Annotated in this window: 187 protein-coding genes, 2 tRNA genes, 1 other RNA gene and 1 pseudogene (1 of these 191 only partly in view); 85 read left to right on the plus strand and 106 right to left on the minus strand. The window is 49.4% G+C overall.

Features of this window, described 5'->3' with window-relative positions:
• The 6 genes from B5G10_RS00230 to B5G10_RS00255 form a co-directional block, all read left to right on the plus strand.
• Positions 1–466, plus strand: the 3' portion of a protein-coding gene (locus tag B5G10_RS00230) for a hypothetical protein (protein WP_087422766.1). Its footprint begins 1,166 nt before the window's first position; only the last 466 of its 1,632 coding nucleotides appear in the window; its start codon lies off the left edge, out of view; the stop codon is at positions 464–466.
• 118 nt (positions 467–584) lie between these two features.
• Entirely contained in the window at positions 585–2,603 is a 2,019-nt protein-coding gene (locus B5G10_RS00235) for an AAA family ATPase (protein WP_087422767.1), read from the plus strand.
• 8 nt (positions 2,604–2,611) lie between these two features.
• The gene (locus B5G10_RS00240; RefSeq protein ID WP_241147689.1) at positions 2,612–5,260 is read left to right on the plus strand and encodes an AsmA-like C-terminal region-containing protein; all 2,649 of its coding nucleotides are present in this window, start codon (positions 2,612–2,614) and stop codon (positions 5,258–5,260) included.
• A gap of 385 nt (positions 5,261–5,645) precedes the next feature.
• A complete protein-coding gene (locus B5G10_RS00245) occupies positions 5,646–6,980 on the plus strand; it encodes an alpha-L-fucosidase (RefSeq protein ID WP_158098748.1) in 1,335 nt (444 codons plus the stop codon).
• 30 nt (positions 6,981–7,010) lie between these two features.
• Positions 7,011–8,672: a hypothetical protein gene (locus B5G10_RS00250; RefSeq protein WP_087422769.1), complete on the plus strand. Its 1,662-nt coding sequence runs from the start codon at positions 7,011–7,013 to the stop codon at positions 8,670–8,672.
• A gap of 433 nt (positions 8,673–9,105) precedes the next feature.
• Positions 9,106–10,440, plus strand: a complete 1,335-nt coding sequence (locus tag B5G10_RS00255; protein WP_158098749.1) for a DUF3943 domain-containing protein — start codon at positions 9,106–9,108, stop codon at positions 10,438–10,440.
• A 59-nt stretch (positions 10,441–10,499) separates the two neighbouring features.
• Here the strand turns inward: B5G10_RS00255 and B5G10_RS00260 are convergent, their stop codons facing one another.
• On the minus strand, positions 10,500–11,618 hold the full coding sequence (locus tag B5G10_RS00260; RefSeq protein WP_087422771.1) for a DUF362 domain-containing protein: 1,119 nt from the start codon (positions 11,616–11,618) through the stop codon (positions 10,500–10,502).
• A 281-nt stretch (positions 11,619–11,899) separates the two neighbouring features.
• Between B5G10_RS00260 and B5G10_RS00265 the strand changes: the two genes are divergently transcribed.
• The 3 genes from B5G10_RS00265 to B5G10_RS00275 are packed head-to-tail and all read left to right on the plus strand — an operon-like array spanning position 11,900 to position 13,676.
• Positions 11,900–12,805 carry an alpha/beta fold hydrolase gene (locus B5G10_RS00265; RefSeq protein WP_241147695.1) on the plus strand — a complete coding sequence of 302 codons (906 nt, stop codon included), beginning with the start codon at positions 11,900–11,902 and terminating at the stop codon, positions 12,803–12,805.
• A complete protein-coding gene (locus B5G10_RS00270) occupies positions 12,802–13,092 on the plus strand; it encodes a DUF2089 family protein (RefSeq protein ID WP_087422773.1) in 291 nt (96 codons plus the stop codon). Before B5G10_RS00265 ends, B5G10_RS00270 begins: the two co-directional genes overlap by 4 nt.
• Positions 13,089–13,676: a hypothetical protein gene (locus tag B5G10_RS00275; RefSeq protein ID WP_087422774.1), complete on the plus strand. Its 588-nt coding sequence runs from the start codon at positions 13,089–13,091 to the stop codon at positions 13,674–13,676. The genes B5G10_RS00270 and B5G10_RS00275 overlap by 4 nt, the downstream gene beginning before the upstream one ends.
• A 92-nt stretch (positions 13,677–13,768) precedes the next feature.
• Here B5G10_RS00275 and B5G10_RS00280 read toward each other — a convergent pair whose 3' ends face one another.
• The 19 genes from B5G10_RS00280 to B5G10_RS00370 form a co-directional block, all read right to left on the minus strand.
• The gene (locus tag B5G10_RS00280) at positions 13,769–14,242 is read right to left on the minus strand and encodes a DUF4252 domain-containing protein (RefSeq protein WP_087422775.1); all 474 of its coding nucleotides are present in this window, start codon (positions 14,240–14,242) and stop codon (positions 13,769–13,771) included.
• A gap of 2 nt (positions 14,243–14,244) precedes the next feature.
• Entirely contained in the window at positions 14,245–14,736 is a 492-nt protein-coding gene (locus B5G10_RS00285; RefSeq protein WP_087422776.1) for a hypothetical protein, read from the minus strand.
• Entirely contained in the window at positions 14,733–15,230 is a 498-nt protein-coding gene (locus tag B5G10_RS00290) for a sigma-70 family RNA polymerase sigma factor (protein WP_087422777.1), read from the minus strand. The genes B5G10_RS00285 and B5G10_RS00290 overlap by 4 nt, the downstream gene beginning before the upstream one ends.
• A gap of 8 nt (positions 15,231–15,238) precedes the next feature.
• Positions 15,239–15,661 (minus strand): DUF4252 domain-containing protein, encoded by a 423-nt coding sequence (locus B5G10_RS00295; RefSeq protein ID WP_087422778.1) that lies wholly within the window; start codon positions 15,659–15,661, stop codon positions 15,239–15,241.
• 11 nt (positions 15,662–15,672) lie between these two features.
• Entirely contained in the window at positions 15,673–16,128 is a 456-nt protein-coding gene (locus B5G10_RS00300; protein WP_087422779.1) for a DUF4252 domain-containing protein, read from the minus strand.
• Positions 16,129–16,305: 177 nt separating this feature from the next.
• A complete protein-coding gene (locus B5G10_RS00305) occupies positions 16,306–16,851 on the minus strand; it encodes a 2-oxoacid:acceptor oxidoreductase family protein (protein WP_087422780.1) in 546 nt (181 codons plus the stop codon).
• A gap of 17 nt (positions 16,852–16,868) precedes the next feature.
• Positions 16,869–17,630: a thiamine pyrophosphate-dependent enzyme gene (locus B5G10_RS00310; protein ID WP_087422781.1), complete on the minus strand. Its 762-nt coding sequence runs from the start codon at positions 17,628–17,630 to the stop codon at positions 16,869–16,871.
• Positions 17,631–17,653: 23 nt separating this feature from the next.
• Positions 17,654–18,733 carry a 3-methyl-2-oxobutanoate dehydrogenase subunit VorB gene (locus B5G10_RS00315; protein WP_087422782.1) on the minus strand — a complete coding sequence of 360 codons (1,080 nt, stop codon included), beginning with the start codon at positions 18,731–18,733 and terminating at the stop codon, positions 17,654–17,656.
• A 28-nt stretch (positions 18,734–18,761) separates the two neighbouring features.
• A complete protein-coding gene (locus tag B5G10_RS00320) occupies positions 18,762–18,989 on the minus strand; it encodes a 4Fe-4S binding protein (RefSeq protein WP_084546950.1) in 228 nt (75 codons plus the stop codon).
• A 219-nt stretch (positions 18,990–19,208) separates the two neighbouring features.
• The gene (gene rsxA, locus B5G10_RS00325; RefSeq protein WP_087422783.1) at positions 19,209–19,790 is read right to left on the minus strand and encodes an electron transport complex subunit RsxA; all 582 of its coding nucleotides are present in this window, start codon (positions 19,788–19,790) and stop codon (positions 19,209–19,211) included.
• Between the two features lie 2 nt (positions 19,791–19,792).
• Complete coding sequence (locus B5G10_RS00330) at positions 19,793–20,377, minus strand: electron transport complex subunit E (RefSeq protein WP_087422784.1); 585 nt, start codon at positions 20,375–20,377, stop codon at positions 19,793–19,795.
• Positions 20,370–20,981 (minus strand): RnfABCDGE type electron transport complex subunit G, encoded by a 612-nt coding sequence (locus B5G10_RS00335; RefSeq protein ID WP_087422785.1) that lies wholly within the window; start codon positions 20,979–20,981, stop codon positions 20,370–20,372. Before B5G10_RS00335 ends, B5G10_RS00330 begins: the two co-directional genes overlap by 8 nt.
• Before the next feature lie 2 nt (positions 20,982–20,983).
• A complete protein-coding gene (locus tag B5G10_RS00340; protein ID WP_087422786.1) occupies positions 20,984–21,979 on the minus strand; it encodes an RnfABCDGE type electron transport complex subunit D in 996 nt (331 codons plus the stop codon).
• A 15-nt stretch (positions 21,980–21,994) separates the two neighbouring features.
• On the minus strand, positions 21,995–23,329 hold the full coding sequence (rsxC, locus tag B5G10_RS00345) for an electron transport complex subunit RsxC (protein ID WP_087422787.1): 1,335 nt from the start codon (positions 23,327–23,329) through the stop codon (positions 21,995–21,997).
• Positions 23,323–24,168, minus strand: coding sequence for an RnfABCDGE type electron transport complex subunit B (locus B5G10_RS00350; protein ID WP_087422788.1), 846 nt, complete (start codon positions 24,166–24,168; stop codon positions 23,323–23,325). The genes rsxC and B5G10_RS00350 overlap by 7 nt, the downstream gene beginning before the upstream one ends.
• Positions 24,169–24,171: 3 nt before the next feature.
• Complete coding sequence (locus tag B5G10_RS00355; protein ID WP_087422789.1) at positions 24,172–24,618, minus strand: SoxR reducing system RseC family protein; 447 nt, start codon at positions 24,616–24,618, stop codon at positions 24,172–24,174.
• A 113-nt stretch (positions 24,619–24,731) separates the two neighbouring features.
• Positions 24,732–25,547 (minus strand): transporter substrate-binding domain-containing protein, encoded by an 816-nt coding sequence (locus tag B5G10_RS00360; protein ID WP_087422790.1) that lies wholly within the window; start codon positions 25,545–25,547, stop codon positions 24,732–24,734.
• A gap of 6 nt (positions 25,548–25,553) precedes the next feature.
• Positions 25,554–27,512 carry a putative porin gene (locus B5G10_RS00365; RefSeq protein WP_087422791.1) on the minus strand — a complete coding sequence of 653 codons (1,959 nt, stop codon included), beginning with the start codon at positions 27,510–27,512 and terminating at the stop codon, positions 25,554–25,556.
• Between the two features lie 176 nt (positions 27,513–27,688).
• A complete protein-coding gene (locus B5G10_RS00370; protein WP_087422792.1) occupies positions 27,689–29,347 on the minus strand; it encodes an AMP-binding protein in 1,659 nt (552 codons plus the stop codon).
• Positions 29,348–29,745: 398 nt separating this feature from the next.
• Between B5G10_RS00370 and B5G10_RS00375 the strand changes: the two genes are divergently transcribed.
• The gene (locus B5G10_RS00375) at positions 29,746–31,461 is read left to right on the plus strand and encodes a leucine-rich repeat domain-containing protein (protein ID WP_158098750.1); all 1,716 of its coding nucleotides are present in this window, start codon (positions 29,746–29,748) and stop codon (positions 31,459–31,461) included.
• 119 nt (positions 31,462–31,580) lie between these two features.
• Here B5G10_RS00375 and B5G10_RS00380 read toward each other — a convergent pair whose 3' ends face one another.
• The 6 genes from B5G10_RS00380 to B5G10_RS00405 form a co-directional block, all read right to left on the minus strand.
• Entirely contained in the window at positions 31,581–33,329 is a 1,749-nt protein-coding gene (locus B5G10_RS00380) for an ATP-binding protein (protein ID WP_241147690.1), read from the minus strand.
• 35 nt (positions 33,330–33,364) lie between these two features.
• Complete coding sequence (locus B5G10_RS00385) at positions 33,365–34,045, minus strand: response regulator transcription factor (RefSeq protein WP_087422795.1); 681 nt, start codon at positions 34,043–34,045, stop codon at positions 33,365–33,367.
• Between the two features lie 73 nt (positions 34,046–34,118).
• Complete coding sequence (locus tag B5G10_RS00390; protein ID WP_087422796.1) at positions 34,119–35,843, minus strand: glycosyltransferase family 39 protein; 1,725 nt, start codon at positions 35,841–35,843, stop codon at positions 34,119–34,121.
• 12 nt (positions 35,844–35,855) lie between these two features.
• Positions 35,856–36,809, minus strand: a complete 954-nt coding sequence (locus B5G10_RS00395) for a glycosyltransferase family 2 protein (RefSeq protein WP_087422797.1) — start codon at positions 36,807–36,809, stop codon at positions 35,856–35,858.
• 12 nt (positions 36,810–36,821) lie between these two features.
• Positions 36,822–37,229, minus strand: coding sequence for a GtrA family protein (locus B5G10_RS00400; RefSeq protein WP_087422798.1), 408 nt, complete (start codon positions 37,227–37,229; stop codon positions 36,822–36,824).
• 10 nt (positions 37,230–37,239) lie between these two features.
• Complete coding sequence (locus B5G10_RS00405; protein ID WP_087422799.1) at positions 37,240–37,875, minus strand: trimeric intracellular cation channel family protein; 636 nt, start codon at positions 37,873–37,875, stop codon at positions 37,240–37,242.
• Between the two features lie 147 nt (positions 37,876–38,022).
• On the opposite strand from B5G10_RS00405, the gene B5G10_RS00410 reads away from it, so the two are divergent.
• Positions 38,023–39,483, plus strand: a complete 1,461-nt coding sequence (locus tag B5G10_RS00410) for a family 10 glycosylhydrolase (RefSeq protein WP_087422800.1) — start codon at positions 38,023–38,025, stop codon at positions 39,481–39,483.
• A gap of 19 nt (positions 39,484–39,502) precedes the next feature.
• Positions 39,503–40,483, plus strand: coding sequence for a type I phosphomannose isomerase catalytic subunit (locus B5G10_RS00415; protein ID WP_087422801.1), 981 nt, complete (start codon positions 39,503–39,505; stop codon positions 40,481–40,483).
• Between the two features lie 101 nt (positions 40,484–40,584).
• On the opposite strand, the gene nth is transcribed toward B5G10_RS00415, so the two are convergent.
• A complete protein-coding gene (gene nth, locus B5G10_RS00420) occupies positions 40,585–41,241 on the minus strand; it encodes an endonuclease III (RefSeq protein ID WP_087422802.1) in 657 nt (218 codons plus the stop codon).
• A gap of 98 nt (positions 41,242–41,339) precedes the next feature.
• Positions 41,340–42,359, minus strand: coding sequence for a phenylalanine--tRNA ligase subunit alpha (pheS, locus tag B5G10_RS00425; protein WP_087422803.1), 1,020 nt, complete (start codon positions 42,357–42,359; stop codon positions 41,340–41,342).
• Between the two features lie 165 nt (positions 42,360–42,524).
• Here pheS and tilS point away from each other — a divergent pair, with 165 nt between their 5' ends.
• From tilS to ybaK, 3 genes are all read left to right on the plus strand, one after another.
• Positions 42,525–43,874, plus strand: a complete 1,350-nt coding sequence (tilS, locus tag B5G10_RS00430; protein ID WP_087422804.1) for a tRNA lysidine(34) synthetase TilS — start codon at positions 42,525–42,527, stop codon at positions 43,872–43,874.
• A gap of 206 nt (positions 43,875–44,080) precedes the next feature.
• Positions 44,081–46,171 carry a transcription termination factor Rho gene (gene rho, locus B5G10_RS00435; RefSeq protein ID WP_087422805.1) on the plus strand — a complete coding sequence of 697 codons (2,091 nt, stop codon included), beginning with the start codon at positions 44,081–44,083 and terminating at the stop codon, positions 46,169–46,171.
• A 155-nt stretch (positions 46,172–46,326) separates the two neighbouring features.
• Complete coding sequence (gene ybaK, locus B5G10_RS00440; protein ID WP_087422806.1) at positions 46,327–46,803, plus strand: Cys-tRNA(Pro) deacylase; 477 nt, start codon at positions 46,327–46,329, stop codon at positions 46,801–46,803.
• Positions 46,804–46,824: 21 nt separating this feature from the next.
• On the opposite strand, the gene B5G10_RS00445 is transcribed toward ybaK, so the two are convergent.
• The 5 genes from B5G10_RS00445 to B5G10_RS00465 all read right to left on the minus strand — a co-directional run bounded on the left by B5G10_RS00445 (position 46,825) and on the right by B5G10_RS00465 (position 53,934).
• A complete protein-coding gene (locus B5G10_RS00445) occupies positions 46,825–47,346 on the minus strand; it encodes an NUDIX domain-containing protein (RefSeq protein ID WP_087422807.1) in 522 nt (173 codons plus the stop codon).
• Complete coding sequence (locus B5G10_RS00450) at positions 47,343–49,415, minus strand: DNA topoisomerase 3 (RefSeq protein ID WP_087422808.1); 2,073 nt, start codon at positions 49,413–49,415, stop codon at positions 47,343–47,345. The genes B5G10_RS00445 and B5G10_RS00450 overlap by 4 nt, the downstream gene beginning before the upstream one ends.
• A gap of 68 nt (positions 49,416–49,483) precedes the next feature.
• A complete protein-coding gene (locus tag B5G10_RS00455; RefSeq protein ID WP_087422809.1) occupies positions 49,484–51,118 on the minus strand; it encodes a hypothetical protein in 1,635 nt (544 codons plus the stop codon).
• 64 nt (positions 51,119–51,182) lie between these two features.
• A complete protein-coding gene (gene mazG, locus B5G10_RS00460; RefSeq protein ID WP_087422810.1) occupies positions 51,183–51,971 on the minus strand; it encodes a nucleoside triphosphate pyrophosphohydrolase in 789 nt (262 codons plus the stop codon).
• A 7-nt stretch (positions 51,972–51,978) separates the two neighbouring features.
• Positions 51,979–53,934 carry a cytochrome c biogenesis protein CcdA gene (locus tag B5G10_RS00465; protein ID WP_087422811.1) on the minus strand — a complete coding sequence of 652 codons (1,956 nt, stop codon included), beginning with the start codon at positions 53,932–53,934 and terminating at the stop codon, positions 51,979–51,981.
• Positions 53,935–54,193: 259 nt separating this feature from the next.
• On the opposite strand from B5G10_RS00465, the gene B5G10_RS00470 reads away from it, so the two are divergent.
• The 3 genes from B5G10_RS00470 to glmM are packed head-to-tail and all read left to right on the plus strand — an operon-like array spanning position 54,194 to position 57,222.
• The gene (locus tag B5G10_RS00470) at positions 54,194–55,225 is read left to right on the plus strand and encodes a bifunctional oligoribonuclease/PAP phosphatase NrnA (protein ID WP_087422812.1); all 1,032 of its coding nucleotides are present in this window, start codon (positions 54,194–54,196) and stop codon (positions 55,223–55,225) included.
• A 14-nt stretch (positions 55,226–55,239) separates the two neighbouring features.
• A complete protein-coding gene (locus B5G10_RS00475) occupies positions 55,240–55,824 on the plus strand; it encodes a DUF4827 family protein (RefSeq protein WP_087422813.1) in 585 nt (194 codons plus the stop codon).
• Between the two features lie 6 nt (positions 55,825–55,830).
• Positions 55,831–57,222: a phosphoglucosamine mutase gene (gene glmM / locus B5G10_RS00480; RefSeq protein WP_087422814.1), complete on the plus strand. Its 1,392-nt coding sequence runs from the start codon at positions 55,831–55,833 to the stop codon at positions 57,220–57,222.
• Positions 57,223–57,316: 94 nt separating this feature from the next.
• Here the strand turns inward: glmM and B5G10_RS00485 are convergent, their stop codons facing one another.
• From B5G10_RS00485 to B5G10_RS12515, 9 genes and pseudogenes are all read right to left on the minus strand, one after another.
• Complete coding sequence (locus B5G10_RS00485) at positions 57,317–60,577, minus strand: fibronectin type III domain-containing protein (RefSeq protein WP_087422815.1); 3,261 nt, start codon at positions 60,575–60,577, stop codon at positions 57,317–57,319.
• Between the two features lie 293 nt (positions 60,578–60,870).
• Positions 60,871–61,656 (minus strand): formate/nitrite transporter family protein, encoded by a 786-nt coding sequence (locus B5G10_RS00490; RefSeq protein WP_206396533.1) that lies wholly within the window; start codon positions 61,654–61,656, stop codon positions 60,871–60,873.
• Positions 61,657–61,743: 87 nt separating this feature from the next.
• On the minus strand, positions 61,744–62,877 hold the full coding sequence (locus B5G10_RS00495) for a dipeptide epimerase (RefSeq protein ID WP_087422817.1): 1,134 nt from the start codon (positions 62,875–62,877) through the stop codon (positions 61,744–61,746).
• An 8-nt stretch (positions 62,878–62,885) separates the two neighbouring features.
• The gene (locus tag B5G10_RS00500; RefSeq protein WP_241147691.1) at positions 62,886–64,058 is read right to left on the minus strand and encodes a C40 family peptidase; all 1,173 of its coding nucleotides are present in this window, start codon (positions 64,056–64,058) and stop codon (positions 62,886–62,888) included.
• Between the two features lie 141 nt (positions 64,059–64,199).
• On the minus strand, positions 64,200–64,847 hold the full coding sequence (bioD, locus tag B5G10_RS00505; protein ID WP_087422818.1) for a dethiobiotin synthase: 648 nt from the start codon (positions 64,845–64,847) through the stop codon (positions 64,200–64,202).
• Entirely contained in the window at positions 64,844–66,238 is a 1,395-nt protein-coding gene (gene bioC, locus B5G10_RS00510; protein ID WP_087422819.1) for a malonyl-ACP O-methyltransferase BioC, read from the minus strand. Before bioC ends, bioD begins: the two co-directional genes overlap by 4 nt.
• Complete coding sequence (locus B5G10_RS00515) at positions 66,235–67,401, minus strand: 8-amino-7-oxononanoate synthase (RefSeq protein ID WP_087422820.1); 1,167 nt, start codon at positions 67,399–67,401, stop codon at positions 66,235–66,237. The genes bioC and B5G10_RS00515 overlap by 4 nt, the downstream gene beginning before the upstream one ends.
• A pseudogene (bioA, locus tag B5G10_RS00520) lies at positions 67,401–68,660 on the minus strand (adenosylmethionine--8-amino-7-oxononanoate transaminase); the annotation flags it as partial. The gene B5G10_RS00515 and the pseudogene bioA, both read right to left, overlap by 1 nt.
• An 8-nt stretch (positions 68,661–68,668) precedes the next feature.
• A complete protein-coding gene (locus B5G10_RS12515) occupies positions 68,669–69,079 on the minus strand; it encodes a hypothetical protein (protein ID WP_143241015.1) in 411 nt (136 codons plus the stop codon).
• A 206-nt stretch (positions 69,080–69,285) separates the two neighbouring features.
• On the opposite strand from B5G10_RS12515, the gene B5G10_RS00525 reads away from it, so the two are divergent.
• Genes B5G10_RS00525 through B5G10_RS00535 form a run of 3 tightly spaced genes read left to right on the plus strand, consistent with a single transcriptional unit; the run spans position 69,286 to position 72,009 of the window.
• Positions 69,286–70,221, plus strand: coding sequence for a hypothetical protein (locus tag B5G10_RS00525; protein ID WP_143241016.1), 936 nt, complete (start codon positions 69,286–69,288; stop codon positions 70,219–70,221).
• A 4-nt stretch (positions 70,222–70,225) separates the two neighbouring features.
• Entirely contained in the window at positions 70,226–71,239 is a 1,014-nt protein-coding gene (gene murB / locus B5G10_RS00530) for a UDP-N-acetylmuramate dehydrogenase (protein WP_087422942.1), read from the plus strand.
• Positions 71,240–71,250: 11 nt separating this feature from the next.
• Positions 71,251–72,009, plus strand: a complete 759-nt coding sequence (locus B5G10_RS00535; RefSeq protein ID WP_087422943.1) for an MBL fold metallo-hydrolase — start codon at positions 71,251–71,253, stop codon at positions 72,007–72,009.
• A 79-nt stretch (positions 72,010–72,088) separates the two neighbouring features.
• Here the strand turns inward: B5G10_RS00535 and B5G10_RS00540 are convergent, their stop codons facing one another.
• Positions 72,089–74,047 carry an oligopeptide transporter, OPT family gene (locus tag B5G10_RS00540; protein WP_087422823.1) on the minus strand — a complete coding sequence of 653 codons (1,959 nt, stop codon included), beginning with the start codon at positions 74,045–74,047 and terminating at the stop codon, positions 72,089–72,091.
• 209 nt (positions 74,048–74,256) lie between these two features.
• Between B5G10_RS00540 and B5G10_RS00545 the strand changes: the two genes are divergently transcribed.
• Positions 74,257–74,925: a DUF2461 domain-containing protein gene (locus B5G10_RS00545; protein ID WP_087422944.1), complete on the plus strand. Its 669-nt coding sequence runs from the start codon at positions 74,257–74,259 to the stop codon at positions 74,923–74,925.
• Positions 74,926–74,943: 18 nt separating this feature from the next.
• On the opposite strand, the gene B5G10_RS00550 is transcribed toward B5G10_RS00545, so the two are convergent.
• Positions 74,944–77,424 (minus strand): endonuclease MutS2, encoded by a 2,481-nt coding sequence (locus B5G10_RS00550; protein WP_087422824.1) that lies wholly within the window; start codon positions 77,422–77,424, stop codon positions 74,944–74,946.
• A 119-nt stretch (positions 77,425–77,543) separates the two neighbouring features.
• Between B5G10_RS00550 and B5G10_RS00555 the strand changes: the two genes are divergently transcribed.
• From B5G10_RS00555 to B5G10_RS00565, 3 genes are all read left to right on the plus strand, one after another.
• Positions 77,544–77,912, plus strand: coding sequence for a hypothetical protein (locus B5G10_RS00555; protein ID WP_087422825.1), 369 nt, complete (start codon positions 77,544–77,546; stop codon positions 77,910–77,912).
• 109 nt (positions 77,913–78,021) lie between these two features.
• Positions 78,022–79,728: a glutamine--tRNA ligase/YqeY domain fusion protein gene (locus tag B5G10_RS00560; protein ID WP_087422826.1), complete on the plus strand. Its 1,707-nt coding sequence runs from the start codon at positions 78,022–78,024 to the stop codon at positions 79,726–79,728.
• Between the two features lie 79 nt (positions 79,729–79,807).
• Complete coding sequence (locus B5G10_RS00565; RefSeq protein ID WP_087422827.1) at positions 79,808–81,226, plus strand: tetratricopeptide repeat protein; 1,419 nt, start codon at positions 79,808–79,810, stop codon at positions 81,224–81,226.
• On the opposite strand, the gene B5G10_RS00570 is transcribed toward B5G10_RS00565, so the two are convergent.
• From B5G10_RS00570 to B5G10_RS00580, 3 genes are read right to left on the minus strand one after another with little or no spacing between them, the layout of a single operon-like run.
• Positions 81,221–81,859 carry an MBL fold metallo-hydrolase gene (locus tag B5G10_RS00570; protein ID WP_087422828.1) on the minus strand — a complete coding sequence of 213 codons (639 nt, stop codon included), beginning with the start codon at positions 81,857–81,859 and terminating at the stop codon, positions 81,221–81,223. The genes B5G10_RS00565 and B5G10_RS00570 overlap by 6 nt on opposite strands.
• Positions 81,860–81,864: 5 nt before the next feature.
• Complete coding sequence (gene rsmG, locus B5G10_RS00575; RefSeq protein ID WP_087422829.1) at positions 81,865–82,494, minus strand: 16S rRNA (guanine(527)-N(7))-methyltransferase RsmG; 630 nt, start codon at positions 82,492–82,494, stop codon at positions 81,865–81,867.
• A gap of 6 nt (positions 82,495–82,500) precedes the next feature.
• On the minus strand, positions 82,501–83,343 hold the full coding sequence (locus tag B5G10_RS00580; RefSeq protein WP_087422830.1) for a DUF3298 and DUF4163 domain-containing protein: 843 nt from the start codon (positions 83,341–83,343) through the stop codon (positions 82,501–82,503).
• A 222-nt stretch (positions 83,344–83,565) separates the two neighbouring features.
• Between B5G10_RS00580 and B5G10_RS00585 the strand changes: the two genes are divergently transcribed.
• A complete protein-coding gene (locus B5G10_RS00585) occupies positions 83,566–84,405 on the plus strand; it encodes a S1-like domain-containing RNA-binding protein (protein WP_087422831.1) in 840 nt (279 codons plus the stop codon).
• Between the two features lie 117 nt (positions 84,406–84,522).
• Positions 84,523–85,584, plus strand: a complete 1,062-nt coding sequence (locus tag B5G10_RS00590; protein ID WP_087422832.1) for a hypothetical protein — start codon at positions 84,523–84,525, stop codon at positions 85,582–85,584.
• A 120-nt stretch (positions 85,585–85,704) separates the two neighbouring features.
• On the opposite strand, the gene B5G10_RS00595 is transcribed toward B5G10_RS00590, so the two are convergent.
• Together B5G10_RS00595 and B5G10_RS00600 are read right to left on the minus strand one after the other, a co-directional pair.
• Positions 85,705–86,496 carry an ATP-binding cassette domain-containing protein gene (locus tag B5G10_RS00595; protein WP_087422833.1) on the minus strand — a complete coding sequence of 264 codons (792 nt, stop codon included), beginning with the start codon at positions 86,494–86,496 and terminating at the stop codon, positions 85,705–85,707.
• Positions 86,496–87,236 (minus strand): ABC transporter permease, encoded by a 741-nt coding sequence (locus tag B5G10_RS00600; RefSeq protein ID WP_087422945.1) that lies wholly within the window; start codon positions 87,234–87,236, stop codon positions 86,496–86,498. The genes B5G10_RS00595 and B5G10_RS00600 overlap by 1 nt, the downstream gene beginning before the upstream one ends.
• Positions 87,237–87,597: 361 nt before the next feature.
• Here B5G10_RS00600 and lptB point away from each other — a divergent pair, with 361 nt between their 5' ends.
• The gene (gene lptB / locus B5G10_RS00605; protein ID WP_087407755.1) at positions 87,598–88,335 is read left to right on the plus strand and encodes an LPS export ABC transporter ATP-binding protein; all 738 of its coding nucleotides are present in this window, start codon (positions 87,598–87,600) and stop codon (positions 88,333–88,335) included.
• On the opposite strand, the gene B5G10_RS00610 is transcribed toward lptB, so the two are convergent.
• Entirely contained in the window at positions 88,307–89,197 is an 891-nt protein-coding gene (locus B5G10_RS00610) for a type II CAAX endopeptidase family protein (RefSeq protein WP_087422834.1), read from the minus strand. The genes lptB and B5G10_RS00610 overlap by 29 nt on opposite strands.
• Before the next feature lie 234 nt (positions 89,198–89,431).
• Between B5G10_RS00610 and B5G10_RS00615 the strand changes: the two genes are divergently transcribed.
• The 13 genes from B5G10_RS00615 to nhaA all read left to right on the plus strand — a co-directional run bounded on the left by B5G10_RS00615 (position 89,432) and on the right by nhaA (position 102,306).
• On the plus strand, positions 89,432–90,442 hold the full coding sequence (locus tag B5G10_RS00615; protein ID WP_087422835.1) for a hypothetical protein: 1,011 nt from the start codon (positions 89,432–89,434) through the stop codon (positions 90,440–90,442).
• Positions 90,433–91,770, plus strand: coding sequence for an MBL fold metallo-hydrolase (locus tag B5G10_RS00620; protein ID WP_087422836.1), 1,338 nt, complete (start codon positions 90,433–90,435; stop codon positions 91,768–91,770). The genes B5G10_RS00615 and B5G10_RS00620 overlap by 10 nt, the downstream gene beginning before the upstream one ends.
• A 136-nt stretch (positions 91,771–91,906) precedes the next feature.
• Entirely contained in the window at positions 91,907–92,497 is a 591-nt protein-coding gene (hisH, locus tag B5G10_RS00625) for an imidazole glycerol phosphate synthase subunit HisH (protein ID WP_087422837.1), read from the plus strand.
• Positions 92,494–93,222, plus strand: coding sequence for a 1-(5-phosphoribosyl)-5-[(5-phosphoribosylamino)methylideneamino]imidazole-4-carboxamide isomerase (gene hisA, locus B5G10_RS00630; RefSeq protein ID WP_087422838.1), 729 nt, complete (start codon positions 92,494–92,496; stop codon positions 93,220–93,222). The genes hisH and hisA overlap by 4 nt, the downstream gene beginning before the upstream one ends.
• 5 nt (positions 93,223–93,227) lie before the next feature.
• A complete protein-coding gene (gene hisF, locus B5G10_RS00635; protein WP_087422839.1) occupies positions 93,228–93,983 on the plus strand; it encodes an imidazole glycerol phosphate synthase subunit HisF in 756 nt (251 codons plus the stop codon).
• A gap of 19 nt (positions 93,984–94,002) precedes the next feature.
• The gene (hisIE, locus tag B5G10_RS00640) at positions 94,003–94,596 is read left to right on the plus strand and encodes a bifunctional phosphoribosyl-AMP cyclohydrolase/phosphoribosyl-ATP diphosphatase HisIE (protein ID WP_087422946.1); all 594 of its coding nucleotides are present in this window, start codon (positions 94,003–94,005) and stop codon (positions 94,594–94,596) included.
• Between the two features lie 6 nt (positions 94,597–94,602).
• Complete coding sequence (locus tag B5G10_RS00645) at positions 94,603–95,274, plus strand: ATP-binding cassette domain-containing protein (protein ID WP_087422840.1); 672 nt, start codon at positions 94,603–94,605, stop codon at positions 95,272–95,274.
• Positions 95,275–95,366: 92 nt separating this feature from the next.
• Positions 95,367–96,692, plus strand: coding sequence for an aspartate kinase (locus tag B5G10_RS00650; protein ID WP_087422841.1), 1,326 nt, complete (start codon positions 95,367–95,369; stop codon positions 96,690–96,692).
• Between the two features lie 52 nt (positions 96,693–96,744).
• Positions 96,745–97,890, plus strand: coding sequence for a diaminopimelate decarboxylase (gene lysA, locus B5G10_RS00655; RefSeq protein WP_087422842.1), 1,146 nt, complete (start codon positions 96,745–96,747; stop codon positions 97,888–97,890).
• A gap of 89 nt (positions 97,891–97,979) precedes the next feature.
• Positions 97,980–98,399, plus strand: a complete 420-nt coding sequence (locus B5G10_RS00660) for a transcriptional repressor (protein WP_087422843.1) — start codon at positions 97,980–97,982, stop codon at positions 98,397–98,399.
• A gap of 12 nt (positions 98,400–98,411) precedes the next feature.
• Entirely contained in the window at positions 98,412–98,960 is a 549-nt protein-coding gene (locus tag B5G10_RS00665; RefSeq protein WP_087422844.1) for an NADH peroxidase, read from the plus strand.
• Positions 98,961–99,079: 119 nt separating this feature from the next.
• The gene (lepA, locus tag B5G10_RS00670) at positions 99,080–100,867 is read left to right on the plus strand and encodes a translation elongation factor 4 (RefSeq protein ID WP_087422845.1); all 1,788 of its coding nucleotides are present in this window, start codon (positions 99,080–99,082) and stop codon (positions 100,865–100,867) included.
• Between the two features lie 89 nt (positions 100,868–100,956).
• Complete coding sequence (gene nhaA / locus B5G10_RS00675; RefSeq protein WP_087422846.1) at positions 100,957–102,306, plus strand: Na+/H+ antiporter NhaA; 1,350 nt, start codon at positions 100,957–100,959, stop codon at positions 102,304–102,306.
• A 20-nt stretch (positions 102,307–102,326) separates the two neighbouring features.
• On the opposite strand, the gene B5G10_RS00680 is transcribed toward nhaA, so the two are convergent.
• Positions 102,327–103,574: an FtsX-like permease family protein gene (locus B5G10_RS00680; protein ID WP_087422847.1), complete on the minus strand. Its 1,248-nt coding sequence runs from the start codon at positions 103,572–103,574 to the stop codon at positions 102,327–102,329.
• The gene (locus B5G10_RS00685) at positions 103,567–104,775 is read right to left on the minus strand and encodes a pyridoxal phosphate-dependent aminotransferase (protein ID WP_087422848.1); all 1,209 of its coding nucleotides are present in this window, start codon (positions 104,773–104,775) and stop codon (positions 103,567–103,569) included. The genes B5G10_RS00680 and B5G10_RS00685 overlap by 8 nt, the downstream gene beginning before the upstream one ends.
• A gap of 454 nt (positions 104,776–105,229) precedes the next feature.
• Between B5G10_RS00685 and B5G10_RS00690 the strand changes: the two genes are divergently transcribed.
• Together B5G10_RS00690 and smpB are read left to right on the plus strand one after the other, a co-directional pair.
• Entirely contained in the window at positions 105,230–105,673 is a 444-nt protein-coding gene (locus B5G10_RS00690) for a hypothetical protein (RefSeq protein WP_087422849.1), read from the plus strand.
• A 17-nt stretch (positions 105,674–105,690) separates the two neighbouring features.
• Positions 105,691–106,143 (plus strand): SsrA-binding protein SmpB, encoded by a 453-nt coding sequence (gene smpB / locus B5G10_RS00695; protein WP_087422850.1) that lies wholly within the window; start codon positions 105,691–105,693, stop codon positions 106,141–106,143.
• On the opposite strand, the gene B5G10_RS00700 is transcribed toward smpB, so the two are convergent.
• The 3 genes from B5G10_RS00700 to gyrA form a co-directional block, all read right to left on the minus strand.
• Positions 106,133–107,338, minus strand: coding sequence for an RsmD family RNA methyltransferase (locus B5G10_RS00700; RefSeq protein WP_087422947.1), 1,206 nt, complete (start codon positions 107,336–107,338; stop codon positions 106,133–106,135). The two genes, smpB and B5G10_RS00700, sit on opposite strands and share 11 nt — an antisense overlap.
• A gap of 436 nt (positions 107,339–107,774) precedes the next feature.
• Positions 107,775–108,968: a tetratricopeptide repeat protein gene (locus B5G10_RS00705; protein ID WP_158098751.1), complete on the minus strand. Its 1,194-nt coding sequence runs from the start codon at positions 108,966–108,968 to the stop codon at positions 107,775–107,777.
• A gap of 127 nt (positions 108,969–109,095) precedes the next feature.
• Positions 109,096–111,594 (minus strand): DNA gyrase subunit A, encoded by a 2,499-nt coding sequence (gene gyrA, locus B5G10_RS00710; protein ID WP_087422852.1) that lies wholly within the window; start codon positions 111,592–111,594, stop codon positions 109,096–109,098.
• Between the two features lie 213 nt (positions 111,595–111,807).
• On the opposite strand from gyrA, the gene B5G10_RS00715 reads away from it, so the two are divergent.
• Together B5G10_RS00715 and htpG are read left to right on the plus strand one after the other, a co-directional pair.
• The gene (locus B5G10_RS00715) at positions 111,808–114,366 is read left to right on the plus strand and encodes an ATP-dependent Clp protease ATP-binding subunit (protein WP_087422853.1); all 2,559 of its coding nucleotides are present in this window, start codon (positions 111,808–111,810) and stop codon (positions 114,364–114,366) included.
• Positions 114,367–114,470: 104 nt separating this feature from the next.
• Entirely contained in the window at positions 114,471–116,525 is a 2,055-nt protein-coding gene (htpG, locus tag B5G10_RS00720) for a molecular chaperone HtpG (protein ID WP_087422854.1), read from the plus strand.
• A 156-nt stretch (positions 116,526–116,681) separates the two neighbouring features.
• Here htpG and B5G10_RS00725 read toward each other — a convergent pair whose 3' ends face one another.
• The 6 genes from B5G10_RS00725 to B5G10_RS00750 form a co-directional block, all read right to left on the minus strand.
• A complete protein-coding gene (locus B5G10_RS00725) occupies positions 116,682–117,593 on the minus strand; it encodes a dihydroorotate dehydrogenase (RefSeq protein ID WP_087422855.1) in 912 nt (303 codons plus the stop codon).
• Positions 117,581–118,360: a dihydroorotate dehydrogenase electron transfer subunit gene (locus tag B5G10_RS00730; protein WP_087422856.1), complete on the minus strand. Its 780-nt coding sequence runs from the start codon at positions 118,358–118,360 to the stop codon at positions 117,581–117,583. The genes B5G10_RS00725 and B5G10_RS00730 overlap by 13 nt, the downstream gene beginning before the upstream one ends.
• A gap of 169 nt (positions 118,361–118,529) precedes the next feature.
• On the minus strand, positions 118,530–119,087 hold the full coding sequence (locus B5G10_RS00735; RefSeq protein WP_087422857.1) for a helix-turn-helix transcriptional regulator: 558 nt from the start codon (positions 119,085–119,087) through the stop codon (positions 118,530–118,532).
• A 739-nt stretch (positions 119,088–119,826) separates the two neighbouring features.
• Complete coding sequence (uvrA, locus tag B5G10_RS00740; RefSeq protein WP_087422858.1) at positions 119,827–122,649, minus strand: excinuclease ABC subunit UvrA; 2,823 nt, start codon at positions 122,647–122,649, stop codon at positions 119,827–119,829.
• Positions 122,646–123,590, minus strand: coding sequence for a lytic transglycosylase domain-containing protein (locus B5G10_RS00745; RefSeq protein WP_087422859.1), 945 nt, complete (start codon positions 123,588–123,590; stop codon positions 122,646–122,648). Before B5G10_RS00745 ends, uvrA begins: the two co-directional genes overlap by 4 nt.
• 15 nt (positions 123,591–123,605) lie before the next feature.
• Positions 123,606–124,922: a gliding motility-associated C-terminal domain-containing protein gene (locus tag B5G10_RS00750; protein ID WP_143241019.1), complete on the minus strand. Its 1,317-nt coding sequence runs from the start codon at positions 124,920–124,922 to the stop codon at positions 123,606–123,608.
• A 231-nt stretch (positions 124,923–125,153) separates the two neighbouring features.
• On the opposite strand from B5G10_RS00750, the gene B5G10_RS00755 reads away from it, so the two are divergent.
• Both B5G10_RS00755 and B5G10_RS00760 read left to right on the plus strand, forming a co-directional pair.
• Positions 125,154–127,229 carry a LysM peptidoglycan-binding domain-containing protein gene (locus B5G10_RS00755; protein ID WP_087422861.1) on the plus strand — a complete coding sequence of 692 codons (2,076 nt, stop codon included), beginning with the start codon at positions 125,154–125,156 and terminating at the stop codon, positions 127,227–127,229.
• A gap of 8 nt (positions 127,230–127,237) precedes the next feature.
• A complete protein-coding gene (locus B5G10_RS00760) occupies positions 127,238–127,915 on the plus strand; it encodes a porin family protein (RefSeq protein WP_087422862.1) in 678 nt (225 codons plus the stop codon).
• Here the strand turns inward: B5G10_RS00760 and holA are convergent.
• Positions 127,906–128,946 (minus strand): DNA polymerase III subunit delta, encoded by a 1,041-nt coding sequence (gene holA / locus B5G10_RS00765; protein ID WP_087422948.1) that lies wholly within the window; start codon positions 128,944–128,946, stop codon positions 127,906–127,908. The genes B5G10_RS00760 and holA overlap by 10 nt on opposite strands.
• A 5-nt stretch (positions 128,947–128,951) precedes the next feature.
• Positions 128,952–129,731, minus strand: a complete 780-nt coding sequence (locus B5G10_RS00770) for an AMP nucleosidase (RefSeq protein WP_087422863.1) — start codon at positions 129,729–129,731, stop codon at positions 128,952–128,954.
• Positions 129,732–129,794: 63 nt separating this feature from the next.
• Here B5G10_RS00770 and B5G10_RS00775 point away from each other — a divergent pair, with 63 nt between their 5' ends.
• Positions 129,795–130,244, plus strand: a complete 450-nt coding sequence (locus tag B5G10_RS00775) for a type I restriction enzyme HsdR N-terminal domain-containing protein (RefSeq protein WP_087422864.1) — start codon at positions 129,795–129,797, stop codon at positions 130,242–130,244.
• 97 nt (positions 130,245–130,341) lie between these two features.
• Here B5G10_RS00775 and B5G10_RS00780 read toward each other — a convergent pair.
• The 7 genes from B5G10_RS00780 to dapF all read right to left on the minus strand — a co-directional run bounded on the left by B5G10_RS00780 (position 130,342) and on the right by dapF (position 140,247).
• Positions 130,342–130,412: transfer RNA gene (locus tag B5G10_RS00780), tRNA-Cys, on the minus strand.
• Between the two features lie 243 nt (positions 130,413–130,655).
• Entirely contained in the window at positions 130,656–131,291 is a 636-nt protein-coding gene (locus B5G10_RS00785) for a DUF3267 domain-containing protein (protein WP_087422865.1), read from the minus strand.
• A gap of 8 nt (positions 131,292–131,299) precedes the next feature.
• Positions 131,300–133,705 (minus strand): ferrous iron transport protein B, encoded by a 2,406-nt coding sequence (gene feoB, locus B5G10_RS00790; RefSeq protein WP_087422866.1) that lies wholly within the window; start codon positions 133,703–133,705, stop codon positions 131,300–131,302.
• Between the two features lie 195 nt (positions 133,706–133,900).
• Complete coding sequence (locus tag B5G10_RS00795; RefSeq protein ID WP_087422867.1) at positions 133,901–135,793, minus strand: amidophosphoribosyltransferase; 1,893 nt, start codon at positions 135,791–135,793, stop codon at positions 133,901–133,903.
• A gap of 131 nt (positions 135,794–135,924) precedes the next feature.
• On the minus strand, positions 135,925–138,114 hold the full coding sequence (locus B5G10_RS00800; RefSeq protein WP_087422868.1) for a glutamine synthetase III: 2,190 nt from the start codon (positions 138,112–138,114) through the stop codon (positions 135,925–135,927).
• A gap of 48 nt (positions 138,115–138,162) precedes the next feature.
• Positions 138,163–139,398, minus strand: a complete 1,236-nt coding sequence (locus tag B5G10_RS00805) for an LL-diaminopimelate aminotransferase (protein WP_087422869.1) — start codon at positions 139,396–139,398, stop codon at positions 138,163–138,165.
• Positions 139,399–139,410: 12 nt separating this feature from the next.
• The gene (gene dapF / locus B5G10_RS00810; RefSeq protein WP_087422870.1) at positions 139,411–140,247 is read right to left on the minus strand and encodes a diaminopimelate epimerase; all 837 of its coding nucleotides are present in this window, start codon (positions 140,245–140,247) and stop codon (positions 139,411–139,413) included.
• 306 nt (positions 140,248–140,553) lie between these two features.
• Between dapF and carA the strand changes: the two genes are divergently transcribed.
• The 3 genes from carA to B5G10_RS00825 all read left to right on the plus strand — a co-directional run bounded on the left by carA (position 140,554) and on the right by B5G10_RS00825 (position 145,571).
• The gene (gene carA / locus B5G10_RS00815) at positions 140,554–141,624 is read left to right on the plus strand and encodes a glutamine-hydrolyzing carbamoyl-phosphate synthase small subunit (protein WP_087422871.1); all 1,071 of its coding nucleotides are present in this window, start codon (positions 140,554–140,556) and stop codon (positions 141,622–141,624) included.
• A gap of 19 nt (positions 141,625–141,643) precedes the next feature.
• A complete protein-coding gene (gene carB, locus B5G10_RS00820) occupies positions 141,644–144,892 on the plus strand; it encodes a carbamoyl-phosphate synthase (glutamine-hydrolyzing) large subunit (protein ID WP_087422872.1) in 3,249 nt (1,082 codons plus the stop codon).
• A 166-nt stretch (positions 144,893–145,058) separates the two neighbouring features.
• Entirely contained in the window at positions 145,059–145,571 is a 513-nt protein-coding gene (locus tag B5G10_RS00825; RefSeq protein WP_087422873.1) for a hypothetical protein, read from the plus strand.
• A 6-nt stretch (positions 145,572–145,577) separates the two neighbouring features.
• On the opposite strand, the gene B5G10_RS00830 is transcribed toward B5G10_RS00825, so the two are convergent.
• The 16 genes from B5G10_RS00830 to B5G10_RS00905 all read right to left on the minus strand — a co-directional run bounded on the left by B5G10_RS00830 (position 145,578) and on the right by B5G10_RS00905 (position 160,798).
• Positions 145,578–145,937, minus strand: a complete 360-nt coding sequence (locus B5G10_RS00830) for a YbaN family protein (protein WP_162612470.1) — start codon at positions 145,935–145,937, stop codon at positions 145,578–145,580.
• A gap of 200 nt (positions 145,938–146,137) precedes the next feature.
• The gene (gene groL / locus B5G10_RS00835) at positions 146,138–147,775 is read right to left on the minus strand and encodes a chaperonin GroEL (protein WP_087422875.1); all 1,638 of its coding nucleotides are present in this window, start codon (positions 147,773–147,775) and stop codon (positions 146,138–146,140) included.
• A gap of 36 nt (positions 147,776–147,811) precedes the next feature.
• Positions 147,812–148,081 (minus strand): co-chaperone GroES, encoded by a 270-nt coding sequence (locus B5G10_RS00840; RefSeq protein WP_087422876.1) that lies wholly within the window; start codon positions 148,079–148,081, stop codon positions 147,812–147,814.
• 200 nt (positions 148,082–148,281) lie between these two features.
• Complete coding sequence (locus tag B5G10_RS00845) at positions 148,282–149,394, minus strand: universal stress protein (protein WP_087422877.1); 1,113 nt, start codon at positions 149,392–149,394, stop codon at positions 148,282–148,284.
• A 17-nt stretch (positions 149,395–149,411) separates the two neighbouring features.
• The gene (locus tag B5G10_RS00850) at positions 149,412–149,672 is read right to left on the minus strand and encodes a DNA-binding protein (protein WP_087407476.1); all 261 of its coding nucleotides are present in this window, start codon (positions 149,670–149,672) and stop codon (positions 149,412–149,414) included.
• A gap of 117 nt (positions 149,673–149,789) precedes the next feature.
• Positions 149,790–150,476 carry a phosphatase PAP2 family protein gene (locus tag B5G10_RS00855; RefSeq protein WP_087422878.1) on the minus strand — a complete coding sequence of 229 codons (687 nt, stop codon included), beginning with the start codon at positions 150,474–150,476 and terminating at the stop codon, positions 149,790–149,792.
• A gap of 13 nt (positions 150,477–150,489) precedes the next feature.
• Positions 150,490–151,239 carry a tetratricopeptide repeat protein gene (locus B5G10_RS00860; protein ID WP_087422949.1) on the minus strand — a complete coding sequence of 250 codons (750 nt, stop codon included), beginning with the start codon at positions 151,237–151,239 and terminating at the stop codon, positions 150,490–150,492.
• Positions 151,240–151,253: 14 nt separating this feature from the next.
• Positions 151,254–153,050, minus strand: a complete 1,797-nt coding sequence (locus B5G10_RS00865) for a BatD family protein (protein ID WP_087422879.1) — start codon at positions 153,048–153,050, stop codon at positions 151,254–151,256.
• Between the two features lie 29 nt (positions 153,051–153,079).
• Positions 153,080–153,910, minus strand: a complete 831-nt coding sequence (locus B5G10_RS00870) for a tetratricopeptide repeat protein (RefSeq protein ID WP_087422880.1) — start codon at positions 153,908–153,910, stop codon at positions 153,080–153,082.
• A gap of 24 nt (positions 153,911–153,934) precedes the next feature.
• A complete protein-coding gene (locus B5G10_RS00875; protein ID WP_087422881.1) occupies positions 153,935–154,957 on the minus strand; it encodes a VWA domain-containing protein in 1,023 nt (340 codons plus the stop codon).
• 13 nt (positions 154,958–154,970) lie between these two features.
• On the minus strand, positions 154,971–155,954 hold the full coding sequence (locus tag B5G10_RS00880) for a VWA domain-containing protein (protein WP_087422882.1): 984 nt from the start codon (positions 155,952–155,954) through the stop codon (positions 154,971–154,973).
• 50 nt (positions 155,955–156,004) lie between these two features.
• Positions 156,005–156,994: a DUF4381 family protein gene (locus tag B5G10_RS00885; protein ID WP_087422883.1), complete on the minus strand. Its 990-nt coding sequence runs from the start codon at positions 156,992–156,994 to the stop codon at positions 156,005–156,007.
• Between the two features lie 18 nt (positions 156,995–157,012).
• The gene (locus B5G10_RS00890) at positions 157,013–157,882 is read right to left on the minus strand and encodes a DUF58 domain-containing protein (RefSeq protein WP_087422884.1); all 870 of its coding nucleotides are present in this window, start codon (positions 157,880–157,882) and stop codon (positions 157,013–157,015) included.
• Between the two features lie 27 nt (positions 157,883–157,909).
• Positions 157,910–158,905: a MoxR family ATPase gene (locus tag B5G10_RS00895; RefSeq protein ID WP_087422885.1), complete on the minus strand. Its 996-nt coding sequence runs from the start codon at positions 158,903–158,905 to the stop codon at positions 157,910–157,912.
• A gap of 166 nt (positions 158,906–159,071) precedes the next feature.
• Positions 159,072–160,514, minus strand: coding sequence for an HU family DNA-binding protein (locus B5G10_RS00900; RefSeq protein WP_087422886.1), 1,443 nt, complete (start codon positions 160,512–160,514; stop codon positions 159,072–159,074).
• The gene (locus B5G10_RS00905) at positions 160,511–160,798 is read right to left on the minus strand and encodes an HU family DNA-binding protein (RefSeq protein ID WP_087422887.1); all 288 of its coding nucleotides are present in this window, start codon (positions 160,796–160,798) and stop codon (positions 160,511–160,513) included. Before B5G10_RS00905 ends, B5G10_RS00900 begins: the two co-directional genes overlap by 4 nt.
• Before the next feature lie 190 nt (positions 160,799–160,988).
• Here B5G10_RS00905 and ppk1 point away from each other — a divergent pair, with 190 nt between their 5' ends.
• The 3 genes from ppk1 (at position 160,989) to B5G10_RS00920 (ending at position 165,486) form a co-directional block, all read left to right on the plus strand.
• The gene (ppk1, locus tag B5G10_RS00910; protein WP_087422888.1) at positions 160,989–163,088 is read left to right on the plus strand and encodes a polyphosphate kinase 1; all 2,100 of its coding nucleotides are present in this window, start codon (positions 160,989–160,991) and stop codon (positions 163,086–163,088) included.
• Between the two features lie 123 nt (positions 163,089–163,211).
• On the plus strand, positions 163,212–164,159 hold the full coding sequence (locus tag B5G10_RS00915) for a hypothetical protein (RefSeq protein WP_143241020.1): 948 nt from the start codon (positions 163,212–163,214) through the stop codon (positions 164,157–164,159).
• Positions 164,160–164,409: 250 nt separating this feature from the next.
• A complete protein-coding gene (locus B5G10_RS00920; RefSeq protein ID WP_087422890.1) occupies positions 164,410–165,486 on the plus strand; it encodes a choloylglycine hydrolase family protein in 1,077 nt (358 codons plus the stop codon).
• A gap of 76 nt (positions 165,487–165,562) precedes the next feature.
• On the opposite strand, the gene B5G10_RS00925 is transcribed toward B5G10_RS00920, so the two are convergent.
• The 3 genes from B5G10_RS00925 to aspS are packed head-to-tail and all read right to left on the minus strand — an operon-like array spanning position 165,563 to position 169,198.
• Positions 165,563–166,336, minus strand: a complete 774-nt coding sequence (locus B5G10_RS00925) for a C4-type zinc ribbon domain-containing protein (protein ID WP_087422891.1) — start codon at positions 166,334–166,336, stop codon at positions 165,563–165,565.
• A gap of 3 nt (positions 166,337–166,339) precedes the next feature.
• Positions 166,340–167,437, minus strand: a complete 1,098-nt coding sequence (locus tag B5G10_RS00930) for a Nif3-like dinuclear metal center hexameric protein (protein ID WP_087422892.1) — start codon at positions 167,435–167,437, stop codon at positions 166,340–166,342.
• 6 nt (positions 167,438–167,443) lie between these two features.
• On the minus strand, positions 167,444–169,198 hold the full coding sequence (aspS, locus tag B5G10_RS00935) for an aspartate--tRNA ligase (RefSeq protein WP_087422893.1): 1,755 nt from the start codon (positions 169,196–169,198) through the stop codon (positions 167,444–167,446).
• Between the two features lie 206 nt (positions 169,199–169,404).
• On the opposite strand from aspS, the gene B5G10_RS00940 reads away from it, so the two are divergent.
• Together B5G10_RS00940 and B5G10_RS00945 are read left to right on the plus strand one after the other, a co-directional pair.
• Positions 169,405–169,479, plus strand: a tRNA-Pro gene (locus B5G10_RS00940).
• A gap of 283 nt (positions 169,480–169,762) precedes the next feature.
• Positions 169,763–171,268 carry an IdeS/Mac family cysteine endopeptidase gene (locus tag B5G10_RS00945; RefSeq protein WP_143241021.1) on the plus strand — a complete coding sequence of 502 codons (1,506 nt, stop codon included), beginning with the start codon at positions 169,763–169,765 and terminating at the stop codon, positions 171,266–171,268.
• 583 nt (positions 171,269–171,851) lie between these two features.
• Here the strand turns inward: B5G10_RS00945 and B5G10_RS00955 are convergent.
• The 3 genes from B5G10_RS00955 to B5G10_RS00965 all read right to left on the minus strand — a co-directional run bounded on the left by B5G10_RS00955 (position 171,852) and on the right by B5G10_RS00965 (position 180,135).
• A complete protein-coding gene (locus B5G10_RS00955; RefSeq protein WP_087422896.1) occupies positions 171,852–174,908 on the minus strand; it encodes a GEVED domain-containing protein in 3,057 nt (1,018 codons plus the stop codon).
• A gap of 96 nt (positions 174,909–175,004) precedes the next feature.
• Positions 175,005–176,792 (minus strand): SusD/RagB family nutrient-binding outer membrane lipoprotein, encoded by a 1,788-nt coding sequence (locus tag B5G10_RS00960; protein WP_087422897.1) that lies wholly within the window; start codon positions 176,790–176,792, stop codon positions 175,005–175,007.
• A gap of 25 nt (positions 176,793–176,817) precedes the next feature.
• Entirely contained in the window at positions 176,818–180,135 is a 3,318-nt protein-coding gene (locus B5G10_RS00965) for a SusC/RagA family TonB-linked outer membrane protein (RefSeq protein WP_087422898.1), read from the minus strand.
• 730 nt (positions 180,136–180,865) lie between these two features.
• Here B5G10_RS00965 and B5G10_RS00970 point away from each other — a divergent pair.
• The 3 genes from B5G10_RS00970 to B5G10_RS00980 are packed head-to-tail and all read left to right on the plus strand — an operon-like array spanning position 180,866 to position 186,567.
• On the plus strand, positions 180,866–182,080 hold the full coding sequence (locus B5G10_RS00970) for an efflux RND transporter periplasmic adaptor subunit (protein WP_087422899.1): 1,215 nt from the start codon (positions 180,866–180,868) through the stop codon (positions 182,078–182,080).
• 6 nt (positions 182,081–182,086) lie between these two features.
• Positions 182,087–185,185 (plus strand): multidrug efflux RND transporter permease subunit, encoded by a 3,099-nt coding sequence (locus B5G10_RS00975; protein ID WP_087422900.1) that lies wholly within the window; start codon positions 182,087–182,089, stop codon positions 185,183–185,185.
• On the plus strand, positions 185,182–186,567 hold the full coding sequence (locus tag B5G10_RS00980) for an efflux transporter outer membrane subunit (protein ID WP_087422901.1): 1,386 nt from the start codon (positions 185,182–185,184) through the stop codon (positions 186,565–186,567). The genes B5G10_RS00975 and B5G10_RS00980 overlap by 4 nt, the downstream gene beginning before the upstream one ends.
• 102 nt (positions 186,568–186,669) lie before the next feature.
• Here B5G10_RS00980 and galK read toward each other — a convergent pair whose 3' ends face one another.
• From galK to queC, 5 genes are all read right to left on the minus strand, one after another.
• The gene (gene galK / locus B5G10_RS00985; protein ID WP_087422902.1) at positions 186,670–187,821 is read right to left on the minus strand and encodes a galactokinase; all 1,152 of its coding nucleotides are present in this window, start codon (positions 187,819–187,821) and stop codon (positions 186,670–186,672) included.
• Positions 187,822–187,861: 40 nt separating this feature from the next.
• On the minus strand, positions 187,862–188,938 hold the full coding sequence (locus B5G10_RS00990; protein WP_087422903.1) for an aldose epimerase family protein: 1,077 nt from the start codon (positions 188,936–188,938) through the stop codon (positions 187,862–187,864).
• Positions 188,939–189,176: 238 nt separating this feature from the next.
• Positions 189,177–189,758 carry a radical SAM protein gene (locus B5G10_RS00995; RefSeq protein WP_087422904.1) on the minus strand — a complete coding sequence of 194 codons (582 nt, stop codon included), beginning with the start codon at positions 189,756–189,758 and terminating at the stop codon, positions 189,177–189,179.
• On the minus strand, positions 189,755–190,114 hold the full coding sequence (locus B5G10_RS01000) for a 6-carboxytetrahydropterin synthase (protein WP_087422905.1): 360 nt from the start codon (positions 190,112–190,114) through the stop codon (positions 189,755–189,757). Before B5G10_RS01000 ends, B5G10_RS00995 begins: the two co-directional genes overlap by 4 nt.
• 22 nt (positions 190,115–190,136) lie before the next feature.
• Positions 190,137–190,790, minus strand: a complete 654-nt coding sequence (gene queC / locus B5G10_RS01005; protein WP_087422906.1) for a 7-cyano-7-deazaguanine synthase QueC — start codon at positions 190,788–190,790, stop codon at positions 190,137–190,139.
• 287 nt (positions 190,791–191,077) lie between these two features.
• On the opposite strand from queC, the gene B5G10_RS01010 reads away from it, so the two are divergent.
• The 5 genes from B5G10_RS01010 to B5G10_RS01030 all read left to right on the plus strand — a co-directional run bounded on the left by B5G10_RS01010 (position 191,078) and on the right by B5G10_RS01030 (position 194,489).
• Positions 191,078–191,506 (plus strand): hypothetical protein, encoded by a 429-nt coding sequence (locus B5G10_RS01010; RefSeq protein ID WP_087422907.1) that lies wholly within the window; start codon positions 191,078–191,080, stop codon positions 191,504–191,506.
• 81 nt (positions 191,507–191,587) lie between these two features.
• Positions 191,588–191,884 carry a thioredoxin gene (gene trxA / locus B5G10_RS01015; protein WP_087422908.1) on the plus strand — a complete coding sequence of 99 codons (297 nt, stop codon included), beginning with the start codon at positions 191,588–191,590 and terminating at the stop codon, positions 191,882–191,884.
• Positions 191,885–192,052: 168 nt separating this feature from the next.
• The gene (locus tag B5G10_RS01020; protein WP_087422909.1) at positions 192,053–192,628 is read left to right on the plus strand and encodes a chromate transporter; all 576 of its coding nucleotides are present in this window, start codon (positions 192,053–192,055) and stop codon (positions 192,626–192,628) included.
• Positions 192,629–192,637: 9 nt separating this feature from the next.
• Positions 192,638–193,186 carry a chromate transporter gene (locus B5G10_RS01025; RefSeq protein WP_162612472.1) on the plus strand — a complete coding sequence of 183 codons (549 nt, stop codon included), beginning with the start codon at positions 192,638–192,640 and terminating at the stop codon, positions 193,184–193,186.
• A 10-nt stretch (positions 193,187–193,196) separates the two neighbouring features.
• Positions 193,197–194,489: a folylpolyglutamate synthase/dihydrofolate synthase family protein gene (locus tag B5G10_RS01030; protein WP_087422911.1), complete on the plus strand. Its 1,293-nt coding sequence runs from the start codon at positions 193,197–193,199 to the stop codon at positions 194,487–194,489.
• On the opposite strand, the gene B5G10_RS01035 is transcribed toward B5G10_RS01030, so the two are convergent.
• The 3 genes from B5G10_RS01035 to rnpB all read right to left on the minus strand — a co-directional run bounded on the left by B5G10_RS01035 (position 194,470) and on the right by rnpB (position 196,611).
• Positions 194,470–194,847, minus strand: a complete 378-nt coding sequence (locus B5G10_RS01035) for a RidA family protein (RefSeq protein ID WP_087422912.1) — start codon at positions 194,845–194,847, stop codon at positions 194,470–194,472. The genes B5G10_RS01030 and B5G10_RS01035 overlap by 20 nt on opposite strands.
• Positions 194,848–194,857: 10 nt before the next feature.
• Complete coding sequence (locus tag B5G10_RS01040; RefSeq protein ID WP_087422913.1) at positions 194,858–196,231, minus strand: YhjD/YihY/BrkB family envelope integrity protein; 1,374 nt, start codon at positions 196,229–196,231, stop codon at positions 194,858–194,860.
• Positions 196,232–196,261: 30 nt separating this feature from the next.
• Positions 196,262–196,611: RNase P RNA component class A (rnpB, locus tag B5G10_RS01045), an RNA gene on the minus strand.
• A gap of 276 nt (positions 196,612–196,887) precedes the next feature.
• Here rnpB and B5G10_RS01050 point away from each other — a divergent pair.
• From B5G10_RS01050 to leuB, 8 genes are all read left to right on the plus strand, one after another.
• The gene (locus B5G10_RS01050; RefSeq protein ID WP_087422914.1) at positions 196,888–198,387 is read left to right on the plus strand and encodes a Do family serine endopeptidase; all 1,500 of its coding nucleotides are present in this window, start codon (positions 196,888–196,890) and stop codon (positions 198,385–198,387) included.
• Positions 198,388–198,623: 236 nt separating this feature from the next.
• Complete coding sequence (locus B5G10_RS01055) at positions 198,624–199,484, plus strand: RNA polymerase sigma factor RpoD/SigA (RefSeq protein WP_008862117.1); 861 nt, start codon at positions 198,624–198,626, stop codon at positions 199,482–199,484.
• Between the two features lie 134 nt (positions 199,485–199,618).
• Positions 199,619–200,233: a hypothetical protein gene (locus tag B5G10_RS01060; protein ID WP_087422915.1), complete on the plus strand. Its 615-nt coding sequence runs from the start codon at positions 199,619–199,621 to the stop codon at positions 200,231–200,233.
• 314 nt (positions 200,234–200,547) lie between these two features.
• Positions 200,548–202,044 carry a 2-isopropylmalate synthase gene (locus B5G10_RS01070; RefSeq protein WP_087422917.1) on the plus strand — a complete coding sequence of 499 codons (1,497 nt, stop codon included), beginning with the start codon at positions 200,548–200,550 and terminating at the stop codon, positions 202,042–202,044.
• An 11-nt stretch (positions 202,045–202,055) separates the two neighbouring features.
• Entirely contained in the window at positions 202,056–203,450 is a 1,395-nt protein-coding gene (leuC, locus tag B5G10_RS01075) for a 3-isopropylmalate dehydratase large subunit (protein WP_087422918.1), read from the plus strand.
• A gap of 12 nt (positions 203,451–203,462) precedes the next feature.
• The gene (gene leuD / locus B5G10_RS01080; protein ID WP_087422919.1) at positions 203,463–204,053 is read left to right on the plus strand and encodes a 3-isopropylmalate dehydratase small subunit; all 591 of its coding nucleotides are present in this window, start codon (positions 203,463–203,465) and stop codon (positions 204,051–204,053) included.
• 10 nt (positions 204,054–204,063) lie between these two features.
• Complete coding sequence (locus B5G10_RS01085) at positions 204,064–205,614, plus strand: alpha-isopropylmalate synthase regulatory domain-containing protein (protein WP_162612471.1); 1,551 nt, start codon at positions 204,064–204,066, stop codon at positions 205,612–205,614.
• Positions 205,614–206,687 carry a 3-isopropylmalate dehydrogenase gene (leuB, locus tag B5G10_RS01090; protein ID WP_087422920.1) on the plus strand — a complete coding sequence of 358 codons (1,074 nt, stop codon included), beginning with the start codon at positions 205,614–205,616 and terminating at the stop codon, positions 206,685–206,687. Before B5G10_RS01085 ends, leuB begins: the two co-directional genes overlap by 1 nt.
• 79 nt (positions 206,688–206,766) lie before the next feature.
• On the opposite strand, the gene B5G10_RS01095 is transcribed toward leuB, so the two are convergent.
• Positions 206,767–207,954: an OmpA family protein gene (locus B5G10_RS01095; protein ID WP_087422951.1), complete on the minus strand. Its 1,188-nt coding sequence runs from the start codon at positions 207,952–207,954 to the stop codon at positions 206,767–206,769.
• A 275-nt stretch (positions 207,955–208,229) separates the two neighbouring features.
• Between B5G10_RS01095 and B5G10_RS01100 the strand changes: the two genes are divergently transcribed.
• The 13 genes from B5G10_RS01100 (at position 208,230) to B5G10_RS01160 (ending at position 222,795) form a co-directional block, all read left to right on the plus strand.
• Positions 208,230–209,099 carry a M23 family metallopeptidase gene (locus B5G10_RS01100; protein WP_087422921.1) on the plus strand — a complete coding sequence of 290 codons (870 nt, stop codon included), beginning with the start codon at positions 208,230–208,232 and terminating at the stop codon, positions 209,097–209,099.
• An 81-nt stretch (positions 209,100–209,180) separates the two neighbouring features.
• Positions 209,181–210,332: a 1-deoxy-D-xylulose-5-phosphate reductoisomerase gene (locus tag B5G10_RS01105; RefSeq protein ID WP_087422922.1), complete on the plus strand. Its 1,152-nt coding sequence runs from the start codon at positions 209,181–209,183 to the stop codon at positions 210,330–210,332.
• Between the two features lie 24 nt (positions 210,333–210,356).
• Positions 210,357–211,679, plus strand: a complete 1,323-nt coding sequence (gene rseP, locus B5G10_RS01110) for an RIP metalloprotease RseP (RefSeq protein WP_087422923.1) — start codon at positions 210,357–210,359, stop codon at positions 211,677–211,679.
• Between the two features lie 6 nt (positions 211,680–211,685).
• Positions 211,686–212,870 carry a class I SAM-dependent rRNA methyltransferase gene (locus B5G10_RS01115; RefSeq protein WP_087422924.1) on the plus strand — a complete coding sequence of 395 codons (1,185 nt, stop codon included), beginning with the start codon at positions 211,686–211,688 and terminating at the stop codon, positions 212,868–212,870.
• Between the two features lie 24 nt (positions 212,871–212,894).
• Positions 212,895–214,943: a dihydrofolate reductase gene (locus tag B5G10_RS01120; RefSeq protein ID WP_087422925.1), complete on the plus strand. Its 2,049-nt coding sequence runs from the start codon at positions 212,895–212,897 to the stop codon at positions 214,941–214,943.
• A 125-nt stretch (positions 214,944–215,068) separates the two neighbouring features.
• Positions 215,069–215,755, plus strand: a complete 687-nt coding sequence (locus B5G10_RS01125; protein ID WP_087422926.1) for a DNA alkylation repair protein — start codon at positions 215,069–215,071, stop codon at positions 215,753–215,755.
• 54 nt (positions 215,756–215,809) lie between these two features.
• On the plus strand, positions 215,810–216,289 hold the full coding sequence (locus tag B5G10_RS01130) for a Fur family transcriptional regulator (RefSeq protein ID WP_087422927.1): 480 nt from the start codon (positions 215,810–215,812) through the stop codon (positions 216,287–216,289).
• A gap of 34 nt (positions 216,290–216,323) precedes the next feature.
• The gene (locus tag B5G10_RS01135; RefSeq protein ID WP_087422928.1) at positions 216,324–217,592 is read left to right on the plus strand and encodes an adenylosuccinate synthase; all 1,269 of its coding nucleotides are present in this window, start codon (positions 216,324–216,326) and stop codon (positions 217,590–217,592) included.
• Between the two features lie 17 nt (positions 217,593–217,609).
• Positions 217,610–218,854, plus strand: coding sequence for a DUF1015 domain-containing protein (locus B5G10_RS01140; protein ID WP_087422929.1), 1,245 nt, complete (start codon positions 217,610–217,612; stop codon positions 218,852–218,854).
• Between the two features lie 160 nt (positions 218,855–219,014).
• Positions 219,015–219,545, plus strand: a complete 531-nt coding sequence (locus B5G10_RS01145; protein WP_087422952.1) for a sigma-70 family RNA polymerase sigma factor — start codon at positions 219,015–219,017, stop codon at positions 219,543–219,545.
• A 12-nt stretch (positions 219,546–219,557) separates the two neighbouring features.
• Positions 219,558–220,766, plus strand: a complete 1,209-nt coding sequence (locus tag B5G10_RS01150; RefSeq protein WP_087422930.1) for an outer membrane beta-barrel protein — start codon at positions 219,558–219,560, stop codon at positions 220,764–220,766.
• Between the two features lie 47 nt (positions 220,767–220,813).
• Positions 220,814–221,542, plus strand: a complete 729-nt coding sequence (locus B5G10_RS01155; protein ID WP_087422931.1) for a hypothetical protein — start codon at positions 220,814–220,816, stop codon at positions 221,540–221,542.
• A gap of 281 nt (positions 221,543–221,823) precedes the next feature.
• The gene (locus B5G10_RS01160; protein WP_241147692.1) at positions 221,824–222,795 is read left to right on the plus strand and encodes an SGNH/GDSL hydrolase family protein; all 972 of its coding nucleotides are present in this window, start codon (positions 221,824–221,826) and stop codon (positions 222,793–222,795) included.
• A gap of 99 nt (positions 222,796–222,894) precedes the next feature.
• Here B5G10_RS01160 and B5G10_RS01165 read toward each other — a convergent pair whose 3' ends face one another.
• The 5 genes from B5G10_RS01165 to B5G10_RS01185 all read right to left on the minus strand — a co-directional run bounded on the left by B5G10_RS01165 (position 222,895) and on the right by B5G10_RS01185 (position 227,751).
• Entirely contained in the window at positions 222,895–223,983 is a 1,089-nt protein-coding gene (locus tag B5G10_RS01165) for a GDP-L-fucose synthase (RefSeq protein ID WP_087422932.1), read from the minus strand.
• 12 nt (positions 223,984–223,995) lie between these two features.
• Positions 223,996–225,084 (minus strand): GDP-mannose 4,6-dehydratase, encoded by a 1,089-nt coding sequence (gene gmd / locus B5G10_RS01170; protein WP_087422933.1) that lies wholly within the window; start codon positions 225,082–225,084, stop codon positions 223,996–223,998.
• A gap of 147 nt (positions 225,085–225,231) precedes the next feature.
• Positions 225,232–225,990: a WecB/TagA/CpsF family glycosyltransferase gene (locus B5G10_RS01175; RefSeq protein WP_087422934.1), complete on the minus strand. Its 759-nt coding sequence runs from the start codon at positions 225,988–225,990 to the stop codon at positions 225,232–225,234.
• 152 nt (positions 225,991–226,142) lie between these two features.
• Positions 226,143–227,162, minus strand: a complete 1,020-nt coding sequence (locus B5G10_RS01180; RefSeq protein WP_087422935.1) for an acyltransferase family protein — start codon at positions 227,160–227,162, stop codon at positions 226,143–226,145.
• A gap of 58 nt (positions 227,163–227,220) precedes the next feature.
• A complete protein-coding gene (locus B5G10_RS01185; RefSeq protein ID WP_158098752.1) occupies positions 227,221–227,751 on the minus strand; it encodes an acyltransferase family protein in 531 nt (176 codons plus the stop codon).
• Positions 227,752–227,912: the final 161 nt, after the last annotated feature.

Here is a 227,912-nt window from a genome sequence, read left to right on the forward strand (position 1 = left end):
GACGTTCGACGATCCCTATTCGATTGACATGTTCTACAAGACCAATCAAGAGATACCTCAAATTGTTTCGCCCATGCACACCTTTAAGGTGGGAGGTGAGTTCCGTATATCGCCACAATTCAGTGCCCGGTTGGGATATGCCTATCAGACCTCGCCGGTGAAATCGACCTATCGGTCGGGACACGAGATTCCTACCGCAGGTACCGTGACATCGTTTACGCTTGATCGGGCAACCAACTATTTTACGGTAGGATTGGGATACCGTTTTTCCAATATCTATGCCGATATTGCCTATGTGCATCGGTATCGTAGCAGTGAGTTGTTCCCCTTCTCGCCGATACCCGACCCGGATGCCGTGCTTAATCCCAATGAAATGGATACACCTTCACTGCTTATCTCGCCTCAAATATCGACTCTTACCGATCATAACAACTCTTTTGTACTGACGATGGGGGTGAAGTTCTGAACAACGTTAAGTATATAATATATAGATTTAGAAAGAGCGGCTCAAAATTCGAGCCGCTCTTTCGTTGTTTATAAAAAGAAATCGTTACCTTTGAAAATAGCCGAAAACATTGCGACTAATGGAGAATCAGGGAAAAATAGATACCGGGAACAAAGAGTTTCAAGACGCTTTAAGTCTGGTGCAATATACCTCCCAGTCGGTTTTTCTCACGGGGAAAGCCGGTACGGGGAAATCGACATTCTTGAAGTATGTATGTGAACATGTAAAAAAGAAACATGTGGTGCTGGCACCCACTGGCGTGGCCGCTATCAATGTGGGCGGCAGCACGATACATTCGTTTTTCAAGATGCCGTTCAGGCCCATGTTGCCCGACGATCCCGATTTGAGTCTCACCGGTGGTCGCATCTACGACCTGCTCAAGTATAACAAGAAGCAGCGACAACTCTTGCGTGAGGTCGAGCTGATAATCATCGACGAGATATCGATGGTGCGAGCCGATATGATCGATTTTATCGACCGGGTTCTGCGGGTCTATTCGGGCAATATGCGGTTGCCGTTTGGCGGGAAACAGCTCTTGCTGGTGGGCGACGTGTATCAGTTGGAGCCTGTGGTTACGGCCGATATGCGCGATATTCTCAGCCGATTCTATGCCAATGCCTATTTCTTCTCGGCCCGGGTGTTTCGCGAAATTACGTTGGTGCCCATTGAGCTGCAGACCGTCTATCGACAGCAGGATGCCCGGTTTGTAGATATCTTGGATAAGATACGCAACAATACCGCCACACGCGAAGAGCTTACCCTGTTGAACAGTCGCTATATTCCACACTATGAATGCGACAAGGACGATTTTTCGATAACGCTGGCCACTCGTCGCGACCAGGTCGATTACATCAACGAGAACCGTTTGGCCGGTTTGCCGGGTGAGGAGCATACCTTTCACGGTGAAATCAAAGGCGATTTTCCCGAGGGGAGTCTGCCCACGCCGCTCGATTTGGTCCTCAAGAAGGGGGCACAGGTCATGTTTATCAAGAACGACCCCGATCGCCGTTGGGTGAACGGGACCATAGGAATCGTGTCGGACATTACTCCCGACGAGAAGATAGAGGTAGTACTCGAGTCGGGCGAACTTCATGAACTGGAGCGTTGTGTATGGGAAAATATCAAATACACCTACAACGAAAAAGAAAAGACCATCGAAGAGAATGTGCTGGGTACTTTCGTGCAGTTCCCCATCCGGTTGGCGTGGGCGATTACCGTGCACAAGAGTCAAGGGCTCACCTTCAATAAGGTAATCATCGATTTTACGGGAGGGGCCTTTGCCGGCGGGCAGACCTATGTGGCGTTGAGCCGATGCAAGTCGCTCGAGGGTATCGTGTTGAAGAAGCCCATCATGCATCGCGATATCTTTGTCAACCCCGATATCGTTCGTTTCAGTCGCGAGTTCAACAACCCGGTCCTTATCGAGCAGTCGCTCAAGTTGGCACAGGCCGACCGCCTGTATGCCGATACCGTAAAGGCGTTTGACCGAGGCGATTTCGACCACATGTTGCAGTCGTTTTTCAAGGCGATACACACGAGATACGATATAGAGAAACCGGTGATACAGCGCTATATACGTCGCAAGTTGGGCGTAATAAATCAATTGAAAGCCAAGAACCGGGAGTTGCAACAGGCTTTGGCCGATAAAGATGCGGTGCTGCGCAAGTATGCCCGGGAGTACTATCTGCTGGGGAACGAGTGTATCACCAAGGCCAAAGACGTGCGGGCGGCGTTGGCCAACTTCGACAAGGCCCTGTCGCTCGATCCTACGATGGTCGATGCTTGGGTGCGCAAAGGTATCACGCTCGAAGATCGAGGCGATGAACACGAAGCCATGGCCTGCTACAACGAAGCGGTACGATTGAGTCCACTCAATTTCAAGGCTCTTTATAACCGTGGCAAATTGCGCTACAAGCAGGCCGATTATGATGCGGCACTCTCCGATTTTGCCAAAGCCGTAAAGCAAAAACCCGGTCATGCCACGGCACACGACCGCTTGGGCGACACCTTTATAAAACTCGATATGCCCGATATGGCGGCCCGCCACTGGGCTATTGCCGAGGAGCTGCGCGAACAACGACAAAAGAACAACCCATAATAACTACCATGATGAACAAAAGTCTGAAAAAAGGTTTGAAAATTACCGGTATAACCATAGCGGTTATTTTGGTATTGATGCTTGTCTTGCCCTTTGCATTTCAAGACAAAGTGATGAATATTGTAAAAAAGGAGGCCAACGAGATGTTGAATGCTAAGCTCGATTTTGAGTCGCTACACATCAGTTTCTTCTCTCATTTCCCGAGTGCATCGATCGAATTGGATGGACTCTCGATTTCGGGTGTAGGCGATTTTGAGGGCGACACACTGGTATCGGCTCGGTCGATTGATGTGGCGGTCAATGTGATGAGCCTGTTTGGTGACGAGGGTTTCGATGTGAATTACATCGTTCTCGATAAGCCATCGGTCAAAGCCATGAAGTTGGCCGATGGTCGGGTCAACTGGGATATTATGAAACCCGATACTTTGGCCAAGGAAGAAACGAAAGAGGAGGAGAGTACCTCGTCGTTCCGATTGAAATTGAAACATTTCAAGATTGCCGATGCTACACTCGTCTATATGGACGATTCTACTCAAATGCAATTCTATACCGACAAGTTGAACTTGAAGCTCTCGGGCGACATGAGTGCCGACGTGACCGATATCGACAGCAAGCTATCGTGCGAGAATATCTATCTGGCCATGGATGGAGTCTCTTATTTGAAGCAGGCGCAAGCCCATGCAAAACTGACCGTGTCGGCCGATTTGAAGAACAACAAGTTCACGCTGAAGGAAAATACATTGAGCCTTAATGCAATTGCTCTGAATCTTGATGGTTGGGTGGCTCTTCTCGACAATGGAGCCATGGATATGGATTTGAAGATAAATACTCCAGATATTAATTTCAAAGAGATTCTTTCGCTCATACCGGCCATCTATCAAAACAATTTCGACAAGTTGCGTACCACGGGCAATATGTCGCTCACAGCCTTTGCCAAGGGGCGTATGGAGGGCGACACGGTACCCCAGTTTGGTGTTACTCTTGGGGTAAAGGACGCCACATTCAATTACGAAGGAATGCCTGCGGCGGTTAATGGCATTAATATCTCTACTACGGTGAGCAACCCGGGTGGCGATTTGGACAAGACGATAATCGATGTATCGGAGTTCCGACTCAATATGGCCGGTAATCCGTTCAAGGCTACCCTATATGCGGCTACTCCCATCTCCGATTTGAACTTCAAGGCTACAGCCAATGGAACGATTCATTTGGGCAAGATCAAGGATATCTATCCGCTGGGCGACTCGATAAGTTTGAGCGGTATAGTTACTGCCGATTTGCGATTGGCCGGACGCATGTCTGATATCGAGAAAGAGAATTACGAGAAGATACAGGGCGAAGGAACCTTCTCGATTGCCGATATGGATTTGACCATGAAAGGGATGCCGGCTGTGGCCGTGAAAAAGGCACAGGCTTCGATTTCGGCCAAGGCCATGACCCTCTCGCAACTCGATGTGAAGGTAGGGCAGAGCGATTTGCAGGCTCAAGGTTCGTTGTCGAACTACATGGCTTATGTCTTGAAAAATGAAACCATCAAGGGAACACTCACGCTAACCTCGTCGTTGCTAGATTTGAATGAACTGATGGGCGAGAGCGAGACGTCTGACAGTACGACCGTCAAGAGCGATACGACCTCACTTTCGGCCATCGAGGTCCCCAAAAACATCGATATGACCTTGAACGCTTCGTTCAAGAAGATTCTTTTCCAGAAGATGGTGCTTGACAATGTGAAGGGCAAGCTCGTGGTGGCCGACGGTACTGTGCGCATGACGCCCCTCAGTCTGAATGCTTTCGGCGGGTCGATGGTGGCCAACGGCTCATACTCTACGGCCGAGAATGTTTTGCGTCCACAAGTCAATTTCGATTTGGATATCCAGAAGGCCTCTTTTGGCAAGACCTTCGAGCAGCTCGATATGGTGAAACAGATTGTACCTATCTTTGAAAAAACAGGCGGAACCTATTCCATTAAATTGGATTTGAAATCGACTCTCGATAGCCAGATGTCGCCCGATTTGAATTCGCTGACGGCACAAGGGGTTATCCAGTCCAACGATATCCAGTTGCAGAATGTCGAGGTATTCAACCAGTTGGCTACGTTACTGAAAAACGACAAACTGAAAAATATCGAGGCTAAGGATTTGAAAATCTCCTTTGCTATTGTCGATGGTAAAGTGAAGACTTCGCCATTTGATATCAAGATGGGTAACATTACGATGAATCTGTCGGGAGTTACCGGGCTCGACCAGACTATCGATTACACGGCAAAAATCAATCTCCCCGGTGCGGGTGCGTTGAGCAATGTATCGGCTACGATAGGAGGCACATTTACCAAACCATCGATTAAACTCAATACCGAGGAGGTGGTGAAGAATGTAGTAACCAGTACTGTCGCCTCGAAAGTCTTGGGCGTCGATGCCGAGGATGTAGAGGCACAGAAAGCCGCCATTCGCAAACAGGCCGAGGATGCCGGCAATAAACTCATTGCCACGGCTCAGGCCGAGAGTGACAAACTGGTGGCCAAAGCCTCGAACCCGTTGGCCAAGGTAGCCGCCCAGGCTGCGGGCAAAAAACTGGTTGAGGAGGCCGAGAAACAGGCTCAGAACTTGAAAAACGAGGCTGAAAAATTGATTGAAAAGCAGTATGGCAGTGGCGAATAAGCCATCTGCTTGCGATAGCGTGTTAAATTCTCGGCTGTAGTAACCGATGATTCTATTTATCAAACAAATGTGAGAAGAGAAAAACGGGTTATATCATCTGTTTTTCCCTTCTCTTGTTTGGTGTAAGGACTTACTCATTAACAGTACTACACAAAATATAAATTGAATTTGCATTATTGAGACCTACTACTTACCTTTGTAAGGTTAAATATATAATATTATGAGACATATCTGTAAAAGATTAACATTAGCCTCGCTTGTTATAGGAATGACAAGTATGACATTTTCTGTAAAATCGCAAGACTTTACAAAACAAAATCTCCCAAATCCCGATAATATTCCGGCGCCTGTTTTCCCGGTGCCGACCCAGCGTCAATTGAACTGGATGGAGACGGAGTTTTATGGATTTTCGCACTACGGTCCCAATACCTTTATGGGTACGGAGTGGGGTAACGACCGTTATCCCGATCCCACAGACTATAATCCTCAAACCATACCCGATTGTGACCAATGGGTCGAGTCGATGCATGCCGCCGGTATGAAGGGGGCTGTGGTTATTTGCAAACACCACGATGGTTTCTGCTTGTGGCCTACCAAGAGTACCGACTTCTGTGTAACGAATGGTGGTGGTGTGAGTGCACAGGTCGATATTCCGGGCCTTTTCTCCGAAGCTTGTAAAAAATATGGTATGAAATTCGGCGTATATCTTTCGCCATGGGATGCCAGCAACAAGTATTATTCTACCAGCACCTATGTAACCGACGTGTTCTTGAAACAGATTACCGAACTTTGTACCAACTATGGCGAACTGTTCGAAATTTGGTTCGATGGTGCCAATGGAGGTAACGGTTATTATGGGGGTTCTTACCTGACTACCCGTACAATCGATAAAAAGACCTATTACGACTGGGATAACCTCATGCAACGTATCCACGAAATGCAGCCCAATTGTGTAGTTTGGGGTCGTGAGTTCCGCTGGTGTGGTAACGAAGATGGTTATTCGGGAAAGACTTGTTGGTCTAATTTCGATGTAAACGCCGTCAATACCGAAACCACCAATAATGTAGGTGCCGAAAACGGCTTGTTGTTTATGCCCTCTGAGGTGGATGTAAGAACTACCTCCAAGTGGTTCTGGACTGCATCGGAGCAAGCCAAGTCGGCCGAGCAACTGTTCAAAATCTATCTCGAGAGTGTAGGCCGCAATGCTACGCTCATTATGAACTGTGCACCCAACAGCGACGGGAAAATGCCCGACAACGTGCGCACGAGCCTCAGCGGACTGGGTACCTTGCTCACCGAGAGATTGAGCAATGATATGGCTTTGAATATGAATGTCACGGCCGAGCAGGTGCGCACACCGGGTAACTTTGCCGCCTCGAATATGACCGATGGTGACAAGAATACCTATTGGGCTACCAACGACGATCAGACTACCGGTACATTTGTTATAGACCTAGGTGCCGTCAAGACCATTCACTATGTTACTTTGCAAGAGTATATCGCTTTGGGACAACGCGTGAAAGGTTTCACCATTGAGACCAGCCAGGATAATGGTTCTTGGGATTCATTCGCTACGGGTACCACTATCGGTTACAAACGCATCATGGCCAAGAACGACGATACCACCTCTTATGGCAGTGGTACGCAAGCTCGTTATATTCGTGTGAAGATAACCGACAGCAAGGCTTGTCCGCTCATCAGTACCGTTTCGGTTTTCTAAAAAATAAATCCATATCTAAAATTGTAAAAGATGAAAAGAATATATAAGAATCTCATTGGTGCCGTTTCGTTACTTTGGGCATTTGGTGGATATGCCGAGACTACTTTGTGCCAGTTTGAGAATACCGATTACAGTGAAATCTCCACCTACGATTATTGGGATCAGTCGCCGTTCAATACGGGGTTGCTTACCGGGCAAATTGCGGTAGTTGACAATCCGTATTCCGATGATATAAACGGTTCGGGAAAGGTGTTGGCATTCCAGCGTTCGCGATATGGCAGTCACCTGTATGGCGCTCGCATAGACTTGACCAGTCCTATCGCTTTGTCTCCTACACCGCAATATATCCATGTGCTGATGTATAAACCTGTAGCAGGCCGAGTAGCTCTCATAGGGCTTGGAAAACGTAACGATTGGGCCGAACAGCCGGCTACGACAGTACAGTTTGTAACGGCTGCTACCAAAGAACTCGATGCCAACAAGTGGGTCGATGCAGTATTCAGCGTGTATGGTAATGATGCTGCCGAATTGCACAGCATTGTCATTGTACCCGATGTGGACTCGCACTTGGCTACCGAGACCGATTATGTGGCCTATTTCGACGAGATTCTCATCAACGACGATTCACAACAGCGTTTCACGTTTGATCCCTATCCTTTGAATTTCGAGGCAACACAAGAGAAGACTCGTAACGACCGAGCCCTTCAATCTCTTACTTTCACCGGTAATATGGGTGCTTCGTATGAGTCGAATCTTGCCAGTGAGAGGACCGTATATGTCAATAAGACAGAAGCTACTCCTATTGAGTTGAAGGTAGGCGAGGCGGTTAATGTTTCATTTGACTATACGGGTAGCTGGATGCACCGATATGTCTATATGGATAAAGGTAACGACGGTCGTTTCGATGTTGATATCCAAAACAATGTTCCTACTGCCAGCAGCGACTTGGTTGCCTACTCTTATTTGGACGGATATACCAGTACCGGTGCATCGGCTTCAAACGATACCAGTAGCGATCCTCCTGCATTTACCATTGCTTCCGATATGAAACCGGGCTTCTATCGAATTCGTTGCAAAGTCGATTGGGACAGTTCGGTAGCTGCAGGTAATCCGGCTTCCGACAACTCGGTTGTTTCCAATGGTGGAGCCATTGTCGATTATTTGGCCAATGTGCATCGCGACAATGTGGCTTTGAATGTCGTAGCCAGAATGTGCGAGGTGACTGCTGCCGACGGTTCGGCTCTGCCTGCCGAGATTCCGTTTGGAGAAGACTTCTCGTTCAATATCACGATGGACGACAACTATGATATTACGGGTCTTGAAATCAAACATGGTTATAATCACGATGGTGAAGAGTATGTCTTTGGAAATCGTCAATGGAAGGTTGAGACCATGGAGCTTGAGGAGGATGGTTTGATTACAATTCCGGCCGAATATATCGACGGTGATGTGGCTATTACTATTCAGTTTGAGAACAAGCCGGTGAGCGTTCAGGGACTTGAGTCTGCCGATGGCTTGAAGGTGGTTGCCGGAGAGAACCAAATCGAGTTGATTAGTGACGAAGAGGTTTCCTACTCGGTAGTTCATGTAAGTGGTGCTTGCTATGCTACCGGGACATTTGCCGGGCGTGAAACCATCGCTTTGCCTGCTGGTGTATATTTTGTAAACGGTCAAAAATGTATTGTGCGGTAATTTCTCAATAAAATCGCAATAGACAACTTGAAGAGGTCGCCCCGTTATCTGGGCGGCCTCTTTTGTGTTTTGTGTAATTGTGATTCTCTTTAGTGGGGTTAAATGGGCCAACAGGTGAATATATTGTTCCAAAATGCGGGAACGTTTTTCGATAACTCTTATCTCGGGTGCTCATATTGGTTTATTCCTTATCTTGGCACTCCATTAACGATAAGGCATGAAAATCAGTAGAAAAGTTTTTACCGTGTGTCTGGGGATAAATCTTCCGTTTTGGGTATCGGTGGCTTCTGCTATGGAAGCCGACTCGGTTTACCAAGTCCAGGACGTAGAATTGTGTGATAGTGTGCGGATGGATTCTGTAGTGTCGCGACAGTTGTTCGTGACAGATTCATTGCAACTGGATATTGCGGAGTCCCCTCAGAGACGACCTTGGTTGGCAGGGGCAGAAGTCGTGGGAACCAATGCGCTGTTTCACATCATTACCCGATATATTATTCACGAAGATTATGCTCAAATTACCTGGTCGTCGATTAAGAACAATTTCAAGACCGGTTTTTTGTGGGATAATGACAAATTTAATACAAATCTCTTTTTCCATCCGTATCAAGGTGGGTTGTATTTCAATTGTGCCCGTTCCAACGGATTGAACTTTTGGCAATCGGCACCTTACGCCTTGTTCGGAAGCTCTATTTGGGAGTTGTTCTTGGAACTTCAACCGCCCTCGACCAACGATATTATTTCTACTACGTTAGGCGGAATGGCCTTGGGTGAGGTGAGTTACCGGTTGTCGTCTATTGCGTTGAACGGGAGGGCAAGAGGTTGGAACCGGTTTGCCCATGAAGCGGTAGGGCTGGTACTCAATCCTGTGCGGGGAGTTAACCGATTAATAACGGGTGAAGCTTGGCGCATAGGCCCTCGTTATGTCGATCGGGCGGCAACGGTACCGTTTTATTTCCAGTTCGATACCGGTTATCGAATACTCGATTGCTCCGACTCGCAACCCAACCGAAGCAAGCATATCGGGTTCGTAGGTTTCAATATGGTGTATAACGATCCTTTTGAAATCGACGGGAATGAACCTTTTGAGCATTTTACGGCCCGTATGACATTAAATCTTTTTTCTCGCCAACCAGCTATAGGCGAAGCCAATATATGTGCTTCGATATGGGGCAAGGAGCACGACTATAAAAACGGGAATGAATTGTTTGCCGGAATCTTTCAAAATTACAATTACTACGACAGTGAGAGCTTTGCAGAAGAGGTGTCACATACTCCATTTCGTATTGCCGAGACGGTTTCTTATGGCCCGGGTGTATTGTATAGGGCTAAGGTGGGGGCCAACAACTCCTTGCTCTTGAATGGATTTGTCTCGGGTATCGTGTTGGGGGGCTCGTTGAGCGACTATTTTCAGTTCCATGATAGAGACTACAATATGGGTAGTGGTTACAGCGTGCGGGTCAACGGCCTGTTTTCTTTGCATCAAAAGGTTGGCCTCTACCTGGCGTTTGAGAATTACCACATCTTTACCTGGAAAGGATATGAACAAAAAGATTATACCCATATCGACCAGAACTACCTCAATGCTCAGGGTGATGTGGGCAATGCCCGTTTGCAGCGGTTGAACTTCAGAGCTTCGTTTTCGGTAGCTCCGCAACTTTCCATTGCTGCCGAGACCGATTGGTATCGGCGTAAAACGCATTATAAATATTACCCCGACGTGCGTTCCGATACTTTCGAATTTCGGTTGATGCTCTCGTATCATATTTGAGTATCGACCGGTATGGGGTAGCGCAGTCGGGGGTAATAGATGGGTCGATTATCAGGTCATTAAACCGTAATCAACTCATATTGCATAGAGCCCAGTCCAATTTTTTCGGCATGCTCGAGACCGGCCTGCCAGTTGGTGTCGGGGTGCATGAGGTGGAACTTGTCGGCCCCCTCGAGGTGCTCGTGGGGATGTTTTTCGACCAGACAGCTGCCATTGATGGCCGGTGCGGCGATTACCAGGTCGGCACAAGCTTTGTCCAGAGCTACCGGGTCGAACGATGCCAAAATACCCAGGTCGGGCACAATGGCTGCATCGTTGTGGTTCCAGCAATCGCACTCGGGCGAGACGTTCATGATGAAACTGATGTGGAAGTTGGGTTTGTCTTTCAATACGGCCTGGGTATATTCGGCAATCTTGTAGTTCAACCGTTCCGAAGTATCACATTCTCCCATTACCGCAGCGTCGTGCTGGCACAGAGCTACACACTGGCCGCAGCCTACACACTTGTCGTAGTCGATAACCGCTTTGTGATCGGCATTGAGGTGTATGGCATCGTGGGCACAATGTTTCACGCAGATGTTGCAACCTTTGCAGTTCTCGATTTCGATTTTGGGTTGTGAGTTGCAGTGCAGTTCCAGTTTACCACCCACGCTGGCACCTCCCATACCCAGATTCTTCAATGTACCTCCAAAACCGGCTTGTTCGTGCCCTTTGAAGTGAGTCATCGAGATAACGATATCGGCATCGGCCAGGGCTGCACCTATTTTGGGCGCTTTGCAGTATTCGCCGTCCAAGGGTATTTCGCGATAGTCGGTGCCCTTCAATCCGTCGGCGATGATAACCTGACACTGGGCCGAGATAGGGTTATAGCCGTTTTCCATGGCGCTTTGCAGGTGATCTACGGCATTGGCCCGACGACCCGAATAGAGGGTGTTGCAGTCGGTAAGGAAGGGCTTCGCACCCCACGACCGCAGCAGATTGGCCAACCGGGCCGCATAGTTGGGCCGCAGATAGGCCAGGTTGCCCGGTTCACCGAAGTGTATCTTTATGGCCACAAACTGGTCTTTGAAATCGATAGTCTCGATACCGGCTCGCTTGATGAGTCGCTCCATCTTGTCGAGCAGGTTGCTCGATGGTGTGGTGTGCAGATTGGTGAAAAATACCTTTGATTTTTCCATAAGAGTTTGTTTTTAGTTGATTGTCATGTACCACAAAGTGGGGACGGTTATTCTTGGCTCCCGCTTCTTACAAAAACAAAAGTACGAAAAAAACTATTGGTGTGCAACCACTTTTTATGGCTTTATATTTGAATAAAATTAATCTATTAATGAATAAAATTAAAGCGATAATTTGTTTTTTTGAAATAATGATGATATCTTTGTACAAGAATAGAAAAATAGAATTATCGATGAAACGATTGAATTTGAAGTGGTCGCTTTTGTTGGCCATATTGCCGGCGATGAGTTGGGCCGTAGAAGAGAGACCGGTATCCCTGGAGATTCCTGCCGGTGAGATTAAGGGAAAAATGTTGTTGCCCGATGTCGAAACCCCGCCGGTTGTCCTGATTATTGCAGGCTCGGGACCTACCGATATGGATGGGAATACGGTATTGGGGGCCGTTACGATTAAAAATAATTCGTTGAAGTTCTTGGCCGAGGGGTTGGCCGAACGAGGTATCGCTTCGCTGCGTTACGACAAGCGGGGTATTGCCTCGAGTGCAGCGGCAGGTCAGGTAGAGGCCGATTTGCGATTTGACGATTACGTGGCCGATGCTCGGGCCTGGATCGACAGTTTGGCTCAGGAGAAAGCGCGTTTTTCGGGCGTTTATGTGCTAGGGCATAGCGAAGGGGCGCTGATTGGCATGCTGGCCAGTGCCGGCAATGAGCAGGTAAAGGGAGTCATTTCCCTGGCAGGTGCCGGGCGCCCTGCTTATGAGATTATCGAGCGGCAGATGAGTGGTCAGCCGGCAGCAGTGTGTCAGTTGGTAAAATCGGTTAATGACTCGCTGCGTGCGGGCAAGACCGTAACCGATATTCCGGTGGGACTGATGGCGCTGTATCGCCCCTCGGTGCAACCTTACCTGATATCGTGGTATAGGTACAATCCGCAGACGGTTGTCGCGGGTTTGGAACAGCCGGTACTGATTGTGCAGGGCGACAAGGATATACAGGTGTCGGTCGAAGATGCTCAGTTGCTGAAGAAGGCTCAACCTCGGGCTACCATAGAGCTTGTCGAGAATATGAATCATGTGTTGAAGCGCTGCGAATCGACCGAGGTGAATGAGCAGCAGTCAACCTATGCCAATCCCGATTTGCCTGTTATGAAAAACTTGTTGGATGTAATTGATAAATTTATAAAGCCATGACAAATAGAGAATCGAAAAAACGTTTACCCTTGCGTTGCCCGGCCTGTGATGCCCAGCTCAAGGTATCGAAGATGGTTTGTGTGCAATGTGGCACCGAAGTCTCGGGCGAGTTTGACCTGCCGGTATTGACCCGTTTGAACGAAGAGGAACAACACTTCATGCTCGAGTTTGTAAAAGCGAGTGGCAGTCTGAAGGATATGGCTAAAAAGATGGGGGTGAGCTATCCCACGGTGCGGAATTATCTGGATGATTTAATAGAGAAACTAAATAATATGGCAGAGGAATGAAAGTGCTTTTTGAATTTTTGAAGAACCCGTTTTATCGGGTGGCCGGTTACACCTCACTGGTATGGGGTGTGGTCGGCATGGTAGTCGCTACGGCCATCGCTTTTTGTGGAGGAGTCCATTATCACGGGCTGTTGCATTTTGGTGGGGCGCCAAACGGTGCCTGGTGGTGTTTTGTCGTGGAGCATTTGGTTGTGTGGCTGGTTCCTGCGGTGTTGATTTATGTCTCGGCTTTGTTTTGCAGCCGTTCGCACGTGCGGCCTGTCGATGTGTTGGGTACGGTGGCATTTGCCCAACTGCCGTTTGTGTTGCTTTCGTTGCTTATGGCTATACCTCCAATACGCGAGATAACATCGGTGCAGACGGTAGAGGAGGTCGAACTGCTGCTCTCCGATATGGGGCGGTTGCTCCTGGTTGTATGGATAGGGCTCTTGAGCCTGCTCCTCACCATTTGGGTGCTCTATTGGATGTTCCGGGCCATATCGGTCGCCTGCAATCTGAAGGGGCGCAACCTGTGGTTGGTCTTTATCATTGGAGCTTTTGGCGGAGATGTGCTTTGCCGATATCTGATAGGTTTCTGCTATTGAGCAGAATCGACAAGTAAGGTATTTAAAAATTTGAAGCGGCTATCGGGAAACCCGGTAGTCGCTTCGGTCGTATAAGAGAGTGTGCTACTGTTTTATTCTATGTTTTTGGTGAGACTTTGCAGATGGCTGATGGATATATTTCCCGTCAGTTGTATGACGACAAATTCCTCTCCACCGTCGTCAACCAGCATAATCAACTCTTTAATCTTCTTTTGAGGTTGTGGATAGATGTAGATGGTGACCATTTCGTCATCGTCTTTTACTTTCATTAGTTCTTCATAAGGCGCCTTTTTGAAACTGGAGGAGGCTTTTCGGATGCGGTTGATCAGGTTGGCATCATCTTCGCAGGTGAGAATCTGGATGCGGTCGAGCTCGTTGATGACACTTTTGAGATCGAGGGCATCTACCTCCAACTGACCCGCGGGCATCATCTCCAATAGGGTTTTGGAGATATTGACGTAGGTGATGTTTTTTTCGTTGGCAAACTGGTCGAAGATATTGGTCTGTGCTCGCGTGGGGAGTAACCCGATGATGCACCCCAACAGGACATAGATAATACGTTTCATGATTATTTGATTTTTAGATGTTTGTTAATAATTCGGTTGGTCTTGACAATCTCTTGCTGAGCTTCCTGCCATTGCTGGGTCCCTTCGTTCAATTTTTGAGAGACGAGCAGCAGCGCACGCTGTGCTTCGGCACAGGCATATATCTCTTGTTCGCTTAGCTGAGGTTGGGCGGGTTGACGGGTGAAATAGAGTCCGGCAGCCGAGGCCAGAATGACAATGGCCGCTACTCCGCTAACCCAGCGCCAGACGGGGGCAAAGCGTGTGGCCTTTTTGCGGGCCGGCAAGCGATCGATAAACGACGACAGCCGCTCTTCCAACCCTTCGGGTATCTGAGGGGTACCAGGCACGAGCGTGAGGACGATGCGCTTCTCTTCGAGCATATCCTGTGGAACCTCGTGAGTGGCCAAATAGTCTCTCAAGGCTTGTTCGTCGGTCTCCGACAAATTGCCGTCAAAGAAGGAGTCTATCTGTTTTCGTAACTCTTGTGTAGTCATATCTTTTGTGTAAATAGTTCTTTAATCGTTTTTCTTGCTCGGGAGAGCAGTACCCGTATGTTGGCATTGCTCAATCCCGTTTCGTGCTCTATCTCAGTGGTACTTTTCTCATCGAAGTGCCGCAGTATCACGACTTGTCGCTGAGCTTCGGGCAGTGTGTCTATGATGCGTAGCAAGATTTTCATCTCTTCCTTCTGCTCAAAAGCCTGGTCGGGTGGAGGCGATGGTGAAATCTTGCTGGCCAAAACCGATTCATCATCCTCGGAAAATCTCGTTCCGCGCAGTTTGTCGAGGCACAAGTGCTTCAGCAGGGTGACGGCATAGGCCTCGTCGTGTTCAAGCCCTTCGAGAAATTCCTGCTTCTCCCACAACTTTAGGTAGGTGTTCTGCACCATATCCTCGGCATCGTCTTCGTTCCCCAGGTAGCGGAAAGCCATTCGGTACAGCTTTTTGTAGTAGGGCAGAAATCTTGTTTTAAACTCTTGGTGAGTCATACGGTTTGTTATTTGTTTTTCAGGAGCTCCGATTTCAGATTCCCTTTGAATCTTACCAAATTGATTTCTCTTTTTTCAAGGTCGATGATGACGACTTCGGTAATTTTCTTTTTGTCATGCCTCATAAAGATTTTTGTCAGTTCACCCTCTTCTTGAGTGTCGATAAGCAATTCATAGGGTTCATAATCTCCCTTCACAATCGACTTCCGCAGAGTCTGATAAGTGCTTTCGTCAATCTTTGCCTCGACGGCTTCCAAGGTCTTTATGCCATCGATTACCCCCTTTTTCTCCGTCTTACCTATCTTTTCGTGGGTAAATTCGGCGTTGGGCAGACTCTTTACCTGGTCAAACAGATTGTCTATCTTATTGCCGGCCAAGACTGTCAAGGTCGCGAACAGCAAGATGGATAGCGCTATTATTCTCGTTCTCATGGCTGGAGGTATTATTTATCGTTTTCGATGATTTCGTTCAATTGTTGGGGATCTATCTTGCCCTTGATGCGTAGGAGACTTACTTCATCCTTTTCGAGCGAGAAGATGATAATCTCTTTGATTTTTCCTTTTTCGGTCTTCATCAGGATGCGGACAATCTCGTCGTCTTCGTTCGAGGCCACAAGGGTTTCGTAGCTGTTGTCGTTACAGCCGGCAATTTGCTTTTTGAGCCGGTCGTAGTCGGCTTGCGAGATATCCTCGGCATTGAGTATGTTCATGGATTTTATACCTTTCATCTCGGAAGAGAAAGGCTTGATGAGCCCCAGCACAAACGAGTTGAGGTTTACTTTCTCGGCATTGGGGATACGGGCAATCGATGCCGACAGCGAGTCGAGACAGTTGCCGGCAAACAGGGTAGTACTACAGAAGAGTAGGGCCAGTGCAGTGATAAAAGTTCTTGTTTTCATATCGTAATCTGTTTTTTTCTATGTTTATGGGTTACTCGGTACGGCGCCGTTTTATAACCGATTTCACATAGAAGACGATCAACGGTCGAATATGTTACAAAGGAACATATAAAAAACGAGAGAAAAGTGTGAATCTTTTCTCTCGTTATATCAATTGAAGGGATCTTCACGGGAACGTTATTCGACCTTGCGAATGATTTCCATTCCTTTCAGGATGGCCTTTTCGTTCAAGGGAATGAGGTTGTGGTGACGCTCGGGCAAAGATTTCTTAAGACCTTTCACCACATTCTCCATGCTCACCATCGGTTTCAGTTTCAACAGTCCGCCCAATACAATCATGTTCAGGGCTTTGGTGTTGTTCATCTCGATGGCAGCCTCCATGGCATCGATACAATATACGTTGATATCTTTGCGCGTGGGGGGATGGTGTATTCCGTAGCCGTCGTAAATGAGGATTCCACCCGGTTTCACTTTGCTCTCGAATTTCTCGAGCGACGGTTGGTTCAAGATTACGGCCACGTCGAATGAGTTCAATACCGGCGAGCTGATGCGTTCGTCGCTGAGGATTACGGTTACGTTGGCCGTACCACCACGTTGTTCGGGACCGTATGAAGGCATCCAGGTAACCTCTTTGTCTTCCATCAGACCCGAGTAGGCCAGAATCTTACCCATCGAGAGTACGCCTTGTCCGCCAAATCCAGCTATGATAATTTCTTCTTTCATGTCCTGTCGTTTTTTGATTATACGTTTTTGAGGTCTCCCAGCGGGTATTTGGCAAACATGTGCTCTTCCATCCATTGGTTGGCTTTAACGGGAGACATTTTCCAACCCGAGTTGCAGGTCGATACGATTTCGACCATCGAGGTACCTTTGCCGGCCATCGAGTTTTCAAAGGCCAGGCGAATGGCTTTCTTGGCTTTGCGTATGGCTGCCGGGGTGTGTACACTCTGGCGGGTTACGTAGCAGGTACCATCGACGCGTTCAACCAGTTCGGCAATACGCAGGGGGTATCCGTTCAAGGCTACGTTACGGCCGTAGGGGCAGGTCGAGGTTTTCATTCCCTCGAGTGTGGTGGGGGCCATTTGACCGCCCGTCATTCCATAAATACCGTTGTTGATAAATATGATAGCGATGTTCTCGCCACGGTTGCAGGCGTGAATGGTCTCGGCCGTACCGATGGCTGCCAAGTCGCCATCGCCCTGGTAGGTAAATACCATCTTCTTGGGGTTAAGCCGTTTTACGGCGGTGGCAATGGCGGGTGCCCGTCCGTGGGCAGCTTCGATCCAGTCAATGTCGATATAGTTGTAGGCAAATACGGCGCAACCTACCGGTGCGATGCCTATCGTTTCCTCTTCAATACCCATTTCGTCGATGACTTCGGCGATAAGCTTATGTACTACTCCGTGGCTGCAACCCGGGCAGTAGTGCATGGGATTATCGTTCATGAGCCGAGGTTTCGTGTAAACCAGGTTTTCGGGCTTTATAATTTCGTTGATATCCATATGCATATATTTAATTCGGGTATTTACATTAATTTCTCTTTTAATGCGGCAAGAACTTCGTCGGGGGTGGGGACGATGCCTCCCAACCGGCCAAAGTGTTCTACACGCACTTTACCGTTGACGGCCAGACGAACGTCTTCTACCATCTGACCGGCGTTGAGTTCGGCCGAGAGGATGCCTTTCACATGGTCGGCCTGGCGGGCAACAGCTTCAGAGGGGAAGGGCCACAGCGTGATGGGACGCAACAGACCTACCTTGATGCCCTCTTCGGCGGCCAACTCAATAGTCTTTTGGCAGATTCGAGCCATCGAACCGAAGGCAACAATGAGGTAATCGGCATTCTCGCAGTTAATCTCTTCGAAGCGGACTTCGTTCTCGCTGATGCGTTTGTAGGTAGCCTGGAATCGGATATTGTTCTGTTCCATGATGGCGGGATCGAGCTCGAGCGATGTAACTACATTGCGTTTGCGATCTTTGGGCTTACCCAGCGCAGCCCACGGGTTTTGTTCCCGAATCTCTTCTTCGGTGCGGCGTTTGCGGAAAGGCGGGAGAACTACTTTCTCCATCATCTGTCCAATAATACCATCGGCCAAAATAATTGCGGGATTGCGGTATTTGAAGGCCAGGTCAAATCCCAGGGCAACAAAGTCGGCCATCTCCTGTACCGATGCCGGTGCCAGGGTAATGAGGTGATAGTCGCCATGACCACCGCCTTTGGTGGCTTGGAAATAATCGGCCTGACTCGGTTGTATGGTGCCGAGACCGGGCCCGCCTCGCATGACGTTGACAATCAAGCAAGGCAATTCGGCTCCTGCCAGGTAGGAGATACCTTCTTGTTTCAAACTTACACCGGGGCTCGACGACGAGGTCATTACCGCTTTGCCGCAACTGGCTCCGCCATATACCATGTTAATGGCTGCCACTTCGCTCTCGGCTTGCAATACGACCATACCGGTTGTTGTCCAAGGCTGTTCTGCCATGAGTGTTTCCATCACCTCCGACTGGGGAGTAATGGGGTATCCGAAATAACCATCGGCTCCATAGCGTATAGCAGCATGGGCGATAGCTTCGTTACCCTTCATCAACTTTATATCTTCTTTCATAATTAACGGATTTATCGGAATGAACCGGTTACAATTTTACTTTATATACGGTGATACACCCATCGGGGCATACCAAACCACAACTTGCACAGCCGATGCATGCATCGGGATTTTGCATGAAAGCATAGTGATAACCTCTGTCATTAACCTCGGTAGGCTGTAATGCGAGAACCTGACTGGGACAGGCGACCACACACAGTTCACAGCCTTTGCAACGTTCTTTGTTAACGACAACAGCGCCTTTGATTTTTGCCATATGATATTGTTTTTAGTTCCACAAATATAAAAAATATATTTTTAAATTGATAGTAGAAGCGGGTAGTTTTTTTGCAAAACTACCCGCTTGTATAAAAGATTGAATCTCAAATCAATAGATATGTATAAAAATGAGGTGTAAAGTGTTGATTTGTTATTGTTTTATTCAAATATGTTTTATAACATAAGAATATTTGTTGATATACTTACAATTTAAAAGTTAACCTATTTTTATACCCGAGAATCCCATGAAGGCCATGGCCAACAAACCGGCAGTGATGAGGGCGATAGGGGTACCTTGCATGGCCTTGGGGATGCGCGAAAGACTCATTTGTTCACGCATACCGGCAAAGATAACGAGGGCCAGTGTAAACCCGAGAGCGGTCGAGATGGCATAGACCGTGGCTTCGAGAAGGGTCATGTTTTTTTGAATTACAATGAGGGCGACTCCCAGTATCGTACAGTTGGTCGTGATGAGCGGCAGGAACACGCCTAGGGCCTGATAGAGTGCGGGTGCTATCTTTTTCATGATAATCTCGAGCAATTGTACCAGCGCGGCAATAACCAGGATAAAAACGATGGTTTGCATGTAGTTGAGACCAAGAGGCATGAGCAGATAGCTTTGCAGCAGGTAGGTCACGATGGTCGAGATGGTCATGACAAACGTAACGGCTGCTCCCATACCCAGAGCCGAGTCGATGCGCTTCGATACTCCCAGAAAAGGACAGATGCCCAAGAATTGCGAGAGTACAATGTTGTTTACAAATATGGCTGTAATAAATATCGAAATATAGGTGAGCATGGTTATCGTGTTTTAAATGTGTGGATGATGGCAATTAAAAATCCTAAAGCGATAAAGGCACCAGGTGCGAGGATAAAAATAAGCGACCCGTACTCTTCGGGGTAGATTGAGAGTCCGAAGATGTGACCTGTACCCAAGAACTCACGCACACTCCCCAGCAGGGTGAGGGCTACGGTGAAGCCCAACCCGATGCCCAGTCCGTCGAAGAACGACTCGAATGGTGTGTGCTTGGCGGCAAAGGCTTCGGCGCGGCCCAGCAGGATGCAGTTGACGACAATCAGCGGGATAAAGAGTCCCAGCGTGGCATACAGCTCGGGCACGTAGGCCTGCATGCAGAGTTGCAGGATAGTCACAAACGTGGCGATGATGACGATGAAGGCCGGGATGCGCACCTTGTCGGGGATGATGTTTTTGACCATCGAGATGACCACGTTGGAACAGATGAGTACAAACAGGGTCGAGAGCCCCATGCCCAAACCGCCCATGGCCGAGGTCGTGGTTCCCAGGGTGGGGCACATACCCAACAGTAATACAAAGGTAGGATTCTCTTTGATGAGTCCGTTCAAAAGAATTTTTGTCTTATTCATGGTCTTCTCCTCCTTTCATTGATTCGGTATAAGCCGTATAGGCTGTGCGCACGGCTCCCAGAAATGCCCGCGAGGTGATTGTGGCCGCGGTAATGGCATCGATGTCGCCCGAATCTTTTGTGACGTGAAAATTGGTTTCTGCGGGAGATTTCCCGATAATGCTTTGCTTGTTTTTGTCGGTACGGAACCAGTCGCCCATTTTTGCCCCCAGACCGGGAGTCTCCTGGTGTTTCAGCACCTGATAGTCTTTAATCGTGCCGTCGGCTTCGAACCCGACGATGATGCGAATCTCGCCACCATAACCGGTATTGTTGCTGCACTCGACAGCAGCTCCAGCCAGTTTGCCATCCTTCTTGGCCGGGTATATGGTAGTCTCGGTCTCGCCAAATTCGTTGTGTACGGTGTAGGTCAGTTGCTCGTCAATCGGCGAGTTGTCATAGGCGGGCAGTACTTGTTGTATGGCTTTTTCGCGGCTGGCTTTTTCGGCCTTGGCTATGGGCTCTTCGGTCAACTGGTTGGTATATCCCAGCAGACCGCCGGCAATGGCCGTGATGAGCGTGAGCGACCACAGCATATTCCAAAATGTAGAATCTTTTTTCCTCATGGCTAAGCTCTCCCGAAACGTTTAGGTTTGATGTAATTATTGATGAGCGGGGTAAACGCATTCATGATGAGTATGGCAAACGATACGCCCTCGGGATAGCCGCCCCATTGACGGATAACGACGGTGAGGATACCAATTCCTATGCCATAGACAATCATACCCTTGGAGGTCATGGGCGAAGTCACATAGTCGGTAGCCATGTAGATGGCCCCCAGCAGGAGACCGCCCGAGAGCAGCTGGATAAGCGCGAAGTCGAAAGCGTGTTGCCAGGCTCCCGTTGTTTGCGAGGCGCTCAACTCTTCGCCCAATCCCAATGCAAAGCTGAACACGAATACGGTAGCGAGAATCGACACGGGAATGTGCCAGCTGATGATGCGGCGGTAGAGCAGGAAGGCAAATCCGATGAGCAGGGCGATGGCTCCCACCTCGCCCAGGCTACCGCCCTGGTTGCCAATCCACAGGTCTGAGATGTTTACCTGACTTACCCACTGGCTACCTTCTTCCTTCAACTTGGAGAGTAGTGTGGCACCGGTCTCGGCATCGGTATAGCTCCACCGCGAAACAGCCGGCAACGGCCACTGTGTCATATAGGTGGGGAAGGAGATGAGCAGGAATACTCGACCCACCAGGGCCGGGTTGAAAAGGTTGTTGCCCAGTCCGCCGAATGCCATCTTGGCAATGCCGATTGCTACCACCGAGCCGATGATGACAATCCAAATGGGCAGGTTGGAAGGCAGGTTGAAACCCAAAAGCAAACCGGTGAGGATGGCCGAACCATCGCCAACGGTGGGTTTCACCTTGAGCAGATACTTTTGAATGAGATATTCGGCGACGATACACGAGAGTATCGACGTGAGTGTGACGATTAAGGCTCCGACTCCAAAGAAATAGAGCGATACAGCGAAAGCCGGCAACAGGGCGATGATAACGCTGTACATACATTGCGAGGCCGATAGGCGGCCGTGTATGTGAGGAGCAGGTGATACGGTTAGTTCCATTTCGAAAAGAGTAGATTATGATTGTTTTCTGGATCGTATAATTCGGTTTACCGCATTTTTTCCGATGCGGATGAAGTCGAGGATGGGTCGGTTCGACGGGCAACTGTAGGCACAGCAACCACACTCCAGGCAGGAGGTGATGAGCTCTTTCTCGGCGCGGTCGTACAGGTGATTCTCCGACAGTTTGGCCAGCAGGAAAGGCTCGAGCCCCATGGGACAGGCCTCTACACATTTACCGCACCGTATGCAGGGATTTATTGCACCGCGGTGGGCATGCTCTTCGTCGAGAATCAAGATACCCGAGCAACCCTTGCCGATGGGCGAGTCGAGGTTCGAAACGGCTTTACCCATCATGGGACCACCCAGTATGACTTTGGCACAGTCTTGGGGCAGGCCGCCGGCTATATCGATGAGTTCGCGCATCGACATACCCAGCCGCACCCGGTAATTCCCCGGCTTGGCTATGTGGTCGCCCGTAACCGTGACCACACGATCGACGAGCGGTTTGTTTTTCTGTATGGCTTCATAGACGGCAAAGGCGGTGCCCACGTTTTGGACGATGGCTCCGGTCGATACGGGCAGGGCCCCGTTGGCTACCTGCTTGTGCAGAATGGCGTCGATGAGCTGTTTCTCGCCGCCTTGTGGGTAGCGGGTGCGCAGCGGTACGATGGTGATGCCGAGATAGCGGGCCGCATGTTGCTCGAGCAGGGCGATGGCATCGGGTTTGTTGTTTTCGATGCCGATATAGGTCTGCTCCACGCCGATGGCTTTCATGAGGATGCGACAGCCCACCAGAATTTGGTCGGGCGACTCGAGCATGAGGGCGTGGTCGTCGGTCAAGTAGGGTTCACACTCGGTAGCGTTCACAATGAGGACCGTAGGTTTGAACTCTTTGGGCGGAGTCAGTTTTACATGGGTAGGGAAGGTAGCGCCCCCCAATCCCACGATACCGGCCTGGGCTATCTTTTGTATAATTTCTTGAGGCGATAGGGTAATCTCTTCTTTGAGTTCGGGAGAGCGGTCAATTGTCTCTTCCCACTCGTCGCCTTCGGTATCGATGACGATGGTGGTGGCATACAGTCCAAAGGCGTTGGCGGTTTTATCGACCTTCGAGACGGTGCCCGATACTGGCGAATGGATATTGGCCGAGACGAATCCGCTGGCTTCGGCGATGAGTGTGCCCACCTTTACGGTGTCGCCTTTCTTGACAATACAATTGGCCGGAGCCCCAATATGCTGGTTGAGCATGATGGACACCTGCTTGGGTATGGCGACCGGAGTCACGGGGCAGTGGGCCGTGAGTTTATGTTCGTTGGGGTGTATGCCTCCTATGCGAAATGTTTTTAACATATGGCAGATTCCTTTTCGTTAATTGAAATATTCTCTTTGGCAGATTCATTCACCACGTGTATGGCGTGGGTGGGACATCCTGCTACACAAGCTTGGCACGAGAGGCAGAGGCTGTCGTCGATGTAGGCCAGATTGTCGGTGATCGTAATGGCTCCGTTGGGGCAGCTCTTGGCACATTTGCCGCAACCGATGCAGGCAATCGAGCACACCTTGCGGGCAATGATGCCTTTGTCGCGGTTGTTGCAGGCAACAAAAACACGGGGTTCCTGTCTCTTGCGCAACTCGATGATGTTGCGGGGGCAGGCTTTTACACAGGAGCCGCAGGCGATGCAGATGTTGGGATCGACATAGGGTAACCGGGTAATCGGGTCCATGGTGATGCCCCCGAAATCGCAGGCTGCCGCACAGTCGCCTTCGCCCAGGCAGCCGTAGTTGCAGTTACTCTCGCCCGAGTAGAGGGCAGCGACAACTGCACAGCTGTGGGCCCCTTCGTAATGGCTGGTTTGGGGTCGGTTTTCACACGAGCCGTTGCATCGCACCACGGCAATGCGAGGTGCCTGTTCTACGGCCTGCATCCCCAGGATAGGGGCAATCTTCTGCATGACAGCATTGCCTCCCACGGGGCACAACAGATTGTCGAGCGAGGTGGCTTTTACACATTGTTCCGCAAAGTTGCGACAGCCGGCGAAGCCGCAGCCGCCGCAGTTGGCTCCCGGCAGAATCGACTCGATTTCGTCGATACGCGAGTCTTCCTCTACATGGAACTTGCGGGAGATGACGTAAAGCAGCGTCGCACTGACCAATCCGATAATACTTAATATGATGATCGATGTTACCATAAGTTATAAGACAAATGTTTGTTTCAAGAAGAATGTAATTTGTTTTTTCAATCGGTCGCGGTACCGGTAGAGTATCGCATAATAGAGAACGGGAACCAGCAAGGCACAGAGCCCCGTGACGAGTTCGCCGGCGTGGCACAGGGTAGTGACAACGAGCGAGAGGATAATGAGCAAGAGCGGTAGTATGGCGGTGAACCAAAGTGCCCGGTAACCAGCCTTCGTGGCAAGGGTTACCACCACCTTTTGACCTATCTGTACGGGGGTATCGGGTTTCTCGACCTCAATGATTTTTTCTTTCTGCTCGGCAGTGGCACACACCGAGGCGGCATGGCAGCCGACACAGGCCGACTGTTGCAAAATGCGCACCAGGATGTGCGATTCGGTAATGCCCGTTACAATACCTTCGTGTTCTATATCATCGGGTTGTTTCATGCCATCGACGCTTTTCATGTGATTTTTCAATCCACTTCACTCTCTTGTTTTTCACAGGCCTGTTGCATAGGCGGGATGGACCATCCCCTCAAGCAACGGTCTTCTCTCTTTCTTGCGGCTGCGATATTTCGTCAGAAATAGGAGTCGTATAGTTTTTTGTACCGATCCTCTTTTTGAATATCGGTAATCCATTTATTCATGCTGTCGAGCAATATCGAGTCGTTTTTACGCAGCGCCCACGACTGGAACTGGGTGAAACTGATGTCGGTATTGCAGTCGAGTTGAGGATAGTCTTTGCTCATTTGTTGGGCGATCGCCTTGTCGCATACGGCAAACTCTATTTCGCCGGTAGCCACCATCATGATGAGCTGTTCGGCTCCATAGGTCTCTTCTTCGTGTATGTATATGGTGTCGCCAATTTCACGTGCCAGATTGTTGATGCGCAGTCGGGTGGGGGCATCGCTCACGATGTAGAGTGTTTTCCCGGCCAGGTCGAGCTGGTTGCGAATGAGTTCTTTCCCTTCGCCCTCTTCCTTGCGCTGTACCAGCACCTGTCTGTTCAGCTGGATGGGAACGGTGAAGGCCAGCTCTTCTTTAATCTCCGAGGTGACGGGCAACTGACGGGCAATGATGTCGTACCGGCCCTCTTCCAGGCCATCGATACTTTTGCTCAAGTTTACCTCGGGGGTTATCTCGATGGCGAGTCCGCTACGCTCGCCTATCATGCGGGCCAGTTCGTAATCAAATCCCGAGAGGCTGTCGCCTTGCAGGTAGTAGGAGAGTGGAGTATAATCGGTAACGATGCGAAGTACCCCAGAGTTTTCAATCTCTTCGAAACTGCGGGGATGATATGTCGAGTGATTCTTGGGGCGAAGCCATACCATGATTCCAACTACGATAATCAGCAGGGCGATATAGACGAACAGGTGTTGCTTGAGTTTCTTCATATGCGCTTAGTTGGAAAAATCGATCGACAATCCCATTTGAAACATCCTGGGGTTTAACGGATAGTGAGGCAGCGAGAAATAGTTGTTGCCGCCAAATACCCCCTGGTTTACATGCGACATCATCACAAAGAAGCGGGTTTGCTTCAGCTTCATGTTGATATAGGCATTCATGAAGGGGTAGTTTCCTACCTCTATCTGGTCTTGGGTATGGAAGGTGAGAGTGGCCGGCTGGAAGGTTTCGCTTTTGTATTTGGTGTAGTAGCGACAATCGGCACCCAATTGTACATGCAATACTTTGGCAATGCGGAAGCGCAGGTACAGATTGCTATATACGCTCAGTTCGGGCAGGGGAATAATCGAGGGCTTGCTCGTTTTTTGATAGACCACCTCGTTTTCCCAATTGAGAATACCAAGCCTGAAATTCTGATTGAGACGGGCGTGGAATACTTGAATAATCGAGCCCTCTTGTTGTGGCAAACAGTTGTTGTCGAAATAGATATAGTTTTGTATGTTCTCGATACCTACATTCAGTTTGGTTCCCCAGCGTTTTACGCTGAATTCGCCACCTACCCGCATGCGCCGGGTCTTCCCGAAGTTGTTGTTCCACATGAAGTGGTTGGAGTAATATCTTTTGTAGAAGTATGATGGCTCGGTGTTTTTGAAGAATCCGTAGGCTTTCAGTTGCACGGTATCTTTCCAGATTCTGAACCGACTGCGCACATCGGCCGTGACGTCGATGTCGCCAATTACCGAGCCGGCCAGTCCGAACTTCCCATTTACGTTGTAGGTGAGCAGTTCACCTTTTTGTTTCGACAGCTCGCCGCCTACCCATAACAGATTTTCGCTATGGTTGCGTGGAATGGACATGTCGGGACGAGGAGTAAGACCCTCGATTACCGTTCCGGCCGTGAGGGTATCGCGCGGCATGGTGTAGTGCCTGTATTCATAGGTAGCGTAGGCTGCCAGTCCCATCTTGGCATATTTGTTGAAACCCTCGAGCAGCGATATTCCCACGGTGTTCCGTAACGATTGATAGCTGGTGATTTCGTTGGTACCGCCCAGACTCATGTAGGTATTGGCAAAGTAGGTGGTGTCTTCGGTCGCCGACTGGTTGACAAACCGGTGCTTGTTGGCATTGTATTCGATTGTGTGGATGATGCTGGTCACCGGGATAAAGGTGCGTATCACGGTAGTGTCTTGCTGCTCTTCCTGATAAAAACCAAATTTGTATCGTTGAGTGGCATAGTATTCTTGACCGCGGATGCGGTTGTAGGCATCGCTCAGGTTGGTAGGGATAGTTTGGGTATCGACACTTGATTGTCCCCCCTGTACCTCCTCTGGGTTGAGTATGTAGGTGTCGTCGCTGATACCCCCGTTTTCCTGATTGACAAAGTTGTAGGTATTGAGGAAAAACTGGATGTCGTAACGGTCGCCCAGGTAACTGCCGAAGATGCTATATGCCAGGTCTTTGGTCGCCTGGTGCTGGTAGTGTCCTCGTGATAGAATGTAGTTCACGCTACCCCCAAGGGCCAGTTTGGGATTAATGTTTCCTGAGAAGAGTGCTTTCAAGTCGTCCTGGGCCGTCTGTTTCGAACCACCGGTAAGGTAGGCCAGCTGTGTGAACGGGATGTGGGTGTTGTAGAATTTCCACGTCGAGGCAGTCTGTATCCAATGGCTGAATGGATCTTTGAAGATAAACTCCGAAGGAATATCCCGGTCGAAGAATATTTTGGAGAAGGCAGCTCCTCCCAGATTGCCCGTTGTACCGTAGGCTGTTGCGTAGCTCGAGGGTATGTCAGTGCTGTAAAAATTGTGCATGAGAGTATCCATGGGAACATCATAACGCAAACCTAAGGGCTGGGTGATGCTCCAGGCATAGGGTGGAGGTACGTCTTGTTTTTTCTTGGCTTGCACAGCAAGCATGCAGAAAAACGAGAGTAATATGATGATGCCAACCTTTCTCATGGGTTTGCAAAGATAATGAAAGGTGAGCGGAGAGTCAAAAGAAAAACCGAGTTTTTCGATTGGACTGTCCCGAACCGCCTCCTTTCTTTTGAAAAGATACGAAAGGATACACAATGCGGCTTATGAAACCTGAATGTTCGAGATTCCATACGAGGTTGCCTTTGGGTGCACTACGTTTAGTTATTCTGATAAAGATACCGTTTGATACTGCGTTTGGGGGTCTTTTCAAACTCCTCGTAGTAAATCTTCAACCGACTTATTTGACTGTATGCCGGGAGTTCTTTGTTGAGGGTGGCTATATCTTCTTCCATTTGAGCTTCCAGGGCATCTCCGGTGAGGTTGGAACGTTGGGCGTTCTCGATGTCGGGATAGACGAGAGCGACCAGTTTACCCTCTTGTTCGACAATGAGCGACTCGCACACATAGGGCATGTTGTTCAGCCGGTCTTCGATTTCTTCGGGGTAGATGTTTTGGCCCGAGGGGCCCAATATCATATTCTTGTTGCGGCCTCTCAGATAGACGAATCCATCGGCGTCGATGGTACAGAGGTCGCCGGTTCTCATCCAGCCGTCCGAGGTAAATATGGCTTGGGTAGCCTCTTCGTTTTTGTAATACCCCAGCATGGTGTTGGCTCCTTTTACCAGCAGTTCGCCCACGATGTGTTCGGGGTCGGACGAATCGACACGTCCTTCCATGCGATCGACAATTCGGCCGCACGATCCTATGCGGGTCTCATCCCACGGAGCATAGGAGATGAGCGGCCCACACTCGGTCATGCCGTAGCCTACGGTGAAGGGGAAGTTTATGCGGCGCAGGAATTGCTCTACCTCGCGGTTGAGAGCAGCTCCACCGATAATCATCTGCACGAGATTGCCTCCAAAGGTTTCGTAGAGTTTGTCGTTGATCTTGGCCAGCAACTGACTGTCCAGGAAGGGAACCTTCAGCATCACTTTCATCAAGGGCTTTTCCAGCAGCGGGAAGACTTTGGTCTTGATAATCTTCTCGATGATGAGCGGTACGGCGATAATCAGTTTGGGCTTTACGGTAGCAAAAGCATCCATGATGACCTTGGGCGACGGTACCCGGGTGAGGAAGTGCAGGTGGCACCCTTTGGCAAAGGGGTGAATCATTTCGATGACCATGCCATACATGTGAGCCATGGGCAACATACACACGATGCCGTCGCCGGCTTTCAGGAATGGCAGGTGTTCGAGACAGAACTCGACATTGGACCACAGGCTGCGGTAGGGGAGCATCACCCCTTTGGAGAAGCCGGTAGAGCCCGAGGTGTAGTTGATGACGGCCAGCTCTTCGGGTGAGTCTTCGTGGTAATGCACGGCCTCGGGGGTGAATCGCGACGGATACTTCCGGCCGAAATATTCGTTCAGCCGGTCACGCGTATCGGTGAGCTGCTCGCACTTCGACATCAGCAGAGAGAAATCGTTGAGCAGGAAAATCCCAGTGAGGTTCTTCATGAGACTTTCGTTCAGATTTTCCCACACGCCATCGCCCACAAAGAGCAGTTTGGCCTCGGAGTGGTTTACGATATGGTGAATATTGTCGGCTTTAAACTCGTGCAGAATGGGTACAGGTACAGCCCCATAGGTAATGGAGGCAAAGAAGGCTACCGCCCAATGGGCCGAGTTTTTGCCGCAGATAGCAATCTTGTCGCCTTTTTCGATACCGGCACTCTCGAGCAGCAGGTGTATCTTGGCAATTTTGCGGGCTATGTCTTTGTAGTGGTAGGATACGCCGTCGAAGTCGCTCAGGGCGATACGTTCCCAATTGTCTTTGATGGCTTGTTCGATGTATTTATTAAAACAATTGTATTTCATATTTAATGAGAATTTACGAGTCATGATTACAAAGATAGTGAAAGTCGAGAGCAGAGGTCAACGAAAAACTTGTTTGTCAAGTTGGGCTATGCCGAGTCGCATCCTATCTTCTACAAAGATAGTAGAAAAAATGAGATGAGAAAATATGGTGAACGTGGTGTTTTTTATAAAAACGGTAGCCGCAGTATATGAATTTTTTTAGTATTGTGATTTTATGTAATTGGTTATAAGTATTTTATGCGCTTATTGAGATGCGATTTATATTCCTGTAACCTTCTATATAGGCCTGACGTTTATTCACATAAAAATAAAAAAGAGGTGTCTATTTTTGAAGATTCAACAGAAAGAGTATAATTTTGTACCAAAACATTTAAATTTCATAAAAAATGGGGAATCGTATGCTAAGGAAAGCATTGTCGTGCTTGATTCTATTTGTATTGTATGCACAATTGTCGTATGCCGTATCGATTAAAGATGAAAGTGGGGTTTGGTTTTATATTCTTTCGGAAGAGGATCTTACGTGTGTGATAAATAGTGCTCCCAATAAGTCGCATGTAACCATAGCCAGTTCATATCTGTATGAGGGGAAACGTTATAAGCCGGTAGAAATTGCCAATATGGCTTTTATGGATAAGGATTCGGTCGAGACAGTAGCTTTACCCTCGACTATTGAGCGAATAGGGCAATCGGCATTCAGTGGTTGTACCCAATTGAAAGAAATATCTTTACCGAGTGGTTTGAAATCGATAGGCTCGTATTGTTTTGCGTCGTGTGACAGTCTCTCCGGATTTTCGGCACCGGCAGCGTTGACCGAGATAGGGAGCTCTGCTTTTTCGGGTAGCGGAGTGACTCATGTGGAAATCGGTGAAAACATAGAGGAAATAGGAGCATCGGCATTCTCTAATTGTCAGTCTCTACAATCTTTTCGGATGTCGCCTTCACCTATGAAAACGATTAACAGTGGACTGTTTATGGATTGTATCAAATTGACAGGAGTTGAACTTCCCAATACGATAACCAATATAGAAGATAAAGTATTCAGCGGATGTACGTCATTGACCCAAATAGATCTTCCTGATAGTTTACTCAGATTGGGTGGTGATGCGTTTGAAGATTGTATCAATTTATCCCATGTCGAAATGCCGAGTGGTATCACTCTGGGTATAGGTATTCAAAGTTATCCTTTTGTAAAATCCATCCATTTTACCCAGGGAGCGAGACCGGTGGTCGATGCCGTGTTTCACTATTCGTTCCCCGACTTGGAATCGATTAGTTTTGCCGTAGGCATTACCGAAATAACAGGTTCGGCATTTTCCCATTGCGATAGTTTGGAATCGATAGAATTTTCTACTTCGATACGGCGTATAGACGGCTCGGCGTTTTATCAATGTGGTAGATTGGAGCATGTCACATTGCCTCCCAATCTCATCAGTATTGGAAGTCGGGCCTTTACCGACTGTACTGGTTTGAAAAAGGTTGTATTGCCTGTGACGCTCGACACGATAGGAGTGTCGGCTTTTGCCTATTGTTCTGATCTGGAGGAGGTCGCTTTTCCCCATGGGTTGAAGTATATTGGCAGTGGTGCTTTCGATAGATGTACCAGTTTGAAGGTGGTAGAAACCGATAGCGAACTCGAATATATTGGTAGTGATGCTTTTAATCATTCTGGCGTACAACGGTTGGTTCTTGGACGTGGATTGAAAACGATTGGCGATAGGGCATTTAACTATTGTCCGCTTACCGAGATTTATTCGTGGAATCTTCAACCGCCAGAGATCTTTTTCAGTACTTTTGCCGGCGGAATCTATTACGATGCTACACTGACTGTTCCTGCCCAGGCCGTCGAAGCCTATCAATCAGCTGAGTATTGGGAAAACTTTGAAAATATTGTCGGTCAAGACATGAGTGGGGTAGAGCAACCGGCCAGAACCGATGTCTCGGTTTCGATACAGGATGGAAAATTAGTTGTCGAGAGTGATGAGATTCGCGAGATTGTGGTCTATGATACGCAGGGCCGTTTGGTCTATCGCGGTACCGATACCATAGTAAGTGTTCCTCGCTCGGGGCTCTATTTGGTAAAAGTGGGAACCGAGGTGCTTAAAGTAATGTTATAAGTGCTTCGAAGGGTGGAACTCGACATGGTTTGCAGTTTCACCGAGATATAGAAAAACAGGAAAGGATAAGAGACAATAAAAACACTCTTATCCTTTCCTGCTCTTTTATGGTATCTACTTTAATTCTTTTTCAAAGAGAAGAGAATGTTCAAGCCACCCGAAGGTACATTCTTGACCCATATTTCTCCTTTGTGGAAGAGAACGGCATTTTTTACGATGGCCAGCCCCAGACCGGTACCACCAAGCTTGCGGGAGCGTCCTTTGTCCACCCGATAGAAACGCTCGAACAGGCGGTTCAAATGCTCTTCGGGTACACCCACTCCGTTGTCGGAGAAGGAGAAATAGTAGTAATTGTCGTCTTCGAGATAGCAGTCGATGGTAATTTGGGTACCCTTACCGGCATAGGCAATGGCATTGTCGGTGAGGTTTCTGAAGATCGAATACAACAGCGAGTAATTGCCGTTTAAGGTCATCTGGGCGTGCAGGTTGCGAGTCACCACGGTCATCCCTTTTTCGGTAAGAGCGGCCTGCGATTCGCCTATCACTTCGTTGATAATCTTCTGCAAATCGGTATTGTCGGTGTCGTACAGGTCTTTCGATTCATCGAGCCGGTTGAGCATAGAGATATCGCGCAACAGATCGGTCAGTCGTTTCGATTGGGCGTAGCACCGTTCCATAAACATCCGTTTACGTTCGTCGTCCATCTGGGTCGAGAGTATGGTCTCCATATAACCTCTGATGCTGCTGACCGGGGTCTTCAACTCATGAGCGATATTCTGGGTCAGTTGTCTTTTCAGGCGGCTCTCCTGTTCTTGTTGGGTAATATCGTTAATGGCGATCTCGAAGGTGTGATCTTGAAAGATGATGCACTCGATAAGGAATGTGCGACTCCCTTTGTCGAGGGTCATCGACTCCGATATAAACTCTTCGCGCACATTGGGCTCAAAAAGCTTTTGAGAGATAAAGTCGTTGATTTTTTTGAGATTATCCTCCTTGAACAGATAGTCGGCCGGCGACAATGTGTTGTCGGTGATAAGGCTGAGGTATTGAATAAAGAGGTTGTTGGCCATGATGATGCGTTTGTCTTTCGAGAAAAACGCCAGCCCCTCTTTGGAGAATTGCAAGTGCTTGAACAGTTTTTCCTGCTCGATAGAAAGCTTCTCTTTGGTACGCAGCAGATTGTCGTAGATGTGGGTGAGGCTTTGGGTGATGTTGCCAATATCGTCAACCCCCGATTTTATAGTGATGTGTATGGGCTTGCCTTGTTCGGCTTGTTGGGCCAGCTGTCCAAGAGCTGCAATCGATTTTCCCAGACTGCGGCAGAAATAGTAGAGCAGCAGGATGGCAAAAATTGATATTCCCACCATGAAATAGATGAACTCCTTGTTGGGATTGAGTATGGAGAGATTCTCCCGTTCAAAGGGAATGGACGTGCGCACGATCCAGTCACCGCATTGGCGTGCCGAGTAGAAATAGTTTTTCTTGTGGGTTTGCGAATGTCGAATAGCATACCCTTCGCCACTTTTCAACGCCTGCTGTATTTCGGGACGGGAGAGGTGATTGTCGGTAACGGAGTCGCCATCTTCTCCATGTTGGTTCTCGAGCAGGACATCGCCGGTCTTGGCCGAGATTATGGTCACTCTCAAATCCTTGCTGGTCATGTTGCGGATAATCGAGTCGATGGATATATGGTCGATATCTTGGTCTTTGATCTGGGCGTATATGAGTCCGTTATAGTCTTGCAAAAGCTCATTCAGCGACTGTTGCCGGTTTTCCTTCTCGAGGCGGTATTCAAACAGCAGGATGATGGCGATAAAGACAATAAAGAGAGAGGCGATAGAGAAGAACAGCTTCCTATCGAACGTCATAAATTGAGTACGTTTTTCGAGTGTCATGTTTCAAGTCAAGTAGTTTCGAAACAATATCCGTATCCGAGTCGGGTAACGATGTGTTTCCCGTATTCACCGATCTTTTTGCGTAAACGGGTAATATTTACATCGATGGTACGGTCCAGCACATAGACCTCGTCGGTCCATATTTTCGACAGAATCTCTTCGCGGGAGAATACTTGTCCCGGGTGGGAGAGTAGCAGTGAGAGTATCTCAAACTCCTTTTTGGTGAGCGGGAGCTCGGTTTGGTCGATAAAGGCCCGTTTTTTGGTGGGGTCGATATAGAGACTTTCGTATTGCAGAATTTCGGGAACCTCTTTTTCGGAGCTTCGGCGCAACACGGCTTTGACTCGGGCAATGACTTCGCGGATGGAAAAAGGCTTGGAGATGTAGTCGTCGGCTCCGATGTTGAATCCCATGAGTTTGTCGTCCTCGGTATCTTTGGCCGTGAGGAAGATGATGGGAATGTGTTTGAGCTTTTCGTTCTTGTGCAGAATCGAGGCCATCTTGAACCCGTTCATTTCGCCCATCATGACATCGAGCAGCAACAGGTTGTAGTCGGCCAGAGGCATTTGCAAGGCCTCTTCGGCCGAGTTGGCCGTATCGACCTCATAACCCTCTACCTCGAGGTTGAATTTCAGAATTTCGCACAAATCTTCTTCGTCATCTACAACTAAAATTTTGTAATTGGCCATAGCTTTCGGTTTTTATTGATGCTGCAAAATTGAGAAATAGATATTTCAACGATGTGACAATCGATTTTTAATTTCAATCTATCGATGCATCTCGCTGATGGAAATTCAAGAGCAACACAAAATCCTTCACGTCGTTGCCTTTGCGGTCGCTTCGCAACTCTTGTTCAAAGGTGTATTGCTTGCCGTATTTCTCCTGTATGTATTGGAAATCTTTTTCTCCTACCAGCAGATATCCTTCGCGAGGAGTCTCTCTTTCAAATTCGACCACACGATCCTGGGTGTAGAAGTTGATGATGAAAAAGTGCATCATGGGTGTCGATACATAGGAGTATATCTTTCCTTCGGGGACCTCGGCAATGACCTCGTCGGCAAAGGGCTTCATCGACTTGGCATTGAGAACGACCGGCAGCGTTGAGGCGTCGAGCATGAGCTGTATGCCGAAGAAGAGTGCCACAACCGAGTAGATGTATCGGTTGTTGTAGGTGAGGTAGCGCTTGCTCTTGTAGATGTCGTAAATAAGGAATATGATAAATATGCCGGAAATAATCGACACGATATTCCACGATTCGGCCAATGCAGTCATATAGTAGGCCATGTCGTCGGGCAGGAGGGCATGGTAATGGTCGGCGACTCCGCTCTTGACCAGGAGCAGGATAATCAGCAGCAAGGCTCCTACCGAGGCGATGAGAATCGAGAATACCCGCCAAACCTTGGGCCTCTGTTTAAGCAGATAGAGCATATACTCGGCCAGGAAGTAGGCTATAAAGGGATAGATGGGCAGGATATATACCGACCGCTTACTCTTGGGAATACAATAGAAGACAAAGATAATGACGATGGACAGCAGGCTGAAGAGTCTCATGCGGTCCATGTGAGCTATATAGTCTTTGAACCGGCGCCAATATTGCTTTACCGTACCCTGTGGTTTCTTGTATTTCAGTACAAACAGCGACATGATTACCAGCAACGACCAGGGCAACCAGCCGGCCAGGGTAATGTAGAAATAGTATATGACGGGTTGTTCGTGCGATTCGTAGCTCATCTTGCCCAGGAATCGGCCGAAGTTCTCTTCGAGTACCAGCTGCAAGAAGGTATCGCCGCCCTGTTGATAGGCCGCATAGTACCATGCCAAAGGAAGTATGCAGGAGAGCAAGGCCAAGGGCAAGACTTTATAAATGGTCTTCCAGAGCGATACATTCTGCAAAAGCAGAAAGACCCCGATGACGGCACATGGCAGGATAATGCCTACCGGACCTTTGGTGAGGGTAGCGATGCTCATGAACAGGATAGCCCAAATAGGGATTCCCCGCAGGCGATGTTCCCACCATCGGTAGAGTTGCAACAGAGCCAAAACGATGAAGCAGGTGAGCACCATATCGACTCTCGACGCCATGGCAGCCCGGTGTACCTCGAACCCCGATAACAGCAGTAATGCCGACAGAAAAGCGATATCGTTACGACTCCGCTTGGCAAAGAAGAGGAAGCACATGGCCGACATGATGATAAGGGCCAGGGCCGACGGCAGTCGTGAGGTAAACTCGGTCACTTCGCCCGTGGGCAAGGACAGGGCAGCAATGCACCAGTGGAAGAAAGGCGGTTTGTAGGCAATATCGCTCCCGTTGTTCACGGGCAGTATCCAGTTGTCGTTTTGCAGCATGCTCACGGCGACAATGGCTTCGCGGGGCTCGCCCTTGGTGTGGAAGTTGGTCAATCCCAGGTAGGGTATGATTGTGAGAGTACTGATAATCAGCAATAGCAGAAACAGCGAAGATCTTGAGCTTATTTTAGGCATGTTCATAATCGAGCAGTCTTAAAGCGTTTTTTGATTAGTCGTGTCGAAATTGATTTTTTTGTCAATGATATATTCGGGACGGTTTTTGGTCTCGTCGAAGATATTGCCGATGTACTCCCCAAGGATACCTATTGTGAACAGTTGTACGCCTCCCAGGAATACGATGGTAATGATGGTCGATGACCAGCCGGGCACAATAGACTCTTTGCCCGAGAGGTACATGACAAATACCCAAATGGCATAGGCCAGGGCAATGAAAATAGAGAGCGTACCCAGCGAGATGGCCAGTTTGAGAGGCTTTTTGGAAAAACCGAAGATACCGGCCGAGGCAAGTGAGAACATCTTGCGCACCGAATATTTGGTTTTACCGGCCGCCCGTTCGTTGCGGTCGTAGTAGAATGGGGTCTGTTTGAATCCCATCCAGCTGAAGAGCCCCCGCAGATATTTGTGCTTCTCGGGAAATTGTTTGAAAGCGTCGAGCACCTTGCGGTCGATGAGTCTGAAATCACCCGTATCGACGGGGAAGGTATAGTCCGACAAGGCATTGAGCATGCGGTAGTACAGTTTAGCCGTAAACTTTTTCATGAAGGTTTCGCCCTCGCGTTTGTTGCGTACGGCATAGACCACGTTGCTGCCCTCCTTGAGATAGGTGTCGATCATTTGCGGAATCACCTCGGGAGGGTCCTGCAAATCGACGTCGATGATTACGGCCACATCGCCCGAGCAGTTGTGCAACCCGGCACTTACCGCATTTTGGTGACCAAAGTTCCGGGAGAACGACAGTACTTTGGTGTGAGGGTCGTTTTGGGCAAAGCCGAGCAAAAGTTCCTCTGTGCGATCTTTGCTGCCGTCGTTGACAAAAATGAGTTCGTAGTCATAGGGGGTACTGCTCATGACTTGAGAGAAGCGCTGGTGTGACAGGGGGAGAACCTCCTCTTCGTTGTAGCAGGGAATGATGACAGATACTTTCATGGCCTTTCCTTTTTATTTTTTAAACGTGATGCATTTATTCATGGCAAAGTTGCACAGCGTATATACGACCATACTCACCAATTGAGCCCAGGTGTCGGCCATGTGCAAGGTCTCTACCAGAATAAGCAGTGCTACGAACTGAATACCGTAACAGATCCCGAAACTGACGAGAAACAGCACGGCTTCGCGCATAAAGTTACTATTTAATTTCTTAAATACCCACAGTTTGCTCCAAAAGAAACTGTTGATAACGCCGGCTATATAGCCTACCAGATTGGCAACGGTATATTTTACGTGCAGCAACTCTTGCAGTACATAGATGACAACGAGGGTGATGAGGGTGTTTATGACTCCCACGATACCAAATCGAATGAGTTGCCACAGGGTGTTTTTGTCATATTTTTTCAGCGATTCCAGCATGGGAGCGAGGTTATTTCTTTTGAGAGTTGTTGTCGGTTTCGTCTTTCAAAGCGGGCAATGACCAGTGGAATTTCACGGCAAGCAATCTCACGGCTACTACCGAGATACCGCAAATCGACTGGTTGGTGATGCTGTTGAATCCCATCTTTTGTCCCAGGTAAAACATGATGCCTCCCGCCACGCAGGCCAGGGCATATATATCCTTGCGGAAGAGCAGGGGCTCTTCGTTGATGAGAATGTCGCGTATGATACTGCCTACCGAGCCGGTAATCGTACCCATGACGATGGCGACCCAAAAGGGGAATCCAAACATGAGTGTTTTTTCTACACCCACAACGACAAACAGCGCCAACCCGATGGTATCGAAAATGAAAAACGTATTCTCGAGCTTGACCAGATACTGCTTGAATATGATTACGAATATGAGGGCTATGGCGGTGACCGTGAGGTAACTGCCATTAATCATCCAGAAGGGGGTGGCGTTGAGCAGCACGTCGCGGGTGGTACCGCCACCGATGGCAGTAACCAGTCCTACGGCGTAAGCACCGAACCAGTCGAAGCGTTTGGCAGCAGCCAGTCTAATGCCACTGATGGCAAAGGCCAGGGTTCCTACAATTTCCAGTATGGTAGCAAATGTCGTATTCATGCTATATTTTTATAAGAATACAAAGGTACTATTTTTTGTGAGAATCGATGTGTTTTGGGCCCTCTATGTTTTTGCCGCATGAAATAAGTCGAGCGAGACCGGTTTATAAGAATAAAAGTGTACCTTTGCCTGTATAAAATTTTTAGCATGAAAAAACGGTTGCTACTGTTTCTTTCCGTTTGTTTTGTGGGTTTTGTTCTCCAGGCTTCGTCTCCCAAATATGAGACGCGGGCGGTGTGGCTTACGACAAACTGGGGACTGGACTGGCCTTCGCGTCCGGTGCGTACACCGGCCGATGCTCGCCGACAGCAGCAAGAACTAATCGATATTCTCGACCGGTTGCAGGCTACGGGAATCAATACCGTGTTTTTTCAGGCTCGCATCAGGGGCGAGGTGTTTTATCCGTCGCAGTACGAGCCTTGGGCAACGGTATTGAGCGGTGGTCGCAATCCGGGATACGACCCGTTGGCTTTTGTTATCGACGAGTGTCACAAACGGGCCATGGAGTGCCATGCCTGGTTGGTTACTTTCCCCGTGGGGTCGAATCGTCAGGTGAAGAGACAGGGCCGTGCATCGGTAGTGGCTCGTCATCGTTCCTGGTGCAAACAACTCTCGGGCGAATGGTTTCTCGACCCGGGTAATCCCGAGGTGAGGAACTATTTGGTCGATGTGGTTCACGAGATCGTTTCGAAATATGATGTCGATGGTATTCATCTCGACTATGTGCGCTACCCCGACAATGCCCGCAAATTCTCCGATACCGATTCGTATCGCAAGTGGGGCAAGGGAGCCCCGTCGCTCATGAGTTGGCGAGAGGAGAATATCACGGCGACCGTCTTCTCGATTTATGACGAGGTGAAGCGATTGAAACCCTGGGTGAAGGTGAGCAGTGCTCCGTTGGGGCGTTATGCCTCGTTGCCCGGTTTTCCCGCTTCGTGGAGCTGCAAGGAGGCCGTTTCGCAGAATCCCAAACGATGGTTACAGGCGGGGAAACACGATCTTATTGCACCCATGATGTATTTCAGGGAGGAGAATTTCTATCCCTTCCTGTACGATTGGGCCGCGTCGTGTCCGGCGGGAAGTGTGGCCAGTGGTATAGGAGTCTATCGACTCGACCGGGAGAGCGGCAACTGGTTGCTCGACGAGATCAAGCGGCAAATCGAGACTACCCGACAGGTGGGAGTGGGACAGGCCTATTTCCGTTACGGGAATCTTTATCGGCACACAGGACTCGATCAGTGGCTCGTGGCGTGGTTCTACCGTCACCCGGCCTTGACACCACGTTGCGTGGGTGCTCCGGTTCAATCGGTCGCAGCCCCCGAGTCGTTCAGGGTCGAGACTCATGATGCCGGAGCCACTTTGTCGTGGGGGAAGGTTGACGGGGCATTTACCTATGTTGTCTATGCTACCGACGATTCGCTGCGGGTCGAGGAGGGAGAGCAGATAGTGGCCGTGTTGCCCGGCACGGTGCATGAGTATATGGTGCCCGGTTCGTATCGTTGCTACGCAGTGGTGGCACGAGACCGATATGGCAACGAAAGTCTGCCCGTTGTGTGGATGCGTCGGCATATCGAACGGGAGAAATATGAGATAAAACTACATGAATAAAATAAAACAAGAAAAAGCTATGTATCCTTTGAAATTTGAAGACATCCTTCGCCCTATGATTTGGGGTGGAGAAGAGATTAGCCGGTTCAAGCAGTTACCCGAGATTCATCCCGGTATCGGCGAGAGTTGGGAGATATCTCAGGTGGGTGAGCGTATATCGATAGTCAGCGAAGGGGCCGACAAGGGCAAGACCATTACCGAGTTGGTGAAGCGCGACGGAGCCGCTTTGGTGGGCAAGCATGTGGCCGCCCGTTATGGCGAGCAGTTCCCGTTGTTGATTAAGTTTATCGATGCCCACGACAACCTCTCTATTCAGGTACACCCCAACGACGAGGTGGCCATGGCTCGTCATAACTCATTCGGTAAGACCGAGATGTGGTATGTTATCGATGCCAAACCGGGTTCGGGGCTTTACTCGGGATTTTCTCAACAGATTACCCCCGAAGAGTATGTCGAGCGTATCAAAAACAACACCATCACCGATGTGTTGCAATTCCACGAAGTGAAGAGCGGCGATGTGTTCTTCTTGCCGGCCGGTCGTATCCACGCCATCTGCGAGGGTATCTTGATTGCCGAGATTCAGCAGAGTTCCGATATTACCTACCGCATTTATGATTATGACCGTCGCGATGCTCAAGGTAATCCCCGCCAGTTGCACATCGAGCAGTCGATAGCCGCTGTCGATTTCAAGATGTATGATAACCTGCGCACCCAATATGTAGCTCGCAATAACGATGCCGTCAACTTGGTAACGTGTCCCTATTTCGAGACCAACCTGATTGAAGTTGACCAAAGTGTGAAGCGCCCTGTGGCTGCACACGATTCGTTTGTAATTTATATGTGCATGGGGGGTAAGGTTCGCCTGACCGATAACAACGGCTACACCATCACACTGCACCAGGGCCAGACGGCTTTGATTCCTGCCGCTCTCGAGAGCGTGACCATCGAGGCCGAGACTCCTGCCAAGATGCTCGAGTGTTATATTCCGGCTCAGAAGTGAACCGTGGAGAGTAGATAAGAAAAGAGTAGCCGGGAAATTATTCCCGGCTACTCTTTTCTATATCATAAGTCTTAGTTTCTTTGATGGCCAGAGGTTGAGGTTTACTCCTCGCTCTTTGTCTTCCCGGAGCGGTTGTAGAACTTGCAATATTCGCGTATTCCACACTCCAGACAATTGGGCTTGCGAGCCGTGCACACGTACCGTCCATGCAGGATGAGCCAATGGTGAGCGATAGGTAGCAAGTGTCCCGGTATGTTCTTGACCAAAGTCTTCTCGGTCTCGAGCGGAGTCTTTGAATTATTGGTAAGTCCTATGCGGTTGGAGACTCTGAATACATGGGTATCGACAGCCATGGCCTCTTTGTGAAAGACAACCGATGCAACTACATTGGCGGTCTTGCGCCCCACGCCGGGCAGCTTTTGCAGCTCGTTTACCTCAGAGGGGACTACGCCGCCAAACTCTTCGACGAGAGTGCGGGCCATGCCCACCAAATGTTTCGACTTGTTGTTGGGGTATGACACGCTTTTGACATAGGGGAAGACCTCTTCGGGGGTGGCTTGGGCCATCGCCTGGGGAGTTGGGAAGGCCTCGAAGAGAGCCGGAGTCACCATATTTACCCGTTTGTCGGTACATTGCGCCGAGAGAATCACAGCAACAAGCAGCTGAAACGGGTCGTGATAGTGCAGTTCGGTTTCGGCAACCGGTCGGTTCTCTTGAAACCACTTGATCACTCCTTCGTATCGTTCCTTTGTAGTCATAGCGCTATACTTGATTTATCATGAGATGATGCAGAACCCCTTGCGCGTGTTTGCTACATGCTGGCGGTTTCTGCTTGCACTCCTTGTAATATCGACGGTTAATGGGCCGACTGGAACTCCTCGAGGAAACGCACATCGTTCTCGGAGAACATGCGCAAGTCTTTTACTTTGTATTTGAGGTTGGTAATACGTTCGATACCCATACCCAAGGCATAACCGCTATATACTTTGCTGTCGATGCCACAGGCGTCAAGTACATTGGGATCGACCATGCCGCAGCCCAGAATCTCTACCCAGCCGGTGTGCTTGCAGAAGGCGCAGCCTTTACCCCCGCAAATGTTGCACGAGATATCCATCTCGGCCGAAGGCTCGGTGAAGGGGAAGTAGGAGGGGCGGAGCCGTATTTGGGTTTCGTTGCCAAACATCTCCTTGGCAAAGTAGAGAAGTGCCTGTTTCAAATCGGCAAACGATACATTCTTGTCGATGTAGAGAGCCTCTACCTGGTGGAAGAAACAGTGTGCCCGGTACGATATGGCCTCGTTACGATATACGCGCCCCGGGCAGATGATGCGGATAGGGGGCTGTGCATGCTCCATCGTGCGGGTCTGTACCGACGAAGTGTGGGTGCGCAGCAGAATATCGGGCGACCGCTGGATGAAGAAGGTGTCTTGCATATCGCGGGCGGGGTGATCTTCGGCAAAGTTCAACGCCGAGAATACGTGCCAGTCGTCTTCAATCTCGGGACCCTCGGCAATCGAGAAACCCAACCGGCCAAAGATGTCGCAAATTTCGTTCTTTACCAAAGAGAGCGGATGTCTCGAACCCAGCGGAATGGGATAGGCCGTACGGGTGAGGTCGATATTTTGCTCGTCGGAGTGAGTCTCTTCAAACTCGCTTTTCAACTCGTTGAGTTTTTCGAGAGCCCGTTCTTTCAGTTCGTTCAATTGCTTGCCCATTTCACGTTTCTGGTCGGCAGCCACATTTCTGAAGTCGTTGAAAAGTTGCGAAATCTCTCCCTTTTTGCTGAGGTATTTTATACGAATAGCCTCTAAATCTTCTGATTTAGAAACTTTTAATGCTTCGATTTCTTCTCTGATACGTTGGATTTTTTCAATCATACCTGTGTACTTCTTAGATTCAAAATGCAAATTTAATAATAAATGATGTCTTGCCGGGTGGATTTGGTCGAAATATTTTTGGCTTACGTCTAAAAAAAGAGGTTTAGCGATGAAGAAATCGACCTTTATTACTACTTTTGTTTTACTTTTTCAAGGTAAGTCTCTATGCTAAAACTTCCGTTCCTGCAACAGATTGAGTCGTTTATTGCCGATAACCACCTGTTGGACAAGTCGGCCCCCGTTGTCGTGGGTATAAGCGGCGGAGCCGATTCGGTGGCGCTGCTTCATGTGCTCACCCGGCTGGGCTATGCGTGTATCGCCTGCCATTGCAATTTCAATCTGAGGGGCGACGAGTCGCTGCGAGACCGCAATTTTACCTGCGAGATTGCGCGGCAGTGGGGGATACCTTTCGACGAAGTCTCGTTCGATACAGAACCGTATGCCCGGGAAAACGGTCTGTCCATCGAGATGGCTTGCCGCCGATTGCGCTACGACTGGTTCGAAGAAAAGCGCTTGCAATATGGGGCTCAGGCAATTGCCGTGGCCCATCATCGCGATGACAGCGTAGAGACTTTGCTATTGAATCTGGTGCGGGGAACAGGCATTGCCGGACTCACGTCAATGCGTCCTCGTAACGGTTTTGTGGTGCGTCCCTTTCTGCCGGTCTCGAGGCAGGAAATAGAGCAATACCTCTCGGATCAGAAGCTTTCGCACGTGGTCGATCATACCAATCTCGAGGCAATTTATGTGCGGAATAAAATCAGGCTCGAGGTGCTGCCGTTGCTTCGTACGATCAACCCCTCGGCCGACCGTTCCATCTATGCCACCATGCAGAATTTGAGAGAGGTGGAGCGTGTTTATCGCCAGGCTATCGAGCAAGAGCAGCGCGAGGTGTTGGTCGCTGAAGGAGCCCAAGTGCGTATCCCCATTGATCGACTTAGGGCGCTCCCGTCGCCGCGGGCCTTTTTGTTTGAATTGCTTTCGCCTCATGGTTTTGTACCCGACCAGATCGACGAGATATTGACCGCTTGTGACGGTGAGTCGGGCCGAGTGTTTCTGGTTCCCGGGCAACGTGTCGTAAAAGACCGCGATGCGTTGATATGGGTGCAGCAGGAGGCCGACTTGTCGGCCGACGATGTAGTGGTCACTATTGCATCGGCCCGGGATGCCGAGGCGTTTTTGGAAGGACGCTTGTCGTATCGTTGTGTGAGTAGCGAATCGTATGAGGTACCTCGAGACAAGGCTTATGCCTCTTTCGACCTGGACAAGATTACATTCCCGCTTACTGTTCGCCGATGGCGCATAGGAGATCGTTTCCGGCCATTCGGCATGAAGGGGAGCCGCAAGTTGAGCGATTATTTTGCCGACCGCAAATATTCCTTAATCGATAAATCCAATGCTCTGTTGCTGTGTTCGGGCGATACGATTCTGTGGATCTTGGGTGAGCGAACAGCCGATGGATACCGGGTTACACCCGATACGAAAAGAATTATCGAATTTAATTATAAAAAATAGTTAAAATACAAACTTAATTTTACAATCCTTGTTTTGTTTGGTAAATCAGCCGTATATTTGTTCACTGAATTGCGTAGTGAAAATTCTGTACGCAGCATAATTCAAGCAAATCCAATAGATATATTTGTTTTTTCGGCCGGTATGTATCTAGGGCATACAGGGTGCGTCGATAAATATAAAGTGTAAATCATATTTATTTACTATTCATGTATAATATTTTAGAATTAAGCGCTAAGACTCTTGACCAGTTAAAAGCGATAGCCACCGAGATGGGTATTCAGAAAATTGACAGCTCTGAAAAGGAAGATCTTGTCTATAAGATTCTGGATCAGCAGGCTATCGACATGGCCAGTAAAGCTGCAGCCAATCCTCCTGCTCCTAAGAAAAGAGGGCCTAAACCTAAAAAGAATAAAGAAAAGACAGCCTCCGACAAACCGAAGGAGACCGAAAATAAACCCGATGCAGAACCGGCTGATGCCGCTGCCGCAACGGACTCGAGCAATGCGAATGAACCGAAGAAAAGAGGTCGGAAAAAGAAAAACGAAACCAAGGGTAACAGCACGCCCGAGAAAACAGCCGAACCTGTTGAGACTCCCGATTTGAAAGAGATATCGGCTATTATCGAAGAGACGGGCCTGGCTTCTCATCCTGCTCTGAAAGAACCTGTGGCCGAGCTGTTTGAAAATTTGAAAGAGAATACAGCGCCTGTGGTAGAACATACTCCGGCAGCTGAAACACCCGAGGCTCAACCTCAACAACCTCAAGCAATGGGTGGGCAGACCAAGCAGCGTAAACGGATTCAGAAGAAAGCCGTTCTCGTAGAGTCGGCCAGCGACGCCCAACCGCAGCAACCTGCACTCCCCTTGACTTCACAGTCTGTCGAGGCTCAACCTCAAAGCGACAATAAATCTGCCGAGGAGCAACCGCAACAACCGGTTCAACCCCAACCGATACAACAGCAACAGCCCCAACAACAGCCTCAGCAACACCAGCAGTCGTCGCAACTGCCTCCGTTGCAACCTTCGTCGCTGCAAACATTCTTCCCGCACAGCGAAAAACAACGGTTCGTTCCCCGTGGACAACGTACTTTCGTACCTCAGAACCGCATCAATAATCCCAACAACAATCAAAACCAGCAACCTGCTCCCGAGCCGAAACCGGTCGAAAAGCCTTATGATTTCGACGGTATTCTCACTGGCGTAGGTGTGTTGGAGATGATGCCCGACGGGTACGGATTCCTCCGTTCGTCGGATTATAACTACCTCACGTCGCCCGACGATGTATATGTATCGCAGTCGCAAATCAAGCTGTTTGGCTTGAAGACGGGCGATGTAGTCGAGGGGCCCATCCGCCCGCCCAAGGAGGGTGAGAAGTATTTCCCGTTGGTGAAGGTCGAGAAAATCAACGGTCGCACGCCCGAGTATGTGCGTGACCGGGTTCCGTTCGATCACTTGACTCCGCTTTTCCCCGATGAGAAATTCGACTTGACCAGCGGTAAGTATTGCAACCTATCGACCCGTGTGGTTGATATGTTTTCGCCCATTGGCAAAGGTCAGCGTGGCTTGATCGTAGCTCCCCCGAAAACCGGTAAAACGGTATTGCTGAAAGATATTGCCAACGCTATCTCGGAGAATCACCCCGAGGTCTATATGATTATCCTTCTCATCGACGAGCGTCCCGAGGAGGTAACCGATATGGCTCGCAGTGTGAAGGCCGAAGTTATTTCCTCGACTTTCGACGAACCTGCCGAGCGTCATGTGAAAGTGGCCAGCATCGTGCTGGAGAAAGCCAAACGTATGGTTGAATGTGGTCACGACGTAGTGATTCTGCTCGACTCCATTACTCGTCTGGCTCGGGCTTACAACACGGTATCGCCTGCATCGGGCAAGGTGCTTTCGGGTGGTGTCGATGCCAACGCCCTGCACAAGCCCAAACGCTTCTTTGGTGCAGCCCGTAATATCGAGAATGGCGGTAGCCTCACGATTATCGCTACGGCCTTGACAGAGACGGGCTCGAAGATGGACGAGGTGATTTTCGAAGAGTTCAAGGGAACCGGCAACATGGAGTTGCAACTCGACCGGAAACTCTCCAACAAGCGCATCTTCCCGGCTGTCGATATTACGGCTTCGAGTACTCGTCGCGACGACCTGCTATTGCCTAAAGATACGCTCAACCGCATGTGGATATTACGCCGCTATCTATCGGATATGAACTCGATCGAGGCTATGGAATTCATGAGAGACCGCATGGAACGTACCTCGTCGAACGAGGAACTGTTGCTGTCGATGAACGACTAATCTGTTTTGAGAGGGGCGAGTTCTCTCTCTTATCGAATATTGAACCCCGGGAGCAGAAGAGAAAAGCTCTCGGGGTTTATTTTTATTAAAGGTTGGCAGGATACAAAACCAGCGATAAAATAGCTACCTTTGCTCCCCGTTAGGAGATGTGACTTATGAAAATAAACAAGACCAATGCGGCCCGGTTGCTCGACCGGGGAAAAATCGCTTACGAGCTGGTCCCGTATGAGGTTGACGAGAATAATCTGGCAGCTACTCATGTGGCCGAACAGTTGGGCGAAGATATTGCCCAGGTATTCAAAACCCTGGTATTGCGAGGCGACAAGCACGGCATATTTGTGTGCGTGATTCCCGGCGACAAGGAGGTCGATTTGAAAAAAGCGGCCAAGATGTCGGGCAACAAAAGCGCCGAGATGATAGCCATGAAGGAGCTTTTACCCACGACAGGATATATTCGTGGCGGTTGTTCGCCTATTGGCATGAAGAAAAACTTTCCCGTCTATATTCAGGAGAGTTGTCTTTCGCACGACTATATCTATATCAGTGCCGGGCAGCGTGGCCTGCAGATTAAAATCGCACCCAACGACCTGATCGGTTTCGTTTCGGCTCAGGTGGGCGATATGATTGATTAATTCGTCGATATTCTCGCTTGCTCAGATTTCGTGGGTGGCCTGCAGAAGCAGGGGCTCGATGCGCAGGAACTCCTGCTCGAAGTTGGGGGTAAAGACTCCTTTCCCCTGGTTCTGGTGTATCTCGGCGATAGGCCAGTATCGGCCGGCATCGATTTCGACAGGGTCTATGGTTATGGGGCCGTCGTAGCAGGTATAGTAGGCATGTACCATTTCACGCTCACGGGCCGATTCGAAGATATAGGTAATTGCCGGGTGTGGGGTGAATTGTGTAATGCCCAACTCTTCACGCACTTCACGAGCCAGGGCTTCCTCGATGTGCTCGCCATAATCGACGTGTCCGCCTACGGCTGTATCCCATTTACCGGGTTGTATGTCTTTGCTCATCGAACGTTTTTGCAGGTACAGGTCGCCGTGGCGGTTGAGAATGTGCAGATGCACGACAGGGTGGAGCAGTTTGGAACCGTTGTGGCACTCCTGTCGGGTGGCCTTGCCGATGACCCTCCCTTGCTCGTCGATTAAAGGAAACCATTCTTCTTTACTCATGATTGCGCTGTATTGTTGTCGGGTTTATAGGTTTGTATTCGCTTGCGCAGAGTCGCTTCGTCAAGAGGCTTGCCATCTTCTCCAAACGGTAATCTGAAGGTACACCCTTCGCGCCATCGGCTGCACCCATAGGCCGTCTTGCCTTGGATCACTTCGCCGGCATGGCATAGCGGGCACAACAACGGTTGTTTGTCGGCGGCCGGAGTATCATTGCTTTTGGCGGCCTTTTTTTTGCGAGGCTTGGCCGGCGTGGCGTTCTTCTCTTTTTTCTTGGGCGCTTCGGGCACAGGAGTGGCTGCCGTGATGCGACCCGAATTGTCGCTGAGAACATGCAGCACAATCTCGCCGACCATCTTTTTCAACTCTTCCAGAAAATCGGCAGCTCGATATTCGTTACGCTCGATTTTACGCAGCTTGTTTTCCCAGATACCGGTCAGTTCGGCCGACTTGAGCAGCTCGTCGCGGATGGTCCCGATGAGCTCGATGCCCGTTTGGGTGGCAATGAGGTTCTTTCGCTCCTTGCGGATGTAGTGGCGCTTGAACAGAGTTTCGATAATGGCCGCACGGGTCGAAGGTCTTCCGATGCCATTCTCCTTGAGGGCGTCGCGCAACTCCTCATCCTCGACCATCTTTCCCGCTGTCTCCATCGCCCTCAGCAAAGTAGCCTCGGTGTAGGGCTTGGGCGGTTGGGTCCACTTCTCGGCCAAGGCCGGCGTGTGGGGGCCTGTCTCTCCTTTGATAAAAGCGGGCAGGGTGCTTTCGCTTTCGTCGCTGTTCTCCTCCTCTTTCCCGAATACGGTGCGCCATCCCGGCGAGAGAATCTGTTTGCCCGTCGCCTTGAATTCCACCTGATTCACATCACCCATCACTACGGTATTGGAGATGGTACAGTCGGGGTAAAAGGCTGCGATAAAACGCCGGGCCACCAGGTCATAGACCTTGCGCTCCTCGGCAGTGAGATTGGTAGCCTTGACATTGGTGGGAATGATGGCATGGTGGTCGGTCACCTTGGAGTTGTCGAACACCTTTTTGCTCTTGGGTATCTTGCCGGTTTGGAACGGGGCGGTCAACGTCTGGTAATCGGTGAGAGCCGCCAGGATGCCCGGTACCTTGGGATAGATATCGTCGCTCAGGAAGGTGGTATCGACGCGCGGGTAGGTGGTCACCTTCTTTTCATAGAGCGATTGGATGATTTTCAAGGTATTCTCGGCCGAGTAGGAGAATTTTTTGTTGCACTCGACCTGTAGGCTGGTGAGGTCGAAGAGTCTGGGCGGGGCCTCTTTGCCCTGCTTGGTGGTGATGTCGGTTACGGTAAAGGGAAATCCTTCGATCTTTTGCAGAAAATCCTTACCCTCTTCTTCGGTTTGGAATCGCCCCTTGGTGACTGAGAAGGTGGTATCGCGATAGACGGTTTTCAGTTCCCAATAGGGTTGGGGCACGAAGTGGTCTATCTCGAGTTGTCGGTTGACAATGAGAGCCAGGGTAGGGGTCTGTACTCGCCCGATAGAGAGGACCTGGCGGTTCTGCCCATATTTGAGCGTATAGAGGCGGGTAGCATTCATACCCAACAGCCAGTCGCCAATGGCTCGTGACAGTCCGGCAAAGTAGAGCGAGTCGAACTCGGTTTGCGGTTTGAGGTTTTGGAATCCTTCACGAATGGATTCCTCAGTCAACGACGAGATCCAAAGGCGGTAAACCGGGCACTTACAGGCTGCCTTTTGCATGACCCAACGTTGGATGAGTTCTCCCTCTTGTCCGGCATCACCGCAGTTGATTACGGCCTCGGCTTTGGACATGAGCGACTCGATAATGCCAAACTGTTTTTCGATGCCACGGTCGGGTATCAGCTTGATACCAAATCGCGTAGGTATCATGGGGAGCGACCGCAAGGTCCATTGCTTCCATTGGTCGGTATATTCGTGAGGCTCCTTCAGGGTGCACAGGTGGCCATAGGTCCAAGTCACCTGGTAGCCGTTGCCTTCGTAGTAGCCGTCGTGCCGGCTTTTGGCACCTACGATATCGGCTATCTCTTTGGCAACACTGGGTTTCTCGGCAATGCACACTTTCATATCGGGGTTCGGCTTTCGATTTTTTACAGGTGCAAAGGTACGCTTTTATTTTTATTTTGCCTTGTGTTTTACCGTCTCATCCGTCGCCTTGTGTTCCATTGTAGCGTTTTGATTATGCGTTTTAGATGCGGGTCTTGAACCGACGGGGTAAGCTCCTCTATTTCGGCAGTGGACAACGGTTGCCTCAAAGATTGCAGCAATTTGAACAATCGCCGGGTTTCGAGTAGCTGAAAGGTGAAGTCGTCGGGGTTGCTCAGGAGGCGTCTATATACCTCTTTCCGTCGGTTTCTCAATCGCTCTTCCCGCATCGAAATCTGTTCTTTTTCACTTCTTTCGTTAAGTTGTTGGATTATTTCCCGAAGACGGGATGGTGGTGTGCTGTTTTCGCCTAAAGCAAATTTTAGTGCAGCCTTTTCTACAGGAGATAAGGCAATACCACGCTCTTCGAGTGCGGCCATAAACTCGTTGCAGCTCCAGACCGGAGGAGGGGCCGTTGCCTCTTTGTTTTCGAGTAAGGAGATAAAGTCGAGATAGTATTCCGATGCTGTTGAAAAAGGATTATTGAGCGCTCTGATGGTATCGAATGGGTATTCTTTCAATTTAATAAACTCATATTCGCAAGCAGTGTCTGTTTTATTAATCATATTATATACAAGTAGATGCGAAAGATATAGATAGTAACTGTTGAGAATGGAGAGGAAGTAGCTCTTTTTTGTCTGCTCTTCGTCGAGCAATGTCGCTTTTATTTGTTGAAGTTTTACTTTAAATTTATTCTCCTCAAACAACCGGTATTGCGATGGAGAGAGGGTATTCAATGCCTTGAACCACGCTTCGTTCTCGCCGATGTTTTGCAGGCGTATCTGTCGCAGGTCTCGGTTGGTTTGAGCATTTCGTCCTACATAGATTAAGTGGAGGCAATTTTGTTCTATTTCTCCGATATATCGATAGGGGGCGAACAGTTCGTCAAGGGAGACTTGGATAAAGAGGGTATCGGCGGGCTCGATATAAAACGGGATGTAGCGGTCGCACAAGACCAACTTTTGCTGCATGGGGTGAGTGACGGGAAGTCGCACCGCGAAAGAGCCGTCGGCTGCGATGGGGACGGTAATGGTTGTCTGCAGCCCGGTAAAGAGATCGGGCAGCACGATTTTCCCGTCGGGCAGCCCCAATCGGTGATGGTAGCCGACAAGCACTCCTTGCAACAAGGCCGAGTCGGGTTCAAAGGTAATTACCGGGATCGGGGGGGATGATGTCGTTCTGAACTGAGGCAGAGAGGGTGTGGATGCCTGGTGTTGCCGGGTGAGCGATACTCCGATGACACGCATCTCGCCCGAAATCTTGTTTCCTATTAAATCAAATTCATGCAGGGAGGAGGGCAGAGCGGGGAAATCCATTTCGATGGCGATGATGCTGTCGGTGTCGAATTGGAAGATGCGATTGAAATCGGCGCCGTCCATATCTTTCACCCGGCCAATAAGGCCGCCCAGGCTGTCCTGTATGACCCAGTCGTCGTGCAGGGTGAGGGTGGTGTGGGGGATCTGTTTCAGGGTGATGTACAGCCGGCTCATCGTGTCGCGCAGCAAGATGCTGTCGATGGTGATTACCGGGGTGTTGCGGGCTTTCCAGGCCGGGGCTATGAGAATGCTTTCGGCCCTCAAAGACAACAGGCCCAGCGAGAGGAGGAGTAATAAAAAAGCTCTCATCGGTTATTCGGTATAGCAAATAAACAGATGAGAGCCTCAATTGGTTCAATTGTGTGTAGCCGATTTACAGACCTTTCTTTTTCGCTTCATCCCAGATGGCATCCATCTCGGCAAGCGTCATATCCTTTAGGTTACGCCCCTTTTGCAGGGTTTCGTGTTCGAGGTAGTTGAACCGGCGTATAAACTTCTGATTGGTGTGTTCCAATGCATTCTCGGGGTTGATACCATAGAGTCGGGCCGCATTGATCAGGCTGAAGAAGAGATCGCCAAACTCGCTCTCCATATTGGCGGGATCCATGTGGTCGATTTCTTCTTTCAACTCATCGAATTCCTCATGAACCTTGTCCCAGACCTGCGAGCGCTCTTCCCAGTCGAACCCCACATTGCGGGCCTTGTCTTGTATGCGATAGGCTTTGATCAGGGCAGGCAGGGCCGATGGAACGCCTTCGAGTACCGTCTTGTTGCCGCCTTTTTCTTTCAGCTTCAGCTGTTCCCAGTTCTGCTCCACCTCGTTCGAACCCTCGACGTGGGTCGTGCCAAACACATGCGGGTGGCGGTAGATGAGTTTGTCGCAAAGGGCATTGCACACATCGGCAATGTCGAAGGTACCGTTCTCTTCGCCTATTTTGGCATAGAATGCAATGTGCAGCAACACGTCGCCCAGCTCCTTTTTCGTAGCCTCACTGTCGTGGCGAATGAGGGCATCGCACAGTTCATATGTCTCTTCTATGGTGTTGGGCCTCAAACTCTCGTTGGTCTGTTTGTGGTCCCAGGGGCATTTTTCGCGTAAAATATCGAGTATGTCGATAAGGCGACCGAATGCTTCTGTCTTTTCTTCTTTTGTGTGTGACATAATCGTTTTATTTATTGAAAGCTTGTAATCCTTTTTGCAGGAATTCGATGAAGCGGGGTACGCTTTCGTCGTATCCGTAAGGAGGTGCCAACGGTTCGCCTTTGTCGTTGATAATTACATAGTAAGGTTGCGCATTGGCTCCGAATTTATAGCGTTGCAGGAAGCTCCACTTTTCTCCCACGGTAGTCAGTTTCACCTGCTTGCCGTTCTCGGTGACCGTGATAGGTTCACTCAGATTTTCCTTGTCATCAACCATGAGGGTGATGAGTACATATTTATTTTCGAGAATCTGTTTCACATTCGCATCGGTCCAAACCGAGGCCTCCATCTTGCGGCAGTTTACACAACCGTATCCCGAGAAGTCGATGAGTATGGGTTTCTTCTCTTTGCGGGCGTAGGCCAACCCTTCGTTGTAGTCGTTGAAGGCTGCATGTACTTCTTTGTCATACAGGTTGAAATCCTGAGTATATAGCGGCGGAGCAAAAGCACTGATAGCTTTTAACGGGGCACCCCACAAACCGGGAATCATATAGAGGGAGAACGAGAGCGACACGATTGCCAGGAAGAGTCGGGGAACCGATACATGTTTCACCGGGGAGTCGTGCGAGAAGCTGATTTTTCCCAACAGGTAGAAGCCCAGCAGCGCGAAGATGACAATCCAGAGCACCAGGAAGGTCTCCCGGTCGAGGATGTGCCAGCCATAGGCCAGGTCGGCTACCGAGAGGAATTTGAGCGACAGGGCCAGTTCGAGGAATCCCAATACAACCTTGACCATGTTGAGCCAGCCACCCGATTTGGGCATCTGTTTCATGAGCGAAGGGAACATGGCAAACAGGGCAAACGGTATGGCCAGGGCAATGGCAAATCCACCCATACCCACGGCTGGAGCCAAGGTGCCGCCCCATGATGCGGCTTCGACCAGAAGGGTACCTATGATGGGACCCGTACAGGAGAAGGAAACGAGCACCAGTGTAAATGCCATGAAGAAGATGGCAAGGATGCCGGTGGCCGTATCGGCCTTTCGGTCGAGTTTGTTGCTCCACGATGCCGGCAGAGTAATATCAAATGCGCCAAAGAAGGAGACTGCAAACAGAACCAGCAGAGCGAAGAACAGGATATTGAAGATGGCATTGGTGGCCAAATCGTTCAAGGCACTGGCACCGAACAAAAGGGTAATGAGCAATCCCGCGCCCACATAGATAACGATGATGGAGAGCCCATAGAGAATAGCTTCGCCGATAGCTTTGCGCCGGCTTTGCTGCTTTTTGAGGAAGAAGCTGACGGTGAGCGGAATCATGGGCCATACACACGGGGTGAGGAGTGCCAGAAGTCCCCCCACAAAGCCCGACAGGAAGATAAACCACAGCGAGTTGGAGTGCAATGCCCCTTCACTGCCCATAGCCTGGATCTCGGATACCACAGGCTGCCAACCGGGTTGATCGGTGAGGGATGATGATTGGTTCTTGTTGAAGTTGACGGGTGTCATTACCGGAGCCGCAACCTCTTCGACCTTCTCTTTGCCAAACGAGAATTCATATTTGGTTGGGGGCAGGCAAGTTACATCGTTGCATGCTTGATAGGTAATGTAGCCGGTGAGTTTGAAGTTGTCGGGATCCTCGACCTTCAAAGCTTGTTTGAAATCTATTTGGGTGTCGTACCACCCCAGTTTCATGTCGAACAAAGAGCTGTACTCTTCGTGTGGACGTTTGGCCGGTACGATATCGCCCTGCAGAGATACCTGCGACATTTCATCGAAAGTAAACGAGGTGGCAATAGGCCCACCTTTAGGAATATCGGTAGCATACAGATGCCATCCATCTTCGATAAAAGCTTGAAAAACGATTTCTTTTTCCTGGCCATCGCCTTGTAAGGAAACTTTCCATTTGACAGGCTCCATGATTTGCGCATGGACACCTATGCAGAGAAGCAGGCTCAAGATCGATAGGAGCAAATTTTTTCTCATAACAACTCTGTTTTAGTGGGGCAAAGATAGCGCATATCTATCAAATGAAAAACCGATTTACCAAGATGATTTGGGTAATAATAGATAAAATATGTAGATGAACAAAAATAGTGTTCGCTATGTGGATAATAATTTTTATCTTTGTCCTGAGTGAAAAAGGAGAGGCGAGACGCGGCAGAATCGGCATTTTTGTTGGAGGATGTTGGCGTTTGCGCTATCTTTGTGTAGATAAAAAAGTAGAACCCGTTAATAGAGATACATGATTAACAAAATAATTGCGGAAGAAAAAATACAGCAAGTACGCAAACTGATAGAGAAAAAAGAGAAAATCGTTATTACTTGCCACGTTTCTCCCGATGGCGATGCCGTAGGAGCGTCACTGGGATTGTATCACTTTCTCGATGGACTGGGCAAAGAGGTCAATGTGGTGGTGCCCGATTTGTTGCCCAAGAATCTGCTTTTTTTGAAAGGGACCAAAGAGATTGTCGTCTATACCCGTTACCCCGAATTTGCCGAGAAGTTGATGACAGAGGCCGAGCTCATCTTCTGTCTCGATTTCAATACGCTCAATCGTATCGACCGCTTGCAAAAGTCTGTTGCTCTCTCTGAGGCCAAAAAGGTACTTATTGACCATCACCTTAATCCCGATGAGTTTTGCGATGTAATCATTTCGCATCCCGAGGTCGCTTCGACCAGCGAATTAATATTCCGCCTCATCTGCCGCATGGGTATGTTTGACAGCATGGGACTCTATTCGGCCGAAGCCATCTATACCGGTATGATGACCGATACGGGGAACTTTACCTACAACTCCAATACTCCCGCAATTTACTATATCATTGCCGAGCTGGTGAAACTGGGAATCAATAAAGACCGCATCTATGCGCTGGTGTATAATACCAATTCGGCCGATAAAGTGCGGTTGAACGGTTATGCCGTGAGCGAAAAGATGGAAATCTTTCCCGAGTATAAGGCAGCCCTGATATCGCTTACCCGCGAGGAGCTGAAGAAATATGATTACCACAAGGGCGACAGCGAAGGTCTGGTGAATGTTCCGTTAGGTATCGAAGGAATACGGTTCTCGACTTTCCTGCGGGAAGACAAAGAGTACATCAAGGTTTCGATGCGCTCCAAAGGTTCTTTCCCGGTTAACAAGGTGGCAGCCGAGCATTTCAACGGAGGCGGTCACTTGAATGCCGCCGGAGGAGAGTTTTATGGCACGATGGAAGAGGCTCAGGCTCTGTTGCGCAGCATATTGCCTCTTTATGATAAATATATGGTAAAAGAATAATAGTTTGATAAATTATGAATAAGTTAGCACGAGTTTTATTTGTTTTGTTGGCAGGCGTAGCTCTTCTGTCGTCGTGTAAAGACGGTAAATCGTATGCCGATTTGTTGAAAGAAGAAGACAAGGCCGTGAAAGCATTTTTTGCTGATAAGATAGTCATCAACGAAATACCGGCCGACTCGGTGTTCATCTCCTTGCAAGATGTCCCAAACAACGACACGCTGGCTGTCCCGTATTACAAACTTGATACAGACGGCAATGTTTATATGCAGGTGCTTGAGCCCGGTGATTTGAACGACCGTTTTGAAAAAGGCAACGATGTGAACCTGCGTTTCCTGCGTTACGACTTGAAAGCTTTGGTCAATGGCAGTAATCCCGATCCGGTAGGGAATACCAATCCCTCGGACTATATTACGATTCGTTTCGGCGAGACGACTCTGTCATCGACTACACAATACGGCACGGGCATACAGTACCCTATGTATTTTCTTGGGAATGAGTGTCGGGTCAACCTGCTTATTCGGGCCAAAGCCGGGTTTACGGCCGAGACTTCGACGGTGATGCCTTATCTGTATTTCATACGCTACAACAAATCAAAATAATCGTATATGTCTCTCATTAAATCTATTTCAGGAATTCGCGGTACGATCGGAGGAAAAGTTGGAGAAGGACTTAATCCGCTCGATATCGTCAAGTTTACGGCAGCTTATGCTACCTTTATTCGTAAAAATTCGCCGGTAAAGACCAATAAGATTGTAGTAGGACGCGACGCCCGTATTTCCGGTGAAATGGTAAAACATACCGTTATCGGTACCCTCATGGGCATGGGATTCGATGTGGTAAATATCGGGTTGGCCACGACGCCTACCACTGAGATTGCCGTTACCATGGAGAAGGCTTGTGGCGGTATTATCCTGACGGCCAGTCACAATCCCAAACAATGGAATGCCTTGAAACTGCTGAATGAGAAAGGAGAGTTCCTGAATGCGGCCGAAGGGCAAGAGGTGCTGCGCATTGCCGAAGCCGAGACTTTTGAATTTGCCGAAGTCGATGACCTGGGACATTTGTATGAAAATAACACCTATACTCAGAAACACATAGAGAGTGTGCTGGCACTCGACTTGGTCGATGTCGATGCCATTCGTGCGGCCAATTTTACCGTAGCTATCGATTGTGTAAACTCGGTGGGCGGTATCGCTATTCCCGCTCTGTTGAAAGCTTTGGGCGTGAAAAACATCATCGAGTTGAACTGTACGCCCGATGGTAAATTCCCGCACAACCCCGAGCCGCTGCCCGAGAACCTCACCCAAATAGCCGGTGTGATGAAAGAGGGTCGTGCCGATGTGGGTTTCGTTGTCGATCCCGATGTCGATCGGTTGGCCATCGTCTGCGAGAATGGCGACATGTTTGTCGAGGAATATACGCTGGTAGCCGTAGCCGACTATGTGCTGAAACATACACCCGGCAATACCGTGTCGAACCTCAGTTCGTCGAGAGCCTTGCGCGATGTAACCCGTTCGTACGGTCAGCAATATAACGCTTCGGCTGTGGGTGAGGTCAATGTAGTGACCTTGATGAAAAAGACCGGAGCCGTTATCGGTGGCGAGGGTAATGGCGGGGTCATCTATCCGGCCAGCCACTATGGACGTGACGCCTTGGTAGGTATTGCCTTGTTCCTTTCGCATCTGGCCAAAGAGGGTAAGACCGTGAGTCAGTTGAAAGCAACCTATCCGGCCTACAGTATTGCCAAGCAGAAGATTCAGCTTACGCCCGATATCGATGTAGATGCCTTGCTGGCTGCCGTGAAGAGCAAATATGCCCAATATGATATTACCGATATCGACGGTGTGAAGATTGATTTCCCCGATAGTTGGGTTCACTTGCGTAAATCGAATACCGAACCGATCATACGGGTTTACTCCGAGGCCCGCACGCCCGAATTGGCCGAAGAGGCTGCTGCCGGAGTGATGGCCGTAATTGCCGAGATGACCAAGAAATAACCAGAAGTCGGTTATCTGAAAAATAAATAAAAGACAGAGGGGAGCCCTGCATCACGCAGGGCTCCCCTCTGTCACATTGAATCGCATCGATCTATTATTTTGATGACTTGATGATGCGCTGGGTGAGGCTACATTCGTTGGTGAATACCTGTACGACATAGATACCGTCGGTCAATCCCGAGACATCGATGCTTTGGTTTTCGAACGGCAGCGGATAGGCCTTGCCCGTGAGGTCGAAGGCATTGACCTTCACTATATTTTCGAGATTCGTGTTGACTCTGTCGGAGGTATAGGTAGGATACAAATCCTGTTTTATCTCCTTGTTGCTCTCCAGGCCTGAGCCCGACGACTCTTTCACCAGAGTAAACGAATCGAACAGCGTGGCGTTGGCATTGGCATCGGCCGTATAGGTGTTGACCTTGATTTGCGAAGAGCTTACACTTATTTCGCTGAAGGCCGGAGCCCCGGGTTGTCCATATTTACCGGTGAACAGATCCCAGTAGTTGGCTACCTGATGCTTGTCGAAGTCTTGTTCCATCTGCTCCTGGGTGTAGGGGTAGTATCGTTTGCGCCCACAGGTGCCGTTGACAAAGTAGAGTGTACCCTCTTCGACATCGAAAGTTCCGCCCTGCTGTCCTTTGGGGTTCTGATTGCCGTCGGGGGTTACCGATTCAACACCAGTCACACTACCCGGTACTACCGTCTTGGTGAGGTTATTGACGGGCCCCATCACCTCGTAGATGTGGTCGTGCCCCTGGATGACAAAGTCGATGTCCAGTTCGTCGAATACCGGCAGCATGATGGCGCGGAACAGAGCACCGTCTTCGTCGGCTTGATGACCGCTACCCGTGAACAGATTCTTGTGAACGGCTGCAATACGCCATTTTGTATCGGGGTGTTTCTCTACCTGATCTCTGAACCAGTTGGCCACGTCGTTGCTCAGGTAGGCACTGGTACCGTTGGCATAGCTGTAGTCGCCCCGCCAGAAGTCCTGGTGGCTATAAACCATGAAGAGCGCATCGCCATATACAAACGAATAGGTGATTCCGTCGAACTGGGGTTTGATGGTGGCCGTTTCGTTAAAACTCTTGTCGGTGTTGAAGTGATAAGTATAGTTGAGATTGGACGAATCGTCGTGGTTACCATCGGTAGGGGCCAGAGCCATCTGCTCCAGAATGGATTTCATGCTCACCTCGAACCATTGTTCCCATTCCCACTCGGAGTTCTGCTCGGTACCGGTCTCGACAAAGTCACCGGTAAACAGGAGGAAGCGGGCATCGGGTGCGTGTTGTGCCGCCGTTGTGGCTGCCCATCGGGCATTCTCGACATACTCGGCATCCATGATGTGCGAGTCGGTCATGTAGAGGAAGGTGAACTCGTCTTTGTTGGCACTGGCCGTTCTGAACGACCGGATGTCGCTCCAATAGCCGTCGGTACCTACCCGGTAGGAGTAAACCGTATTGGGGGTAAGATCGGTAGCCAGTACCTTGTGGCTGGTGTAGTTAAATTTGGTACCCGTGGGTAGGGCTGCTGCCTTCAATATACCACTGGTGCTTACGGCATAATTCAGTTTATCGGCAGCTTGCAGAGTCGCAGTCAGTTCGATGGGCGAGGTGAAATCGCTCTCGGTGGCATCGGCTTTGGCTACGAGTTGCACTTTACCGGGAACGGTGGTGCTGTTGGTAAACCAGGCAAAGGCCATTTGCGTGGTAGGATTACCGTTAATATTGGCTACTACGCAATAGGGCATCTCTTTGGGAATGAGAGCCTGCACGGCATTTTTCAAGGCTTGCAGATTGACTTCGGAACTGTCGGCTCTCGCAGCCTCTTTGGCTACCAGCATCTTGATATACGAGGGTATCGTGTAATCTTCTTGTGACAGCTTGTCGGCCTCGATGACATCGGGGTGGATGATGACAATGGGTTTCTCGGTTACAGTCACATCGCAGGTATCCTTGAAGTTGCCGTCTTCGGTGGTAACAATAATTTTGGTCTCACCCACGCTCACACCGGTAACCAATCCGCCCTCTACGGTAGCGATGGCTGGTGAGAGAGAAAGCCACGAGACTTTTTTATTGGTAGCATCGGAAGGCGAAACGATAGCCGAGAGCCATTGTTGCTCCTCTTCTTCAATCGACAAGGTTTGGTTGGTGAGCAGAACCGACTCTACGGCAACATCCTTGGCGTTGGGATCATATTCATAGGCTCCCAAATCATACGCTGCACCTTGCGGACGAGTAGTACCTTTTATATCATAGGCCGGTGCATCGCTATCGGCAAAACCTTTGTCGATACAAGGCGAATTGGCCGAGAAGGTCCAGTCGGCAGCTCGCATGGCTTCGATATCGGCAGCCGAGGCCGGCAACCCGACGAACAGGGTAGGCGACTTGAAGTTCGGGCCCATGGGGTCGGTATTGACCGCACTGAGGGTTAGGGCGTCTTTGGCATCGTCAAAACCACTCACAGCCGCATTGTGGCTCGAACCGTTGCCTTCGATAAAGGCGATGGGATCGCTGAATCCCTCTTCGGCCTGGTTGTTCCAGCAGATGGTATTGATGGTTTTACCCTCGCTGTGAATAGCTGCATACTGCGAACCGTAGTTGCAGGCAATGATACAGTTGGCCACGATTCCCGAGGGGTTGTAGATACCCCCGCTGTTGGGCCATCCGCTCACGGTTGCCGCATTGTTGTGCAGGATACAGTTGCGCACGATACCGCCGTTTTCGTTACGTATGGTACCATATTTACCCTGGTTCCCGCGCATGATACAGTTCTCGACAATACCACCGTCGTTGCGTATGGCGCCACCCGAACTCGTAGCCGAGCAGAGTTCGATGATACAGTCTTTCACGGTACCACCATTGTTGAATACGCCACCGCCATTGCTGCCCGCACAGTTCTTGATATAACATTTCGAGAGGGTGACATTGGCCCGTATGTAGGCACCGCCTCCCTCACTGCTGTGCTCGGCATTCTGGAGTGTGAATCCTTCGATGAGAGTAGGATGCTCGCAGGGAGAGTCGTACTTGACAAGCAGGTATTTCCCCAGATCGGTACCATCGAGTATGGTCTCGAAGGTTTCGATGTCGCGCATCCCTGTGTTGGCGTCGTAGCCTCCCAGGATGGTCACACCATCGACAATGGCTACATACTCGTTATAGACTCCGGCTGCGACAAACACGGTGTCGCCGGCCTGACAACTCTCTACGGTCGATTTGATGGAACCTTTCGCCGTAGCCCAGGATTGTCCGTCACCGTCGCCATTGACAGTGACATACTGATTGGCAGCATGGGCTCCGCCTGCCGAAGCCAATATTGCTGCCCAAAACATGAAAAGAGATAATTTTTGTTTCATGGCATATAGTAGTTGATGAATTCATCCCTTAAATTATTATATAACAAAGGGTTATTCTCTAAAATTTATGTGTTATAAAACATTTTTACAAATAGGTGTATTTGTAATTTATTCATATACAATAGATTGTGATATTTTGGAGATAGGAAATAAATATTTCGAAACATTTCGGAATGAAACTCTTCGAAATCACCCCATATGGGTGCAAAAAAGAATCCCGGTGTACCTCTTGCAAGAGAGATACATCGGGATAGATGGTGAAACCTTATGGATAGGGACTCGAGCGGTGTGTGTTATTTTCGGTACAGATAGAGATAGGTATAAACGCAGCCGACGAACAGAGCTCCACCTACAATGTTGCCCAATGTGGCGGGAACGAGACTATCTGCCAGGAACTGGTCCCAGCCGACTGCGGCTCCTTGCAACATGCCCAACGGAATGAAGAACATATTGGCGATACTGTGTTCGTAGCCTATTGCCACAAAACACATCACGGGAAACCACAGGCCCATCATTTTGCCAGCGGTGGAGTGGGCACTGAATCCCAGCCATACGGCCAGGCACACCAACCAGTTGGCCCCGATGCCTTTGACAAACACAATCCACCAGGGCATGCTTACTTTGGCTTGTGCTATCTGTACGATGGCACTTCTCCAGGGATCGGCATCGACAATGCCTGCGCCCCAGATCATCACATAAACGAAAAAGATGGCTCCTATGAAATTCCCCACATAGACGAGTAGCCAGTTTCGCAGCACGGGTATGATGCCATATTGCCGGTTCATCAGTCCCGGTATCAACACCGCGTTGTTGCCGGTGAAGAGTTCGGCGCCGGCCAGCACGACCAGGATGAGTCCCAAGGGGAACATACAACCCGACAGGAGTCGTTGCAATCCGGGGTTACCGGCTGTCCATTCGGGAAATCCGTAGCCGATGAGCAACGACAACAGTCCGCCCATGGCAATGTAAATTCCAGCCAGTATAGCGGCGATGAGAGTTCGAGGGGTAGAGAGCGCAATTTTACCGAGGGCTGCCCGTTGGGCCTGTGCGACAATTTCGGTAGGGGTTGAAAATGACATGATAAATAGGGGTTTAACGATTTTCTTCGTAGGATTGAAATTAAAAAAGCTGCATCGGTGGTGCAGCTTTTGTGGGTTAAATAGCGGTTAGAAGGGTACGACACCGATGCCGGGGCGGTCGGGGAGGGCTATCATTCCATCTACGATTTTCATACCGTCGAACAGGTCGTTCGATATGAGCAGATTCCCGTCGAGATCGGCCCAATCGACCAGCGGCGACAGTTGTGCGGCTGCCGATACGGCACACGAGGTTTCGGTCATGCAGCCCACCATTACCTTCATATCGAGGGCTCGGGCCAGGATAGCCATCTGGTAGGCTTCGTGCATACCCGTGCTTTTCATCAGCTTTATGTTGATTCCATCGTAGAGTCCATAGGCCCGTTTCACATCGGGAAGCCGTTGCAGAAACTCGTCGGCAATGATCGGGAGCGAAGCTCGTTCGTGCAACCAGGCTTGCTCGTCGATCATCTCTTTGGGCATGGGTTGCTCGACAAACAGGCAGTTTTGTTCTTTGAGCCACTCGATCATCTCGAGGGCATACTCCTTGGAGCTCCATCCCTGATTGGCATCGACGCAAATGGGACGATCGGTCTCGGAGCGGATGATTCGTACCAGTTCTTTGTCGTTGTCGAGGCCCATCTTTATCTTCAAGATACGATAGGGAGCGGCCTCTTTCAGTTTTTGCCGTACTACCTCCTCGGTATCGATGCCGATGGTAAACGAGGTAGCCGGGGCCTTCTCGGGCGAAAGCCCCCATATCTTGTACCAGGGTTGGCCCATGATTTTCCCCAACAGGTCGTGCAAGGCGATATCGACCGATGCCTTGGCGGCACGGTTGTCGGGTGCTACCGAATCGATGTAGTCGAGTATCTCATTTACCCGAAAGGGATCGGTAAATTGCGACAGGTCGAGCTGACTGAGAAACCGGCAAACCGACTCTTGTGTCTCGCCCAGATAGGGTGGCATGGAGGCTTCGCCATAGCCAATATAGTCGGCATAACGCAGTTGCACCTGCACGTCGGGAGTGTGAGTGCGGGAATTCTTGGCCAGATTGAAGGCATGTTTCAGTTTCAAATCGTAGGGCCTGAACGACAATTCCAGTCGATCGGTCCCTGTGGACTTGGACGTGGCTGTGGTATGGCAGCCGGTAAAAAGGGTGGGGGCTATACTCAGTCCCAAAGTGCCCAAGGCACTTGTGCGTAAGAAATTTCGTCGGTCCATCGTGAGAGTTATTTTTGATTGAAATACCACGGATGCGCTTTTACAGCTGTGATACCGGGTGTTCCTATGCGGTTTTCCATGCGGCTGATACTCAAGAAATCGTCGGGCCGATAGTTGGCTGCCGTTGGGTCGAGACTGTTTATCTTGACCCGTCCCGAGCAGTGTATATACTCCCCGTTGTTCAGGTAGAGAGCCACGTGATCGACACGGCCTCGGGCGTTACCGAAGAAGAGCAGGTCGCCGGTGTGGCACTCCCGCCAACGATTGGCGGGGATAATCTCGCCCGTGAGCGCCTGTTGCGAGGCATCACGCGAAAGAATCACTCCGCCACAGAAATAGGCGGTCTTGACAAAGCCCGAGCAGTCGGCTCCCTTTACCGAGGTACCGCCCCACAAGTAGGTCGAACCCATCATTTGGCGAGCCGTTTGCACGACGATTTTCATGTCGAGGGGACGAGCTGCCCATTGGGCCAGGTCGCAGCACTCATTGCTCTTGAGGAACCCCTTTCGCCCATCGGGGAAGATGACGGGTACGAAACCTTTGTGGGCCTTCCCGTTGGCTTGGAGAATAGCGCCAGCCACCATATCCGACACAATGCCGGCGTGGTTGTTGGGTGCGTCATATACAAAACCCTGGTAGGCAGTATAGACATATCGGGGAGCCTCTTTCCAAGTGTTCCATCCGGCATCGTCTTGCAGCGAAACCGAGTTGGCCGGTATCCAGCCGATGTAGTTGTCGGGGGTCTGTACCAGCAGCCACTCCTTATCCCGTTCCAAGATGCGCAACGGGGTTCCCAGAATAGCCTGGGTCATCATCTCTGCAGCATGGCGGGAGCCGCTTCGCAGGCTGGCGCAGCAAACGGTCACGAGCCCTCGATTAAGTGTGCCCAGCTCTTTATCGGGCAGCATCTGGATATTATCGACATATTTGACACCTGCCTGGTTGAGCCGTTGCAGCAAGGCATCCACGGCCTGACGGTTGTCGCATCGTCCTTTCAAGATACAGAGTGAGTCGTCCGATATCTCGCCCGATATGGAAAAGATAGCCGTGCGTGAATCGGGTGCAAATTGTCGTCCGGTCTCTTGAATGGCCGTTTTTACAATATCGGTTTGAGCGTTTGTTGTCATGACAGGTAACGAGAAGAGGATGCAACAAAAGGTTTTGAATATGACTTTAAGCATAAATCGGTTTTTCAGGATGGTTGATACTCTATAAATGAATGACAAAAATAAGCATGAAACTTAAGAAATCCTATCTTTTTGTCTCATAAACTTACTTTTGTCATTCATTGATGAGCCCAACTCTTTTTCTCTCGGAGCCAGCTATCGAGGCAATTCGATTTGGGGCAATACCCAGAAGTGGGCTTCGGGGTAGCGTTTCTTCAGGTCGTCTCGCAGGTAGGCCTCGGTATCGGTATCGATCAGTTCGTCGCTTTTGGGGTAGGTATTATAGACGATACCATACAGGGGGATGCCTCTCTTTTCCAGAGCCTCGATCGACAGCAGCGTGTGGTTGATACTGCCCAAGCGACCCGAGGTAACCAGGATGACCGGCAGCTTCTGGTCGGCCACATAGTCGATGGTGAGGTATTCGCGGGTAATGGGGACCATCAGTCCGCCGGCTCCCTCGAGCAGAACCACATCGTAACGGTCGCGCAGGATGCGGGTCGATTCGGTAATCTGGTCGATGGGGATAGTCTGGTGATCTATCTCGGCAGCCAGGTGTGGCGAAGCCGGGTAGGAATAGACGATGGGGAAGGTGATATGTTTGCGATCCTCTTCGGTAAAGGGTATTCCCATGATTTCGCGGTGCAGGTCAATATCTTCGGAGTGGCCCACGTTGCCGGTCTGAATCATCTTCTGGGTGATGGTTTTTATGCCTTGGCGGTTCCATTCACGAGCGAGCCAGCCGGTCGCGTAGCTTTTACCGATGTTGGTATCGATGCCGGTAATAAAAAAAGTTCCTTTCATAGCTGTTTCTTTTTGTGTGCAATGATATAGACGGGGCAATAGGTGAGTTGGCTCTCTTGCGACTCACCGAATGTCTCGCGGTATCGTTTGATAAAATTAAATCCTTTGTGCCGGTTGCCGGGAGTCCCTGTTACGCCGGTGTCACGCAGATGGCGGAGCAGGTCGATGGGGCTGTCGAAATGTAGCGTGTATTCTTGGCGTTCGAATATGTCGAGTTGGAAATAGCGCTCGAAGAGCCGCTTCAGGTCGTCGTATTCCCAATAGGGCATCTCGGTAGTAGCCAGGTTGCGAATCTCGGGCAGATTACCGGCAATGAATGAGCTGAAGGCAATCACGCCCGAGTCGGAAAGGTGTGACGAAATGCGACGGAGAAACCCGTCCAGGTCGGTAAACCACTGGATGGTCGATGCCGAAACGACCAAATCGTATTTCTCGCCGAAGTCGGTGCACTCGGCATCGCCTGCCACGAAATCGAGATGCTCGAAAGGGAGTTGCTCGATATGGCTTTCCATCCTGGGTGAAAGGTCGTTCAAGGTAAATCGGGCATGGGGAAATCGCCCGACCAGGAGTCGGGTAAGTTTCCCGGTTCCGCACCCGATTTCCAAAATATGACGATATCCTTCGGCCGGGGGATTGGGTATTATTTCGTTCAAGTGACGGGCTATTTGTTCCTGGATGAGCCCCTCTTGTTCGTAGGTCGAGGCAGCGCTCTCGAATCGGGTTTTAATCACCGCCTTATCGAATCGACGTTCCAGAACCAGGGGCCGGAAGGGCAGGTAGTGGGCAGCTTCGATAGAGGTGACCGGGGTATGCTCTTCGGCCCAGGCTCGCAATTGATTATCGGTTGGGAATATGCGGTCTTTATTTCCCACGATGGCTCGGTCCCAATGGAATCGGGGCGCCGGGTATTGCGCTACACCTGTGCCGATGGAGGCCAGCTCGTTCCGCAGACTCTCCAGATTGCGATGGGGGAGAATCTCGAGAAAACGGTTCAGGGTGTCGCGGTCGTTGCACATACGACGATAAAACTTGTTCAGGCTCGCGGCGTCGAGATGCTCGAGGGTGGCCGTGAATATTTCGGGCGAGATGCCCCGTTTCGGGTCAATACCGCAAGGGGTCCCGTTGATTGCGGTTGCATGCCGTATGGGCAGTCGGGAGTCGGGGAGTACTACCGAGGCGGCCCACACCCCAAACGACCAGGCATATACCTCGATGCTTTTGTATCCGGCCAATAGACTTGCGTCGAAATCGAGGTGGGTATAGTCGTAGCAAATGCAACAGTCGCACCCGATGTGGTTCAACTCGGCAAAGGGACGGGTATCCATTCCCCATCCGGCAAAGAAGAGAAGCAGTTCATCGGTGCCTCGTCGAGAGATAAAAGTCTGTATCATAGGGCTGATTGTATCTTTTTTATAGAGTCGATGAGCCGGTTGATGTCGGCGTCGCTACACTCGGCATTCAACGAAATTCGCAGGCGTGAGGTGCCAGGCGGTACCGTGGGCGGACGAACCGGCAAGAGGTAGAATCCCTCGTGCTGCAGTTTCAATGCTACAGCCATAGCCCGTTCCGATTCGCCCAGTACATAGGGAATGATATGGCTGCTGCTGAGGATATTCCCATTCAGTGGATTAAGCGCCTCGCGCACCCGGGCACTGATTCGGGCCAGGTGTTCCCGACGAGCTTGCATATTGCAAATTTTATTGACGATAAAGAGTGTCCAGGCCAGATTGATTGGTGGTAGAGCCGTGGTGAAAATAAGGGGGCGCATGGTGTTGACCAGATATTGCTTCATCTCCCCGGAACAGATGACAAAGGCTCCCATTGAGGCAGCCGCCTTGCCAAAGGTCCCCACCAGAAAATCGATGTCGTCTATGAAGCCCTGCTCCTCGGCACAGCCCAGTCCTTGCCGGCCTCTCACCCCAAAGGCGTGGGCCTCGTCGAGGTAGAGATACAGGTTGGGATATTGGTGCTTCAGAGCTACCAGTCGGGGCAGGTCGCTCTCGTCGCCATCCATGCTGAAGATGCTTTCGGTGACTACGAATATGCGGTCGTACTCCCCGGCGTTCTCGGCCACCAGCCGCTCCAGTTGTTCGTAGTTGTTGTGTCGGTAGCGTATGCAGCGGGCCTTGGAGAGTCCTATGCCATCGACGATACTGGCATGGACGAGCTTGTCGGCCAGGATGAGCGACCGGCTGTCGGTTACGGCCGGTAAGATACCGCTGTTGGCATGATATCCGCTATTGAAAACGAGAGCGCTTTCGGCTTCGTACAGTTGCGCCAGCCGGTTTTCAAGCCGGGTATAGATGGGATAATTCCCCGTCAGCAAGCGCGACGAGGTCGATGAGAAACGGCAATCCCGGGAATCGAGCGTTTGCAGGAACTCCTGTTTCAGCGCTTCGTTGTCGGCCAGTCCCAGATAGTCGTTCGACGAGAGATTCAGCATAGGCCGACCACCCCGCATAAGATAAAGCCCTTGGGGATTCATCTCGGGCAGTTTGCGCAAATTCCCCTTTTGGGCGAGCGCATCGAGTTGAGAAGAATAGCTATCGGTCATTATTCCAGATTTTTAACCACATCGACCAGAGCCGAGGTGAGGAAAGAGAGTTGTTCGGGCGTGATGATAAACGGGGGCATGATATATACCAGTTTGCCAAAGGGTCTTACCCATACCCCGTGCTCGACGAACTGCCGCTGGATGGAGGCCATATCGACGGGATTTTTCATTTCGATGACTCCGATAGCGCCCAGCACGCGCACATCGGCCACTTGGGGCAGAGCGGCAGCGGGGGCCAACTCGCGTTTCAACTGAGCCTCGATAGCAGCAACCTTTTGTTGCCATCCCGATGAGAGCAGTAGCGAAACCGATGCGTGAGCAATGGCACAGGCCAGCGGATTGCCCATGAACGTGGGACCGTGCATGAAGACCCCCGGGGTGCCTCGTGAGATTGTATCGGCCACTTCGTGCGTGGTGAGGGTAGCCGCCATGGTCAGGTATCCACCGGTGAGAGCTTTGCCAATACACATGATATCGGGGGTAACTCCGGCATGTTCCCAGGCAAAGAGTTTGCCGGTGCGTCCGAATCCGGTAGCGATTTCGTCGAAGATGAGCAGCAGATTGTAGCGGTCGCACAGGGCCCGGGCTTCACGCAAGAACTGGGGATGGTAGAACCACATACCTCCTGCCCCCTGCACGATGGGCTCGAGAATGAGGGCAGCCAGTTCGTCGTGATGAGCCTCGATGGAGGTTTTGAGCGGTTCGATGCAGGCGGGGTCCCACTCGTCGTCGAAACGGCAGGTAGGTGATGGCACGAAATAACGCACCGGCAGAGCATTCCCAAAGATGGAGTGCATACCGGTTACCGGGTCGCACACCGACATAGCGTTCCAGGTATCGCCGTGGTAACCCGACCGTATGGTGATGAAATTGCATTTCTTTGAGTCGCCCCGGGAGTACCAGTACTGTACAGCCATTTTCAGAGCTACCTCGACCGATACCGAGCCCGAGTCGCAATAGAATATGTGTTGCATGGTCGAGGGGACGATTTGCAACAGCAGTTTTCCCAACTCGATGGCTGGCCGATGGGTGAGTCCGCCAAACATGACGTGCGACATCGATTTGAGTTGTTCTTCGGCTGCTCGGTTCAGCACCGGGTTGTTGTATCCGTGCACGGCAGCCCACCACGACGACATGCCGTCGATGATCCGTTCGCCGCTCTCGAGTTCGATATAGACCCCCTCGGCCCGTTTCACCGGGTAGCAAGGCAGTGGATTGATGGTCGAGGTATAGGGGTGCCACAGATGTTCGGTATCAAAGTTGTCTGTCATAAACGCAATGATTTAAAAGGTAAACATGGAAAATAAAAAATCCGGCATAAGCAGCCCCATGGACCGTTATTCCGGAGTATAGTACTTGATGGATAAGATGTAAAGCCGGCCGGGAGGGGCGACAGATGGTGCATGGATGCGCAAGCGACTACCTCGATTTGTTCGGCTGCAATCATCTCGGGCGAAGATTCATCAGGTAGAGTCGAATCATACTCAACCGATGCAGATTGGTTATCTCCGCCGGTCTCGATAGACGAGAGTCCCTTCTTGAGCGATTGGTCGGCAATCTCCTTGCGCACACTCCCTATATTGACACAGCGACCTATGCTGCAGAAGATCGAGTAGCTGTGACGGTTCCATCGGCGGAATCGTACACAACGAATCAAAGAGGAAGCTATGGTTTTCATACGATGGCAAAAGTACAAAAAATAATCTTTCGTCGTTGGCTATGGCGAAGTAATTTCGTTAATCTTTCTTAGTGGGCTCCTATCATTTTTCTGTATCTTTACAGAAGATAGGAGCGGCTTGGCATAAACAAACTTGAAATCTATGTATTTTTCGTTTGTCTCGGCATTTGCCTTTTTGTATCTTTGTACTCTATAAGATATAAAGTATGAGGATTGTATTGACAGGTATAACGATACTGGCATTGGGGATGTCGATGACCTCGTGTTTTACTGGAGTCGAAAGTACCGGTAAGATTACGTTGCCCGAGGAGAGCCGGGAGTCGAAACAGAGCCCCGAAGATGCATTTATCGAATCGTATTTCGTGCCCCAGGGTTGCGACTCGTGGCGTATAGGAAAGACATTCTATTATACCGACGAAAAGCTTTCGTTTGTTTTCCAGGCCGAGCAACCTACATTTCCCGACAGTGTGTCGTTGAAGGGAAAGATATTTACCTATACCGGCAGCGTGGAAGAGAGTCCTTTCGGGGGTGAGAAGAAGGTGGTATTGCTGTTTGAATGTGAAGGCCATCGGTTCAGCTACGATACCGACAAGACTCGAGCCGAGATTGCTCAAATGAAATACACCCCGCTGATACCTCCCTTTATCGATCTTGATGATTTGAATATGGCTCGTTCGCTCTTGAAGGGGCGCACTCTATATATAAAGACTCCCATGTGGTATGACCGTGAAGGAGAAGCTATCGACGGGCGTAAGTTGATACCGGTGGAGGTTATCGATGTTTTACCCGGTAATAATGTATTACCCGTTGAAGTGTGGTTCAAAGACGACAAGGGAAACGAAGCCGGTGTGTTCATGTCGCTGCTGACTTCGTCTCGTTCACAATACATTACGTTTGACCGGTTGTTCTCCTTTGCCGACCCTCGCTTGCAATACAAAGAGATACAAGACGAAGCTTGGGAACAGATTACCCTCAGTCGGGTAAAGAAGGGCATGACCAAGGCCGAGTGCAAACTGTCATTGGGGAACCCCAACGAAGTAAAGAAAATACCCACTTACAGTGGATTGAGAGAACAATGGATATATAACTCGGGAGCCTATCTCTATTTTGTCGATGGCTTGTTGTCGGAATATAGATTGTAGTATGATACGAATCGAAGAAAACTATTTTATCCAGGCATTGCATACGTTTCGCATGCCGGTATATGCCCGATGGTTTGTCGAGTATGACACTGTCGAGGATCTGGTGTCGCTGTTGCAATCCGATTTGTTGCGCACACACTCGTTCCTGCCCATGGGCGGGGGCAGTAATCTACTTTTTGTTCACGAATACTATGACAGTGTACTGTTGCACTCGGCCATACGCTCGGTCGAACTTCTGAACGAAACCGACTCGGAGGTCCTCGTTAAAGTAGGGGCCGGAGTCGTGTGGGATGACTTTGTGGCCGACTGTGTGGCCAAAGGGTGGGGCGGAGCCGAGAATCTGTCGTATATCCCGGGCGAAGTGGGTGCCAGTGCCGTGCAGAATATTGGAGCCTATGGCGTAGAGGTGAAAGATATTATTGTCGAGGTAGAGACTATCGAGGTAGCCACAGGTACCCCGCGTATATTCCAAAACGCCGAGTGTGAATATGGATATCGCAGCAGCATTTTCAAGCACGAACTGAAGGGGAAATACATTGTTACGGCTGTGACCTATCGGTTGCAGAAACAGCCGCACCTACATCTGGACTACGGGAACTTGCGCAGTTCGTTGCCCGAGGGCAATATCACCATCGCCGATGTGCGTCGGGCGGTAATCGCAATCCGGCGAGCCAAACTGCCCGAGCCCGATGAGTATGGTAGTGCCGGCAGTTTCTTTATGAATCCCGTTATCCCGGTAGAACAATATGAAAAACTGAAGGCCTCCTATCCCGATATGCCTCATTACGTGGTAGATCAAGGTCATGTGAAGGTCCCGGCCGGATGGCTCATAGACCGTTGTGGATGGAAAGGTAAGGAAGAGGGTGGTGCCGCCGTGTATGAAAAACAGTGTCTGGTGCTTATCAATAAGAAAAATGCCCGTCCGAGCGATGTGGTGAGACTGGCCGAGAAGATAAAACAATCGGTACACGATACCTATGGTATCACCATCAATCCCGAGGTAAATTATATTGAATAAATTGTGTTATGATGCAAATCACGTTTTTGGGAACGGGTACTTCGACCGGGATACCGCAAATTGGTTGCAACTGCCCGGTGTGTACATCGACCGATATACGGGACAACCGATTGAGAACTTCGGCTATTGTCTCGGTAAATGGCAAGAATATACTTATCGACTGTGGCCCCGATTTCAGAGAACAGATGCTTCGCACACGTCTGGGACGCATCGATGCCGTGCTTATTACTCATATCCACTACGACCACACCGGGGGTATTGACGACTTGCGCCCCTTTGGCGAAAACCGCACTTTGCCCATCTATCTGGAGCCTCCCGTGGCCGAGGCACTGCGCAACCGATTGCCCTACTGTTTCGACGAACACCGATATCCGGGTGTACCCAATATCGGGCTGCATGAAATAGGGCTCGACCCCTTCTATATCGAGGGAATTGAGATTATCCCCATACGAGTGATGCATTACAAACTACCCATCCTGGGGTATCGTATGGGTGGGTTGGTCTATATTACCGATGCACTCTCCATACCCGAAGAAGAGTATTCCAAGATGACCAATGTTGATGTGCTGGTCATTAATGCCCTGCGCAAACAGCCGCACCTCTCGCACCAGACTTTGGCCGATGCGTTGCGGGTAGTCGAGCGAGTACAGCCGCGCGAGACCTACTTGGTGCATATGAGTCACCACATGGGACTCACCGCCGAAGTAGAGAAGGAGCTGCCGCCGCATGTGCATTTTGCCTATGACGAGCTGTCTGTCGATGTTCGATAAGAGATTTTAATGTGATAAAACAAGAGCGAGGCCGAAATAGAAATTTCGGCCTCGCTCTTGTTTATGCTATGATTACGGTTTAGTTCGTCTTTTTAGCTTTCATACTCGACACGGTGAGGAAGGCGATAAGCAGCAGATACATGATTAATCCAGCAATCTGCATGGTCGTTTCGCTCAAGTGGTGTTGATATTTGAAGTCGGCCAAACTCAATCCGGCACTAACCACGCCCATGAGGGCACCACCAGCAATGAAGCCCGAGGCAAGCAGGGTACCTCTATCGACACGTGCCTTGTTGAGGGCTGCATCTTTCGAACGGCTACCTACATACCAGCTAATGAGACCACCGATAACCAACGGGGTATTCAACTCCAGCGGGATGAACATACCCAAGGCAAAAGCCAGGGCGGGAACTCCCAGCCAGGTGAGTATAACGGCAAGAATAGCCCCCACGCCATACAGTATCCAGGGAGCGCCTTGACCCATCATAAGGGGCTCGATTACAGCTGCCATGGCATTGGCCTGAGGGGCTACCAGCGCATTATTGCCCGAGAAGCCATAGGCCTTGTTGAGCAGAAGGATTACGCCACCTACGGTAGCAGCCGAAACGAGGGTGCCGAGGAATTTCCAACTCTCCTGTTTGCGGGGAGTCGTACCGATCCAATAACCTATTTTCAAGTCGGTGATGAAGCCACCGGCCATCGATAGGGCTGTACAAACCACACCGCCAATAATCAGTGCGGCTACCATTCCACTGGTACCTTTAAGCCCTATGGCAACCAAAATAACTGAGGCCAGAATCAAAGTCATCAGGGTCATACCCGATACCGGGTTCGTACCTACGATAGCAATGGCGTTGGCTGCTACGGTGGTAAAGAGGAAGGCGATGCCGGCTACTACCACAAAAGCAACCGTGGCTTGGAGCAGATTATGGATTACTCCCAAATAGAAGAAGAGGAAGGTGATAATCAAGGCAAACACGATAGCGATGATGATAAATTTCATCGAAAGGTCGCGCTGAGTACGGGGAGTTTTGCTTTCGTCGTTTCCTTTTTTGCTCGAGAACTCTTTGGTAGCCAATCCCAGAGCCCCTTTGATGATACCCCACGAACGGATGATACCGATAACGCCCGCCATGGCAATGCCTCCGATACCGATGTAGCGTCCATAATTGGTGAACATGTCTTCAGGAGAACTAATGGCCAGCTCACTAAGGGGAACACTACCCAATATCGGGTTGATGATGAACCACACAAAGAGAGAACCCGAACAGATAATGAGACTATATTTCAGACCTACGATGTAACCGAGACCCAAAACGGCAGCTCCAGTATTAACCTTGAAAACCATCTTGGCATTGTTGGCCAACTCGGTACCCCAGGGCAATACTCGGGTGGTAAGGACACTGCTCCACCAACCGAAGGTCGAGAGGATGAAGTCGTAGAGACCACCTACCAGGCCGGCCAGGATAAGCGGTTTGGCCTGGCTTCCGCCTTTCTCGCCCGACACGAGTACCTGTGCCGTAGCGGTAGCTTCGGGGAAGGGGTATTTGCCGTGCATGTCGGAGACGAAGTATTTACGGAAGGGTATGAGGAACAGGATGCCCAGGATACCACCCAGCAGTGAGCTGAGGAATACCTCCATAAAGTTGACCGTGAGCTCGGGATACTTGGCTTGCAAGATATAAAGAGCCGGCAGCGTAAAGATTGCGCCTGCTACAATGACCCCCGAACTGGCTCCGATTGATTGGATAATCACATTCTCGCCCAGCGCATTCTTGCGTTTGGCGGCTCCCGACAGACCTACGGCGATGATGGCAATAGGTATGGCAGCCTCGAAAACTTGGCCCACGCGTAGTCCCAGGTAGGCAGCCGCCGCCGAGAAGATGACGGCCATGATGATACCCCAGGAAACCGACCAGGCATTTGCCTCGGGATAGACCTTGTTGGGCGAAAGAATGGGATGGTATTCTTCGCCTGGTTTCAATTCCCGAAACGCGTTTTCGGGCAAATCGACAGGTTGTTTTTCGTTTGTTTCCATCTTATTTTTATTCTGTTTTTGTGTATTGCTTCTTAAAAAATCGTGGCAAGTTAGTAAAAATTGGAAACATAGCAGGCATTATCGCTCTTGTTTTTTGTCAAAGGTGAGCATAAAACAAGATTTTGAGGGACGAAACGAACAAAAAAATCTATATTTGTGGCGTAAAAGAGAAAAATGATTACTCGGTTTAACCCGATATAATGATACCGATTATGAAAGAGATTCTGACTTTTTTGTCTCAGTTGAGAGAGAATAATAATAGAGAGTGGTTTCAGGCACATAAAGAAGAGTATGACCGATTGCGCCCGATTTTTATCGAAAAGGTGAAGCAACTTATCAATCGAATTTCGCAGTTCGACGACGAGATTGCCGGCCTTGATGCCAAGTCGTGCCTGTATCGCATCTATCGTGATATTCGTTTCTCGCCCGACAAGACACCCTATAAGACCTACATGTCGGCCTATATTGCCAAAGGTGGCCGTAAGAGTTTGCGGGCCGGTTATTATTTCCATCTCGAACCCGGTGGTTCTATGCTCAGCGGTGGGGCATGGTGTCCCGAGCCCAAGTTGTTGAAGGCTCTGCGTCAGGCTATTTATGACAATTACGACGAGCTACAGGAGATTGTCGGGAAACGACAGTTCAAGTCGTTATATCAATTCTGGACAAGCGAAACCCTCAAAATCGTACCTCGTCCGTTCCCTCGCGATTGCGAACAGGCCGAGTGGCTCAAGCGGAAGGATTATGTGGTGGTAAGCCACAAGGACGATAGTTTTTTCGACGCCCCCGACTGGATTGAAAAGGCCGCTCATGAATTTCAAATCATGAAACCCTTCAACGATTTCTTCAACTATACCATCGATGAAGTATATGACTTGTAGTCGTTTGCCGGCTGTCACTTAGTTCAACTCGACCACTGTGATGCCGGCTCCGCCCAACTGCACGTGTTCGTCCTGGAAGTGGGCAACCCCCGGCACGGTCTTGAGGTATTGCCTGATAACCTGCCGCAGCACACCCGTGCCGGTGCCATGCAGAATACGTACCCGGGTACAGCCCACCTGTATGGCGTCGTCTATAAAATAGGTGACAGCCTGCAAGGCTTCGTCGGCCCGCATGCCCCGCACATCGATCTCTTGCTTGAAGTTGAGTTGCTTTTCGCGCATATCCTCGGTAGTCTGCACCCCGAGGAATGTGGCTTTGAGATTTTCTTTCTTGATTTGACTTTTGCTGACCTTCTCCAGCCGATCGGCCTTGAGGGTCGATTTGAGCATCCCGAAAGCTACCGTTACGTTGTTGCCGGCAATCTCGAGGACCTCGCCTACCGAGTTCTGACCCTTCAACCGCACGGCATCGCCCGGAGCAAGCGGCGATGCAGCCACCGGCTGCGGCTGGCTCTCTTCGGCTTTCTTGCGTTGCTGTTTGCGTTTCTTGCGCTCGGCTATCTGCTTGAGTTTGCGACTCACCGGGTCGTTATCGTCGGCGTCGCTCTCTTCGTTGAGTCCAGCCTTGAATTGCTCGAACTTCTGTCGGGCGGCACGCGTCTTCTCCTTCTCGGCTTGTGCCTCTTTGATTTCTCGAATTGTATTCTCGATGCGGGCATTGGCATCGGCCAGAATCTGGGCCGCATCGCCTTTAGCCTGCTTCAGCAGCTCCTTGCGTTGTTTCTCCAAAGCGGTCAAGTCGGCCTCGTAGCGGGCGGTAAGCTCCTCGAGCTTTTTCTCGCGCTGGCGTATGTTCTGGCGCTTACTCTCCCAATAGCGCTTGTCACGAACGATGTCTTGCAGGTATTTGTCCATGTCGATGTAGGCCGAGCCCACCTTTTCGGAGGCCGAGGCAATCACATCCTCGGGCAGACCTATCTTGCGGGCAATCTCGATGGCAAACGAACTGCCCGGGTTACCGATGGATAGTTTGAAGAGCGGCTGCATCAGATGCCGGTCGTAGAGCATGGCTCCGTTTACAATGCCGTCGGTATCCTCGGCAAAGTGTTTCAGGTTCTGGTAGTGGGTAGTGATGACTCCATAGGCCCGTTTCTGGTTGAACCGGTCGAGCAGAGCCTCGGCAATGGCACCGCCTATTTGAGGTTCGGTACCCCCGCCAAACTCGTCGATAAGCAGGAGGCTGTTCTCGTTGGCATTGCGTACGAAGAACTTCATGTGGGTGAGGTGCGAACTGTAGGTGCTCAGGTCGTCCTCAATGGACTGCTCGTCGCCGATATCGATGAATATGTCTTTGAATATGCCGGTGTGGGAATTGTCATACATGGGCACCAGCAGTCCGCACTGCAACATGTATTGCAGGAGTCCTGCCGTCTTGAGACATACCGATTTGCCACCGGCATTCGGTCCCGAGATGAGCAGGATGCGGTTCTTCTCGTCGAGGGTCAGGTCGAGCGGAACGACGGTTTTCCCCTGGCGTTTCAACGATAGAAAGAGTAGGGGATGGACGGCGTGGAAGCACTCGATTTGCCGCCGGTTTTCGAAGTGGGGCAATACGCCACCGGTCTCCAAGGCAAAGAGAGCCTTGGCCCGAATGAAGTCGATTTCGGCCAGGAACTCGTAGGAATAGACTATTGCCTCGATATAGGGGCGCAGTTCGTCGGTAAAAGCGGTGAGTATGCGCACAACTTCCCGACGCTCTTCGCTCTCGAGTTCACGCACCCGGTTGTTGGCCTCGACCACCTCGGCCGGTTCGATGAAGACGGTTTTCCCGCTGGCCGACTCGTCGTGCACGATACCTTTGATTTTACGTTTGTACGATGGTGCTACCGGTATAACCAGACGGCCATCGCGCATGGTGGGGCTTACTTCCTTATCGACAAAACCTTCGCTCTGGGCTGCCCGCAAAATGTTGTTCAAGTTGCGCGATATGCTCGACAGGGTCGAGGCAATGCTGCTGCGTATATGGGCCAACTCGGGCGACGCACTGTCTTTGACATGGCCGAACTTGTCGAGAATGACATCGATACGCTTGATCAGCTGGGGGAAAGCCTCTACTTCCTTGGAGAGTTCATAGAGATAGGGATAACGTATCTCTTCCTCTTCGCCGGGACGCAGAAAACGGATAATACCCTGTATGGTTTCGAGTGAGCGGCGCAGGTCAAAGAGTTCGCCTTCTTCCAAAAAGGTACCTTCGATGCGCACCCGTTTCAACGATGGCCGCACGTCGAAGAAGAAATCGGACGGGAAATCATCGGCCTGCTCGATAATATGCACAAACTCCCAGGTGCAGTTCAATTGCTTGCGGATAGAATCGTAGTCGGTAGAAAACGCCATCCTATCGGTATAGTCCGTGCCCAGTGTACCGAGGCACTTCTCTTTGATGAGCGACCTTATTTGGTCGAAACCTATCTTTTGCTCGAAATTCTGCGGATATATCACTCTTTATGGTTTAAAAAATCACTGCAAATGTAATAAAAAGAGTGAGGATAAATCATATGTGACTGAACAAAACACGGGGCTCGGATGTAATAGCTTATGTATGTAAATAATAAAAAAGTATGGAAGCTATAAGCACAATCTACAAAGATATAAGGCGAATGTTCCAATCGACCGTTCCGCCTTATGTGGCTACTATCAATGATGACTATCACTACGAAGTGTGGGCCATCAAGAAGCAGGCGGGCGAGTCGCAAACATCGGAAGAGCTGCTGGGCTATGTGGCTAAGCATGAGGATGGTGTGACGGTAGGATTTAACAACAAACTGGGCGAAGAGGCTAAAAAGAGAATCTTTTCGAGTTTGCTTCTCTCCAAGATGAATCCTCATGGACGGATATCCATTCACCGCATGACACACCAGCTGCATGCCGACTTGCAAAGTGCAATCGAGAACCTCATGCACTATTATAGCGAGATGAATTGGATTTAATTCGAGACTGGCTTTTGCAAACTGTTGCGAATGAACAGCTATTTTTTGCTCAATAAAACTGTTTTTGGATATTTATTGTTATATTTGCGCCCTATAAATAAGCGCATTTATGACACAGATTGAAACCCATAACGAGGCAGAAGACAAAAAGAGTCTTAATTTCATAGAACAGATAGTAGAAGCTGATTTGAAGGCAGGGAAAAATGGAGGCCGATTGAGTACCCGTTTCCCGCCCGAACCTAACGGCTATTTACATATAGGTCATGCCAAAGCCATTTGCATCGACTTCGGTATTGCCGAGAAATTCGGAGGTACGTGTAACTTGCGTTTCGACGATACCAATCCCGTCAAGGAGGATGTGGAGTATGTCGATTCCATCAAAGAGGATATCCACTGGCTGGGCTTCGACTGGGGCGACCGCTTGTATTATGCATCGGACTATTTCCCCAAATTGTGGGATTTGGCCGTGCGCATGATCAAGGAGGGGAAAGCCTATGTCGATGAGCAATCGTCGGAAGAGATAGCCCGCCAAAAAGGTACACCCACACAACCGGGTATCGAGAGCCCATACCGCAACCGTAGCGTGGAGGAGAATCTCGATCTGTTTGAGCGCATGAACAAGGGCGAATTTGAAGAGGGTCGCTTTGTTCTGCGGGCCAAAATCGATATGGCTTCGCCCAACATGCACTTCAGAGACCCCATCATGTACCGCATCATCAAGCACCCGCACCACCGTACGGGTACGAAATGGAATGTCTATCCCATGTATGACTTCGCTCATGGACAGTCGGACTATTTCGAGGGTGTGACACACTCGATCTGTACGCTGGAGTTTGAGGTACACCGCCCCTTGTACGAGTATTTCGTGAAGGAGTTGGCCGACGACAGCTACTGCCCGCGACAAATTGAATTCAACCGTTTGAACCTCACCTATACGGTCATGAGCAAGCGCAAATTGCTGCAACTGGTAAAAGAAGGTCTGGTAGCCGGTTGGGACGATCCCCGTATGCCGACCCTTTGTGGTTTGCGTCGTCGTGGATATACCCCCGAGTCGATCAAGAACTTTATTCAGAAAATCGGATATACCAAATACGATGGCATCATCAGCGTCTCGTTGCTCGAGCACAGCATTCGCGAGGATTTGAACAAGACTGCCACACGTGTTTCGGCCGTACTCAATCCGGTGAAACTGATTATCACCAACTATCCCGAAGGGAAAGTAGAGTATCTCGACATCGAGAACAATCCCGAGGACCCCGCAGCCGGAACTCACCAGATACCTTTCTCGCGTGAATTGTATATCGAGCGCGACGACTTCATGGAGAACCCGCCGAAAAAATTCTTCCGCTTGGCTCCCGACCAGGAGGTACGCCTCAAGGCTGCCTACATTATCAAATGTACGGGAGTAAAGAAGGATGCCGATGGCAACATCGAGGAGATCTATTGCGAATACGATCCCGAGACCCGCAGCGGTATGCCGGGCAGCATGCGCAAGGTAAAAGGTACGTTGCACTGGGTATCGGCCGAGCATAGCACGACAGCCGAAGTGCGACTCTACGATCGACTCTTCAACGTCGAGAATCCTTCGGAAGAGAAAGATGTGGATTTCAGAGAGTTGCTCAATCCCGATTCACTGAAGGTTATCGACAACTGCCGCATCGAGCCCTATCTGGCCGAGAATGCCAAACCGGGTGACCGGTTCCAGTTCCAACGCACGGGTTACTTCTGTGTCGATCCCGATTCGACCGACGGGCACTTGGTATTCAACCGAACCGTGTCGTTGAAGGACAGTTGGGAAAAACTGAAATCGAAATAAGATATCAATCTGTTTTATATGCTGTCGGATTCCCTGCTGTGCAGAGAGTCCGGCAGTTTTTATCTGAATCCTGAAAAGAATGTCTGCCAAGAGATCCAACGAACTCATAGAACGGTATGAACAGATGCTCGCGGGGAAGGGTAGCTGCTATTTCGACTCCGACGAAATTGACGAGATTGCCGATTATTATGAATCCAAAGGTCAGCTGCCTAAGGCTTTGCATGCGATTGAGTTTGGCTTGAAGATGCATCCCGACGATGTGGACCTGCGTCTCAAGCAAGCTCGGTATCTGCTCTATCTCGACCGGGCCAGCGAAGCCAAGGAGATCATGTCGGATCTGGTCGATTACAGCCCCGATGCTACGCTCATCAGGGCCGAATTGCAATTTCTCGACGGACATGTGAAACGGGCACATGAACTGATGCTGTCTCTGCTCGACAGTGACGACCTGCGTGAGGATATCTGTTTCGAAGCCATCGACATTTATGCCGACTACGACTGTTTCGACGGGCTGGTAGAGTTCGTTCAGAAGGCCGAGACCGTGTTGCGCGACAGCAGGGAGTTGTTGCGCGAGATGGCTGCCATCTGCGAGGATCGATCGGAATATGACCGAGCCATCGTGATATACAACAAATTGATCGACAAGGATCCTTATTCGGTAACCGATTGGTTCTCATTGGCCAAGGTCGAGGCTCTTCTAAAGCATTACGACAAGGCCATAGAGGCTTGCGATTTTGCGCTGGCTGTGAAACAGGACGACGAGGCGGTTCTCTCGTTCAAAGGATATTGCTATTATGACTCGGGGCAGTATGACAAGGCCATAGAGATGTTTAAGGAGTATGCCGAGATGACCCAGGAGAAGTCGGTCGCCTATGAATTGATAGGCGAGTGCTATATCAAACTGGAGGATTACAATCATGCGCTCACCTTCTTTCACAAAGCTCTCGAGGCCGATCCGGGAAATTCGAACATCTGCTACCAGTTGGCGACCTGTTACTACGACCTGGGGAAAATACGCGAGGCTATTGTCTATTTACAGGATACGATAAGTCTCGACGAACGAGATGACGAAGCCCACTCTTTCCTGGGCGAAATCTTTTTACAGGTGGGCGACTACGAGAAAGCCTATCGTCATTTGTCCCGATCGCTGGCACTGAATAGCGATGACCGGGAGACGTTGCGGTTGAAGGGCGTAGCTTGCCTGCACATGGGATACTACGAAGAGGCCATACAGGCATTTGAAAAGGTACTCCAGGAGGATATGTATGATTTACAAACTCGCTTTAACCTGGTGCTTGCCTATGCCCGGAACGGGAATGAGACCGAAGCCGAGCATCAAATAGAACTCATCGACAAGATGGCCCATACGTTCGATTTCGGAGAACTGCCTCAGGAGGAACAGCAACAGTGGAAAAATGTGCAGAAGGCCATTCAGTCGCTCAAGGATTTTCTGTTGGGGAGTATCAAACCCGATGAAAACAAAGAATCCCTTTCATAGGAAGGGATTCTCGGTACGTTCAATGCCTATCTCGGTCTCGGGTCCATGCCCGGGATAAACTACCGTTTCGGAGGGCAAAGTCAAAAGATTTTTGTGGATCGACTCAATCAACTGACGATGGTTCCCGCCGGGGAAATCGGTGCGCCCGATACTCAACTGAAAGAGGGCATCGCCTGTGAGTACAAATCCCGATTCGGGTACATAGAAAGCCAAACTGCCCGGCGAGTGTCCCGGTACGGCAATAGCTCGAATCTCTTCTTGTCCAAGGACAAAGGTGTCGCCATGGTCGATGTATTGCCCTATGGGTTCAATCTTTCCCTTGAAAGGAATACCAAACGCCTGGCATTGTTGTGGCATGAGTTGTAGCAGAAACTCGTCGGCCTGTGAGGCACAGAGCGAGACTCCGTATTTTTGAGCCACAAACGCATTGCCAAAGCAGTGGTCGAAGTGCAGATGGGTGGCCAGCAGGTATTTCACCGTCAGTTGGTTGTCGCTAATGAAACGGGCCAGAGTTTCCTCCTCCTTGGTGTAGTAGCACCCGGCATCGACAATGGCACACTCCCGGCTGTTATCGTTCCATAACACATAGCAGTTTACCGGGAGCATATTGAAATAAAAACGGGTTATCTTCATGATGCCTATCGTTTGACAATCTGTACATAGATTACCTTCTTCGTCTCGAAGTACTCCTCTTTGAAGTAATCGCTCAGGTTAAAGACAATCGAGGTCTTTTTGACCGGAGCTATTTCGCTTTGCAGGTCGCCACCTTTGAGACAGAGCAAACCGTTGGGCAGTGCATTGTGTTGCTCTTTTCGAATATTTTTTCTCACCAGTTTCAATAAATCGGGCAGGGGCATGACTGCCCGACTCACCACAAAATCATACTCGTTTTTATTCTCCTCGACACTCCCGTGCTGGAAGGTGACATTCTCGAGGTTTATGGCTTCGGCCACGCTTTGGGCCACCTTGATTTTCTTGCCCACGCGATCGATCAGGTGGAACCGGCACTCGGGAAAGAGAATAGCCAGTGGAATCCCCGGAAATCCGCCGCCGGTACCTACATCGAGAATGGTTGTGCCGTCGGTGAATTCAATCGCCTTGGCAATACCCAGCGAGTGAAGTATGTGGTGGAGATATAGGTTGTCGATATCCTTGCGGGAGATGACATTTATTTTGGAGTTCCAGTCGGTATATAATTCGCCCAAAGCCTCAAACTGGCTCTCTTGGGTGGGGGTAAGATTCGGGAAATAGGTTTTGATATATTGCATGTGGTTTTATTTAATGAGTCGTCTTACGGGGCTCTCGGGTAACAGGAACATCTCTATCTCCTTGAAGGGGACTTTTATATGCACCTGGCCGGTGGCATAGCAGGCAATCTCGTAGGGATTGAATACCCAGCAGAGTGCATCGTCGGTGAAATAGAAGTTCTCGTTAGCTTCGATATTTTCGGTGTCGAAGAATCCCAACTCCAGCAACGAGTCGGGCGCGGCCAGGTCGAGACTCTTGAGCAACTGATTCAGCAACACCTGATTTACCTGATCCATCGACTCGGGTTTGAAGATATCCTCGAGAACGATTCGGTGCCAGTTCGACAGGTCTATCGTATAAAACAGATCGGAGTACATGCCGTGGGCTCCACCCGTATATTCCGAAGTAGAGAGGTCGTAGCTGATAATGTCGTTATGGTTATAAATGGCCGTGATGTTATATTCAAAATCCCAGTCACATGAGTAGGAATCGCCATCATTACTCAACTCTTTCTCAAACTCGGGCTCAAGCTCCTTGTAGGCACCTATGTGCGAAGCTACCGCTTTTTTAGCTGAGCTTTCAAATAGAGAGTCACTGGCATATTCATCGCCAAAGATCAAAGGAGTGAGCATCTTTTGCAATCGCACACCATCGCTGTCCTGTTTGTATTTTACGGGGATATCCATGGTTATGGATACTTTACAAGCCGGTTGGGCAGTGTCGCCCGAGAGATGATAAGCCTCTTTGATAACCACTTCTTTTATGGCAACCGTATCGACAATCGTCTCGTTCGATTGGCTGTTTTTGGAATTGCAGGAGTATAAACAACATAATAGAGCGATTATACCCAGTAACGATACCTTTTTCATAGACGTAAGTTTTTTACAAAAATACGCCTTTTATCGGGCCTGGCAAGGGAAAGAGAGAAAAAAAGCGAAGCTCCTGGCATGAATGTTTGCAAGACAGACAGATGGCTTTTGGAGAAGCGTATGTCACGTTTTTCATATATCACCAGCAGGCAGAGTCGAAAGAATTGCGTACCTTTGTGGCAAAGAGTCCCATGCGAAAAGGGCTTTGTAAACACAGTCAATATGTTACAAATCGGAAAATTCAATAAACTCAAGATCGTGAAGACGGTCGATTTTGGCGTTTATCTCGACGGGGGCGAGAAAGGTGAAATTTTGCTGCCTCGTAAATTCCTACCGGCACAGCCCTGTACCGAGGGTGATGAATTGTCGGTCTTTGTGTATCACGACTCTGAAGACCGTTTGATTGCCACCACACAACAGCCCTATGTACAGGTGGGGCAGTTTGCCCGCCTGCAGGTCAAGTCGGTGAACCGGGTAGGGGCTTTTCTCGATTGGGGCATAGAGGCCAAGGATTTGCTGGTGCCGTTTCGCGAGCAGAATGGCGAGATGCAACCTGGCCGGTACTATGTGGTCTATGTCTATCTCGATTTTGCTACCGGGCGCATCGTTGCTTCGGCCAAGCTCGACAAGTTTCTCGATAATGTACCTCCCGAATATACCCCCAACCAACCGGTCGAGATATTAATCGTGCAAGAGACCCAACTCGGATACAAGGTTATTATCAACGATTTGCATTGGGGCATCATTTACCACAACGAGATATTCCAGCCAGTGGCCATCGGCGAGCGCTTGCAGGCCTACATCAAGCAGGTGCGCGACGACGAGCGGATAGATGTATCGTTGCAACCAACGGGATATGAAAAACGTATCGACCCGTTGAGCGATCTCATTCTTCAAAAGCTGGATGAAGCCGGAGGCCGTTTGCCCCTCTGCGACAAATCGCCGTCCGATGAGATTGCCCGTTACTTCCAGTGCAGCAAAAAAAGTTTCAAAAAGGCGATAGGGGCGTTGTACAAGGCTCGCCGCATCGTCATTGGCGACGAGGAGATTCGTAAAGCTTAGCCGTTATCTTTTGGCAAGTTAAAAGAACTTTTTTCTACAACTGTTGTTTAAGAGTTGTAAAGTTTCCTTTGGGGAGACCCTACGACTTTTAACAGGTACTAAACAACAAAAACAGTTATGAAAAGAGTTTTCATTATGTTGGTCGTCGTGCTGGGAAGCGCGGGACTGCTATTCGCTCAAAAAAGCAACCAAAAGGAGGTGAAACAACTGCAAAATTTCCTGCAGCAGACCTCGGCCAAAGGCGATGCCAATTATGTGCGCCTGGGCATTACCAATATCAATAACCCGGCTACATGGAAAGGGGTGACCTGGAGCGACGGGCGCGTCATCTCGATTGAGTGGTCGGAGAAGGAACTGGCCGGTGAGCTTGACCTGGCCGGATTCACGGCCTTGCAGAAGGTCGATTGCTCGCGCAATCAGCTCACGGCAATCGAGGTGTCGGGATGTACCGCCCTCAATACATTGAATGTGAGTCGCAACAAATTGTCGGCCTTGAATATAGACAACTGTCCGGCACTCATTAAACTCGACTGCTACAAAAACCGGCTCACCGATTTGTCTCTCTCGGGGTTGCCGGGATTGAAGAATCTGAATTGCTCGAACAATCTGTTTGTCGAACTCAACGTAAACGGAGCCCAACAGTTGCAGAGCCTGAATGTACAAGGGTGTCACCTCGAGTCGTTGATGGTCGATAGCTGCGAAAACCTCAAGAATCTTTATTGCGGCTACAACAAACTCACCAGCCTGAACCTTTTCGGTACCGTGAGTCTGTCGAACCTGAATATCGATGACAACGAGATATCCAATATGGTCATTTCGAAACTCCCTTCGCTCACCTCTTTTGTATGCAGCGATAACAACATGACTACACTGGGGGTGCTCAATTGCACGGCCCTGTCCGATCTGGTCTGCTCCTACAACGATCTCACCACTTTGAATCTCGAGGGTAGCAATAACCTGTATTTTGTCGATTGCTCCTATAACGATCTCACCAATCTCGACTTGAGCAACCGCACCATGCTGCAACGGCTCATCTGCAACAACAATCAGTTAAATACGCTCGATGTGTCGTTCTGTCCCAATCTGGTTTATATCAATTGCCGCTATAACCAGATAATCGATTTGCGCACAATAGGCGACAGCAACTTGCGCATGATTGCCTGTCAGTGGAATTTCTAAACATTCGGTATCCCCTTATCCAACCGAAAGAGAGATTGCAACAACCCCATTCCAGGGGGAGTAGCAATCTCTCTTCTTTATTTTGGTCAATGCTATGTCTGTGTCGGAGGAAGAGGTCGGTTACTCTTCGGAGGCGGCCTCTTGTTTGCGGTACTCCTCGATCATATATCCTTTGACCTCTTTGAAAAGACGCGTAGCGAAAACGAAGTCGTTCAGCGCTTCATTTGACGAGGTGAATATCTTGTTTTTGTTGCCTACCCATTCCCGATGACCCTTGTTGATGAAGACGATATTCTCGCCGATACCGATAACCGAGTTCATGTCGTGTGTATTGATAATGGTCGTCATGTTATACTCGTGGGTAATATCGCTCAATAGTTCGTCGATAAGAATCGAGGTTTTAGGATCGAGTCCCGAGTTGGGCTCGTCGCAGAACAGATATTTGGGATTCAGGGCAATAGCTCTTGCAATGGCAACCCGTTTCTGCATACCACCACTAATCTCCGAAGGATAGAGGTCGTTCACCCCCTTCAGATTCACACGCTCGAGACAAAACTCAGCACGTTTTTTACAAGTGGCATAATTGTCTCGGGTGAACATGCGAAGAGGGAACATCACATTTCCCAAGACCGTTTCCGAGTCGAACAGGGCCGATCCCTGGAACAACATTCCTATTTCGGTTCGCAGCACTTTGGTTTGGGCCGATGTCATGGCCATAACGTCACGACCGTCGTAGAATATCTTTCCCTGGTCGGGACGCAACAAGCCCACGAGACATTTCATCAATACTGTTTTACCCGAGCCGCTTTGTCCAATAATCAGATTGGTTTTACCCGAGTAGAACTTGGCGGAAACATCGTGTAGAATCTCTTTTCCGTCGAATAGCTTATATACGTTGCTTACCGTTATCATCAGAACAAGATTTGTGTGAGCACTACATCGAGGAGCAATACAATCACGCTGCTGACCACAACCGAGTCGGTACTGGCTTGTCCCACCTGCAAGGCTCCGCCTTTGACGCGATATCCATAATACGAAGCCACACTGCTGATCACGAAGGCAAAGAACAGGGCCTTGAATATGGCTTGCCAAATGTAATACTCGACGAAGAAACTTTGCAGACCGTAGATATATTTCGAGACCGAAATAATGTCGGTAAATTGGGCTATGAGATAACCTCCCACAATACCGCTTGCCATGCTGAAGACAACCAGCACGGGAATGAACGAAACCATGGCGACAATCTTGGGAAGAATAAGCAGATTGGCCGAATTGACGCCCATGATTTCGAGGGCATCGATCTGCTCGGTTACCCGCATGGTGCCTATTTCTGAAGCAATATTCGAACCGACTTTACCGGCCAGAATGAGACACAAAATCGACGAAGAGAACTCCAGCAGAATTACATCGCGAGTGGCCAGTCCCACGGCATAGGCCGGGATAAGAGGCGACACCACGTTTTTCTGCATCTGTATGGCGATAACCGCACCAATGAAGACCGAGATGGTAATCACGATGGGAATAGAGTCGATGCCCAGTTTATAGATCTCGGCAATATATCGTTTGAAAAATTCCCGCCAGCGGTCGGGGCGGGTGAATACCCGCTTCATGAGCAGGACATAATCTCCAAATTTTCTTAAAGAATCGACTATAATCATATCCGTTACTTTGGAATATCAAGGAACAAAAGTAGTGAAAAAGATTGATGTACGGCAATTCTTTCTCACCGAATTAAAACGGAACCATTTTATTTCGCAAAAGTGGCGCATGAATTTCTCTATTTCACTATCTTTGCTTCTCAATTGAGAGAATCGAAATGCCAGACCGCATGAGGGTAGGGCAAAGCTGTCGAGTCATATAGCTGCACAGCTTCTTCTCTCTGGTTGAGTAAAAAACGCAAATAGATAAAATATGTTCTCCAAACTTTTCAAACATCGGGCCGATGCTGCCGAAACGAAAGCCCAAGCTCTTGCCGATGTGCAACCGGTCAATCCCGAGGCTACGGGCAACAATATGGTGCTACGCACCGAAGATCTGGTGAAGAAGTATCGCCAGCGCACGGTGGTCAACCATGTGTCGATCGATGTGACACAGGGCGAAATTGTAGGATTGCTGGGCCCCAACGGAGCCGGAAAAACAACGACCTTCTACATGACTACGGGTTTGATTACGCCCAATCAGGGACATATTTATCTCAACGATCTCGACATTACCGACTATCCCGTGTACAAGCGGGCACAAATTGGTATCGGTTATTTGGCACAAGAGGCATCGGTATTCCGCAAGCTGTCGGTCGAGGACAACATTCGTTGCGTGCTCGAGATGACTCCCACGACCAAGGAGTATCAGCGTGAGAAACTGGAGAGTCTCATTGCCGAATTCAGGTTGCAGAAGGTGCGCAAGAATCTGGGCGATCAACTGTCGGGTGGCGAGCGGCGACGCACCGAGATTGCCCGCTGTCTCGCTATCAGCCCCAAGTTCATCATGCTCGACGAACCTTTTGCCGGGGTCGATCCCATTGCCGTGGAAGATATTCAATCGATTGTCTATAAATTGAAAGAGAAGAATATCGGTATCCTCATTACCGACCATAACGCACCCGAGACATTGAGTATTACCGACCGTGCCTACCTGTTGTTCGAGGGAAAAATCCTTTTTCAAGGCACTTCAGAAGAACTGGCCGAAAATCCTATTGTGCGTGAGAAATACCTGGGCCGCAACTTTATCTTCCACCGGAAGAAGTTTCTTTAATCCCACGGGAGGCCAAAAATACTTTTTTATAGAACAGATAGAGCAGGAGGGCCGTAGCCACAAGGCTTACCCAGGCCAGCCATCCGGTCGAAGATTGCGCCGTGCCCAGTGCCTCCATCGCATTGTCCGAGGCATTGCCCGTAAAATAGGAGATGCAGGCTACCATGCTGTTGTTGAACATATGCCCGAAGATGGGCAACCACAGGTTGCGGCTCCATACCAACAGATAGCCGAAGAAAGCACCCAGCAGCAGTCGGGGGAAGAATCCGTAGAACTGCAGGTGTATGGCACTGAACAGGAAAGCACTGATCCATACAGCCCAGTGAGCACGACGGCTTTTACCCTGCACGACTTGCTGGAGAATACCCCTGAATACCATCTCTTCGCCCATGCCGGTGAGAACACCTATCCCCACAATGATTGCCAGGAAATGAGGTAGCGATTTAATTTGCATCAACTGCTCGGTCACAACCGCAGCAGCTTCCTCCTGCTGACGCATCCACGCCTCGATACCGCTAAAAGCTGCGGGTAGAGAAATCGACTCGTTCCATTCTACCAACCGGTTGAACATGGGGGTAGCCACAAAATAGAGCAGCACAATGCACAACAACTCGACCAGTCGAGGCACCTTGTTCAGATGAAGCCCCCGACTCGCATCGCCCCAAAAGAGCATGGCCGCAAACCAGGCTGGCAAGATGAACATGCCTATATTTTGCAGATACATGCCTATCAGCAGGGCATATTCACCTTGCACGAAAAGCATGGGTATGGCAATGACAAACACACCACACAAGATGAGTATCAGCAATACGATGAGCTTCACACCCACCGACGATTGACGAATATATTCGGTAAGTTTCATAATATTTCTTTTTTCATTTCAGGGGGTAAAGATAGTATAAAAACAGCAGGTCGCCCAGAGAAAAGCGTCGTTTTGATTGCCCGGTAAGATTATTTTCTGTTTCTTTGTATAGTATGCAACCCCAGGCTTTGGGTACAAATGATGAAGTCCTGGCAGAGCAATGTATAGATAGTTGGTATGGTATTAAACCTTTTGAAAGACTATGGGACTGAGTAAATCTATTAATACTATGGCATGATGACAAATCAAGAAATAGCAAACTACTGCCTTCATCTACTCGAAGACAATAAAGAGTGGATAGCGCGATTCGCCGGTTATGCCGACAAACTGAATCGAGAATCAAGCAGTTATAGGCAAAACCGCCGGAAGTTCCACGTTAAGAGGCCTTTGAGTGTTTATACAAATGTATCAAAAGCAACAGGAGGGCATGAATATGATCTTCGATATAAAGGGCAGAGCGTCGGGACCATATATGTCGATGGCAATAAAGTCTTGCTAACCACCAAGCCCCAAAGGATGAGAAAAAGCGGGGAATATTATTTCTCTTGGGAAAAAGAAGCCGTAAAAGTTGATTGGCACAGTGCAGAAGCCACAACATTCAGGAAACATTTCGTCGATTTGTTGCGCGGTGATGAAAAGACAAAAAGCCCGGAACACAATATAGAAAGCCATATGTTGCAAGAGTTGAGTAAAACTTTGCGAAAGCAAAAAAAACTTTTATGCCACATACAACCAGTCAAGTTGTCAGGATGTTTCTTCCAGATGCCTACTCCGTTTAGCGCAAGCAAACATCAATTTGCACCTGAATACACGGGGAGTAGAGGCGGTGGCATAGATATTTTGGCTCGTGTAAGACATTCTTCGTCCGATATTCGTCTGTGCGTGTGTGAACTCAAAGACGAGAATAAGGCTTCTGAACCGGAAAAGGCTGTTACTCAGCAAGCAATCGCTTATGCAACTTTTATTGGCAAACTAATTAAAACGCAAGAAGCGAATAATGCAAGTTGGTGGAAACTGTTTGGCTTCAGTCGCGATATACCGGATCACATGGATATAGATGTGGTGACAGTTATGCCTCCGAGTAACACATACAATACGACCGAAAGGTATGAGGAGGTTGTGGTTTTGCCGGGCATCGATGTATCATTGCATCTCCATTCGGTCTATTTCGAAGCAGATAGCACAGGCGAAATACAATCCATCTTGGGATCTCTTAAAGAAAATATAGAGTCACCATGCAAATAACCATCCATCGTGGTTTGGCCCAAATTGGCGGCTGCATCACAGAAATTGCTACCAAAACATCGCGTATCTTCATTGATATGGGAGATAATTTGCCCAGTGAAGAGGATATGTTGGATACCGACAAAAAAGAATTTGTCCATCGGCTGTTTACAGATAATGTCAAGGTCAACGAAGCAGTGTTCTACACCCATGCTCATACCGACCATATCGGCATGATAGCATATGTCCCCGGTAATGTACCTCAATATATGAGCGAAGGTACCAGGGGACATTGTCAATTGAAATACAGTTTGCTTTCAACTCTTAATGCCTATGAGAACAAAGATTTGCACCACTTGTGTAAGATACAGCTATCTATTCTAAAACAGGTCAAAGTAGTCAAGCTCTATCGTGAAGAGCCTGCACATACGACGGGTATGATACAACCGTGGACTTCAAATGCCGAGAGGATAGGCGACATTACCGTGAAGGCGTATGAGGTACCCCACTCGGCACATGGCTCAATCATGCTGTTGGTAGAAGCGAATGGCAAACGTGTGCTCCATACGGGTGATTTCAAGCGCAAGGGATTGGGGGTGGACTTCAAAGAGCAAATCAAAAGGGTTGGCCAAGTGGATGTTGTGATTACAGAAGGTACTCTACTCAAGCGCAGTCAGACGATAAAAACAGAAGACGATGTTCGTCGGCAGATGGTAAAGGTGATGAAAAAACACAAATATGTGTTTGTGTTGACCTCCTCTCTCAACATTGACCGCCTATCGTCGGTGGCTCTGGCGACTCAGGAGTGCGGCAAACCACTTACGGTATGTTCAAGCATGATGCTTCACAGTATAAAGGGGTATATGAAGGCAATGCCCGATAAGTTTTGTAAAGATGTGAAATACTATCCGTTCAGTGATGGGATTCTCGATACTGAATCCGAAAAGATAAGGATTTTTGAAAAATGGGTTTCCAATAAGGGCTTTGTACAATGTGTCAGCATCGGGCAGTTGCAAAAAGTCAGAAAAACGCTGTCTTACTATAACCCGAAAGACTGTGCTTTGATTTACTCCATGTGGCAAGGATATTATAAAATTCCAGCACAAATGCGACTTAATCCGAAATTCCAGGAGTTTCGAAAAATGTTTGAGTATGTGTATGATATCCATACCAGTGGACATGCCGATCCAGCTACAATAGCTGAAATATTGACGCTGCTAAATCCTACAGAGGGCATAATCGGCATACACAAGGAGTCTGACGCCTCACTCTCTACGCTGGATATTTCGGATGAGTTGAAGGCCAAGATCATGTTGGAACATCAAGGGTTGAATCAAATCACAATATAGGTACAGAATGGGGATAAACCTATATAACAAAAAGTAAATAAAATTGCATGAATCTACTATTTTGTCAACACGTTGCTTTGAAAGCTTAAATAAATGTCTATATTTGCACACTTAAACATGACAAAATAATAGTTTTATGGAGGTCGCCATTGTAAAATACAATGCAGGGAATATTTATTCGGTTGTATGTGCTCTGCGGCGGTTGGGTATCGACCCGGTAGTGAGCGATTCGCCCGAGGTGCTCTCGCGTGCCGACAAGGTGCTGTTTCCCGGAGTGGGAGAGGCTTCGTCGGCCATGGCATATCTGCGCGAACATGGACTCGACCGGGTGATTGTCAATCTTACCCAGCCGGTGCTGGCTATCTGCATAGGGATGCAGTTGCTTTGCTCACATTCCGAGGAGGGTAATGTCGATTGCCTGGGTGTATTCGATACCCCGGTGCGACGGTTTGTCCCGCAAGAGAGAGGATTGAAAGTCCCTCACATGGGATGGAACACATTGCGCAACCTGCAAGGGCCTCTTTTCAGTGGCATTGACGAGGGTAGTTATGTCTATTTTGTGCATAGCTACTATGCTCCGGTTTCGGCCGATTGCGTGGCGGTATGTGACTACATAAATCCGTTTTGTGCAGCCATGAACAAGAATAATTTTTATGCGACTCAGTTCCATGTCGAGAAGAGTGGAACGGTGGGCGTGCATATTCTCGAAAACTTTCTTGCCCTATGATTCAACTTATCCCGGCCATAGATATTATCGAAGGGCGCTGTGTGCGGTTGTCGCAGGGTGATTATACCCGACAGCAAGTCTATAGTGCCAATCCGCTTGAGGTAGCCAAGGTCTTTGAAGATAACGGTTTGACTCGCCTGCATTTGGTCGATTTGGACGGCGCCAAGGCCAGTCATGTGGTCAACTACAAGACGCTCGAACAGATTGCCGGTCACACGAGACTGATCATCGACTTCGGGGGTGGTGTGAAAAGCGACGAAGACCTGCATGTCGCCTTCGAGAGTGGAGCCCACCTGGTGACGGGTGGCAGTATTGCCGTGCGCGACCGTGACCGGTTTGTAGGATGGATAGAACGGTATGGCAAGGAGCGCATTATCTTGGGAGCCGATGTGCGGGACGAAAAGATCTCGACCGGTGGCTGGCTCGACGATTCGGATATCGAGCTGATACCTTTTGTGCGTGATTACATGCAGACGGGCATTGAGCAGGTGATTACGACCGACATTGCCCGCGATGGCATGTTGCAAGGATGCTCCGTGGAGTTGTATCGCAAGATGCTGGCCGAGTTGCCCGGCATTTATTTGATTGCCAGTGGCGGCGTGGGCTCGTGGAGCGATATCGAGGCGTTGCAGTCGTTGGGTGTTCCTGCCGTTATCTTGGGAAGAGCTATTTACGAGGGGCGAATCTCGCTCGACGAGATTGCCCGTTTCATCATCAATAATTGAAAATTATGCTGGCAAAACGAATTATACCTTGCCTCGATGTGAAAGAGGGAATGACCGTGAAGGGAACCCGTTTTGTGAACTTCAGAGAGGCTGGCGACCCGGTTGAACTGGGCGAATATTACAGTAGGCAGGGAGCCGACGAGTTGGTCTATCTCGATATTACGGCCTCGCACGAGGGGCGTCATACCTTTACCGACTTGGTGAAACGCATTGCAGCCCGTATCGATATACCCTTTACAGTGGGAGGCGGAATCCACTCGCTGGCCGATGTGGACAGGCTGCTGAATGCCGGAGCCGACAAGGTTTCGCTCAACTCCTCGGCCTTGAAAAATCCACAAATTATCGAAGAGGTCGCAAAAAATTTCGGTTCGCAGATATGTGTTATCGCAATAGATGCTAACTTTGAGGACGGAAAATGGATTTGTTACCTGAACGGAGGGCGGATACCGACTCGCCGTACGCTTTTTGAATGGGCGGCCGAAGCTGCCGACCGAGGGGCCGGCGAGATCCTGTTTACCAGTATTGCCCACGACGGGACCCACGGGGGGTATGCTTGTGACACCCTGCGTGAATTGCATCGACGGTTACCAATCCCGATAATTGCATCGGGGGGAGCCGGAACGATGGAGCACTTCAAGGAGGTCTTCTCGGTTGGCGAGGCCGATGCCGCATTGGCAGCCGGGGTATTCCATTTCGGGGAGATTACCGTCCCGGAGTTGAAACAATATTTATCGGGAGAGGGTATTCCCATAAGAATTTGAAGATATGAACGAAGAGACGATGCAATTGGATTTCGATAAGATGGGAGGGCTGGTGCCTGCCATCATTCAAGACGACGTGACCCAAAAGGTCCTCATGCTTGGTTTCATGAACGAAGAGGCCTTGCGTAAAACCCTCGAAACGGGGCGTGTCACTTTTTTCAGCCGTACAAAAGGTCGCTTGTGGACCAAGGGGGAGGAGAGTGGGCACTTCCTGCTGGTGAAATCAGTGCAAAAAGATTGCGACAATGATACATTGCTGGTTAAGGCGACTCCTTGTGGGCCGGTGTGCCACACGGGTGCCGATACCTGCTTTGGCGAGACCAACAGCAACGATATGGCCTTCATCACCTATCTGCAAGACTTTATCGAACGGCGCAAGACCGAGATGCCCGAAGGTTCCTATACCACTTTGCTCTTCAACTCGGGCATCAATCGTATGGCTCAAAAGGTGGGCGAGGAGGCTGTCGAGACGGTTATCGAGGCTACCAACGGGAGCGACGACCGACTCATCTACGAGGCATCGGATTTGTTGTATCACCTCATTGTATTGCTCACCTCGAAAGGTTATCGCATAGAAGATTTAGCTCGTGAATTAAAAAAGAGGCATAAATAAAACATTATGGAAAAGAAGTTGCTTGTCAAATATACCGATGTGCAAATTTGCCGGGAAGAGTTGACCATACTCGATCATGTGAATTTCGAACTGTACAGCGGTGAGTTCGTCTATTTCATCGGTCGCGTGGGGAGTGGTAAAAGCTCCTTGCTGAAAACCATGTATGCCGATTTGCCCATCAGCGAAGGCGAGGCTACGGTCCTCGATTTCGACGTGTGCCACATCCGCAACAAAGAGATACCTTTGTTGCGTCGGAAGTTGGGAATCGTTTTTCAAGATTTTCAGTTACTTACTGACCGCTCGGTCTATGAAAACCTGGCCTTTGTATTGAAGGCTACAGGCTGGAAAGACAAAGAAGAGATTGATGCTCGGGTAGCCGAAGTGCTCGACCAGGTGGGCATGCGAAAGAAGTCGTACAAGATGCCCCACGAATTGTCGGGTGGTGAGCAGCAGCGTATTGTCATTGCCCGGGCTCTGTTGAACTCGCCCCAGATTATCCTGGCCGATGAACCTACCGGTAACCTCGATCCCCAAACCGGACAACAAATCGTATCATTACTCCACCGCATTTGCGAGACCGGTACAGCCGTTATCATGACTACCCATAACCTGAATCTGGTAGAGGAATTCCCCGGGCGCATCTTGAAATGCGAAGACAAGAGTCTCGTGGAAGTTTAATTTGCCCCGAATAGTTGATAATCCGGCAGAAAAAGCCTATTTTTGCAAAGCGATAAGTATAAATATTACATTAAAAAACAAGTAGAATAGAAATGAAAGTACTCAAATTTGGTGGAACTTCTGTTGGTAGCGCCCAATGCATGAAAGATGTTGCCAAATTAATTTGTGACGGGAATCAAAAAATCGTAGTATTGTCGGCTATGGCCGGCACAACAAATACCCTGGTTGAGATATCGGATTATCTTTATAAGAAGAATACCGACGGAGCCCGGGAAACGATTGGAAATCTTGAACGAAAGTACATCAGAGTTATCGATGAGCTGTACAGTACCGACGAATACAAGCAAAAGGCTCTCGATGTCGTGAAGGGCTGTTTCGATCATATACGCTCGTTTACCAAAGACCTGTTCACCCTGTTTGAAGAAAAGGTTATTTTGGCTCAAGGCGAGTTGATGTCAACGGCCATGATGCATAACTATCTGTTGGAGCAGGGGGTAAAATCGGTTATCATCCCGGCCCTCGACTATATGCGCACCGACAAGAACTCTGAGCCCGACAACCAGTTTATCAAAAACAAACTCACGGCACTGTTGAGCGAGAATCCCGATGCCGAAATCTATATCACCCAAGGTTATATCTGCCGTAATGCATACGGAGAGATTGACAATCTGCAACGTGGTGGCAGCGACTACTCGGCCTCATTGATTGGAGCCGCTATCGATGCCGAAGAGATACAGATATGGACCGATATAGACGGTATGCACAACAACGACCCCCGCTTTGTCGAAAATACGAAGCCGGTACGTTACCTGCAGTTCGAAGAGGCTGCCGAGTTGGCCTACTTCGGAGCCAAGATTCTGCACCCCACATGTGTGCTTCCGGCCAAGTTGAACAATATACCGGTGCGGTTGCTCAATACGATGCAACCCGATGCTCCCGGCACATTGATATACAACAGCCACGAAACCTCCAATGGAGAGATCAAGGCTATTGCAGCCAAAGAAAACATTACGGCCATCAAGATAAAATCGGGCCGCATGCTGTTGGCCTACGGATTCTTGCGGAAGGTTTTCGAAATATTCGAGAGTTACCAGACCTCGATAGACATGGTCACCACTTCGGAGGTAGGTGTGTCGCTGACCATCGACAATACCAAGCATCTGCAAGAAATTCTCGACGACTTGCGCAAATTCGGGACCGTGACGGTCGATGAAGATATGGTTATCATCTGTGTGGTCGGCGACTTGGAGTGGAACCACGTAGGGTTCGAATCGGAAGCTGTCCAAGCCATGAAAGATATCCCGGTGCGGATGATCTCTTATGGAGGTAGCAACTACAACATTTCGTTCCTGGTTCGTCGCCAAGACAAGGTGAAAGCGTTGCGCGCTCTAAGCCAATATCTTTTTGAAAACAAGTAAATGAATATATCTGTGTCATGTAGAACTCGTTCTGCATGACACTTAATTTTTTATGCGAAACATGTTCCCTATTACACATTTCAATCAAGTAAAAACTCCGTTTTATTATTATGATAAGACGTTGCTGAATAATACTCTGTCGATACTTACCCGTTTGGCCGAAGAACGCAACTTTGTAGTACACTATGCCATCAAGGCCAATGCCAATCCCGAGATTTTGAAAATCATTGCAGCCTCGGGTTTAGGAGCCGACTGCGTGAGCGGTGGCGAGATACGCGCGGCTCTGGAGGCTGGATTCCCGGCCCAGAAAATCGTATTTGCCGGGGTGGGGAAGGCCGATTGGGAAATAGAGTATGCTCTCGAGAACAAGATATTCTGTTTCAATGTAGAGTCGGCCGAGGAACTGGCCGTTATCGAAGAGCTGGCCCGAAAGAAAGAGACCGTAGCTTCGGTAGCCTTGCGCCTCAATCCCAACATTGACGCACATACACACGAGTACATTACGACTGGCCTCAGCGAAAACAAGTTTGGTATTCCTATCGAAATGCTCGACGGGGTGCTCGAACAGATGCAGGGCTATACGCATGTGCAACTTGTGGGATTCCATTTCCACATTGGCTCTCAAATCTTGAACATGGAGGCCTTCAGAGTATTGTGTGAGCGCATTAATCGCTTGCAGGACGATTTGGCAAAACGACACATACAGGTGAAGCATATCAACGTAGGGGGTGGCTTGGGTGTCGATTATGACGATCCCGACAAGAATTCCATACCCGATTTCGAGAGCTACTTCAATGTATTCCGCGACACCCTCGACTTGCGGGGAGGACAACAGTTGCATTGCGAATTGGGTCGCGCCGTCGTATGCCAATGCGGTTCGCTCATTACCCGGGTGCTGTATGTGAAAAAATCGCTCAAAAAGCAGTTTGTCATTGTCGATGCCGGCATGACCGATCTCATTCGTCCGGCCTTGTACCAGGCTCATCACCATATCGAGAACATTACTTCCGAGATGAGTATGCAGCCCTACGATGTAGTGGGCCCTATTTGCGAATCGTCGGATTGCTTCGGGAAAAACGTCATGCTCAATGCCACGGGGCGCGGCGACTTAATTGCCATTCGATCGGCTGGAGCCTATGGCGAAATCATGGCTTCGCAATACAATTGCAGGCCTTTGCCCGGTTGTTTGATAGAATAAAATATTTATTAACAATAATTTTTGTATTCGTATCAAGAAATATATTATTTTTGCGATTACAAAATTGTAATCATTACAAATAAAGAAAGATGAAAGAATCGGCTCAAAACAGATTACGTCGGTATAACATAAAACCCTCGGTACAACGCATGGCCGTCCTCGATTACTTGATGACGCACCATACGCACCCGACTGCCGACACCATATTCAATGCCTTGTATCCGTCGATCCCCACATTGTCGAAGGCGACCGTGTACAATACGCTGAATCTGTTGACCGAGCAAGGAGTCATCCAAATGATTACAATCGACGAGAAGAATGCCCGTTTCGATGCTCGGGAAACACCTCACTTGCACTTCAAGTGCAATGAATGTGACGAGATTTACGACTTTGACCTGCCGCCATTCCCGATGGATGCACTCAAAGACTTTGAAGTCTCAGACATCCAGTTGTATTGCAAAGGGGTGTGTCCGTCATGTAGGAAAAAGAAAAGCAACACTAACAACTAAAAATAACCAATCATGAAAAAATTTATTTGTACTGTATGCGGTTACGTGTACGAAGGTGAAGAAGCTCCTGAATTTTGCCCCCAATGCCACCAACCCCGTTCGAAATTCAAAGAACTGGTAGAATCGGATAAACTCGACTTTGTAACAGAACACCACATTGGCGACGGTGTCGTAGAAGATGCCGAAGTTATGGACGGTCTCAAAGCTCACTTCGCCGGCGAATGTACCGAAGTTGGTATGTATTTGGCCATGAGCCGTCAGGCCGATCGTGAAGGCTATCCCGAAATTGCCGAAGCTTTCAAACGTTACGCTTTTGAAGAGGCTGAACACGCTTCGAAATTTGCCGAATTGCTGGGTGAAGTAGTTTGGAATACCGAAAAGAACGTAAAAGCTCGTATGGAAGCCGAGAGCGGTGCTTGCGCCGACAAGATGCGTATTGCCAAACGTGCTAAGGAACTGGGTTACGATGCTATCCACGACACGGTTCACGAAATGGCTAAAGACGAGGCTCGTCACGGCAAAGGCTTCGAAGGTCTGTACAACCGCTATTTCAAGAAATAATACAATTGCCATTAGTTTATTGAAAGAGGGTAGTCCCAAGTGGGGGTACCCTCTTCTTTTGTATTGTCCCGTATTATAAAAATCCCTATCTTTGTACCCATATATTAGATATTATCTCAATGAAGAATATACGCAATTTCTGTATTATCGCCCATATAGACCATGGTAAAAGTACCTTGGCCGACCGCTTGTTGGAATATACCAAGACCATTGCCGAAAAAGATTTGCAAGACCAGGTTCTCGATAACATGGACTTGGAGCGGGAACGGGGTATTACCATTAAGAGCCACGCCATACAGATGGAGTATGTTTATCAAGGAGAGAAATATATATTGAACTTGATTGATACCCCGGGGCACGTCGATTTTTCCTATGAAGTTTCGCGCTCTATCGCCGCTTGTGAAGGAGCACTGCTCATTGTCGATGCTTCACAGGGGATACAGGCGCAGACGATTTCGAACCTCTACATGGCTATCGAGCACGACCTGGAGATAATACCGGTGGTGAACAAGGTTGATTTGGACAGCGCCCGTCCCGACGAGGTGGAAGATCAAATCGTAGAGCTGTTGGGGTGTAAACGGGAAGAGATAATCCGGGCCAGCGGCAAGACAGGCCAGGGTGTCGAAGAGATCCTGGCTGCAATTATCGAGCGTGTGGAGCCGCCGAAAGGCGATGTCGATGCCCCGCTGCAATGCCTTATCTTTGACTCGGTATTCAACTCGTTTCGCGGAATTATTGCCTATTTCAAAATTTGCAACGGCCGTATCCGCACTGGCGACAAGGTGAAATTTGTCGCTACCGGCAAGGAGTATGAGGCCGATGAGATAGGGGTACTCAAACTCGATATGGTACCCCGCAATGAGCTTTTGGCCGGCGATGTAGGCTACATTATCTCGGGAATAAAGACCTCGCGCGAGGTGAAAGTGGGCGATACGATTACTCATATCGATCGTCCCTGTAAAGAGGCTATTGATGGTTTTGAAGAGGTGAAGCCCATGGTCTTCGCCGGTGTATATCCCATTGAGACCGAAGATTTTGAGAACTTGCGTTCGTCGCTCGAGAAACTGCAGTTGAACGATGCATCACTCACTTTCCAACCCGAGTCGTCGGCAGCGCTGGGCTTCGGGTTCAGATGCGGATTCCTGGGGTTGCTCCACATGGAAATCGTGCAGGAGCGACTCGACCGGGAGTTCAACATGGACGTAATCACGACCGTGCCCAACGTATCGTACAAGGTATATGACAAAAAGGGTGGCATGATCGAAGTGCACAACCCGTCGGGGTTACCCGACCCGACTTTGATCGACCACATCGAGGAGCCTTACATACGGGCATCGGTCATCACGGCTACCGACTATATAGGCCCTATCATGACCCTCTGCCTGGGCAAACGGGGCGAACTGGTGAAACAGGAGTACATCTCGGGCAACCGGGTGGAGATTATCTATGATATGCCGTTGGGCGAAATCGTGATCGATTTCTATGACAAGCTGAAGAGTATATCGAAAGGATATGCTTCGTTTGATTATCACATTCACGACTTCAGAGAGTCGAAACTGGTGAAACTCGATATCCTGCTCAACGGCGAGTCGGTCGATGCGCTATCGACCTTGACACACGTCGATAATGCCGTTACGTTTGGCCGGCGTATGTGTGAAAAGTTGAAAGAACTTATTCCGCGCCAGCAATTCGAAATTGCCATCCAAGCTGCGATAGGGGCCAAGATTATTGCCCGCGAGACTATCAAGCCGGTGCGCAAAGATGTGACGGCCAAGTGTTATGGCGGCGATATAAGCCGTAAACGAAAACTGTTGGAGAAACAGAAAAAAGGAAAGAAACGGATGAAACAGATCGGTTCTGTCGAAGTCCCGCAAAAGGCTTTCCTGGCGGTTTTGAAACTCGACTGACCGAGACAACACCACACGCTATCTTTTTTGATTCCGAGGCAGAAAAACTGTAACGAGATTTTTTTGTTTAAACTACAAAAACCACGTATATGGACAGCTTGTATGCCATAAAGAAATCGATCAAGAATTACGCCAGTGGCGGTAATGTGTTGATCGTAGCTACGCTTTTGGCTTTTATTATTGCCAACTCACCGCTCGCCGATATCTATTTTTCGTGGTGGGCACAACCCATATCCCTGCAATTGGGAAGTTTCAACCTGTTCAGCCATGGGGGAGAGCCTATGACTGTGATGGCTTTTATCAACGATGCCCTGATGGCCATCTTCTTCTTTACCATAGGTCTCGAAATTAAACGCGAAGTCCTGGTAGGGGAGCTCACTTCGCTGAAACAGGCTCTGCTGCCGGTGGTCGCAGCCATTGGCGGGATGGTAGTACCGGTGCTCCTCTTTATGTATGTAGGGCGTGGAAGCGACTTCTTGCGAGGCAGCGCCATCCCCATGGCTACCGATATAGCTTTTTCTCTGGGAGTCTTGGCCATGCTGGGGAAACGAGTCCCTATCGCACTGAAGATATTCCTCACGACACTGGCGGTTGTCGATGATATAGGAGGCATTTTGGTCATTGCCTTCTTCTATTCGACCCATATCGAAGTTTCGTATCTGTTTTATGCCGCCGGGATACTCTTGATTTTGTGGATTGGCGGACGGGCCGGCATCAACAGTAAACTGTTTTACTTTCTTTTAGGCGGTGTGGTGTGGTTCCTGTTTTTGAACTCGGGTATCCATCCTACGATTGCCGGAGTACTGGTCGCCTTCTGTATCCCTGCCAAACCGGTGTTGGCGACTTCACACTTCATCTGTACCATACGCAAGGAGATTGCCAATTTCCCGCAAGAGCAGTTTGATGACAACGACCGCTCGATTATGCTCTCGAAAGAGCAAATCAACTGCTTGAAGAGTATCGAGTCGGCTTCGGACAAGGTTATCAGTCCGTTACAAGACTTGGAGGATACGCTGCACCCGGTAATCAACTACCTCATTATCCCACTGTTTGCCTTTGCCAATGCCGGCATCGTACTCTCGGGCCTTGAGCTATCCTCGCTCTTCTCGGGTATTAGTTTGGCTATCTTTGTAGGCCTGCTGGTGGGTAAGTTCCTGGGCATATTCCTTTCGTCGTGGCTGGTTATCAAACTGAAGATTGTGCCTATGCCCACACACGCTACCTGGAAATCGCTGGCGGCCGTATCGGTATTGGGTGGCATCGGATTCACCGTGTCGCTTTTCATTGCCAATCTCTCGTTTGGCGATATGGGTCCCGAGGGCGCCATTCTGCTGGAACGGGCGAAACTGGGTATTGTTGCTGGGTCATTGGCCGCAGGTATTTTGGGCTATGTCTTGCTGAATCTCTCTTTACCCCGACAGGCCGAAGAGGAGGATTGATGGCGACAGCATTGTCGAATTTATTCAAACTTAATCGATTTGGCCGGACGAATGAGGGCTACCAAATAGGAGGGGGCAATCAGCATCAACACCGAGATGGCCATGCAACCAAGATTCAGCCATAGAATGTACCACGGATTGATTTCGATAGGTACATAGGGCACATAGTAGGCTTCGGGGTTGAGCTTGATAATGTGGAACTGTTGCTGGATGAAACATATAGCCAGGCCAATCACATTGCCCCATATCATGCCTTTCCCCACGAGGAATGTCGATACATAGAGGAATATCTTGCGTATAGAGGTATTGTTTGCTCCCAATGCCTTGAGAATACCTATCATGTTGGCCCGCTCGAGGATGATAATCAACAGACCCGATATCATGGTAAAGCCCGACACGGCTGCCATAAGAATAAGGATAATCCACACGTTCATATCGAGCAAATCGAGCCAGCCGAAAAAGATAGGGTTCAACGTGCGGATTGATTGCGGATAATAGTGCGTGCCATAATCGTCGGGTCGGTCGATCAACTGAGTATAGAGATCGTAAGCAATATCGTCAGCCCGATCGAAATCGTTGACCAATAGCTCTATCTCGCTATACTGGTCGGGATTCCATCCGTTGAGCCGCTGTACCTGGCGCACATCGCCAATCATCAAGAGTTTGTCATAATCCGAGAAATCGGTCTGATAGATACCCGATACCAGGAAGCGACGAGCCCGCACCTGGTCTTGCACAAAATAGCAATAGATTTTATCGCCTACCTGCAAATTCAGTTTGCTGGCGATGGTTTTGGAAACAAGCACTTCGTTGGAGGTCGTCGAGTCTTGTATAACCGGCAGACTCCCGGCGACAAGATATTTTTTGAAAAACGACCAGTCGTAATCGGGCATGACTCCTTTCAAAACGACTCCCATAAAGTCGCTGTCGGTCTTGATCATTCCCAACTTTGTCCCCACGGGATTGACCTTCTCGACACCCGCGTGTGCCATCAATACGGAGCGCAAGCTGTCGGTGCATTGGATGGGTTGCTTCTCGTAGGTCATATTACTGTCGAACGAGGTAATCTGGATGTGGGAACCGAATCCCACCACCTTGTCGCGAATCTCTTGCTTGAAGCCAATAACAATGGCTACCGAGAGAATCATGACTGCCAAGCCCAAGGCTACCCCGGCCACGGCTACCCGTATGGCCGGCGGCGTCGCCTTCTTTCGACTACCCTTATCGAAATGGATGCGATTGGCAATATATAGTTTCCAGTTATTCATTGACGGCTGCACGACCGGGATAGGCCTCCAGAGCCTTTTTCAATACGTTCAATGCTTTAGCCAGTTCGTCTTTTTCCAGAACGTAGGCCATGCGCACTTCGTTTTTGCCCAACCCGGGGGTTGTATAAAAGCCCGAGGCGGGAGCCATGAATACGGTTTGTCCTTCGTATTCAAATTCAGAAAGACACCACTCGCAAAACTTGTCAGCATCATCGACCGGCAGTTTGGCTACCGTGTAAAATGCACCCATGGGGATGGGGGAGTAGCAGCCCGGAATACGGTTCAACCCATCGATCAGGAATTTACGCCGCTCTACATATTCGTTGTAGGTGGCCAGCATATAGCTCTCGGGGGCATCAATCGAGGCTTCGGCTATAATCTGGCCAATAAGCGGGGGACTGAGTCGAGCTTGGCAGAATTTCATTACATTTTTTTTCAGCTCTTTATGACGGGTAATCAAGGCACCTATGCGGATACCGCACTCGCTGTACCGCTTGGATACCGAGTCGATGAGTACGACTTGCTCCTCGATACCTTTGAGATGGAAAGCCGAGATGTAGGGCGCACCGGTGTAACAGAACTCGCGGTAAACCTCGTCGGAGAAGAGGAACAGATCGTACTTCTTCACCAAATCGCGTATCTGGTTCATCTCTTTCTGTGTATAGAGATACCCCGTGGGGTTATTGGGGTTACAAATAAGTATCGCTTTGGTCTTGGGGGTGATAAGTGCTTCGAACTTTTCGATCGAGGGCAGGGCGAAACCCTCTTCGATCGAGGAGGGCAAAGTCTTGATAACGGCACCGGCCGAGATGGCAAAGGCCATATAGTTGGCATAGGCGGGCTCGGGGACAATAATCTCGTCGCCCGGATCGAGACAAGCCATGAATGAAAACAGCACGGCCTCAGAGCCACCCGTGGTGATAATGATATCGTCGGGGGTTACGTGAATATTGAATTTGGCATAGTATTGCACCAGTTTCTCTCGTAAGCTCTTTATTCCCTCGCTGGGGCTGTACTCGAGTGTACGGCGGTCGATATGCTTGAGAGCATCCAATCCAATTTGAGGGGTAGGGAGGTCGGGTTGACCGATATTCAAGTGGTAAACTTTAATGCCTCTTTCTTTCGCCTTGTTGGCCAGAGGGACAAGTTTACGTATGGGTGAGGCCGGCATAATTTCACCTCGATGGGAAATAGTTGGCATATTTTTCGCTTTAATGTATAAAATAGACTAAACTGAAACTTTTTGAAATGCAAAGATAGAAATTTTACTTTTCTATCCGACCATAAAAGAGCGAGAATGTGTATATCGAGAGGTTAAATAGAACAAATATATATCTCCTTGAATAGGATTGACAAGGTGTAGTCTTGGCAAAGTGTGGATGGGAAATGGTCTTTTCCGTTTGTATCTACTATCACCTTTTTGTATCTTTGCATACTGCGAAAATAGGAGGAGGTTTGGCAAAAAGCTCAAGTAAACTTGACTTTCTGCACTCACCTTTCGCTATCTTTGCATATGAATTGATAATATGGCAAGTTCTATGAATGAGTTGAAGCATCTCTTTTTGCTTCTGATCTCCCCAGCGAAGACGTGGCAAAAAACAGATAAGGCGCCGTGTGCGACACAAATATTTCTCAACCAATTCCTCTATCCACTCATGGGGGTTGCGACCGTTATCTGTTTCCTGGGCTATTTCTTCAGCGACATCTCTCTGTCGAGGGCTTTGCAACTCTCTATTATTGAGTTTGTGAAGTTCTTTGGCGGCTTCTATGCATTGGTCTATGTCATGAAGGCGTTCTCGACTCATATTCTGGAGGTTGTACAACCCGAATCGCGCATCAAACGATTTGTCGGCTATAACTTGGGATTGTATATCCTGTTCGATATCTGTATCCTGATTGTTCGATTCTTTTTCAACGTGCCCGCCATTATCGATTTCTTGCCGCTTTTGTTGGCTTATGTAATCTGGAACAGTCAAAAGTATATGGAGGTGCCCGATCAGAAAAGTATTTTATATGTAGTGGCTACGACGATATTGTTTTTGATTATCCCGATGGCCATCCAGAAACTGCTGTACTTTTTTATGCCGGGAGTCATCTAACTAAATAAGAGCAAACGATGAAATTACCACAAATCAATATACGCAACAAACGAGCAACCTTCGACTACGAACTGCTCGATACGTTCAATGCCGGTATCGTATTGTCGGGTACCGAAATTAAGTCGATACGCTTGGGCAAAGCAGGATTGAACGACTCATTCTGCTACGTCAACAATGGCGAGATATGGATTAAAAACATGTATATCGCCGAGTATTTCTATGGGTCATACAATAACCACTCGTCGCGTCGCGACCGCAAGCTCCTGCTCAACCGTAAAGAGATTACCAAAATCGAACGTGCCGCCAAAGAGTCGGGATTTTCTATCATTCCCACACGCGTATTTATCAACGACAAAGGCTTGGCCAAAGTAACTATCGCCATTGCCAAGGGTAAGAAAGAGTATGACAAGCGCGACTCTATCAAGGAGCGGGAAGACAAACGGCAGATGGACCGTATGTTCAAACATTGATCGAGGCCTTGCGAGCGACAATTAGAACTTTGCGATTCTCGGCAAGGGTAGTTGCAAAGAGATAAAAATCGCCACCATCCTTACACTTCAACCGTTTTTGCAACTCGGCCACCGAGAGGGGAAAGTTGCGAGTTGATAGATTGACAAAAGGATATTGTTTCCCGACTGATTTTAAAGACTTGGAATTAAAGTCAATAACCTCAACAATCTCGAACTTCCGTCCCGGGAAGTCGGGTAAATACTCATTCGATGTGTATAAGTGGCTGTTTATTTGCAGTTTAGCTACCCCATACTTGACCGCAACCGATTTAAAAGCCCCAGCTTTTAGGATAGAGGCATTGGGCTCGTAGAGATACTGTTCAACCTCTTTGCCGTAGGTAGAGTGGGGGAGTAGCTTCTCATCGTCAATCTTGAAAGAAAAGGTAGAGGTATTACTCGCGGCATCTATATCGACACAAAAAATCGTTACCCCCTTTTCACCGACTGGAGTATCGTTATCGATTACCAAAAGCAACTCTTTACACTCGTTTCTCACCGATACCACATGTACCTCCTGAATCTCGGGCAGAAGCGTCAACAAGGCCGAAATATCGGCCATAGGCGAGACTTTTACGACAATGCGATGAGCATGTTGGGACAGAGTGGGCATAAGGGCCACCACATTGGGCTCACACTCGTCGAGCGCAAACAGACGTTTATTCCCGGCACCCCTGCGAGCCGGATCGATATAGACCGTATCGAAACAGCGTTCGCAAGTCTGAAGGAAATGGGTACAATCGTCCTCAACAACCGTAATATTATTGACGTCAAGCGATTTGAAATTGGAACGAGCCGCCTGACAATACTCGGCCATACGTTCTACATAAACGACCTGTGAGGCCTTCTGTGCGAAGTAATAGGTATCTATACCCAGCCCTCCGGTCAAGTCGGCCAAATCACCCGCTTTAGCAAGTTGTTGTTTATATCGCGCCGTTTGTTCCGACGAACACTGTTCGGTCGATAAAATTGAAGGAAAGACCAACTCCATGCGAGAAGCCCATGCCGGCAGTTTGTGTCGAATCTTCCTGCGAGCCTCGATTTGCAAAATGGCCCACGGCACATCAAAATCGGCCTGTATATTCATTAACCGCAGCCGGTTGACATCGGCATCGGAATACTGGGTCATGAATTCTTGTAGTGATCGTTGGTATTTCATGCAGCAAAGATAGTGATTAAATTTAGGATTAGCTGTGCTGGATATCATGAGCCAGGTGAATCTATGGATGAATTATATTATTCAGAAGTCGCATTATGACAATTGAGGTGGAGGAATATCACAGACAGTCCTCATTTTTGAAAACAAACTCCTATTTATATTTGTCCTATAATTTATATTATGATAAATAAAAGATCGGGGGAAATTCTGTTCTTGACTTTTTCTTCTGGGACTCTTGTCATAAGACGCCTGTTCTGAGGCGGCGTCTTCGCCAGTGGATATGAGAGCCCTGGGGAATCCTATTCCTTCACAGTATCCCGATTATGTTGTTTCCGATTTCTGTTTTAATGAATTGAGTAAATACAAGAGCAGCCACCCCGCATGGAGATGGCTGCTCTTTTGTATCTTATATTTGTATCTTATAGCCCCAGAGAAATTATTGACCTTCGATAGCTTTCAGCTTATCGGCATAGTTCAAGTTGTAGTAGATGTTACGCAAGGCATATTTGTAATCCGGCTCATCGGGCTTCAACTCGTATGCTTTTTCGTAATACGGGCAAGACTTTTCGAACAGAGGAATTACCTCTTTCTCGCGGGCTTCATTATATTTCACATTATCGGTAATAGAACTGATTTCGTTGTTCTTCTGTACGGCCATGTTAAAGTAGATACGACCCAGGTTACCGAGTGCGTCGGCATAGTTGGGATCGATTGAGATAGCTTTTTCGAAGCACTCGATCGATTGGTCGTATTTCTTTTGCGACTCATACAAGTTACCTTTCACGTTCCAATATTCGGCTTTATCGGGCTCCTCGGCCAATACCGATTCGAGAGTGGCAATAGCTTCGTCATATTTGCCACCATAGATATAAAGGTTGATTAACTTGAGCGTATAGGTGTTCTCCTTCTGCATTTTGGGTTGACCATTCTCATCCATCACAGGATTACCCGATTCGTCTCTTACCTCGATCATCTCGTTCTTGAAGAGTTTCTCACCTTCTTGGAGAGTCTTGATCAAGTTAACGGTATCTTGAGTTTGCTCATATTCATAAACGAGGTATTTGTAGATGTCGTTTTGGTTGTATCCGTTACCCTTCGCATCGTTCAATGCACTAATTGCCAAGGCATTGTCTTGCGTTTGCAAAGCTGCCAAAGCTCTGTTGTACTCCAAAATAGCCAATGTCGAATCGGCAGGGAGCCCTTCTTTCTCACCTTTCATGATCGAGAGTTTAGGAATATCCAAATAGATGCCCCAAACGTCGTAGGCTTTCTTGTAGTCTTTTTGATTGAAATAATATACACCGGCATTGGCATAACCATCGATATTTTGCTTCAAGGTTTTGCGAATGTCTTTCACATATTTGGGTTTTACTTTTCCTTTCTCGTTGGGCAGCGTATCAAGGGCGATGGATTTCAAGAAGTATTCGTAACTCTTTATCAAAGCGTCGTACATGGGACCATCTCCATCTTTCAAGGTCATACCAAGAGCTTTCTGTACATTGTCTTTCTCGAAGAAGGTATTCTCGATGAAACCTGCTACATACCAAGTCTTAGCATCGTCTTTTGTCTCGGGGTCGGTAAATGCACCCTGAATGGTAGTACGAGCTTCCTGGAAATTGGGATTTTCCATTTTAGCTTCACTAAAAGCCCTATTCACGGCTTTCTTTTGACCAAATGCGCAAATGACCGAAAGCAGTAGTACTGCGGTTAATGTTGTTTTTTTCATTGCGTGTTTATTTTAAGGAATTAATAATTTCTTACTCTGTGACTTCTGTAACGTTGTCGTCTTGCAGATTTTCATCGACACTCTCCGAAAGGACCTTGCAAACCGAGGCTATCTCGTCGTTTCGTTTCTCGAGATTGATCAGCCGCACGCCTTGCGTAGCACGACCCATTACCCGCACATCGGATACTTTCATCCGCAGGGTGATGCCCGACTTGTTGATAATCACCAAATCGTTTTCGTCGGTTACACATTTTATAGCTACCAAATAACCTGTCTTTTCGGTAATGTTCAAGGTTTTTACACCCTTTCCACCCCGGTTGGTTATGCGGTAATCTTCGATGTGCGAACGTTTACCATAACCTTGTTCCGAAACGACCATGATGGTCTCTTTCTCGGGATCGTTTACACAAATCATTCCTACTACGGCATCGTCCTCATTGTCGAGAGTCATACCTTTCACACCCGTGGCATTACGTCCCATTTCGCGCACAGCGCTTTCGTGGAATCGAATGGCACGGCCATGACGATTGGCAATGATTATCTGACTGTCACCTGTTGTGAGTCGTACTTGTATTACCTGGTCGTCTTCGCGGATGGTAATGGCATTTACTCCATTTTGACGAGGACGTGAATAGGCCTCGAGTTTCGTCTTCTTGATGATACCCTTGCGCGTGCAGAAGAGCAGATTGTGCGACATGTTGTATTCGGGGTCTTGTAATCTCTTCACCCGAATAAAGGCATTTACCTTATCGTCGGAGTCGATATTAAGCATATTCTGGATGGCGCGGCCTTTGGAGCTCTTGGAGCCCTCGGGTATTTCATATACCTTGAGCCAGTAGCACTTACCCTTCTGGGTAAAGAAGAGCATATAGTTGTGCATCGAGGCCGGGTAGATATATTCGATGAAGTCTTCCTCGCGAGTGTTGCTGCCTTTGGCTCCCACCCCACCACGATTCTGAGCGCGGAAGTCGGAGAGCGGCGTACGTTTGATATATCCCATGTGCGAGATGGTGATAATCATCTCATCGTCGGCATAGAAATCCTCGGCGTTGAATTCCTCGGATGCATAGACGATTTCGGTCTTGCGCTCGTCGCCGTATTTTTCCTTGATTTCGAGAAGTTCGTCTTTCATCACTTTCATGCAGACCGCATCGTCGGACAGAATTTGATGATAATAGGCAATCATTTTCTCGATATCGGCATATTCGTTTCTCAGTTTATCCTGGTCAAGACCAGTCAACTGACCGATGCGCATATCGACGATGGCTTGTGCCTGCTTTTCGCTGAGCGAGAAACGCTCCATCAAACGAGAGCGTGCTTCGTCGCGTGTTTGAGAAGCTCTCACGATTTTGATTACCTCGTCGATGTGGTCCGATGCAATGATAAGTCCCTCGAGTATATGGGCGCGTTCCTCGGCTTTTGCCAAATCGAACCGGGTGCGGCGAATCACCACTTCGTGACGGTGATCGATAAAGGCTTCGAGTAACTGCTTCAAGTTCAAAGTTTGAGGACGGCCGTTTACCAAGGCAATGTTGTTGACGCTGAATGACGACTGCAAATCGGTCATTTTGAACAACTTGTTCAGGATGACACTTGCATTGGCGTCTTTCTTCACCTCGATAACGATGCGCATGCCGGCACGGTCGGACTCGTCGTTGATATTCGAGATACCCTCCAAGCGCTTTTCCTCGACCAAATCGGCGATTTTCTTAATCAACTCCGATTTATTGACAGCGTAAGGAATTTCCGATACGATAATCGATTCACGACCGTTCGAGCTGTCCACTTCGATTTCGGCTTTGGCCCGAATCACAATACGGCCACGACCGGTCTCAAACGCATCTTTTACGCCGGCAAAGCCATAAATGATACCTCCTGTGGGGAAATCGGGGGCTTTGATGTATTGCATCAACTCCTCGATGGTGAGGTCGCGATTGTCAATCAAGGCCACCGAAGCATCAATACACTCCGACAGGTTGTGCGGCGGCATATTGGTTGCCATACCCACGGCAATACCCGATGCGCCGTTTACCAACAGTTGAGGAATACGCGTAGGCAATACGGTAGGTTCTTCCAGCGTATTATCGAAGTTGGGGGTGAAATCGACCGTGTCTTTTTCGATATCCCGTAACATCTCCTCGGCAATGCGCGAAAGACGGGCCTCGGTATAACGCATGGCAGCAGGACTGTCGCCATCGACCGAACCAAAGTTTCCCTGGCCATCGACCAGCGGATAGCGCAATGACCACGGCTGGGCCATACGCACCAGTGCATAATATACCGACGAATCGCCGTGCGGGTGGTACTTACCCAAAACGTCACCGACGATTCTCGCAGATTTCTTGTATGGTTTATCCGATGTGTTACCCAGCTTGTCCATTCCGAACAACACCCGGCGGTGTACCGGTTTGAATCCGTCGCGCACATCGGGCAAGGCACGAGCTACAATCACCGACATGGAGTAATCGATGTAGGCCGATTGCATCTCTTGGTTGATGTCTATCTTTAGAATTCTATCCTGATCAATCATTTAGTAGTGATAAAATTGGTTATACATTGAATCTTTAGCGTACAAAGATACCAATTTTTTACAAAAACGCCCTATCTCGTCTAATAAATAATCTTCGTCCAACAGGAAAATTCGGCATGTTATTTGTTATATACAAGAAATAATATTTGCCTGCCATTATTTGGCGCAAAGGTGGTATATTTGCTAAATCAATATAAGGAGACAGATTTGTTTATGGAAAGAGACTTTTCACAACATGTTAAGGAGATTCTCGGTTACAGCCGGGAGGAAGCCGAACGCCTTCAAAATTCCAACATCGTGCCCGAGCACCTGTTGCTGGGGATTATACGCGATGGGTCCAATCGTGCCGTCGATGCACTGGTGGGGCTGGGAGCTTCTCTTCGCACAATAAAGAGTTCCCTGGAAAATGAACTATCCGCTTCCAATAATCACATGGAGCAATCAAGCGAGCTGACTATCAGCAAAAGTACAGATAGAGTATTGAAAATGAGTATGCTCGAGGCTCGATTCATGAAGAGCCAGGAGACCGATACAGAGCATCTGCTACTGGCCATTCTCAAGGAGTCGGACTCTCCGGCAGCAAAAATTCTCAATACAAACGACATCACGTATGACGAAGTGTCAGCCTTTTTAAAAGGTAAGGAAGCTACCCGTCGCGAAGATACCGAACAGCGGCCCTCACCGCCCAGCATGGGCGCTGGATTCACCGATGACGATGAAGACGAGTTGGAAGACGAGCGTAACTATCGCCGCGAACAACAGGGTGGCGGGAACAGTACATCGGCCCAACGAAGCAACAACGACACCCCTGTGCTCGATAACTTTGGTACCGATATGACCAAAGCTGCCGAAGAGGGTCGGCTCGACCCGGTTGTAGGCCGTAACAACGAGATCGAACGGTTGGCTCAGGTATTGAGTCGCCGGAAGAAAAACAACCCCGTACTCATTGGCGAACCGGGTGTGGGTAAATCGGCTATTGTCGAAGGGCTTGCACTGCGTATCGTGCAACGCAAAGTGTCGAGAGTGTTGTTTGACAAACGACTCATCTCGCTCGACATGGCATCGATTGTAGCCGGCACCAAGTATCGCGGACAGTTCGAAGAGCGCATCAAGGCCATCTTGAACGAGCTCTCGAAAAACCCCAATATCATTTTGTTTATCGACGAGATACATACCATTGTGGGAGCCGGTGGTGCTACCGGTTCGCTCGATGCCGCCAATATGTTGAAGCCGGCTCTTTCGCGTGGCGAGATACAATGTATCGGAGCCACCACTCTCGACGAGTATCGCAAGAATATTGAGAAAGACGGCGCTTTGGAGCGTCGGTTCCAGAAAATTATGGTCGAGCCTACAACTCCCGAAGAGACGTTGCAGATTCTCAACAACATCAAGGGACGCTATGAAGACCACCATAACGTAACCTACACCGACGATGCTTTGGAGGCTTGTGTCAAATTGACAGACCGCTATATAAGCGACCGGAATTTCCCCGACAAGGCTATCGACGCCTTGGACGAAGCCGGTGCCCGGGTGCACGTGTCGAATATCGTCGTACCGAAAGAGATCGAGAGCCTTGAGGCGCAAATAGAGACTTGCCGTGAGGATAAGATAAATGCTGTAAAGTCACAGAACTACGAGCTGGCAGCCAGCTTCAGAGACAAGGAGAAAGAGTTGCAGCACTCCCTGGAGACCGCCAAAGACAATTGGGAAAAACAGATGCAGCAACATCGCGAGATTGTCAATGCAGAGAAGGTAGCCGAGGTGGTTGCCATGATGACCGGTGTACCCGTGCAACGTATTGCCCAGGCCGAAGGGAACAAACTGTTGGCCATGGCAGGTGAACTGAAACGCGAAATTATCGGTCAGGACGAAGCGGTCGATAAAATCGTGAAGGCCATCCAGCGGAATCGTGTAGGATTGAAGGACCCCGACAAACCCATCGGTACCTTCATGTTTCTGGGTCCTACCGGCGTAGGTAAAACTCACCTGGCCAAGAAATTGGCCGAGTATCTGTTCGATTCGAAAGATGCCCTTATCCGTATCGACATGAGCGAATATATGGAGAAGTTCACCGTGTCGCGGCTCGTAGGAGCCCCTCCGGGATATGTGGGTTATGAAGAGGGTGGCCAACTCACCGAGAAGGTGCGCCGCAAACCCTATTCGGTTGTGCTGCTCGACGAGATTGAGAAGGCTCACCCCGATGTATTTAATCTGTTGTTGCAGGTGCTCGACGAAGGGCGTCTCACTGACAGCCTGGGCCGCAAGATCGATTTCAAGAATACGATTCTTATCATGACCTCCAACATCGGTACGCGCCAGTTGAAAGATTTCGGCCAAGGCGTAGGATTCTCGACCAACACCGTATCGGAGAAAGATTACTCGAGAGGTGTCATCCAAAAGGCACTGAACCGGGCTTTCTCGCCCGAATTCCTGAATCGTATCGACGATATCGTCATGTTTGACCAACTTGACAAGAAAGCCATCTTCCAGATTATCGATCTGGAATTGAGCGGATTCTACAAGCGGGTAGAGACATTGGGCTATCACCTCGAGATAACCGATGCGGCCAAGAATTTCATTGCCGAGAAGGGCTACGATGTACAATTCGGTGCCCGCCCCTTGAAACGGGCCATACAGAAGTATCTGGAGGACGAACTGGCCGAGATGATTATCCGGGCCACTGTGCAGGAGGGCGATACGATTCGGGTCGATTTCGATCAGGAAAATCACAAAATCGTATCTTCGATCATCGACTCCAAGAAAGAGTCGTGACAAAGGATAAGATAACAAGTCAAAATGTCAGACTTTTCGAGTCTGGCATTTTTTTTGAAAAAATTTTGGGGTAGAAAAATAAGAACAATAAAAAACATATAACCATGCAAAAAGGTACAATCGGGGTTACAACCGACAACATCTTCCCCGTTATCAAAAAGTTTTTGTATAGCGATCACGAGATATTCCTGAGAGAGCTGGTTTCGAATGCCGTAGATGCCACTCAAAAACTGAAAACGCTGGCCTCCTTTGGCGACTTCAAGGGTGAGCTGGGTGTTATGAACGTATCGGTATCGATCGACAAGAAGGCCGGCACACTGACCATCTCGGATCACGGTATAGGTATGACTGCCGAGGAGATCGACAAATATATCAACCAGATTGCCTTCTCGGGCGCCGAGGAGTTTCTGGAGAAATATAAAAACGATGCCAATGCCATCATCGGTCACTTCGGATTGGGCTTCTACTCGGCCTTCATGGTCTCGAAAAAAGTCGAGATTCGCACTCTTTCCTACAAGGATGGGGCACAGGCTGTCATGTGGAGCTGCGACGGCTCGCCTGCCTATGAGATGACCGATATCGAAAAGAACGAGTGCGGTACCGATATCATTCTGTATATCGACGACGAAAACAAAGAGTTCCTCGAGGAGCAACGCATCGAAACCCTGTTGAAGAAATACTGCCGCTTCTTGCCCGTACCTGTCGTATTTGGCAAGGAACAAGAATGGAAAGACGGTAAATATGTCGATACCGACAAGGATAAAATCATCAACGACATGGAGCCGGCCTGGACTCGCAAACCGACCGACCTCACCGACGAGGATTACAAGAAATTCTATGCCGACCTCTATCCTGGTATTGACGAACCGCTCTTCTGGATACACCTGAATATCGATTACCCCTTCAAGTTGACGGGTATTCTTTACTTCCCGAAAATCAAGAACAACATCGATATCAACCGCTACAAAATACAGTTGTACTGCAACCAGGTATTTGTAACCGACTCGGTTGAAGGCATCGTGCCCGACTTCTTGATGCTGTTGCAAGGTGTCATCGACTCGCCCGATATCCCGTTGAACGTTTCGCGTTCATACCTGCAGAGCGACTCGAACGTGAAGAAAATCTCGGGTTACATCACCAAGAAGGTAGCCGAGCGCTTGCAGGAGATTTTCAACAACGACCGCAAACAGTTTGAGGAGAAATGGGACGACCTGAAGATCTTTATCGAGTATGGCATGCTCTCGGATGAAAAGTTCTACGAACGGGCTCAGAAATTCGTTCTGCTGAAAGATACCGAAGAGAAATATTACACACTCGACGAGTACAAGAAACTGATCGAAGGAAACCAGACCGACAAAGACGGTCAGCTTATCTACCTTTATGCGACCGACAAAGAGGCTCAATACAGCTACATCGAAACGGCTGCAGCAAAGGGCTATGATGTGTTGTTGATGAACGGCCAGCTCGATCCTCACTTCATCGGTATGCTGGAGCAGAAGTTGGGTAAATGCCGCTTCGTTCGTGTGGATAGCGACCTGATCGACCGACTCATCCAAAAGGAGGATAAAAAGGCTTCGGCTGCCCTCAACGAACAGCAACGCGATATCATGTCCACCGTATTCAAATCGCAGATTCCTACAATCGAGAAGAGCGACTTCCTGGTTATGTTCGAGCCGGTAGGCGTTACGGCACAACCTATTGTCATTACCCAAAACGAGTTCATGCGCCGTATGAAAGATATGGCCGCCATACAACCGGGTATGGCTATCTATGGCGAACTGCCCGACAGCTATAACCTCATAGTCAACACCGATCACCCCTTGACTCAACGTATTATTGCCAATACCGAAGAGTCGTGCAAGGAGCAACTGACTCCGGTTCTCGACGAATTGAACACGGTCAATGCCGAAATTACCCGTCTGCAAGAAGCCAAGAAAGACAAAAAGGATGAAGAGATTCCTGTTGCCGACAAAGAGGCTTTGACGAACGCCGAAGAGAAAGCCAAGGAATTGCGTGCCAAAGAGTCGGACATCTTGAAAACCTATGCCGACAAGAATCCGTTGGTTCGCCAACTCGTTGACTTGGCATTGCTCTCCAACAATATGCTGAAGGGTGAGGCTCTGAGCAACTTCATCAAACGGTCGGTCGAGATTCTTTAATGACTTGTTGATGCCGGTGAGGGATAAAAATATAAAGTAACGCTTTACATAAATCCCTCACCCGACATATAAAGCAATACTTAAATAGCGAATATAGATTATGAACATTACATAAATCTATATTCGCTATTTTTATTTCTATTGATATTCAGAGGGTTAAATAATAAGCCCACCAATCAACTCTTTCACCGACGAAATATGATTTTTATCGAGATATTCGTCGATTCCACTCACGATTTTCTCCGAAATCTGAGGGTCTATGAAGTTGGCGGTTCCCACCTCGATAGCCGAAGCTCCAGCCAACAGGAATTCAATGGCATCGGTAGCGTTCATGATACCGCCCAGTCCCACAATAGGAATCTTTACCGCATGATAGGTTTGCCAAACCATGCGCAATGCAATGGGTTTGACACACGCTCCTGACAACCCGCCGGTAACGGTCGAGAGTACCGGACGACGCCGTTGCGCATCGATAGCCATACCCAGTAGCGTGTTGATCAACGACACGGCATCGGCTCCTTCGGCCTCGACAGCCCGGGCAATCTCGGTAATGTCGGTCACATTGGGCGACAGTTTAACAATCAAGGTCTTGGGATAAGCCTCTCGCACGGCCCGTACAACAGCTGCAGCACTCTTGCACGAGGTACCGAAAGCCATACCTCCTTCCTTTACATTAGGGCACGAGATATTCAACTCGATGGCCGGTATCCGATTCAAAGCAGCAATCTTCTCGGCTGTGGCTACATAATCCTCGACCGAAGCTCCCGACACATTTACGAGAAAATGCGTATCGATGTCTTTAATGCGTGGATAGATATGCTCGATAAAATAATCGACACCTTTGTTTTGAAGCCCCACGGCATTCAACATACCGGCTGGCGTCTCGGCCATACGGGGATAGGGATTTCCCTCCCGATGATGCAGGGTGGTACCCTTGACAATCACACCACCCAAACGCGAAAGATCTATGAAATCGGCAAACTCTTCACCATAGCCGAATGTACCGGAGGCGGTCATTACCGGATTTTTCAGGGACAAAGCCCCTATATTTACTTTTAAATCTGCCATTTGAGTTTCTCTATATTAAAGATAGGACCTTCTTTACATACACACACATGCCCCTCGACCGTGTCTTCTACACAGCAGAGGCAGGCACCTACGCCACAAGCCATCGTATTCTCGAGCGATACCTCGCAAAAGAGTCCATGCTCACGCGCATATCGGGCCACGGCTACCATCATGGGTTTAGGGCCGCACACATACAACCGGTCGAAGTGCTGCTCGAGTATCGAGTGTTGAGTCACAAAACCTTTTTCACCTCGCGAGCCATCTTCGGTCGAGATGGAGACCTCGCCCAACTGACAAAATTGGTCGTACTGCAACAAGTCTTTATCACTGCGGAACCCCAACAGGAAATGGGGCGTATAGCCCTTTTCCTTCAGGTATTTGCCCCAATAGAGCATGGGGGCTATGCCCACACCGCCACCTACAAGCAAAAGCTTTTCGGTCGGATTCTCGGGAAGTGTAAAGGTGCTGCCCAGCGGCAGAACCAAATTCAAGATTTCACCTGCCTGCATGCCGCATAACGTGCGGGTACCTTCGCCGGCTATCCGAATAAGTAGCCACAACTCATTCTGGGTATAATCGACAAAATTGATCGATATAGGACGCCTTAGGAAGGTGCTGGGGGAACGATCGACCCGTACCTCGACAAACTGCCCCGGCAACATCTCGGGTAACGGCTGGCCATCGGCTGGCGTCAACTTCAAGAGTGCATAGTTGTCGTGCAACTTCACATTCTCGGTGATTCGAAAATCAAGGACATATTTTTTCATAAATCTATTTTACTTGCAAAAACCAGAATTACCAACTGCCGTAGCAGCTATTCCCGCACCATGCGAGAAATCGGGTTTGCATTACCGTTTGCAAAGGTAGTGAAAGGTGTGTGTAGAGACAAGTGAAAACCGAGTTTTCAATTGGCCCTATCTTTTATCATGCCAACTTTCAGGCGAGATGGTCGGGCGAAAAGCTCTCGAAGGTATTGTCGGAGTAAAAAATCATGATTTTCACCACCCGTTTGTTTTTCTCGCCTGCCAAGTGTGTGTTATTATTAAAGCTGTTTTGAGCGTTTATCCGTTCATTTCCAAGTTTATCGACTGTATCGAAACGTCGATTTGACTCATTTTCCTTCGCATATTTAGACTCTGCCGTACCCTCGGTCACATTTACGCGGCTCTCGTTGTCGAATAACGACAGGAAAGGGTCGGTATTTTCCATCGATAAGCGAGGCTCTTCGTCTTGCTCTTCGGGCGAGCCGGTTGCAGAACCCGAAAGCATAGGGCCACTTCCATATAACAGCCAATAAATAGAGAGGTCGGGGTACGTGGCATGAATTTTACCGATAGTCGAGATGCTGATCTTTTGGTTGCGACCACCCAGAATCTGCGACATCGATGAACGTTGTATCCCGGTGTTATCGGCAAACTGGGTAATGGTTATACCCAAAGATTCGATAAACTGTTTTATTCGTCCGGCAACAGCCGTAGTTTCATCTTCCCCCATAGTAAAATAAAAATTTTATAAGATGATTTTTGTTACAAATGTAACAAACAGAATTTAGAATTCAAAATAACAATTGTAACGTTTTACATATTACAAATGTAATATAAAGGATGAGAAGTATTACAGACCTATCATCGTACAATTGTAACAACAGATAAATACAAATAAACTAATAATTGAATATTTACAGTTTAATATATTGATTAGTAATTATATAGATAATAAATTAGTTAGTAGAATAAGCGAATTGGGTCATCCAATAGGGATATAGTTAAATAATAGCTATATAAATACAGTGATAATAAACTGATAATCAATAATTAATAATCTAATTACGCTAGAATAACGACAGGTTATAAGATTAAATTCGACCTGCGTTACTCTCGTGAATTGCCCCCCTACTCTATTTACAAATGCAAAAACAAGCGATAAATAAGTTTGTTGCTGCAATTGTAAATTTGCAAATATTAATACCACCTTATATTACAGATGCAAATTTGGCGGTTCTATTTTGACTAAGACTGCCCACAATCCATTTTTTATGTACCGATGTAAACAAGTTTTGAAATATGCCAGAGATTTTGACTTAAAATCCCTGTTTATTGGATACACTGTTTTTATATACAGCATGTTATACAATTTTGAATCATATCCAACTACGAAACAAAATAGAAAAAAAGAGACTCAATCCTGGGAAATTGAGTCTCTTCGATGCTGTTGGTTATCTTCGCCGGGAATTTCATCCTTTCAGTTCTTCCCTCAGATAACGAGCCGTAAAAGTATCTTGTTTGCAGATCTCCTCGGGAGTTCCGGTAGCCAACACATAGCCACCGTTTCGTCCCCCCTCGGGCCCCATGTCGATGATGTGGTCGGCACATTTGATAATATCGAGGTTGTGCTCGATAACAATTACCGTATTCCCTTTATCGACCAGTCGGTTCAATACCGACAGTAACACCCTTATGTCTTCGAAATGCAACCCCGTGGTGGGTTCGTCGAGAATGTAGAGAGTCTTACCTGTGTCACGTTTGGAAAGTTCAGCAGCCAACTTTACACGCTGACTCTCGCCGCCCGACAAGGTCGTGGAGGGCTGTCCCAATTTTATATAGCCAAGCCCTACCTCCTGCAAGACTTTTATTTTGGAAATAATGGACGGGATATTCTCGAAAAACTCGACGGCCTGATTGATGGTCATATCCAGCACATCGGCTATTGATTTTCCCTTGAATCGCACCTCGAGAGTCTCCCGGTTGTAGCGTTTGCCGTGGCAAGCTTCACAGGGCACAAGCACATCGGGTAAAAAATTCATCTCGATAGTTTTGTACCCGTTACCGCCACACACCTCGCAACGACCCCCGGCAATGTTGAACGAGAAGCGTCCAGGTTTGTATCCACGAATCTTGGCCTCGGGCAACTCGACAAACACGTTACGGATGTCGGCAAAGACCCCGGTATAGGTGGCCGGATTGGAGCGTGGGGTGCGTCCCAGCGGCGACTGATCGACAGTTACCACCTTGTCGATATTCTCCAATCCCTCGATTTGGGCATAAGGCAATGGCGATTGCAACGAGCGGTAAAACTTCTGACTGAGAATAGGCTGCAAGGTCCCGTTAATCAAACTCGATTTACCACTACCCGAGACACCTGTCACACAAATGAATTTGCCCAGGGGGAATTCGACCGTTACATTTTTCAGGTTATTCCCCGTCGCTCCCGACAAGACGATTTTTTTACCGTTACCGGCACGACGCTGGGATGAATACTCGATTTTCTTCTCTCCATTCAGATATTGGGCCGTGAGGGTATTGGTCTTGAGCATCTCGGCCGGAGTCCCGGCAAAGACAATGTTTCCGCCCAGGCGACCGGCTCGCGGACCCAAATCGACAATGTAATCGGCGGCCAGCATCATCTCCTTGTCGTGCTCTACTACAATAACCGAGTTGCCCATATCGCGCAGCTCCTTCAGTGAGTGAATGAGTCGGGTGTTATCACGCTGATGCAACCCGATACTGGGTTCATCGAGAATATAAAGCACATTGACCAGTTGAGACCCTATCTGGGTTGCCAAGCGTATGCGCTGGCTCTCCCCGCCCGACAAGGTTGCCGAAGCCCGGTTGAGACACAGGTAATCGAGACCGACATCGACCAGAAAATGGAGTCGATTGCGTATCTCTTTCAAGATTTCGACGGCAATTTGACGTTGTTGCGGCGAGAGATCATACTCGACATGATTCACCCACTCATAGAGTTCCGAGATATCCATATCGGCCAGTTCGGCGATATTCTTCCCGGCAATGCGGTAATGCAGAGCCTCACGATTCAGACGATGACCTTCGCAACTGGGACACACCGTTGTCGTAACAAACTGCCCTGCCCACTTTTGAGCCTGTGACGAAGCGTCGCTCTGTTGTTGCACCTCGATATACTTGATCAGGCCATCGAACGAAAGGAAGTAGTTGGAGGTACCCAACGACTCGTTCTTGATTTGCAACCGCTCGTCTGTTCCGTTGAGAATATTGTCGAGTGCCTCTTCCGAGAGATCCTTGATTGGCGTCTTCAGTGTATCGCCATACTTCTCGCAGATGGCGGCAATCTGCCAAAATATCAACGAATTCTTGTATTTACCCAACGGCACGATACCCCCTTCGTAGATCGACTTTTCGTCGTTGGGGATAATCTTCTCGCGATCGATGATATTGACATAACCCAACCCCTTGCATTTGGGGCAAGCCCCTTGAGGCGAGTTGAACGAGAAGTTGTGCGGAGCCGGTTCGCTGTAGGAAAGGCCCGTTTTGGGATCCATCAGCGTGCGGCTGTAATGGCGCAGTTCCTGAGAGTCGGCATCGAGAATCATCAACTGTCCGTCGCCCTGCTTCATGGCCGTTTTCACGCTTTCCTGCAACCGGCGTTCGTCGTCTTTATCGACCACCAGCTTATCGACCACCAGCTCGATGCTGTGATTTTTGTAGCGGTCGAGTTTCATGCCATGTGTTATCTCACGCAGCTCGCCATCGATACGGATGGTCAAGTATCCCTTGCGCCGCACCTGCTCAAACAACTCCTTGTAGTGCCCCTTACGGTTGCGCACCAGCGGGGCAAGAATATAGGTGCGACGACCCTGGTATTTCTCCAGGATCAGGGAGATTATCTTCTCCTCGGTATAACGCACCATCTTTTCGCCCGACAGATAGGAGTAGGCCTCGCCGGCCCGAGCAAACAGCAATCGGAGGAAGTCGAAAATCTCGGTTGTCGTTCCCACCGTCGAACGAGGATTCTTGTTGGTAGTCTTCTGTTCGATCGAGATGACCGGACTCAAACCGGTAATCTTGTCCACATCGGGGCGCTCCATCCCACCGAGCATGTTGCGGGCATAGGCTGTAAAAGTCTCGATATAGCGACGCTGCCCTTCGGCAAATATCGTATCGAATGCCAGCGACGATTTGCCACTACCACTCAATCCGGTAATAACCGTCAGACTGTTTCGCGGGATTTTTACATCTATATTTTTGAGGTTATGCACGCGTGCACCATAAACCTCGATTTGGTCTTCTGCTTTTTTCATTTTTTATCGATTACCCACTCTTTTCGGTAAGCCGTAAACTTACGTTTCGTATAAAACAGGTCGTCTTTATGTGGTATCTTTATGTAATAAACTTTTCGCGATTTATCGGGCATCGTACGGGCCCGCAACCAAGGATTCGCCTCTTTGAGCTGAGCGTAGGAGATACCCTGCGACTGAGCAAAGAGAGCCAGATTTTCGATTGTCGTATCGACTCTCACCTCGGTATAACGAATAGGTTGATACAACTGACGGGTCTTCAACTTATAACCATACTTGGCCGGTGAGGAAAAAATCTCTTTCATAGCCAAGATGCGAAATACATAACGCGAAGTCTCTTCGTTGAGCCACAAGTCGAACGAATGGTCGGCAAACTGTTTCTCAAGCTCCGACGAGATGCGCCCCATCCCGGCATTGTACGAAGCGGCTACCATAGTCCAGCTTCCATATCGGTCATAAGCCTCCTTCAGATATCGACAAGCGGCGCGGGTCGATTTCTCCACATGACAACGCTCGTCGATATCGTCGTTTACTTCCAGACCCAACTCCCGCCCTGTGCGAGGCATAATTTGCCAAATACCCATTGCCTTGGCCGGAGAGACAGCCCGCGGATTGAGTGTGCTTTCGATCACGGCCAGATAGAGGAAATCGCTCGGTATTCCCTCCTCCTCGAGAATGGGTGCCATGATGGGGAAATAGCGGTTGGCCCGTTTGATGGCCAAAGAGGTCGATGAATGCATATAGCATAACGTGGTCAACTCACGGTCGAATCGTTCGTACATATCGAGACGATCGAGATCGACTACCTCGTCGGCAAACGTTACCTTTAACGGAAATTCGGGAATGACTACATCTGAAAACTCTTTCTGCTCCATCGACTCGCCCCAGACAAGCAGCGGCGAAAAGAGCAACAGCAAAACAATAAAATATTTATTCAATCTCATTATCATTCACTATGTTTAGTCTTTGGTGCGCATGATATTGATGTGCCCCTTTAATTTTAGTTTTTGATTATTGGCACCCTTAGCCTCTATGACATAATAATAGACCCCGGGATCGACATACTTGCCTCGATACTTGCCATCCCAGCCTTTGTCGGGACTATCGAGATAGCACATCTGCACGCCCCACTTGTTGAATATCCAGCATTTGAAACTTACAATCGATTTGTAGGCCACCTTCCACTCATCATTTACTCCGGGACTTGTACCCGGCGAAAAAGCGTTGGGAGCCTCGAGCCGAGGGGTACCGATGGTGACGGTAAATGTTTCGCTGTATGCCTGACACTCGGCTGTACTGTTACTGCCCACGAGACGCACATAGGTAGTCCCCTCGTCCCTGAAGGTGTATCGCAGAGTCTGGTCGTTGTAACGGGCGAGAGTCGTCGAGAAATCTTCCTTATTCGAGAACTCCCATTCGATATGGGTCACCGCATCGGTCGTATAGGCCTGGAACTCGATCTCGGCCGGAGCCGATCCTCCCAAATAGTCGGTAGGATGACGGTCGTCTTCGTTGAGCGCATCTTCCCGGTAGGTTTGTATGGCAATGGCCTCCACACCTATTGCCGTCGTTATGTATTCGTCGGTCGATATGGTCTGCCCCATCCCCCAATAGTTGAGCAACTGGTCGCCCGATATGGTAAAATCGGTATTACAAAGCGGCGACGTCACCTGAACGGTCGAAGAGAAATTGTCGATTGTCTCCGACTGAGCCGTCTGTACATAGGTTTGTGCCTCCTCGTTCCACACCAGAGTCATGTAACTGATAGTGAGCTCCCGATTCAACACCTTGGGGGCCCCGTTTATCGAGTAATAGTTAAGCCGCGAACCGCTTCCGTCGAGCATCAGCGTGGTGAGCTCGCACTGTCCCGCATCGTTCGAGACCGACGCTCCATTCAACACGAGAGGAGCCTGCGAGTAATCGATAACCCACATGTAATAGCTACGTCCATTCTGCTCGGCTATATAGCCACAGTCGGCCTCGGTAAGGGAAAGAGTCGAAAGATATCCATTCTGTACCACACCCGTTACCGGCGAAGGTGATGCAGCCCCCGAAGGCCCGAACTTGCTCCACGAAACGGGCGAATCGTCCGTCCCCGAGAACTCAATCGTAGCCTGGTCGAGCGAATATACCACAAACACGCCGCCATTCAATCCGGTACTGGCCTCGGGAGTATAGCTGTACGCCGGTTTGCCCCCGCCCGACACGGTTATCTGCTGGGCACACAAACTACCTGTCGTAAAGAGAGTTGCCAAAAGTAAGAGGTATCGGTACATATCGATTTGAATAATAATTAATGGAATGGACAAAGTTACAATTTTTCGAGCAATCGCATTTCTATCTGCAATTTAAAAAATCCCAATAAACTCGTTTCTGTAAGAATAATTAATGACGATAGCCCACTCCTGTTACTATAATCAATATTTGACTTGCAACTGATAATATTTTTATATACTTTTGTTTCTTGGTATATTACCATCAAGCACAAAACGCAAACCCTTAAGAATATGAGATATACACGAATAACAATAGTCCTGCTATTCTGTTTCACCGCAATGTTCATGATTTCGGCTCAAGCCGAAAATTTGCAAACCAAAGTCATAGATGGCAAAGAATTTTATATATACAAAGTAAAACCCTCGGAGGGGTTCTACGTCCTGAGCAAGAAATTCGGCATCTCACAAGAAGAGATCATCCGTTACAATCCGGCAGCCAAAAGCGGATTGAAGCGAGGCCAATTGCTCATGATCCCTACCAATAAAACCATTGCCGGACAAAAGGCCGGATCGGGAATCGAAAGCACCTTTGAACATACCATTGTGCGAGGCGAATCGTTATACTCCATCTCCAAAATGTACAAAGTTACCATTCAGAGCATTATCGATCTCAATCCAGGCTCTGAACGGGGCATCAAGGCAGGTGCCACGTTGAAGATCCCACAGCGATACAAAAAAACTGCATCGAAAGAGAAGCCCAAAACAAGCAAAACCACCCCGACCCAATCGCCACAAGCGACAACTGCACAAAAGAGTACTCAACCGGTCACGGATAACCAACCTGCTGTAGCCGCCGACGATAGTGGTAGCGAATATGTTTTCCACACAATTGGTGAGGGCGAAACGTTATTCTCCATCTCCAAGAAATACGAAATCGATATCGAGACGATTCTCAAGCTCAATCCAGGCATTTCGCCCAACCATTTGAGAAAAGGATCGGTTATTCGGTTAACTCCCAACACCAAGGAGATGAACGTAACCATACAACCCACACAACTCTACACCGAATACAAGGTGCGTAAAAAAGAGACGTTGTACAGCATCTCCAAAAAATTCGGGACTACCGTTGAAGAGATTAAAAACTGTAATCCCAATATCAAAAAGATAAAACAAGGCGATATCATCTATATCCCTGCCGGGATAGAATATAATACCATGACGGCCGAAAATCCCATAACCAGCGCCGAAATCAACAACATATACAACAAGTTATACAAGAGCGACAAGAAAGGGGTTATCAACGTAGCCGTAATTCTCCCGTTCATGTTGAGTCAGGAGCGTCCCGACATGAAGGCGAGTCTATATACCGAGTATTACCAGGGATTTCTCATGGCAGTGGACAGTCTTAAACGACAAGGGGCCTCGATCAATGTGTATGCCTATGACTCAGAGGAGTCGGATGCTACGGTACAGCATATCCTGGCCGAACCTCAAATGAAAGAGATGGACCTGATTATTGCGCCCGACAACGACAACCACATCAAGATGATTGCCGATTTTGGGCTTATCAACGATATCAATGTGGTCAATACCTTCTCGCTCAAAAACGAAGAAGTGACTCACAATGCCAAAGTATTTCAAACCAACATACCCCACTCCTACCTCTATGCCGAAGCTATCGATAGGTTCATTCGCTACTTGGGCAACCGCAAGGTGGTATTCCTCTCCTATTCGACCGAGGTAAACGACAAAAAAGATTTTATCACCAGTCTGAAGGAGGAGCTCTCAAGAGCCCGTATTCCATATAGTGAAATACAATTTGACAACGATTTGAACCTGCTGAACCAGGATTCTATCCTGAACGGACAGAGTGGCATTGTATTCGTGCCTACATCGGCCAAGAAAAAAATGCTTTCGCTCATCATTAACCCCATCGAAACATTGAAAGAGAGACGGGAAGATTTGGATATTGCCCTGTTTGGTTATCCCGAGTGGCTCACCCAGGTACCCGAGTATCTGAACGAATTCTATAAGCTGAATACCTATCTCTATTCCCGGTTCTATGCCAATCCGTTTGACGAAGACACCAAGTCGTTTCACAAGCGTTTTCTCTACTGGTACAACAAAGATTTGATAAATGCCAGTCCGCAATATGCTTTCCTCGGCTTCGATACCGGCATCTATTTCCTCACCTCTATTCGAGCCTATGGAAAGAACTTTGCAAACCAGAAATTAACGAAATCGAACGATCGTATTCAAACCGATTTCGATTTCCAACGCATCAATAACTGGAGCGGATTTATCAACAAATCGTTCTATTTCATCAACCTGGCTCCCGATTATACCATCAAGAAAATTAGAGAGTAATTTACAACATGAGATTATTGCGATATATCCTGCTGCTTGCCGCTATCGTAACCGTTCAAACCGGTTGGGCTCAACGCAGTGACTACGAACCCGAGTTTACCGTGGGTATCAAGGGGGGGACAACTCTATCGAGAGTATCGTTTACTCCCACCGTTACCCAGTCGCTGTTGTTGGGCTATACCGGAGGAGTCTCGGTACGTTACATCGAGGAGAAGTTTTTCGGACTCATTGCCGAGGTTAACTATACCCAATGTGGCTGGAACGAGACATTCGATACCGATCCCTACACCTATTCGCATACCCTCAATTATATAACGGTCCCTTTCCTCACCCATTTTTTCTTTGGCAATAAGGTGGTGCGGGGATTTATCAATGCCGGTCCGCAAATAGGCTTTTTCATGGGCGACAGCTACAAGAGCAGTTTCGATATAAACAATCTGCCCGAATTCAGTCAAAAGAGTAAAGTGAAAGAGATCTATACCATGGATATTGCCCATAAAATCGACTATGGAATCATGGCCGGTGCCGGTATCGAATTCCGCATAGCCAAGTCGCACGGTCTTGTGCTGGAGGGACGTTATTACTATGGATTGGGCGATATCTTCAAGAACCGCAAGAAAGACGTATTCTCGGCATCACACAACCAAATCATCACGATTTCGCTGGGTTATCTGTATCACTTCTGATAAGGCGTGTAGATAATTTTGAAAACCAACTCCTTCAACAGGTCGCCATCGTTGCTCGATGCCCCCGACCCTATACCTTTCGACCGGGCATCGTATTGACGAATGAGTGCAATGATATCGATACACTTGAAGGCATTGTAGTTGCGCATGGCCGTGAGGTAATCGCGCGATTGATAGACCGACCGCAGATTGAGTTCCTTGGCAATTCCCCCCTCCGACCGGTCGGCTGCAAAATAACAAATCATCAGGTTGGCAAAGAAATTGAACAACACGCCTATGGTCACCACCAACGGATTGTTCTTGGGATTCTGTTCGAAATATTGCACAATGCGAGCCGCCTTCGACACATTTCTTGTGACGATAGCATTGAGCAGTTCGTAATTGTTATAGTCCTTGCTGATACCTACGTTGCGCTCGACCAATTCGGGCGTGATGCGCATACTCCCCTCGGGAAGCGAGAGGGTAAGTTTATCGAGTTCTCCACTCAATCGACTCAAGTCGTTCCCCACAAAATCGGCCATCATCGACACCGCCTTAGGGTCTATCGATAGTTTTTTGGCCACCACATAGGTATTGATAAATGCAGGCAATTGGCTGTCGTACAGTTTTTTCGACTCATACACTACCCCTATCTTCTCGATACCGGCTACGATCTTTTTATTCTTGAGCGATCCGTTTTTGTAACAAATGACCAGTATCGTGCGCATCTGAGGCTTTTGCAGATAATACGACAGGTTATCTATTCCCCGAATGTTCTGAGCCTCCTTGACCACAATCAATTGGTGATCGGCCATCATGGGGAACCGCTTGGCGGCATTGACCACCACGGCAAAGTCGTCGATATCGGCCCCATACAGAATCGTTTGATTGAAGTCCCGTTCCTCCTCTTTCAAGGCATTCTCGATAATTGCATCGCATATCATATCGATATAATACGACTCGTCACCCATAAGAAGATAGATGGGTTTGAATACCTTGTTGCGGATATCCTGCAAGAGGGCAATATGCTGGTTGGATTCTTTCTTGGCCATAATCTTCAATCTTCGTCAAACCGCAGATGTTTCACCGTAGTCCGTTTGTCGATAATCAACTTCAGAGCCTCGACCCCTATCAATACATGCTCCTCGACAAAATCGCGGGTGATTTTCTTGTCACTCTCGGCAGTCTTGACACCGCTCGAAATCATGGGCTGATCTGAAATCAAGAGCAGAGCACCCACGGGAATCTGATTGGCAAAACCAACCGAAAAGAGTGTAGCGGTCTCCATATCGACAGCCATGCAGCGAATACGACGCAGATACTCTTTGAACTGGTCGTCAAACTCCCACACCCGACGGTTGGTCGTATAGACAGTCCCCGTCCAGTAATCGCGGTGATGGTTGCGCACAGCCGTAGAGACAGCCCGCTGAAGCATAAAGGCCGGTAGTGCGGGAACCTCGGGTGGAAAATAGTCGTTCGACGTACCTTCGCCACGTATAGCGGCTATGGGCAAGATATAGTCGCCCAGCTTGTTTACCTTCTTGATACCTCCACATTTCCCCAGGAACAATACCGCCTCGGGAGCCACCGCACTGAGCAGGTCCATGATGGTAGCAGCATTGGCACTGCCCATACCGAAGTTAATAATCGTTATCCCTTCGGCCGAAGCGCTGGGCATGTTACTGTCCTCACCCAAGATGGGGACATTGAAATGAGAGGCAAATATCTCGACGTATTTCGAAAAATTGGTGAGCAGGATGTGCTTCGTAAACTCCTCGACCGGTCGTTGTGTGTATCGAGGCAACCAATTTTCTACAATCTCTTGCTTTGTTTTCATAAATACGTAATTTTGGAGTAAATTTACAGAAATAATTAGAAAGCACAAATTTTCGGCTACGAGATGATTGAACTGAATCTGCCTGCATATCCTTACAAATTGAAACAGGAGAAGGATAAAATCCTTATCTTCGACGACTTGCGTCGGAGATATGTGGTTCTCACCCCCGAAGAGTGGGTACGGCAGCACTTCGTGGCCTACCTGGTGAACCAGAAAGGATTTCCTCGTGGACTGATGGGCAACGAGATATCTCTCACCCTCAACAAGTGTAACCGCCGGTGCGACACCGTGGTATATGACCGCAACGGCAATGCACTGTGTATTGCCGAGTACAAAGCTCCACATATCGAGATTACCCAAAAGACATTCGACCAGATTGTCCGGTACAACCGGGTGCTGCAAGTGAGCTACCTGTTTGTCTCCAACGGGCTCACGCACTACTGTTGCCACATCGACTACACAACCGGCAACTATACTTTCTTGCCCGATATCCCCGCATATACCGATTTATAAACTCGCGTCGTCTCCTTGCGACGAAGCCATTGAATAAGAAGTGAAACGAAAGGATAAAAACGAAAAAGACTCGCTTTGTGAGCGAGCCTTTTTCGAGAGGTTCCTAGCAGAATCGAACTGCTGTAAACGGTTTTGCAGACCGGCGCCTAACCACTCGGCCAAGGAACCATTGTGCTTTCGAGCGATTGCGAGTGCAAAGATAGATTACATTTTTCAATTATGCAACTCTCACGCTCTATTTTTTTCTCTTTTGTCCTTTTAATTCTCGAGCCTTACAAGGGATATCGCAACTGCAACAAGGCGAAGACACCTCATTACGCTTGCGCACCATATTGACTGCCTTGTAAATAGCATAGCCAAATGCAATAGCCACGCAAGCTATCACAATCCAAAATTGAACAGTTGCATTCATCACTCTTTTTCTAAGAAATAGGTGTAACGATTATCAATATCATCTACTGTAAAAACAGGGCGATGCCGATATTGGTTCATGTAGGAGTACATCATCAGATCACCCGAACAGGAGAGCAGATGAAACAACAACAGTGCTCCCACGGCTATTCTACCACACCATGGCATGGGAAAGAGTAACAAGACAATGAGCAACCCCGACAGGATACGAAGCGGCGCAAGAGCTACTCGACTGAAGGTGATGTAGTCGGCCATGAAGTTATGGGCTGCCGCATAAAAGGTAAAGGAGCGCCACACGGCTCCAAAGCGTACATCGGCGGCCCCTTCAGACCTATAAACAAGCCAGTGTATAAACTCGTGCAGGGGTATGAGAATGGCACACCCCACCAGTGCCAATGCAATGCTTTTGCCTATCTCGAGGAGGAACGGCCCCACCGACCGGGTTTCGTTCCACAAGATCCCAATCATGAACCCGATGGCAAAAAGGACCAACAGCAACACGACATAATAGGTTATCCTGAATCGGGACGAAGGTCGGTTGCGGGCCAAGAATCGTTTGATATCGCTATAGGCAAACGAGTCGATTACTCGGTAACCAGCCTTTTCGTAAAAGGCCAAAAAGGTCTCTTTATCCATAACTCTTGCTATATAAACAGTGATCCTACTTGATAGACGATAAAGGCAACCAGCCACGCTACACACGTGTTGTAAACGATGGTAAATACGCCCCACTTCCAACTGCCCGACTCCTTAATCACTGCGGTTACCGAGGCAACACAGGGGAAATAGAGCAACACAAACACCATAAACGAAAGGGCTATGAGCGGTGTGAAGTCGGGTTTCCCGGTCTCGGGATTGGGCTGCGTGATACGTTGCGACAAAGAGAGTGCTTCATCCGAATCATTTTCGGAATAGAGTACCCCGAGGGTACTTACGACCAACTCTTTGGCGGCCGTTCCCGAAAGCAGCGAGGTAGTCACTTTCCAGTTAAAACCCAGCGGCTCGACTACCGGTGTCACAGCCTGTCCTATCTTACCCAGATAGGAGTTACTCTGCTGTTCCATCTGCTCGTGTGGTGTGAGTTCCCGCTCATAAGAGTCTTTGGGCCGGGGGAAATAGCTCAAGGCCCAAATGATAACCGAAGCTACCAGGATGATACCGCCCATCTTGCGCAGATACTGTTCGGCCTTGCTCCACATGTGACGCATGGTCGCTTTTGCCGTAGGTATTCGATAGGGAGGCAACTCCATGACAAAGGGGGTCTCATCGACCTTGAAGAGGAAACGGCGCATCAGTTTGGCTGTAATCACAGCTACAACGATACCCAACAAGTAGAGACTCACCAGCACCAGACTGGCATGCTGGGGAAAGAAGGTCCCCACCAGCAGGACATAGATGGGAATACGTGCACTGCACGAAATAAAGGGATCGATGAGAATGGTTATCAACCGGCTGCTGCGGCTCTCGATCGTTCGGGTTGCCATGATGGCGGGCACGTTACAACCAAAGCCCATAACCAAGGGAATGAACGATTTCCCATGCAGTCCTATTTTGTGCATGATCTTATCCATGATAAATGCGGCCCGAGCCATATATCCCGAATCTTCCATAAACGAGATGAAAAGGTAGAGGATCAAGATATTGGGCAAGAACACGATAACACCCCCCACTCCACCGAGCACGCCGTCGATGAGCAGATCCTTCAACGGACCGGCCGGCATGTAAGTGTTTACCAGCCCCGACAGCCATGCGACCAGATCTTCGATCCATCCCATGGGATATGCACCCAACGAGAAGGTTGCCTCGAACATGAGCCACATGAGCACAATGAAAATGGGGAATCCAAACAGTTTGTTGGTGACAAACGAATCGATGATGCGCGTCGAGCGAGCCTCCTCTTTGTCGCCCGGCGTATAGGTCTCGGCCAAAGCCCCCGAGATGAAGCCATATTTTTCATTGGCAATAGCCGATTCGATGTCTTCATTCAAGGTAGCCTCTATCTCTTTAACCTCCTGGTCTCGCATTTTCATCAACTCGGGATACGAGTCGGCCCCTTCCAGAATCTTTTTCACCTCGGCATCGCCTTCGAGCGTTTTAATTGCCAGGTAACGGGGCGAAAATTCACGGGTGCAGGTGGGGTCTTGCTTCAACAGATTTTTCAGGGGTGTAATGCCACTCTCAATCACATTCCCCAAATTGACATGAACGTGCCGCACCGATTCGTTGCGGCCTTCATATACATCGATAATGGTATCGAACAACTGGTTTACCCCCTTGCCCGACCGCGATACGGTGGGTACAATAGGCACACCTATCATGTTGCCCAAGTGCTTGTAGTCGATTTTGCCACCACTCTGCTCCAGTTCGTCAAACATGTTCAGGGCAATGACCATGCGGTAGTCCATATCAATCAGCTCGGTAGTGAGGTAGAGATTACGCTCCAAGTTCGAAGCTACCACTACATTGACCAGCACATCGGGAGTCTCGTCTTTGAGATAGCGACGCACATACAGTTCCTCGGGCGAATAGGCCGAGAGCGAATAGGTTCCAGGCAAATCGTAGATATTGAAATGATAGCCGTTGTAGTCGAAGAATCCTTTCTTGGCATCGACCGTCACGCCACTGTAATTGCCCACATGCTCGTGGGCCCCCGAAGCGATATTGAACAGCGAGGTTTTTCCGCAGTTGGGATTCCCCACCAAAGCAATATTAATGGTCTTGGTACTTTTCGATAAGGCCCGTTTTATGCACTCGTCCTCTTCCGAAGCCGACAACTTCGACTCGCCACTCACTTTGTGGGCATCGGCAAAGACAGCCTCGGCCTCCTCGGGGGTAATGACTTCGACCAGTGAAGCCTCGCTACGACGCAGCGAGATTTCATAGTCCATGATTTTATATTTGATAGGATCTTTCAACGGAGCATTCAACTCGACAAGAACTGTTTGTCCCCTGACAAACCCCATCTCGATAATCCGTTTGCGAAATGCTCCATGGCCTAACACTTTAACAATAACAGCTTTATCGCCTGTTTTCAAATCGGACAACCGCATATGCAATCTCTTTAACTTTGTTTCCAACTGCAAATTTCGTAAATTGTTCCGATTTATCACTATATATTGCCTATATATTATTTATAATCCGTATAAACAATAACATATTTTTGCAATTTAACAAAAAGAGGGCGAGCCGATTTCACTCCTATCGACTCGCCCTGTTCTTGTATTTCGCTTAGATACGCTCTGTTTTTACTGCTGGCGCTTGCTGTCGGCTCCCTCCATAAAATTAATGAAGGCGTTATTTACCAACCGGTTGCCTCCAGGTGTGGGATAATTGCCCGAGAAGTACCAGTCGCCCGGATGGCTGGGTATGGCCTGATGCAGCCCCTCGAGAGTCTGATAAATGATTTCGACCTGAGCAGTAATTTCGTCCGAAGTAAGCATTTGAGCTATCTTTTCCGAGACTTCATCCTGGGTAAAGGGGGCATAAATCTCCTTCACATAGTTGACAATCTCTTCCTTAGGCTTATTTTGCTGCGCCTTGGATTTGCGATACACCTCGTCGATAACAGATTGCATACCTCTCTCTTTCAACAGAGCCATGGCCGCCTTGAAGGCGATGAACTCGCCCATGCGAGACATGTCGATACCGTAGCAGTCGGGGAACCGCACTTGTGGCGACGACGACACGATGATAATCTTTTTCGGGTGAAGCCGGTCGAGTATCTTGATAATACTCTGCCGCAGTGTCGTGCCCCGCACGATACTGTCGTCGATTACCACCAGATTATCGACCCCCGGGGTCACTGTGCCATAGGTAATATCGTAAACGTGTGCTGCCAGGTCGTCGCGGGTATCGCCCTCGGCAATAAAGGTACGCAGTTTGATATCTTTGATGGCCACCTTCTCAGACCGCACTTTGAGCGAGAGTATTCGCCGCAACTCCTCGTCGGTGAGGCTGTCGCCTGCCTGCCGTATGAGAGCCAGCTTTTGTTCGCTCAGATAGCTGTCGAGCCCCTCGAGCATACCGTAAAAGGCTACCTCGGCCGTATTGGGGATAAACGAAAAGACGGTGTGGGCCAAATCGTAATCGATGCTTTTCAATATTTGAGGTGCCAGATGACGGCCCAACTCTTTGCGCTCGCGATAGATATCGACATCGCTGCCCCGCGAGAAATAGATGCGTTCAAACGAGCAGGCGCTATAATTGAGCGGCGGCAGAATCTGCTCGATATGCAGGTCGCCCCGACGATTGACTACCAGGCACTCACCCGGCTGCAACTCTTGCACTTGCTCGACCGACAGGTTCATGGTAGTCTGTATGACCGGACGTTCCGATGCCACCACGACAATCTCGTCGTCGGCATAATAAAAAGCCGGACGGATGCCCCGAGGGTCGCGGAACGAAAACATATCGCCGCTACCGGTCATGCCGCAAATAACATAGCCGCCATCCCATATGCGGGAGGGTTTCTTGAGTATTTCGGCCATGTTCAGGTTGTTTTCGATGGCTTCGGTAATCTCGATATCGTCGAGTCCCTCGTTTTTGTAGATGTCATACAGACGTTGATTTTCCATATCGAGGGCATGTCCCAGTTGCTCGAGCAGTACAAACGTGTCGGCATAGCTGCGGGGGTGCTGCCCTTTGGCTACGATACTCCCGAAAATCTCATCGACGTTGGTCATGTTGAAATTACCACACAGCAACAGGTTTCTCGACCGCCAGTTGCCCCGACGCAAAAACGGGTGCACATACGACAATCCCGAGCGCCCCGTCGTGCTGTAACGCAGGTGGCCCATATAAACCTCACCGGCAAACGGCAAGTGCAGGGCGGCCCACTCGGCATCGGTCGTGTCGTGAGGCGTATTTTGTATCTGAGTCTTCACATTGGCAAAAATCTCCTGTATGGCCCCGGTACCCATGGCCCGTTCGCGATAGATGAACTCTTCGGCCGGGCGGGCATGTAACTTCACACAAGCCAAACCGGCACCCTCCTGCCCCCGGTTGTGCTGCTTCTCCATCAACAGGTAGAGTTTATTCAACCCATACATGTAGGATCCATATTTTTGCTGATAATAAGAGAGTGGCTTCAACAGTCGCACCATGGCTATTCCACACTCGTGTTTGATAACTTCTGTCATAGAATCGAACCTTATAAAAACGATGTCAAGTGTTATAACGCAAAACGAGCCACAACAGGATCTCCAGGTCTGTTATAGCTCGTTTTCATATTCATGGGGTCATTTATCCAACAGGTTATTACTCAGTATCATTAACGGATAAACAACAGTTCTCTATACTTGGGCAGCGGCCACATTTCGTTATCGATCATCAGCTCGAGCTTATCGATATGATAGCGAATCTCGTCGAGCCTGGGAGCTACCGTGTCGTGGTAAGCAATGGCTTTCTCCCGTTCGTTCTCGATCTTGTTGGCCACCTTGCGCGCTTCGACCATAGTGTGTACCTTCTCTTTGATGGTGAGCAGGTGGTAGGCTATCTTCTCGATTACCTCCATGTCTTGCGTGGCAATCTGCTCACTCTTCTCGGCCGGGAACAGACTCTTTATCTTGAACACGTTGTCGAGCAAAAGCGACTGATAACGCGTAGCTACCGGTACAATGTGATTGATGGCCAAGTCGCCCAACACACGGGCCTCGATCTGTATCTTCTTGGTGTATATCTCCCACTTCACCTCGTTACGCGCCTGCAATTCCAGCGGTGTAAAGACGTGAGTCTCTCCGAACATTTTCACCACATCTTCTTTCAAATAGTTATCGAAGATGATAGGCACGCTTGTCTCGCAATCGAGTCCGCGACGCTCGGCCTCGGCTTTCCACTCGTCGCTGTAACCATTACCGTCGAAGCAGATATCTTTGCTCTCGTTGATAAGGTCTTTGATTACGGTGAGAATGGCCTGTTCCTTCTCCTTCCCTTCGGCAATGAGGGCATCGACCCGTTTTTTGAAATCTTGTAACTGGTAGGCTACGGCTGCATTCAAGGCAATCATGGCACTGGCACAGTTGGCCGATGAACCCACGGCGCGGAACTCAAAGCGGTTTCCGGTGAAGGCAAAGGGCGATGTGCGGTTACGGTCGGTATTATCCATCAGAATCTCGGGAATCTGGGCAATATCCAGCTTCAATCCTGCTTTACCCCCCATGTTCAACACATCTTCCGACGTGCTCTTGGCCAACTTGGCCAGCACTTCGCTAATCTGCTTGCCCATGAAGATGGAAATAATGGCAGGGGGAGCCTCATTGGCACCCAACCGGTGGCCATTGGTGGCCGACGATATGCTGGCTTTGAGCAGACCATTATATTTATAGACGGCAGCCATTACATTGACAATGAATGTAATGAATTGTAAGTTCTCTTTGTGAGTCTTTCCAGGAGCAAACAGCAGCACGCCGGTATCGGTACCCAGCGACCAGTTGTTGTGCTTGCCCGAACCGTTCACTCCCTTGAAGGGTTTCTCGTGCAACAGCACTCTGAAGTTATGACGGCGAGCCACCTCGCGCATAACCGACATGAGCAACAGGTTGTGGTCGTTGGCCAGGTTGGTCTCCTCGAAAATGGGGGCTACCTCAAACTGGTTGGGCGCTACCTCGTTGTGGCAGGTCTTAACCGGAATACCCAACATGTGGCACTCGATTTCGAGGTCCTGCATAAAAGCTTCTACACGCGAGGGAATGGCCCCGAAGTAGTGATCCTCGAGCTGCTGGTTCTTGGCGCTTTCGTGTCCCATGAGGGTGCGGCCCGTAAGCACCAGGTCGGGACGAGCGGCATACAGACTCTCATCGACCAAAAAGTACTCTTGCTCCCATCCCAAATAGGAATAAACGTGGTTTACGTTTTTATCGAAATATTTGCATACGGCAGTTGCCGCTTTGTTTACACTATTCAATGCTTTGAGCAACGGAGCTTTGTAGTCGAGCGATTCACCTGTGTAAGAGATGAAGATAGTAGGAATACACAGGGTCTTGTCGAGGATAAAGGCCGGCGAAGAGATATCCCAGGCCGAATAGCCACGGGCCTCGAAAGTGTTGCGGATACCACCGTTGGGGAAACTCGATGCATCGGGTTCCTGCTGAATGAGCAGTTTTCCCGAGAACTCCTCGACAACACCGCCTTTACCATCGTGTTCGATGAAGGCGTCGTGCTTCTCGGCTGTTCCGTCGGTGAGCGGGTGGAACCAGTGGGTGTAGTGTGTAGCACCCATTTCGAGAGCCCACTTTCGCATGCCGGCGGCAACGCTGTCGGCTATCTCACGGCTCAACGGAGTGCTGTTGTCGATTGCGGCTATTACGGCTTCATAGGTCTTCTTGGGCAGATACTTGAACATCTTCTCCCGATTGAAGACATACTTCCCGTAGTACTCCGACGGTCGCTCTTTCGGATAGTTGACAGGAACTGCTTTCCGACTAAAAGCTTCTTTCGTCACTTTAAATCTTAGCATTGACATAGTTGAATTTATTAGGTTTAGTTTGTATGATTCTCTTTTTCTTTTGTCTTACAGTTTCCAGTTCTGAATACGCGAAATGGCTTCAACCGTATCCTCGTAACGGCCAAATGCGGTCAAGCGGAAATAGCCTTCACCCGACGGGCCGAAACCCACACCGGGGGTTCCCACAATGTGACACTCGTGCAACAGACGCTCGAAAAACTTCCACGAAGATAATCCATCGGGCGTCTTTACCCAAATATATGGAGCATTATCTCCGCCAAATATTTTCAAGCCTATATTTTGCAACGATTCTTTCAAGAGCCGTGCGTTGCGCATGTAATACTCGATCGACTCCCTGGTCTGCTGGGTACCCAGCGGGCTATAAGCCGCCTCGGCTGCCCGTTGAACTATATAGGATGTACCGTTGAACTTGGTCGTTTGGCGGCGATTCCACAGCGGGTTGAGAGCCACCTTTTCACCGGTTTCGGTATGGACCTTCAACACTTTGGGCACGACGGTATAGCCACACCGCAAACCGGTAAAGCCTGCGGTTTTTGAGAAACTACGAAACTCGATAGCCACCTCTTTGGCCCCTTCCATCTCGTAGATACTGTGGGGAATGTTGTCGTCGTGAATAAAGGCCTCGTAGGCGGCATCGAAGAGAATGAGCGCGTCGTTGGCTCGAGCATAGTCCACCCACTTTTGCAACTCCTCTTTCGTCAGAGCCGTACCCGTAGGGTTATTGGGATAACAGAGATAGATGACATCGGGACGCTCGGCAGGCAGTTCGGGTACAAAGTTATTCTCGCTCGTGCAGGGAATATACACAATGCGGTTCCAATGTTCCCCATCACCAGCCAGTTCTCCGGCTCTACCACCCATCACGTTGGTATCGACGTAAACGGGATAAACCGGGTCGGTCACGGCTATCTTGTTTTTCACGCTCAAGATATCGCCAATGTTACCCAAGTCGCTCTTGGCTCCATCGCCTACAAAAATCTCGTCGGCATCGAGCTCGACACCTCGCGATCTGAAATCATGTTCGATAATGCGGTCTTGCAAAAAACGATATCCCTGTTCGGGACCATATCCTCTGAAGGTCTCGGCATGGCCCATCTCATCGACAGCCTTGTGCATGGCCTCGATAATAGCCGGGACAATAGGGCGCGTCACATCGCCTATGCCCAGACTGATGATGTTAGCCTCGGGGTGTTGAGCCTTGTAGGCATTTACTTTCTTCTTTATATCGGAGAACAGATAGCTCTCGCGGAGCTTTAAATAGTTTTCATTAACAAAAGCCATATACTCTATTTATTATTGGTTGGGCCACTCACCTTCAAATACGGTGACGGCTCCACCTGTCATGTAAATTCGATTGTTTTGCTCGTTCCACTCAATCGACAAATCACCACCCAACAGATGCAGAGTAGCTCGACGATTGGCTTTTCCGTTCAGTACGGCAGCCACCAGCGTGGCGCAAGCGCCTGTACCACAAGCCAAGGTCTCACCGGCACCCCGCTCCCACACACGCATCCGTAAATCTTGAGGCGACAATACCTCTACAAACTCGACATTGGTACGCCGTGGAAAAAGTTCATGATGCTCGATGAGCGACCCAATGTGATGTAGATCGTAGCGGTCCATGTTGTCGAGAAAGATGACTGCATGCGGGTTACCCATCGATACGCAGGTGATGGCATAGGTGTTACCCTCGACCTCCAACGGATGAGCAACGACCGGACTTGCCGAAAGGTTGACCGGAATATCGGGAGCCGACAAGATGGGCTCTCCCATATCGACAGTCACCTGGTTTACCAGGCCATCTTGTGTATGTAGTGTGAGGTGTTTAACGCCGGCAAGCGTCTCGAGTGTCAACTCTTTCTTCGTAGTCAGTCCCTTGTCATAAACATACTTCCCTACACAGCGGGAGGCATTTCCACACATTTCGGCTTCCGACCCGTCAGAGTTGAACATCCGCATGCGAAAGTCACAATTCTCCGAGGGCATAATCACTACCAACCCATCGGAACCTACTCCAAAATGTCGGTCACTCATTTGGCGGGACAATTCGCCCAAATCGGCCGGCAACGCTTCAAATCCATTCAGATAGATATAATCATTGCCTGCCCCTTGCATTTTTGTGAATCTCATAAGAACACTCTTTTTGATACAACATTTCGGTTTTCGAAAACTAAATGCAATTATTTTGCTGCAAAATTAGCCTTTCTGACAAACATACTTACAAATTGAAAGTATAAATATTGTATAAATATATTTACATACCATAAAATCATAAAGCATGTCGTTGGGAGATAGAGGCATCGAAAAATTTATTTTTACAATCTGGCGGCAAAACCTGTGGAATAGGGATTTTTTTGCTATCTTTGCATGGTTTTCACGATAGAAATCCACCCTACTTACTTAAGCTAATTACTAATACAAAATAATTCTATCGTAATGCAAACAACAAAAAAGGCTTCTCTAATCCTTGATGATGGTACCGTATTTATCGGGAAATCATTTGGCTACGAAAAACCTGTTGCCGGCGAGGTCGTTTTCAACACGGCCATGATGGGCTACCCCGAAAGCCTGACCGACCCCTCCTACTCCGGTCAAATCTTAGTGACCACCTACCCCCTTATCGGAAACTATGGAGTGCCTCGACGTGAAGAGGTGAATGGATTGTCGCGATTCTATGAGTCGGAAAAGATCCATGTCGAAGCGTTGGTGGTGTCGGATTACTCGTTTGAGTACAGCCACTGGAATGCGGCCAAAAGTCTGGCCGACTGGTTGAAAGAAGAACAGGTTGTCGGGATTTACGACATCGACACCCGTGAGCTGACCAAGCGATTGAGAGAGCATGGCTCCATGAAAGGCAAAATCGTCATCGAAGGCGGCGAGGATATTGAGTTTGTCGATCCCAACCTGTCGAACCTGGTGGCCAAAGTAAGCTGCAAAGAGGTCATTCGATATGGCAACGGGAACAAAAAAGTGGTGTTGGTGGACTGTGGTGTCAAGCACAACATTATCCGCTGTCTGCTCAAACGCGATGTTACCGTAATACGTGTACCCTGGGACTACGACTTCAACACGCTCGACTACGACGGGCTGTTTATCTCGAACGGTCCGGGCGACCCCGACATGTGTGGCATTACCGTAGATCACATACGCCAGGCCATGAACGGCACCAAGCCCATATTCGGCATCTGCATGGGCAACCAACTGTTGTCGAAGGCCGGAGGCGCTCGTACCTATAAACTCAAATATGGTCACCGCAGCCACAACCAACCGGTGCGTCAGGTGGGCACAAACCGTTGCTTCATCACCTCGCAAAACCATGGTTTCGCTGTCGATAACTCGACTCTCGGTGCCGATTGGGAACCTCTCTTCATCAATATGAACGATGGCACAAACGAAGGAATACGTCACAAATCGAAACCCTACTTCTCGGCTCAGTTCCACCCCGAGGCTGCCAGCGGACCTACCGATACCGAATTCCTGTTCGATGAATTTGTAAAACTGTTGTAAACCCGGAAATACCATACCTATGAACCAAGAAGAAATCAAAAAGATAAAGAAAGTACTGTTGTTAGGCTCCGGAGCCTTGAAAATAGGCGAAGCCGGTGAATTTGACTATTCCGGGTCACAAGCCTTGAAAGCGCTCAAAGAGGAGGGTATCACAACGGTTCTGATCAATCCCAACATCGCTACGGTGCAAACCTCTGAGGGCGTGGCCGACAAAATCTACTTCCTGCCGGTTACCCCCTACTTTGTAGAACGGGTTATCCAAAAGGAGAAACCCGACGGAATTTTGCTGGCATTCGGCGGACAGACTGCGCTTAACTGTGGTGTCCAACTTTACCAGGCCGGCACGCTCGAGAAATATAATGTGCGGGTACTGGGAACCCCGGTACAGGCCATCATGGATACCGAAGACCGCGAACTCTTTGTGAAAAAACTCGACGAAATCGATGTCAAAACCATCAAGAGCGAAGCGGTCAATTCGATAGAAGATGCCGTTCAGGCTGCCGCCGAGCTGGGCTACCCCATCATCATTCGGGCCGCTTATGCCCTGGGAGGATTGGGCAGCGGTTTCTGCGACAACGAGGAGGAGTTGCGGGTGAAAGCCGAAAAGGCACTCTCGTTCTCACCTCAGATTCTGGTCGAAAAATCGCTCAAAGGTTGGAAAGAGATTGAATACGAGGTGGTGCGCGACCGCTACGACAACTGTATTACGGTATGTAACATGGAGAACTTCGACCCGCTGGGTATCCACACCGGCGAGAGTATCGTGGTAGCTCCGTCGCAAACGCTCACCAACAGCGAATATCACAAACTGCGCGAACTGGCCATACGCATTATCCGCCATATCGGTATCGTGGGCGAGTGTAACGTGCAGTATGCCTTCGACCCCAAGTCGGAGGACTATCGGGTTATCGAGGTGAATGCCCGTCTGAGCCGTTCATCGGCCCTGGCATCGAAAGCCACCGGTTATCCGCTGGCCTTCGTGGCTGCCAAACTGGGACTGGGATATGGCTTGTTCGACTTGAAAAACTCGGTTACCAAAGAGACCAGCGCTTTCTTTGAACCGGCGCTCGACTATATCGTCTGCAAAATACCTCGTTGGGACTTGGGTAAATTCCAAGGTGTCGATCGCGAGCTGGGCTCCAGCATGAAATCGGTTGGCGAGGTAATGGCCATCGGCCGCACCTTTGAAGAGGCTATCCAAAAAGGATTGCGCATGATTGGCCAGGGCATGCACGGGTTTGTCGAGAACAAAGAGCTGGTTATCCCCAATATAGACAAATCGCTGCACGAGCCTACCGACAAACGTATCTTTGTCATCAGCAAGGCCATGCGTGCCGGATATACGGTCGATCAAATACACGACTTGACCAAAATCGACTGCTGGTTCCTGCAAAAGCTGATGAATATCGTGCGCACGGCTCACGACCTGGAAGAGCTCGACGAGTCGATTACCCGCGCCGAGAATCCTCAAACCTACTACGAACTCATGCGTAGGGCCAAGATACAGGGCTTCTCCGATTTCCAGATAGCCCGTGCCATCTGGAAAGAGAAGATGGAAGACTGTCACATGCAGTGGGTGCGCCAGTTTCGTAAATCGCTGGGCATCGTTCCCGTAGTGAAACAAATCGATACGCTGGCTGCCGAGTATCCGGCACAGACCAACTATCTGTACCTGACTTACAGCGGCATCGCCAACGACGTGAAGTACCTGGGCGACCGCAAATCGATTGTGGTGCTGGGTTCGGGAGCCTACCGCATAGGCTCTTCGGTAGAGTTTGACTGGTGCGGTGTACAGGCTCTGAATACCATTCGCAAAGAGGGCTACCGCAGCGTCATGATCAACTATAACCCCGAGACGGTATCGACCGACTACGACATGTGCGACCGCCTCTACTTCGACGAACTGACCTTCGAGCGGGTGATGGATATTCTCGAACTCGAGAATCCTCACGGCGTAATCCTCTCGACCGGCGGACAGATACCCAACAACCTGGCTACCCGCCTCGACGAGCAGCACGTGAGCATATTGGGTACGACGGCCGACAGCATCGACCACGCCGAAGACCGCCACAAGTTCTCGTCGATGCTCGACTCGCTGGGTATAGACCAGCCCCGTTGGCGAGAGCTGACCTCACTGGCCGACATCTATGACTTTGTGAAAGAGGTAGGCTACCCCGTACTGGTTCGTCCCTCGTATGTACTCTCGGGTGCAGCGATGAACGTCTGCTCCAACAACGCCGAGCTGGAACAATTCCTGCAACTGGCCGCCAACGTTTCGAAGAAACACCCGGTCGTAGTGAGCGAGTTTATCCAGCACGCCAAAGAGATCGAGATGGATGCCGTAGCCCGCAATGGCGAAATCATCATCTACGCCATCTCGGAGCACATCGAGTTTGCCGGTGTGCACTCGGGCGACGCCACCATACAGTTCCCGCCGCAAAAGCTCTATGTCGAGACCGTGCGACGCATCAAGAAGGTGGCCGGGCAGATAGCTCAAGCCCTCAATATATCGGGTCCCTTCAACATCCAGTTCCTGGCCAAGAACAACGACATCAAGGTAATCGAGTGTAACCTGCGTGCATCACGCAGCTTCCCGTTCGTTTCGAAGGTTTTGAAAATCAACTTCATCGAACTGGCCACGAAGGTAATGATGGGACTGCCGGTAGAGAAACCGGGCAAGAACGAGTTCGACCTCGACTATGTGGGCATCAAAGCTTCCCAGTTCTCCTTCTCACGATTGCAGAAGGCCGACCCCGTGCTGGGTGTCGATATGGCTTCGACCGGCGAAGTAGGCTGTCTGGGCCTCGACACGAGCGAAGCCATCTTGAAAGCCATGCTTTCGGTAGGTTACCAGATCCCGAAAAAGAATATTCTGCTCTCGACCGGTAGCGCCAAACAGAAAGCCGACATGCTCGAGGCAGCCCAACTCTTGCACGAGAAAGGATATAGCCTCTTTGCCACGGGCGGAACGCACCAGTTCCTCACCGACAACGGCATCCCGGCCGTGAAGGTTTACTGGCCCAGCGAGAGCGACCACGAGCCGCAAGCCTTGGATATGCTGCACAACAAGCAGATAGACCTGGTGGTGAATATTCCCAAGAACCTGACGCAAAAGGAGCTCGACAACGGCTACAAGATACGTCGTGCCGCCATCGACTTCAACATCCCGCTCATTACCAATGCCCGGCTGGCTTCGGCCTTTATCGAGGCCTTCTGCAGCTTGAATATCGACGATATTCAAATCAAGAGCTGGGACGAATACAAGTAAGGCGAAATTTCTAAACACCATAAAGCGCGACCTTCGATTTTGGAGGCCGCGCTTTTTTATGATACAAAAAAATAAATTATTATCTTTATGCTCATCATTCAGAAGAATCATTTCACACGATTCCCTGAAAAGACAAAGGCCTTAATCAACACAACACGGTAACGACATGAAAAAATTTATTTATGCGACTACCCTTTTGCTCGCCCTCGCCACAGTCAAGATACATGCACAAACCTTCATGGACCGGGTGCACTTCGAATTCTCTGCCGGGACAGGAATTGCGAATAAAGGGATAAAGCCCGTTGACTTTTCATTCAGATCCCAAGTGGAGTTTGTTTCTATCGCCTATCTCTTCGTTACCGCAGAAGACAACATCTCCCTGTATAAGAACGAAGGCGTCAAAACCTATTATAATGGAGTCAGCATAGGCGGTGGCTTGGGGGTAAAACTACTGAACAGCGTAAAAAGCATCCATGCCCTCGATATACGGGCCAAGGCATTAAGCAGTGTGGGGTGCCCCTCTTGGAAACGCTCGAGTTACGATGTATCGTTGGCCTGGTATCTCAAGTCGTACAGGTTTTCACCCGTCGTCGAATTGGGCTATAGATTCGTCGATTCGCACACCCAGGGGATTGACAATTGCGGGAATGTCTTCCTCTCCATCGGATTCAGATACTGATAACGGTTATTTGCGGGTCTTGTACGAGAGGATATGCCACGACAAGGCCACAGCCAGCAGCACGAAGAGCAAAGCGAGCCACCACACCCGGGCCACAAACAGGGCACAGTAGAGCAGCGTAATCCACACCAGCGATACCGAGATAATCTTTACCCGCAGCGGTATGGCCTTGTGCTCGAGAAAATCGCTGATATAGGGCCCAAACCGTTTATGATTCAAAAGCCACTGGTACAGTCGTGGCGAACTGCGCAACCACAGTGCGGCCGACAGCAACAGAAAGGGCGTGGTAGGCAACAGCGGCAGGAAGATACCGGCTATACCCAAGCCGAGAGAGAGTCCGCCTAAAAAGATATAGATAGCTTTCACGGTGCAAAAATACAACAAAACCCGAAGCCGAGAAGAAAACAGGATATAAACCACATCACTATATCGCCGGTTTAGATGAATCATTCCCTATGTGCTGGAATGATTCTCCTCCCCCACCCGGTCGTTTAAAACAAATAGAGGGAGTGCCCGGTTTTTGGAACACTCCCCTTTTTTATGCTGGATTGAAAGATTTGCGGAGATTACATCATACCGCCCATTCCACCCATACCGGCGGCCGGCATGGCAGGAGCAGGATTCTCTTCCTTCTTATCGGCAATTACACATTCGGTTGTCAAGAACATACCGGCAATAGAAGCGGCGTTCTCAAGGGCTACACGGGTTACTTTGGCCGGATCGATAACACCTGCGGCGAAGAAGTTCTCGTAGGTGTTGGTGCGGGCATTGTAACCAAAGTCGCCTTTACCGTCTTTTACACGTTGTACCACTACGGCACCTTCGACACCGGCATTAGCGGTGATCTGACGCAACGGCTCTTCGATGGCACGTTTCACGATTTCGATACCGGTAGTCTCGTCTTCGTTGGCGCCTTTGAGGCCATCCAAGGCGGGGATACAACGGATGTAAGCTACACCACCACCCGGCACGATACCTTCGGCGATAGCGGCTCTCGTAGCGCTCAATGCATCGTCCACGCGGTCTTTCTTCTCTTTCATCTCTACCTCAGAAGCAGCACCGATGTAGAGAACGGCAACACCACCTGCCAATTTGGCCAGACGCTCTTGCAGTTTCTCACGATCGTAGTCGGAGGTTGTCGTCTCGATTTGAGCCTTGATTTGAGCTACACGAGCGGCAATAGAGTCTTTGCTGCCCATACCGTTGACGATAGTTGTGTTCTCTTTGTTCACGGTTACCTTCTCGGCACGGCCCAACATTTCGATTGTGGTCGATTCGAGTTTCAAGCCTTTCTCTTCGGAGATGACTACACCACCGGTCAATACGGCGATATCTTCGAGCATCTCTTTACGACGGTCGCCGAAACCAGGAGCCTTCACGGCACATACCTTGAGCGAACCACGCAGACGGTTTACAACCAACGTAGCCAAGGCTTCGCTATCGACATCCTCGGCGATGATGAGCAGAGGACGACCGGTCTGTGCGGTAGCTTCGAGAACGGGAAGCATATCTTTCAATACCGAAATCTTCTTGTCGTAAATCAAGATGTAGGGCGTGTCCATTTCGCACTCCATCTTCTCAGTGTTGGTTACGAAATAGGGCGAAATGTAACCGCGGTCAAACTGCATACCTTCTACGATATCGACCGTAGTATCGGTACCTTTAGCCTCTTCGACCGTGATGACGCCTTCTTTCTTCACTTTCTTCATAGCCTCGGCGATGAGTTGGCCTATTTCGCTATCGTTGTTGGCCGAGATGCGGGCAACCGACTCAATCTTTTCGAAGTCGTCGCCTACCTCTTGAGCCTGCTCTCTGATGCCTTCTACCACTTTGGCTACGGCTTTGTCGATACCACGTTTCAAGTCCATGGGGTTGGCACCGGCAGCTACGTTTTTAAGGCCTACGTTTACAATCGACTGAGCCAATACGGTAGCCGTTGTCGTACCGTCACCGGCATCGTCGCCAGTCTTCGAGGCAACCTCTTTAACCAACTGTGCACCCATGTTCTGGAAAGCATCTTCGAGTTCTATCTCTTTGGCTACGGTCACACCATCTTTCGTGATGTGAGGAGCACCGAATTTTTTCTCGATAATTACATTGCGGCCTTTAGGACCCAGGGTAACTTTTACGGCATTAGCCAATTCGTCAACCCCTTTTTTCAGCTCTTCACGAGCCTGAATATTGAATTTAATTTCTTTAGCCATAATTCTTTTTCCTTCTAAAATTAAACATGAAACGCATTAAAGGATAGCCAGAATATCCGATTGTCTCATAATCAGATATTTCTCACCGTCCAATTCGATCTCGGTGCCCGCATATTTGCCGTACAAAACGGTATCGCCGGGCTTAACTACCATTTCCTCGTCTTTGGTACCATTGCCGATGGCTATTACTTTACCTTTGAGGGGTTTTTCTTTGGCCGAATCGGGGATAATGATACCGCCGATTGTTTTCTCTTCTGCAGGAGCTGGAAGCACCAATACTCTGTCTGCTAACGGTTTAATTGTCATGGTTATTTATTTTAGTTATACTTATTTTTAATTTCTCTATCTGCACAGTCTGTGCAGACACTGGTTATATAGCCAATTTCATGCCAAAAGATTTATTGACCCGAAATCTGACAAAACGTCACCTCCGGGCAAAAACAGGCTAATAAATAACTGACAAAGATTCCTACCCTCTCGCACCAAGTAGTGCGACAAATAGGGGCTCAAGAGGGTATGGCTATAAGCGGAGTATCGGTGTGAAACAGCATCTTATGTGCAATGCTGGGATTGAAGAGGCGTGCAAAGATATTGCGCTTGCGATTGGGAACCACCATGACATCAATAGAGGCCTCCTGGAAAAGCCGTTCTACGTTGTCCAGGAAATTGTCTTCTCCGATAATCTTGTAGTCGATTTCCCTGCCGGGATAGTGCGACTGGCAGTAGTCTCTGATACCGGCCAACTTGATTTCGGTCCAGGCATCGCTTTTCTCGGTCAAATGGAAAAAGCGTATCCCGAACGAATAATCATGGAACAGGCGCATGAACGTATCGAGTGAAATCAGATCCTGCTGATCGAAGTTGGTGAAGAATGCGACATTCTTGATATCGCTCACATGGGTGTATTTGAATCCCTCGGGTATGGCAAATACCGGGAAATTTCCATAATCTACAACCTCGGCAGTAACGCTTCCTATCAAGTCTATCTCCTTCTGGGTCTTTCCCCTTGACCCCATAACAATGAGCGACGGGTTCAACTCTTTTGCCATCAGGATGATCGTGTCTTCGGGAACACCCTCGCACACCCGGTAAATAAAGGGTGTCTGCGGTATTTCACCCTCGACCATCAACTGGTGCAACTTTTCACAAAAGGATGTCATCTCACGATTAGCCTTTGCAAATAGCAGTTTATGTTCTTCACTTTCTTTCAATTCATGACTGATCGTCTCGGCCAACGAGAGAGACCCCATGGTGAAAGGAGACAAAAAGGTGTGAAGCAATACCACCTCGGCCTGATGGGCCGCCGCAAAATCGAACCCCAGCCGACACGCCATCAAGGAGTAGTCGGAGAAGTCAATAGGAATAAGAATCCTGTTCTTTTGCGGTTTTTCCGAGACCGTGTCCGATTTACCGAAAACAGGATCGGTCTCTAAAATCTCGAGGGCGTGAGGCAAATCCTGTTCATGGATTCGCACTCGCACCCCCGGAGAAATGACTGGCTTCAACAGATTGACATTTTGAATCGTAACGGCTATACCCTGGCTCTCCAAAATGCCCTTCAGAATGAGAGCTTTCGGATAGGTGTGAATAGCCAGTGTGATGAGACGATCCTTTTTCATTGTCAATCTATTGTCTTTTATTTTTTGTTATTTTCTTCTTCCAAGATACGGATAGCCATATCGTATATTTGCGTATTATCGAGTACAACGATTCCGCCGTCGGGGCCCGGTTCGATATGCAGACCACAATTCTTCCCAAATGAATAATTGGTTCCTCCAAAATAATTACGCACGGTTTGGGTGGTAACATTCAACTCGTCGGCTATTCTATGCATGGAACCATCGGGCAAACTGTCTTTGATACGACGAAGTTCGTTAAATGTGATTGTCTTAGTCATAAGGGTAATGGTTTTTTATGGTTAATTATTCGGTTAATTGTACTCTTTTGAATACGCAATAAATTTAAGTTCTATTTTCTTTATTTCCAAATTTTGCAGCCAAAATTTTACCGGCTTTCAAAAATAGATTACAATGAGTGCATATACCGAGATAGCTACCACGCTCAAATAGATGACACCGGTTGCTATCGCAATATCACGGTCTCCCCCATAGGGCGATTCTCGTCGGGCCAGTATGTTTCTTCGCCATAAGAACAGGCGCACTTTTTTCCACATTATATATATGATCCACGCGATGACAATACCGGCAACCGTCCCGGCCAGGATATCGCCGGGATAATGTACTCCCAGGTAGATGCGGGAGTAACAGTTGACAAGGGCCCAAACTATGGCGGTAACGGTAAAGAGGCGATTGCGGAATATCAGCGACAGCAAGACAACGGCTCCAAAGCTGTTGGCCGCATGGCTCGAGATGAATCCATATCGTCCTCCCCTGTATCCGTTCACAATCTGGACAAGGGGCGAGAACTCGGGGTCTTGTGCCGGGCGAAACCGGGCAAAATAGGGTTTGCACAGGGTCGAGGCAAACTGGTCACACAGCGTTATCGTGAGGGCCAATGCTACGACTACCAACGTGGCCTCTTTCCAATTCCTCCGAAACAGGACAAACAACAAAGAGACAACCAGCGGAGCCCATGTGAGCCTCCCCGTATAAATCCACATGAAGTGGTCTAAGAACTGTGTGTGGGTGTTGTTCAGGAAAAGAAAAAACGCTTTATCCCACTCGATCAATTGCTCCAGCACCGGTTATACGCGATTAAATGATTTCTATTGCCGAGGCCGGCAACCACCCGCGATTGCCATCGTTTATTCTCACTTCGTACCAATCGTTTACCTTGCCCAGGATAGATACCTTGGTGCCTTCGTGCAGCACAAAGAGATCGGTTCCGCTCTCGGCAGGTGAACTTTTGGCCGATACCGTAGCGGCAAACACGATGGCTTCGTCGCGGTTCTCCATCTTGTTGCTCAACCCCCATGCAAACCAGTTGGCCATAATGGCTATCAACAAGACGACAATGCCACCAAAGAAGCCAATCTTCTTACTTCTCACCGAGCTGGTAAAGAGGTACAGATAGCATCCACCTATAAAGAGAATAAAGGCTACGATACCTATTATAGCCCACCCATTGGACGACAGGGTGCTGCGCAGGGTATCGATCCATACCGAGAGGAAGAAACGCCCCACAGGATCGATTTTATCGACGATGTGTGTATTGGCCATATCGAGATTGAAACGGGCATCTTCGTCACCGGGATTCAGCAACAGGGCCCGCTCATAGTTCAAAATGGCCTTGGCAAACTCATTGTGCTTGTAATAGGCATTGCCCAGGTTGTAATAGAGGTCGGCCGATACGCCATGTTCGCGTGCCGTCTGCTCATACAACTCGATGGCCTTGATATAATCCTCCTGAGCATAAGCATCGTTGGCCTGTTTGAGCGTCTCCTGACCATACATTGCCGGGATGCCGGCAACGACGAAAAGCAGGTATATAATTATCTTTTTCATCTTCATTGTGTTTTTTACTTTTTCACCGTATTTTCCATTTTACCTATGGCCCCGACGGTATGGGCATAGAGTTCGTCCATGGCTTCGTCGGATTGGGAGGGTGCATACTGGGCAAACTCACAGCGACCGAGTATGTCGTTGAACTCGGCTATCAGTTCGGCTCCGGCTCCATACTTCTCCAACTCGGCTGCCACATTGTCTTTGGTCAACTCCGAAGTCGGGATTCCAAGTTTGTCGCTCAAATATCCCCATACAGCCTTGAGAACCTCGTCGTAGAAATGCTCCTTGTCGTGATTCTTCAAATACTTGCCGGCCACCTTCAGACGTTTCGAAGCCACCTTGTTGGCCTTACGGTTCTTCATTAGGGCTACATTGGCGTTGGCTTTGGCCTGCTTGCGGTTGATAATAACAAAGACGATAAAGGCCAGGGCCGGGATAATATACCACAACCAGTATGTCCAGCTACCTATATACACGGTTGGTGTCTGAACCAGATTCATGTTGTTGAGCTTGATATAATGAATATCCTGGTTCAGCAGCTTCAAGTCCTCCTTATTGGAGAAATTGGCGGCTTTTCCTCCGCTTCCGGGAGCTCCCTTATCGACGGTGATTTCATACTCTTCGGTACGCAGGGTTTTATAGCTCTTGCTCTTGATATCGAAGTAAGAGAACTCGACAGCCGGTATCTTGAATGTGCCGGCAAAACGAGGTATGGTCGTATATTCCACCGTGCGGGTACCACTCACCCCACCCGCCGAGGCTTTGACCGAAACATCGACTTTAGGGTCGTAGGTCTCAAAATCGTTGGGCAACTTCAAATCGGGATTCTTCAAATACTTCAAGTTTCCCGAGCCCTTGATGATCAATTTCAGCGTAATGGCTTCATTGGCTTTGACATGGGTTGAACTGACGGAACTGCTCAGCGAGAAGTCGCCTACCCCACCCATGAACGAAGCCGGTTTTCCACTGGGCAAAGACATTACCTCGACCGTTGCCGAATTTGTACTTACCGATCGGCTCACGCCTTGAGGTACTCGCATAGGGCCAAAAGGACCGTTCACCAATTCATAAGTCTGAACCTGAAAATCAAATTTCCCCGGCGTAACGGTTATCTTGCCCGTACGTTGCGGAAAGAGCAGGCACTGTTTCAAAACAGCGACCTTATAGTTCACCCCGTTGTAATTTTCCAGGTCGAACGATGTATTTTGTGGCAAGTCAATATCTTGTACTACAAAGCCCTCGAACGAGGGGAAACTGTAATTCTCGGCCTGAATTCCCGAAGCCTGCGTATATAGCTTAATGGTAGCCAGCACGGCCTCTTGCTCATATACTTTACTCTTGGAGAGTATGGTACGAACAAACAAGGCTGTACCGTCGCTGCTTTGTCCGCCCGACCGACCCGACGATTGGCCTGTCGAAGCTCCGGCTTTATCGGGAGGCAAAATCGTCAACTTCCAGGTGTTGGTCGAGAGTGTGCGACCATCGGCCGAGATAGTGGCGGGCGAAAAAGTATAGCTACCCTCTTTGTCGGCCCGAAGCGTGATGACGTGTGTCTCGGTCGTCTGCCGATCGACTTTACCGTTGACAACCGATACGCTTGTACCCGAACTTGTTCCCTGGTACAATACCTTGCATCCCGAGAACTCGGGCAGTCTCAAATTCTTACCCGAGGCATTGTACAAGGTATATTCCAGTTGGAATTGCTGTCCCTGTATCACCTGCCTGGGGCCACTGACCGAAAACCGGACGTTATCGGCCCATAACGAGGCGACGCATACCAGCGAGAAAAATAGAATCCAATATCTTTTCATCGTTCTCTTTTATATAAGTTATATCCCCTTTACCACTCCTTATCGGTCTTTTTGCGCTTCTGTTGCTGCATCAAAGCCCTTTGCACTTTCTCCTGGGTGTCGCGCTCGTCCTGTTGGATGGCATCGAGAATTTGCTGTGCATTCTCTTTCGACATCTGCGGCTGCTGAGGTTGCTGTTGCTGAGGATTGTTTTGTTGTTGATTATCTTTCTGGTCTTGATTGTTCTGGTTGTTCTTGTTCTTATTCTGATCCTGCTGGTCCTGTTTTTTCTGATCTTTCTGTTGATCCTTATTCTGATCTTTCTGATCCTGGTTCTTGTCCTGATTCTGTTGCTCTTGCTGCTGTTTCTTCAACAACAATTGAGCCAGTCGCAGGTTGTAGCGGGTTTCATTGTCCTTGGGATTACGACGCAGAGAGTTTTTATACTCTTCGATACTTCGTGCATAGTTCTTCTCCTGGAACGAGATATTTCCCAGGTTGTGCCAAGCGTGAGCCGTGCGCAAGGTATCGGACGAGGCTTGCACCACCTTCATATACTCGTTACGAGCATCGTTCCACTTTTGCTGCTTGTAAAGAGATGCACCCAAATTGTAGGTGGCAATCTCAGACGAAGGATTGGCCTCGAGCGCCTTGCGGTATTCGATTTCGGCCTCGGTATATTTCTTATCTTTAAACAGACTGTTCCCCTTGCGTATGGAGTTACGCTCGGTCTTGGGGTCGATTTTCTTCTCTTTGGGAGGCTCGACCTTTGCCGAGGCAGTTTGAGCCGCAGGCTTCATGGCGGGCGCATTGCCTTGAGCCGACACATTCAGTGCCCAACCGGCCAGAACAAAACATATGATATAGTTAATCGCTTTCATATTGCAACTTACATTTTCCAGAATTTATGAGAAGAATGTTATCTTTTTCAGCCAGCTATTCTTGCGATCGACGATAAAGACATCGATCAGCAGCAATACCAAGGCAATCCAGGCCAACCCCTGGAACTGCTCGTCGTATTGCGAATAGACCTTGCTCTCGAGATCGGCTTTCTTCATTTTCTTCACCTCGGAGGTCAGAGCCCGCAAAGCGGCATTGGTATTGTCGGCTCTCACATAGATACCGGCACCGGCCTTGGCAATCTCTTGACCGAGAGCCTCGTTCAATTTCGTGATAACCACGTTGCCATCGCGGTCCTTGATAAAATTGGTCTCGCTCTCTCCTATCGGGATGGGTACCCCCTCGAGCGACCCGATACCAATCACATCGACCTTGATGTTCTTCTCGGCAGCCTCCTTGGCCACTTGAGCGGCATCGTCTTCATGGTTCTCGGCATCGGTAATGACGATAATGGCTTTATCTACACTCTCGTTGGGCGAGAAGGAATTCATGGCAGTAGAGATGGCCTGCCCGATAGCTGTACCTTGCGTGGGTACCATCGAGGGGTTGATGGTGTTCAGGAACATCTTGGCCGAGACAAAATCGGAGGTAATAGGCAACTGCGTGTAGGCATCGCCGGCAAAGACGATAAGGCCTATCTTGTCGTTGTCGAGTTCATCGACCAGTTTCGAAAGCATCATCTTGGCCTTTTCGAGCCGATTGGGGGCAATATCCTTGGCCATCATCGAGTTGGATACGTCGAGGGCAATCATAATCTCGACGCCCTGTTTCTTGACCGTCTCGAGTTTCGACCCGAACTGAGGCCGGGCCAACATGAATATAATGACAATGAATGCCAATTGCTGAAAGATGAATTTTATCCACGGCTTGTATTTCGACACATCGGTCATGAGCGGCGCCAGTACCGAGGGGTTGCCATACTTGGCCAGATTGCGGCGCGACCGATATCGCCCGTAGATAAAGAGTCCCCACAAAACGGGAACGAGAATCAGCAGATATAGAAATTCGGGTTGTGCAAATCGAAACATAATCAACTTCTTTTTAAGGAATATTTTTCAACAACGTTTGACGAAGGAGTATCTCCAGTCCCAGGCACAAAAGTGCCAGAACGGCCCATCGGGTATATTCCTCTTCTTTTACACTGAACTCCTTGACAGTGAGTTTGGTCTTCTCCAGTTTATCAATCTCTTCAAAGATGCCCTTCAGTACGTTCTTGTTGGTCGCTCTGAAGTATTTTCCGTCGGCCGTAGCCGCAATTTGCTGCAGAGCAGCCTCGTCCATCTCGACCGGCATATTCTGGTAGGTAATGCCATAGGGCGTCTGCACCGGCGTGGGGGCCAAGCCTTTGGTTCCTACCCCAATCGTATAGACATGTATGCCAAACGATTTGGCAATCTGCGCCGCCGTGGCCGGGGCTATATCGCCGGCATTGTTTGTTCCGTCGGTAAGCAAAATGATTGTTTTCGACTTGGCCGGCCCATCTTTGATACGGTTGATGGCGGTGGCCAGACCGTCGCCAATGGCAGTACCATCGTCAACCATACCGCAATGCACATCTTTCATGAGGTTGAGCAGCACGGCGTGGTCGGTTGTCATGGGACACATGGTAAAGCTCTCGCCGGCAAAGATAACCAGACCAATGTTATCGTGCTCACGCCCCGATACAAACTGGGCAGCTACGTCTTTGGCAGCCTCAACCCGGTCGGGGTTAAAATCGCGGGCCAACATACTGCCCGAGATATCGAGTGCCAGCACGATGTCCACCCCCTCGGTCGAGGAATTCTGCCAGTTGTCGGTCGATTGCGGACGAGCCAACGCGACAATCAGGAAAGCGACTGCCAGAACCCGCAGTGCAAAAGCGAAATGGCGCAGGTATATCTTGTAGGTGCGCGGCATCTTGTCGAACGGCTGTGTCGTGGAGACTTGCAAGGGGGCCTGCATATGCTTTTGCTTGAGAACATACCACACAACAACCGGTATGATCAGCAACAGCAGTAGCAGATATAAAGGATTAGCAAATACCATTTTTCAAAATTTATTTTAAAGCCATCATAAGCCTTAGTTCTACATTTCATTTACTCGGTTTTTGCCGAAGTCTCTTCCTTTTTATCGGCATCAGCTTCGGGAGCCGGTTCTTCGGGTTTGGTCTCTTCGACAAACGTTTCGGCATAACGCATCACCTGTTCGTTGTCATCGGGGAGCGGCCGCATCTTGGCAAACTTCACAAAGTCGGCCATGGCGAGGATATCGCGCAGCTGCTGATTCACAGCCTTGGTCTCCTCATTGCGACGCAGCGTATCGATAATCTGTGTCGAGGTCATCTCCATGGCGTTGATGTGGAAACGCTGGTCGATATATACACGCAGGATTTCGGTCAAAGTCGTGTAGTAGGCTTTCTCTTGTCCCTGCTGCCACAGCTTCGAGTCTTTCAACTCGTGCAAAGCCTGCATGGCCCGATCGTAGGGTGGTATCTTCTGTGTTTCATCGACAGTCTCGCCCTCCTTCGCTTTGCGGCCCCAGCGCCAGTAGGCATAGATACCGGCGGCAATTACCACCAGGGCAATGAGCAGATAGAGGACCCACACCGGCACATAATCCCACAGGACAAAAGGCGGGGCATCGACGGTCTTGATATCAAACTCGGCATGAGTCGTATCGACCGGTACAGGCACAACCTTAAGGCTGAGCGACTGGGTCTCGAACGTATCGTTGTCGATCACATACTTGAAAGGCGGCAGATAGTAGAGGCCCGAGTCGAACGAGGTAACCAAAACCTCGTTGGTAATTTGTATGCGGTTGTTTTTCAAATCGACCGTATCGGGTTTGGAGATCTTCAGCACCTCCACCCCGGCGACCAGGGTGTCCTGGATAATGGGCATCCGCACGAACTTGCCTTTGTCTTGCGAGACTTCGAGGTGCACGGTGGTCTGGTCGCCCATCATGATAGCCGCCGAGTCCATCTGTGCCCGCACCACAATCTGATTTTGGCCAATGGCACCCATCGTGCCCATCGACACGAGCAGGCACCCGCCAAACACTCGTAATAGGATAGATCGTATTTTCATAGAATCCTGAATTTTTTATTATCCTCTTCGCTGGAAGAGATTCATAAGGGCAACCACAAAGTCGTCGTCGGTGGCAATCGTAGCCAAATCGACACGACTCTTGCGCAAGGTCGCCTGCATCTTGTCTTGCCGGGTATTCCACCACTCGGCATACCGGGCCCGCACGCTTGCCGAAGAAGAATCGACCCACTGCTCGACACCCCGCTCGGAGTCTTGCAACTTGATGAGCCCTACATTGGGCAGTTGCGACTCCCGGCGGTCATAGACCTGTATGGCTACCAGGTCGTGACGGCGGTTGGCAATGGAGAGGGCGTTTTTGTAATCGCCGTTGTCGATAAAATCGGAGATTAAAAACGTCGTACAGCGCTTCTTGATGGCATTGGTCATATACTCGAGAGCCAGACCGATATCGGTTCCCGTGCTCTCGGGAGTGAAATCGATCAACTCGCGTATGATATAGAGGATGTGTTTGCGTCCCTTCTTGGGCGGGATAAACTTCTCGATGCGGTCCGAGAAGAAAATCATGCCTATCTTGTCGTTGTTCTGTATGGCCGAGAAGGCAATCGTGGCTGCGACTTCGGCCATCATTTCTCGCTTGGCCTCTCCCACGGCTCCAAAGTTGCGGCTGGCAGAGACATCGACCAACAACATTACCGTCAGTTCTCGTTCTTCTTCAAAAACTTTCACAAAGGGTTTGTTGTAGCGGGCTGTCACATTCCAGTCTATATCTCTCACATCGTCGCCATACTGGTACTCGCGCACCTCGGAGAAGGCCATACCCCTCCCCTTGAAAGCCGAGTGGTATTGCCCCGCAAAGATATTGCGCGAGAGACCTCTCGTCTTTATCTCGATATGACGTACTTTTTTTAACAGTTCACTGGTTTCCATAAACAGCAGCTCTCCCTAACCGATTATTTAGGGTACTTCGACCTTGTTGAGTATTTCGCTGATAATCTCTTCGGCGGTCATGTTGTTGGCTTCGGCTTCGTAGCTGAGCCCGATACGATGACGCAGCACGTCGTGACATACGGCACGCACATCCTCGGGAATCACATAGCCCCGTTGTTTCAAGAAGGCGTAGGCACGAGCGGCCAATGCCAAGTTGATGGAGGCACGAGGCGAAGCTCCAAACGAAATCATATCTTTCAAGTCGCTCAAGCCATGATCTTGCGGGAAACGGGTAGCGAAAACGATATCGACGATGTAACGCTCGATTTTCTCGTCGATATAGACCTTTTGCACAATCTCGCGAGCCTCGATAATCTCCGAAGGTTTCAGCACAGGCTTGATCTCGATTTTGCGGCCGCTGATATTTTGACGGATAATCTGTTTCTCCTCCTCTTTTTTGGGATAGCCTATAATCACTTTGAGCATGAAACGATCGACTTGTGCCTCGGGCAGCGGATAGGTACCCTCCTGCTCGATGGGGTTCTGCGTAGCCATTACCAGGAAGGGATCGTCGAGTTGGAATGTCTTCTCGCCAATGGTCACCTGACGCTCCTGCATGGCCTCGAGCAACGCACTCTGTACTTTGGCCGGGGCACGGTTTATTTCATCGGCCAACACGAAATTGGCAAAGATGGGACCTTTCTTGATTTGGAATTGCTCCTTGGCCTGGCTATAGACCATGGTACCCACCACGTCGGCCGGCAACAGGTCGGGGGTGAACTGGATGCGGCTGTATTTCGAGTCGATCAGCGAAGCCAGCGTCTTAATGGCCAACGTCTTGGCCAAACCCGGTACACCTTCGAGCAGGATGTGACCGTTGGAAAGCAAACCGATCATCAACGAATCGATCAGATGTTTCTGACCCACAATCACCTGGTCCATGCCCTGTGTAATCATGTTCACGAACGAACTCTTGCTGGCAATCAGGTCGTTCAACTCCCGAATATCAACTGTTTCACTCATACGTTTTCTCTTTTTATATTTTCAATTTATACGTTTTTTTACTTTATCTCTCGCAAAATTAGCGATAGACAGGCTCTATATCACCCCTATCGTGTTAAAAATGGCTAACCATTTAATTAAAAAAGACTAAGTCGCCAACCTCTTGGGTCAACGACTCAGCTACCGATCACTCATACTTGCTCAGAATCTTCACGGCCAGTGCTTTGGCTGTCTCGACCGAATGTGGATCTTTGGCGTCGATGTGATATTTCGAAGCATCGGGAATAATCAACCGAGTGCCAATGGGTACTTGATTGGGATTGGTAATTATCCCCTTGTTTTCTTCATAGATATACACCCAAAAGGTTTTATGCCCAAAATATTTACGAGCCAATGTCGTGAGGAATACTCCCGAGCGAATGGTCTCGACCACCGGTTTTGCCGCAGGTTGCACCGGTGCCGGGGTTACTTTCTTCTCGGGCTGTACCGGCTTGACCGACTCGGCTGGTTGTGCCACGGGCTCATCGAGCAGTGTATCTTCTTCGACGGGTTCGACAACCGCAGCCGTATCCATTGGCTCTGGTACAACAACCGTGTCGGCAATTTTGTTCTCGGTTTCCTGGGATGCGAATACCTCACTGTCGGTAAGGGATAATGTGTATTCGCCTATCTTTATTCCACTGTCACCTCGCAGAAAGAACCAAGCGACCACACCAAGGAGTATCACCACACCAAATCCTGCAAGAGCGCCCCACCAAAAGGCTTTTCGCGAAGATGACTTTTGCAGGTAGTCGTGATAATAATCCACTTCATCATCGATGGATGGCTGGGGTTGTTCTTGAGCTGAGACTTCTTCGGTTTCAGATTTCTTTTCTTCAGCCGTACCGGGAAGTTGCTCGGGGAGCGAGGACTCCTCTGTCACGGGAGCCTCCTCGGCTACAAGTTCGGGCTCGGGCTCGGGCAAATGATTGTCGGCTTCGGCTGTCACCTCCGGTTCAAGTTTGGACTCGGCGTCAGTTCCAGATACAGGTTCACACGACGCTTCTAGTTCCGCAGTCGGTATATCTACCTCGGGTAACGGCTCGGCAATCGGTTCATCGGCCTCATTGGTCAACGATTCATTGGCAACAGGTTCCTCGACATGACCCGCATCGGGTTCTGCCTCTTTCTGTTCTGCTTCCTGGGTTGCAGACTCCTCGGGAGCTACCGGTTCCTCGAGTTGTTCCGGCTCCATCTCGTCTCGATCGGTATCGCTATCGTCGAGCGGCTCATCATTGTCCACAGCCATCATCTGTTCTGTCGATACGTGGTCGTTGAGAATCTCGACCGAAAAACTCGAAAAGGGTGCATTCACGGCTTCGCGCAAGACTTTATCGGGGACGAACGACAATTTGTAATGCCCGGGAATTTCGACCGGCTCGCCTGTCTGCACATTTACACTGGCGCGAGATTCTACCCAAATGGGCTTGAATACCCCCAGGTCGTTTATTTTCAACTCCTCGCCCGACGAGATAACCTCGGTCGAGACCGTGAAAAATTCTTTGAGAAAAGCCTCGGCCTCCTTCTTCGTCACATTCAGTTTTGCTGCGAGCAAAGTGACTAAATCGGGGAAAGATATTTTTTCATTCATTTCGACGAGAGCATTTTGAGTTTCATTTTAATGGCGCTGCCCGGTTTAAACGACAAGATCATTTTAGGTGGTACGAGCATGCGTTTGCCTGTCGCAGGATTCACGACAACCCGCTCCAGTTTCTTTTTCGGTTCGAAGGAACCGAACCCTTGAATCGCCACCGAGTCCATCTGCGAGCAACGCTCTTTCATGATTTGGAGAAATGCCGACATATACTCCTCGACCTCTCCTTTATCCTTGCCCAAACGGCTCTGCAATTGCGTCAAAAAAGTTTTGTGATCCATGACCAACTGTATTTCCAAGCCCCTGCCAGGGCCTTATTCGCTATCGGCAAATTTATAAATTTTCTGCGGAATAATTGCAAAAAACAACCGAAGAGATGTTGATACGGCACATGCAGATTTGCGAGAAAAAATTTGTACACCCACACATTATTTGTATATTTACCGTTACTTAACCCTTACGGCAACGACTATGGAAAATGTTCGGAAATACTTCAAGCGCGATATCAGTTGGTTATCTTTCAATTATCGGGTGTTGATGGAGGCGATGGACAAAACGGTACCGTTGTTCGACCGCATCAGATTCCTGTCGATATACCAGTCGAACCAGGAGGAGTTTTACCGTGTGAGGGTTTCGGAATATCACCAGATTCTATCCGACCCTTCCAAAGACGAGGAGGAGAAGGGACAGGCCGAACGCACTCTCGAGTCGATCAACCGCGAGGTAAACCGCCAGGTCGATATCTTCAACAAGTTTTTCTTCAACGACATTATACCCGAACTCGAGAGCGAGGGTATGGTGCTGTACCACCAGGAGAAGATCGAGGAGTTTCACCGGCAAGAGGTACGCAACTTTTTTAAGGAAGAGGTATTTCCTTTTCTACAACCGGTGTTGATTTTGAAAGACGACATCGTCTCTTTCCTGCGCGACAACCGCCTCTACCTGGCCATCAAGATGTACCGAAAGAGCGAACGCAACAACCCCGACCGACAACCTTTCTATGCCCAGATAAAGATTCCGTTCAGCAAGGTTCCGCGATTTATCAATCTGACCCCTTACAACGGGAAGAGTTATGTGATGTTTATCGACGATATGATCGCTCTGAACCTCGATATCGTCTTCCCGGGATTCGACATTGACTCGCACTATGCCATACGAGTCTCGCGCGACGCCGATTTTTCGATTGAGCCCAAAGAGGGAGTCAACATTGTCGATGCCGTGCGCAAGCGGGTCAAGAAGCGCAAGATAGGTAATGCCAACCGGTTGGTCTATGATGCCAGTATGCCCCGCGACATGCTCGAGTATATCTGCGAGGCCTACGACATTCCACACGGACAGTGTATCCGCTCGAGCCGTTACCTGAACCTGGAGGATCTCACCAAGTTGCCCAATCTCACGGGCAAGGTGCTGAGCGAGACCCTACCCTCGCCCATGCGGTTGCCTATCTTCGACAACGCCCGGTCGATGTTCGAGGTGATTCGGCATCGCGACTTCTTGATACATTTCCCCTACCAGTCGTTCGACTACCTCACCCGGTTTCTTACCGAGGCTGCCGACGACCCTACCGTGACCGATATCAAACTCACCCAGTATCGGGTGGCCGAAAATTCTGAGGTCATTGACCGGTTGCTCTATGCTGCCAAACGGGGAAAACGGGTAACGGTATATGTGGAGATAAAGGCCCGATTCGACGAAGAGAACAACATCATCACCTCGGAACTGATGCAAGAGTCAGGTGTACGTATCGTATATAGTACCCCGGGATTGAAAGTCCATGCCAAGGCTCTACTCATCAAGTGTGCCCCGGCCGATTCATCGCAACCCCAAGCCTATGCCTTCCTGAGTACCGGTAACTTCAACGAAGATACAGCCCGAATCTATTCCGATATGGGCCTGTTTACTGTCAACAACCAGATCACGGGAGAACTGGATAAGCTCTTCTCCATTCTCGACGGTTCATCAACCGACCGCGACTTCAAGACCCTGCTCGTAGCCCAGTTCAACATGGTCGATGTATTGAAACAAAAAATCCGCTTCGAAATGGAAGAGGCCCGCCAAGGCCGAAAGGCTCATATCATCTTGAAGATGAACGGCCTGCACGATACCGGTATGATCGACGCTCTCTACGATGCCAGCGAGGCGGGTGTTCACATCGATCTTCTGGTACGAGGTATCAACTGCCTGGTACCCAATCAGCCCTACAGCCGCAACATACACATGACCCGCATCATCGACTCATACCTCGAGCATGCCCGCATCTGGTATTTCTATGCCGGTGGACGCGAAGAGGTGTATCTGGCATCGGCCGACTGGATGCGCCGTAACCTGAACCGCCGCATCGAAACGGCCGTACCCATTCTCGACCAACATATCAAAAACGAAATCATGTCGGTCATCGATCTGCAACTTCGCGACAATGTAAAAGCCTGCTATATCGATGAATACCTCGAAAATCATTACGTTCGCAACGAGGGCCCCAAAATACGATCCCAACGACTTTGCTTCAATCTTTTGGCCGAATACTCCACCCCCGACTCTTCGACCGGTATGCCCGAGATTTTTATCAGTTAGACGTCGTCCCATTGGGTATTCGATTTTGAAAAGTCAATATTGTGACACAAAAGAATCAAGATTATTACACATACCTTATTCTTTTTTCATATTTTTGTCGGGAACAAGGGTAATAAGAGAATTATGAAAAGAATTGCACTACTATTCCTCATTGGCATGTCGATAACCTCGCTATCGGCTCAAACCTTGAAGAAACAAAATCAAATGTTGAAAGATTCGATCGGTGTCATGCAGAAAGTCATCGACGAAAAAACGTCAGCCAACCATGCGTTGACCGAGGAAAATGCCACGCTCAAAAACAAGCACATGCTACTCAAAGCGAGCAAAGACTCGCTCGACGGAGTACAGAAATCATTGCTGGGCAAATACAATGCCTTGTCGGTTGAAAATGAACGGTTGAAAGACTCGCTCTTCATATGCCACAATCGTATAAATGCATTAGAGAATCAAGTCGATAGCCTCAACACCTCGCTGGTCAACCTCACCCAGGAGATGAACGACAAACTCGATTATATGGCTAAGCAGGAAAAAATTTGGAGCAACAGAACATACTTCAATATTGCCTATGGTATGCTCTCGCTCGATCGAGGAGACGGTCAAGAGAAACTGAGTAGCAATTTCGCTTTCTCCATCTCGCGCGGCAAGACCTACTACTTGCATAAGAAGCCGCTGTTCGGCATGTTGAAATTCGGGCTCGACTGGACGTTCTTCGACATTGCCGTCGCCCAATATGACAACGGAGAAAGTTTCAGAGAAAAAGACAACAACGACATTTACAAAGGAGAGGTCTCCATGCAGTTTGGTCCGTCAATCACTGTCAACCCGGTAGATTTTCTGAAACTCAATGTCTATTTCCGTTACGACCCCACCTACTCGATGATGTTTAATACCGACGGTAATGAATTCAAGGGGAACTATGCCTCCTACTTCAACACCGGTCTGGCGGCGTCGTACAAGGTTATCTCGCTGGGAGTTGAATACCGTTGGGGCTCCACCTCATACAAAATCGACGGCGAGAAACAAACGTGGAAAGCATCGGGTACCTATCTCTACCTCAGTTTCCGATTCTAAACTCATCAAAGAAGAAATCATATCATACCGGCCGAAGTTTCTCGGCCGGTATTTTTTTACCATTCTATCCTTCCGCCCCGGGTCCAAACATTTCGCAAGCATTGTGTGTTTATAAAAAAGACCGACGGGAAAGATTTCCAAGCGAAAAAACGGGCTTACAGCCTGCTACTTTACAAATTTTATCTATCTTTGAATAGATGCTCGTTTCTTCGAAACCGGGTCATTATTTCTAACTTAACATATAGCAACAATGAAGCGATTATTTTCCCTACTGATTGCGGTTGCAGCCCTCTCGATTCCATCGGCCTGGAGCTGTACCGGTATCACCCTCACGGTAAAGGACGGCTCTAAAATTGTAGCCCGCACCATCGAATGGGGTGGCAGCGACCTGAATAGCCAATATGTGATTGTACCCCGTGGATATGAACAACGCTCTTATGTACCAGGAGGACAACAAACTGGCATGACATTTAAGGCTCGATATGGCTACGTGGGGCTGGCGGTTGAACAAAAAGAGTTCGTGGCCGAGGGGCTGAACGAAGCAGGGCTGTCGGCCGGACTCTTCTACTTCCCCGGGTACGGACAATACGAGGACTACAATCCGGCCCAACAGTCATCGAGCATCGCCGACCTGCAACTGGTTGCGTGGATTCTCGGTAACTTCTCGACGGTCGATGAAGCTGTCGAAGGATTGAAAACCGTGCATGTCATATCGATAGACCCGAGAGCATCGACCGTTCACTGGCGCATGACCGACGTCTCGGGACGCCAGGTCGTACTCGAGATTATTGACGGAGAACCTCGATTCTATGAAAATAAGCTGGGAGTACTTACCAACTCTCCCGGATTCGACTGGCAGATAACCAACCTGAACAATTACGTCAATCTCTACTCGGGGACGGCGGCGACAAAATCATTCGGCGACATTCAACTCTCGTCGTTTGGTGCCGGCAGTGGATTCCTGGGACTTCCCGGCGACATCACACCTCCCTCCCGCTTCGTGAGAGCAGCCTTTTACCAAACCACGGCGCCACAACAAGCCACGGCGACCGAGGCTGTTACTCAAAGTTTTCATATACTCAACAACTTCGACATTCCCATCGGGAGCGAATTTCTGGCCGGGCAGACTCCGACCGATATTCCCAGTGCTACCCAGTGGGCCTCGTCGGCCGACCCTACCCGCCGGATGCTCTACTACCGCACCATGTACAACAGTGCCATCCGTTGCTTCGATCTGAAGACCATCAACTTCGGCCGGGTTAAGTATCAGGCTCACCCGCTTGATACCACCAAGCAACAACCCATACAAACCATTCAAGTCAAGTAGAGACTCACCAGACTATAAAAAACGAAACCGCCAGTCAACTTGGTTGACTGGCGGTTTCTGTATAATAGCCTTTTAATTAATGTTGCTCTTCTTTTACACCGGCAAGTTCGGGATCGATCATGATGCGTCCGCAATATTCACAAACGATAATTTTTTTACGCATCTTGATATCGAGCTGTCTTTGAGGCGGGATGCGGTTGAAGCAACCACCGCAAGAATCACGTTGGATATAGACCACAGCCAAACCGTTGCGGGCATTCTTACGAATACGTTTGAAAGCCGTGAGCAAACGGGGCTCAACCTTGTTTTCGAGTTTTTTGGCCTTCTCTCTCAACTTCTCTTCATCTTGTTTCGTCTCCGAAACGATTTCGTCGAGCTCGCTCTTCTTTTCGGCCAGGATGTGCTGACGATCCTGCAACACCTCTTCCGAAGCAGCTACCTCTTTGCTCTTGGCCTCTTGTGAAGCAATATACTCGTTGATACGCTTTTCGCACAATTGAATTTCAAGTGTCTGATATTCTATCTCTTTCGACAAGAAATCAAATTCGCGGTTGTTGCGCACATTGTCCTGTTGCTTGGTATATTTATCGATGAGAGCCTGTGCGTTCTGTATTTCTACCTTCTTGGCCGCTACGGCAGCTTTCAGATCTTCTATCTCGGTATGGTAGTTTTTGATACGGGTTTCAAGACCGGCAATTTCGTCTTCGAGGTCTTGAACTTCGAGAGGCAACTCCCCTCTCAACGTTTTTATTCTATCGATCTCCGAGAGAATGGTTTGCAAATCGTACAGTGTCTTCAACTTCTCTTCCACTGTATATTCTTTTTCAGCTTTTGTTTTGTCAGTAGCCATACTTTACAAATAATTTATCGGATTTGTATCTACCTGTGTAGAATGGATTGCAAAGGTAGGGAATTTTTTTTGAATTATCTCACAAAAAATCTCTTTTGTATATTGTTCACTCTCATAATGACCTATTTCGGCCAACAAGATGCGAGATTCAAATTCGAAATAATCGTGATACCTGATCTCACCCGTCACAAACATATCGGCTCCGGCCGCTACGGCTTTCGACATGAACGATGCTCCGGCTCCGCCACACAGGGCTATGCGCGAAATTTTACGTCCGTGCAGAGGCGAATGTTTCACACACCCTACGGCAAAAGTGTCTTTCAACTTTTCCAGCACCAGCATCTCGTCAATCGGTTCGGGCAGATTACCTACTACACCAGAGCCCACCTGCTCCCAACGGTTGGCAAGAGGTATCCAGTCGAAAGCAGGCTCTTCATAGGGATGGCTCCCCTTCAGAGCTGCCATGACGGCTCCCTGCATATAGGCGGGAACAATCACCTCGAGGCGCGTCTCGGCCTCGTGATGCAGTTCTCCTACGGTGCCACAATAGGGATGCGCCTGCAACCCGGGGCGGAACGTCCCCTCACCTTCTTGGCCGAAACTGCATTGATCGTAATTTCCTATATGTCCGGCACCTGCCTCGAAAAGCGCAGTTCTCACCTGCTCGACATGAGACACCGGCACATAGGTGACCAGTTTCATCAACAACCCGGGCATGGGATCGAGTACCCGAACGGCTGTCAACCCCAGTTTTTGAGCCATTCTGAACGAGACTCCACCCGGAGCATTGTCGAGATTGGTGTGAGCGGCATAAATAGCTATGTTGTGCTGGATGGCCTTAATGACTATGCGTTCGACACAGCTATTCCCCGTAATTGTCTTCAACCCTTTGAACAACAAAGGGTGATGCGACACAATGAGATTATACCCCAGTGCAATCGCTTCATCGACAACCCCCTCGGTCACATCGAGACACACCACTGCGCCCGATACCGATTGGAAACGGTTGCCTACCTGCAACCCGGCATTGTCGTAAGACTCTTGCCAAGCAACAGGTGCTACCGACTCAATGGCCTCTATGATATCATTCAGAATTACCACTTGCTTCTAATCCTTTAAATCAACCTTGATACACAGTTCTTTCAGTTGCGAATCGTCCAATGCCGACGGCGCATTGAGCATGACATCGCGGCCCGAGTTGTTTTTGGGGAATGCGATGCAGTCGCGTATGGAGTCGAGCCCGGCAAACATCGATACCAAACGGTCGAGACCGAAGGCCAAACCTCCATGAGGAGGAGCACCGTATTTGAAGGCATTCATCAGGAAGCCAAACTGAGCTTCGGCCTGCTCTTCGGTGAATCCCAACAGGCGGAACATGTGATCTTGCAACTCGCTGTCGTGGATACGGATAGAACCACCGCCCAGTTCCACACCGTTGATAACCATATCGTAGGCATTGGCTCGCACAGCGCCCGTATCGGTATCGAGCAAGGGGATATCTTCGGCTTTGGGCGAAGTGAAGGGATGGTGCATGGCATAGAAGCGTTGAGTCTCATCGTCCCACTCAAACAGCGGGAAGTCGATAACCCACAACGGAGCAAATGTATCTTTGTCGCGCAAGCCCAGACGAGAGCCCATCTCCAAGCGCAATTCGCACAAGGCTTTGCGTGTTTTCATCGTAGGTCCGGCCAAAATCAGCAACAGGTCGCCCGGTTTGGCACCGAAACGTTCGCCCCACTTCTTCAGGTCGTCGGCCGAGTAGAACTTATCGACCGAAGACTTGGGCGTACCGTTCTCGTCGAAGCGGACATAAATCAGCCCCTTGGCACCGATTTGCGGACGTTTCACAAACTCGGTCAACTCATCGAGTTGCTTGCGTGAATAGGTGGCACACCCTTCGGCACAGATACCGCCCACATACTCGGCACTGTCGAATACGCCGAAGTTATGACCCTCGGTCAAATCTTTCAGTTCGACAAAGCGCATGCCGAATCGCATATCGGGTTTGTCGCTACCGTAGTATTTCATGGCATCGGCCCAAGTCATGCGCAGGAAAGGCTCGTTAAACTCGATACCGCGTATTTTCTTGAACAGGTGCTTGATCATTCCTTCGAAGATATTGAGAATATCCTCTTGCTCGACAAACGACATCTCGCAGTCGATTTGAGTAAACTCGGGTTGACGGTCGGCACGCAAGTCTTCGTCGCGGAAACATTTCACAATTTGGAAATAGCGATCGAAGCCCGATACCATCAACAACTGTTTCAGCGTTTGAGGCGACTGAGGCAATGCATAGAACTCACCCGGATTCATTCGCGAAGGCACCACAAAGTCGCGAGCACCCTCGGGAGTTGACTTGATAAGTACAGGGGTCTCCACCTCCAGGAAGTTCAGCTCATCGAGATAACGGCGCACCTCAAAGGCCATCTTATGACGCAACTCGAGATTGCGGCGTACAATGGGACGACGCAAGTCGAGATAACGATACTGCATACGGATATCGTCGCCACCATCCGACTCGTCCTCGATAGTAAAGGGCGGAGTCTCGGCCGTGTGGAGCACAACCAACTTCTCGGCAATGATTTCGATATCGCCCGTCGGCAGATTGGGATTCTTGTTTGAGCGCTCGGTCACCATGCCCGTTACCTGTATCACATATTCACGGCCCAGTTTATTGGCCTGGTCGCACAAAGCGGCATTGGTCTCTTGGTTAAATACCAACTGGGTGATGCCATAGCGATCGCGCAAATCGACAAAAGTCATACCACCCATCTTACGGCTACGTTGTACCCAACCGGCCAAAGTCACCTTCTGACCCACATGGCTCAACCGTAACTCTCCACATGTATTCGTTCTATACATTGTTGTAGAATTTATTTTGTTTGTTATTTATTTCGGTTATTATGACACTCGAGATTACCCGAATGTCCATGCAAAATTAAAATAAAACATCGGTAAACAGATATGTTTTACCCAAGAATTTGATAAAAATGTAAAGGCATAGTTGCCGATACGAAAAAAAGCAGTAAATTTGCTGCGCCTGAAAAGAAAGGGCTATTTATTCGTTTCGGGGTGTAGCGCAGTCCGGTTAGCGCACCTGCTTTGGGAGCAGGGGGTCGTGGGTTCGAATCCCGCTACCCCGACGAGACAAAAGGTTATCGATTCCCAAACATGAATCGGTAACCTTTTTAAGTTATATTCGCTATGAGAATAAATGGTAAGATAGCTTCGCAGGACTGCACAGCAAAACTTCTTCTTAAAAATATCCAAAATAATATATTTAATGATTGATTTATACCAGGGATAGAATTTAAGCACTTAATTTGCAGCAATAACAGCTCTATAATAGATGACATGATATGAAAAAAAATTTTACTTTTAACCCTCTCGTTTGTAGCCCTGATACAGGCTCAAGCTACCCCTCAGGTGCGTGTAGCCACAAAATCTGAGTCGCAACTTCGTGCCAATGCCCCGGCAGCGGCTGGACAAATCACCTTTCACCCCAATGGCGGAGAAGGTAGCATGGATCCGTTGACCAATCTGTCGGATGGCGACGAATTCAAGCTTCCACGCAATACCTTCCAGCGAATCGGATTCAAATTTGTAGGCTGGACCAATATGGAGGGGGGTAATGACCCGTTCTATCAAGACGAATACCCCACATTCAACTACTATTCCTATAACTCCGACCTGTATGCCGTGTGGGAACCCGAGGATTCTGCTCTGGAGCTGTCGTTCGATGCCAACGGCGGCGAGGGAACCATGGAGCCGATATATGTGCGAGCCAACCAGGAGATTCTGGTTCCTCCCCATCGGTTCACGGCTCCCGAAGAGGGGTACGAATGCAAAGGCTACGGCGAGTCGCCCGACGACTTCGCCCGTTATCGCATAGGCGGAATAGCATCGTTTACCCAATCGATCAAACTCTACGCCTTCTGGTCGCCCATGAACCCGTCGGTCGGCGGCAACAGCGAAGAATACAAGGGCCAGACCATATTCTTCGAAGGCGTGAATATAGCCCCCGAAGACTGGTATGTCACCAGCGACCCCCCCTACCGAATCTATGCCGAGTGGAAAGAGGGTTGCGGTTGGTACGATGCCGCACAAGACTGGCTTAACTTCTGCTGGGCCGGTGCCGCCTCCGATGCCATTCACTGGAGGCTCGACCGCAACAAGGAGTATGTCGATCGTTACCGGCTGGATCACGATGTTCCCGAATTTGGCTATGCTGGGAAAGGAGTATCGGATGTCTTTCACTTCTTTATGGCAAAATGGCTTAAAAACGAAGGTTGTTACCCAAGTATCGGCTTCAACTGGTTTATCAATGGAATAGACGATAACGTACAAGAATCGGCCAAAGGTCAAGGAGGCCTGTTCCGTGATGTATTTGGCAATAAAGCTTTGGTGAGTTTCCTGGTTTCGACCAACCGTCGCTCATTCAACCAATTCGTTCAGGAAGCTCTCAAGAATCGCCGGATGATAACTATCGACGAATACAATATGGCCGGCGCCCACGCCATCGCCTGCTGGGGATTTGAGTTCGACGACGAGGGTTATGTCTGTGCACTCTATTACAGCGACCCGGCTTCCTCCTGGAACAATACCCAAACCGGACGAGATTTATCGCTCGGCAGAATTGAGGTCAAGTATCATTCGGAATCCGATTGGAGCCCCTATATGGCCACCGAGACCCTGATTAACGGCGAGATTGTAAAAGGCGAGGTTCCCATCATCCGTATCTATTCCTACGACCAGGGCACCCAATACTGGGAGGACTATTTCGATTCGAATCCTTCCTCCATAGTGACGGTAACTCAACCGACCAACGATGAACCCGAAGAGTACTACGACCTGCAAGGCCGTCGGGTACTTCACCCCCAAAAGGGTTTCTACATCACCAAAAGTGGAAAGAAAGTGATCATACGCGAGTAACCGGGTAACCCTCGATAAAGATTTTGTTCCGCTGCAGGCTCCAGCCACGAGCCTGCAGCGGGGCAAAATCTTTCTATTCTAGGCCATTTAGCCACAGTTCACCTACGCTCCTACCTCTATGAATAAAATCGTCACGATCCCGATCTAAGTCCCCTCACCATAACGAGCGACCAAACAATCTGCGGTACAAACATGTTTCCTCCGTATGGTTAAACTTGAAACATTTATGGCTCTATTCCGGTTGCTTCACAAGCCCGACAAGGCCATCGTAGGACGATACATACAAGGGAAATCAATAGCCGAGATCGCTCGTGAACTGGATTGCTCACAATCGGTCGTGAGCGAAACGATTTATCGGTTTCGGCAACAATTGAAAAAGGAGAGGCACCCTCCAATCTGAATCCTTCGGCCAATCCGGCTCCAGAGCAACAGCCGTCTTTCGGCAACAAGTCACGGCTTCTCCCACATTACAGACTCAAACATGGAAGATAAAAAAAGAAAGGTTATCCGATATCACATCGGATAACCTTTCGAGAGAGGCAGTCTTTTTTCAGACTGATTGATAATCTAAAACAATCTTAGATTATTTCTTAAACAGTTTTTGGCTACGAACTACGTTGCCGTTTTGCATCTTCACTACATATACAGCCGAAGAGAGGTCAGATACGTTAGCCGATTCGGGGTTGTTGTTCAAGTATTTAACCAACTGACCATCGGTCGTATAGATCCAAGCCTTCTCTACGTTGTTGAAGTAGATCATGTCGCTCGTAACCGTGGGATACATCTTCGAGATTGAAGAGAGACCACCGTTTTCGTTGACTACGTTCTCGATACCCGATACTTCGTTCATCTCAGGTTCGTCGGCAACACCTTGATCGCGGAACTCGGTATAGCTAACAGCCGGTACACGACCAGGATTATTACCGGTAACCTCTACATCGAAGTCGATCGAGAAACCTTTTTGCGTTCCGCCCGTGGGACCCGGGTGCGTGAACCAAGCATCGGAGAATACAAGACGCATGCGGCTTGTACCTACAACAGCGTCCTCGGGAACACGAATAACAAAGGTCGAACCCGTAGCAATAGAGTCAGTACCCGAGTTCAGTTTACCAACCTCCATAATCAACTCATCGGTAGTAGCATCGAAGATATAGTTGAGGTCCCAATCGATATAGCCTTTACCAAAGCACCATTTCAAACCATCATCACTGCTGGTTTCGGTAGCAGCAACCGAACCTTTAATAGTAACGGTTACAGCCTGACCTTGAGCAACAACCAATTTTTGATCGGTTACTCTCAGATAGTTATCACCACCGACAGGCGTATTTCTCGAATAGTTGATGTTTTCTGTAGCACCAGTCGTTACCAAAGAGGCTAACCAACGGCAATTTTGAGCCGTTTCGTAACCATCGGCATTCGAATCCAAATAGGTCTTGTCATACAAATCGGGATTAGGCTCGGGCAAGGTCTCAGTAGAACGAACGATGTGAACCCATTCGATGGGCGAATAGGTCTTCATATCTCTCGAAACCGAACGGATACCGATATAGGGATCGTCGTTTTCGTTCTCGAACTGAATGTTACCCAGGTAGGCCGACCAGGTAGAGGTACGACCAACTTCCGATACACGACCATTTTCACCATTCTTGTAGAAGAGTTCGAAGTGGTCGATATTTACCTCGTCGTTATAAATCATACCATAGTCCAAACGAGCAGGCGAGAAACCGGTAGGATCTACGCCCCAAGTCAGTTTCACCGACAGAGAAGAGGTGGTCTCTTCTTTCACCTCGGCGATGATGCTTTCGCCATCGATACCGGCAGGAGCCGAAACAGCGCGGTCGTCGCTCAACATGAGTTGACCGATCATGATCTTATAGTTGTCAACCGAAGAACCTTTTACACGGAAACCGATGTATTCGATTACATCACCAGCACCGAGACCGGTGAGAGCAAGTTCTTTCTCTTCCCAAGTTGCACCAGCCAGATCGCCTACGGGGAATTCCAACCAAGTGTCTTCATTGAATTTCTTCAGGATGAGGTAAAGATTCGAGGCATTCGTACCCTCAACACCCGATTTCACGGCAATCGTAGCTTTGGGATTACCGCTGGCAACATTCAGTTTGGCACGATAGATCACTACATCCGAACCCGTCGAAGAGGGAGTTCCTTTCAAGCGTAAGCACGAACCACCGATATAAGCATCCTCGTGAGTAAACTCGGCATCGATTTCGGTCGAACGATTTTTGGTATTCGATTGATAGATCAACCAACGATAGGTAGGCACATAGTCTTGTTGACCCATGTTGTACCAGCTACCAAATGTTCTTTTACCTTTGTAGGCATAGAAATCACCGTTACCCAGTGTAAAGTTGGTATTGAAGGGCAGATCGCCTTGGATGGCCGTACGTTCGGGAACGAACTCGGCCAAACCGCAGAACGAAGCCAACTGTTGATCGGCTTGGCTCGGATTACCCACTTGGAATGTATTCGTATTAGAAGGAGCCGGACGATAAATAGGCGAACGATAGCCACCCGAGAAACCTTTTTCCAACAGCTTCTGGTAATTGGACTGCATGTCCATTGAGCTAACGCCCACTACATACTGGAAGAAACGGCTTATTTTGTGCTCACCCCACAAGCAGAGACCGCAACGCTTGGTATCTTCATCTTTATTTAATTGATTCCAGCTAAGGTTCATGTGACGATACCAACCACCGGCATAGAGACCATCAGCTGTACCCATAGCCTGCTCGGCAGCCAGAACCGACGAGCCCATCAAAGAGTAAGCGAAATCACCTCCATTGTAGTTCAGCATCAAATCGGCTGTTTTAACACCATTGGATCCATAAAGGGCTTTGGCATTACGAGAGCTAAGGCCTTGTTGTGCAGTGTATATTCCGATATGGAAACTGTCGAATCCAATCTCTTTGGCCCGTTGGTAGAGAGCCTGGTGAAAAGCGATCACATCAGGTTGAGTATAGCCAGTATCCTCGAAATTGTAGTTGATACCGTCGAGACCCAGATAAATCAAGGCATTCAACAAAGCATCGACATAACGGAAAGAACCGTCTTCGTTCTTGGTTGTGATAAACTGGATATAGGTACCCGAGGTTGTACCCCAGCTTTCGAAGAACTTGATACCCGAGAACATATGAGTACCGTTTTTGTGAGCAGCATCGGCCCACGAACCGGGAGCTTGCAGGATAGAGTGGTTCCAGGCACCATAGAGGTTGGTGTAGTTCCACATCGAGAATACATCGCTATGGAAAACCGAACTGGGATAACCGCCCACCATATCACCTTGACCGGTAGGTGTATTCATCCACAACCGACGGGTAGCATACACATCGGGATTCACATTTTTCGAAGCATCCTCCATGATGGTAGCAGGACGCACGTGTGAACGCGAGAACTCCAAATCCATGTTGAAGCCGGCGGCTTCAAACTCCTCTTTGGTAGGGAATTTGCGACCCTTATCGGCTGCATGAGCAAACAAGCTTAGCAGCGAATCGTTGTCCCATGGAGTAAAGTCAAAAATCTCAGTCGATGCAGACGCGGGATAGGTTACATCCTGTGCCTGCACATTTCCGGCTACGCCACACAGCAGCAAAGCCGCACCGAATACAGTAAACTTCTTCATGATAAAAACTTTAAATTTAGAATTTTGTAATTATTATAGCGAGGAGCGAGAGAAGCGCCCGAGAGGAAGCCTCTCTCACTCTTGGACTATACGGTTTTAGAAATTGGCACCGGGAACATCCCACCATACGCGGGTACCTTGCGTATCGCTTCCTCCCAGAGCTTCGAGACCCGATGTAGAGATATCGGACAAACCTACCGACGTGTCACGACCGGGCAGAGGTATCTTGCGGATAATATCGCCTTGTACCAAGCTACCATCACCATCACCCACATTCAGCACTTCGAACTGTTTGGGATAGCCCGTGCGGCGCAAGTCGTTCCAAGCCTCGTAGGAGTACGGAAAACCGGCGATAAACTTCTGGGTAATAATCTTCTCGAGTTTCGTCTCTTGCGAGTCGCCTTCGTTCCATTTCACACCAATGGTAGTCACACTCTCAATATCGTTGCTGTGATCCATCGGGTCAACATACTGGTAGGCAACAGCCTCGGCCTGATTCAAATAGGCATCGACCTTTTGGCTATAAGTTGACTGGGTACGATTCTCTACCTGGGCATTGCGAATACCATCTTCATAGAACTGTTGGGCGGTACCACCCATATTCCAACCACGCAGAGCACCCTCGGCACGCAGGAACTGTACCTCGGAAACCTTCATCAGATACAACGGAGCCAAACTGAGGCGATCATTGTTTATGCTCGAATAGGCTACACGGGGATTCACATCCAAGGTTTGACCGGAAGACATAGCCATACCGGCACGAAGGCCAATAACCCGGGTCTTTGCAGGCTCTATGACCGTAGGATCGGCCGTATTGACGATTTGAGCGGAATTCTTATCGAAAAGCAAATAGTCATCCTGCGTATAGGGGTGATTCAAACTGAACAATATGCTCTCGAACGAGGCATTCAACCGGGTATCGTTCCACAACGAACTGATATCGATCAGAGGATGAGTGAAACCCGATACCATGGGATCCAAACAAATTTCCTGAGCTACCGACTCGATAACCCCATCACGAACAGCCTCCTCGGCCCACTGTTTGGCCTTGGCAGGATCAACCTTGACGATGTGCATGGCCATACGCAACTTCAACGAATTGGCAAATCGGCGCCAACTTTCGATCGAAAGGTCTTTGGTCACCCAATCACATTGCATCAGGATGGCTCCGATTTTGCTTTTGTACCAGTCGGGACGAGTCTCGTAATGCTTCAAGCAGGCATTGATGGTATCGAGATTATCGACAATCGATACATAGATATCCGACATCTTATTGAAGGTAAAGGGATTGCTCTCCTTGTTAGACTTGTGGTCAACATAGGGGATAGAGCCATAGAGGTCGGTTACCTCTTGAGACGAATAGTCGAAGAGCAACAAACCGATGGCTTTCAACTCGGGAATCGAGTCGATTTGCGGGTGGTTCAACAGATTCACCACGTTGTTCTTCACATTCAGGAAGGATCCGTAAGGACCGTCGGAGTAACGTTGGTTGTAATAATAGGTAGAGGGAAGTACACCACCGTCGCCATGCGAGAAGTTGTGGGGTACCACAAAATAACCGGCATAGTTATCGACCGTGATACTGTATTGATATTGATACTGGTGAGCCCCAGGCAGATTTCCCTCTTTGCCACCACGCATACAATACTGGGCGGTGGAGAGTTGGAAGATATTGTTACTCAATTGCTGTTCGGCATAACTGAAGCCCTCTTCCGAAATCTGCTTCCAATAGTCAATACTATCGGCCTTACCTTTATAAACAACCGGGTCCAATTCGGTCTGACCACCGGTAAAGGTATCGGTAGGCATATCGAAATCCAAACACGAGTGCAGAGTCGCGGCAGCAAGCACCACACCAAATGTTGTTAAAACTGTTTTTCTCATATTTCTATTTGTTATTTGCTATGACTTAAAAATCAATTTTCAAATTCACACCAACCGAACGGGTCGAAGGCATATTGAATACATCGAATGCACCCAAACCGTTTTTGGTCGAGAGGGCGATATCGGGATCAACCGGAGCGTCCTTGTAGATGAAGAAGAGGTTACGACCCACTACCGAAAGCGACAGGTTGCGGATAACACCACCGAAGAGGTTGTGGAACGAATAACCCAGCGAGAGCTCGGCCAGACGGAAGTTGGTAGCATCATATACATATTGCGAACCGAAACGGTTACCACCTACGGCTTGGTAGTACTCTTGAATAGGAGCTACGTTGCCGTCGGGCATAATCATACCCGGTTTGGTTTTCGAACCGTCAGGCGAAGTCCACAAGAGATTGTGAGCGGCTGCATAGTCGCGGGCATCGCCTACCCGTTTCGAAACGCCTTGATAGTCGAGGTAAGCCTCGGTGAGCGAAATAACCTTACCACCGATGCGGCCGTTAACCAGGAAGTAGAGCGAGAGGTCTTTCCAAGTAATGGTGTTACCCCAACCCAGTTGGAAATCGGAGTTCATGTTGCCCAAGTAAACATAGTCGGTCGTACTCAATTGGGGAGCACCCTCGGAGCTCAACCAGATGCTGCCATCGGCATTGCGACGGAAGTCGAGAGCATACATGTCACCATAAGAACCACCTTCGTCGTAACGAACCACGATATTACCACCGGCAATCTTCTGCTCAAGTTTGGCCGAGTTACCCTGGTCATCTTTGAAGGTCTTCAAAATCTTGTTGTCGTTATACGAGAAGTTAACCGAGGTTCTCCACATCCAGTCTTTCGAGAAGTTGAGCGAGTAAGAGAGCGTAGTCTCAATACCTTGGTTACGAATCATACCGGTATTGACGGGTTTGATTTTACCACCCGTGGTTGCCTGCAGGAAGTAGCTGTTGCACAGGCGAGTGTGATAGTAGGTCAAATCCCAGTTGAGGGCACTCTCGAAGAACGATACATCGAAACCGGCCTCGAACGATTTGGAAGTCTCGGGCAGCGGGTTGTCGAAGTAACCATAGGTCGAAGCGGCAATAGCTCCCGTAGCCAAATCGGCATTACCCATGCTGAACACCTCGTTGGGGATCGAGTTACCTACCTCACTATACGATGCACGCAGTTTCAAGTGAGTGATAAACTCGGGCATGGTGATGTATTTGTGCATCAAAGTATTGGCACCTACCGAGAAGTAACCGTAGTTATCGGGAGTACCGCGATACTCAAACTGTTTGAAGGCACGGTACCAGTCTTGACGGTAGCTACCTTCCAAATATACATAATCCTTATAACCTACCTGACCGGTGAAGAAGAGGCCCTTGTCCCAGTTGGACGAAAGCGAATAGGCATTCAAGTTATTGCTTCCCCACATGGCATTGGGCTCGAAGAAGTTGATGCGGGTAGGCAACTCGTTCATATTGGTATAGGAGAAATAGGTGGCACGAGTCCATATCTTTTGGGTTTCGCCTTTCACCGTGTGACCTACCCAACCGGCCGATGCCGATACCGAGAAGTCTTTGATCTCTTTGTTATAGCTCAACATGGCATCTACATAGACGTCGTTACTCCAGAGGAGGTCTTGTCCATACATACCGTAGTCTTCGATAGCAGCCACATTCTGGGTAGTAGCATAACGATTGGTGAAGCCTTTGTATTTGGCACGATCCATGTTCAAACGACCTTGAACTTTCAAGCCGGGGATAATTTCGTAGCTGGCCGAAATGTATCCATAGGCACGCTCTTCGGTATTCTCACTTTGGTTTACATTAGTAATCCAGTAGGGGTTGTTGTTACCCGGCGAGAAATAGGCCCACTGTTGCATGGGACCCGACAGTTGGGTAGTAGCCGAGGGAACCCATTGTCTCTGGTCATTGTAATAGCCATAGATATTCGAGGTCCAGGTACCTTGGCCCATGTAGTTCTTGCGATAGTAGTCCATGTCGATGTTTCGCGGCATGCGATACAAGTCGTACAAGGGGTTCATGACCGTACCACCACCGGGGCGGTTCTTGGTCTTGGCATGAACGTAGTTCAACGACAGGTCGATATTCAGTTTCTTTTTGAACAGCGAGTAGTTCTGACGGAACGAGAAGGTGTTACGTTGATAGGTGTTGTTGGGCACCATACCGTCGGAGTATGAGTTGGCATACGAGAAGTAGGAACGAACCTTCTCGGTACCACCGCTAATCGAAACTGAGTTGTTGTAGGTAGCACCCGTTTCGAAGAAGTCGGAGATATCGTCCTTGGCATAGTTGCGCAGGTGTGCTCCCTGATAAGCAAGCTCCTCGGGAGTCATGTCGCTTATCTTCTTGCCCCAGCTCTCAAGCGAAAGCGTATTGGCAGCCAGGTTTACATCGGCACCATAAGTGTTTTGAATCTGGGGAAGAACCAGCGGCGTCTCGAACGTTACGTTGGAGTTTACGCTCACCGATACACTACCCTCTTTACCACGCTTGGTGGTAATCATCAGCACACCGTTGGCAGCAGCACTACCGTACAGGGCGGCGGCATTGGCACCTTTCAAGATGTTGATGCTCTCGATATCGTCGGGGTTCACCAGCGAAAGAGCATCACCACCCTCGGCCGTGCTCGAATAGGTAAGGGCGCTTCCATCGCTACTCCACGACGAAGCGGCACCACCAATCTGGTTGGTCATAGGGATACCATCGATAACGATAAGCGGGCTGTTGTTACCCATAACCGATTTGTTACCACGCAACAAGATTTTGGAAGTACCACCGGCACCACCGGCACTCTGTGTAATCGTTACACCAGCAGCCTTACCTTGTAGTGAGTTTACAAAGTTGGCATCCTGTACTTTCATCAGCTCGTCGCCTTTAATCTCTTGAGTAGCATAGGTCAGCGACGACTCTTTACGGGTAATACCCATGGCCGTTACAACAACTTCGTCGAGAAGTTTGTCGTTGCTGTCCATCACTACATCGATTTTGCTTTGTCCGTTGATAGCTTTCTTGATGGTTTCATAACCGATATAGGAAAACTCCAACTCGTTGCTCCCTGCAGGAACTTTAATAGAATAGTTACCGTCAATGTCGGTTGCTACCACTACATTGGTACCTACTACCTTTACGGTAAGACCGATAAGAGTCTCGCCCGAGGGGTCGGTTACCGTACCGGTAACAACTTTTGTTCCTGCGGCTACATTCTGATTTACACTCTTGACCTGTGTCGCACTCGACGCCACAGCCGGGGCTGCACTAGCATGCGCAGCAGTACCGATTCCAAAACCTGAAACCAGTACAAAAGCTACAATAATTGCTTTTAGATTTCTTCTATACATACGTGTATTTATAGGTATTCGAATACTAAAAAAATAAATTTACCTCTCTCATAAAATCTGTTTACTTTTTCCTCATAGGCCTTATATTAATAATGTTATATAAATTTATTTTAGCTGTAAAAAAGACACGAAAATAAACCCTATTCTCACTCATGAAGTTACAACTTGTGAGAACAGTTCTCCTTACAATTTATAAATGATATATAGTTTTTCTAAACAAGAGTATTGCTTTTTCATGGTTTATTCTCAGGTTTCTCATAACTAATTAATACATTTTGCTATTTCTCTATATTTATATAACCCTTTTTCGGGGATTACCCCTAGTCAAAAATCAATATTTTTTTCCTTTTCATAAGAAGTAATATTAAAATATAGCGCATAAAAGGTTAAAACAAATTGATTTTCAATGATTTTTAAATTGATATCATTAGCATGTTTTTTTTATCTCCCATCTCATTTTTTTTACGATTGGGGATTTCGACAGCTATTCTCATTCACTACTCTAAAGATAGGAAGTAATCTTCTCGTGACTATCCTATCTTTATCCTCATGGCTCGAAGATCCTATTCATTCCTCTTAAATATTGTAATAATACAATGGCGGTTGCAGAAAAAAAGCGTATTTTTGCAAACTATTTCATTCTTCTTTAAATTAGGATTATTGTGTTTCGGCACTAAAAACAACGAATTTGAACTTTATGACTAAACTTTCTTTTGAAAATATTCGGCGTATGCTACGAAGAATCGGAGGGTATTTGCTGTTGCTGCAAAAACAACTTCGCCGACTTTCATTACGTACATGGATGTACATAGCCATAGGCCTATTGCTGATAGGTGGTGGTTTATACTGGTTTTTACGGCCAGCTCCTCCGGGCCCCGATCTTCCGATTGTCGAGGTTGAGCCTGTGACGACCGACGATGTAGAGATCTATGGCGAATATGTGGGGCGCATCAGAGCCCAGCAGTTTGTCGAGATACGGGCTCGGGTCGAGGGATTCCTCGAACGGATGCTCTTCGACGAAGGTACTTATGTAAAAAAGGGGCAACCTCTATTCATCATCGACCCCAAACAGTATCAGGCCCGAGCCAACAAGGCCAAGGCCCAATTGAACAAGAACAAGGCTTTGGCTTTGAAAGCCGAGCGGGATCTGGAGCGTATCCGCCCGCTGTACCAACAAAATGCGGCCAGCCAACTCGACCTCGACAACGCCATTGCGTCGTATGAAAGTGCAAAAGCCGAGGTGGAAATGAGCGAAGCCGACCTCATCCAGGCCGAAACAGCCTTGGGATATACGACCGTGAGTTCGCCCATCTCGGGATACATATCGGAGCGCAACGTCGATATAGGTACCCTCGTAAGCCCCGGCGGACAGTCACTGCTGGCTACGGTCGTGAAGAGCGACACGGTTCGCGTCGATTTCAGCATGACAGGCCTCGACTATCTGAAGAGTAAAGCTCGTAACGTGAATCTGGGTCAGAAAGATACGACCCGCACGTGGGAGCCCTACATCACCATCACCCTGCCCGACAACTCGGCTTACCCGCAACGCGGTATTGTCGATTTTGCCGACCCCCAGGTCGATCCCAAAACGGGAACCTTTTCGGTGCGGGCCGAGATGCCCAACCCCGAACACATCCTGCTCCCGGGTCAGTTTACCAAGGTACGGCTTCTGCTCGACGTGCGCGAGAAGGCAGTCGTAGTCCCCACCAAAGCCATTGTTATCGAAAAAGGTGGTGCCTACATCTTTGTCGTGCGGGCCGATAGTGTGGCCGAGCGTCGTATGGTCGAACTGGGTCCCGAAGTCGGAAACAACGTAATCATCGAGCGGGGGCTCGTACCCAATGAAAATATTGTTGTGGAAGGATACCACAAACTCACTCACGGCGACAAAGTGATTCCGTCGGTCTATCGAAAGGAGTCGGAAGAAGACCGTTCTAAAAACTAATGAATTATGAAATCGGACTTCTTTATTGACAGGCCCATATTCTCGATTGTCATCTCAATCGTGATTGTTATCGTGGGTGTACTGGGACTCATTCTGCTCCCCATTGACCAATACCCACAGATTGTCCCGCCGGTAGTCAAGGTATCGGCCTCCTACCCCGGTGCAAGTGCGCAAACCGTCACCCAGGCGGTAGCCACGCCCATCGAGCAGGAGCTGAACGGAACTCCCGGCATGCTCTATATGGAATCGACCAACAGCAACTCGGGTAGCTTCTCGGCCACCATTACGTTCGATATCTCGACCGACCCCGACCTGGCTGCTGTCGAAATACAGAACCGGGTAAAACAGGCCGAAGCCCGACTCCCGGCCGAGGTTGTCCAAAACGGCATCTCGGTAGAGAAACAGGCATCGAGCCGATTGATGACCGTTACGCTGCGGTCGAGCGACCCGAAATTCGACGAGATATACCTCAGTAACTACGCCACGCTCAACGTGCTGGACATGTTGCGACGGGTCAAGGGCGTAGGTAGCGTATCCAATGTGGGTAGCCGCTACTATGCCATGCAGATATGGGTGCAACCCGACCGGCTGGCCAACCTCGGCCTCACAGTCGATGACTTGCAAAAGGCCTTGAAAGATCAAAACCGCGAATCGGCCGCCGGTGTGCTGGGGCAACAGCCTATCAGCAACATTGACGTGACTACCCCTATCATTGCACAAGGCCGGTTGTCGTCGGTTGCCGAATTTGAAGAGATTGTCATTCGAGCCAACCCCGACGGGTCACTGATACGTCTGCGCGACGTAGCTCGCATCTCGCTCGAAGCCCAGTCATACAACACCGAGAGCGGTATCAACGGAGGCAATGCTGCCGTGCTGAACATCAACATGCTACCTGGAGCCAATGCCATGGAGGTTGCCAAATCGGTCAAGAAAGAGATGGATGCCATAAGCCGCAATTTCCCCGAAGGTATCACCTATGAGATTCCATTCGATATGACCTCCTACATCTCGCAATCGATCAGCGAGGTGTATCACACTCTTTTCGAAGCCCTCATCCTGGTAATCCTGGTTGTATTCCTTTCGTTACAGAACTGGCGGGCCACACTCATCCCGGTGATTGCCGTACCCATCTCGTTGATAGGAACGTTTGGTATCATGCTGGCCTTTGGATTCTCGCTCAACATGATGACCCTTTTGGGACTTATCCTGGCCATCGGTATCGTAGTGGACGATGCCATCGTGGTGGTGGAGAATGTCGAGCGCATCATGAACGAAGAGCACCTCGACCCCTACACGGCAACCAAAAAGGCCATGCGGGGACTGGGCAGCGCCATTATCGCCACCTCGCTGGTATTGTGTGCCGTGTTTGTTCCGGTAAGTTTCCTGGCAGGAATCACCGGCCAACTTTATCGCCAGTTTACCATCACGATTGCCGTGTCGGTACTCATTTCGACAGTAGTCGCCCTTACGCTGAGTCCGGCCATGTGCGCACTGTTGCTTCGCCCCGAATCGGGCAAGAAGAAAAACAAAGTGTTCCGATATATCAACCTGTGGCTGGCTTTCGGTAACCGGCTCTACGAGCGACTCATTCGCATGGGTTTGAAAAATCCGCGCCGGGTTTTAACCGCCTTTGGGCTCTCACTGATTGCTATTTGGCTGCTCAACAAAGTAGTGCCCCAGAGTTTCATGCCGCAGGAAGACCAGGGATACTTTACCGTAGAATTGGAATTGCCCGAGGGTGCTACACTCGAGCGCACCCGCAGTGTGACCGACCGGGCCATGAACTATCTGCTCTCGCGCGACGACGTATCCTATGTGCTCAACGTAACCGGATCGAGTCCTCGCGTGGGAACCAACCAGTCACGAAGCCAGCTGACCGTTATTCTCAAACCCTGGGAAGAGCGCAAGTCGTCAAACCTGCGTGAAATCATGGAAGAGATACGGCACGAATTTCAGCAATACCCCGAGAGCAAGGTCTATCTGAGTACACCACCGGTTATTCCGGGATTGGGTAGTTCGGGTGGTTTCGAGATGGTACTCGAAGCTCGCAGCGACGCCAGCTACGAAGACTTGCAACGGGCTACCGATACTCTACTCTATTATGCCTCGCAACGTAAAGAGATAAGCGGCTTGTCCTCGTCTATCCAGAATGATATTCCACAACTTTACTTCGACGTGGATCGCGACAAGGCACAAATGCTGGGTGTCAAGATATCCGATATATTCTCGACGCTCAAAACCTTTACGGGGTCGATTTATGTAAACGACTTCAATATGTTCAACCGTATTTACCGGGTTTACATCCAGGCCGAAGCTCCCTATCGAGCCCACAAAGAGAATCTGGGACTCTTCTTCGTCAAAGGTAGCAACAATGCCATGATACCCATCACGGCTCTCGGTACCACATCCTATACAACGGGACCGGGAACCATACGACGATTCAACATGTTTACCTCGGCCACCATATCGGGCGAGGCTGCTCCGGGCTACAGTTCGGGACAAGTCATGACCATACTCGAAGATATCGCCAAGAAGCACCTTCCTTCCAATATTGGCGTAGAATGGAGCGGTCTCTCTTACCAGGAGAAGCACGTGAGCGGACAGACCGGCTATGTGCTGGCCTTGGCCCTGCTCTTTGTATTCCTCTTCCTGGCCGCCCAGTATGAAAGCTGGTCTATCCCGGTAGCCGTAATCCTATCGCTACCGATAGCCGGTGTAGGAGCCTACTTGGGTAACTGGATTTGTGGCCTCGAAAACAACATCTACTTCCAGATAGGCTTGGTCATGCTCATCGGTCTGGTAGCCAAAAATGCTATTCTTATCGTCGAGTTTGCCAAAGACGAGGTGGAACAAGGGAACAACGTGGTCAATGCGGTTATCAAAGCGGCCCACCTGCGGTTCCGCCCCATTGTGATGACCTCGCTGGCCTTCATCCTTGGCATGTTGCCGCTCGTCTTTGCCAGCGGTCCGGGTTCGGCCAGCCGCCAAGGTATCGGTACCGGTGTATTCTTTGGTATGATCGTGGCTATCACGATAGGCATTATCTTTGTTCCCCTGCTCTTTGTATGGGTTTACAAGTTGAAATTTAAACTGACGAAACGATGAAAGCGATAAAAATAATTCTATCCATATCTCTGGCGGTGCTCGTTTTGACCGGCTGCTCTATCCAGAAACGCTGTCAAGCGCCCGAACTTAACCTGCCGGACGAAATTATCGCAGGAGAGAACGATACCCTCACCCTTGCCGACATGGCCTGGTGGGAACTTTATTCCGATTCGACCCTAACCAAACTCATCAACAAAACGTTGAACAACAACCGCAACATGCGTGCCGCCGAAGCTCACATCAGACAGATGCAAGAGCTGTATCGGGTAAACAAGGCATCGCTGTGGCCATCGATCAGCGCCCAAGCGTTTGCCGACCGCGAGACCAATGCCTACTATGGCGAAAAGGTAAGCATCGAACCCGAACTGAGCCTCAAGGCTTCGTTGAGTTGGGAGATAGATTTGTGGGGCAGCCTGCGCTGGGGCAAGAAAAAGGGTGCAGCCGAATACCTATCGTCGGTAGAGGCAGCCCGAGCCATGCAAATGACCCTGATTGCCGAGACGGCTACCGCCTACTTCGAACTGGTAGCGCTGGATCAAGAGCTCGAGATTGTTCTGCAAACGGTAAAAACTCGTGAAGAGAGCGTAAACCAGGCCCGCTTGCGGTTCGAGGGCGGACTCACCTCCGAGACGGCCTATCAACAGGCTCAGGTAGAGCTGGCCAACGCTTCGGCCCTCATCCCTAATCTGGAACAAAAGATTGCCTTGAAAGAGAACCAGATAGCTGTCTTGTCGGGCGAATACCCCTCCAAGATAGAACGTGGCAACTTCGATATGAATATCTCTTTGCCCGAGGATATGCCCATAGGTCTCCCCTCTACCCTGCTGCAACGTCGTCCCGATGTGCGGCAAGCCGAGCAACAGTTGAAGTCGGCAATGGCTTCGGTGGGCATCGCCTATGCCGACCGTTTTCCCCGGCTCACCATCAATCTGGTAGGCGGTTTTGAGAATGACGAATTGCGAGGCTATTTCGAGTCTCCCTTCTCCTATGTAGCCGGTAATTTGGTAGCTCCTATCTTCTCATTCGGGAAAAAGAAAGCGCAATACAAGGCGGCAATGGCGGCCTACGACGAAAAGCGCTATGCCTATGAACAAAAGGTACTCGAGGTATTTCGCGAAGTAAACGATGCCGTTATCACTTATCAAAAGAAGAGACGCACGTCGGAGTTGCAGCTCAACCTCTTCGAGGCGGCTCAAAAGTACGTCGATTTGGCCCAATTGCAATACCTCAACGGCGTCATCCGCTATATCGATGTACTGGATGCCCACCGTAACTTTTTCGATGCTCAAATCGGGTTGAGCAATGCCATACGCGACGAATATCTGGCCATGGTCAACCTCTATAAAGTTTTGGGCGGAGGCTGGAGTACCCAAGCCGAATAACCCCTCGGTTCAGCAAAGCAATAACTTAAATAAAAAAAATCCCGGAGTGATTCATACACTTCGGGATTTTTATTTATTGGTATCTTATCTCGTCGTTGCCAATTAGCAGAGCTTGCGAGCACCGTCGGAAATGACTACATCATATACTTTGGGCGAACGACCGAAAGCCTCTTTGTATTTTGCCTTGGCAGTCTCGATAAAGTGATCGTACAACTCATTCTTTACCAGGTTGATGGTGCAACCGCCAAAACCGCCGCCCATCACGCGCGAACCAGTCACGCCGCACTCCTTGGCCACATTGTTCAGGAAATCGAGCTCTTCGCAGCTCACCTCATAGAGTTTACTCATGCCATAGTGAGTCTCATACATCTTCTTTCCCACGGTCTCATAGTCGCCACACTCAAGGGCATCACACACATCAAGTACCCGTTGTACCTCGCCAATCACATACTCGGCACGCATATAATCCTCGGCCGTAATCTCGCCTTTCACTTCGTTGAGCATATCCATGTTGGCATCACGCAGGAACTCGACATGCGGGTGTCTCTTTTGAATGGCAGCTACTACATTCTCGCACGATTTGCGGCGATCGTTGTAGGCCGACGAAGCCAACTCGTGTTTTACTACCGAGTCGAGCAATACCAGGCGATAGCCCTCGGGATTGAAGGGGAAATACTGGTACTCGAGCGAACGGCAATCGAGACGAATCAGGTGACCGGCTTTACCGAATACCGAGGCAAACTGGTCCATGATACCGCAGTTCACACCACAGTAGTTGTGCTCGGTTGCCTGCCCTATCTTGGCCAACTCGAATTTGTCGATACCGCAGTCGAACATGTCGTTCAATGCATAGGCATAGGTACTCTCCAAAGCAGCCGACGACGACATGCCGGCACCCAGGGGTACGTCACCGGCAAAGGCCGTATTGAAGCCGGCAATCTTTCCGCCCCGCTTGATAATCTCGCGGCACACGCCAAAGATATAGCGTGCCCAGCTGGCCCGAGGAGCATCCTCTTCGTTCAAGCCAAACTCTACATAATCTTTCAAATCTATCGAGTATGCCCGCACTTTATTTGTTCCATTGATCTTGAGTTCGGCAACCATACCTTTGTCGATTGCGCCGGGGAATACGAATCCACCATTGTAATCGGTATGTTCGCCAATCAAGTTAATACGTCCGGGAGAGGCATATACCGATCCCGTAGAGCCGTCGAAGTGTTTGATAAAACGACTTCTTACAAATTCTATGTCCATAATACTAAATTAAAAAATGATTGTGATTTATATAATCGGTTTATTTCTGAATCGAGAACTTAAATTGGGTGTGACTCTCGAACTTCTCGTGCGGACGCAAAACGACCGACGGATAGTTTTCGTGATTGGGGCTGTCGGGGAAGTGCTGGGTTTCGAGACAAAGGGCTGCCCGCATGGGATAGCGTTGCCCGTTCTTGCCGATGAAGTTGCCTGTCATCCAGTTGCCTGTATAGAGTTGCACGCCGGGCTCGGTGGTAAAGACATCGAGCACGATACCGGTCTTGGGCGATATACACTCGGCACAGAAGGCAAACTCGCCCGGGTGTTTCTTGTTCAACACATAGGTGTGATCGTATCCCTTGCCATATACGAGCTGAATGAAAGGCTCGTCGATACGGCTGCCCACCTCGTAGAGTTTTCTGAAATCCATAGGCGTACCCTCCACGGCCGATTTCTCGCCATAAGGAATAGCCGTATCGTCGGTAGGCAGATAATAGTCGGCATCGATACACAACAAGTGATCGCCAATATAGGGGTCGCCTGCACCCGACAGATTGAAATAAGAGTGGTTGGTGAGGTTGAGAATCGTAGCCTTGTCGGTCTCGGCATGATAGGTAATATCGACGGCGTTGTCGTCGGTGAGTTTGAACACCACCTTTACCCGCAGATTGCCGGGGAATCCCTCTTCGCCGTCGGGCGACAAGCGAGAGAATTCTACCGTCTGCTTATCGGGCTGACAGGCATCCCACACTTGGAAATTAAAGCCCTTGATACCCCCGTGCAGCGTATTGGGACCGTTGTTGATGGCCAACTTGTCATAGAGTACGCCATCGATTGTAAACTTGCCCTTGGCTATGCGGTTGGCATATCGTCCACAGGTAGCACCGAAATAGGGTTCCTCGGAAGAGAGGTATTCCTGTATGTTGTTGTGACCGGTAACCACATCTATCATCTTTCCCGTTCGATCGGGAACCATAAGCGAAACGATACGAGCCCCATAATTCGTTAAGGCCAATTCGCATCCGTTCTTATTCACCAAAACATAAAGTGCTGTTTTCTTTCCATCGACAAGTCCTTGGAAATGTGTCGGATTCAAGCCAGAAAGAGTCATATCCATATTTTTCTTTTTAAGGTTAACTATATTTATTGATTGTGTAAAGTTAATGTTATCTTTTTTTCTTGCAAAGATTTTGGGTGGCTTTTACTTAAAATTATTCGAATTGTTAATATTTAACAAAAATTTATAGATAACTATGAAATAAGCCCATCACTCCCCACAAAAACTGTCCAATCTATTTTTTTAGACCAACTCTATATAAAGAAAGATTGTGACAATAGCCCCCAGAGTTCTGTCACTACGGGATATGAATGAGTTTATGAGTCTGGAGCGAAAGTCGCCACTGGGGATGTGCCTGGATATAGCAAACGGCCTCGTCGAGAAGTTGGACGTTTCTCGCCTCATCGCCGGTATCGCAGGGTTGCAGACTGAGAACCGCCCGATACTCCTGCCCCATCGTTTCATAGGGAGTCATATCCTGCCCCTCATATACGACCTTGAGTTCATCGACTCGCCCTATCTTCACGGGCAACTCCTTGGGCGAGCAGGTAATCCAGTCGATGGCCCGTACCAACTCGGAATCCAAGGGTATGGAGCCGTTGGTCTCGATTTGAATGAATCGACCCGCCTCGTGCAATTTATCAACCAACGATTGGGTGAGCTGCAAAGTGGGCTCTCCCCCGGTAATCACCACATGAGGCGAGGGATAGGCAACCACCTGCCTCACAATTTCATCCTCGGTAAGCGACGTATAGGTCTCGTGCCGGGTATCGCAGAAACTACACCGCAGGTTGCACCCCGACAGCCGCACAAAGACTGCCGCCGTGCCGGTGAACCTACCTTCGCCCTGCAAGGAGTAGAAAATCTCGTTTACTCTCATAGGGCAAAATCGTCGTCTTTACAATCATCGACCCGATAGACGGCTATATTACCGCCGCTCTCCTGAACCTTCGTCTTGTAGCACTCGGGTATCTGCTCGGTAATCCAACGGGCTATGTTCTCGGCCGTAGGGTTAAAGGGCAACAACTCGTTGAGGTTACCGTGGTCGAGATAGCCGTGTATCTTGTCCTTGATGTGCTTGAAGTCGCACACCATCCCGTCGGCATTGAGCTGCTCGGCTTTGCAATAGACGGTAACAATCCAGTTATGGCCATGCAACTGCTCACACTTGCTTTCGTAGGAGAGCGTCAATGCGTGCGCTCCCGCAATCTCCATAGTCTTTGCTACGTAATACATAACGATGATTTTACGCTGTTATTCAATCCTCATATTCGGTGGGGTCGTCGATACCGGCATCGCGGAGCGCCTCTTTTCGCTCGACACAGGTGCCACACTTGCCACAATGCTTTGTTCCGCCCTTATAGCACGACCAGGTCTCGGCATAGTTTACCTGCAACTGTTTGCCCCGCCGGGCTATGTCGCTCTTGGTAATGTGGGTATAAGGAGCCAAAATTCCAATGTGCTCATAGGTTCCCTCGCGCATAGCCTCGTTCATGGCCTGGATAAAAGACGAACGACAATCGGGGTAGATGGCATGGTCGCCGCCGTGATTGGCTATAAGGACCTGCTTCAACCCGTTACTCTCGGCAATGCCACAGGCAATCGACAGCATGATTCCGTTGCGGAAAGGTACCACGGTACTCTTCATGTTCTCGTCGGCATAGTGCCCCTCGGGAATAGCCTCGCCTCCGCTCAGTAACGAGCTTTTGAAATACTCTTTCATAAAGGCAAGCGGGATGACAATGTGTTTGATACCCAGCCGCTCGCAGTGGAGCCGGGCAAAAGGTATCTCCTTGACATTGTGGTTGGCTCCATAATCAAACGACACGGCCAACGCGATGCGGGCAGCATATTCATGAAGCAGTGTTACACTGTCCATACCACCCGAAACGACTATCAACGAATCTTTCATACTCTTTGTTTTATTCATATACTCGGGGACACCATTCTCGTCCCCTGCCCCGAATAAAGTCGGGGAATAACACTCATGAGATTTTACCAATCTCTCTCGTATGTGCAAAGATAATCTAAAAATTACAATCCTACCGGTAAATAGCTCATAAGCCTTTCAAAAAATCGTTATCTTTGTAACATAATAAACGGAAGTCGCGGCAGGAAGTTTTCGCACGAATTGGCTCTTGCTCTTGACTTTCACAATTGTTTCGACCTCAAAAGCAGAAAATAAAATTCAGATACACAATGAAAGCAAAGGTACGAGTTCGTCTCATTCTCCTCACCATGACCATGCTTGCCATTGGATTCCCGCTGTTGTTTCTCACGGCACCCCCTATTCCCCGTTATCTGGGGCCCGAGGGTATTGCAGCCTCATTTGTCGAGAATCTTACCAGCGCCAACTTCGAGGAGGCCCGCAAACTGGTAACTCCCGAATCGATCGAAACCATGCATCTGTTCGAAACCCTGGTGGGCAGTCAAAGCGATGAGTTGAAAAACGAGCCTACCCATTTCACCATGTCCCGTTCGAAGATGAACCCGACACAAGATTCTCTCTTTATCGAGGGAAAACTCTTTTTTTCGAACAAACATAAACTCATACGTCACATTGAACTTTTGCTGGTCAACCGCGAGGGCCGCTGGCTGGTCGATTGCCAAGACAACAATATCTTTTGACCCACACGTTGCACGAGCGAACCTTACCGTTTGTCCAGCCGTTACTTGTCATATTTATTCGATTGTTTAAACTTCAACACGATGGGAAAATTTCAAGACATCCTGGCCGGCAACACGCCGGTATTGGTCGATTTCTTTGCCGAATGGTGCGGCCCTTGCAAAATGATGAAACCGGTTCTCGAAGAGTTGAAACGGAAATGGGGCGACCGAATCGTCATTCTCAAAATCGACGTTGATAAAAACCAGGCGATGGCCTCGGCCTACCGCATCCAGTCGGTCCCTACCCTCATCCTCTGGAAGAACGGGCAGATAGCCTGGCGCCAATCGGGGGCCCTCCCGTTGCACGAGCTGGAGCAAGATCTCTCGACGCTCATCTGAGAATAGGCTATTTAAAGAAAGACAAGCAGTCCATTCGCAACGGATTTTCTCTTTTCCGTCACGTTTGCCATATTATTTTGTACCTTTGCAGCGCTAAAAAGAAGAGCCGGACCAGGGTATTGCACCCAGGGTCGGCCTTACTTTTGCACTAAACTTGAAACAGAGCCTATGAAACCGAACATATACCTGCAACTCTTCACCTCGTTTCTGAAGATAGGAGCGTTTACCTTTGGTGGAGGATGGGCCATGATACCCCTTATCGAACGAGAGGTGGTCGATAAAAAGCAATGGATCAAGCGCGAAGACTTTATCGACGCCCTGGCCATCGCCCAGTCCCTGCCGGGGGTTTTGGCTGTGAACATATCGATACTGGTGGGCAATAAGCTACGCGGGCTGAAAGGCAGTCTGGCCGCCACCTTGGGCACCATATTACCCTCGTTTCTCATCATTCTGGCCATTGCCATCTGGTTTGTGCAAGTCTATGACAACCCGGTAATCGAGCGCATATTCAAGGGAATACGTCCGGCAGTGGTAGCCCTCATCGTATCGCCCGTACTCACAACAGCCAAGACGGCCCGCATCAACCTCAAGACGGTAATCATCCCCGTTGTCGTGGCCCTGGCCATTTGGCTGGGAGGCATCTCGCCCATCTGGTTCGTACTGCTGGGCGGTATCGGTGGAGTCGTTTATTACAATCACATCATTGCCCGCATCAAAAGGCGGTACAGAGAAAAGAAGAAGTAAGCCATGTGGATCGTATATCTTAACTTATTTTGGGCCTATCTGAAGATAGGGCTGTTTGGGTTTGGCGGAGGATATGCCATGCTCTCCCTGATTCAACACGAAGCGGTAGAGGTCATCCACTACGGCGAGAGCCAACCTTGGCTCACCCCTACCGAGTTTACCGATATCGTGGCCATCTCGCAGATGACCCCCGGTCCTATCGGTATCAACAGCGCCACCTATGTGGGCTATGTAGCCACCGGCAACAGTGTGCTGGGCTCGCTTGTCGCCACATTTGCCGTGTGCCTGCCCTCGTTCATTCTGGTGCTGATGATAAGTCATTTCATCCTCAAGCACAAGGAGAATCCCATTATCAAGAGCATATTTGCCGGCTTGCGCCCCGTAGTCGTGGGGTTGATTGCCTCGGCGGCCCTGTTGCTCATGAACAAAGAAAACTTTCCCGACTATACCCTGAGCATCGCGATTGCGGTCATCTCGTTTATCCTGGTGCACTACACCCGGCTTCATCCCATACTGGTAATCGTGCTGGCCGGTGTAGCCGGGTATGCGCTGTATTAAATCGATAGATATGAACTACGAAGAGACTTTGGACTATCTATACAGTCAACTCCCCGTCTTCCAACAGATAGGGAGTGCGGCCTACAAACCGGGGTTGCAGAACAGCGAAGCACTCGACGAGTACTTCGGGCATCCCCATCGAAAATTCCACACCCTGCATGTTGCCGGCACCAACGGCAAAGGGTCGGTATCGCATCTGTTGGCCTCGATTTTGCAACTCAACGGTTATAAAACGGGGTTATACACATCGCCCCATCTGGTCGATTTCAGGGAACGCATCCGCATCGACGGCCAGATGATTCCCCGCGAAGAGGTTATCGCGTTTGCCCAGAAACATCTGGCTCCCACACTACATATCCATCCCTCGTTTTTCGAGCTGACCATGATGATGGCTTTCGACTATTTTGCCCGCCAGGCTGTCGATGTAGCCGTAATCGAAGTGGGATTGGGAGGTCGCCTCGACAGCACCAACATCATTACTCCCGACCTGTGTGTCATCACCAACATCAGCTACGACCATGTGCAGATGCTGGGCAATACCCTGCCCCAAATTGCCCGGGAAAAAGCCGGAATTATCAAGAGCGGGATACCCGTGGTTATCGGCGAAGCCAAAGGCGAGGTCAAACAGGTATTCATTGACAAGGCCCGTGAAGTAAACGCCCCCATCTTTTTCGCCGAAGAGTGTGTTCGCTTCGATTCGGCCCGACAAAGTGCCCGGGGATGGGAGTTTGAATCGCCCGAGTTCCCCCACCTCGTCGGAGAGTTGGGCGGCCTCTGCCAGGAGAAAAATGCCGCCACCGTGCTCACGGCTGTGGCCCGACTGCGCGAGTTGGGATACCGCATCTCCGACAGCTCGGTATATGAAGCCTTTGCTCACGTTACCCGCCTTACCGGACTGATGGGCCGCTGGCAACAGCTACAGTCTTCACCCCGCCTTATCTGCGACACCGGGCATAACACCGGGGGGATGCAATACATTGCCCGCCAGCTTGGTAACGAGCATTATGACACGCTACGCATCGTTATCGGTATGGTCAACGACAAGGATATATCGGGGGTACTGTCCATGCTCCCCAAGGAGGCGGTCTATTACTTTACCCGGGCATCAGTACCCCGGGCCCTGCCGCAAGACAAACTCGCCGAACTGGCTGCAAAAGCCGGACTGAAGGGGACAAGCTACCCTACCGTCGAACAGGCTGTAAAGGCGGCACAAAAAGAGAGCCGCCCCGAAGACCTCATCTTCGTAGGCGGCAGTACCTTCATCGTGGCCGACTTGCTGCAGTTTATGCCTTTACCGCAATAACTTCAATCTCAACCAGTGCCTGCTTGGGCAACTCCTTGACGGCGAAAGCCGAGCGGGCGGGAAATGCCCCGCCAAACTGCTGGGCATACACTTCGTTCATGGCCCCGAAGAGCGACATGTCGGCCAAAAAGACGGTCGTCTTCACAATATGATCGACCGAGCAACCAGCCTCGGCGAGAATGGCCTTTATGTTCTCAAACGATTGACGGGTTTGCGCCTCGATACCCTCGGGCATGACTCCCGTAGCCGGGTCGATAGGCAACTGTCCCGAAAGGAAAATCATACCGCCGGCTTCGATGGCCTGGCTGTAAGGCCCTATGGCCTGAGGTGCGGCTGTTGTAGAAATAACTTTTTTCATAATCAGGGTTCTATTTTTGAGAGAGTTCCACTTGGTTCTCCTCGATTTGCAAATCTTTCAATCCTATCTTGTCGCCCTCCTCTTCCATGAGCCGGCGAGTATCGACAATAACCCGCCACTCCCGGGGAAAATCGTCTTTCAAGTTACTGATAAAATCTTCATCGCCCGCACGGTCTATCGCCCGCAACAGATAACCCAACGACAGCCTATTGATATCAACTGCAGGCTGATAAGCAAACACGCGCTCCTCTTCCGAAAGAGTCTTCGATATGATTCCGGCCCGTTCCAATTCATCGACCGTGCGTTCGACCAACTGGCTGGGAATGGCATAGCGGCGAGCAATTTGACCCTTGGTAAAGGGCGGGAGCCCGTCTCTGAATCGGTGCACAATGACCGTAGCCACAACCAGCAGAATATAGTCGGAGTAGCGACGCGAAATGTCATTGGTCTCTTTTTCGAAATTGAAATTGACTACGTTTTGCGATGAATAGGTCAGCACGGCTCCAAACAGACAGATAAGCCACGAGAACTGCATCCAGATGAGCAACAAGGGCAAGAAGGCAAAACTACCATAAATGGCATTGTATTTCGATACCCATATCTGTCCCGATATATATATGTATTGGAATATCTGGAACGCCGTACCGCATATGAGTCCCGAAATGAAAGCATACTTGAATTTTACCTTCGTATTGGGTATAAAAATATAAAGGGCTGTAAAAAACAGCGCCGTGAGTATATAAGGTGCCAACCGAAGAACCCACTGCAGCAGCGGGCTGATAAACTCAAACAGCACCAATGAGCTGAACATGGTTGACATGAAAAGGGAGAAACCACTGGCGGCTACCATCAGGATAGGCAGAATCAAAAACATCGAAGTGTAATCGGTCACTTTACGATAGAACGACCGTCCACCCTTCACCTGCCAGATATCGTTGAAGGCCTTCTCGATATTCGACAGCAGACTTATCAACGTCCACAGCAGAAAACAAAGACCTATCCCCACAAATACCCCACCTTTCATCTGGTCGAGGTATTGATCGACAAAACTCAACATATACTCCAGCGCATCGCGCTGAGCCGGGAAATAATCGAAGAGCTGACTTTGCATAATATGCTGGAAACCAAAACCCTTGCAAATAGCAAAGAGCATGGCCAGCGCCGGCACAATGGCCAAGATGGAGCTAAACGTCAAAGCCGATGCCTTCTCCTGCAACTTCTCGTTCAGGAAACAGCGCACCGATAGATTCAGAGTCTTGAGTATATGGATATGCAATTTATACTCAGTGATATGCCAAATATCGACCGAGACAAACTGCCAAAACCATTTTACCCACAAACTGATGCGAGCAAAAAAAGAGGTCTTTTTCCTACGCTTAGCCATATTATATTGCTCGTAACAAGTTTCTACAAAAAATACAGCAGGCCTGTAAGCCGGGTTATGTACTCTCGCGAAGAGAGCGTCTGTCATTTATCTCGACCTTGTGTCACCACAAGGCTCTAGCGGTTTACCCCCCGGCATCGGGCGAGCAACCCTATGGCGCCGGTGTACATAACCTTACAACCCATAAGACGTACGGCACTCTACATTGCTGTAAAGCCCGGTGAGCTCTTACCTCACCTTTTCACCCTTACTGCTTGCGCAGCGGTTCTTTTCTGTTACGCGACTCTACCCTCACGAATAGCTTCCCGTTAGGAAATATGGTGCTCTGTGTTGCCCGGACTTTCCTCCCGCACGAGGCGAGCGACAGACCGTCCTGCTGTACGACACAAAGATAAGAATAAAAATGGCAAAGGTGGCAAAACTGTCAGCCGTTTTTAAACCAATTCGAAATTTAACAGTCAATATGACATACCAATCGGGTACTCAAATACGTTCTTTATTGGTGAGTCGCGTTAACCCCTGTTAAGCAGCTATGCGGCTTATTAAAAGAGCTTAAAAAGAGGATAAGTCGATTATAATGGCACAAGAAATGTATTAAATTTAACGTCGTAAAAACTTAAATACAATAGAATATTAACAATTAAAACAAATAGATTATGAATTCTTACGGAAAAAAATTGATGGGTATTGCCATGATTGCAATCCTAAGTTCCGGCGTCACCATCGGAGCATTCAGTTTATTAAATAGATCCGCCAATTCACAAATCGAGGATCAACCCTTGGGGAGCGAGTATGCACAACCTACCCAGTTCACACGAGTTGCCAATAGACCCGCCGTTGAGACCGATTTCACGGTAGCTGCCGAAAATACGGTCAATGCCGTGGTAAGCATCAAATCGACCTCCACGCCCAAACAAAGCCAAATGGGGGGATTCAACGACCCGTTCTTTGAATACTTCTTCGGGCAAGGTGGCCGTAACATAGAACCTCAACCCCGCACAGGATTAGGCTCAGGTGTAATCATTACCCCCGACGGATACATCGTTACCAACAACCATGTGGTCGAAGGCGCCGACAAACTCGATATCACCCTGAACGACAACCGCACTTTCAACGGCCGTGTAATTGGTACCGACCCTTCGACCGACTTGGCCTTGATTAAAATCGACGCCAAGGATCTGCCCATCGTCAAATTCGGCGATTCGGACAATTTGAAAGTGGGCGAATGGGTATTGGCCGTAGGTAACCCGCTGGGCCTGACCTCGACGGTTACCGCTGGTATCGTAAGCGCCAAAGCCCGTAGCATCAGCGCACTCAACCCCCACAGCCAGAAGATGGGCATCGAAGCCTTTATCCAGACCGATGCTGCCGTAAACCCCGGCAACAGTGGTGGTGCCTTGGTCAACACAGCTGGTGAACTGGTAGGTATCAACACCGCCATCTACTCCGAGACCGGTAGCTATGCAGGTTATTCGTTTGCCATTCCTACCTCGATTGTGAGCAAAGTCATCGCCGACTTGAAAGAATATGGAACTGTACAACGTGCCGTACTGGGTATCGGATATGTCGAAATCAACTCCGACGTAGCCAAAGCCAAGAACCTCGAAGTTCAAGAGGGTATCTATGTAGGCGAGGTCTATAACCGCAGCGCCGCCATGGAAGCCGGCATCAAAGAGGGCGATGTAATCACCTCGATTAACGATGTGAAGATCAAGAACGGAGCCATGCTCTCCGAACAGTTGAACAAATATCGTCCCGGCGACAAAATTAAGATTGGTCTGTTGAGAGGCAAAGAGTCGAAGACCGTATCACTCACCCTCAAGAACAGCCAAGGCAATACCGAGATTACCAAGATTGCCGGCATGGAATCGTTGGGAGCCGGCTTCAAGGAACTCGACGCCAAGAGCCTGAGAGAGATGAACATTCGGTATGGCGTGCAGGTAATCGGGCTGAAGAGCGGTAAATTCAAATCGGCCGGAATCAGAGACGGGTTCGTAATCCTCGAGATCAACAACACCCCCATGAAATCGGTTAGCGATTTGGAAACCATGTACGACTCGATTGTCAAATCGAACCAAACCCAGAAGGTGATGTTTATCACGGGCCTCTACCCCAACGGCAAGATGATGTACTATGCCGTTGACCTGGCCGACTAACCATACCGGGGATAGGGTCTTTCTCAAGGCCTTATCCCCGTTTCTTCCCCTAAGTTCCAAATATCATTAACGGAGGAAACAGAACGAACCACCAAATGTTGTATGAATGTGTTCGATAATGGCTCGATTGTCAAATCGGGCTTTTTAGCGATGCGCACTCAAAATTAAACATTTTTTGTAACTTTATTAACAACAAATATACTATATTTGCAATCCCAAAATCTCTATATTGCAAGATGAGACAATTAAAAATTACCAAATCGATTACCAACCGGGAGAGTGCTTCTCTTGACAAATACCTTCAAGAAATCGGACGCGAGGACTTAATTACGGTAGAAGAGGAAGTAGAACTCGCCCAACGCATAAAAAAAGGCGACCATGCAGCTTTGGAGAAGTTGACGAGAGCCAACCTGCGTTTCGTTGTTTCGGTTGCCAAACAATATCAGAACCAAGGATTGAGTCTCCCCGACTTGATCAACGAAGGGAATTTAGGATTGATCAAAGCCGCCGAGAAGTTTGACGAAACACGAGGTTTCAAATTCATCTCTTATGCCGTATGGTGGATTCGTCAATCCATTCTGCAGGCCCTGGCCGAGCAGTCGCGTATCGTGCGCTTGCCGTTGAATCAAGTGGGCTCGCTCAACAAGATAAGCAAAGCCCTCTCGAAATTTGAGCAAGAGAACGAGCGTCGCCCCTCGCCCGAAGAGTTGGCCGAAGAGTTGGATATCCCTGTGGATAAAATTTCCGACACGTTGAAAGTATCGGGCCGTCATATCTCGGTCGATGCCCCCTTTGTCGAGGGCGAAGACAACAGCCTGCTCGATGTGCTGGTAAACGACGACTCCCCTATTGCCGACCGCTCGCTCATCAACGAGTCGCTCTCGAAAGAGATAGACCGTGCCCTCAAGCAACTCACCCCGCGTGAGAGCGAAATCATCAAGATGTTCTTCGGCATCGGCTGTCAGGAGATGACCCTCGAAGAGATTGGCGACAAATTCGGGTTGACCCGTGAGCGTGTGCGCCAAATCAAGGAGAAAGCCATCAGACGGCTCAGAACTGCCTCGAGAAGCAAACTGCTGAAAACCTATTTGGGATAACGACTTATCCCGTGAAAGGATATAGAAACCGACTTGCAAACAAGTCGGTTTTTTTATTTTAATTTTTTTTCTCTATGTTTCAATTGCTTAATCGTAATAAAACCTCTATCTTCGTTCTCACAAAGCATATCACTATGGACAAATATCTATATCGTGTCTTTTTGTTGGTCCTCTGCGGTGTTTTTGCACAAAATGCAACAGCACAAGAACCCACTACAGGTTTCGAAGAGGGCAATAACCAGTATGTCATGCGAGAGAGCAACCTCTCGGACATAGGGACCGGGAAAAAGATAAAGCCCTTTACCTTCGGCGCCGAGGTAGGAGCCTCAATCGATATGGCCGGCAACGACCTATCGACCTTCGATGTCGATCTGTTTACCGGTTATCGGTCAAGCTATATCAAATGCCTGGGACTGGGCGTGGGTCTTCACAACTCATTTTCCAGCAACCGATACTACGTACCGGTCTATTTTTTGTTCCGCAGTAATCTGCTCAAGGAAAAATCGCTCATCTTTGTCGATTTCAGAGCCGGATACTCGAGCAACCAAATGTGCAAAGGCGAAACTCAAGGCGGGTTCTACGGCTCGGCCGGACTGGGTATCAACCTGTCGGTAAGCAAGAAATTCGGGTCACACCTGCTCGTGGGATACAACTTTTATCAAGTTTCGCCCTTTACCGACGAAAAAGGAGCCTACCAGGATATCAACGGGACACATCTGGTATCGGTGCGACTAGGCATCAGTTTCTGATCACAGCAAGCCAGAATTTGCAAATAGATACGGTTTAGCGAAAATCAATAGCAAAAAAACCAGAAGAATCAAATAAAAGAAGCCTTTTTATTTGGTTTTCTCAAAATAGTAATTACCTTTGCAATCACAATAAGCAATAGAACGATGACCATATCACTGCTAAACAACTCGATTATTATTATTGATCTTCTATCGAATAGTCCCGACGAGAAGTGAGAATCAGTGTTGTGTAGCCTTGTATATAAAATGTTTATAGCCTTTCTCACGAATATGTTGGGAAAGGCTTTTTTATTAACCCTCATATACGCAAGAATATGTCCGACAGATTATTCATTTTTGACACGACCCTACGCGACGGCGAGCAAGTGCCCGGCTGTCAGCTCAACACAGTCGAAAAAATACAGGTAGCCAAAGCGCTCGAAGCCCTTGGCGTCGATATTATCGAAGCGGGATTCCCGGTATCGAGCCCCGGCGACTTTGCCTCTGTCGTGGCCATATCCAAAGCCGTCACCTGGCCCACAATCTGCGCCCTCACCCGGGCTGTCGAAAACGATATCAAGGTAGCGGCCGAGGCGTTGCAATATGCCAAACACAAACGAATACACACCGGTATAGGCACCTCGGACTATCACATTCGATACAAATTCAACTCCACCCGCGAGGAGATTGTCGAGCGGGCCGTCGCTGCCGTGAAATATGCCAAAAAGTATGTCGAGGATGTGCAATTCTATGCCGAAGATGCCGGCCGCACCGACAACGAATATCTGGCCCGTGTAATCGAAGCGGTCATCAAAGCAGGAGCCACCGTCGTCAACATTCCCGACACCACGGGCTACTGCCTGCCCGACGAGTTTGGTGAGAAAATACGCTACCTCAAGGAGCATGTCAACGGCATCGACCGCGTGGTAATCGCCACCCACTGTCACAACGACCTGGGCATGGCAACCGCCAACACCATGGCAGGTATCCAGAACGGGGCCCGACAGGCCGAAGTAACCATCAACGGCATAGGCGAACGGGCCGGAAACACCTCGCTCGAAGAGGTGGCCATGATTTGCAAGTGCCACCACAACCTGCAAATCGAGACCAACATCAATACACAGAAGATTTACAGCACGAGCCGACTCGTATCGAACCTCATGAACATGCCCGTGCAACCCAACAAGGCCATCGTAGGGCGCAACGCCTTTGCTCACTCGTCGGGCATCCATCAGGACGGGGTCCTGAAGAACCGCGAGAGCTACGAGATTATCGACCCCAAAGATGTGGGGCTCGACGAAACGTCAATCGTACTCACCGCCCGCAGTGGGCGCGCCGCCCTCAAACACCGTCTCCACCTGCTGGGCATCGAGCTCGACAAAGAGGCGCTCGACAAGGCCTACGATGCCTTCCTCAAACTGGCCGATCGCAAGAAAGACATCAACGACGACGATATTCTGATGCTCGTGGGGAAAGAGCGCACGGCCAACGCCCGCATCCGTCTCGACTTCCTGCAAGTGACTGCCGGCGTGGGTATCAAATCGGTAGCCAGCATAGGGCTCGACATTGCCGGCGAAAAGTTTGAGGCAGCCGCATCGGGCAACGGTCCGGTCGATGCCGCCATCAACGCCATCCGCTGCATCATACACCGCAAGATGGTAGTCAGCGAATTCCTCATTCAGGCCATCACCCGGGGCAGCGACGACGTGGGCAAAGTGCACATGACCGTCGTCTATAACAACAACTCCTACTACGGCTTCTCGGCCAACACTGATATTGTAGCCGCCTCGGCCGAAGCCTTTATCGACGCAATCAACAAATTTATCATATAAGCCCAACACGCATGAACACTTTATTCGACAAGATATGGGACGCCCATGTGGTCACTTCGGTAGAAGGTGGCCCCGATCAACTGTACATCGACCGGCACTACTGCCACGAAGTTACCAGCCCGCAGGCCTTCAACGAATTGAGAGAGCGGAAACTGAGTGTATTCCGCCCGGCACAGACCACCTGTTCGCCCGACCACAACATACCCACACTCCACCAGGACCAACCCATCGCCGACCCCGTATCGCGCAACCAGGTAGAGACTCTGGCCCGCAACGCTCGCGAATTCGGACTCACCTATTACGGACTGGGAAACAAGAAAAACGGCATCATCCATGTGATAGGCCCCGAGTATGGACTCACCCAACCGGGCATGACCATCGTATGCGGCGACAGCCACACCTCGACCCACGGCGCTTTCGGCGCCATCGCCTTCGGTATAGGTACCAGCGAGGTAGCCATGGTACTGGCTTCGCAGTGCATCCTGCAACCCAAGCCCAAATCGATGCGCATCAATATCGAGGGGAAACTCTCGCCCGGCGTCACCGCCAAAGACATAGCCCTCTACATTATCGCCCAGATGACCACGGGCGGAGCCACCGGTTATTTTGTAGAGTATGCCGGCGAAGCCATCCGGGCTCTCAGCATGGAGGAGCGCATGACCGTGTGCAATCTCAGCATCGAGATGGGTGCCCGCGGCGGGTTGATTGCCCCCGACGAGACCACTTTCGCCTACGTCAAGGGACGCGAGTTTGCTCCCAAGGGCGAAGCCTGGGACAAAGCACTTGCCTATTGGAAAACGCTATACAGCGACGCCGATGCCGTGTTCGACCGCGAAGTAACTTTCCAGGCGGCCGACATTGCCCCCCGCATCACCTACGGGACCAATCCCGGCATGGGTATTGCCATCGACGAGGCGATCCCGCTGGAAGACACCATCGACGAAAGCAGCAAGATATCCTATCGTCGGGCTCTGCACTACATGGGCTTCGAACCCGGGGAGAGATTGCTCAGGAAAAAGATTGACTACGTCTTTTTGGGCAGCTGTACCAACGGGCGCATCGAAGACTTCAGAGCCTTTGCCAACCTGGTGAAAGGGCATCACAAGGCGAGTCACGTCACCGCCTGGCTGGTACCGGGCTCGCAGGCGGTAGCCCGCCAGATTGTCGCCGAGGGACTCGACCGCACCCTCGCCGAGGCCGGGTTCGAAATACGCCAACCGGGCTGTTCGGCCTGCCTGGCCATGAACGATGACAAAGTGCCGGCCGGTAAATATGCCGTATCGACCTCGAACCGCAACTTCGAAGGCCGACAAGGCCCCGGAGCCCGCACCATTCTGGCCGGTCCTCTGGTAGCGGCAGCCGCGGCCATCACAGGAGAGATAACCGATCCACGAACCTTTTTATAAATACATACCGTCATGATCGAAAAAATCAATATCATAACTTCGTCGTGCGTTCCCCTGCCCCGGGAGAACGTCGATACCGACCAAATCATTCCTGCCCGTTTTCTCAAAGCCGTATCACGCGAAGGGTTCGGCGAAAACCTCTTCCGCGACTGGCGCTACGACAAGGATGGCAAGCCGGTAGCCGACTTTGTGCTCAACAACCCCGCCTACTCGGGCTCGATACTGGTGGCCGGGAAAAACTTCGGGAGCGGCTCCAGTCGCGAACACGCCGCCTGGGCCATCGCCGGTTATGGATTCCGGGTGGTGGTATCGAGTTTCTTTGCCGACATCTTCAAGAACAATGCCCTCAACAACGGCGTACTGCCGGTGGTAGTCTCCGAATCTTTCCTGGCCGAACTCTTCGACCACATCAAGGCCAATCCGGCATCGACCGTCACGGTCAATCTCGAGGCCCAAACCATCACCGACAACGCCTCGGGCAAAACGGAACACTTCGAAATCAATCCCTACAAAAAAAGCTGCCTACTCAACGGATACGACGATATCGACTATCTACTCAGCCAGAAACAGGCGATCGAAGAGTGGGAAGCCAAACACCAATAAACGATTGCCTATGTTTATAGAAATTATGGATACGACGCTGCGCGACGGCGAGCAGACCTCGGGGGTCTCCTTTGCCCGGCAAGAAAAGATGAGTATTGCCCGGCTACTCCTCGAGGATCTGAAACTCCCCCGCATCGAAATAGCGTCGGCCCGAGTCTCGTCGGGCGAATACGAGATGGCCACCCAACTGTGCGATTGGGCCCGCAAACGCGGACACATTGACAAAATAGAGGTGCTGGGATTCCTCGACAACGGAGCCTCGATCGAGTGGATACGCTCATGTGGGGCCCGGGTGATGAACCTCCTCTGCAAAGGCTCTGAGAAACACTGCACCTTCCAACTCAAAAAGACAGTGCAGGAACACATTGCCGATATCAAACAGGCTATCCGAAAGGCCCGGGAAGTGGGGCTGAAAATCAACCTGTACCTCGAAGACTGGTCAAACGGCATACAGCACTCCCCACAGTATGTCTATCAACTGATGGATGCCCTGAAGAACGAAGCCGTAGAGCGATTCATGCTGCCCGACACGCTGGGTATCCTCAACCCGCTGCAAACGCTCAAGTTCTGCCGGGCCATGCGGCGCCGCTATCCCAACCTGCGATTCGATTTCCATGCCCACAACGACTACGACCTGGCCACGGCCAACACCTTCGCCGCCGCTCTCACCGGCATCCAGGGCGTACACTGCACCATCAACGGGTTGGGCGAACGGGCCGGTAACGCCCCCCTCACCAGTGTGCTGGCCGTGCTGCACGACCATGTGAAAGCCACGACGGGTGTTACCGAGAACATGGTCAACAAGGTGAGCCGCATCGTCGAGTCCTACTCGGGCGTGCGAGTAGCAGCCAACAAGCCCATCATCGGCGAGTCGGTCTTCACCCAATGCGCTGGCGTCCATGCCGACGGCGACAACAAGAACAATCTCTACTACAACGACCTGTTGCCCGAGCGTTTCGGCCGCAAACGCGAGTATGCCCTGGGCAAAACCTCGGGACGGGCCAACATACGCAAGAACCTCGAGTCGCTGGGTATCGAGCTCGACGACGAGTCGATACAGCGGGTAACCCAACGGGTCGTCGAGTTGAGCGACAAGAAAGAGATGGTCACCCCCGAAGACCTGCCCTACATCATCTCCGATGTGCTGAAACACCAGACCATCGCCCAGCACGTCAAGGTAGTGAACTACACCCTCAACCTCTCGCAGGGACTCAAGCCGGTAGCCATCATTGCCATCGACATCAACGGGCAAGTGTATGAAGGGGCCTCGACCGGCGACGGACAATACGACGCCTTTGTAAAGGCCATCCGCAAGATATACAAGGAGCAACTGGGCCGCACCCTGCCTCTGCTCACCAACTATACGGTGAACATCCCGCCCGGCGGACGCACCGACGCCCTGGTGCAAACCGTCATCTCATGGGATTACAACGGCGGCATACTCAAGACCCAGGGTCTCGATGCCGACCAGATGGAGGCGGCCATACAGGCTACCATCAAAATGCTCAACCTCATCGAAGACAAAGAACACAGTATAAAACCCTTAAAACAACAATCATGATGGAATTACATATTGCCGTACTACCGGGCGACGGGATTGGCCCGGAGGTCGTTGACCAGGCCCTGAACGTGACCCGGGCCGTTTGTGAAAAATTCGGGTACAACCTTATTTATCAAGTGGCACCGGTAGGCGCGTGTGCCATCGAAGAGACCGGTTCGCCCTACCCCGACTCGACCCACGAGCTGTGCATGAAAAGCGATGCCGTGCTGTTCGGAGCCATCGGCTCACCCAAATACGACAACAACCCCAATGCCCCGGTTCGTCCCGAGCAGGGACTGCTGGCCATGCGCAAAAAACTGGGACTGTTTGCCAACATTCGTCCCATCACCACCTTCCCGGGACTCATCCACAAATCGCCCCTCCGTGCCGAACTGATCGACGGGGCCGATTTCATGTGCATACGCGAACTCACCGGCGGGCTCTACTTCGGTCGTCCGCAAGGCCGTAGCGAAGACGGCAGTGTGGCCTACGACACCTGCATGTACAGCCGCGAAGAGATTACCCGCATCGTACAACTCGCCTACGACTACGCCATGCGCCGACGCAAGAAAGTGACCATGGTCGATAAAGCCAATATACTGGCCACCTCGCGACTTTGGCGTGAGGTAACCCAGGAGATTGCCGCCGAGTATCCCGAGGTCGAGACCGAGTTCCTCTTTGTCGATAATGCCGCCATGCGCATGATACAATGGCCCAAGAGCTTCGATGTGATTGTGACCGAAAACATGTTTGGCGACATCCTCACCGACGAGGGGTCGGTCATTACCGGCTCGCTGGGTATGTTGCCCTCGGCCTCGATCGGGTTGCACACCTCGGTATTCGAACCCATACACGGCTCATATCCACAGGCTGCCGGTAAAGACATAGCCAACCCGCTGGCCACGATTTTGTCGGCCTCCATGATGTTTGAATATGCCTTCGGGCTAAAAGCCGAGGCCGACCTCATTCGACAGGCTGTGGCCGAGTCGATGAAAGCCGGTATCGTGACCGAAGATATTGCCGACCCGGGAGCCCCCTCCTACCACACCCACGAGGTGGGCGAATGGATTGTAAAGTGGATCGAGACTCACTAAACAGCAATCGACATACATCAAAAAAAGAGCGGGTGGCCTGGTACAGGTCACCCGCTCTGGCATGAAAACAGACTCTGTGTTACTGGGCCGAACCGGCAAAAACGACGATGCGGTTCCAGTTATTGTTTTTGGGATACAGCTGCGAATCGCTGCCGTTGGCCACAATCTGTATCCGGTTCTTGTCGATATTGTATTTCTCGGTCAGCAATTTAACCACCGACTCGGCCCGGCGTTGGCTCAACTGCTTGTTATACTCGGGCGTACCCGTATCCTTATCGGCATATCCTATTACCGAGAGATTACACGAAGGGTTGCTCTTCAACCACTGGGCAATGTTATAGACATTGACCATCTCTTCGTCGGAGACTACGGCACTGTTGATGGTGAAACGCACTACACCGGTCAGTTCCTGGTCGCATCCGGCCGGTTCAACGACCGTCACCTCCTCGACTACCGGTTCGGGACAAGGGGGGCACTCCACCTCTCTCGACTCACACTCGTTGAGTTGGCTTCTCAGCATGTTCACCTTGTTGTTCAATTGGTTGATGGTCATCTGGTCGGCATAGGCGTCGTAGGCTTTGAAACGCTCCTTGCCAAACTTGATTGAGAAACCACCAATGGCCGATACCACACTCTCGACCTCTATGCCATCGACTATCCCGTTGAAGTGGTCGCCAATGAGGTTACCCCGACCCTCCAGGAAGAAATCGACATAGTGCGACAGGCGGAAATTGAGTTTAATACCAGCCGTAATCGGGAAGGCATAGGTCTTATCGCCGTAAGGCGTGTTGTGGAACGAATAGATACCACCGATACCGGCAAAGGGAATGATCGAGAAGATGCGCCGCTCGTTGTAGCCGTGGAAGGTGTTGAACATATCCCACATAATATCGCCATAGACCGCAGCATAACGCATATGGGTCATTACCCCTTCGGCATAGGGCCAGTTGGTGTGCAGGGCACCACCCATGGCCGACAGTCGGAATCCCATATAGGGGCTTATCCATTTACCTATGGCAAAGTCCATGGCCAGCGTATATTGGGCATCGCCCGTGTGTTCGGTAAGGAACGTTTGCCCACCGGCGCCCAACGAAATGAACCAGTTGTTTTTATGGCTATCGGAGTAGTATCGAGGTTTGCCGGGCAGGACCTCGGTAACCGAAACATCTTCTTCGACAATAATCGCTTGTGCCGACGCCGGTTCGACGTATCCCCAAAGCGATGTAGTAGCCGCGGCTACTGCTAAAAAAAAGAACTTTGTTTTCATCTTCATTTGTTTTAGTTATACAATTTTGCTTTCTACAGTTCAAAGAGACAGAAGCATATCGTCGCTACTATCTGTTTTTGTAACCTAAAACAACCAGATAAAAGAATGTGTTCACCACTACCGGGAAAAAGAATAGGGAAAATCCATACTATTTAGCCCTTGTAAGCATCTTATAAAAAATGAAAACAGCATATAGCGGTTGGCAATTAATTACTAAATTTGCACATACTCGATGAATATCATACTTTTATAGTAGCAACCAGAGCAATATATCTATGAAACGAAATAAAAAGGGTTCCGATTTCTTCCCCCGGAAACGGCCGAAATATAAACTGACCTTCTTTAACGAAAGCTCGCTGGAAGATGTGTGGACCATCTGCTTTTCCCGGTTCGGAGCCATCACGACTGCCGTGCTGCTCATCGTCTTTATTGTCGTGGCCATACTCTCGATTATCGTAGGGACCCCGGTAAAGACGCTGTTGCCCGGCTACCTGAAGACCGAAGAGCGCATCGAAATGGTCGATAAGATTTTGCGGGTCGATTCGCTGGCTGCCGAGGTACAACGTCGCGATGTCTATATCCAGAATCTCTCGGCCATTCTCTCGGGCGAAATAAAAATCGACTCCATAGGCCAGCAGGCCGACAGCCTGCTCTCTACCCGCAACGATACCCTGCTGCCCCAATCGAAACGGATGGAAGAGTATGTCAAACAGTATGAGCAGGAAGAGAAATACACCCTCAACGTCTTCACACCCACCACCCCCATCGACGGGAAACTGTTTTATACCCCGCTCAAGGGCGAGATTGTAAAAGGCTACGACCCACACGCCGGACACTTCGGCGTCGATATTCAATGTCCTCGCAACACGGCGGTATCGTCGGTTCTCGACGGCACCATCGTATCGGCCGGCTACACCCCCGACTATGGGTATGTCGTGGCCATCCAGCACAGCAACAACTACCTGTCGATCTACAAATACAACTCGGGTATTCTCAAGGGCATAGGCGAGAAAGTGCTGGGCGGTGAGAAGATTGCCGTTACCGGTTGGGAAGAGGACAAATCGACGAAGCAATCGTGCACGGCCGAGTTCCAATTATGGCACATGGGACAATCGCTCGACCCCGAAAAATATATTACTTTCTGACCTCAATTCGCCGATAATAGACTTTATTTTATACCTTTGCACAGTCTAAACCGAGGATTTTGACTTCTCTTATTAAACCGAATGAAAAAACAATTAGCCATATTAGGTTCTACAGGCTCGATAGGCACCCAAACACTCGACGTGGTAGCCGAATATCCCGACCTGTTTGAAGTATATACCCTGACGGCCAACAACAACGTGGAGTTGCTTGTCGAACAGGCCAAACGTTTCAACCCCGACTCGGTGGTCATTGCCAACGAGGCTCATTATCCCCGACTCAAAGAGGCCTTGAAGGAGTATCCCATCAAGGTCTATGCCGGCGACGACGCCATTGCTCAAATCGTCGAGGCGGCTCCCATCGATATCGTGGTTACGGCCATGGTGGGATATGCCGGGCTCAAACCGACCATTCGCGCCATCGAGGCTCACAAGACCATTGCTTTGGCCAACAAGGAGACTCTCGTGGTGGCCGGCGACCTCATCAAGCAACTGGCGCTCGAGTATCATGCCCCCATCATTCCCGTCGATTCGGAACACTCGGCCATCTTCCAGTGCCTCGTGGGTGAGTGGGACAACCCCATCGACAAGATTATCCTCACCGCCTCGGGTGGCCCCTTCAGAGAACTGACGGCCGAGCAGATGAAGCACGTCACCAAGAACGACGCGCTGAAGCACCCCAAATGGAACATGGGGCACAAAATCACCATCGACTCGGCTACGCTCATGAACAAGGGGTTCGAGATGATTGAGGCCAAATGGCTCTTCGACGTCGCCCCTAAAGATATCGAAATAGCGGTACACCCGCAATCGATTGTTCACTCGATGGTCCAGTTCAAGGATGGCACGGTCAAGGCCCAGTTGGGCGTGCAGGACATGCGCATGCCCATACGCTATGCGCTCTCCTACCCGACACGACTCGAGAGTCCCCACTCGAAACTCACACTCGAGCAGTATGCCCAACTCACCTTCGAGCGGCCCGACCTCGAGCGCTTTCCCCTGCTGCGCTATGCCTTCGATGCCGTGGCCGAGGGTGGTAATATGCCTTGTATCATGAATGCCGCCAACGAGATAGCTGTGGCCGCCTTCCTCCACGATGCCATCGACTATCCCAGCATAGCCCGCATTGTGGCCGAGACAATGGCTCACATCGAATTTATCGCATCGCCCCGCTACGAGGACTATGTGCACACCAACCAACTGGCCCGCGACTATGCGGCGCAACTGATTAAATAACACGTTCAAAAACCGCTTACACCGATGGAAACATTCCTCATAAAAACCGTACAACTCCTGTTGAGCCTCTCGATACTGGTCATCATACACGAGTTCGGCCACTTTATCTTTGCCCGCCTGTTCAAGGTGCGCGTCGAGAAATTCTACCTCTTCTTCGATCCCTGGTTCTCCCTCTTCAAATTCAAGCCCAAAAACAGCCACACCGAGTATGGCATAGGTTGGTTACCCTTGGGCGGCTATGTGAAAATTGCCGGCATGATCGACGAGTCGATGGACCGCGAACAGATGAAACAGCCCCCCAAACCGTGGGAGTTCCGCTCGAAACCGGCCTGGCAACGATTGCTCATCATGGTGGCCGGCGTAGTATTCAACTTCATTCTGGCCATTTTCATCTACTCGATGATTGCCTATACGTGGGGCACCAGCTATATCCCCTTCAAGAACGCCTATGCCGGCATGGAGTATTGCCAGTCGGCCAAAGAAATCGGGTTCCAGAACGGCGATATTCCCTTGACGGCCGACGGTGTGGCTCTCGACTACATGTCGAGCGAAACGCTGCAACAAATCGTAGAGGCCAAACAAGTACAGGTACTGCGCAACAACGACACCGTATCGATTGATATTCCCCAGGATTTCATGCTGCGCCTCATCGACAAGGAGGAGCAGTTTGCCATGTACCGCATCCCGCCGGTTGTATATGAGGCCTCGGCACATACGGGAGCCGAACGGGCCGGGCTGACAAAGGGCGATCGCATCATTGCCATAGACAGTGTACAAACCCCGTCGCTCGACGAGTTGCACCAAACACTTTCGACTCGCCATAACACCACCGTGACTGTGGAGTTCATGCGCGACGGAGCCCTGCGCACGGCCCAAGTCGCTACCGACTCGGTGGGCAACCTGGGTATTCGCATCTCGCCGCTTATCGAGAGCTACACCGTGGTAACCGAGCACTATGGATTTTGGGAATCCTTCCCCAAGGGAATCGAGTTGGGCGTGGACAAACTGAAGAGCTATGTGAGCAGCATGAAATATGTCTTCACCAAAGAGGGAGCACAAAGCCTGGGAGGCTTCGGTACCATAGGCAGCATATTCCCCGATCGGTGGGACTGGGAGTCGTTCTGGAGCATGACTGCGTTCCTGTCGGTCATCCTGGCCTTCATGAACATCCTGCCCATACCGGCTCTCGACGGCGGGCATGTGCTCTTCCTGCTCTACGAGGTTATCACACGACGGAAACCCAACGAGAAATTCATGGAGTATGCTCAAATGTGCGGCATGATTTTCCTGTTGCTCCTGCTCATCTATGCCAACGGGAACGACATCATGCGCTTTTTCTTCAAATAACCGATTATGAACTATACAAAAGTAATATTGAAACCGGGTAAGGAAGACTCGTTTCACCGCTTCCACCCGTGGGTATTCTCGGGCGCCATATATCGCTTTGAGAAACAGCCCGAAGAGGGAGATATTGTCGAAGTAACCGACCACCAGGGAAACTTCATAGGCATAGGCCAGTACCAGATTGGCAGCATTGCCGTGCGCATACTCTCGTTCAAACCGGTGACTATCGACGAGGCTTTCTATGTGAACCGCCTGCAAGAGGCCTATAACGTGCGGCTGAGCCTGGGATTGCTCAACGAAGAGTACAACAACACCTGCCGCCTGGTACACGGCGAGGGCGACAACCTGCCGGGCCTCATCATCGACCTCTACGACCGCACCGCTGTCATGCAGGCCCACACACCGGGCATGCACTATGCCCGCCACCAGATTGCCGAGGCGCTGAAAACAGTCCTGGGCGACCGCATCGACAACATCTATTACAAGTCGGAAACAACCCTCCCCTACAAGGCCGAACTCGATGCCGAAAACGAATACCTGCTGGGAGGCGATGCCCCCAACATTGCCACCGAGAACGGGCTGAAATTTTATGTCGATTGGGTGCGTGGCCAAAAAACGGGATTCTTTATCGACCAACGCGAAAACCGGGCCCTGCTCGAGCGGTATGCCCGTGGCCGTTCGGTACTGAACATGTTTTGCTACACGGGTGGTTTCTCGTTCTATGCCATGCGAGGCAATGCCAAGCTGGTGCACTCGGTCGATAGTTCGTCAAAAGCCATCGACCTCACCTGCAAGAATGTAGAGCTGAACTTCCCCGGCGACAGCCGTCACCAGGCTTTTGCCGAAGATGCCTTCAAGTTCCTCGATTCGATGGGCGACCAGTACGACCTCATCATCCTCGACCCCCCGGCCTTTGCCAAGCACAAGAAAGTACTGAACAACGCCCTGCAAGGTTACCGCAAACTCAACGCCAAGGCCTTTGAAAAGATACGTCCGGGCGGCATCCTCTTCACCTTCTCCTGCTCACAGGTGGTAAGTAAAGAGAATTTCAGACTGGCCGTATTCAGCGCAGCCGCACAAACAGGGCGCAACGTGCGCATCCTGCACCAGCTCACCCAGCCGGCCGACCACCCCGTAAACATCTACCACCCCGAAGGCGAATACCTCAAGGGGCTGGTTCTCTATGTCGAATAAACCAAATTCCAAAAATCACAGTATATGAAAAAAATCGTTTGTACCATGGCTTCATTGCTTATCTTGGCCTCTTGTACTACGCAAGAGAAGAAAGACGACTTTGACTACACGGTAGAGTCGTTTGCCGATTTGGAAATCCTGCGTTACAAAGTACCGGGATTCGAAGAGTTGTCGCTACAACAGAAAGAGCTGGTCTATTACCTCTCCGAGGCTGCTGCCTACGGTCGGGACATTCTCTATGACCAGAACGGGAAATGGAACCTGGCCATCCGCCGTACGCTCGAAGCGATTTACCAGGACTATACCGGCGATCGCGAGAGCAACGACTTCAAGAACTTCGAAGTCTATCTGAAACGGGTATGGTTCTCCAACGGCATACACCACCACTATGGCTGCGACAAGTTCGTACCCGAATTCTCGCAAGAGTTCTTTGTCAATGCGGTAAAATCGCTTGACCCGAAGAAACTCCCGCTCACCGAAGGTGCTACCGTTGACGACCTGCTCAATACCCTGGTACCCGTGATATTCGACCCCACGGTAATGCCCAAACGGGTGAACCAGGCTGCCGGCGAAGACCTTATCGCCACCTCGGCCTGCAACTACTACGACGGGGTAACCCAAGCCGAAGCCGAGGCTTTCTACAGCAACATGAAAGATCCTAAAGACGAAACGCCCATCTCCTACGGGTTGAACAGCCGACTCGTAAAACGCGACGGCAAAATCGTAGAAGAGACCTACAAAGTGGGCGGGCTCTACACCCAAGCCATCGAGAAGATTGTTTATTGGCTGCAAAAGGCTGCCGGCGTGGCCGAGAACGAACAACAGAAACAGGTTATCGAGAAACTGATCGAATATTACCAAACAGGCGACTTGAAACTATTTGACGAATATGCCATCCTGTGGGTAAAAGATCTCGACTCGCAAGTCGATTTCGTAAACGGTTTCACCGAGACCTATGGCGACCCGCTGGGCATGAAAGCCAGCTGGGAGTCGATTGTCAACTTCAAGAACCTCGAAGCCTCGAAACGTACCCACACCATCAGCGAAAACGCCCAGTGGTTTGAGGATCACTCGCCCGTGGACGCTCGCTTCAAAAAAGAACAGGTAAAAGGCGTATCGGCCAAGGTAATCACCGCCGCCATGCTGGCCGGCGACTGCTATCCCTCGACCCCGATCGGTATCAACCTGCCCAACTCCAACTGGATTCGCCACCTGCACGGTTCCAAATCGGTAACCATCGAAAACATTACCGAAGCTTATGAGAAAGCCGCTCAAGGCAATGGATTCAACGACGAGTTCGTATGGAGCGACACCGAGCGCGACCTCATCAACAAATACCTGCTCCAGGCCGACAACCTGCACACCGACCTGCACGAGTGTCTGGGTCACGGCTCGGGCAAACTGCTCCCGGGTGTCGATCCCGACGCCTTGAAGGCTTACAGCTCTACGCTCGAGGAGGCTCGTGCCGACCTGTTTGCTCTCTACTACATGGCCGACCCCAAGATTCTCGAACTGGGTCTCCTCCCCTCGCCCGACGCCTACAAAGCGGCCTACTACCAATACATGATGAATGGTTTGATGACTCAGCTCACTCGCATCGAGCCGGGCAAGAACATCGAGGAATCGCACATGCGCAACCGTCAACTCATCGCCCGCTGGGCCTATGAGCACGGTAAGGCCGACAAAGTAATCGAATTTGCCAAACGCGACGGCAAGACCTATGTCGTAGTCAACGACTATGAGAAACTGCGCACACTCCTTGGACAACTGTTGGCCGAGGTTCAACGCATCAAATCGGAGGGCGACTACGAAAGCGGCAAAAACCTCGTCGAGCAATATGGTGTGATTGTCGATCCCGAACTGCACAAAGAGGTTTTGGCCCGGTATGAAAACCTGCACATCGCTCCCTACAAGGGATTCGTAAACCCCGTATATACGCCGGTTACCGATGCCAACGGCAACATTACCGATATCAAGATTTCCTATAACGAAGGGTATGCCGAGCAGATGTTGAGATATTCGAAAGACTACTCTCCCCTGCCCATCTGCACGCCGTTTCCCGTTAAGAAATAAAACTTTACGAAAATAGACTGCTCGGCCCGACATTCAAAAAATGCCGGGCCGAGTTTTTTTTGCCAACCATCTGTGCGCTCCCTTGTTTTTAATTCGTATCTTGCAGAAAAATTTTCAAAATCGATATGCAACAAGAGCTCAAAGAGATAAAACTCAAATTTCGAAAAGCCATGAACGGCATCGTTTCTCACCACATGAGAGCCCAAGGTGCCGACTACAAAATAAACTTTGGACTCACCCTGCCCCTGCTGAAACAGATTGCTGCCGAGACACAGCCCAACGCTCAACTGGCCACCGAGTTATGGAACGACACGGCTGTGCGCGAGTCGATGATGCTGGCCCCCATGGTCTATCCCATCGAGGCCTTTACCGAAGCCGAGGCCGACCGTTGGCTCGACACCATGCCCAACACCGAAGTGGCCGATATCTGCTGCAAATTTCTCTTCAGCCAGCTGCCCTTTGCCCTGCGAAAAGCCTGCGAGTGGAGCCATAGCGACAAGCCGCTGCAACAATACACCGCCTTCCAGTTGACATCGGCATGGCTCATTGCCCACCCCGAGAGCCCCGAAACGTCGAGACTCGAACCCGTTGCCAATGCAGCCATAACCCAAGCCCTCGGCAAGCGCGACAATCGGTCGTTTGCCGCCGTCAACATGCTCAAGCAAGCAATGCGTCACGACACCCTGGCGTCGCACATACTGTCGGCGTTGAGGGCCAAAGCCGACACCGACGAAAAGGTAAAAGCCCTGCTCGACGAACTGGCAGAAGAGCAACTCCTGTACCGTGAATTTTCGGGCCGTGATTCCCTGTGATTTTGTTTGCTTGTAATGCAAAAATCGCTAAATTTGTAACATAGGTTTTTGATCATGCCAGAAGAAAAATCGAAAGAGACTGTAAAACAGTTATTTATACAATTCTTGGAAGCCCGAAAATTACGTAAGACTCCCGAGCGATTTGCCATACTGGAGAAAATATATACCACCACCCAGCATTTCGATGTAGAGACACTGTATGAAGCCATGATCGAAAACGGATATCGCGTGAGCAAAGCAACCGTCTATAACACCATAGACCTGCTGCTCGAAGCCAACCTCGTGCGCAAGCATCAGTTCGGAGGTAACCTGGCCCAATATGAGCGCGTATATAATACCAACCACCACCATCTCATCTGTGTCAAATGCGGGAAAGTGCGCGAGGTAAAAGATCTCGACCTCATGTCGTGCCTGAACACCCGCAAGTTCAACAAATTCACCACCTCGTACTACACCCTCTATGTCTATGGCATCTGCAGCCGGTGTAACCAGAAGAGCAAAAAAGACAAGAAAGAAAAAAACGAAAAAAAATAAACCCAATTAAAACGTTCACGAAACACCCTAAATTATGAAAGTAGATGTTCTCTTAGGATTGCAATGGGGCGACGAAGGCAAAGGCAAAGTCGTCGATGTATTGACGCCCAATTATGATATCATCACCCGTTTCCAGGGAGGTCCCAACGCGGGTCACACATTGGAATTTAAAGGAGAAAAATATGTATTGCGCTCCATCCCGTCGGGTATCTTCCAAGGCGGAAAAATCAATATCATCGGCAACGGCGTAGTGCTCGATCCCGTCTTGTTCAAGGAAGAAGCCGAGAGCCTGGCGGCAAGCGGTCACGACCTTACCCAGTGCCTGTGCATCTCGAAGAAGGCACACCTCATTCTGCCCACGCACCGCATACTCGATGCCGCTTATGAAGCAGCCAAGGGTAAATCAAAAATCGGCACCACGGGCAAAGGCATCGGCCCCACCTACTCCGACAAGATTAGCCGCAACGGCGTGCGGGTAGGCGACATATTCCTCAACTTCAAGGAGATTTATGCCACGGCCAAAGCCAAACACGAGAGAATACTGCGCTCGCTCAACTACGAATACAACATCGACGAACTGGAAGCCAAGTGGTTCGATGCCATCGAATACCTCAAACGCTTCCGCATCATCGACAGCGAACACGTCATCAACAACTACCTGAAAGAGGGGAAATCGATTTTGGCCGAGGGTGCCCAAGGCACCATGCTCGACGTCGATTTCGGCTCCTATCCCTTCGTGACCTCGTCAAATACCATCTGCGCCGGCGCCTGCACAGGGTTGGGTGTAGCTCCCAGCCGAATAGGCGAAGTATATGGTATCTTCAAAGCCTATTGCACCCGCGTGGGTAGCGGTCCGTTCCCTACCGAACTGTTTGACGAAACGGGTAAAACCATTCGTGCCATCGGCCACGAGTATGGCGCAGTGACCGGTCGTGAGCGCCGCTGTGGCTGGATTGACCTGGTAGCCCTGAAGTATGCCATCATGATCGACGGTGTAACCAAACTTATCATGATGAAGAGCGACGTGCTCGACAACTTCGAAACCATCAAGGCCTGCGTAGCCTACCGTATCAACGGTAAGGAAGTCACCGAGTTCCCCTACTCGATCGAAGAGGGCATCGAACCGGTCTATGTTGAACTGCCGGGATGGAAGACCGACATGACCAAGATTCACAGCGAAGCCGAATTCCCCCAACGATTCAAAGAGTACATCGACTTCCTCGAAAAAGAGTTGCAGGTACCTATCTACATCGTATCGGTAGGTCCCGACCGCGAGCAGACGATTGTACGCTCCAATAAATAACCTATAAACTTACTACTATGGCAAAAATTAAACCGTTCAAAGGGTTACGCCCGCCAAAAGAATTTGTCGAGCAAGTTGCCTCGCGTCCCTACGATGTACTCAACTCCGAAGAAGCCCGTCAGGAGGCTCATGGAAATGAGAAATCGCTCTATCACATCATTAAACCCGAAATCGATTTTGCTCCCGGTACCGACGAGCATGCGCCCGAGGTTTATGACAAGGCAGTAGAGAACTTCAACCTGTTCCAGCAAAAAGGGTGGCTGGTACAAGACAACAAAGAGCACTACTACATCTATGCCCAGACGATGAACGGTCACACCCAATACGGACTGGTCGTAGGAGCCAACGTCGATGACTACATGACGGGGGTAATCAAAAAGCACGAACTTACCCGCCGCGACAAGGAGGAAGACCGCATGAAACATGTGCGCATCAACAACGCCAATGTCGAACCGGTTTTCTTTGCCTACCCCGACAACGACGAACTCGATGCCATCATTAAACGCGAAACGTCGCACCCGTCGGAATATGACTTCGTGGCCCCCGACGGATTCGGGCATCACTTCTGGGTTATCGACGACGACAAGACCATTGCCCGCATTACCGAAATCTTTGCCCACATTCCCAGCCTCTATATTGCCGACGGGCATCACCGCACTGCCGCAGCGGCTCTGGTAGGCAACGAAAAGGCCAAACAGAACCCCAACCACCGGGGCGACGAGGAGTATAACTACTTCCTGGCCGTATGTTTCCCGGCCTCGCAGCTGATGATTATCGACTACAACCGGGTGGTAAAAGACTTGAACGGACTCACTCCCCAGGAATTTCTCGAAAGGCTGAAGGCCAACTTCACCATCGAGGAGAAAGGTACACAGATATACCACCCCGAGAAGTTGCACAACTTCTCGCTCTACCTCGAAGGGAAGTGGTACTCGCTCACGGCCAAGGAGGGTACCTACGACGACAACGACCCCATCGGGGTACTCGATGTAACCATTTCGTCGAACCTCATCCTGCGCGATATACTGGGCATTACCGACCTGCGCACCGACAAACGAATCGATTTCGTTGGCGGTATCCGCGGACTCGAAGAGCTGAAACGCCGGGTCGATAGCGGCGAAATGAAGATGGCCCTGGCCCTCTATCCCGTATCGATGAAGCAGCTCATGGATATCGCCGACACAGGCAATATCATGCCTCCAAAGACTACCTGGTTTGAGCCCAAACTGAGATCGGGCCTTGTTATCCACAAACTGGATTGACAGCAAAGACCAGTCTTCTTAACCCCACATAAGTAGCGGTTCTTTGGATAAATATTATTTAACAAAGAACTGCTATTTATTTTTTTACCCTCATGCAGCAAAAAAGGGCCCGATTACATCTTCATAATAGTAGTTGTCATTCGGGCCGAGTCAAATCGGTATGAACGAAGCGAAGCTAATAGAAGCTTGTAAAAACAACGACGCCCGTGCGCAACGAGAACTCTACGAGAGTTTTGCGCGCAAGATGATGTCGGTGTGCTTGCGTTATGCCGGCAACCGAGAGATGGCCGAGGACTTTTTGCAAGAGGGTTTTATCAAAGTTTTCACCTCCATACAGAGTTACAACTACGAAGGTTCTTTTGAAGGTTGGATGCGACGTATTTTCGTGAATACGGCACTCGAGGCCCTGCGCAAAAACGACTTGCTGCGCAACGGTGTCGAATTGGATACTCTCGAGCCTCAACAAGAGGCCGATTACTCGGCCGTGGAGCATATATCGGCCGATGAGTTGATGGAACTCATAGCCCAATTGCCGCCGGGATTTCGCACCGTATTCAATATGTTTGCCGTCGAAGGCTACTCGCACCGCGAGATTGCTCAAGCACTGCACATCACCGAGAGTACATCGCGCTCGCAATATACACGAGCCAAAAGGCTGCTTCAAAAGTGGATTAAGGAATTGGAACAATAGGTATAACTGGCAATGAAGATAGACGATAAACAGTTTGAAAAAGCAATACAGTCGAAGCTGGCAGGGCACGAAGCCGATGTCAGAAGCGACTTGTGGGCTGCTATCGAGTCGCAGTTGCCCAGGAATACCGTAGCGCCCAAAGTGCCGCTGTACCGGCGCATCATAGGCTATTCGGCTGCAGCCGTAGCAGCCGGGGTCGTAGCGACCGTCATCTGGTGGCAACTGCCCGAGAAACCACTCGACTCAAAGGTGGTGAGCGAAGTCTCCATGCCGGTTCAAACGATTGTAGAGCCCCAGGCCAACAAACGGCAACAACTGTTGACCGAGGTGGTTACCCCCTCGTCAACAACACGTACGGTGCCCAATAGGGAAAGCAAGGGCAACACCACAGCCGCTCAGGAGCCCACTATATCGACAAGTTCTCCCACGGCACCGGAGACGAGAGCCGAAGAAGAAACGGCACCCGGCTTCGCACAGGCCCCAACTGCCACACCCAACTCAATGAAGAGTGAGGACGACTATCGCCGCAAACTCGACGAGTTTGAGCAGGCTGGTCGCAAACTGAAAGAAGAGGGCCAGCCCACTATCCTACCAAGTCGCAAAAAGAGTCCCGGCATACAAGTGGGCTTGATGGCAGCCAATGCGACAACCGGCAAAAGCCAAAACTCGGCCACGGCCATACGCACCAAAACGCCCATGCTGTTATCGAGGCGGAACCCCGTCTATCACTTCGATCACAAGATGCCTATCTCGGCAGGAGTAACCGTAGCCAAAACCCTGCCCAGAAATTGGGAACTGGAATCGGGAGTGGTCTATACTTACCTCTACTCGAAGTATAGCTCGACCAACGGCAACGGCAGTCAAGAGTTGCACTACCTGGGCATCCCCCTCAATGTGATTTATCGCTTTGCACGCATCAAACGACTATCGTTCTATGCCTCGGCAGGCGGCCAAGTCGATTTCTACCTGGCCGGACGGCAAAAGGACGAAGGATATGACGAAGGCATATCGGGATCGGGATATAAAGAGTTGAAACACGAGAACGTGCAATTCTCGGTACAGGCCAACGTGGGTGCAGCCCTCACCCTGTATAAACAAACCGAGCTATATCTGGAGCCCTATATGGCTTACTACTTCGAGAATAACTCGAGCATACACAACATCTGGAAAGACAAGCCATTCAACTTTGGCCTGACACTGGGTGTGAGAACCGGATTTTAACAACAAACCCCAATAAAAAACAAAACAAGTAACACAACACAAACACAATGAAATCATTGAAATTTGTATCGGCTTTATCTTTGCTTTGCGGAATTCTAACCTTGTCGAGCTGCCTGGGCGAAGGCGGCAATACCCTATCGGTATATACCACCGGCAGTATCTATAAAACCAATACAGGTGACTCATATCTGTACCTCGACCGCATCGGGCTCTCGGTTACAAGTGCCGAATTGCGAAGCGAAAACTTCGAAGAAGGCGACCGTCTGTTGGCAACAACAACCATCGACTTTGACAATCAAGGCACACAACTGTCGAACGCTATTTACAATGCCACCATATCGGGTATTCACCAATTCGACTGCGACAATTGCATCTACGACAATACGCAGACGACTTTCCAAAGCGATACCGTGCCCAGCCTCTACTCCATCGAACCCTTCATCAACTACCGCAAAGACGACACGATACTCACCTTTGCCTATGTGAAATACGAAGTGAAAAGTGGGAACCCCGGTTCGCTGAAACTGGTTCAACCCAAAACATTTGATATGGAAACCAAAACCGATACACTCTACCTCATCTACGATAAAGGGAATATCAAGGAGTCGAAGAGCTCGGACTACATATCATTCAAGTTACCGCAGTACCCGGTCAATACCGATATTAATGTAGTGGTGAGATACCAGGCTGCAACCTCCAACTTCTCAGTAGGTGGAAGCGACAAGATCAGCCGGTATTTCTCGTTCACCTACAACCGACCCGAGACCTTAAATTAAAATCGCGATAGTAAGACAACTTTTATTTTTGATGTTTATAATTTCAGACGGGGGGTGTCCGTGAGGATACCTCTTTTTTTATACCCTTGCCGACTGGGATTATAGTAAAATAGTACTATCTTTGCCTCAACATAATGCTTATTTTCCATTACAACATGAAAAACTTTTATATCGCAACACTATTCACCATAGGGATTATAACCCCTGTATTCTCGACAACACTTCCCCTGCAAGGCGAGCTAATAAAACCCTCGGACCCATACATTCAATACATAGGACGTGTGAGCCATGAGAACCCCGATGCGTCAGTCTTCAACTACCCCGGCGTACAAATACAGGCAACATTCGAGGGTAGTTCGCTAAAGATGTATGCCAAACCGATGAGTGGCTATTTTATGGTAACCATAGACCAGGCCGCCCCATTCAAGATTTCGTTCAACTCCCCTACCGACTCGGTGGTCACACTGGCCACGGCCTTGAAAGATACACTCCACACCGTAAACATCATGAACTGTATCGAGGCCTTTCATCGCCGCCCCGAATTCAAAGGATTCCTGCTCGACAAGGGGAAGGGATTGGTAGCCCCAACGGCCTTGCCTCAACGGAAAATCGAGTTTATAGGCAACTCTATCACCTGTGGCTATGGTGTAGAGAGTACCGACAAATCTGATCCCTTTACCGAAGAGACCGAGAACCACTACTACACCTATGCAGCCATCACCGCACGTAACCTGCGGGCACAGCACTATGCCATTGCACGTAGCGGAATTGGCATCTATCGCAATTATGGCGGGCCAAGCGAAGGTAGCCCCGACTGCATGCCTACTCACTATAACCAAACGCTGTTTAACGATACGACCGAAATCTGGGACTTCTCGCAATACACCCCCGATGTGGTCTGTATCAACCTGGGCACCAACGATGCCAGCACTCCGGGATGCGATCCCCAACAGCTATATCGAGTCTATGCCGATTTTCTCTCTACCATACGGCACAACTATCCGCAGGCAAAAATTGTATTGCTCTCGGGCTGTATGCTCCACGGTGAGTCTCTTGCAATGGTTCGGTCGGCTCTTGACCGTCTTACTCAAGAGTGCCATCGAGCCGGCGACCATGAGGTATATCGCTTCGACATGACCCCTCAAACGGGCGACTTGGGCTACGGTGCAGGCTGGCACCCCAGTCTGCTGCAACAACAGCGTATGGCCGACGAACTCACCCCCTTCCTGCGTGACCTCATGGGATGGAAGTAACTACTCCTCCCCCGATTGACTAAATGAACGACGAATAAAAAACAGCACCCCCCGGAAGGAATCCTTCCGGGGGGTGCTTATATATTCAAAAGATACGATTTACCGATACATCTCGGCATGATCGGCCGTGTACCAGTCGTACATCTTCTGCACACCCTCCTCGATTTCGATCTTGTGGTGCCAACCCAAGTTGTGCAGTTTGGTCACATCGGTGAGCTTGCGCATGGTTCCGTCGGGTTTCTCGGGATTGAAGCGGACCTCACCTTTGTAGCCGATAACCTCCTGGATGCGATGAGCCAGTGCGGCAATGGTAATCTCTTTGCCTGTGCCGATGTTGATATGGCAGTTGCGCACCTCGGGATTATCGCCCTTGACATCGGCAAAATCGACATGCTCGAGAATATAGACCGAAGCATCGGCCATCTCCTCGCTCCACAGGAACTCACGCAGCGGCTTGCCGGTACCCCACAACTCTACCCGATCGGGATAGATGCCATACTTGGCCAGTATGGCAAGAATGGCGTCGTTCGTAGCATTGCCATCGACGCCCTCGACCGGACGCAACGAGAGGTCTTTGCGCACAGCCTCCCAATTGTTTTCCATAAGCCCCTTGGCCAGATGTATTTTACGAATCATGGCCGGGAGTACATGGCTGCGCTCGAGGTCGAAATTGTCGTTGGGCCCATAAAGATTGGTGGGCATCACAGCAATATAGTTGGTTCCATACTGCAGGTTGAAGCTCTCGCACATCTTCAAGCCGGCAATTTTGGCAATGGCATAGGGCTCGTTGGTATATTCCAGCGGAGAGGTGAGCAGGGCATCCTCTTTCATCGGCTGCTGGGCATCGCGCGGATAGATGCAGGTGCTACCCAGGAAGAGCAACTTCTTCACACCGTGACGGAAACTCTCGCCAATGACATTTTGCTGAATCTGCAAGTTTTGATAAATGAAGTCGGCCCGATAAATGCTGTTGGCCATGATACCCCCCACATGAGCGGCAGCCAGAATCACATACTCGGGTTGCTCCTCGTCGAAGAAGCGTTTCACGGCTACTCCGTCGAGCAGGTCGAGCTCTTTGTGAGAGCGACCAATGAGGTGAGTATAACCTTTTTCCTGCAAGTTTTTCCATATAGCCGAACCCACCAGACCATGGTGACCGGCTACATAAATCTTGGCATCTTTTTCCATGATAAATATCTCCTATTTAACAATACCTTTTTCCAAATACTCGGCCAGGTTCATCCGCACCTCGTCGCCGGCACGCTCGACAGCCACCTTGGCCATATCGGCATCGACCATAATCTTCACGAGTTGTTCAAACGTCGTACGCATGGGATCCCAGCCCAGTTCCCGTTTGGCCTTTGAGGGGTCGCCCCAGAGATTCACCACATCGGTCGGACGATAAAAATCGGGCGAAACTTCAACAAGCACACGACCGGTAGCCCGGTCGATACCCTTCTCGTTCTCACCCTCACCTACAAAATCGAGCTCGATGCCTACATGATGGAAAGCCAGCTGACAGAACTCACGAACGGAGTGCTGCACACCGGTAGCAATCACAAAGTCCTCGGGCTTATCGTTTTGCAAGATGAGCCACATGCACTCGACATAATCCTTGGCATATCCCCAGTCGCGCAACGACGAGAGGTTACCCAGGTAGAGCTTGTCTTGTTTACCCTGAGCAATGCGGGCAGCAGCCAGTGTAATCTTGCGAGTCACGAAGGTCTCGCCACGGCGCTCCGATTCGTGATTGAAGAGGATACCCGAACAGCAGAACATGTTGTAGGCCTCGCGATACTCCTTCACAATCCAGTATCCATACAATTTAGCCACGGCATACGGGCTATAGGGATGGAACGGGGTCTGCTCATTTTGAGGTACTTGCTCCACCTTGCCATACAACTCGGAGGTTGAAGCCTGGTAGATGCGACAGGTCTCGGCCAAACCGCATTGACGAACGGCCTCCAAGATACGCAGTACACCGGTGGCATCGACATCGGCCGTAAACTCGGGAGAGTCGAACGACACCTGCACATGACTCTGAGCCGCCAGATTGTAAATCTCGTCGGGACGCACTTTGCCTACGACCTGAATGAGACTCATCGAGTCGCCCAAGTCGGCATAGTGCAAATGGAAGTGCGGACGCCCCTCCAAGTGGGCAATACGCTCACGATAATCGACCGACGAGCGACGAATAGTCCCGTGCACGTCATAACTTTTTTCCAGCAGGAACTCTGCCAGGAACGATCCGTCTTGACCGGTAATACCGGTAATCAATGCTGTTTTCATCTTGTATGCTTTGTTTTATCGTTTTCTTGTTTTGAACAAACTTTATTAAAATGTACCCTTTGCTATATTCTGTTGCAAAATTATCTAAATTCGGGATAACCGACAACCTCTGTCGGCCCTATTTTTACCCGATTCCGTCCCCTATTATCACACCTTGCACGCCAACTTCTTGCGCCGACGTTTACGATTCCACTCCTGAACGAGCAACTTAGGCAACGACTCGATAATCAGCCAGCAACGACGCAGCTGCTTCTTGGGCTCGCAATAGATGCGATACAGGAACTCGAGATGAGCCCGCACCATCCAATAGGGAGCCCGGTTCACATCGGTTCCGCTGTAAAATTTGAAAGCGGCCCCTACGGCAATCATTACCCCACGTTTCAAATAGGGTTTCAATTTACTCATGAATATCTCCTGTTTGGGAGCACCCAAAGCGACCCAAATAATCTCGGCGCCATCTTTCTCTATCATCTGGGCAATAGCCCGATAATCGAAATCATCGACTGCCTTGTAGGGTAACGAATAGAACCACATGTCGTTAATGCGGGGATCAATCTGCGACAAATTATGTTTCAACCCATCCAGCGTCGGTTGCGTAGTACCCAGAAAAGCCATACGATAGCGACGCTGATGTATGATATCCATAAAAATTTCACTTCCGCAGTATTGCTTGCGTTCGATACCATAAATCCACCGCAAATACAAAGGCACATAGCCGCTGTCGCAAATCGAGAACATCGAGCCATCTACCACCTTGCAATACTCGGGGTCGCGGTTCACCGTAGCCAAAATCACACCATCGGATACACAAATATACCCCGGTGTGCCCAATAACAACGCTTCATCTATGGCTCGAAAAACGGCTCGCTTGTCGAACTCATACCTAATGTTGAAATACGTCTCCATAAAAAATGATGTATAAAGTTACTGTCGAGACTCCCCTAAATCCCGACTATAAAAACAATCTTACCTTACCTTTGGATGATAAATCGAGTGAATAAACATTCGTTCCACTCGATATTCAAGTGGATTATAGCTTATTTTTAATACCCAAGCCTTTATTTACTAAAACAAAAAGGAAATATCTTTTTTATTAACAACCCAATATATAGCGATAGAGGGACTAATACAATTAACGATAACAAGCCACATATCCGTCCACCCATCATCTCTGCATTCGTCGCTGTAGTATTTCCTATTAAATAATAAATTACTTTCAAAGCTGGCAATGTTAACGTATTAGATAAAGGAATTAATGGCATATGCACACACATTATCAATAAAGAATTCTTGCCCAAATAGGCAAGCCAGCTAGTATAACGCTTGTTTTGTAAATATCTGGAAAAATAAATCACCAACAAAGATCCTCCTAATGCAGGCAAAAAAAACAATACATAAGTAGGATCTATCTCTAATGACAGCATATCAGTATGAACTTTCAAAACAATACCTAAACAATAAGAGATTATTGCTCCAATAATGACATAGAAATATACTTTCTTATTTTGCAAAATATTATACAACCTCATCTGATATCCTAAATAAAAGAATATATATCCGAGACAGGCTTCCGGAAGATACAAGAAAAATATCTTATTGATAGCACATAAATACCCTATAAATGTAATAACGAAAGCAATTATAAGTTTCAATATTCCTGAATGGATATACTTTTCTACAATATATGAGATTACAAAAATCTCAAATAAAGATAATAAAAACCATAAAGGGGGATCTGGCGCGACTAAATCTTGGAAAGAATATATATAAGAAATTAAATTATTATCTTCACTAATAAACAAAAAACGATATATAAATGCAAATATATAGAATAATATGAATGGGAATAATAAAGACCGAATTTTCTTTAACAAAAAGTTCTTTATTGAATTCTTTATCGAAAAGAAAAATCCTGATAATAAAAAAAATAGTGGCATGTGGAATAAAAAAATTTCTCTTGCTATAGGACAAGCTAAATGTCCATAAACTACCAAAATAATCCCAATCCCCTTAGCTATATCAATACTTTTATCTCTCTGTTTATTTACTACAGTTGAAATATTATTTAACGTAACCATTTATTTATAAATTACTTATTATAATTCTCTTGAGCGAAAAGAATAAGAATGGAGCTTCTCATATTTCCTTTTTTCTTCCAAATAACCATTCTGTCAAGAAATCGCTACATCTAAGAAGATTACTTGTAACTAAACACAAAGATAATACAAGTAATGCCAAAAACATAGATACAAAAAATTCCACTGTTGGATTTGGATAGTCTGTAAAAAATTTACCTAACATCAATAAATTACTCGGTAAGAAAAAGTAATGAATCAAATAAATATCCAAAGTTCGTTTCCCTACATATTGCAATGCTCTACCAACTTTTGTTTCATGGCTACACCACTTTTGATTCTTTTCAAAGAACATAAAAATAAATAAAACTCCAGAGAATGATTGTATCGTCTGAAATACTAATCTATAATAATAGCTTTGTATTGCCCGCGTTTCTAAAAAAATAGTCACCCCAATAAAAGCTAAAATAATACTTGTAGAAAAAAGATTATTTTCAACCATTCTTTTTATCTCATTATATTTATATTTCACTATGGTTCCTAAGACAAAAAATATAAAATATCTCACTGCTGTCCGGAGAAATTTTACCATAAAGTAGGTTGCTCGACAGAACCCGCCTCCGGAACACAAACGGGAGTTGTCGGCTGATTATAAATTTCACGGATATTCGCCCTCTGGAAGAGGACTTGTCCGATTGAGTTAGAGATAGAATGAAGACTTGGATCCAACCCGTATCGCTTCTTCGCAATGAT

The organism is Barnesiella sp. An55, assembly GCF_002161555.1.
GTDB lineage: Bacteria > Bacteroidota > Bacteroidia > Bacteroidales > Barnesiellaceae > Barnesiella > Barnesiella merdipullorum.

Bases quoted from the DNA above. Each gene is read 5' to 3' on its own strand.
- B5G10_RS00455 (WP_087422809.1), bottom strand. From the start codon at position 51,118: ATGAGAGCTTTTTTATTACTCCTCCTCTCGCTGGGCCTGTTGTCTTTG.
- B5G10_RS00350 (WP_087422788.1), bottom strand. From the start codon at position 24,168: ATGGTAACATCGATCATCATATTAAGTATTATCGGATTGGTCAGTGCG.
- B5G10_RS00735 (WP_087422857.1), bottom strand. From the start codon at position 119,087: ATGGGGGAAGATGAAACTACGGCTGTTGCCGGACGAATAAAACAGTTT.
- B5G10_RS00615 (WP_087422835.1), top strand. From the start codon at position 89,432: ATGATGACAAATCAAGAAATAGCAAACTACTGCCTTCATCTACTCGAA.
- B5G10_RS00700 (WP_087422947.1), bottom strand. From the start codon at position 107,338: ATGAAATACCAACGATCACTACAAGAATTCATGACCCAGTATTCCGAT.
- B5G10_RS00415 (WP_087422801.1), top strand. From the start codon at position 39,503: ATGTATCCTTTGAAATTTGAAGACATCCTTCGCCCTATGATTTGGGGT.
- B5G10_RS01145 (WP_087422952.1), top strand. From the start codon at position 219,015: ATGAACGAAGCGAAGCTAATAGAAGCTTGTAAAAACAACGACGCCCGT.
- B5G10_RS01120 (WP_087422925.1), top strand. From the start codon at position 212,895: ATGAAAAAAATCGTTTGTACCATGGCTTCATTGCTTATCTTGGCCTCT.
- B5G10_RS00580 (WP_087422830.1), bottom strand. From the start codon at position 83,343: ATGAAAAAGGTATCGTTACTGGGTATAATCGCTCTATTATGTTGTTTA.
- B5G10_RS01040 (WP_087422913.1), bottom strand. From the start codon at position 196,231: ATGGCTAAGCGTAGGAAAAAGACCTCTTTTTTTGCTCGCATCAGTTTG.
- leuB (WP_087422920.1), top strand. From the start codon at position 205,614: ATGGAATTACATATTGCCGTACTACCGGGCGACGGGATTGGCCCGGAG.
- B5G10_RS01180 (WP_087422935.1), bottom strand. From the start codon at position 227,162: ATGGTTACGTTAAATAATATTTCAACTGTAGTAAATAAACAGAGAGAT.
- dapF (WP_087422870.1), bottom strand. From the start codon at position 140,247: ATGAGATTCACAAAAATGCAAGGGGCAGGCAATGATTATATCTATCTG.
- B5G10_RS00295 (WP_087422778.1), bottom strand. From the start codon at position 15,661: ATGAGAACGAGAATAATAGCGCTATCCATCTTGCTGTTCGCGACCTTG.
- B5G10_RS00250 (WP_087422769.1), top strand. From the start codon at position 7,011: ATGAAAAGAATATATAAGAATCTCATTGGTGCCGTTTCGTTACTTTGG.
- B5G10_RS00730 (WP_087422856.1), bottom strand. From the start codon at position 118,360: ATGAAAAAATATGTCCTTGATTTTCGAATCACCGAGAATGTGAAGTTG.
- B5G10_RS00320 (WP_084546950.1), bottom strand. From the start codon at position 18,989: ATGGCAAAAATCAAAGGCGCTGTTGTCGTTAACAAAGAACGTTGCAAA.
- B5G10_RS00890 (WP_087422884.1), bottom strand. From the start codon at position 157,882: ATGGAAACCAGTGAACTGTTAAAAAAAGTACGTCATATCGAGATAAAG.
- B5G10_RS00565 (WP_087422827.1), top strand. From the start codon at position 79,808: ATGTCTGCCAAGAGATCCAACGAACTCATAGAACGGTATGAACAGATG.
- B5G10_RS01050 (WP_087422914.1), top strand. From the start codon at position 196,888: ATGAATTCTTACGGAAAAAAATTGATGGGTATTGCCATGATTGCAATC.
- B5G10_RS01070 (WP_087422917.1), top strand. From the start codon at position 200,548: ATGTCCGACAGATTATTCATTTTTGACACGACCCTACGCGACGGCGAG.
- B5G10_RS00560 (WP_087422826.1), top strand. From the start codon at position 78,022: ATGACACAGATTGAAACCCATAACGAGGCAGAAGACAAAAAGAGTCTT.
- B5G10_RS00715 (WP_087422853.1), top strand. From the start codon at position 111,808: ATGGAAAGAGACTTTTCACAACATGTTAAGGAGATTCTCGGTTACAGC.
- B5G10_RS00570 (WP_087422828.1), bottom strand. From the start codon at position 81,859: ATGAAGATAACCCGTTTTTATTTCAATATGCTCCCGGTAAACTGCTAT.
- B5G10_RS00365 (WP_087422791.1), bottom strand. From the start codon at position 27,512: ATGAGAAAGGTTGGCATCATCATATTACTCTCGTTTTTCTGCATGCTT.
- B5G10_RS00270 (WP_087422773.1), top strand. From the start codon at position 12,802: ATGACAAATAGAGAATCGAAAAAACGTTTACCCTTGCGTTGCCCGGCC.
- B5G10_RS00555 (WP_087422825.1), top strand. From the start codon at position 77,544: ATGGAAGCTATAAGCACAATCTACAAAGATATAAGGCGAATGTTCCAA.
- glmM (WP_087422814.1), top strand. From the start codon at position 55,831: ATGTCTCTCATTAAATCTATTTCAGGAATTCGCGGTACGATCGGAGGA.
- B5G10_RS00750 (WP_143241019.1), bottom strand. From the start codon at position 124,922: ATGTACCGATACCTCTTACTTTTGGCAACTCTCTTTACGACAGGTAGT.
- B5G10_RS00355 (WP_087422789.1), bottom strand. From the start codon at position 24,618: ATGAAAAGCGTCGATGGCATGAAACAACCCGATGATATAGAACACGAA.
- B5G10_RS00385 (WP_087422795.1), bottom strand. From the start codon at position 34,045: ATGGCCAATTACAAAATTTTAGTTGTAGATGACGAAGAAGATTTGTGC.
- B5G10_RS00760 (WP_087422862.1), top strand. From the start codon at position 127,238: ATGAGATTATTGCGATATATCCTGCTGCTTGCCGCTATCGTAACCGTT.
- B5G10_RS00660 (WP_087422843.1), top strand. From the start codon at position 97,980: ATGAAAGAATCGGCTCAAAACAGATTACGTCGGTATAACATAAAACCC.
- ybaK (WP_087422806.1), top strand. From the start codon at position 46,327: ATGAAAATAAACAAGACCAATGCGGCCCGGTTGCTCGACCGGGGAAAA.
- B5G10_RS00960 (WP_087422897.1), bottom strand. From the start codon at position 176,792: ATGAGAAAAACAGTTTTAACAACATTTGGTGTGGTGCTTGCTGCCGCG.
- B5G10_RS00755 (WP_087422861.1), top strand. From the start codon at position 125,154: ATGAGATATACACGAATAACAATAGTCCTGCTATTCTGTTTCACCGCA.
- tilS (WP_087422804.1), top strand. From the start codon at position 42,525: ATGCTAAAACTTCCGTTCCTGCAACAGATTGAGTCGTTTATTGCCGAT.
- B5G10_RS00825 (WP_087422873.1), top strand. From the start codon at position 145,059: ATGAAAAAATTTATTTATGCGACTACCCTTTTGCTCGCCCTCGCCACA.
- B5G10_RS00335 (WP_087422785.1), bottom strand. From the start codon at position 20,981: ATGAGGAAAAAAGATTCTACATTTTGGAATATGCTGTGGTCGCTCACG.
- B5G10_RS00645 (WP_087422840.1), top strand. From the start codon at position 94,603: ATGGAAAAGAAGTTGCTTGTCAAATATACCGATGTGCAAATTTGCCGG.
- galK (WP_087422902.1), bottom strand. From the start codon at position 187,821: ATGGACATAGAATTTGTAAGAAGTCGTTTTATCAAACACTTCGACGGC.
- hisA (WP_087422838.1), top strand. From the start codon at position 92,494: ATGATTCAACTTATCCCGGCCATAGATATTATCGAAGGGCGCTGTGTG.
- B5G10_RS00925 (WP_087422891.1), bottom strand. From the start codon at position 166,336: ATGGCTACTGACAAAACAAAAGCTGAAAAAGAATATACAGTGGAAGAG.
- lepA (WP_087422845.1), top strand. From the start codon at position 99,080: ATGAAGAATATACGCAATTTCTGTATTATCGCCCATATAGACCATGGT.
- hisIE (WP_087422946.1), top strand. From the start codon at position 94,003: ATGCAATTGGATTTCGATAAGATGGGAGGGCTGGTGCCTGCCATCATT.
- B5G10_RS01140 (WP_087422929.1), top strand. From the start codon at position 217,610: ATGGCAAAAATTAAACCGTTCAAAGGGTTACGCCCGCCAAAAGAATTT.
- B5G10_RS00705 (WP_158098751.1), bottom strand. From the start codon at position 108,968: ATGGAAAATCCCAATTTCCAGGAAGCTCGTACTACCATTCAGGGTGCA.
- hisH (WP_087422837.1), top strand. From the start codon at position 91,907: ATGGAGGTCGCCATTGTAAAATACAATGCAGGGAATATTTATTCGGTT.
- B5G10_RS00285 (WP_087422776.1), bottom strand. From the start codon at position 14,736: ATGACTACACAAGAGTTACGAAAACAGATAGACTCCTTCTTTGACGGC.
- B5G10_RS00400 (WP_087422798.1), bottom strand. From the start codon at position 37,229: ATGCTGGAATCGCTGAAAAAATATGACAAAAACACCCTGTGGCAACTC.
- B5G10_RS00860 (WP_087422949.1), bottom strand. From the start codon at position 151,239: ATGAAAAAGATAATTATATACCTGCTTTTCGTCGTTGCCGGCATCCCG.
- B5G10_RS01185 (WP_158098752.1), bottom strand. From the start codon at position 227,751: ATGGTAAAATTTCTCCGGACAGCAGTGAGATATTTTATATTTTTTGTC.
- B5G10_RS00895 (WP_087422885.1), bottom strand. From the start codon at position 158,905: ATGAGTGAAACAGTTGATATTCGGGAGTTGAACGACCTGATTGCCAGC.
- B5G10_RS00315 (WP_087422782.1), bottom strand. From the start codon at position 18,733: ATGAAAGAAGATATAAAGTTGATGAAGGGTAACGAAGCTATCGCCCAT.
- B5G10_RS00995 (WP_087422904.1), bottom strand. From the start codon at position 189,758: ATGAGAGTAAACGAGATTTTCTACTCCTTGCAGGGCGAAGGTAGGTTC.
- trxA (WP_087422908.1), top strand. From the start codon at position 191,588: ATGGGAAAATTTCAAGACATCCTGGCCGGCAACACGCCGGTATTGGTC.
- B5G10_RS01095 (WP_087422951.1), bottom strand. From the start codon at position 207,954: ATGAAAACAAAGTTCTTTTTTTTAGCAGTAGCCGCGGCTACTACATCG.
- B5G10_RS00495 (WP_087422817.1), bottom strand. From the start codon at position 62,877: ATGGACCGACGAAATTTCTTACGCACAAGTGCCTTGGGCACTTTGGGA.
- B5G10_RS00375 (WP_158098750.1), top strand. From the start codon at position 29,746: ATGCTAAGGAAAGCATTGTCGTGCTTGATTCTATTTGTATTGTATGCA.
- B5G10_RS00395 (WP_087422797.1), bottom strand. From the start codon at position 36,809: ATGAAAGTATCTGTCATCATTCCCTGCTACAACGAAGAGGAGGTTCTC.
- B5G10_RS00500 (WP_241147691.1), bottom strand. From the start codon at position 64,058: ATGCTTAAAGTCATATTCAAAACCTTTTGTTGCATCCTCTTCTCGTTA.
- mazG (WP_087422810.1), bottom strand. From the start codon at position 51,971: ATGTCACACACAAAAGAAGAAAAGACAGAAGCATTCGGTCGCCTTATC.
- B5G10_RS00525 (WP_143241016.1), top strand. From the start codon at position 69,286: ATGAGGATTGTATTGACAGGTATAACGATACTGGCATTGGGGATGTCG.
- B5G10_RS00240 (WP_241147689.1), top strand. From the start codon at position 2,612: ATGATGAACAAAAGTCTGAAAAAAGGTTTGAAAATTACCGGTATAACC.
- B5G10_RS00845 (WP_087422877.1), bottom strand. From the start codon at position 149,394: ATGAAAAAGGATCGTCTCATCACACTGGCTATTCACACCTATCCGAAA.
- holA (WP_087422948.1), bottom strand. From the start codon at position 128,946: ATGGCCAAGAAAGAATCCAACCAGCATATTGCCCTCTTGCAGGATATC.
- B5G10_RS00800 (WP_087422868.1), bottom strand. From the start codon at position 138,114: ATGTCAATGCTAAGATTTAAAGTGACGAAAGAAGCTTTTAGTCGGAAA.
- B5G10_RS00265 (WP_241147695.1), top strand. From the start codon at position 11,900: ATGAGTTGGGCCGTAGAAGAGAGACCGGTATCCCTGGAGATTCCTGCC.
- rsxC (WP_087422787.1), bottom strand. From the start codon at position 23,329: ATGTTAAAAACATTTCGCATAGGAGGCATACACCCCAACGAACATAAA.
- B5G10_RS00475 (WP_087422813.1), top strand. From the start codon at position 55,240: ATGAATAAGTTAGCACGAGTTTTATTTGTTTTGTTGGCAGGCGTAGCT.
- B5G10_RS01115 (WP_087422924.1), top strand. From the start codon at position 211,686: ATGAACTATACAAAAGTAATATTGAAACCGGGTAAGGAAGACTCGTTT.
- B5G10_RS00540 (WP_087422823.1), bottom strand. From the start codon at position 74,047: ATGGAAACAAACGAAAAACAACCTGTCGATTTGCCCGAAAACGCGTTT.
- bioC (WP_087422819.1), bottom strand. From the start codon at position 66,238: ATGATACAGACTTTTATCTCTCGACGAGGCACCGATGAACTGCTTCTC.
- B5G10_RS00260 (WP_087422771.1), bottom strand. From the start codon at position 11,618: ATGGAAAAATCAAAGGTATTTTTCACCAATCTGCACACCACACCATCG.
- B5G10_RS00850 (WP_087407476.1), bottom strand. From the start codon at position 149,672: ATGACTAAGACAATCACATTTAACGAACTTCGTCGTATCAAAGACAGT.
- B5G10_RS00965 (WP_087422898.1), bottom strand. From the start codon at position 180,135: ATGTATAGAAGAAATCTAAAAGCAATTATTGTAGCTTTTGTACTGGTT.
- B5G10_RS01055 (WP_008862117.1), top strand. From the start codon at position 198,624: ATGAGACAATTAAAAATTACCAAATCGATTACCAACCGGGAGAGTGCT.
- B5G10_RS00410 (WP_087422800.1), top strand. From the start codon at position 38,023: ATGAAAAAACGGTTGCTACTGTTTCTTTCCGTTTGTTTTGTGGGTTTT.
- B5G10_RS00795 (WP_087422867.1), bottom strand. From the start codon at position 135,793: ATGACAGAAGTTATCAAACACGAGTGTGGAATAGCCATGGTGCGACTG.
- leuC (WP_087422918.1), top strand. From the start codon at position 202,056: ATGAACACTTTATTCGACAAGATATGGGACGCCCATGTGGTCACTTCG.
- B5G10_RS00330 (WP_087422784.1), bottom strand. From the start codon at position 20,377: ATGAATAAGACAAAAATTCTTTTGAACGGACTCATCAAAGAGAATCCT.
- B5G10_RS00865 (WP_087422879.1), bottom strand. From the start codon at position 153,050: ATGAAAAGATATTGGATTCTATTTTTCTCGCTGGTATGCGTCGCCTCG.
- B5G10_RS01165 (WP_087422932.1), bottom strand. From the start codon at position 223,983: ATGGAAAAAGATGCCAAGATTTATGTAGCCGGTCACCATGGTCTGGTG.
- B5G10_RS00880 (WP_087422882.1), bottom strand. From the start codon at position 155,954: ATGGTATTTGCTAATCCTTTATATCTGCTACTGCTGTTGCTGATCATA.
- smpB (WP_087422850.1), top strand. From the start codon at position 105,691: ATGAAATTACCACAAATCAATATACGCAACAAACGAGCAACCTTCGAC.
- B5G10_RS00745 (WP_087422859.1), bottom strand. From the start codon at position 123,590: ATGAGATTGAATAAATATTTTATTGTTTTGCTGTTGCTCTTTTCGCCG.
- B5G10_RS00955 (WP_087422896.1), bottom strand. From the start codon at position 174,908: ATGAAGAAGTTTACTGTATTCGGTGCGGCTTTGCTGCTGTGTGGCGTA.
- B5G10_RS01135 (WP_087422928.1), top strand. From the start codon at position 216,324: ATGAAAGTAGATGTTCTCTTAGGATTGCAATGGGGCGACGAAGGCAAA.
- gyrA (WP_087422852.1), bottom strand. From the start codon at position 111,594: ATGATTGATCAGGATAGAATTCTAAAGATAGACATCAACCAAGAGATG.
- B5G10_RS00300 (WP_087422779.1), bottom strand. From the start codon at position 16,128: ATGAAAACAAGAACTTTTATCACTGCACTGGCCCTACTCTTCTGTAGT.
- B5G10_RS00900 (WP_087422886.1), bottom strand. From the start codon at position 160,514: ATGAATGAAAAAATATCTTTCCCCGATTTAGTCACTTTGCTCGCAGCA.
- leuD (WP_087422919.1), top strand. From the start codon at position 203,463: ATGATCGAAAAAATCAATATCATAACTTCGTCGTGCGTTCCCCTGCCC.
- B5G10_RS00445 (WP_087422807.1), bottom strand. From the start codon at position 47,346: ATGAGTAAAGAAGAATGGTTTCCTTTAATCGACGAGCAAGGGAGGGTC.
- bioD (WP_087422818.1), bottom strand. From the start codon at position 64,847: ATGAAAGGAACTTTTTTTATTACCGGCATCGATACCAACATCGGTAAA.
- B5G10_RS00485 (WP_087422815.1), bottom strand. From the start codon at position 60,577: ATGAAACAAAAATTATCTCTTTTCATGTTTTGGGCAGCAATATTGGCT.
- uvrA (WP_087422858.1), bottom strand. From the start codon at position 122,649: ATGAAAAAAGCAGAAGACCAAATCGAGGTTTATGGTGCACGCGTGCAT.
- B5G10_RS00370 (WP_087422792.1), bottom strand. From the start codon at position 29,347: ATGAAATACAATTGTTTTAATAAATACATCGAACAAGCCATCAAAGAC.
- B5G10_RS00875 (WP_087422881.1), bottom strand. From the start codon at position 154,957: ATGTTTCGATTTGCACAACCCGAATTTCTATATCTGCTGATTCTCGTT.
- B5G10_RS00725 (WP_087422855.1), bottom strand. From the start codon at position 117,593: ATGGCAGATTTAAAAGTAAATATAGGGGCTTTGTCCCTGAAAAATCCG.
- B5G10_RS00595 (WP_087422833.1), bottom strand. From the start codon at position 86,496: ATGATAACGGTAAGCAACGTATATAAGCTATTCGACGGAAAAGAGATT.
- B5G10_RS00305 (WP_087422780.1), bottom strand. From the start codon at position 16,851: ATGAAAGAAGAAATTATCATAGCTGGATTTGGCGGACAAGGCGTACTC.
- B5G10_RS00535 (WP_087422943.1), top strand. From the start codon at position 71,251: ATGCAAATCACGTTTTTGGGAACGGGTACTTCGACCGGGATACCGCAA.
- B5G10_RS00805 (WP_087422869.1), bottom strand. From the start codon at position 139,398: ATGGCTTTTGTTAATGAAAACTATTTAAAGCTCCGCGAGAGCTATCTG.
- htpG (WP_087422854.1), top strand. From the start codon at position 114,471: ATGCAAAAAGGTACAATCGGGGTTACAACCGACAACATCTTCCCCGTT.
- B5G10_RS00405 (WP_087422799.1), bottom strand. From the start codon at position 37,875: ATGAATACGACATTTGCTACCATACTGGAAATTGTAGGAACCCTGGCC.
- B5G10_RS00515 (WP_087422820.1), bottom strand. From the start codon at position 67,401: ATGACCGATAGCTATTCTTCTCAACTCGATGCGCTCGCCCAAAAGGGG.
- carB (WP_087422872.1), top strand. From the start codon at position 141,644: ATGAACCAAGAAGAAATCAAAAAGATAAAGAAAGTACTGTTGTTAGGC.
- B5G10_RS00610 (WP_087422834.1), bottom strand. From the start codon at position 89,197: ATGAAACTTACCGAATATATTCGTCAATCGTCGGTGGGTGTGAAGCTC.
- B5G10_RS00290 (WP_087422777.1), bottom strand. From the start codon at position 15,230: ATGACTCACCAAGAGTTTAAAACAAGATTTCTGCCCTACTACAAAAAG.
- lysA (WP_087422842.1), top strand. From the start codon at position 96,745: ATGCGAAACATGTTCCCTATTACACATTTCAATCAAGTAAAAACTCCG.
- B5G10_RS01000 (WP_087422905.1), bottom strand. From the start codon at position 190,114: ATGTATTACGTAGCAAAGACTATGGAGATTGCGGGAGCGCACGCATTG.
- B5G10_RS00465 (WP_087422811.1), bottom strand. From the start codon at position 53,934: ATGAGAAAAAATTTGCTCCTATCGATCTTGAGCCTGCTTCTCTGCATA.
- B5G10_RS01175 (WP_087422934.1), bottom strand. From the start codon at position 225,990: ATGGAGACGTATTTCAACATTAGGTATGAGTTCGACAAGCGAGCCGTT.
- B5G10_RS00920 (WP_087422890.1), top strand. From the start codon at position 164,410: ATGAAGCGATTATTTTCCCTACTGATTGCGGTTGCAGCCCTCTCGATT.
- hisF (WP_087422839.1), top strand. From the start codon at position 93,228: ATGCTGGCAAAACGAATTATACCTTGCCTCGATGTGAAAGAGGGAATG.
- queC (WP_087422906.1), bottom strand. From the start codon at position 190,790: ATGAAAGATTCGTTGATAGTCGTTTCGGGTGGTATGGACAGTGTAACA.
- B5G10_RS00390 (WP_087422796.1), bottom strand. From the start codon at position 35,843: ATGAACATGCCTAAAATAAGCTCAAGATCTTCGCTGTTTCTGCTATTG.
- groL (WP_087422875.1), bottom strand. From the start codon at position 147,775: ATGGCTAAAGAAATTAAATTCAATATTCAGGCTCGTGAAGAGCTGAAA.
- B5G10_RS01060 (WP_087422915.1), top strand. From the start codon at position 199,619: ATGGACAAATATCTATATCGTGTCTTTTTGTTGGTCCTCTGCGGTGTT.
- B5G10_RS00360 (WP_087422790.1), bottom strand. From the start codon at position 25,547: ATGAAGAAACTCAAGCAACACCTGTTCGTCTATATCGCCCTGCTGATT.
- B5G10_RS00870 (WP_087422880.1), bottom strand. From the start codon at position 153,910: ATGAAAGCGATTAACTATATCATATGTTTTGTTCTGGCCGGTTGGGCA.
- B5G10_RS00905 (WP_087422887.1), bottom strand. From the start codon at position 160,798: ATGGATCACAAAACTTTTTTGACGCAATTGCAGAGCCGTTTGGGCAAG.
- B5G10_RS01125 (WP_087422926.1), top strand. From the start codon at position 215,069: ATGCAACAAGAGCTCAAAGAGATAAAACTCAAATTTCGAAAAGCCATG.
- B5G10_RS00235 (WP_087422767.1), top strand. From the start codon at position 585: ATGGAGAATCAGGGAAAAATAGATACCGGGAACAAAGAGTTTCAAGAC.
- ppk1 (WP_087422888.1), top strand. From the start codon at position 160,989: ATGGAAAATGTTCGGAAATACTTCAAGCGCGATATCAGTTGGTTATCT.
- B5G10_RS00685 (WP_087422848.1), bottom strand. From the start codon at position 104,775: ATGCCAACTATTTCCCATCGAGGTGAAATTATGCCGGCCTCACCCATA.
- B5G10_RS01105 (WP_087422922.1), top strand. From the start codon at position 209,181: ATGAAAAAACAATTAGCCATATTAGGTTCTACAGGCTCGATAGGCACC.
- B5G10_RS00690 (WP_087422849.1), top strand. From the start codon at position 105,230: ATGGGGGTTGCGACCGTTATCTGTTTCCTGGGCTATTTCTTCAGCGAC.
- aspS (WP_087422893.1), bottom strand. From the start codon at position 169,198: ATGTATAGAACGAATACATGTGGAGAGTTACGGTTGAGCCATGTGGGT.
- B5G10_RS00280 (WP_087422775.1), bottom strand. From the start codon at position 14,242: ATGAAACGTATTATCTATGTCCTGTTGGGGTGCATCATCGGGTTACTC.
- B5G10_RS01085 (WP_162612471.1), top strand. From the start codon at position 204,064: ATGTTTATAGAAATTATGGATACGACGCTGCGCGACGGCGAGCAGACC.
- rsxA (WP_087422783.1), bottom strand. From the start codon at position 19,790: ATGCTCACCTATATTTCGATATTTATTACAGCCATATTTGTAAACAAC.
- lptB (WP_087407755.1), top strand. From the start codon at position 87,598: ATGGTGCTACGCACCGAAGATCTGGTGAAGAAGTATCGCCAGCGCACG.
- B5G10_RS00590 (WP_087422832.1), top strand. From the start codon at position 84,523: ATGAAAAGAGTTTTCATTATGTTGGTCGTCGTGCTGGGAAGCGCGGGA.
- B5G10_RS00970 (WP_087422899.1), top strand. From the start codon at position 180,866: ATGCTACGAAGAATCGGAGGGTATTTGCTGTTGCTGCAAAAACAACTT.
- B5G10_RS00785 (WP_087422865.1), bottom strand. From the start codon at position 131,291: ATGGATAAAGAGACCTTTTTGGCCTTTTACGAAAAGGCTGGTTACCGA.
- B5G10_RS01130 (WP_087422927.1), top strand. From the start codon at position 215,810: ATGCCAGAAGAAAAATCGAAAGAGACTGTAAAACAGTTATTTATACAA.
- B5G10_RS00490 (WP_206396533.1), bottom strand. From the start codon at position 61,656: ATGTCATTTTCAACCCCTACCGAAATTGTCGCACAGGCCCAACGGGCA.
- B5G10_RS00975 (WP_087422900.1), top strand. From the start codon at position 182,087: ATGAAATCGGACTTCTTTATTGACAGGCCCATATTCTCGATTGTCATC.
- B5G10_RS00680 (WP_087422847.1), bottom strand. From the start codon at position 103,574: ATGAATAACTGGAAACTATATATTGCCAATCGCATCCATTTCGATAAG.
- nth (WP_087422802.1), bottom strand. From the start codon at position 41,241: ATGACTACAAAGGAACGATACGAAGGAGTGATCAAGTGGTTTCAAGAG.
- B5G10_RS00915 (WP_143241020.1), top strand. From the start codon at position 163,212: ATGAAAAGAATTGCACTACTATTCCTCATTGGCATGTCGATAACCTCG.
- B5G10_RS00470 (WP_087422812.1), top strand. From the start codon at position 54,194: ATGATTAACAAAATAATTGCGGAAGAAAAAATACAGCAAGTACGCAAA.
- rsmG (WP_087422829.1), bottom strand. From the start codon at position 82,494: ATGCAATATATCAAAACCTATTTCCCGAATCTTACCCCCACCCAAGAG.
- B5G10_RS01155 (WP_087422931.1), top strand. From the start codon at position 220,814: ATGAAATCATTGAAATTTGTATCGGCTTTATCTTTGCTTTGCGGAATT.
- B5G10_RS00770 (WP_087422863.1), bottom strand. From the start codon at position 129,731: ATGAAAACAAAGCAAGAGATTGTAGAAAATTGGTTGCCTCGATACACA.
- B5G10_RS12515 (WP_143241015.1), bottom strand. From the start codon at position 69,079: ATGAAAACCATAGCTTCCTCTTTGATTCGTTGTGTACGATTCCGCCGA.
- B5G10_RS00245 (WP_158098748.1), top strand. From the start codon at position 5,646: ATGGAGACGGAGTTTTATGGATTTTCGCACTACGGTCCCAATACCTTT.
- B5G10_RS00650 (WP_087422841.1), top strand. From the start codon at position 95,367: ATGAAAGTACTCAAATTTGGTGGAACTTCTGTTGGTAGCGCCCAATGC.
- B5G10_RS01030 (WP_087422911.1), top strand. From the start codon at position 193,197: ATGAACTACGAAGAGACTTTGGACTATCTATACAGTCAACTCCCCGTC.
- B5G10_RS00450 (WP_087422808.1), bottom strand. From the start codon at position 49,415: ATGAAAGTGTGCATTGCCGAGAAACCCAGTGTTGCCAAAGAGATAGCC.
- B5G10_RS01020 (WP_087422909.1), top strand. From the start codon at position 192,053: ATGAAACCGAACATATACCTGCAACTCTTCACCTCGTTTCTGAAGATA.
- B5G10_RS00585 (WP_087422831.1), top strand. From the start codon at position 83,566: ATGTTACAAATCGGAAAATTCAATAAACTCAAGATCGTGAAGACGGTC.
- rho (WP_087422805.1), top strand. From the start codon at position 44,081: ATGTATAATATTTTAGAATTAAGCGCTAAGACTCTTGACCAGTTAAAA.
- B5G10_RS00310 (WP_087422781.1), bottom strand. From the start codon at position 17,630: ATGGATATCAACGAAATTATAAAGCCCGAAAACCTGGTTTACACGAAA.
- B5G10_RS01035 (WP_087422912.1), bottom strand. From the start codon at position 194,847: ATGAAAAAAGTTATTTCTACAACAGCCGCACCTCAGGCCATAGGGCCT.
- B5G10_RS00275 (WP_087422774.1), top strand. From the start codon at position 13,089: ATGAAAGTGCTTTTTGAATTTTTGAAGAACCCGTTTTATCGGGTGGCC.
- B5G10_RS00775 (WP_087422864.1), top strand. From the start codon at position 129,795: ATGATTGAACTGAATCTGCCTGCATATCCTTACAAATTGAAACAGGAG.
- pheS (WP_087422803.1), bottom strand. From the start codon at position 42,359: ATGATTGAAAAAATCCAACGTATCAGAGAAGAAATCGAAGCATTAAAA.
- B5G10_RS00885 (WP_087422883.1), bottom strand. From the start codon at position 156,994: ATGAAAATACGATCTATCCTATTACGAGTGTTTGGCGGGTGCCTGCTC.
- B5G10_RS00980 (WP_087422901.1), top strand. From the start codon at position 185,182: ATGAAAGCGATAAAAATAATTCTATCCATATCTCTGGCGGTGCTCGTT.
- B5G10_RS00340 (WP_087422786.1), bottom strand. From the start codon at position 21,979: ATGGAACTAACCGTATCACCTGCTCCTCACATACACGGCCGCCTATCG.
- B5G10_RS00840 (WP_087422876.1), bottom strand. From the start codon at position 148,081: ATGACAATTAAACCGTTAGCAGACAGAGTATTGGTGCTTCCAGCTCCT.
- B5G10_RS01010 (WP_087422907.1), top strand. From the start codon at position 191,078: ATGAAAGCAAAGGTACGAGTTCGTCTCATTCTCCTCACCATGACCATG.
- feoB (WP_087422866.1), bottom strand. From the start codon at position 133,705: ATGCGGTTGTCCGATTTGAAAACAGGCGATAAAGCTGTTATTGTTAAA.
- B5G10_RS00620 (WP_087422836.1), top strand. From the start codon at position 90,433: ATGCAAATAACCATCCATCGTGGTTTGGCCCAAATTGGCGGCTGCATC.
- nhaA (WP_087422846.1), top strand. From the start codon at position 100,957: ATGGACAGCTTGTATGCCATAAAGAAATCGATCAAGAATTACGCCAGT.
- B5G10_RS01150 (WP_087422930.1), top strand. From the start codon at position 219,558: ATGAAGATAGACGATAAACAGTTTGAAAAAGCAATACAGTCGAAGCTG.
- B5G10_RS00990 (WP_087422903.1), bottom strand. From the start codon at position 188,938: ATGGATATGACTCTTTCTGGCTTGAATCCGACACATTTCCAAGGACTT.
- rseP (WP_087422923.1), top strand. From the start codon at position 210,357: ATGGAAACATTCCTCATAAAAACCGTACAACTCCTGTTGAGCCTCTCG.
- B5G10_RS00380 (WP_241147690.1), bottom strand. From the start codon at position 33,329: ATGACGTTCGATAGGAAGCTGTTCTTCTCTATCGCCTCTCTCTTTATT.
- B5G10_RS01100 (WP_087422921.1), top strand. From the start codon at position 208,230: ATGAAACGAAATAAAAAGGGTTCCGATTTCTTCCCCCGGAAACGGCCG.
- B5G10_RS00665 (WP_087422844.1), top strand. From the start codon at position 98,412: ATGAAAAAATTTATTTGTACTGTATGCGGTTACGTGTACGAAGGTGAA.
- gmd (WP_087422933.1), bottom strand. From the start codon at position 225,084: ATGAAAACAGCATTGATTACCGGTATTACCGGTCAAGACGGATCGTTC.
- carA (WP_087422871.1), top strand. From the start codon at position 140,554: ATGCAAACAACAAAAAAGGCTTCTCTAATCCTTGATGATGGTACCGTA.